Source organism: Pseudomonas japonica (assembly GCF_900188455.1).
GTDB classification, from domain to species: domain Bacteria; phylum Pseudomonadota; class Gammaproteobacteria; order Pseudomonadales; family Pseudomonadaceae; genus Aquipseudomonas; species Aquipseudomonas japonica.
Genome location: NZ_FZOL01000011.1, coordinates 1 through 196010 on the forward strand (window position 1 = coordinate 1; position 196010 = coordinate 196010).

General features: G+C 65.7%; 150 protein-coding genes and 1 tRNA gene. 89 read left to right on the plus strand and 62 right to left on the minus strand.

What is annotated here, in order from left to right; all coding sequences use genetic code 11:
• The 3 genes from CHB99_RS14855 to CHB99_RS14865 all read right to left on the minus strand — a co-directional run.
• Positions 1-1833: neuraminidase-like domain-containing protein (locus CHB99_RS14855; RefSeq protein WP_249299705.1), on the minus strand; the 1833-nt coding region annotated here is incomplete at its 3' end.
• Entirely contained in the window at positions 1830-7421 is a 5592-nt protein-coding gene (locus CHB99_RS14860; protein ID WP_167335894.1) for a Tc toxin subunit A, read from the minus strand. The genes CHB99_RS14855 and CHB99_RS14860, both read right to left, overlap by 4 nt.
• 134 nt (positions 7422-7555) lie before the next feature.
• Entirely contained in the window at positions 7556-9112 is a 1557-nt protein-coding gene (locus tag CHB99_RS14865; RefSeq protein WP_042130462.1) for a sensor domain-containing diguanylate cyclase, read from the minus strand.
• Positions 9113-9469: 357 nt separating this feature from the next.
• Between CHB99_RS14865 and CHB99_RS14870 the strand changes: the two genes are divergently transcribed.
• Together CHB99_RS14870 and lpxO are read left to right on the plus strand one after the other, a co-directional pair.
• Positions 9470-9988: an AidA/PixA family protein gene (locus CHB99_RS14870; protein ID WP_042130464.1), complete on the plus strand. Its 519-nt coding sequence runs from the start codon at positions 9470-9472 to the stop codon at positions 9986-9988.
• Positions 9989-10146: 158 nt separating this feature from the next.
• The gene (gene lpxO, locus CHB99_RS14875) at positions 10147-11046 is read left to right on the plus strand and encodes a lipid A hydroxylase LpxO (RefSeq protein ID WP_042130467.1); all 900 of its coding nucleotides are present in this window, start codon (positions 10147-10149) and stop codon (positions 11044-11046) included.
• Positions 11047-11394: 348 nt separating this feature from the next.
• On the opposite strand, the gene CHB99_RS14880 is transcribed toward lpxO, so the two are convergent.
• A complete protein-coding gene (locus CHB99_RS14880) occupies positions 11395-11949 on the minus strand; it encodes a helix-turn-helix domain-containing protein (RefSeq protein ID WP_042130753.1) in 555 nt (184 codons plus the stop codon).
• Between the two features lie 72 nt (positions 11950-12021).
• Between CHB99_RS14880 and CHB99_RS14885 the strand changes: the two genes are divergently transcribed.
• The 9 genes from CHB99_RS14885 to CHB99_RS14925 all read left to right on the plus strand — a co-directional run bounded on the left by CHB99_RS14885 (position 12022) and on the right by CHB99_RS14925 (position 22644).
• Positions 12022-13419 (plus strand): L-lactate permease, encoded by a 1398-nt coding sequence (locus CHB99_RS14885; RefSeq protein WP_042130752.1) that lies wholly within the window; start codon positions 12022-12024, stop codon positions 13417-13419.
• A gap of 96 nt (positions 13420-13515) precedes the next feature.
• On the plus strand, positions 13516-13860 hold the full coding sequence (locus CHB99_RS14890) for a carboxymuconolactone decarboxylase family protein (protein WP_042130750.1): 345 nt from the start codon (positions 13516-13518) through the stop codon (positions 13858-13860).
• Between the two features lie 511 nt (positions 13861-14371).
• Positions 14372-14929, plus strand: coding sequence for a GNAT family N-acetyltransferase (locus CHB99_RS14895; RefSeq protein WP_042130659.1), 558 nt, complete (start codon positions 14372-14374; stop codon positions 14927-14929).
• Positions 14930-14942: 13 nt separating this feature from the next.
• On the plus strand, positions 14943-15863 hold the full coding sequence (locus CHB99_RS14900) for a LysR family transcriptional regulator (RefSeq protein ID WP_377697403.1): 921 nt from the start codon (positions 14943-14945) through the stop codon (positions 15861-15863).
• Positions 15864-15949: 86 nt separating this feature from the next.
• Complete coding sequence (locus CHB99_RS14905) at positions 15950-16873, plus strand: LysR substrate-binding domain-containing protein (RefSeq protein WP_042130656.1); 924 nt, start codon at positions 15950-15952, stop codon at positions 16871-16873.
• 134 nt (positions 16874-17007) lie between these two features.
• On the plus strand, positions 17008-17466 hold the full coding sequence (locus tag CHB99_RS14910; protein ID WP_042130654.1) for a (2Fe-2S)-binding protein: 459 nt from the start codon (positions 17008-17010) through the stop codon (positions 17464-17466).
• Positions 17466-19694 (plus strand): xanthine dehydrogenase family protein molybdopterin-binding subunit, encoded by a 2229-nt coding sequence (locus CHB99_RS14915; protein WP_377697406.1) that lies wholly within the window; start codon positions 17466-17468, stop codon positions 19692-19694. The genes CHB99_RS14910 and CHB99_RS14915 overlap by 1 nt, the downstream gene beginning before the upstream one ends.
• A gap of 13 nt (positions 19695-19707) precedes the next feature.
• The gene (locus tag CHB99_RS14920) at positions 19708-21042 is read left to right on the plus strand and encodes a c-type cytochrome (RefSeq protein ID WP_042130650.1); all 1335 of its coding nucleotides are present in this window, start codon (positions 19708-19710) and stop codon (positions 21040-21042) included.
• A gap of 579 nt (positions 21043-21621) precedes the next feature.
• Positions 21622-22644 carry an XdhC family protein gene (locus CHB99_RS14925; RefSeq protein ID WP_042126805.1) on the plus strand — a complete coding sequence of 341 codons (1023 nt, stop codon included), beginning with the start codon at positions 21622-21624 and terminating at the stop codon, positions 22642-22644.
• Between the two features lie 152 nt (positions 22645-22796).
• On the opposite strand, the gene CHB99_RS14930 is transcribed toward CHB99_RS14925, so the two are convergent.
• The 3 genes from CHB99_RS14930 to CHB99_RS14940 are packed head-to-tail and all read right to left on the minus strand — an operon-like array spanning position 22797 to position 27831.
• Positions 22797-24227 carry an HlyD family type I secretion periplasmic adaptor subunit gene (locus CHB99_RS14930; RefSeq protein ID WP_089266557.1) on the minus strand — a complete coding sequence of 477 codons (1431 nt, stop codon included), beginning with the start codon at positions 24225-24227 and terminating at the stop codon, positions 22797-22799.
• The gene (locus CHB99_RS14935) at positions 24228-26372 is read right to left on the minus strand and encodes a type I secretion system permease/ATPase (RefSeq protein WP_042126803.1); all 2145 of its coding nucleotides are present in this window, start codon (positions 26370-26372) and stop codon (positions 24228-24230) included.
• Positions 26373-26406: 34 nt separating this feature from the next.
• Complete coding sequence (locus CHB99_RS14940) at positions 26407-27831, minus strand: TolC family outer membrane protein (RefSeq protein WP_052419491.1); 1425 nt, start codon at positions 27829-27831, stop codon at positions 26407-26409.
• 785 nt (positions 27832-28616) lie between these two features.
• On the opposite strand from CHB99_RS14940, the gene CHB99_RS14945 reads away from it, so the two are divergent.
• From CHB99_RS14945 to CHB99_RS14955, 4 genes are all read left to right on the plus strand, one after another.
• Positions 28617-29219: a hypothetical protein gene (locus CHB99_RS14945; RefSeq protein WP_042126796.1), complete on the plus strand. Its 603-nt coding sequence runs from the start codon at positions 28617-28619 to the stop codon at positions 29217-29219.
• Between the two features lie 110 nt (positions 29220-29329).
• Positions 29330-29500: a hypothetical protein gene (locus CHB99_RS29790; protein ID WP_167335878.1), complete on the plus strand. Its 171-nt coding sequence runs from the start codon at positions 29330-29332 to the stop codon at positions 29498-29500.
• Between the two features lie 62 nt (positions 29501-29562).
• Positions 29563-30171, plus strand: coding sequence for a nucleotidyltransferase family protein (locus CHB99_RS14950; protein WP_042126794.1), 609 nt, complete (start codon positions 29563-29565; stop codon positions 30169-30171).
• 356 nt (positions 30172-30527) lie between these two features.
• Positions 30528-30827 carry a hypothetical protein gene (locus CHB99_RS14955; protein WP_042126792.1) on the plus strand — a complete coding sequence of 100 codons (300 nt, stop codon included), beginning with the start codon at positions 30528-30530 and terminating at the stop codon, positions 30825-30827.
• A gap of 224 nt (positions 30828-31051) precedes the next feature.
• On the opposite strand, the gene CHB99_RS14960 is transcribed toward CHB99_RS14955, so the two are convergent.
• Complete coding sequence (locus CHB99_RS14960) at positions 31052-31660, minus strand: hypothetical protein (RefSeq protein ID WP_042126790.1); 609 nt, start codon at positions 31658-31660, stop codon at positions 31052-31054.
• A gap of 390 nt (positions 31661-32050) precedes the next feature.
• On the opposite strand from CHB99_RS14960, the gene CHB99_RS14965 reads away from it, so the two are divergent.
• Genes CHB99_RS14965 through CHB99_RS14975 form a run of 3 tightly spaced genes read left to right on the plus strand, consistent with a single transcriptional unit; the run spans position 32051 to position 36643 of the window.
• On the plus strand, positions 32051-34093 hold the full coding sequence (locus CHB99_RS14965) for a TonB-dependent receptor plug domain-containing protein (RefSeq protein ID WP_042126788.1): 2043 nt from the start codon (positions 32051-32053) through the stop codon (positions 34091-34093).
• Positions 34080-35366, plus strand: coding sequence for an ABC transporter substrate-binding protein (locus tag CHB99_RS14970; RefSeq protein ID WP_052419489.1), 1287 nt, complete (start codon positions 34080-34082; stop codon positions 35364-35366). The genes CHB99_RS14965 and CHB99_RS14970 overlap by 14 nt, the downstream gene beginning before the upstream one ends.
• Positions 35363-36643, plus strand: a complete 1281-nt coding sequence (locus CHB99_RS14975) for a di-heme oxidoreductase family protein (protein WP_042126786.1) — start codon at positions 35363-35365, stop codon at positions 36641-36643. Before CHB99_RS14970 ends, CHB99_RS14975 begins: the two co-directional genes overlap by 4 nt.
• Before the next feature lie 176 nt (positions 36644-36819).
• On the opposite strand, the gene CHB99_RS14980 is transcribed toward CHB99_RS14975, so the two are convergent.
• Positions 36820-37593 (minus strand): AraC family transcriptional regulator, encoded by a 774-nt coding sequence (locus CHB99_RS14980; protein ID WP_042126784.1) that lies wholly within the window; start codon positions 37591-37593, stop codon positions 36820-36822.
• A 144-nt stretch (positions 37594-37737) separates the two neighbouring features.
• On the opposite strand from CHB99_RS14980, the gene CHB99_RS14985 reads away from it, so the two are divergent.
• Positions 37738-38958 (plus strand): MFS transporter, encoded by a 1221-nt coding sequence (locus CHB99_RS14985; protein WP_042126782.1) that lies wholly within the window; start codon positions 37738-37740, stop codon positions 38956-38958.
• Positions 38959-39030: 72 nt separating this feature from the next.
• Here CHB99_RS14985 and CHB99_RS14990 read toward each other — a convergent pair whose 3' ends face one another.
• The 3 genes from CHB99_RS14990 to CHB99_RS15000 all read right to left on the minus strand — a co-directional run bounded on the left by CHB99_RS14990 (position 39031) and on the right by CHB99_RS15000 (position 41954).
• Entirely contained in the window at positions 39031-40710 is a 1680-nt protein-coding gene (locus tag CHB99_RS14990; protein WP_042126781.1) for an MFS transporter, read from the minus strand.
• A 226-nt stretch (positions 40711-40936) separates the two neighbouring features.
• The gene (locus CHB99_RS14995; RefSeq protein WP_042126780.1) at positions 40937-41245 is read right to left on the minus strand and encodes an AzlD family protein; all 309 of its coding nucleotides are present in this window, start codon (positions 41243-41245) and stop codon (positions 40937-40939) included.
• The gene (locus CHB99_RS15000) at positions 41235-41954 is read right to left on the minus strand and encodes an AzlC family ABC transporter permease (RefSeq protein WP_042126778.1); all 720 of its coding nucleotides are present in this window, start codon (positions 41952-41954) and stop codon (positions 41235-41237) included. The genes CHB99_RS14995 and CHB99_RS15000 overlap by 11 nt, the downstream gene beginning before the upstream one ends.
• Before the next feature lie 147 nt (positions 41955-42101).
• Here CHB99_RS15000 and CHB99_RS15005 point away from each other — a divergent pair, with 147 nt between their 5' ends.
• Positions 42102-42971: a LysR family transcriptional regulator gene (locus tag CHB99_RS15005; RefSeq protein WP_042126776.1), complete on the plus strand. Its 870-nt coding sequence runs from the start codon at positions 42102-42104 to the stop codon at positions 42969-42971.
• 169 nt (positions 42972-43140) lie between these two features.
• Here CHB99_RS15005 and CHB99_RS15010 read toward each other — a convergent pair whose 3' ends face one another.
• From CHB99_RS15010 to CHB99_RS15045, 8 genes are all read right to left on the minus strand, one after another.
• Positions 43141-43698, minus strand: a complete 558-nt coding sequence (locus CHB99_RS15010; protein ID WP_042126773.1) for a cysteine hydrolase family protein — start codon at positions 43696-43698, stop codon at positions 43141-43143.
• The gene (locus tag CHB99_RS15015) at positions 43691-44140 is read right to left on the minus strand and encodes an NUDIX hydrolase (protein ID WP_042126771.1); all 450 of its coding nucleotides are present in this window, start codon (positions 44138-44140) and stop codon (positions 43691-43693) included. Before CHB99_RS15015 ends, CHB99_RS15010 begins: the two co-directional genes overlap by 8 nt.
• A 91-nt stretch (positions 44141-44231) precedes the next feature.
• Positions 44232-45281: a hypothetical protein gene (locus CHB99_RS29550; protein ID WP_141137292.1), complete on the minus strand. Its 1050-nt coding sequence runs from the start codon at positions 45279-45281 to the stop codon at positions 44232-44234.
• Positions 45282-45425: 144 nt separating this feature from the next.
• Positions 45426-46127, minus strand: coding sequence for a helix-turn-helix transcriptional regulator (locus tag CHB99_RS15025; protein ID WP_042126767.1), 702 nt, complete (start codon positions 46125-46127; stop codon positions 45426-45428).
• Between the two features lie 6 nt (positions 46128-46133).
• A complete protein-coding gene (locus CHB99_RS15030) occupies positions 46134-47006 on the minus strand; it encodes a TIGR03915 family putative DNA repair protein (RefSeq protein WP_084702828.1) in 873 nt (290 codons plus the stop codon).
• A complete protein-coding gene (locus CHB99_RS15035; protein ID WP_042126763.1) occupies positions 46997-48217 on the minus strand; it encodes a putative DNA modification/repair radical SAM protein in 1221 nt (406 codons plus the stop codon). Before CHB99_RS15035 ends, CHB99_RS15030 begins: the two co-directional genes overlap by 10 nt.
• A gap of 75 nt (positions 48218-48292) precedes the next feature.
• The gene (locus CHB99_RS15040; RefSeq protein WP_042126761.1) at positions 48293-49480 is read right to left on the minus strand and encodes an NnrS family protein; all 1188 of its coding nucleotides are present in this window, start codon (positions 49478-49480) and stop codon (positions 48293-48295) included.
• A gap of 16 nt (positions 49481-49496) precedes the next feature.
• Positions 49497-49940: a CopD family copper resistance protein gene (locus CHB99_RS15045; protein ID WP_042126758.1), complete on the minus strand. Its 444-nt coding sequence runs from the start codon at positions 49938-49940 to the stop codon at positions 49497-49499.
• Between the two features lie 399 nt (positions 49941-50339).
• On the opposite strand from CHB99_RS15045, the gene CHB99_RS15050 reads away from it, so the two are divergent.
• From CHB99_RS15050 to CHB99_RS15060, 3 genes are all read left to right on the plus strand, one after another.
• Entirely contained in the window at positions 50340-51437 is a 1098-nt protein-coding gene (locus CHB99_RS15050; protein WP_042126755.1) for a carboxynorspermidine decarboxylase, read from the plus strand.
• Positions 51438-51463: 26 nt separating this feature from the next.
• A complete protein-coding gene (locus CHB99_RS15055) occupies positions 51464-52699 on the plus strand; it encodes a saccharopine dehydrogenase family protein (RefSeq protein WP_042126753.1) in 1236 nt (411 codons plus the stop codon).
• A 273-nt stretch (positions 52700-52972) separates the two neighbouring features.
• Positions 52973-54136: a GGDEF domain-containing protein gene (locus tag CHB99_RS15060; RefSeq protein ID WP_042126751.1), complete on the plus strand. Its 1164-nt coding sequence runs from the start codon at positions 52973-52975 to the stop codon at positions 54134-54136.
• A gap of 144 nt (positions 54137-54280) precedes the next feature.
• Here CHB99_RS15060 and CHB99_RS15065 read toward each other — a convergent pair whose 3' ends face one another.
• The 3 genes from CHB99_RS15065 to CHB99_RS15075 form a co-directional block, all read right to left on the minus strand.
• Positions 54281-56680, minus strand: coding sequence for a TonB-dependent siderophore receptor (locus CHB99_RS15065; RefSeq protein WP_089266559.1), 2400 nt, complete (start codon positions 56678-56680; stop codon positions 54281-54283).
• A gap of 100 nt (positions 56681-56780) precedes the next feature.
• Positions 56781-57611 carry a FecR family protein gene (locus CHB99_RS15070; protein WP_042126741.1) on the minus strand — a complete coding sequence of 277 codons (831 nt, stop codon included), beginning with the start codon at positions 57609-57611 and terminating at the stop codon, positions 56781-56783.
• On the minus strand, positions 57608-58138 hold the full coding sequence (locus tag CHB99_RS15075) for an RNA polymerase sigma factor (RefSeq protein WP_042126739.1): 531 nt from the start codon (positions 58136-58138) through the stop codon (positions 57608-57610). Before CHB99_RS15075 ends, CHB99_RS15070 begins: the two co-directional genes overlap by 4 nt.
• 112 nt (positions 58139-58250) lie before the next feature.
• Here CHB99_RS15075 and CHB99_RS15080 point away from each other — a divergent pair, with 112 nt between their 5' ends.
• The 5 genes from CHB99_RS15080 (at position 58251) to CHB99_RS15100 (ending at position 63355) form a co-directional block, all read left to right on the plus strand.
• Positions 58251-58694 carry a MaoC family dehydratase gene (locus tag CHB99_RS15080; protein WP_042126737.1) on the plus strand — a complete coding sequence of 148 codons (444 nt, stop codon included), beginning with the start codon at positions 58251-58253 and terminating at the stop codon, positions 58692-58694.
• A complete protein-coding gene (locus CHB99_RS15085) occupies positions 58652-59185 on the plus strand; it encodes a GNAT family N-acetyltransferase (RefSeq protein ID WP_245655627.1) in 534 nt (177 codons plus the stop codon). The genes CHB99_RS15080 and CHB99_RS15085 overlap by 43 nt, the downstream gene beginning before the upstream one ends.
• A gap of 188 nt (positions 59186-59373) precedes the next feature.
• On the plus strand, positions 59374-59874 hold the full coding sequence (locus tag CHB99_RS15090; RefSeq protein WP_042126735.1) for a sigma-70 family RNA polymerase sigma factor: 501 nt from the start codon (positions 59374-59376) through the stop codon (positions 59872-59874).
• Positions 59875-59877: 3 nt separating this feature from the next.
• Positions 59878-60816, plus strand: a complete 939-nt coding sequence (locus CHB99_RS15095) for a FecR domain-containing protein (RefSeq protein ID WP_042126733.1) — start codon at positions 59878-59880, stop codon at positions 60814-60816.
• A gap of 103 nt (positions 60817-60919) precedes the next feature.
• The gene (locus CHB99_RS15100) at positions 60920-63355 is read left to right on the plus strand and encodes a TonB-dependent siderophore receptor (protein ID WP_042126731.1); all 2436 of its coding nucleotides are present in this window, start codon (positions 60920-60922) and stop codon (positions 63353-63355) included.
• Here the strand turns inward: CHB99_RS15100 and CHB99_RS15105 are convergent.
• Entirely contained in the window at positions 63349-64431 is a 1083-nt protein-coding gene (locus tag CHB99_RS15105) for an XAC2610-related protein (RefSeq protein WP_042126729.1), read from the minus strand. The genes CHB99_RS15100 and CHB99_RS15105 overlap by 7 nt on opposite strands.
• Before the next feature lie 89 nt (positions 64432-64520).
• Here CHB99_RS15105 and CHB99_RS15110 point away from each other — a divergent pair, with 89 nt between their 5' ends.
• The 7 genes from CHB99_RS15110 (at position 64521) to CHB99_RS15140 (ending at position 70703) form a co-directional block, all read left to right on the plus strand.
• On the plus strand, positions 64521-64934 hold the full coding sequence (locus CHB99_RS15110; protein WP_042126728.1) for an NUDIX hydrolase: 414 nt from the start codon (positions 64521-64523) through the stop codon (positions 64932-64934).
• A 105-nt stretch (positions 64935-65039) separates the two neighbouring features.
• Positions 65040-65384, plus strand: coding sequence for a metalloregulator ArsR/SmtB family transcription factor (locus CHB99_RS15115; protein WP_042126726.1), 345 nt, complete (start codon positions 65040-65042; stop codon positions 65382-65384).
• 15 nt (positions 65385-65399) lie between these two features.
• Positions 65400-66683: an arsenic transporter gene (locus CHB99_RS15120; RefSeq protein ID WP_042126723.1), complete on the plus strand. Its 1284-nt coding sequence runs from the start codon at positions 65400-65402 to the stop codon at positions 66681-66683.
• A 16-nt stretch (positions 66684-66699) separates the two neighbouring features.
• Complete coding sequence (locus CHB99_RS15125; protein WP_042126720.1) at positions 66700-67170, plus strand: arsenate reductase ArsC; 471 nt, start codon at positions 66700-66702, stop codon at positions 67168-67170.
• Between the two features lie 18 nt (positions 67171-67188).
• Positions 67189-67746 carry a helix-turn-helix domain-containing protein gene (locus tag CHB99_RS15130; protein WP_042126718.1) on the plus strand — a complete coding sequence of 186 codons (558 nt, stop codon included), beginning with the start codon at positions 67189-67191 and terminating at the stop codon, positions 67744-67746.
• Positions 67747-67829: 83 nt separating this feature from the next.
• Positions 67830-68408: an HD domain-containing protein gene (locus CHB99_RS15135; protein ID WP_042126716.1), complete on the plus strand. Its 579-nt coding sequence runs from the start codon at positions 67830-67832 to the stop codon at positions 68406-68408.
• Between the two features lie 99 nt (positions 68409-68507).
• Positions 68508-70703, plus strand: a complete 2196-nt coding sequence (locus CHB99_RS15140) for an OsmC domain/YcaO domain-containing protein (RefSeq protein WP_042126714.1) — start codon at positions 68508-68510, stop codon at positions 70701-70703.
• An 84-nt stretch (positions 70704-70787) separates the two neighbouring features.
• Here the strand turns inward: CHB99_RS15140 and CHB99_RS15145 are convergent, their stop codons facing one another.
• Positions 70788-71414, minus strand: coding sequence for a hypothetical protein (locus tag CHB99_RS15145; RefSeq protein WP_042126712.1), 627 nt, complete (start codon positions 71412-71414; stop codon positions 70788-70790).
• A gap of 223 nt (positions 71415-71637) precedes the next feature.
• On the opposite strand from CHB99_RS15145, the gene CHB99_RS15150 reads away from it, so the two are divergent.
• The 3 genes from CHB99_RS15150 to CHB99_RS15160 all read left to right on the plus strand — a co-directional run bounded on the left by CHB99_RS15150 (position 71638) and on the right by CHB99_RS15160 (position 75586).
• Positions 71638-72996 (plus strand): glutamine synthetase family protein, encoded by a 1359-nt coding sequence (locus tag CHB99_RS15150; protein WP_042126710.1) that lies wholly within the window; start codon positions 71638-71640, stop codon positions 72994-72996.
• Between the two features lie 194 nt (positions 72997-73190).
• Positions 73191-74276, plus strand: a complete 1086-nt coding sequence (locus tag CHB99_RS15155) for a polyamine ABC transporter substrate-binding protein (protein ID WP_042126708.1) — start codon at positions 73191-73193, stop codon at positions 74274-74276.
• A 14-nt stretch (positions 74277-74290) separates the two neighbouring features.
• Entirely contained in the window at positions 74291-75586 is a 1296-nt protein-coding gene (locus CHB99_RS15160; protein ID WP_042126707.1) for an NAD(P)/FAD-dependent oxidoreductase, read from the plus strand.
• A gap of 145 nt (positions 75587-75731) precedes the next feature.
• Here the strand turns inward: CHB99_RS15160 and CHB99_RS15165 are convergent, their stop codons facing one another.
• Entirely contained in the window at positions 75732-76601 is an 870-nt protein-coding gene (locus CHB99_RS15165) for a helix-turn-helix domain-containing protein (RefSeq protein ID WP_042126705.1), read from the minus strand.
• A 123-nt stretch (positions 76602-76724) separates the two neighbouring features.
• Positions 76725-77351: a LysE family translocator gene (locus CHB99_RS15170; RefSeq protein WP_042126703.1), complete on the minus strand. Its 627-nt coding sequence runs from the start codon at positions 77349-77351 to the stop codon at positions 76725-76727.
• 334 nt (positions 77352-77685) lie between these two features.
• On the opposite strand from CHB99_RS15170, the gene CHB99_RS15175 reads away from it, so the two are divergent.
• From CHB99_RS15175 to CHB99_RS15205, 7 genes are all read left to right on the plus strand, one after another.
• Positions 77686-77760: transfer RNA gene (locus CHB99_RS15175), tRNA-Gln, on the plus strand.
• Positions 77761-78064: 304 nt separating this feature from the next.
• Positions 78065-79771: an amidase gene (locus CHB99_RS15180; protein WP_042126701.1), complete on the plus strand. Its 1707-nt coding sequence runs from the start codon at positions 78065-78067 to the stop codon at positions 79769-79771.
• Positions 79772-80217: 446 nt separating this feature from the next.
• Positions 80218-80829, plus strand: coding sequence for a PAAR domain-containing protein (locus CHB99_RS15185; RefSeq protein WP_052419486.1), 612 nt, complete (start codon positions 80218-80220; stop codon positions 80827-80829).
• Positions 80830-80834: 5 nt separating this feature from the next.
• Positions 80835-81761, plus strand: coding sequence for a DUF6402 family protein (locus tag CHB99_RS15190; protein ID WP_042126699.1), 927 nt, complete (start codon positions 80835-80837; stop codon positions 81759-81761).
• Positions 81758-82171 (plus strand): hypothetical protein, encoded by a 414-nt coding sequence (locus tag CHB99_RS15195; RefSeq protein ID WP_084702822.1) that lies wholly within the window; start codon positions 81758-81760, stop codon positions 82169-82171. The genes CHB99_RS15190 and CHB99_RS15195 overlap by 4 nt, the downstream gene beginning before the upstream one ends.
• A gap of 272 nt (positions 82172-82443) precedes the next feature.
• Positions 82444-82866, plus strand: a complete 423-nt coding sequence (locus tag CHB99_RS30095) for a hypothetical protein (protein WP_141137293.1) — start codon at positions 82444-82446, stop codon at positions 82864-82866.
• Between the two features lie 80 nt (positions 82867-82946).
• Entirely contained in the window at positions 82947-83375 is a 429-nt protein-coding gene (locus CHB99_RS15205) for a hypothetical protein (RefSeq protein ID WP_089266562.1), read from the plus strand.
• Positions 83376-83438: 63 nt separating this feature from the next.
• On the opposite strand, the gene CHB99_RS15210 is transcribed toward CHB99_RS15205, so the two are convergent.
• From CHB99_RS15210 to CHB99_RS15235, 6 genes are all read right to left on the minus strand, one after another.
• A complete protein-coding gene (locus CHB99_RS15210) occupies positions 83439-85880 on the minus strand; it encodes a TonB-dependent siderophore receptor (RefSeq protein ID WP_042126697.1) in 2442 nt (813 codons plus the stop codon).
• A gap of 97 nt (positions 85881-85977) precedes the next feature.
• On the minus strand, positions 85978-86967 hold the full coding sequence (locus CHB99_RS15215) for a FecR family protein (RefSeq protein WP_042126695.1): 990 nt from the start codon (positions 86965-86967) through the stop codon (positions 85978-85980).
• Positions 86964-87452 carry a sigma-70 family RNA polymerase sigma factor gene (locus CHB99_RS15220; protein WP_042126744.1) on the minus strand — a complete coding sequence of 163 codons (489 nt, stop codon included), beginning with the start codon at positions 87450-87452 and terminating at the stop codon, positions 86964-86966. The genes CHB99_RS15215 and CHB99_RS15220 overlap by 4 nt, the downstream gene beginning before the upstream one ends.
• Positions 87453-87591: 139 nt before the next feature.
• Positions 87592-89808 (minus strand): 1,4-alpha-glucan branching protein GlgB, encoded by a 2217-nt coding sequence (gene glgB, locus CHB99_RS15225; protein ID WP_042126693.1) that lies wholly within the window; start codon positions 89806-89808, stop codon positions 87592-87594.
• Positions 89809-93123, minus strand: coding sequence for a maltose alpha-D-glucosyltransferase (treS, locus tag CHB99_RS15230; RefSeq protein ID WP_042126691.1), 3315 nt, complete (start codon positions 93121-93123; stop codon positions 89809-89811).
• A 14-nt stretch (positions 93124-93137) separates the two neighbouring features.
• Positions 93138-95162, minus strand: a complete 2025-nt coding sequence (locus CHB99_RS15235; protein ID WP_042126689.1) for an alpha-1,4-glucan--maltose-1-phosphate maltosyltransferase — start codon at positions 95160-95162, stop codon at positions 93138-93140.
• Between the two features lie 134 nt (positions 95163-95296).
• On the opposite strand from CHB99_RS15235, the gene CHB99_RS29795 reads away from it, so the two are divergent.
• Positions 95297-95464 (plus strand): hypothetical protein, encoded by a 168-nt coding sequence (locus tag CHB99_RS29795; protein ID WP_167335875.1) that lies wholly within the window; start codon positions 95297-95299, stop codon positions 95462-95464.
• A gap of 599 nt (positions 95465-96063) precedes the next feature.
• On the opposite strand, the gene CHB99_RS15245 is transcribed toward CHB99_RS29795, so the two are convergent.
• A complete protein-coding gene (locus CHB99_RS15245) occupies positions 96064-97737 on the minus strand; it encodes an AMP-binding protein (RefSeq protein WP_042129141.1) in 1674 nt (557 codons plus the stop codon).
• A 219-nt stretch (positions 97738-97956) separates the two neighbouring features.
• On the opposite strand from CHB99_RS15245, the gene CHB99_RS15250 reads away from it, so the two are divergent.
• The 4 genes from CHB99_RS15250 to CHB99_RS15265 are packed head-to-tail and all read left to right on the plus strand — an operon-like array spanning position 97957 to position 103516.
• The gene (locus tag CHB99_RS15250) at positions 97957-99120 is read left to right on the plus strand and encodes an isovaleryl-CoA dehydrogenase (protein ID WP_042129139.1); all 1164 of its coding nucleotides are present in this window, start codon (positions 97957-97959) and stop codon (positions 99118-99120) included.
• A gap of 11 nt (positions 99121-99131) precedes the next feature.
• On the plus strand, positions 99132-100736 hold the full coding sequence (locus CHB99_RS15255; RefSeq protein ID WP_042129137.1) for a carboxyl transferase domain-containing protein: 1605 nt from the start codon (positions 99132-99134) through the stop codon (positions 100734-100736).
• Between the two features lie 3 nt (positions 100737-100739).
• A complete protein-coding gene (locus CHB99_RS15260) occupies positions 100740-101558 on the plus strand; it encodes a gamma-carboxygeranoyl-CoA hydratase (RefSeq protein WP_042129135.1) in 819 nt (272 codons plus the stop codon).
• Complete coding sequence (locus CHB99_RS15265) at positions 101555-103516, plus strand: acetyl/propionyl/methylcrotonyl-CoA carboxylase subunit alpha (RefSeq protein WP_042129134.1); 1962 nt, start codon at positions 101555-101557, stop codon at positions 103514-103516. Before CHB99_RS15260 ends, CHB99_RS15265 begins: the two co-directional genes overlap by 4 nt.
• 73 nt (positions 103517-103589) lie before the next feature.
• Here the strand turns inward: CHB99_RS15265 and CHB99_RS15270 are convergent, their stop codons facing one another.
• Entirely contained in the window at positions 103590-104210 is a 621-nt protein-coding gene (locus CHB99_RS15270) for a LexA family protein (RefSeq protein WP_042129131.1), read from the minus strand.
• 128 nt (positions 104211-104338) lie between these two features.
• Between CHB99_RS15270 and CHB99_RS15275 the strand changes: the two genes are divergently transcribed.
• The 3 genes from CHB99_RS15275 to CHB99_RS15285 all read left to right on the plus strand — a co-directional run bounded on the left by CHB99_RS15275 (position 104339) and on the right by CHB99_RS15285 (position 106824).
• A complete protein-coding gene (locus tag CHB99_RS15275) occupies positions 104339-104671 on the plus strand; it encodes a hypothetical protein (protein WP_042129129.1) in 333 nt (110 codons plus the stop codon).
• 451 nt (positions 104672-105122) lie between these two features.
• On the plus strand, positions 105123-105632 hold the full coding sequence (locus tag CHB99_RS15280; RefSeq protein ID WP_042129128.1) for a sigma factor-like helix-turn-helix DNA-binding protein: 510 nt from the start codon (positions 105123-105125) through the stop codon (positions 105630-105632).
• 55 nt (positions 105633-105687) lie between these two features.
• Positions 105688-106824 (plus strand): M14 family metallopeptidase, encoded by a 1137-nt coding sequence (locus CHB99_RS15285; RefSeq protein WP_042129126.1) that lies wholly within the window; start codon positions 105688-105690, stop codon positions 106822-106824.
• A 195-nt stretch (positions 106825-107019) separates the two neighbouring features.
• On the opposite strand, the gene CHB99_RS15290 is transcribed toward CHB99_RS15285, so the two are convergent.
• From CHB99_RS15290 to CHB99_RS15320, 7 genes are all read right to left on the minus strand, one after another.
• On the minus strand, positions 107020-107991 hold the full coding sequence (locus CHB99_RS15290) for a Csu type fimbrial protein (RefSeq protein ID WP_042129124.1): 972 nt from the start codon (positions 107989-107991) through the stop codon (positions 107020-107022).
• Positions 107988-110288, minus strand: coding sequence for a fimbria/pilus outer membrane usher protein (locus CHB99_RS15295; RefSeq protein ID WP_042129122.1), 2301 nt, complete (start codon positions 110286-110288; stop codon positions 107988-107990). Before CHB99_RS15295 ends, CHB99_RS15290 begins: the two co-directional genes overlap by 4 nt.
• A gap of 109 nt (positions 110289-110397) precedes the next feature.
• Positions 110398-111180 (minus strand): fimbrial biogenesis chaperone, encoded by a 783-nt coding sequence (locus CHB99_RS15300; protein WP_212555912.1) that lies wholly within the window; start codon positions 111178-111180, stop codon positions 110398-110400.
• A 47-nt stretch (positions 111181-111227) separates the two neighbouring features.
• Complete coding sequence (locus CHB99_RS15305) at positions 111228-111728, minus strand: Csu type fimbrial protein (protein WP_042129118.1); 501 nt, start codon at positions 111726-111728, stop codon at positions 111228-111230.
• Between the two features lie 3 nt (positions 111729-111731).
• A complete protein-coding gene (locus CHB99_RS15310; protein ID WP_042129116.1) occupies positions 111732-112265 on the minus strand; it encodes a Csu type fimbrial protein in 534 nt (177 codons plus the stop codon).
• Positions 112266-112283: 18 nt separating this feature from the next.
• Entirely contained in the window at positions 112284-112811 is a 528-nt protein-coding gene (locus CHB99_RS15315; protein WP_042129114.1) for a Csu type fimbrial protein, read from the minus strand.
• Between the two features lie 32 nt (positions 112812-112843).
• Entirely contained in the window at positions 112844-113371 is a 528-nt protein-coding gene (locus CHB99_RS15320) for a Csu type fimbrial protein (protein ID WP_042129112.1), read from the minus strand.
• Between the two features lie 196 nt (positions 113372-113567).
• Here CHB99_RS15320 and zapE point away from each other — a divergent pair, with 196 nt between their 5' ends.
• On the plus strand, positions 113568-114674 hold the full coding sequence (gene zapE / locus CHB99_RS15325) for a cell division protein ZapE (RefSeq protein ID WP_042129110.1): 1107 nt from the start codon (positions 113568-113570) through the stop codon (positions 114672-114674).
• On the opposite strand, the gene CHB99_RS15330 is transcribed toward zapE, so the two are convergent.
• The 8 genes from CHB99_RS15330 to CHB99_RS15365 all read right to left on the minus strand — a co-directional run bounded on the left by CHB99_RS15330 (position 114667) and on the right by CHB99_RS15365 (position 124263).
• On the minus strand, positions 114667-115704 hold the full coding sequence (locus CHB99_RS15330; RefSeq protein ID WP_377697541.1) for a methionine ABC transporter ATP-binding protein: 1038 nt from the start codon (positions 115702-115704) through the stop codon (positions 114667-114669). The two genes, zapE and CHB99_RS15330, sit on opposite strands and share 8 nt — an antisense overlap.
• 47 nt (positions 115705-115751) lie before the next feature.
• The gene (locus tag CHB99_RS15335; RefSeq protein ID WP_042129107.1) at positions 115752-116528 is read right to left on the minus strand and encodes a MetQ/NlpA family ABC transporter substrate-binding protein; all 777 of its coding nucleotides are present in this window, start codon (positions 116526-116528) and stop codon (positions 115752-115754) included.
• A gap of 68 nt (positions 116529-116596) precedes the next feature.
• Positions 116597-117262, minus strand: a complete 666-nt coding sequence (locus tag CHB99_RS15340) for a methionine ABC transporter permease (protein WP_042129106.1) — start codon at positions 117260-117262, stop codon at positions 116597-116599.
• Positions 117259-118632, minus strand: coding sequence for an LLM class flavin-dependent oxidoreductase (locus tag CHB99_RS15345; protein ID WP_042129104.1), 1374 nt, complete (start codon positions 118630-118632; stop codon positions 117259-117261). The genes CHB99_RS15340 and CHB99_RS15345 overlap by 4 nt, the downstream gene beginning before the upstream one ends.
• Before the next feature lie 9 nt (positions 118633-118641).
• Positions 118642-119856 carry an SfnB family sulfur acquisition oxidoreductase gene (locus CHB99_RS15350; RefSeq protein WP_042129103.1) on the minus strand — a complete coding sequence of 405 codons (1215 nt, stop codon included), beginning with the start codon at positions 119854-119856 and terminating at the stop codon, positions 118642-118644.
• A gap of 391 nt (positions 119857-120247) precedes the next feature.
• Positions 120248-122710 carry a TonB-dependent siderophore receptor gene (locus CHB99_RS15355; protein WP_084702948.1) on the minus strand — a complete coding sequence of 821 codons (2463 nt, stop codon included), beginning with the start codon at positions 122708-122710 and terminating at the stop codon, positions 120248-120250.
• Positions 122711-122814: 104 nt separating this feature from the next.
• A complete protein-coding gene (locus CHB99_RS15360) occupies positions 122815-123750 on the minus strand; it encodes a FecR domain-containing protein (RefSeq protein WP_042129101.1) in 936 nt (311 codons plus the stop codon).
• Between the two features lie 3 nt (positions 123751-123753).
• Complete coding sequence (locus tag CHB99_RS15365; RefSeq protein WP_042129100.1) at positions 123754-124263, minus strand: sigma-70 family RNA polymerase sigma factor; 510 nt, start codon at positions 124261-124263, stop codon at positions 123754-123756.
• Positions 124264-124699: 436 nt separating this feature from the next.
• Here CHB99_RS15365 and CHB99_RS15370 point away from each other — a divergent pair, with 436 nt between their 5' ends.
• The 8 genes from CHB99_RS15370 to CHB99_RS15405 all read left to right on the plus strand — a co-directional run bounded on the left by CHB99_RS15370 (position 124700) and on the right by CHB99_RS15405 (position 149168).
• Entirely contained in the window at positions 124700-126112 is a 1413-nt protein-coding gene (locus CHB99_RS15370; RefSeq protein WP_042129098.1) for a purine-cytosine permease family protein, read from the plus strand.
• A 142-nt stretch (positions 126113-126254) separates the two neighbouring features.
• Entirely contained in the window at positions 126255-129860 is a 3606-nt protein-coding gene (locus tag CHB99_RS15375) for an RCC1 domain-containing protein (protein WP_042129095.1), read from the plus strand.
• A gap of 648 nt (positions 129861-130508) precedes the next feature.
• Positions 130509-133781: an RCC1 domain-containing protein gene (locus CHB99_RS15380; protein WP_042130190.1), complete on the plus strand. Its 3273-nt coding sequence runs from the start codon at positions 130509-130511 to the stop codon at positions 133779-133781.
• Positions 133782-134101: 320 nt separating this feature from the next.
• Positions 134102-137362, plus strand: coding sequence for an RCC1 domain-containing protein (locus CHB99_RS15385; RefSeq protein WP_042130192.1), 3261 nt, complete (start codon positions 134102-134104; stop codon positions 137360-137362).
• Positions 137363-137713: 351 nt separating this feature from the next.
• Positions 137714-140962 carry an RCC1 domain-containing protein gene (locus CHB99_RS15390; protein ID WP_042130194.1) on the plus strand — a complete coding sequence of 1083 codons (3249 nt, stop codon included), beginning with the start codon at positions 137714-137716 and terminating at the stop codon, positions 140960-140962.
• A 376-nt stretch (positions 140963-141338) separates the two neighbouring features.
• Entirely contained in the window at positions 141339-141584 is a 246-nt protein-coding gene (locus tag CHB99_RS15395) for a hypothetical protein (protein WP_042130196.1), read from the plus strand.
• Between the two features lie 414 nt (positions 141585-141998).
• A complete protein-coding gene (locus tag CHB99_RS15400; RefSeq protein ID WP_042130199.1) occupies positions 141999-145274 on the plus strand; it encodes an RCC1 domain-containing protein in 3276 nt (1091 codons plus the stop codon).
• A gap of 645 nt (positions 145275-145919) precedes the next feature.
• The gene (locus CHB99_RS15405) at positions 145920-149168 is read left to right on the plus strand and encodes an RCC1 domain-containing protein (RefSeq protein WP_042128371.1); all 3249 of its coding nucleotides are present in this window, start codon (positions 145920-145922) and stop codon (positions 149166-149168) included.
• 56 nt (positions 149169-149224) lie between these two features.
• On the opposite strand, the gene argE is transcribed toward CHB99_RS15405, so the two are convergent.
• From argE to CHB99_RS15420, 3 genes are read right to left on the minus strand one after another with little or no spacing between them, the layout of a single operon-like run.
• Entirely contained in the window at positions 149225-150385 is a 1161-nt protein-coding gene (gene argE, locus CHB99_RS15410) for an acetylornithine deacetylase (RefSeq protein WP_042128373.1), read from the minus strand.
• Positions 150378-151055: a DUF1028 domain-containing protein gene (locus CHB99_RS15415; protein WP_042128375.1), complete on the minus strand. Its 678-nt coding sequence runs from the start codon at positions 151053-151055 to the stop codon at positions 150378-150380. Before CHB99_RS15415 ends, argE begins: the two co-directional genes overlap by 8 nt.
• 37 nt (positions 151056-151092) lie before the next feature.
• Positions 151093-152586 (minus strand): aldehyde dehydrogenase, encoded by a 1494-nt coding sequence (locus CHB99_RS15420; RefSeq protein ID WP_042128376.1) that lies wholly within the window; start codon positions 152584-152586, stop codon positions 151093-151095.
• A gap of 486 nt (positions 152587-153072) precedes the next feature.
• Between CHB99_RS15420 and CHB99_RS15425 the strand changes: the two genes are divergently transcribed.
• From CHB99_RS15425 to CHB99_RS15435, 3 genes are all read left to right on the plus strand, one after another.
• Positions 153073-154389: a flavin-containing monooxygenase gene (locus CHB99_RS15425; protein ID WP_042128439.1), complete on the plus strand. Its 1317-nt coding sequence runs from the start codon at positions 153073-153075 to the stop codon at positions 154387-154389.
• Positions 154389-154805 (plus strand): RidA family protein, encoded by a 417-nt coding sequence (locus CHB99_RS15430; protein WP_042128378.1) that lies wholly within the window; start codon positions 154389-154391, stop codon positions 154803-154805. Before CHB99_RS15425 ends, CHB99_RS15430 begins: the two co-directional genes overlap by 1 nt.
• 252 nt (positions 154806-155057) lie before the next feature.
• Complete coding sequence (locus CHB99_RS15435; protein WP_042128380.1) at positions 155058-155495, plus strand: carboxymuconolactone decarboxylase family protein; 438 nt, start codon at positions 155058-155060, stop codon at positions 155493-155495.
• Here CHB99_RS15435 and CHB99_RS15440 read toward each other — a convergent pair.
• On the minus strand, positions 155492-156508 hold the full coding sequence (locus tag CHB99_RS15440; RefSeq protein ID WP_042128382.1) for an AraC family transcriptional regulator: 1017 nt from the start codon (positions 156506-156508) through the stop codon (positions 155492-155494). The two genes, CHB99_RS15435 and CHB99_RS15440, sit on opposite strands and share 4 nt — an antisense overlap.
• A 175-nt stretch (positions 156509-156683) precedes the next feature.
• Here CHB99_RS15440 and CHB99_RS15445 point away from each other — a divergent pair, with 175 nt between their 5' ends.
• The 8 genes from CHB99_RS15445 to makE all read left to right on the plus strand — a co-directional run bounded on the left by CHB99_RS15445 (position 156684) and on the right by makE (position 163844).
• Entirely contained in the window at positions 156684-157868 is a 1185-nt protein-coding gene (locus CHB99_RS15445; protein WP_042128384.1) for an acetyl-CoA C-acyltransferase family protein, read from the plus strand.
• Between the two features lie 14 nt (positions 157869-157882).
• Positions 157883-158734 carry a 3-hydroxybutyryl-CoA dehydrogenase gene (locus tag CHB99_RS15450; RefSeq protein WP_042128386.1) on the plus strand — a complete coding sequence of 284 codons (852 nt, stop codon included), beginning with the start codon at positions 157883-157885 and terminating at the stop codon, positions 158732-158734.
• A gap of 6 nt (positions 158735-158740) precedes the next feature.
• The gene (locus tag CHB99_RS15455) at positions 158741-159343 is read left to right on the plus strand and encodes a TetR/AcrR family transcriptional regulator (protein ID WP_042128387.1); all 603 of its coding nucleotides are present in this window, start codon (positions 158741-158743) and stop codon (positions 159341-159343) included.
• A gap of 157 nt (positions 159344-159500) precedes the next feature.
• Complete coding sequence (gene makC, locus CHB99_RS15460; protein ID WP_042128389.1) at positions 159501-159893, plus strand: alpha-pore-forming tripartite toxin MakABE regulator; 393 nt, start codon at positions 159501-159503, stop codon at positions 159891-159893.
• 34 nt (positions 159894-159927) lie between these two features.
• Positions 159928-160329 (plus strand): alpha-pore-forming tripartite toxin MakABE regulator, encoded by a 402-nt coding sequence (makC, locus tag CHB99_RS15465; RefSeq protein ID WP_042128391.1) that lies wholly within the window; start codon positions 159928-159930, stop codon positions 160327-160329.
• Positions 160330-160349: 20 nt separating this feature from the next.
• Positions 160350-161447, plus strand: coding sequence for an alpha-pore-forming cytotoxin subunit MakB (gene makB, locus CHB99_RS15470; RefSeq protein WP_042128393.1), 1098 nt, complete (start codon positions 160350-160352; stop codon positions 161445-161447).
• A gap of 40 nt (positions 161448-161487) precedes the next feature.
• Positions 161488-162594, plus strand: coding sequence for an alpha-pore-forming cytotoxin MakA (gene makA / locus CHB99_RS15475; protein WP_042128395.1), 1107 nt, complete (start codon positions 161488-161490; stop codon positions 162592-162594).
• 188 nt (positions 162595-162782) lie between these two features.
• Positions 162783-163844: an alpha-pore-forming cytotoxin subunit MakE gene (gene makE, locus CHB99_RS15480; protein ID WP_042128398.1), complete on the plus strand. Its 1062-nt coding sequence runs from the start codon at positions 162783-162785 to the stop codon at positions 163842-163844.
• Here the strand turns inward: makE and CHB99_RS15485 are convergent, their stop codons facing one another.
• The 6 genes from CHB99_RS15485 to CHB99_RS15510 form a co-directional block, all read right to left on the minus strand.
• A complete protein-coding gene (locus CHB99_RS15485; RefSeq protein WP_042128400.1) occupies positions 163845-165125 on the minus strand; it encodes a T6SS phospholipase effector Tle1-like catalytic domain-containing protein in 1281 nt (426 codons plus the stop codon).
• A gap of 100 nt (positions 165126-165225) precedes the next feature.
• A complete protein-coding gene (locus CHB99_RS15490) occupies positions 165226-165603 on the minus strand; it encodes a response regulator (RefSeq protein ID WP_042128402.1) in 378 nt (125 codons plus the stop codon).
• 53 nt (positions 165604-165656) lie between these two features.
• Complete coding sequence (locus tag CHB99_RS15495; RefSeq protein ID WP_042128404.1) at positions 165657-166904, minus strand: hybrid sensor histidine kinase/response regulator; 1248 nt, start codon at positions 166902-166904, stop codon at positions 165657-165659.
• Entirely contained in the window at positions 166898-167473 is a 576-nt protein-coding gene (locus tag CHB99_RS15500; protein WP_042128406.1) for a chemotaxis protein CheB, read from the minus strand. Before CHB99_RS15500 ends, CHB99_RS15495 begins: the two co-directional genes overlap by 7 nt.
• Positions 167470-168291, minus strand: a complete 822-nt coding sequence (locus CHB99_RS15505) for a CheR family methyltransferase (protein ID WP_042128407.1) — start codon at positions 168289-168291, stop codon at positions 167470-167472. Before CHB99_RS15505 ends, CHB99_RS15500 begins: the two co-directional genes overlap by 4 nt.
• On the minus strand, positions 168288-171791 hold the full coding sequence (locus tag CHB99_RS15510; RefSeq protein ID WP_042128441.1) for a response regulator: 3504 nt from the start codon (positions 171789-171791) through the stop codon (positions 168288-168290). Before CHB99_RS15510 ends, CHB99_RS15505 begins: the two co-directional genes overlap by 4 nt.
• 212 nt (positions 171792-172003) lie before the next feature.
• On the opposite strand from CHB99_RS15510, the gene CHB99_RS15515 reads away from it, so the two are divergent.
• The 12 genes from CHB99_RS15515 (at position 172004) to CHB99_RS30105 (ending at position 188509) form a co-directional block, all read left to right on the plus strand.
• Positions 172004-172360, plus strand: a complete 357-nt coding sequence (locus CHB99_RS15515) for a response regulator (RefSeq protein WP_042128409.1) — start codon at positions 172004-172006, stop codon at positions 172358-172360.
• Positions 172361-172949: 589 nt separating this feature from the next.
• On the plus strand, positions 172950-174506 hold the full coding sequence (gene glgA / locus CHB99_RS15520) for a glycogen synthase GlgA (protein ID WP_042128411.1): 1557 nt from the start codon (positions 172950-172952) through the stop codon (positions 174504-174506).
• Positions 174507-174509: 3 nt separating this feature from the next.
• A complete protein-coding gene (treZ, locus tag CHB99_RS15525) occupies positions 174510-176273 on the plus strand; it encodes a malto-oligosyltrehalose trehalohydrolase (RefSeq protein ID WP_042128413.1) in 1764 nt (587 codons plus the stop codon).
• The gene (malQ, locus tag CHB99_RS15530) at positions 176270-178336 is read left to right on the plus strand and encodes a 4-alpha-glucanotransferase (RefSeq protein WP_042128415.1); all 2067 of its coding nucleotides are present in this window, start codon (positions 176270-176272) and stop codon (positions 178334-178336) included. Before treZ ends, malQ begins: the two co-directional genes overlap by 4 nt.
• The gene (locus CHB99_RS15535; protein ID WP_042128417.1) at positions 178333-181125 is read left to right on the plus strand and encodes a malto-oligosyltrehalose synthase; all 2793 of its coding nucleotides are present in this window, start codon (positions 178333-178335) and stop codon (positions 181123-181125) included. Before malQ ends, CHB99_RS15535 begins: the two co-directional genes overlap by 4 nt.
• The gene (locus CHB99_RS15540; RefSeq protein WP_042128419.1) at positions 181122-181400 is read left to right on the plus strand and encodes a DUF2934 domain-containing protein; all 279 of its coding nucleotides are present in this window, start codon (positions 181122-181124) and stop codon (positions 181398-181400) included. The genes CHB99_RS15535 and CHB99_RS15540 overlap by 4 nt, the downstream gene beginning before the upstream one ends.
• 95 nt (positions 181401-181495) lie before the next feature.
• Entirely contained in the window at positions 181496-183658 is a 2163-nt protein-coding gene (gene glgX, locus CHB99_RS15545; protein WP_042128421.1) for a glycogen debranching protein GlgX, read from the plus strand.
• 2 nt (positions 183659-183660) lie between these two features.
• Entirely contained in the window at positions 183661-184428 is a 768-nt protein-coding gene (locus tag CHB99_RS15550) for an endonuclease/exonuclease/phosphatase family protein (RefSeq protein ID WP_377696962.1), read from the plus strand.
• 299 nt (positions 184429-184727) lie between these two features.
• Positions 184728-185783 (plus strand): autotransporter domain-containing protein, encoded by a 1056-nt coding sequence (locus CHB99_RS15555; RefSeq protein WP_042128425.1) that lies wholly within the window; start codon positions 184728-184730, stop codon positions 185781-185783.
• 345 nt (positions 185784-186128) lie between these two features.
• Positions 186129-186731 carry a PAAR domain-containing protein gene (locus CHB99_RS15560; protein ID WP_052419523.1) on the plus strand — a complete coding sequence of 201 codons (603 nt, stop codon included), beginning with the start codon at positions 186129-186131 and terminating at the stop codon, positions 186729-186731.
• Between the two features lie 7 nt (positions 186732-186738).
• On the plus strand, positions 186739-187665 hold the full coding sequence (locus CHB99_RS15565; RefSeq protein WP_042128427.1) for a DUF6402 family protein: 927 nt from the start codon (positions 186739-186741) through the stop codon (positions 187663-187665).
• 418 nt (positions 187666-188083) lie between these two features.
• The gene (locus CHB99_RS30105; RefSeq protein WP_084702896.1) at positions 188084-188509 is read left to right on the plus strand and encodes a hypothetical protein; all 426 of its coding nucleotides are present in this window, start codon (positions 188084-188086) and stop codon (positions 188507-188509) included.
• Positions 188510-188726: 217 nt separating this feature from the next.
• On the opposite strand, the gene CHB99_RS15580 is transcribed toward CHB99_RS30105, so the two are convergent.
• Positions 188727-189635, minus strand: coding sequence for a universal stress protein (locus tag CHB99_RS15580; RefSeq protein ID WP_042128429.1), 909 nt, complete (start codon positions 189633-189635; stop codon positions 188727-188729).
• Between the two features lie 125 nt (positions 189636-189760).
• On the minus strand, positions 189761-190108 hold the full coding sequence (locus CHB99_RS15585; RefSeq protein ID WP_042128431.1) for a hypothetical protein: 348 nt from the start codon (positions 190106-190108) through the stop codon (positions 189761-189763).
• A 303-nt stretch (positions 190109-190411) separates the two neighbouring features.
• On the opposite strand from CHB99_RS15585, the gene fdnG reads away from it, so the two are divergent.
• From fdnG to fdhE, 4 genes are read left to right on the plus strand one after another with little or no spacing between them, the layout of a single operon-like run.
• Positions 190412-193462 (plus strand): formate dehydrogenase-N subunit alpha, encoded by a 3051-nt coding sequence (gene fdnG, locus CHB99_RS15590; protein WP_084702894.1) that lies wholly within the window; start codon positions 190412-190414, stop codon positions 193460-193462.
• Positions 193463-193472: 10 nt separating this feature from the next.
• Positions 193473-194366: a formate dehydrogenase subunit beta gene (fdxH, locus tag CHB99_RS15595; protein ID WP_042128433.1), complete on the plus strand. Its 894-nt coding sequence runs from the start codon at positions 193473-193475 to the stop codon at positions 194364-194366.
• Positions 194363-195004 (plus strand): formate dehydrogenase subunit gamma, encoded by a 642-nt coding sequence (locus CHB99_RS15600; protein WP_042128435.1) that lies wholly within the window; start codon positions 194363-194365, stop codon positions 195002-195004. Before fdxH ends, CHB99_RS15600 begins: the two co-directional genes overlap by 4 nt.
• Positions 195001-195888 (plus strand): formate dehydrogenase accessory protein FdhE, encoded by an 888-nt coding sequence (gene fdhE / locus CHB99_RS15605; protein ID WP_042128437.1) that lies wholly within the window; start codon positions 195001-195003, stop codon positions 195886-195888. Before CHB99_RS15600 ends, fdhE begins: the two co-directional genes overlap by 4 nt.
• Positions 195889-196010 lie beyond the last annotated feature (122 nt).

The following is a 196010-nucleotide window of genomic DNA, read 5'->3' on the forward strand; positions in this document are numbered from 1 at the left end:
GTTGTGCAGGCGCCAGGCCACGGCATGCGGGATATGGAAGAACAGTTCCCAGAAGTAGCGACCGTTGGCGCCATGGAAGTCCATCAACTGCTTGATCCCCTCCGCCGGCAACGCCGTCTCCTCGATGTGCTGGGTATCCCAGCTGAGCAGGGCATCCACCGACACCATTGCCCGGGCCACCAGTTCCTTGGCGAACAGGGTATTCAGGCGCACGTAGCGCAGGCCTTTCAGGCCCAGACTCTCCAAGTCGAGAAAATGCCCGCCACGGCTGGTGACCAGCAGCGGGGCCGCGGGAACGGACGGCGGAAACGTGACGTCGTAATGATTTACGGACTCAAGCCCTACCTCCGGGAAGCCAAGGGACACCACTATCGGCTCGCTGCCATCCACGGTCAGCGTCTTCACGTCGGTTTCCAGCTTGCCGTTGAACTGGCGCCTGTACACCCGACGCCAGGGCTCCTCTCCTTCCTGGTATATGGTCAGGACGAAATCCGACGTGTACGGGTATTCGTAGCCCAGCACAAGATTCGAGCGTCCATATATGCGGACATGCGGCCCGTTGTCATCGAGCCCCATGCTGCAGCTCAGAAAAATCCTGTTGTTGAGCTGGCCGACGACAGCATACTTGCCGCTCGGGTTGTTGCGGACCTGCACGTGCATCGGCGCATCGGTCGCCAGCGGGTGCTGCAAGCCATTCGGGGGTTCGATGAAGTGGTAGATACCGCTGACGATCCGCTCGATCAGGGTGCCATCGCCGCCGTCCTTTTCCACCATCCCCTGGAACAGCACGTTGAACCGCAGATCCAGGGCCAGCCCCTCGGCGGTGAGCCCACTGACGCTGGTAAAACCGATGACGATCTTCTTCGCCTGCGGATCGGCTTCATTGACGAAGGCAACCAGGCGGGGGTTCCGAATTACGCCGTCCTGCTCCAGCCGGTAACTCATCGGCACCGACCAGGTGCCTTCCAGCGAGCGGTATGCCAGCTTCACCGTGTAGCACCGGACTTCCTCCTGCAGCCCCGGTAACTCGGCGCGCGCCGCGGGCACCGGACGCTGCTCGCGATGCTGCTCGACCCAGACCGCATACAGGCGGCCGTCCAGCACCAGCGGACGCATGAGCACCACGTCGTGCCCCTTGGGCACCTCCACCGGCATCCATTCGTCCCAGGCGGTGGGGCTCAGGTAGTCGTCGTCCTCGGCACGCGCCGCCTCCGGGTCGTCGAAATACACCGCGACCTTGCGCCAGAACCAGGCCCGCGGTTCGACGTTCTCGCGGCCGATGAAGTAGTAGTCGGCCTTGCGAAAATCCAGGCCGTCGATGTAGCCGCTGATGATCTGCAGGTTGCTGATGCGCTCGAAGCGGTCCAGGTAATGCACCAGCGCCCGTTGCACCGAATCCTTGGAGATGCGGCTCTGATCGGTATTGCCGATGAACTCGCGAAAGGCCTCGGTCTGCTTCAGGCGCAGGCTCGGCACCAGGTAGTTTTCCGGATAGTCGCGCAGCTTCTGGTTGGCGCCCCACACCGAATACTCGCTCTTGGCGACGCGCCACTGCTCCTGCTCGCGGCCTTCGAGCATGCCCAGGTAGCCAGGCTCCATGCCGTTGAAGATGGCGTGGATGTACTGCTGCAAGCTCGCCATGCCCATGGCGATACGGCTGGTATCGACCTGGGCGCTGACCTGGTTGTCGATCAGGAGGAATTCGTAGAGGTCCTGCTCGGTGACCAGGCCGCGGGCACCTTCGACCGGGTGCTGTGGGACGATCTGGCCGAGGTAGTAGGCGACCAGCGCGTCGCGGTGGTCTTCGGCGAGGGTGGCGAAGAGCGGGTTCATGAGTCTTCTCCCTTGGACATGTCTTCGGTTACATCGGTATAGTTTTTGCCGATCAGCCAGACAATTTCGTTTTCGGGCTTGTCATACAAGCCGACCGTCAGGACAGCCGGCAACTTAGGTCTCCCCATTCCAGCTGAGGCCGTGAACCCTTCAGGTGCGGTGGGGAATGTGGCCGTGTAGCCGTACTGGCTACATCTGAAGCTGAGACCCCACTGGTGATCCACATGACTGAACAACCGGCCTTCCCGGCGGATGAAGTGGGCCGCCCCCGTGATCCGGTCTTCCGTCAGCGATGTGACACTTACCGTGATGACCGCCATTTCCCAGACCCGCAAATCCAGGGTCCTGTAGAAATCAGCGAGGCCAATCGGCAGGGCAGCCGTGGTCTTGGCTGCCGATTGGCGGGTGTCGATCTCGACATGGGTACGTCCTTCCCCATCGGTTACCCCCGCACTCCGGAACTCGACACCATTGACCAGGCTCCTGCCCACCAGCAGCGACACTCCCGCAATCGGCCCTTCGGCATCGTGCAGTTCCAGGGTGCAGCGAGAGACCCCTCCCTGATCGACGACGAAATCGTTGTAGTGATGAAAGATCCCTGAGTCCTCGACCGCCACCAGCGTCAACGTGGCATCGCTGATGATCCGTTCCGCCGTAAAGGTATTCGACCCCGCGAACTGCACACGTTTTTCCAGATCGCCAATTGCCTGGAAAGTGCAGCGTGACCCGATCTTCCCGGCGTCTCCATTGAACGCTGGCGCATACAGCCAGAGCGGGTCTTCCCCGTGGGTCGTCAGCGGCACCTCGACCGGTTCGCTGGCACCGTCCAGGGTCAGCCGCAGGGTCCGATGACCCTCGCGCAAGCTGGGCGGCAGCGTGCCATTGCGCCGTTTCAGGCGCCCGGACAGTCCGGCAGTGGTCGCGGAAGCGGCAGGGCCGCGGAAGAAATGCAGCTCGCTCTTCTCCAGATCCAGCAGATAGCGCAGGCCTACCCAGATGTTCAGCGTGGTACCGAGGTTGGAGGTCACGTGCAGGCGCATGTGGTTGTTGGAGGGATCGCTGTTGGGCAGGAACGCCGCGTTCGTGCAGTCGATCCTGAGGGTGACCTTGCCGTCGGCGTCGCAATGGAGGGTTTCGCCAAGAGGCGGGTCGAACACCACACCCAGCGCGACGGGATCCGCGTAGTCATCCAGGGTCAAGGTCAGGCGAGCGCCATCGTCGCCCACTCCGTCGATGCGCTCGGCAAAGACCAGCAGGTCGGAAGACAGCCCGGGGTCGACCGCGAATATCACCCTTTCGGCGTCCGCCAGCACGATACCGGGGCTGTCCGGTCCTGGCTGCGCACGCAAGCGGGTGTGGGGCACCACCACCTGCACCTTGAAATCGAACTGTTCACCTTCCTTCACCCCACGCACGGTGATGAGATGCTCTCCCAGATCCTCCTCACGGAAGAATCGCTGGTAGCCTGCCGAGCCATCCGCGCTGGTGTAGGTCGTGGCCAGCAATTCTTCTCCTGCCCACCAGGTCACCGGATAACCCGCCGCCGCCGGCTCCAGTCGCACCGAGAAGGTTGCCGGGCGGGCCTGATGCAGACCGAAGTACTGCTCGGCGGGCTCCATCTCCACCAGGGTCGGCAACTGATGAACCGTGGTCCGCGCCGACGACAGCGGCTTGAGGTCCTTGTGGGCGAACCGGGCGTTGATGGTCAGCGTCACTTCGCCCGGTTCGGCGGCCAGGTAGGTGATGACCGCGATGCCGTCGGCGTTGCTGATGCTGCGGTCCGGCTCTTCGACGAAGCTGCCGAAGTCCGCCGACCACAGCACAGTCACGGTGCGCTGCGGACTGCCGTCGAGGTTGACCACGCGACATCTTGCGGTGGTGGGCTGGCCGGCAGCGACCGGTCCATCGAAACGCACGTACTGGAAGTACAGTTGTTCGAGGAAGGTCACCGGATCGAAGCTTTCCTGTTCGCCGTTGATCGGCAGCTCCGCCATCACCGTCGCCACCCCGGACGACAGGCTGCGCAGGCGCGCACTGGCGAAGCCTTCGCCATCGGTGCGGGTCTGCGGGCGCTCGAAGATACCCAGGTCGGTGCTCCACTGCACGATCTGGTCACGCCCCGGGTTGCCGTGATCGTCGAACACTCGCAGGTGGAAATCGACGCTGTCGAGATTGCCCGCCAGTGCCTCGTCGGGCTGGCGCACGGGTTCGGAGATGTACAGCGATTCCAGATCGCAGTCGATATGGACCAGCGGTGCGAGGATCTGCCGGTCGAGGCCGAAACGGGCGATCACCTGTGCCGCGCCCATCTCCTCCCCGGCCTGCAGGTCGATCCAGACCTGGCCATTGACGTCGGTGCTGCTGGACGACGGTGCGTCCAGGCGTGACAGGTTGGTCTCCCAGGCCACGCTGATGTTGGCCAGCGGCTCGCCGAGAAAGTTCTTCACGGTCAGCAGGCAACGGGCCTTGGCGTCCGTACGCGCCACCAGGCGCTGGGTATCCACCACGATCCACGACGTCTCGCTCTGGCCCAGTTCGCCCTGGATCGGTACGGTCGGTGCTTCGAGCGCTGCGGTGAGGCTGCTCAAGGCACCTTCGGCGGCCGAACGATAGACTTCGCGGCTGCTGTTGCCGCGCAGCGCGCCCAGTTCCACGGCTGCGGCGGTACCCAGTTGCAGGGTTTCGCAGGCCAGGCGCACACGCACCAGATGATCCATCTGCCGCACGCTGGAGATCAGGCCATTGCCGCTGATCTCCAGCGCGGTTTCGAGAATGTCGCGGATGCCGAAGCCGGTGAACTGGGTGATCTTGCCGGCGGCATCCTCGCGGATCAGACGCAGGTCTTCCTCGCTGAGGTCCGGCGGCAGGTCCGCGACCAGCTTGAGGTAGTCCAGCAACGCCTGTTCGGCCTGGCGGGTGAACTCCAGCAGATGGCGGTACTGCACCAGCAGGTGCAACTGGGTGAAGGTGATGTCCGTGGCAGGCTCGTCGCCGCCAGCGCCCTCGAACCACTCGCGATGTTGCCACCAGCAGCGCAGGGCCAGCGGACTGAGCGCCAGGCGTTCGGCGATGAGCATGCGCCGGGTCAGGCGCGCGAGCAGCGCCAGGATATCGTCGCCAACCGGGATAGGCAGGAGGTCATTGCCATCGAACAGCCGCAACACCTCTTCAAGCAACTGGTAGCTGCTGCCGTCCGCCCAGCCGAGCAGTTCCTGGCTCAGCTCGGCGCTGCCGCCGAACAGGTTGGCCAGCGCCTCCCAGACCAGGCTGCGCTGCGCCGAGCGCGCGTCCATCACCAACTGGAAGACCCGCACCAGCACGCCAGGACCGTCGGGCAGCTCAAGGTCGGCGACGATGACCTCGATCCGCGCACGCAATGCCGCCTCATAGGCGACATCGTCGGGATCCTCGCCGCGCTCGAGGATCAGCCCCGCCGGCGAGACGAACAGCTTCAGTTGCTGCAGCCAGTCGATCTCGACAGGCACATCGACACCGGCTTTCATCGGGATGCCGGCATCGCGAAAGCTCGCCTCGCTGAGGATCGCCGGCGGCACGCGCCCGGCGATCTGCCGCAGCAGGTCCAGCTCGCGCTCGCTGGCCGCGGCCACCGGGGCCAGCGGCATCAGTTGCTGGTACAGCCAGGCGACGTCGAGGGCGTTGTCGCGCAGCCATTGCACGGTATCGGCCAAGGCCTGCACCACGCTGAGGGTATCGCTGAGTTCACTGTGCTGATGCACGACCAGGCGGGTCGTCACCAGGCACGAGACGTACTGGTGGCCGCGCTCGCCCATCAGCTGCAGCAGGGCCAGCGCCTCGACGCTGCTCAAGCCCAGCCAGGCGGGCAGACGCACCAGGCGGTAGAACGCCGAGACCACGGCGTGTGACCAGTACAGGCTGTCTTCATCCTCGCCTGCGGTTTTCGCCGGTTGCCGGGACTGGGCGATATAGCGGGCGAGGTACAGATAGGTCTCGAAGTTGATGCCCAGCGCACTGCACAAGTGGTGGATCCTGCGGTACTGCGCATCGTTTTTCGGAACGATGCTGAACACACTGTCATCCAGCACCAGCGGCTCGCTGAACAGCGTCGGATCATTGAACACCCGGTCGAACTGCGGGACCGCGCTGCCCCGGGCATACAGGGCGACACCGCTCAGCAGCGCGGCAAAGTCCTCGGCGCTGACCTTGAAATCGCGGCGCAGGCGACGGAACAGCCCCAGGGCCCGCAGGGTGTTCTCGCTGATCTCGCGGCCGCGACCGGCCTCGCCGTGCTCGGCCTGCAGGGCCGCAGCGACGATCAGGTCGGCGTCGGCAAAAGGCAGTTCGACCCAGCGCGCCAGGCGGATCATGCGCTGCATGCGGTCGAAGTGATCGGCCTTCCAGTCGCTCAGGGCATGCTCGCCATCGACGCTGACAATGCCGATGCCAGGCTCGGTGCCGGCGTTGATATACACCGAGCCGAAGCGGGCCGGCGTCGGCGCCGCGAGTCCCGGCACATTGGGCGACGCCACCGGCGCATGGCGCTCGATGGAGAACAGCGATTCGACGCCGTCCTGGTCCAGTCCGGTGCGCAGGCAGAAGGCGCTCAGCGGCAGCAACTCTTCGGCTTTCGTCACGCCGTAGTGGCGCTGGTAGAAACCGCTCTGCAAGGTGTGCAGCGACTCACGCAGCCCGCTGCGCGGGTTTACCCGTACCTGCACCGAACGCGCACTGACCCGCCGCGCAGCGCGAGGGAAATACGCCGCTTCGAGCAGCAGCGCGCGTTGCTCCGGTCCGATCGCCATGTCCAGTTGCAGCGCCTCGTCGGAACGCGGCGAATGCAGCCCGCCGCGACAGAAATACGGGAAGTCCGGATCGAGCTGGCGAATCAGCTCGCCCAGGCTGTAGCCCTTGCGCTGGAGAATGGCGTTGATCTGCGACATGTAGCGTTCGAACGGCAGGCCGAACGGATAACGCGCCAGCAGCAGCGCATCGTCCACCGTGAGGCTTTTCTGGTTGTGGTCGTCGAGGTGCTTGCGCGCCGCGCGCTCGAGGATTTCGTTGACGATGCCGATGGTCGGTTCGACCCGCTCCAGGCTGTGGTTGTCGAGCATCAACGTGGCCAGGTCGGGACGCCGCGCGGCGAGAAAGACCGGCTTGCCCTCCTCCTGGTTGGCCTGCGGCTCGATGACCTGGGTCACCCACTGGAACAGTGCGGTCAGGTAGGCGGCTGGCGAGGTGGTGGCCTCGATCGCGTCGGGCGGGCAGTTGTCGCCCCAGTTGGGATTGAACTGGCTGTCGAAGGTCGGCCCTTCCAGCAGGGCGCGCAGACCGGTGCGCCAGGGCGGGCTGGGGATCTCGACCTGGGCGGTCAAGCGCTGCTCGCGATAGTGCCGCGCCGCCAGCACCGCCAGGGCCGTGGCGCGCTGGTGCACCCTGTGTGCCTCGTCGCCGTCGAGCCCGGGAACCCGCTTCATCAGGGCCTCGACGCCGCCTCTGGCGATCTCGAACGCCGAGCCCAGGCCGGCCTGCAAGAGTTGCCCGGCCTGGCCGGGGCGGGTGGCGATACGGGTCAGGGAATCGCTTTCGGGTGCCGTTCTGCGCCGGGCCATGAACAGGATCTCCATCGACTGTGGCGACACTTGCGGCCGCCGGTTCGATGAAGCTAAACAGCCCTGTGAGTTCCCGCTACTGACAGAAATACCAGGTAGGGCCTGAAACCCGCATGGCTACGGGCTTGCGGGTTCTACCCAGGCTCGCTGACCACGCGGTTGCGGCCAGCCTGCTTGGCGGCGTACATCAACTCGTCGGCACGCTTGAGGGCCTCGGCGCTGTCAGCGCCGGCAACGCAGCGGGCCACGCCCAGCGACACGCTGACATGCCCGACCGGCTCCAGCCGCGTCGCTTCCACCTGCCGGCGCAGGCGCTCGGCCACTTCGCCGGCCGCGGCGATCGTGGTGTCCGGCAGCAGCAGGAGAAATTCCTCGCCGCCCAGGCGAAACGCCAGGTCGCCCTCCCGCGAACACTCGCGCAACACCCCGGCCAGCCGCGCCAGCACCTCATCGCCGACATCGTGGCCATGGCTGTCGTTGATCGCCTTGAAGTGATCGATGTCCAGGGCGATCGCCGCGAACGGCCGGGCCTGCCCATCGATCACCCGCAGCGCGTCGGCCAGCGCGCGACGATTGAGCAACCCGGTCAGCGGGTCGGTCTGCGCCTGCAGGTTGAGATGGCCCATGCGCTCCTGCATCACGTTGATCCCGCGCAGCAAGGCGCGCTTGATATGGTCGGCCTCGAAATACCAGGCGCGCACCCGGCGAATGCGTTCCGGCGAGCTGCTGGCGTTCATCGCGTTGGCGTTGTCCGCCAGTTGGCGCAGCGGTCGGGTGATCAGGCGGGTCATCCACCAGATGCCGACCAGCCCGAGCAGGCCGACCGGCGCGGTGCCCCAGAGCATCTGCCACATCAGGCGGTCCAGCGGCGCCACGGTGTCGCGGTAGGGTTTCTGCGAGACCACGCCCCAGCGGGTCAGGGGAATGCTGGCGTAGCCGGCGAGCATTTCCACACCTTGGGAGTTGGTCACCTGCATGGCTCCGCTCGCGCCCGCGAGCAACTGGTCCACCGCCGGATTCGCCCCGACCACGCTGCCGACCCGGTCGAACTGCGGGTGATAGAGCAGGCGGCGATTGTTGTCGACCACGTAGCTCAGGGTGCCGTCGCGGTAGAAGTGGTTGCTGATCAGGGTGTGCAGGATGCCCTTTTCGCGCAGGTACAAGGCACCACCGACGAAGCCCAGGTAGCGCTTGTCGGCATCGAACACCGGGTGGGAGACGAACACCACCAGGTTGCCGGTGCTGGAGGTATAGGCATCGCTGATCAACGGCGCGCGGCTGTTCAGCGCGTGTTCGGCGCCGCTGGAGGTCAGGGCCTGGCCGTCGTGCAACAGCGACGGCGGCCAGGCCGCGAGGACATGACCGCTGGCATCGACGATGGTGATCGCATTGAAGCCCTGGTCCTGCTCCTGGATGCGCCGGGCTTCGGCGTGCAGCAGACGCGGGTTGCTGAAGTCACGGCTCATCTGCGCGACGCTGTAGGCCAGTTGCTGCTGCGACGACAGCAGAAAAGCCTCGATGCTCGACGCCACCTTGGCCGCGTAGGCGCGGTTGGCTTCCAGGGCGTTGTCCACCAGCACCTGATGCTGCACCTTGCGCGCCGCGTAGAAACTGTTGGCCAGGGTCACCCCGGCGGTGACCAGGGCGAACAGCAGGATGATCTTGCGCAGGTCGATGTGCTTGAAGGTCATTGGGCCCTTTCCCAAGCGAAGTCCTCAGAACGATAGAACAATTGTTGTAGGAGATATCCGCGAACCGGCTACGACAGCGAAAATCGCCAGCAGTTGCCGCCAGGCCTTGTCAGCCTTTTCCCATACTCAGGGCGGGAGAACTTCCCTTCCCCGGGGAAGCCATCAGCAGACTGTCCGACAATTCAACAACATGACGCCGGGTTCACAATCCGCTGTCATTGTCCCGTCGGCCTTGGCGCAATTGACATCAGATAGCCATCAACCATTCTTGATCCCGCGACCGCACCCAGGGACCGGGAGCCGGGATGCGCCGTCGGGCGTGGTCGCCTTGCCAACCCATGATCCAAGGAGAGTTTCATGTCCGGAACGACCAATACCATCGACGTGCTGCTGATCGTCGACGCTGACAACCTGCTGAGCACCGGGGATGTCGCCGGCTCGGTGTCGCTGCTGGTACAGCGCAATCTGGTGGACCCGAACGCCACAGGCAACCAGCAGGACGGCGGCAATGAACTGTGGTTCGACGTCAAGCGCGGCGACAACGTGCGCTGGCGTGCCACCACCCTGTCGCGCAACTTCGATACCACCGCGCTGATCACCGACGTCATCCAGGGCGACCCCAACCAGGGCGGCCACTATGACGGGCAGATCTCGACCCCGAGCTACCTGCCGTTCTACGACGTGCCGGTGGCTTACCTCGAAGGCACCAACCCGCTGAAGGTCGGCTCCAACGCGGTGACCGTCACCGTATGGCAGGCCACCGCGGAAAAACCGGGGAAACTCTGGTATCAGATCCAGTTCTCCCTGCTCAACCAGGAAACCCAGCAAGTCGGCGGCCCTTACATCTGGGACCCGTACATCACTGTCAACAACTGATCCTGCTGAAACGGCTCACCCCACGGCATACGCCAGGGTGAGCCATTGCACCAAGGTCGCGCCCCTCCCCTGCAACATTTTGTTCAAACCAACGGGCCAATTGATTATGCTGGCGGGCTTATGCCATGGCGCATCGCCACATCGACAAGTACCCGCCCATGAAAGTATTCATCGTCCTGCTGTTCGTCGTTTCAATCGCCTACGTGCATTTTCGCGGTCGCGTGCGGCACAAGATCACCCGCCAGCTGGGTGACCACTCCAGCTTCCTGGCGCCGGTCAATGCCTTCCTCTATCTGTTCTCCAGGCTGCCGGCCAAACCGTACCTGCCGACCGAGTCGTTCCCGGAGCTCAAGCCCCTGCAGGACAACTGGCGGGAGATCCGCGAGGAAGCCCTGCAACTGCTGCATGTCGGCGAGATCAAGAGCTCGCAGAACTACGACGATGTCGGCTTCAACTCGTTCTTCAAGAGTGGCTGGAAGCGCTTCTACCTGAAGTGGTACGGCGAGAGTCACCCTTCGGCGATGAAACTCTGCCCGCGCACCACCGAACTGCTGCAGAGCATCGGCACGGTCAAGGCGGCGATGTTCGCCACCCTGCCGCCGGGTTCGAAGCTGGTGCGCCACCGCGATCCGTATGCCGGTTCGTACCGTTATCACCTGGGCCTGGACACGCCGAACGACGAAGCCTGCTACATCTGCGTGGATGGCGAGAACTACCACTGGCGGGATGGCGAGGCGGTGATGTTCGACGAGACCTACATCCACTACGCCGCCAACCAGACCGAGCACAACCGGGTCATCCTGTTCTGCGACGTCGAGCGGCCGTTGAAGTACCGCTGGGCGACCGCGTTCAACCGCTGGTTCAGTGCCAATGTCATGGCCGCCGCCGCGGCACCGAACGATGCCGGGGACAAGACCGGCGGGATCAACCGGCTGTTCACCCGCATCTACAAGATCCGCGAGCGCGGCAAGGCCCTGAAGAAGCGCAACCGGGCGCGTTACTACGCCGAGAAATGGGCGGTGGTGGCGGCGATTGCGCTGGTGTTCATCTATATCTGATGTTCAGGGTGGGGCCGCCAGGTGCCTGTCTTGAGTGTTGTAGCGCCTGTGAGATCGAGCGCCGCCCGCGCGGCGCATCGCGAGCGCGCTCGCTCCTACATTTTTTGCAACGTACCTATGCCTGACAGGCCATGGTTGACCGCCTTGTATGCACGACGCGGTATCGCGTCGACCCCAACCGCTTCCTCGCGATAAATCGCCAAGCGCCAAAGGCTGGCAACGCCGCTCTCACAGGCCATGGCACGTTGCAACAAATGTAGGAGCGAGCGCGCTCGCGATGCGCCGCGCGGGCGGCGCTCGATCTTGAGAGCACCGCAAGCCTTAAGACAGGCCCCTACCAGCGCCCCCCTATTTGAAGATCGTCAACACAATCCGCACATCCTCCTCCCCGACATTGCGAAACCAGTGCTCGCAATCCCCGCGCACCGTCGCCGTGTCCCCTTCGCGCAACACCACCACCTGATCCCCGGCATTCACCTCCAGCGTTCCGGCGATGATGTGGAAAATCTCCCGCGACCCGCTCTTGTGCGGCGAGAACTTCGCCGATGAAGCCCCTGGCGGCACGGTATAGGACAACAGTTCCAGATCCGGCCCGGGCCGCGCCAGGGCCAGCCTGACGATCCCGGTCTCGGCGTCGACGAAGCGCAGGTTCTCCCCCGCCCGGGTCACCTCCGTCGGCGCCTGCTCGATCAGTTCGGACAATTCGCAGCCCAGCCCGCGGGCGATGGCCAGGGCATTGCGCAGGCTCGGGCTCAACATCCCGCGTTCCAGGCGCGACAGCGCCGCCGCCGACACCCCGCTGTTCTGCGCCAGTTGGTCCAGGGTCACCCCCAGTTGCAGGCGCCGCTGGCGTACCGCGGTGCCGAACAGGTCCTGCTCGGTTTGCTCGTCTGTGTCTCTCATGTTGTTCCTGTCATCTTGCAAATTGCTTATCCGCAAATATAATTGCGAAAAAGCAAATGTCGAGTCCATGAAATGAATGCCCTTCTCGCCGCATCCCCCGTGTTTTCCTCGATCCTCGCCCTCGGGCTCGGCATCCGCTCGCTGCACGCGGCGCTGCTGGGGGTGCTGGCTGCGCTGTTGGCGACCATTATTGCCTTTCCGCTGGGTGCAGCGGAAATCGGCGTAGCCGCGCTCAAGTGGCTGCCGCTGGTGGTCGAGGTGGTCCTGATCGTCGGTGGTGGGCTGCTGATGTCCGAGGTGCTGCGTCACGCCGGGGCGCAGGCGGCGCTGGCCAACTGGATCAAGGGCCGCGCCGGCACCGGTGTCGGCGCGGTGCTGCTGGTGGTGCATGGCATCACGCCGTTCGCCGAGTCGGTGACCGGTTTCGGCATCGGCGTGACCATCGGCATCCCGCTGCTGGTGTTCATGGGCCTGCCGGGGCGGCATGCCGCGCTGATCGGTCTGCTCGGCCTGTGCGCGGTGCCCTGGGGTTCGATGGGACCGGGCACGATGATCGCCGCGGGCCTGGCCGGCCTGCGTTTCGATGAACTGGGCGTAGCCTCGGCGGCGCTGAGCATCCTGCCGTTCGCGGTCAACGGTTGCGTCGCCGCGTGGCTGGTCAGCCAGCCGGGCCAGCGCCCGCGGGCAATGCTCCTGGCCCTGGGCTCGGCGCTGATCCTGACCCTCGCGGTAGGCCTGTCGAACCTGGCCTTCGGTACCGCGCCGGCCGGGGCACTGGGCAGCGTGGCGATCATCTGCCTGCACCTGCTGCGTGGCGCCAAGACTGGCGAGGCGCTGCTGCCCATCGGCCGGCGTGCCCTGCAGGCGTACGGACTGCTGCTCGGCGGTGTCCTGGTGGCCGGTAGCGTGGTGCGTTTCAGCGGGCTCTCCGAGGCCTGGCACTACGTCGCCTCGCCGGCCCTGTGGCTGTTCGTCGCGGCGCTCTGGTTCAGCGCCGGGCGCCCGCCCGCCGAGCCCCTGGCGCGGGCCTGGAGCGCCTGGTTGCAGGTCGCGCCGGTGACCGCACTGTTCATCGTCATGGGCATCGTCATGGCGGTCAGCGGCACCGCGGCCTATCTCGCTCGATTGCTCGCGGAAATCGGATCCGGCTACCTGGCGATCTCGCCCTTCGTCGGCGCCCTGGGCGGATTCGTCACCGGTTCCAGCAGCGGCTCCAACGCCATGTTCGCCGCGACCCAGGCGGAGATCGCCCGCTCGCTCGGGGCGAACCTGCTGCTGTTCATGGCCACCCACAACGTCGCCGCGGCGATCTCCATCCTCGCCTCGCCGGGCAAGATCGAAATGGCCCTGCAGCTGGCTGGCGACGCGGCGACACAGCGCCGCTGGGTGCAGCGCATGGCCATCGCCGTGGTCCTGTGCAGCGCCGGGCTGATGGCGCTGGTCAACGTGCTGGCCGGCCGCTGGTTCTAAAGCACTAGCGGCTCAGGCCCAACGACCATTGGCGCGGTGCGCGTCGAGCGACTAGCTTCACTGTTCGATCGATCGCAACCCAACGAGGTGAACACGATGAGCATGATGGACTGGGATGGTTACCGTAAGCAGTTGATGGCCGGCATCGGCGATCTGAAACAGCTCTCCCCCGACACCGTGGCGGGCTACATGACCGCCAGTGGCGCGGGGGCCAAGACCAATCACCTGGATGCCAAGACCCGTGAGCTGATTTCCCTGGCGGTGGCCGTCACAACCCGCTGCGACGGCTGCATCGCCGTGCATTCGCAGCAGGCGGTCAAACATGGCGCGACCCGCGAGGAAATCGCCGAAGCGCTGGGCGTGGCCGTGGCGATGAATGCTGGTGCGGCGCTGGTGTATTCGGCGCGGGCGCTGGATGCGGTGGGCAAGGCTGGCGAGTAGGTTCTGGCGGGGGGCTGGTAGGAGATGGTGTCAAGGCTGCCAGGTGCTCGCCGTGACCAATGCAGCGCCCTTGAGATCGAGCGCCGTCCGCGCGGCGCATCGCTGTGCATGGCGACATCCTTCTAGCGCCCTCAAGATCGAGCGCCGTCCACACGGCGCTTCGCGAGCAAGCTCGCTCCCACAGTTTGTTGCAACGAACCTATGTCTGTCAGGCCATGGTTGACCGCCTTGTTGGTTCGACTCGATATCCAGGTCGAGCGCAATGGCCTCTCTGCTGACACCAGTCATGCACCAAGGCTGACAACCCCAATCCCACAGGCCATGGCGCGTTGCAACAAACTGTGGGAGCGAGCTTGCTCGCGAAGCGCCGTGCGGACGGCGCTCGATCTTGAGAGCGCTGCAAAAACTCAAGACAGGCACCTGAAGACTCAAGACAGCCACCTGACAGCCTTGATGCAAAAACCCCATCCACTAGAATGCCCCCCACCCCGCCACAACGAAGAATCCCCCCATGCTGCAGATCCGCCCGATGACCGCCGCCGACTTCGACCGTTTCTGGCCCACCTTCCAGGCCATCATCGCGGCCCGGGAAACCTACGCCTACGACCCCGCCATGACCCAGGACCAGGCTCGCCAGCTCTGGCTCGACGCCCCCCTGCACACCCTGGTCGCCGAGGAACACGGCGAACTGCTCGGCGCCTACTTTCTCAAGGCCAACGCCGCCGGCCCCGGCAGCCATGTCGGCAACTGCGGCTATATGGTCAGCGAAGCCGCCCGCGGCCGCGGGATCGCCCGGCAGATGTGCGAGCACTCCCAGCAACTGGCCCGCGCCTGCGGCTTCCTCGCCCTGCAGTTCAACTCGGTGGTGGCCAGCAACGAGGTCGCCGTCGCCCTGTGGAGCAAGCTCGGCTTCGAAACCGTCGGTCGCCTGCCCAAGGCCTACCGCCACGGCCGCCTCGGTCTGGTCGACTGCCTGGTGATGTACAAGTGGCTGGGCGAGCCCGAGCAGCCGAAGCTGATCGGCCGCAAGAACATCGAGGCCGTGGTCTCGCGCCGCCGCGGCCGCTGACATGGAACAGCGCATGCTGCGCGATGCCTTCGCCGGCCTCAGCGTGTTCTTCGCCGTCGCCGAGGAACGCAGCTTCACCCGGGCCGCGGCGCGCCTGGGACTGTCGCAGACCGCCGTGAGCCACTCGGTGCGCACCCTCGAAACCCGCCTTGGCGTACGCCTGCTGTCGCGCAACTCGCGCAGCGTGGTTCCCACCGAGGCCGGCGAACGCCTGCTGCGCAACGTCGCGCCGCAGATGGCGCAGATCGATGCCGAACTGGCCGCCCTCGACGAACTGCGCGACCGCCCCACCGGCACCCTGCGCATCACCGCCTCCGACCACGCCGTGCGTTCGGTGCTGATGGGCAAGCTCAAACGCTTCCTGCCGCAATACCCGGGAATCAAGGTGGAGATCTCCACCGAAAACGCCCTGGTGGACATTGTCGCCGAACGCTTCGATGCCGGCGTGCGCCTGGGCGACTCCCTGGCCCAGGACATGATCGCCGTGCGCATCGCCGCGGACATGCGTTTCGCCCTGGTCGCCACCCGCACCTGGCTGGCCAGCCATCCCGCGCCGCAGTCGCCAGAGGAGCTGGTGCGGCACAACTGCATCAATCTGCGCCTGGCCACCCACGGCAACATCTGGCCCTGGGAGTTCGTCCGCGACGGCCGTGCGCTGAACGTGCGAGTCGACGGCCAACTGACCTTCAGCAGCATCCTCGACTGCCTCGACGCCGCCGTGGCCGGCCTCGGCCTGGCCTACGTGCCGGAGGAAATGGCCGCACCCTGGCTGCGCTCCGGGCACCTGGTGCGCCTGCTGGAGGCGTACTCCCCGACCTGGCCCGGCCTGCACCTGTACTACCCGAGCCGGCGCCAGCCCTCGGGGGCCATGGCCCTGCTGATCGCCGCCCTGCGGCTGGACGCGGACGAGCCGATTCATCGATTGCGTTCATAGCTGCATGCGCGTCATGCGGGTTTCTCCATCGATCCCCGATCACTAGAGTCGCAGCCCCGTCACCCGCCACCTGAGAGCCCGCCCCCATGGCCAAGGAACCCTACAGCCAACTCCTCGCCCTGATGGCCGTGGCCCGCGAGCGCAACTTCACCCGCGCGGCGGCGCAACTGGGCATGTCGCAATCGATGCTCAGCTACACCATCCGCGAGATGGAAAAGCGCCTCGACATCCGCCTGCTGACCCGTACCACCCGCAGCGTCGCCCTGACTGAAGCCGGGGAACGCCTGCTCGACGCCGTCGGCCCGCGCCTGAGCGATATCGAGGCGCAACTGCTGGCGGTGGCGGAGCTTGGCGACACCCCCGGCGGCACCCTGCGCATCACCGCCAGCGATCACGCCATCGACACCCTGCTCTGGCCGAAACTCGCGCCGCTGCTGCACCGCTACCCGCGCCTGCACCTGGAAATGCACTCGGACTACGCCCTGACCGATATCGTCCAGGGCCGCTACGATTTCGGCGTGCGCACGGGCGACAGCCTGGCGAAGGACATCTGCGCGGTGCGCATCGCTGCGGACTTTCGCCTGGTGATCGTCGCCGCCCCGGCGTACCTGGCCGAACGCACGCCGCCGCGCACCCCGGAAGAACTGATGAACCACGACTGCATCAACCTGCGCCTGCCGACCCTGGGCAATCTCTACGCCTGGGAGCTGACCCACGGCGAGCGCGAGCTGAACGTGCGGGTCAGCGGACGCCTGGTGTTCAACGGCATCTACCAGGTGTTCAACGCCGCCGTGGCCGGGCACGGGCTGGCCTATGTCCCGGAGGACCTGGCCGCTCCGTATCTGCACAGCGGCCGCCTGCTGCCGGTGCTGCCGGACTGCTGGCGAACCTTTCCCGGCTTTCACCTGTACTACTCCAGCCAGCGCGAGGTCTCGCGGGCGATGGGGTTGGTGATCGAGGCCCTGCGCTACGACGACGGGCACGCGCAAAGCACCCATTCATCAATCTGATCGCTAGCCGCTAGCGAACCGGCCCGCTCATCGCTTTCGTACCCCTGTGCTAGCGTTTCCTGACCGGGCGATGCGCCTTTTCGCGCACACATACCTAGAACACGCCCCCAACCGACCGATGACTGGTGAGCCCCATGGACCTGCGAATCAACCAACAGACCTATCAGGTCGACGCCGACGCGGACACGCCCCTGCTCTGGGTGATCCGTGACGACCTCGGCCTGACCGGGACCAAGTACGGCTGCGGCCTGGCCCAGTGCGGTGCCTGCTCGGTGCTGATCGACGGCAACGTGGTGCGCGCCTGCGTCACGCCGGTGGCCGCCGTGGTCGGCCGCGAGATCACCACCATCGAGGCGGTGGAAGCCGACAGCGTCGGCAAGCGCGTGGTCGACGCCTGGGTCCGCCACCAGGTGGCCCAGTGCGGTTACTGCCAGTCCGGCCAGGTAATGGCCGCCACCGCCCTGCTCAAGCACAACGCCCGACCCAACGATGCCGAGATCGAGGCGGCGATGGTCAACCTGTGCCGCTGCGGCACTTACAACGCGATCCGCGCCGCGGTGCACGACGTCGCCAATGCCGGGGAGAACGCATGATGAGCGAGGAAAGCCTGCCACTCGGCGCCCCCGTCAACCTCTCCCGCCGGCGCTTCCTGCTGGCCAGCGCCGGCATCACCGCAGGCGCGCTGGTCCTCGGCTGCGGCATCCCGCTGGGCATCGGCCGCGTCGAAGCGGCCAGCGCCGGCGCCGGCTCGATCCAGGTCCCGGCGCTGCTGGAAATCCGCCCGGACGGCCGCGTGCGCCTGCTCTGTTCGTTCATGGAAGGCGGCCAGGGCATCTTCACCGCCATGGCGCAGATCGTCGGCGAGGAACTGGACGCCGACCCCGCCAGCTTCCTGGTGGAAGCCGCCCCGCCCGGCCCGCCGTTCGTGGTGATGGACAACGGCATGCGCATCACCGGCGGCAGCATGTCGGTACGCACCAGCTATCCGACCATGCGCAAGCTCGGCGCGCTGACCCGGGCCATGCTCCTGCAGGCCGCCAGCGAGCGCCTCGGCGTGGCGCCCGGTGAACTGAGCACCGAGCCCGGCCGCGTGCTGCATGCCGCCTCGGGCCGCAGCGTCGGCTACGGCGAACTGGCCGAACGGGCCATGGACCTGCCGGTGCCGGACGCCGACAGCATCGCCCTGCGCGACCCGAGCCAGTTCCGCTGGATCGGCAAGCCGGTCAAGCGCGTCGATGCCTACGACAAGTCCACCGGCAAGGCCGTGTACAGCATCGACATCAAGCTCGACGGCATGCTTCACGCCGCCGTGCAGCACGCGCCGCGCCTGGGCATGACGGTCGGCGAGGTGCGCAACGAAGCCCAGGTCAAGGCCATGAAGGGCGTGCATTCCGTGCATCGCCTGCCCGGCGCGGTGGCGGTGGTCGCCGAACGCTGGTGGCACGCCAGGCGCGCGGCGGAAGCCGTGCAGGTGGACTGGCGGGAAGCCGGCGCCGACACCCAGGTGCGGCCGATGCCGGCGGATTTCTCCAGCGACGCCTTCCGCGAGCGCCTGGCCAGCGCAACCGGGCCGGCCCGCGATGCCGAGACCGAGGGCGACTTCAGCACGGCCTGGAGCAGCGCGGCGACCCGGGTCGAGGCCACCTACCACAACCAGTACCTGAACCACGCCCAGCTCGAACCGCCATCGGCCACCGCGCGCTTCAACCCGGACGGCAGCCTCGAGGTCTGGCTGCCGAACCAGGCGCCGGACATGTTCCGCGCCGATATCGCCAGGCGCACCGGCCTAGACACGGACAGGATCACCCTGCATTCGCCGCTGCTCGGCGGCTTCTTTGGCCGGCATTTTCTCTACGACAGCGCCAACCCCTACCCGCAGGCGATCGCCCTGGCCAAAGCCACCGGGCGTCCGGTCAAGCTGATCTGGAGTCGCGAGGAAGAATTCCTGCGCGATGCCCTGCGGCCCATGGCCGTGGTCAAGTTCCGCGCCGCGCTGGACCAGGAGGGCCTGCCCGTGGCCCTGGAAGCGGTCAGCGCCACCGAGGGCCCGACCGAGGCCATCGCCGGCAAACAGGGCGACAAGGTCGACCCGAGCGCGGTCGAGGGGCTGGCCGGCAAGTCCTACGCCATCGCCCATCGGCGGGTTGCGCAGATCTACGTCAAGGGCCCGGCGATGCTCGGCTACTGGCGTTCGGTGGGCAACTCGATGAACGACTTCTTCTACGAAGCCTTCCTCGATGAGCTGGCCGACCAGGGCAAACACGACCCCTTCGAGCTGCGCCTGAAACTGCTGCGCGACAACCCGCGCCTGACCACCCTGCTGCAGGCGGTGGGCGAGCTGTCCGGCGGCTGGAAACGCGGGCCCTATGTGGCCGCGGACGGTTCGCGGCGCGCCCGGGGCGTGGCCATGGCCTCGCCTTTCGGCTCGGAAGCGGCGGTGATCGCCGAGGTGTCCATCGAGCAGGGCCAGGTGCGCGTGCACGATATCTGGCAGGCCATCGACCCCGGCAGCATCGTCAACCCGGCGATCGTCGAGGCCCAGGTCAATGGCGCGGTGTCCCTGGGGCTGTCCCAGGCGCTGGTGGAGGAAGCCGTGTATATCGACGGCAAGCCACGGGCGCGCAACTACGACCTGTACCCGATCCTGCCGGCGTCACGCATGGCCCGGGTGCATGTGAAGATCATCGAGAGCGGGGCAAAAATGGGCGGGATCGGCGAGCCGCCGCTGCCGGCCACCGCACCGGCGGTGGCCAATGCCGTGGCGCACCTGACCGGCCAGCGCATCCGCAGCCTGCCGCTGTCGCGCTACACCTTCAGCTAAGGGAGCGGCACCGATGACTGCACGACGACTGCCAAGAACCCTTGGCCTGCTGGCCATGCTGTGCCTGCTGCTCGCCGCCGGACTGGCCTGGTACGTGACCCGCACTCCGCCCTCGCCGTTCGCGGCGCAGGCGGACGCGCCGGTGGACGAGCAGTGGGTGCGCCGCGGCGAATACGTCGCCCGTGTCGCCGACTGCGTGGCCTGTCACAGCCTGCCGGACGGCAAGCCGTTCGCCGGCGGGCTGAAGATGGACACGCCGCTGGGCGGGATCTTCGCCACCAACATCACCCCGGACCGCGAACACGGCATCGGCGCCTACAGCCTGGCCGACTTCGACCGCGCCGTGCGCCATGGCGTGACCCCGGATGGCCGCCGGCTGTACCCGGCGATGCCCTACCCGTCCTACGCCAAGCTCAGCGACGACGATGTGCGGGCGCTGTATGCCTTCTTCAGCAAGGGCGTGGCGCCGGTGGCGCAGGCCAACGCGCCGGGGGAGATTCCCTGGCCGCTGAACCTGCGCTGGCCGATCGCCTTGTGGAACGGCCTGTTCAGCGCATCCGCGCCCTACGCCGACAAGGCCGGCGAGGATGCGCTGTGGAACCGTGGCGCCTATATCGTCGAAGGCCCGGGGCATTGCGGCAGTTGCCACACCCCGCGCGGGCTGGCGTTCAACGAAAAGGCCCTGGATGGCAGCCGCCCGACGTTCCTTTCCGGTGCCCTGCTCGATGGCTGGTACGCACCGAGCCTGCGCGCCGATCCGAATACCGGGCTGGGGCGCTGGAGCGAAGAAGAGATCGCGCGGTTCCTCAAGACCGGCCGCAACCAGCACGCGGTGGTGTTCGGATCGATGACCGAGGCGTTCAACAACTCCACGCAGTTCATGAGTGACGAGGACCTGGCGGCGATTGCCCGCTACCTCAAGTCGCTGCCGGGGGATCCGCGGCGCGACGGGCCGCCGTGGCAGTACCAGCAGGCCAGGGCCGACGCCCCGGGCGCGCAGACCTACGCGCTGCGATGTGCGTCCTGCCATGGTGCGGACGGGCGCGGCCAGGGCGAATGGATGCCGCCGCTGGCGGGAGCTTCGTCGTCCATGGCACGGGAGCATGCGTCGAGCATCAACATCACCTTGAACGGCGCGCAGCGCGTGGTCGCCGCCGGGGTGCCGGATGCCTACCGGATGCCCGCGTTTCGCGAGCAGCTGTCGGACCGGGAGATTGCCGAGGTGCTGAGTTTCGTGCGTACCGCGTGGGGTAATCAGGGTGGTGCGGTGGAGCTTGGGGCGGTGAAGGAACTGCGCGAGAAGACCGACCCGGCGAGTCCGAGCCCGATCGTGTTGCGGATGCGCTGAGCCGGTTTTCAGGTAGTGGAATTGAGGGTGTTGCTGATGGATTCATCGTTGTATGGGGATCTATACATCTTTGAAGCTTGGCGGGGGAGCGCATCATGGCCAACAGGTGCCTGTCTGGGGGCTTGCAGCGCTCTTGAGATCGAGCGCCGCCCGCGCGGCGCATCGCGGGCAATGCCCGCTCCCACATCTGTTGCAACGTGCCATGGCCTGTGGGATTTGAGTTGTCAGCCTTTGTTTTTTCGGCGATGCATCGCGGGGAGGCTGTTGGTTCGACTCGGTATCGAGTCGAACCAACAAGGCGGTCAACCATGGCCTGTCAGGCATAGGTACGTTGCAACAAACTGTGGGAGCGAGCTTGCTCGCGAAGCGCCGTGTGGACGGCGCTCGATCTTGAGGGCGCTAGAAGGGTGTCGCCATGTACGGCGATGCGCCGCGCGGGCGGCGCTCGATCTTGAGGACGCTGCAAGCCCCCAGACAGGCACCTGGCAGCCCTGACGCGGTCCCCCACCAGGCCTTCAGAACGGGACCATCAGACCACGCCCGCAGTCCAACCCACACCCAATTCAACAGAGGCACACCATGGAAAGCATCGACCTCCTGGTCCTGCGCACCCTTCACGACTGGCTGGCCAGCGGTCATCGCGCCCTGCTCGCCACCGTGGTGCGCACCTGGGGCTCCTCGCCGCGCCCGGTCGGCTCGATGATGGCCCTGCGCGCCGATGGCCGGGTGGCCGGCAGCGTCTCCGGCGGCTGTATCGAAGACGATCTGATCCACCGCTACACCAGCGCCTACCAGGGCCCCGGCCTGCCCGACGAAAACACCCGCCTGGTGCGCTACGGCATCGACGCCGACGAAGCCCACCGCTTCGGCCTGCCCTGCGGCGGCACCCTGGAAATCGTCCTCGAATTCGCCCCGTCGGTGGACAGCCTCGCTCAGCTCCTGCGACAGCTGGACGCCGGCCATCTGGTACGCCGCAGCCTCGACCTCGCCAGCGGCCAGGCCAGCCTGGCAACCACCCAGTCCCCGCAGCAGTTCAGCTTCGACAAGCGGCGCATGATCAACACCCTGGGCCCTGGCTACCGCATGCTTCTGATCGGTGCCGGCGCCCTGGCCGAATACCTCGCCACCATGGCCCGGTTCAACGGATTCAAGGTCAGCGTCTGCGACCCGCGGCCGGAGTACATCGAGGCCTGGAGCCTGGAGGGCGTGGACACCCTGGTCGGCATGCCGGACGACATGGTCCGCGCCTTCGCTCCGGACCAGCGCAGCTGCATCATCGCCCTCAGCCACGATCCCCGGCTGGACGACCTGGCCCTGCTCGAAGCCCTGCACAGCCCGGCCTTCTATATCGGCGCCATTGGCTCACGGCGCAACAGCCAGAGCCGGCGCGAGCGCCTGATCGAGCACTTTGGCGAAACCGAAGCATCGCTGAAGCGTCTGCATGGACCGATCGGCATCTATATCGGCAGCAAGACCCCGGCGGAGATCGCCGTGAGCGTGATGGCCGAGGTGCTGGCGAAGAAGAATGAAGTGGCGTTGCCGCGGGAGTTGTCGGTGGTGGGGGCGAAGGAGGAGCGGGAGCGCCGGGTGCGGGCAGGGTGAGCACGGGCTGCCGCCAAGGGTGGAGCACGATCCAGCCCTTGGGCGCAATCGTGTCGGGGGCGGTCCCGCCCAGGTAGACGGCCGGACCGCAACGAATCCGGCCCAGCCCGCGCTCCGCGCTTCCTGCACGGCGGCAGACAGAGCAAACCCCCTCAGCGCTCCCTCAGACTCTCGTCCACGTACTGCTGCAACGGACTGAGGAAGTAATCGATGACCTTGCGCCGGTCGGTCTTGATCTCGACCGTGACCGACATGCCCGGCGACAACGCCACCTGCTGGTCGCGCACGCGAATGTAATCCTTGAGCAGACGCACGCGGCTGCTGTAGATCAAGCCGCGCTTTTCATCCTCGATGGCATCGTTGGAGACGCTGAGCACCTCGCCTTCGACCGTGCCGTACTTGGTGAAGGTGAACGTCTCGACCTTCACGCTCGCCTGCTGGCCTTCACGGACGAAACCGACGTCCTTGTTCTCCAGCATCGCCTCGACCTCCACCGGTTGGTCGCTGGGCACCACGACCATCAGCGCCTGCGCCGCCGTGACCACACCACCGACGGTATGGATCGCCAGTTGCTGCACGGTGCCATCCACCGGCGCGACGAGGCTCATCAGGTGGTCGCGCTGCTCGGCCTTTTTCAGTTCCTGGGTCAGCGAGGCGGCTTGCTGCTGCGCCTGCTGCTGCAGGTCGAGCATGCTGCGCCGGGTCTGCGCCAGGGTGCCCTCGCGGCGCCGCTCGGCTTCCTTGCGGCTGGCGGAAAGCTCGACCACCCGCGCCTGCTGCACGGCCAGGTCGCGTTCCTGGTCGAGCAAGGCCTGCTGTTTTTCCAGGTAGGCGTGGCGCGGCACGTACTGCTGTTCGAGCAGGACACGATAATCCTCGGCCAGGCGGCGGGTGATCGGCAGGGTCTTCTGCAGGGAGGCGAGCATGGCCCGGGCCGACTGGATTTCCGCCGAACGCTGGTCGATCTCGGCACTCACCTGGTCCAGTGCGCTGCGCATTTCCAGGTACTGGCCCTGCAACCAGCGCTGGGCGGCCTGCACCTGCTCGGGCCCGGCGTCGGGCAGGTAGGCGGCCAGCGGACCAGGCTCCCGGTTGTCGTGGATCGCGTCGAGCAGGGCACTGGCCCGCGCGCGGTCGACCTGCGCGGCCAGCAGTTCGCTGCGCAGGCGCGTGACGTCGGCGCCCGAGACACTGGCATCGAGTTCCACCAATACATCGCCGGCCTTGACCTCCTGGCCGTCGTACACCCGGATCGCCTTGACCACCGCCACCTCGCTCGGCTGGATGGTCTTGCTCTTGCCGCTGGCGACCACCTTGCCGCGCGCGGTCGCCACCACCTCGATCTCGCCCAGGCACGCCCAGGCCAGCGCCAGCACGGCGAACAGCAGGATCACCCACTGGATATAGCGCGGCGCCGGATGCACCGGCTGTTCCTGCAGGGCCAGCGCCGCCGGCAGGAACTGCACCTCATGGGCCAGGCGCGGCGCCGCGTCCAGTTCCTTGCGCCGACGCCAGGCCTGGCGCCAGGCATATCGGTAGCGCTGCCAGAGTTCACGTTTGGCGGAGGGTTCAGCCATGCTCATTCATCCTTGCTGCATACGGTGCAGACGCGAGTAGTACCCCGCCTGGAGGGTCAGCAACTGCGCGTGGCTGCCCTGCTCGACGATCTGTCCGCGGTCCATCACCACGATGCGATTGGCATCGCGCACCGCCGAGAGCCGGTGGGCGATGATGATCACCGTGCGGCCCTTGCAGATGCTCTGCATGTTCTGCTGGACGATCCGCTCCGACTCGTAGTCCAGGGCGCTGGTGGCCTCGTCGAAGATCAGGATGCGCGGGTTGCCGATCAGCGCCCGGGCGATCGCCACGCGCTGCCGCTGACCGCCGGAGAGCGAGGCACCGTGTTCGCCGACGACGGTGTCGTAGCCTTCCGGCAGTTCCAGGATGAAGTCATGGGCACCCGCCATCCGCGCCGCGTGCATCACCGCCTCCAGCGGCGTGCCCGGATCGCTCAGGGCGATGTTCTCGCGGATGCTGCGGTTGAACAGCATGTTGTCCTGCAGCACCACGCCGATCTGCCGGCGCAACGACGAGACATCGGCCAGCGCCAGGTCCATGCCGTCCACCAGCACCCGCCCCCGCTCCGGCACGTACAGGCGTTGCAGCAGGCGGGTCAGGGTGCTCTTGCCCGACCCCGAGCGACCGACCACGCCGATCACCTCGCCCGGTTCGATGACCAGGCTGACGCTGCGCAGCACCTCGGAGCCGTCGGGCCGGTAGCGAAAATGCACCTGGTCGAACTCGACACGGCCCTTGAGCGCCGGCAAGGCACTGCGGGTCGTCTGGGACAGTTCGGTCTGGGTATTGAGAATGTCGCCCAGGCGCTGCACCGACACCCCGGTCTGCTGGAAGTTGGTCCACAGCTGGGCCAGGCGCATGATCGGCTGCGCGACCCTTCCGGCGAGCATGTTGAAGGCAATCAACTGGCCGACCGTAAGCTGCCCGTCGATCACCAGGCGGGCACCCAGCCACAGCGTGGCCACGGTCACCAGCTTGCCGATCAGCGACACGCTTTCGTTGGCGATGGTGGACAGGGTCTGGGTCTTGAACCCGGCGCTGACATAGGCCGCCAGCTGGTTGTCCCATTTGCGCGTGACCTGCGGCTCGACCGCCATCGACTTGAGGGTGTCGATGCCGTTGACCGTCTCGACCAGGAACGCCTGGTTTTCCGCGCCGCGGGCGAAGCTTTCGTCGAGGCGGGCGCGCAACAGCGGGGTGATGAACAGCGAAACGATGAAGTACAGGGGCAGCGACAGCACCACCACCAGGGTCAGCCAGCCGCTGTAGAAGAACATCACGGCAATGAACACCACCGAGAACAGCACATCCAGCAGCAGGGTGATGGCATTGCCGGTGAGGAAGCTGCGAATGTTCTCCAGCTCGCGTACCCGGGCGACCGAGTCGCCGACCCGGCGCGCCTGGAAGTACGAGAGCGGAAGGGTCACCAGGTGACGGAACAGCCGCGAGCCCAGCTCGACGTCGATGCGGCTGGCGGTGTGGGCGAAGACATAGCTGCGCAGGCCGCTCAGGGTGGTCTCGAACAGCATGATGCCGAGCAGGCCGATCGCGATCACATCCAGGGTGGTCAGGCCGTGGTGCACCAGCACCTTGTCCATCACCACCTGGAAGAACAGCGGCGTCAGCAGGGCGAAGATCTGCAGCACGAACGAAACCAGCAGGACTTCGCCGAGCAGCTTGCGGTACTTGACGATGGCCGGAATGAACCAGGTGAAGTCGAACCGCGACATTTCGGCCGCCAGCGAGGCCTGGGAGCGCAACAGGATCATCTCGCCGCTCCAGCGGGCCTGCAGTTGCTCGCTGTCGATCAGTTGCGGGCGCTGGGCCAGCGGGTCGTGGATCAGCACCTTGTCCTGGTCGACCCGGGCGATGATGAAGAAACCGCCGTCGTTGCCGCAGGCGATGGCCGGCAATGGCGTGCGGGCCATGCGCTCGTGGGTGGTGCGGATCGCCCGCGCCTTCAGGTCGAGCTGACGCGCGGCGAGGAGGATCTCGCTCCTGCCGAAGCGCTCGCCCTGCGCCAGATGCTCATGGGCCAGTTGCTCGGGAGACACCGCGACATTGTGAAAGCGCGCCAGCATGGCCAGGCACGCCAGTCCGGTATCCACCGCGTCACGGGTTTGGCTCGGGTCGGCCTCTGATTGCTGCATAAGTGCTTCCGTGCTGAGGATTCATCGGGTACGGCTAACGCCGGGACAGTCGCGGATCGGAGGCGGACATCAGCTCCGGAGGCAGAAAGTCACGCTGCGGCTCGTAGTCGCTTTTCAGGTAGTCGGCGAGGGCCTGCAGGTCGTCGGCGGCGAGGCTGCCAGCCGCCTGTTTCAGGCGCAGGTTGTCGAGAATGAAGTCGTAGCGCGCGTTGTTGTAGTCGCGCACGGCCTTGAACAGCTGGCGCTGGGCATTGAGCACATCGACGGTGTTGCGCGTGCCGATATCGGCGCCGACCCTGGAGGCCTTCAGCGACTCCTGGCTCGACAGCACGGTCTGCCGACGCGCGTGGATCTGTTCGATATCGGAATTCACCGCGCGGAAGAAATTGCGTGTGTCGAGCACCACTTCCTGGCGCTGGTCCTCGCGCAGTTCTTCGCTCTGCACCAGGCGCTGGTAGGCCTCGCGGGCCTGCGAACTGGTGCGTCCGCCGCTGAACAGGGGAATGTTCATTTCCAGCGCGACACTGCTCTGCTCGACGTTGCCGCCATAGCCGTCGAGCCCGAAATCGCTGGGGTTGGTGTAGCCGAAGCTGTCGTTGTCGCCACGCCGCCAGGACACCACGGCATCGACGGTCGGCGCATGCCCGGCGCGACGCTGACTGAGGTTCTCCTGCGCGGCCTGCACCGCCAGGTTGCTGGCCAGCAACGTCAGGTTCTGCCGCAGTGCCACCTCGACCCAGGCCTGGGTGTCGTCCGGTATCGGGGCCTGCACGGGCATCTGGTGACGCATGCCCTGGATGCTGGCGTAGGGTTTGCGGGTCAGGCGGATCAGTTGCTCGAACGCATCGTCGACCTTGCGCTGCGCCAGTTTGCGGTTGGCCAGGGCATTGTCGTAGGCCGACTGGGCATCCAGCACATCGGTGATGCTCGACATCCCGCCCTTGAGCCGGGCCCGGGCCTGGTCGTGCTGCTGGCGGAACGCCGCTTCTTCGGCGAGCGAGGCGGCCAGTTCGTCGCCGGCGCGCAGGGTTTCGTAGTAGACCTCGGCGGTTTTCAGGATCAGCGCCTGCTCTTTCGCCGACAGCTCCAGCGCGGCTTGCGCGGTATCGGCCTTGGCGGCCTGCAGTTCGAACCAGAAGGCGGCATTGAACACCGGCTGCTTGAGGTTGGCCTGCAGGGTGCTGCCACTGCGTGCGCGGCTCAGCGCGGGTTGATCACGGGTCAGGCGGGTAGCTTCGAGGCTCGACCCGACACTCAGCGCCGGCAGCAGATTGGCCCGCGCCTGCGGCAGGGCTTCCTGACGCGCGGCGAAGTCGGCACGGGCGGCGGCGATCTCGGCATTGTGCTGGACCGCCTGGCGGTAGACGGCCATCAGCTCGGCGCGATCCGCGCCCTGCGCCGCGAACGCGCACGCGGAAAACAACCCGACAAGAACGGCAACCCGTCGCACGGAAAACATGAACACATCCTTATGCACACGCCCAGGCATCCTGCTGATCAGAGAGATGGCTATCGCTCAGTGGGAATGTAGGTTTCCGGTTAATGGCATATAGCCATTTGAATGGTTGAACTCTAAGCGATCGTTGTGTGCAAAGCAATTTGCCGGGGGGTGTCCATGTTTGGCGGGGAAAGCGCATCAGGGCTGCCAGATGCCTGTCTTGAGGCTTGCAGCGCTCTTGAGATCGAGCGCCGTCCGCACGGCGCTTCGCTGTGCATGACGATGCCTTTCGAGCGCCCTCAAGATCGAGCGCCGCCCGCGCGGCGCTTCGCGAGCAAGCTCGCTCCCACAGTTTGTTGCAACGCGCCATGGCCTGTGGGATTTGAGTTGTCAGCCCCTGGTGCTTGGCGATTTATTGCGGGGAGGCTGTTGGGCCCGACTTGATATCGCGTCGTGCAAACAAGGCGGTCAATGGCGGTCTATCAGACATAGGTTCGTTGCAACAAACTGTGGGAGCGAGCTTGCTCGCGAAGCGCCGTGCGGACGGCGCTTGATCTCAAGGACGCTAGAAGAGCATCGTCATGCACAGCGATGCGCCGCGCGGGCGGCGCTCGATCTCACAGCCGCTACAACACTCAAGACAGGCACCTGGCGGCCTTCATGCGGTTTCCCGCCAGGCCGTCGAAGCGGTGTAGATACCCATGCCTATCGATCCCATCGATACCCACCATCGCCAGCATCAAGTTCCCCCGTCCGGGCGCGGCGCAGAAGATAGCGACATCCGCTTCCACGCCAAGGAACCCATCATGAAAACCGGCATGATCGCCGCCCTCCTCGCCCTGCTGGCCGCCCTCGGTGGCTGCGCCGCTCCGGCAGCCAGTCAACCCGACGGCCACTTCTATTCGGCCACCGAACTCTCCAGCGTGGCCCTGAGCCACGGCCAGCATGTGGCGGTCCTGCTCGGGCGCAATGCCGCGGCGACCCTCGACTACCTGCAACGCCACCGCGACCAGGCCACCGCCGATACTCCGCGCTCCACGCCGGTGGCCACCCTCGGCGGCACCCAGGCCTACACCTGGCTGGCCCACTCGCTGGCGCAGCAGTTCGCCGAGGTGACCTTCTACGACGACCTCGACACCCTGCTCGCCGACCGCCCCGACGTGATCGTGCTGCTCGATGCCCAGAGCCAGCTGGCCAGTGCCGACAGCGAAGCGCTGCAGGCCCGCGTGGTCGCGCGCTTCTTCGATCGTCAACTGACCTACATCGGCCGCGCCGAAGGCAGCGCGCACAAGGACGTCGACAGCGCCAACCTGATGCGCCAACTGGATGAAGAGCAGGCCGTACAGGCCGATGCCCTGCGCCAGTTCGACCGTTCGTTGCAGAGCCTGCTGAAGCAGCCGGTGTCCTAGGTTCTACTCGTCAGTTGCTGGTGTGACCCCAACCTCACCCAGGGACTATGCGACGTGACGCCACTCGGGCAATATTCTGTTACAGGAATACATCACTGCTGGGAGGCCCCATGTTCACCTTCTCTCGTCTCGCCCTGCTGCTCCTGGTAGTCGGCATGCTGCTGGGCGAAATCGTCCTGGCCAGCGTGGGCCTGGTGGGTGTATGCACCGCGGCGGTCCTCGCCGATCTGCGCCAGGATCCACCGGCACCGGAACCGACCACGGCGGATTTCCTCGCCTGACGCGGCATTCACCCCGCCCCCTTCTCCTGCTGAAGCACCGCCCAGGCCCGGGAGGCCAAGCCATGCATTCAAACGACATGACCCAGCGCTGCGTGGCCCTGGTTCTCGCCGCCGGGCGCGGGCGTCGCTTCGGCAGTGACAAGCGGGTCGCGCTGCTGCCGTCCGGGACGCGGATGCTGGCGGCGACCCTGGCGCGGGCCCTGGAAGCCTTCCCGAACGTCTGGGTAGTGCTGCGCCCGGACGATGATCCGCTGGCGCTGGGGCTGGACCCGCGGGTAACGGTAGTTCGCGCCGAGCACGCGGATGAAGGCATGGGCGCGAGCCTGGCGGCCGGAGTGCGGGCGCTTGAGGGCACGGAGTTCGAGGCGGTGGCGGTGCTGTTGGGGGACATGCCGTGGATCGAGCCTGGGACGTTGGAGAGCTTGCGGGATCTGGCGGAGGTCGGGCGGATCGTGGTGCCGACGTTTCTGGACCAGCGGGGGCATCCGGTGCTGTTCGGCCGGCGGTTCTGGCCCGGTTTGAGTGACCTGCGGGGGGATCAGGGCGGGAAGCGGGTCATGCAGGAGAACGCGGGGGATTGTCTGCTGGTGGCGTTGGATGATGAGGGGGTTGTTCGGGATGTGGATGTTTCGCCGGCAGTGCCGTCGAGTTCCCTTCCAGGGACTCGGTAGCGTGTCGCATATAGCGACAATGCTTCATCAACATCCGACTTTTTTGTAGGCAATTTCCCAAGCATAATCCCGCGCCGTATCAAGCGTTGCGCTCCTGGAAATCAGTGCCTACTCTCCGCCAGTCGCTGCATATCAGCGATCAGGTTTGGTCACCTGGCAAATCCGAAGCGCACAAGCGTCCATCCGTTTCAGCGGGCGCTTTTTTGTGGCTGCTGTTTCTCTATGGCGGCTGTGCGCAGGGCGCTTTCGAGCGCGCCGGGTTTGCCTCGGGTCCCGGTTGACCAACCTGCGTACAGTCGCCACCCATCGTTTGGTCACGACGTGGCGCCTCCGATCAAATGCGAGGAGATACACGAATGATTAAGCCTGTTCCTGATCCACCGCTACCCACCACCGCCCACACCCACTTCGCCACCTGCAACGGCCACCATCCCCCGCTGCTCGCCGTATGCGACGGCGCCTCCATGGAGGATGCCCTGGTGCATCTGTCGACCTCCCTGACATCGGCGTATGAAACCAACTTCCAGGTCTGCGAATCGGCGGATCCGCCCACCTGCGGCCTGGCCTGGGCGACCCAGCATTCGCTGGAAATCGCTCTGGCGCTGGTGGATTCGCTGTTGAAGGGATGCCTGAAGAAGGCCGAGGTTGCCGAATAGCCGATGCGGCCTTTGTCGGTCTGACGCTGAACCTGTAGGAGCTGGCTTGCCTGCGATCGGCGGCGCAGCCGTCGTAAACCCTGAGTCCGCGGTGGGCCTGGCACCCTGTGGATACTGGTTTTACGACTGCTTTGCAGCCGATCGCAGGCAAGCCAGCTCCTACGGGGATCGGTGTACGCCGATTGGACATACGCCGATTGGCAAACCTGCACTTCGTACCGAACCTAAAGCTTCACATACCCCGCCGCCCGATTATCCGCCTCATGTTCCTCGCCCTTCTTCACGCTGCAGCACAGGCAGAACACCAGCAAATCGGCGTAACTGCCCTTCATCGCCAGGCTCAGATAACGAAAGACATCGGCCAACTTCGCGGCACCCTGCAGGCACACCACACCCACATCATCCGCCGCGCCGCCTTCGGTGTAGAAGGTGTTGAGCATCTCCTCGCAGAAGTCGACATTCAGGTCATCCACCGTCAGGTCGATGTTGGGGATTTCATTCACGCTCTTGCTCAGCAACGGCGTGGTCAGCGAGTCGGACATGGAACCGGGACGGGGGGTGCTGCTGATTGCGTAATGGGTACTCTGGGTCAGCCCGATGGGAATGCCGTGGCGGTAGTGGTTATAGATCGACTTCAAGGGAAAGCCGGTATCCCCTTGATACCAACCGTAGTTGTCGATACCCCAAGGGAAATTGACTTCCATGTTGACCACGAACTTGCCGGCGACCTTGGTGCCATGCCCGATGATGAAGAACGTCGAGATATCGGCGAGGTCGAGGGTGTCCTTGATCAACACCACCACTTTGCCGCCAATGGAAATCCGTTTGGCCATTGCATCGCTCCCTGTGATTGACACTGCGCACGTGCTGTCGCGCCTAGCACGCTAGTCCAAATATCAAAACGCCACAATGCGCGCGCAAAGTTTCCCCCTGCCCGCCCCGCCTCGTCCGACGCCAAACGCCCTGGATGCACTGCCATCACGACAGCATCGTTATATATTTCAATATACAGCGTTGTCAGCGGGCGCTCGGCAGCGCTAGTATTCGCCGCGGTCCGGTTTCCATCGGACCGCCATCCGCAATGATTCCAATGGTTCGACGTCTTCGGGGAGGAAGGCCCGGGCTGTTTTGCGGGTATCGCTGTATATAAAAATACATAACGAAACAGGTCGTTTCCGTTTTCAATGCCGCAACGGACTACGACCTCTGCACACGGAGCAGTCATGCAGCCCTTCACCCCCCGTACCCTGGTGCTGGCCATCGCCGCCATCGGCGTCCCGTCCGCCTTCGCCGACGACAGCAAACCCTTCAGCCTCGGCGAAATCCGCATTGCCGCCCCACAGGATGACAAGCTCGCCACCGGCAGCAGCGTGGTCGAGTTGCAGGACATCCGCCTGCACGACCGGGAAACCGTCGACCGCGCCCTGGCCCTGGCCCCCGGCGTCAATCAGAGCTACATCGGCGGTCGCGCCGAACAAGTGGTCTACGTGCGCGGCTTTGACCGCCTGCAAGTGCCGGTGTACATCGACGGCATCCCCACCTACGTGCCCTACGACGGCAATATCGACCTCGGCCGGTTCACCACCTACGACCTGTCGCGCATCGAAGTGGCCAAGGGCTTCGCCTCGCTGCTCTATGGCCCCAACACCCTGGGCGGCGCGATCAACCTGGTCACCCGGCGCCCCACCCAGGCCTTCGAAGGCGAAGTCGGCGGCGGCCTGGAGCTGACCGACCACGGCAACGTCAATGCGTATCGCAGCTACGCCAACGTCGGCAGCAACCAGGGCAACTGGTGGATGCAGGGCGGCGTGTCCTACGTCGACTACGACTACACCCTGCTGCCGGACGACTTCGAACCAACCAACAACCAGCAAGGCAACGGCCGCCGCGAGAACAGCGACAAGCGCGACGGCAAGTTCAGCTTCAAGCTCGGCTTCACCCCCAACGAGACCGACGAATACGTCCTCGGCTACGTCCAGCAGGAGGGCCGCAAGGGCCAGCCGCCCTACGCCGGCGACCTGCCCGCCACCGGCCAGCGCAAGCGCTGGTGGGAATGGCCGCAGTGGGACAAGACCAGCCTGTTCCTCGCCACCAACACCCGTTTCGGCGAGCACGGCCTGAAGACCCGGGTCTACCACGACACCTTCAAGAACTCGCTGGAAAACTTCGTCTACAACAACGGCATCCCTGGCGCCCTGCAAAGCGGCTTCCCGAGCAAGTACGACGACGAATCCAGCGGTTTCTCCGTCGAAGGCGACCTGGCCCTGACCGAGGGCAACCGCCTGGGCGTGGCCTACCACTTCAAGGAAGACGTGCACCGCTCCCGCGACGGCAGCGACCCGCAGACCCACTTCCGCGACCAGACCCAGTCCATCGCCCTGGAAGACACCCTGCGCCTGAACGAGATCTTCAGCCTGGTCGGCGGCGTCTCGTACAACTACCGCAAGAGCCTGGACGCCGAGAACTACGGGACCAACAGCACCTCGCCACGACGCAAGACCCTGTACGACGAACCCACCGGCAGCGACGACGCGGTCAACAGCCAGCTCGGCCTGTTCATCAACACCGGGCCGCTGCTGGACATCGAGCACAATGGCCAGGTGCGCCTGACCGTGTCGCGCAAGAGCCGCTTCGCGACGATCAAGGACCGCTATTCGACCCGCTTCGGCACGGTCATTCCCAGCCCCGACCTGAAATCGGAACGCGCCACCCACTACGAGTTGGGCTACAGCGGTGCGCTGACGTCGCAATGGAGCCTGGACGCGGCGTTGTTCGTGGCCAATATCGAGGACTCGATCCAGCAGGTCACGGTCCCGGCGCAGCTCAATTGCGCGGCACCGTGCGGGCAGTACCAGAACATCGCCAAGGCCCGCAACCAGGGCGTCGAGCTGGGCCTGAAGGGCGATCTCGGCGACTGGGAGCTGGGCGCCAGCTACACCTTCCTCGACCGCGAGAACCGCAGCAATCCCGAACTGCACCCGATCGATACGCCCCGCCACAACCTGTTCGCCTCGGCCACCTGGAACCACGACGCCTGGCGCCTGACCGGCAGCGCCGAAGCGGCGTCGAAGCGCTACAACGTCTCGGACGGCACGCAGATGTCCGGCGGCTACGCGGTGTACAACTTCAAGAGCGGCTACCGCTTCAGCAACGACGTGCTGATCGAGGCCGGGGTGCGCAACCTGTTCGACCGTCTCTACGCGTACAGCGAGGGCTACCCGGAGATCGGCCGCAACTACTTCGTGCAATTCAATGTTCCGCTGTAAGGCATGGCTGCTCGCCTGGGCGTTGGGCCCGGCGAGCGCCTTCGCGGCGGCGGCGCAACCCGTGGTGGTGCTGACCAGCTACCCCGAGGAAATGATGAGCCGCTTCGAGGAAGCCTTCGAACAGGCCAATCCCGACTACCGCCTGCAGATCCTCTGGCGCCAGGGCTTCGATGCCCTGCCCTTCCTGCGCCAGCAGGACCAGGGTGGCGTCGATGTGTACTGGGCACCATCGCCGGGCAACTTCGCCCGGCTCGCCGAGGACGGCGGCTGGCAACCCTTGGGTGTCGATCTCGCAGGCTTGCCGGCGAAGATCGGCGACACCGCGCTGCGCGATGACGAGGCCCGCTACCAGGCCACCGAGCTGGCCGGCTACGGCTTCGCCAGCAATCCACGGCTGCTCGAGGAACTGGGCGTCGAGGCACCGAAGGACTGGACCGACCTGCTCGATGCGCGCCTGCGCGGGCGCATCGCCCTGCCCGACCCGGCCAGGGTCGGCTTCGCCCCGGTGCTGCTGGACATCGTGCTCCAGGCCTATGGCTGGGAGCGTGGCTGGGCGCTGTGGAGCGAGATCGCCGGGCAGTCGCGGCTGGTCAGTCGCGGCGGCACCCTGGTCAGCGACGAGGTGGCCAGCGGGCGCGCGGCGGTGGGCCTGTCCATCGACTTCTTCGTCGCCTCGGCGGTGAGCAATGGCCAGCCGGTGGACTTCGTCTACCCGGTCCATGGCGGGTTGAACCCGGCACATATCGCCATCACCCGCGAGGCGAAACAGGTGGAGGGCGCGCGGGCGTTCGTGCGTTTCGTGTTGTCCGATGCCGGGCAGAAGCTGCTGGCCGACCCGGATATCCGCAAATTGCCGGTGCGACCGGGCGTCTACGCCGAGCTGCCAGCGGGTTATCACAATCCGTTCGCCACGGCCTACCGCTACCAGGAAGCGTCCCGCGAGCGCCTGGCGCTGGTCACCTCGCTGTTCGTGCAATGGCTCGGCCAGCCCCATGAGCGCCTGACCGCGCTGTGGGCCCGGGTGCATGCCGGCGAAGCCCTGGGCCGCGACCTGCAGGCGGTGCGCGGGTACCTCGGCGTGCCGCCGCTCAGCGCCGGCCAGGCAGCCTCGGCGGACCTGCTGAAGCTGTTCGGCGCCCGTCAGGACGGCGGCATGGAGCGCCCGCCGGTCAGCGACCAGGACGAACTGGGCCGACGCGAAATCGCCTGGCAGTTCCACGCCGTCACCCGGCAGGCCGAGGCGGCGCGCCTGCTTGACGAGATGGGCCTGTGAAACGCGCCTGGTGGCTGCTGGTGCTGGCGATGCTTTCGGTCGGTGCCCGGGCCGACCGCGAGGCCTTCTCGCGGCCGTTGCCGGGACTGGACGACGAGGCGCGGCTGGAGCGTTTCTTCAAGGGCCGCGGGCTGTTTCGCCAGGCCTGGGTCATCGCACCGTCGCGGGACGAAGCGGTGGATGGCCTGGGGCCGCTGTACAACCGCATCACCTGCATCGCCTGTCATCCGAAGAATGGCCGCGGCCAGGCGCCGGTGGACGAGGATGCGCCGATGCGCACCCTGCTCGTGCGCCTGTCGCTGCCGGGGCAGGATGCCCATGGCGGACCGCGGCCCCATCCGGCCTACGGCGACCAGCTCAACGAACTGGGGATTCCCGGGGTGCGGGGTGAAGGTCGGGCACGGATTCGCTGGCAGGAAGAAGCGGTCGTGCTGGCGGATGGCGAGACGGTGAACCTGCGCCGGCCGCAGTTGCTGTTCAGCGAACTGGGCTACGGGCCGTTGGGAGACATTCGAACCTCGGTGCGGGTCGGTACGCCGGTGTTCGGATTGGGACTGCTGGAGGCGGTCAGTGCCGAGGACTTGCGGCGCATGGCCGAGGAGCCCAAGGCCGACGGCGTGCGCGGGCGGGTCAACCAGGTCTGGAGTGTCGAGCGCCAGCGCCTGGAACCCGGGCGCTTCGGGCTCAAGGCCAACCAGCCGGACCTGATGCAACAGATCGCCAGCGCCTTGCAGGGAGATCTGGGGATCACCTCACCGTTGTCTCCACGGCAGAACTGCGCGGCGCAGCAGCGCGATTGCCAGAAGGCGCTCAGCGGTGGCGAGCCGGAAGTGGATGCGCTGCAGCTGATGGATCTGCATTTCTATCTGGCGCAGCTGGCGCCACCGCAGCGCCGGGATCGGGACCGGGTGCAGCGCGGGGAAGCGCTGTTCGCCTCGGCGGGATGCGTTGCCTGTCATCGTCCGCGCTTGCAGGCGGGAACGCAGGTCATCGAGCCCTATACCGACCTGTTGCTGCATGACATGGGCGACGGGCTGGCGGATGGGCGCGAGGATTTCCTGGCGACCGGCAGGGAATGGCGCACCGCGCCATTGTGGGGGCTGGGGCTGATCGAGCGGATCAATCCCGGTGCGGGGTACCTGCACGATGGCCGGGCCCGGACGCTGAGCGAGGCGGTGATCTGGCATGGCGGGGAAGCCGAGGCGGCGCGAGATCGGTTCAGCGCCATGGCCCGGGAAGAGCGTGAAGCCCTGTTGCAGTTCCTGCAGTCGCTTTGACGCCGGGAATACCGCGAACGGCGTGGAGGCAGGATTTGCGGCCGCTTCGCGCCCGATCGCGGATAAATCCGCTCCTACAGGTTCTCCATTGCCCTTGAAGCGGCACGGTCCCTGTGGGAGCGGATTTATCCGCGATGAGGCCCGCAAGAGCAGCACAACTTTCAGATCAGCAGTCTTCAGCGAAAGAACTGACTCGGCGTGCGCCCGAAATGCTTGCGGAACATCGCGCTGAACGCACTGGGGCTGTCATACCCCAGCGCCCCCGCCACATCGATGATCTTCTCGCCCAGGGCAATGCGCTCCAGCGCCAGCAGCAGGCGTGCCTGCTGGCGCCACTGGCCGAAGGTCATGCCGGTCTCGCGGTGGAACAGGCGCTGGATGGTCTTTTCATCCAGGCCCAGGCGCGCGCTCCAGTCGGCCAGGGTCGAGTTGTCGCCGGGGTCGCGCTGCAGCGCCGCGCAGATCCTGCGCAAACGCGGCTCCGTCGGCTGGGGCAGGTTCAGCGGCAGGGTCGGGAGGATCTGCAACTCGTCGAGGATCAGACGCAGCACCCGCGCCTCCCGCGAATTCGCGCCATGGGGATGGCGAATGCCCACGGAAACCTTGATCAGTTCGCTGAGCAGGCTGGAAATGCTCACCGCGCACGTCTGCAGGGGCAATTCGCACTGCACGTCAGGCTGGACGAACACGCTGCGCATCTTCACCGCGCCGACGCAGCGGATCGAATGCATCTGCCCCCTGGGCATCCAGATGCCGCGGCTGGGCGGCACGGTCCACTGCTCCTGCGCCGAATGCACCACCATCACGCCCTCGATGGCGTAAATCAGCTGGTGCTTCTCATGGCAGTGCGGCCGGATGTACCAGTTCTCCGGGTAATCGGTGGCGCTGCTGCTGAGGGTCCAGTCGGCCAGGTCGATATCGCGGAGGAATTCGTCCAGTGGTCTGATCATCTTGCCCGTTTCTCGACAGTCGTTGTCCCAATCGCGCGAGACAGGCGCGCGGAGGGCCCCTAGCATAAGCTCCGAATCCATAACCCTGAACCCCTGTGAGCACATTTCCCCTTGTGTGCCGCGTGACTCTCCGGAAGGTCCAGCATGTCCGCCAGTAGCACCACCGCTTCAACCCTCTCCGCCACACCCAGCAGCAGCCAGAGCAGTCCGCTGGTGATGCAGGTGATCGCCGGTTGCGCCCTCGCCCACCTGGTCAACGACCTGATCCAGGCGGTGCTGCCGTCGATCTACCCGATCCTCAAGAGCAGCTACGGCCTGAGCTTCACCCAGATCGGCCTGATCACCCTGACCTTCCAGCTCACCGCCTCGCTGCTGCAGCCCTGGGTCGGCTACCACACCGACCGCCATCCCAAGCCGTGGCTGCTGCCGGTGGGCTCGATCTGCACCCTGATCGGCATCGTCCTGCTGGCCTTCGTCGGCAGCTTCGGCTCGATCCTGCTGGCTTCGGCCCTGGTGGGCATCGGTTCGTCGACCTTCCACCCGGAAGCCTCGCGCATCGCCCGCCTGGCCTCGGGTGGCCGTTTCGGACTGGCCCAGTCGACCTTCCAGGTCGGCGGCAATGCCGGCTCGGCGTTCGGCCCGCTGCTGGCGGCGGCGATCATCATTCCCTACGGCCAGGGACATACCGCCTGGTTCGGCCTGGTGGCGCTGTTTTCCATGTTCGTCCTGTACAAGCTGAGCCGCTGGTACAGCAACCACCTGAGCCTGTTCAAGCTCAAGCAGGGGACCAAGGCCACCCACGGCCTGTCGAAGCGCCGGGTGACCTTCGCCCTGGTGATCCTGGCCCTGCTGGTGTTCTCCAAGTACTTCTACATGACCAGCTTCACCAGCTACTTCACCTTCTACCTGATCGAGAAGTTCGACCTGTCGGTGGCCAGTTCGCAGTTGTACCTGTTCCTGTTCCTCGGCGCGGTGGCGGCCGGCACCTTCTTCGGCGGGCCGATCGGCGACCGTATCGGGCGCAAGGCGGTGATCTGGTTCTCGATCCTCGGCGCGGCGCCGTTCACCCTGGCCCTGCCCTACACCGACCTGTTCTGGACCAGCGTGCTCAGCGTGATCATCGGCTTCATCATGGCGTCGGCGTTTTCCGCCATCGTGGTCTATGCCCAGGAGCTGGTGCCGGGCAACGTGGGGATGATCGCCGGGATCTTCTTCGGCCTGATGTTCGGCTTCGGCGGCATCGGCGCGGCATTGCTCGGACACCTGGCGGACCTGCACGGGATCACCGAGGTCTACACCCTGTGCTCGTTCCTGCCGTTGCTGGGGATCATGACGATCCTGCTGCCTTCGACCAAAGGCGTCTGAAACAGCCTGGCAATCGCCCCCCGTAGGCGCGTGGCTTGCCCGCGCCTACGGGGGGAGAACGGCGCTCGCGTTTCAGCTATGGCCGATATCCCGGTCCTTGGTTTCCGGCATGAAGAAGATGCCCAGCACCGCGGTCATCACGGCAATGACGATGGGATACCAGAGGCCGTAGTAGATATCCCCGGTGGCCGCGACCATGGCAAAGGCCACGGTGGGCAGGAAGCCGCCGAACCAGCCGTTGCCGATGTGGTACGGCAGCGACATCGAGGTATAGCGGATACGCGCCGGGAACAGCTCCACCAGCCAGGCGGCGATCGGCCCGTAGACCATGGTCACGTAGATCACCAGGATGGTCAGGAGCAACAGCACCATCGGGTAGTTGGTCTTGGCCGGATCGGCCTTTTCCGGATAGCCGGCATTCTTCAGCGCACCGCCCAGGGTGGCGGTGAAGGCATCGTTGGCCGCCTTGAACTCCGCCGCCGGCAAGGCGCTGCCGTCGAAGCTCGGCAGCATGCTGTTGCCGATGCGCACCTGGGCCACCGCGCCCGGCTCGCCGACTTCGTTTTCATAGGGAATCGCCCGCTTGGCCAGCAGGCTCTTGGCCACGTCGCAGGAGCTGGTGAAGCGCGCCTTGCCCACCGGGTCGAACTGGAACGAACACTGCGCCGGATCGGCGATCACCGTCACCGGGTTCTGCTGCTGGGCGGTGTAGATATCCGGGTTGCCGAATTCGGTGAGGCCCTTGAAGATCGGGAAGTACGTCAGCGCGGCGAGGATGCAGCCGGCCATGATGATCTTCTTGCGTCCGATGCGATCGGACAGGCTGCCGAAAATGATGAAGAACGGCGTACCGATCAACAGCGAACCGGCGATCAGCAGGTTGGCGGTCTGCGGATCGATCTTCAGCGTCTGCAACAGGAAGAACAGCGCATAGAACTGCCCGGTGTACCAGACCACCGCCTGGCCGGCGGTACCGCCGAGCAGGGACATGATCACCACCTTGAGGTTGTCCCAGCGGGCGAAGGATTCGGTCAGCGGCGCCTTGGACGCCTTGCCTTCTTCCTTCATGCGCTTGAACACCGGCGACTCCTGCAGTTGCATGCGGATGTACACCGAAACGATCAGCAGCAGGATCGAGAGCAGGAAGGGAATCCGCCAGCCCCAGGCCTCGAAGGCTTCGGTACCCAGGGCGGTGCGGCAGGTGAGGATCACCAGCAGCGAGAGAAACAGGCCGAGGGTGGCGGTGGTCTGGATCCACGAGGTGAAGAAGCCGCGCCTGCCGGGTGGCGCGTGCTCCGCCACGTAGGTCGCCGCGCCACCGTACTCGCCGCCCAGGGCAAGGCCCTGCAGCAGGCGCAGGGTGATCAGGATGATCGGCGCCGCCACGCCGATGCTGGCGTAACTGGGCAACAGGCCGACGATGGCAGTGGACACGCCCATGATGATGATGGTGATGAGGAAGGTGTGTTTGCGCCCGATCATGTCGCCCAGGCGTCCGAAGACGATGGCGCCGAACGGCCGTACCGCAAAACCGGCGGCGAAGGCCAGCAGGGCGAAGATGAACGCGGTGGTTTCATTGACCCCGGCGAAGAAGTGCTTGGCGATGATCGCCGCCAGGGACCCGTACAGGTAGAAGTCGTACCACTCGAAGACCGTCCCCAGGGACGAGGCGAAGATGACCTTGCGCTCGTCGTGGGTGATGTTCTTGCCGGACGTGCTGCCCGGGGATGAAGTGCCGCTCATGACCGCCATGAATGTTCTCCGTCTTGTTCTTGTAGGCCGGAGCATCCCGCTATTGATTCCGCACGCACTCTGGCCATTCGAAAGGCTGATGACATCGGATTACGGACTGCGCCGGGCCTGGAACAGGCGGACGGCCTCGCGTTGCACGCAGCTGTAAGAATAATCGCAGGTTGGCAGATAGCCAGCGGTTGGCACGAGGGGCCGCCGTGCGGCGCGGCAGGCCCCGGGAGATTGCTCAGAAATGCCGGAACAAGGCCGCCGCCACGATCCCCGCGGCGATTGCCGGCAACGGCTTCTTCACCAGCAACATCACCACCGCGGTGCTCGCCAGCGCCACCCTCGCGCCGTTGTCGCCACTCACCGCCAGCGGCGTCAGCACCGCCACCAGCACCGAGCCGGACATGGCGCCGATGAACTGCTGCACGCGGTAGTTGATCGGCACGAAGGACATCACGAAAACCCCGCCCCAGCGGGTCGCCAGGGTTACCGCCGCCATGATCAGGACCAGAATGAGCGGGCCGTGCCCGCTGGTTTCAATGTTCATCCTTGCGTTTCTCCATCCACACCGCACCGACGATGCCACCGGCCAGGGCACCGACCACCACATGACTGTTCTCCGGCAGGAACCGGTACGCCAGCAACGCCGAACCGGCGGCGACCGCCCAGATCAGCAGCACGCGCAGGTCTTTCTTGCCGCCCACCACCATCGACAGCAGGAAGCAACCCATGACCATGTCCAGGCCCCAGCTCACCGGGTCGCTGACCAGGTTGCCGAAGTACAGGCCGAGCCAGGTACCGAGAATCCACGTCGACCACAGCGCCAGGCCACCGCCGAAGAGAATGCCCAGGCCCGGCTTGCCGGCGCTCAGCGCCTGCATCGCCATCGCCCAGTTGGCGTCCGACACCACCAGCATGATCCCGTAGCGCCGTGCCACCGGCAGCTCGCGCAGCCAGGGATAGAGCGTCGCGCCCATCAGCAGATGGCGGGCATTGATGGCGAACACGGTGACGATCAACGGCACCAGCGGCACCTGCGCGCCCCACAGATCGAGGGCGGCGAACTGCGACGCGCCCGCGAAGACCAGGGTGCTCATCCACATGATCGTCGGTGAATCCAGCCCGACCTGGGCCGCGGCCAGGCCGAAGGCCAGACCGAACACCACGACGAACATCGAGATCGGCAACAACTGCCGGAACCCGTCCCATACCTCGTTGTAGCCCAGCTCCGTGGAGCCCTTGGCAACCGATAACACAACCCTTCTCCTTCTTTGGCGCTCCGTCCGGCGGAGCGCTGTTACTCGAACGCAGCATTCGGACGCCAGTCACTATCCAGCAGACACAGCATTGCGAAAAGCGCATATTACGCGACTAACCCATTCGCTTATCGAATACATCGGAGCGTGCCCGTGCAGGACCTGCAGATCGACTGGCTCAAGTGTTTCGTCGCCGTGGTGGACACCGGCTCGCTGTCCAAGGCCGCGCCCGAGGTGCACCGCTCGCAATCGGCGGTGAGCATGCAGTTGAAGAAGCTGGAGGCGGCGCTGGGTCGCCAGTTGCTGGTACGCGATGCGCGCCAGCAGCAACTCACCGCGGATGGCCAGGTGCTGCTGGGTTATGCGCGGCGCATCCTCGACCTGCACAGCGATGCGCAGAATGCCTTTCATGGCGACGAGCTCACCGGGCGCATCCGCCTCGGCGTGCCGGACGACTACGCCGCGCGCTACCTGACCCCGGTGCTCAAGCGCTTCGCCCTGCGCTACGGCGCGGTGGAGATCGAGCTGGACTGCGAACAATCCACCTCGCTGATTCCGCGCATCGACCAGGGTGACCTGGATCTGGCCCTGGTATCCCGCGACCATTCACGGCGCGGCACCCTGCTGTTCCGTGAGCCGATGGTCTGGGTCGGCTCGCCGCAGTTCGATGTCTGGCGTCGTGATCCGCTGCCCATCGCCACCTATGAAAGCACCAGCCAGGCGCGGCGCTGTGCCATTCACTCGCTGGCCTTGCAGGGGCGGGATTACCGGGTGGTGTACAACAGCTCCAGCCTGGCCGGGCAGATCGCGGCGGTGGAAAGTGGCCTGGCGGTGGCGGTGCTGACCCGCTGCAGCGCGCCGGAGCATCTGGAAATCCTCGGTGCCGAGCATGGCCTGGGACCGCTGGAGCCGATGGAAGTGGCGGTGTATCGGAGCCGGGCATCGCACGGGTCGAAGCCGGTGGATCAGTTGTATGGGTTGCTGATCAAGACCTTGCGGAGGGTGGCCGTGTCCTGATTACCAGAGCGAATGCGATCCCTTGTAGGAGCTGGCTTGCCTGCGAACGACGGCGCAGCCGTCGCAAAACCTGAGTCCCAGGCATGCCTGACACGCCGCGCTCACAGTTTTGCGGCCGCTTCGCGCCCGTTCGCAGGCAAGCCAGCTCCTACAGGACTATCGCATGGCATCAGAAAGCCGCATTCAAGACATCCCGAGTGTCCAGCACCCGCGCATAATCCATCGCCAGGTTGTCCAGCGAGAGCGCATGCACCTCCGCCGCCGCCCAACACCGGCCATCCCGCCCGAGCAGATCGAAGGTGTAGCAGGCATCCGCCACCACCACGACATCGAACCCCAGGTTGCCGCCCGTGCGCGCCGTGGCCTCCACCGAGTTGTTGGTCGCCACCCCGCACACCACAAGCTGGCGGATCCCGCGCACATGCAGCCAGCGCTCAAGGCCCGAGGCGACAAAGGCATCCGGCACGTTCTTCTCGAACACCTGCTCGTTCCCCAGCGGCGCCAGCGCCTCCTGGAATTCGCAACCCACTTGCCCCGGTCGAAACACCGAGTCCGCGGAACGCGAGATATGCCGCACATGCACCACTGGTCGCCGCGACGTCCGCCAGGCTCGCAGCAAGGCTTCGACCTGCTGCTCCGCGTCGGGATTGTTGCGCCGGACACCCGCGGGGTTGGCGATGCCTTTCTGCATATCGACGATCAGCAGTGCGGCATTGTCCTCAAGCATCACGGGCACGCTCCAGCATCTCCAGCAGTTGCTGCGGATACACCGTCTCGGTGGTGCCGCGCAGTTCCTCGGCCGACCACCAGCGATGCGCCGCCATCACCTTCATCTCATGCGCGGTCCAGCCGTCGCGGCTGAGCTGTTGCGAGGTGGCCCGCACGCCGTAATACAGCTCCATCGAAATGACGTCCTCGCCGCTGGGCAGGCGCATGACGAAGCGTCGCTCGCCGACCGGCTCACCCACGTCGGCGACCTCGATACCGGTCTCCTCGCGCAGTTCGCGGATCGCCGCCTCGCGGAACCCCTCGCCCTCCTCCAGGCCACCACCGGGGGTGGCCCAGTGCGAGTGCCCCGCCAGCGCGTCATCGGTGTGCACGAAATGGAACAGCAGCACCCGCTGCTCGGGGTCGACGATCAAGAGGCGGGCTGATTTCCGTTCACGCATGACAGCAGGGTCCTTGTGGGCAGCAACGATGTTCGATTGGCGCGCGATGATGCCAGAAGCGGCGGTCATCATCACGCGAATCGGGCATGCGTCAGCAGGACTGCCAAGTGCTCAGGTCGTCCCACAGGATGCTGGGCCGGAAATCACCCGGTGCGAGCGATGGAGCGTCCTGGTAGAACGCTTGTGCCACGCGGATCTGGACCTTGCGTGGCCCCAGGTTCTCGACATAACCCACGTAGGTGACCCAACCGCGGTCGCTGCTGCGATTGGTACAGATACGGGTACCGAGTTCGCGCAGGCTCGCGACCCGCAGGCTTTCCTGCTGCGCGCGTTGCCGCTGGCGGTTTTCCTCCGCGAGACGTTCCTTTTCAGCCTCGTCCATGGCCTCGCGCTTGCGTTGTTGGGCGAGCGCCTCGCTGGCGGCTTCCAGGGCCTGGAAGTCGGCCTTGACTTGTGCGCTCGACGCATTCCAGAGCTGGTCGTAGAACGCCTTGACGTTCATCTTGATGCGGGCACGGGGATTTTCGTCCAACGCGACGAACGACTTGATGGATTGGAGCGCCCTGGCGTCGGGACGGTAACCATGGCGAAACGCGAGCTCCCCCATTTGCGGACCAGAAACGAAATCGGGCGCGTCACTCGAATAACCACTGACCCCATAGACATGCGCGGCAACGAGATCGGAGGATTCCGCGGTCGCTTGCCAATTCGGATTGGCGCCATGCTGCAGCAGCACTTCGATCACGCCGAGCTCGAATCGACCCATCGCTTGATCGAGCGGGGTGGTGTTCCGTCCCGTTGGCCGTCCCGTCGTCGCCTCTGGGCTGTACTCGCGGTTGACGTTTGCGCCCGCGGCGATCGCTGCCTTGACGGCGTCGAGGTTGTATCCATAGATGCCCCCCAGCAGGCGTATATCCGGCCCTTGCTCGCTCAGGAATTGCCTCCAGTGCTCCCGAGCCTGGTTGGACGCCGTGCCTTCCAGACGGTGGCTGTGGCAAGCCTGGTACTTGGGTTCAAAGTGGGTGGCCGAGAGACAGTTACGCAGAGCCTGAGCCGACTCGGCGGTCTTTTCACGATTTTCCGAAGTCGTGCCACATCCAATCAGAAACAGTGATAACGCGAAGGGAACAATGTGCTTCACAGCCAACGATCCTTGCTGAAGTGAAAATCGAGATATACGCAGCGACGATATCACAACGACATCACTCATGACGCTTCAAGCGAATCTGCCATGCCCCAGGCAACAGGCTGTCTTGCACACGAAACGTCGGGAGTGATCAGCAGGTCATCCTGACGCCCTGTTGTCGGTACGCCAGTGGCTCGATTGATGACGCATGTAGGTGCGCAGGGCAATCTGCGGGCCGTCATGCCAGGGTGCTTCGCTGGTGATGATCGAGGCAATGCGGTCGACGCGGAAATCGCGATAGGCCGCACGGGTGTTGCACCAGCTGCCGACGGTCCACTTGCCGCCCCAGTAGAACAGGCCGATGGGCTGGATCAGGCGGTGCGACACGGCGCCGTCGAGACTGGTGTAGGTGATCTGCAGCACGCGCTTGTGCTCGATGGCCTGGCGCAGGCTGCTGAGGTGCCCGCGGGTCGTGGCATCGGCGCTGCCCGTGGCGCGAACCGGGCTTTGCCGCGTGTCGCTGCGCTGCTCCGGCGCAATGGCCGAGACCTTGCTCAGCAGGGTCCGCGCGGCGCCGGCGAGTTGCGGGTCGGCGCTGCCGGCGAGCATTTCCATGCCGAGGGTCAGCGCGTCGACCTCGATGCGGCTCAGGCGCAGCGGTGGCATCTCGAAAGCGGCGTCGAGGGCGTAGCCAACGCCCGTGGTGCCATACACCGGGACACCACTCAGGGACAGGTCGTCGATATAGCGATAGATCGAGCGCACCGACACGCCGATGCGCTCGGCCAGGCGCTCGGCGGTGATCGGCTGGTGCACGCGGATGAGGTTGACCAGCTGGAACAGGCGATCGGCTTTGTGCATGGAGAATTACCTCGTGAGTATCGGCATATCGCTGGCGCGCGGCTCGGCATATCGGATTCTCTTGCCACCCTGCTCCGCCACCTCCTGCGCCTGTCCATCCCGCTGCTTGCCCTGCCGGGCCAGGCCCACCAGCCGCGGGATCAACGGCCCTTCCGGGAGGTGCCGCCAGAACCGCCCGGGCATATGCAGACGCAAGGCGTCGGGGTTGACCCGTGCCGGGTTGAAGGTGTGGCGGTAATAGGTCAGCCACAGGTCGGCATCGGGGTCGTCCGCCTCCCGCGCCCACTGCCGCCATGCTTCGGGGCACTGGCGGCGGTAATCGAACTGCGCACCGTCATAGCGGATGCCATCGCGCGAGGTCGCGATCAGCCAGCGCTGCCGCCCCAGGCGTTCGGCGAAATGGTCGCTGGCGCTTTCGAGAATGTCGTGGGCCGGTTCGTGAAAGGCCACCAGATCCAGTTGCAGGCGCTCGGCCAGCAGCGTCGGCAACGGCACGAAACGCACGAAGGCGTGCAGGTGATGGGCTTCGCGGGTGACCTGCCTGATCCGCCGTTGCAACTCGCTGCCCAGGCGGTCGCCGGCGAGCATGGCGGTACGGTCGCCATGGGCCACGCGCCAGAGCACTTCGTAGAGCAGGTTCCAGCGCTGCTCACCGCGATAGCGGGCAGCCAGCTGCAACTGCTCCAGCAACTGCACCGGCACCCGCGCCCTGAACGGTCCGGGCCCCCGCGGCAGTGCATCGGGCTGGGCCAGCAGGTCCTGGATCGGTCCCTGGCCCCAGTTGACCTCGGCCGGGTCGATGCCATGCCCGAGCAGTACCCGCGCCTGGTCGCGCCAGGTGGCGAAGGTGTCGTCGCAGTCGAGGGCAATCATCCCCACAACCCCATCTGCACTGGTGCCTGCGGCTCACGCAGCCGAGCACGGAGCAGACCGCTGCGCATCTCCCCCAGCACCGGGCGATAGTCGCTGGTGACGATGAACGGCCGCGCCTTGTCCAGCACGCAGCGCAACTGGATCAGGTCGTCGTAGCGCACCCGCCGCTCGCGGCGCAGCGCCACCAGGCGCTGCACGCTGCGCAGGCCGATGCCCGGCACCCGCGCCAGCAAGGCCGGCTCGGCGCGGTTGATATCCACCGGAAACACCTCGCGATGGGACAGCGCCCAGGCCAGCTTGGGATCGATATCCAGGGCCAGGTTGTTCGCCTCGCTGAGCAGTTCGCCAGCCTTGTAGCCATAGCCGCGCATGAGGAAATCAGCCTGGTACAGGCGGTGCTCGCGCAACAGCGGTGGCGCCGCCAGCGGCACGCTGTCGGGGCTGTCCGGGATCGGGCTGAACGCCGAGTAGTACACGCGCTTGAGGCCATAGCCCTGATACAGCGATTCGGCATTGCGCAGGATGGTGCGGTCGTCCGAGGCATCGGCGCCGACGATCATCTGCGTGCTCTGCCCCGCCGGGGTGAAGCGCGGCGCCCGCGCCTCGCCGGCCACCGCCTGCTGGCCACGGTGGATGGTGCCCATGGCCCGGCGGATGCTGCTCACCTGCTTTTCCGGGGCCAGGCGCCTGAGGCTGGCATCGCTGGGCAGCTCGATATTGACGCTGAGGCGATCGGCCAGGCGCCCGGCTTCCTCGATCAGCAACGGATCGGCGTCGGGGATGGTCTTGAGGTGGATGTAGCCGCGAAAGCCATGTTCCTCACGCAGCAGCCGGGCGACCCGCACCAGTTGCTCCATGGTGTAGTCCGCCGAACGGATGATCCCGGAACTGAGGAACAGCCCGCTGATGCAGTTGCGCCGATAGAAATCCAGGGTCAGGCGCACCACTTCCTCGGGGCTGAAGCGCGCCCGCGGGACATTGCTGGAACGGCGGTTGACGCAGTACTGGCAGTCGTACAGGCAGAAGTTGGTCAGCAGCACCTTGAGCAGCGACACGCAGCGGCCGTCCGGGGTGTAGCTGTGGCAGATGCCCATGCCATTGGTCGCGCCAAGCCCGTCGCGGCCCTTCGAGCTGCGCTTGGGGGCACCACTGCTGGCACACGAAGCGTCGTACTTGGCGGCGTCGGCGAGGATGCCGAGCTTGGCGATGAGTTGCATGGGGAGCGCTTCCCGAATACTGAATATCCATACAGTATTTCGAGATTGGCAAGGATGCAAGCGCCTGTCGTCGATCTAGCCGGGATGCCCGTCCACCCTCGCCCGCACCAGCATCGGCGCGTAGCCGCGAATGAACAGGCCGAACGCCACGGTCCAGCACAGCGTCGCCAGCCCCAGACCGACGTGGGTATGCAGCGGCACCAGCAGCACCCGGGCGAGCCCGGCCAGGTTGAGCAGGACGAAGGCCAGGGTCATGCCCTTGGGCGGCTCCAGGGGGCGTCCGGTGTGGCCAAGACTGACCCGGGCGATCATCGCCAGGATCAGTCCGGCCATGCCGCCCACCGTCAGGCAGTGCACGGCCAGGCTCGGGTTCAGCGCCACGCCGAAATGCCACAGCGCCATGCCTGCGCAGGCCACCGCCAGCCAGGCATAGGCCAGGTGCAGCGACCACAGCAGCGGTACCCGCCACAGGCCGCGATCATGCCAGCGCAACAGGCGGATGCCATGACCGATCGCCAGCGCGGCAAACAGCCCGCCGACCAGGACACCGGGCCGCAGCGCCAGGCCCGTCGCATACAACACCGCGACCAGCGCCGAACCGCCCAGCAGCAGCCAGTCCAGCCACGCCCAGGGCTGCACCGCCGTCGCCCTCCCCAGTCCCCGCTGGGTAAAGAACGGAATCACCCGGCCGCCGATCAGGCCCATCATCGCCGCCACCAGCCACAGCCCGCCGAGCACACCCTGGCGTTGCCAGCCATCGTTGCCGTGGACCACGCCAGCCATCGCGATGCCGTCCACCAGGGTCAGCAACAGCAGCAGCGCCACCAGTGGGTAGTTGCGCTGCTGGCGGACCTTCCACAAGGTGCGTCCCATGAGCCCCGCCAGCAGCAGCGGAAAGCCCAGTTCCAGCAGCACCAGCAACGGCCAGGGTGCCGCCCCCAGCCAGGCCAGGCGCCCCGCCAGCCAGACCAGGGCCAGGGCCGCCAGGCGCTTGCCGCTCAGGCCTGGCTGGCCGGTCCAGGTCTGCACCGCGGTCAACAGAAAGCCGGCGACGATCGCCAGGCCGAAACCGAACAGCAGTTCATGCCGGTGCCAGGCCAGCCAGCCGCCGGCGGGCGCCCACTCCAGCTTGCCGCTCAGGGCCACCAGCCACAGCGGCAACACCAGCAGCGCGAGCAAGCTGCCGCCGAGGAAGAACGGGCGAAACGCCAGGCGCCACAGTGGCGCGATCGCCATGGCTTTCTTGCGGTCGATCACTTGCATGGCGGGCTCCCCCGGTTCACCAGCTCAGATAGAACATGCCCTTGGCCAGCAGCACGATCAGCAACAGATGAGTAAAGACGCTGGCGTGGATGAAACGCACCGCCGTCGCCGTCATGCGGCCGCTGCGAAACAACCACAGCGCCGTGACGAAATGCCCGAGCACGCTGAGGGCGACCAGGATCTTCAGGCCGAGCAAGGTGCCGAACGGCGAGTCCAGCGGCGCCGCCAGTTGCGCCAGGTAACGCTCGCGGACCATGCCCGCGCCGGCCCCGAACAGCACCAGCAGCACCCAGGGCATCAGCCGGCGGGCGCGCTGGCCGATGGCGTGTTCGAGCATCATCATCAGCCGGTCGGGCAATTGCTGGCGGATCCCGCCGATGAACAGCACTTCGAAAAATACCGTGCCGATGAACACGATGGCGGCGAACAGATGCAGGGTCAGCAGAACGGGATAGATCATGGCGGGGCCTCATTGTGCCCGGCAGACTAGCGCGCTCGCGTCCGGCGCGGCTTGACCCTCGTCAAGCCGGTGGAACTCGGCGCGGCGAGGCAATCCGGATCAATGACCGGACAGTCACCTGGCGGTAACGCACCGCTATCAATATAGGTGCCGTCAACGTGCGGGATCTGCTTTGCCTTTCGGACTTCATCGCTGGCAAGAGCCCCTCGCATCTTCCCGGCGGTCCACCCAACCCACCCCAGCTCGCGTAACATTTTGCAACCCGACACCCAGCCAAACGCCAGCACGGCAGGCAGCCGGCCCATTGACAGCGCAAAAAGCGCATCCCGCCCTTTCGATATGTATCGAGTACGGGCACAATGCGGCTCTTTTTTTGGCTGGCCTACCTGGAGCCTCGAAGTGATCAAGACCCCGTACTACCTCATCGACAAGCAAAAGCTGCTGGGCAACCTGGAAAAGATCGCCTACGTGCGCGAGAAATCCGGTGCCAAGGCCCTGCTGGCACTCAAGTGCTTCGCCACCTGGTCGGTGTTCGACCTGATGCAGCAGTACATGGACGGCACCACCTCGTCCTCGCTCTACGAGCTCAAGCTCGGCCGCCAGAAGTTCGAAGGCGAGACCCACGCCTACAGCGTGGCCTGGGCCGACGACGAGATCGAAGAGATGCTCGCCAACTGCGACAAGATCATCTTCAACTCCATCGGCCAGCTGCAGCGCTTCGCCGAGGCATCCGAGGGCAAGGTCCGCGGTCTGCGGGTCAACCCGCAGGTGAGCAGCTCCGACTACCTGCTGGCCGACCCGGCGCGTCCGTTCAGCCGCCTCGGCGAATGGGACCCGGTCAAGGTCGAAGGCGTGATCGAGCAGATCTCCGGCTTCATGTTCCACAACAACTGCGAGAACGGCGACTTCGAGCTGTTCGACAAGATGCTCGGCACCATCGAGGAACGCTTCGGCCACCTGCTGCACAAGGTCGAATGGGTCAGCCTCGGCGGCGGCATCCACTTCACCGGCGAGGGCTATGCCCTGGACGCCTTCTGCGAACGCCTCAAGTCGTTCTCCGAAACCTACGGCGTGCAGGTCTACCTGGAGCCGGGCGAAGCGGCGATCACCAACAGCGCCTCGCTGGAAGTCACGGTTCTCGACACCCTGTTCAACGGCAAGCACCTTGCCGTGGTCGACAGCTCGATCGAAGCGCACATGCTCGACCTGCTGATCTACCGCCTCAACGCCAAGATGGCCCCCAACGACGGCGAGCACACCTACATGGTCTGCGGCAAGTCGTGCCTGGCCGGTGACATCTTCGGCGAGTACCAATTCGATCGTCCGCTGGCCATCGGCGATCGGCTGTCGTTCGTCGACGCCGCGGGTTACACCATGGTCAAGAAAAACTGGTTCAACGGCCTGAAAATGCCGTCCATCGTAGTGAAACAACTCGACGGTAGCGTCGAGGTGGTTCGTGAGTTCGGTTTCGAAGACTACCTGTCCAGCCTTTCCTGAGCTGGCAGATAAGGAGAGATAGAGAATTGAAGAAGAACGTTCTTATCATTGGTGCAGGAGGTGTCGCCAAGGTGGTGGCCCACAAGTGCGCGCAGCACAACGACGAGCTCGGTCGTATTGCGATTGCGTCGCGGAACATCTCCAAATGCCAGGCCATCATCGACAGCGTCAAGGCCAAGGGTAGCCTCAAGGTACCCGCCGACATCCAGGCCTTCTCGCTCAATGCCCTCGATGTCGAGGCAACCAAGGCGCTGATCCGCGAGACTCAATCGCAGATCGTGATCAACGTCGGTTCCGCCTTCCTCAACATGTCGGTGCTGCGTGCCTGCATCGATACCGGTGTCGCCTACCTGGACACCGCGATCCACGAAGAACCGGGCAAGATCTGCGAAACCCCGCCCTGGTACGGCAACTACGAGTGGAAACACCTCGAAGAGTGCCAGCAGAAGAACATCACGGCCATTCTCGGTGTCGGTTTCGACCCGGGTGTGGTCAACGCCTACGCGGCGCTGGCGAAACAACAGTATTTCGACCGCATCGACTCGATCGACATTCTCGACGTCAATGCCGGGTCCCACGGCAAATACTTCGCCACCAACTTCGATCCGGAAATCAATTTCCGTGAATTCACCGGACAGGTATGGAGCTGGCAGAACAGCCAGTGGACCAGCAACACCATGTTCGAAGTGAAGCGTACCGACGACCTGCCGGTGGTCGGTTCGCAGAACCTCTACCTCACCGGCCACGATGAAGTGCACTCGCTGTCGAAGAACCTCGACGTGCCCAACGTGCGTTTCTGGATGAGCTTCGGCGAGCACTACATCAATGTGTTCACCGTGCTGAAGAACCTCGGCCTGCTCTCCGAGCAACCGGTGAAGACCGCCGAAGGCCTGGAAGTGGTGCCGCTGAAAGTGGTCAAGGCCGTGCTGCCGGATCCGGCCTCGCTGGCGCCTGGCTACACCGGCAAGACCTGCATCGGTGACCTGGTCAAGGGCAGCAAGGACGGTCAGCCGCGCGAAGTCTTCATCTACAACGTGGCCGACCACGAAGAAGCCTACGCCGAGACCGACAGCCAGGGCATCTCCTACACCGCCGGCGTGCCGCCGGTGGCCGCGGCCCTGCTGGTCGCCCGTGGCCAGTGGGACGTGCAGCGCATGGTCAACGTCGAAGAGCTGCCGGCCGAGCCGTTCCTCCACGCCCTCGACGTGATGGGTCTGCCGACCCGGGTCAAGGACGAGAACGGTGATCGTCCGTGGGCCTGATAGGTTCATGAGCTGAAAAGAAGGGGCGCCCATACAGGCGCCCCTTTTTCGTTTCCACCCAGCCTGCCCCCCCTGTAGGAGCTGGCTTGCCTGCGAAGGACCGCACAGCGGTCCCTGATGGCGGTGAAGTCTGGGACCGCTGTGCGGTCCTTCGCAGGCAAGCCAGCTCCTACAGGGGGGGTGCAGATGAAACGCAGCGCAGTGCTCCGAAAAACGTTTCAACCGCTTACAATCCCGCCCATTTCGTAGTCAACAAGAAAGGCCCGTCAGCCCATGACGCTCGATCCACCTACCCTGCTGGTGCTCAGCATCGTGCTCGCCGCGACCGCCTCCGCCTATCTGGCCGTGGAATGGCGCAGTGTGCGCGAATCCTCCCTGCTGTTCTGGAGCGCCGGATTCGCCACCATCAGCATCGGCTCGACCCTGGCCCTGATGCGCATGAACGGCCTGCTGCTGCTCGGCATCTGGTTCGCCAACGGTTTGCTGGTGACCGCCCACTGGCTGTTCCTGCTGGGTGTCGCGCGGTTCACCGAGACCCGCCTGTCGCGTGCCTGGTACCTGATCTTCGTGCTCTGGGTCGCGCTGCTGGCGCTGCCCGACGCGCCCTGGTGGTCGAACGTGATGACCTTCGCCAACTCCGGGCTGGTCGGCGTGCTGGCCCTGCGCGCCAGCCTGCTGCTGCGTCCCCATGGCAATTCGCTGAGCATCGGCGCCGTGCAGTTGCGTTATGTGATGCTCAGCCATGGCGCCTTCTATTGCATCAAGGCACTGCTCGCGGTGATGCCCGGCGCCCTGCTCGACCTGGCTTCGTTCCGCGGCGAGATCATCCAGGTGTCACTGGTCGAAGGTGCCGTGGCGCTGATGCTGATCGCCCTGTCGATGACCGGCAGCGAACGCTACCGCCGCGAGAAACGCATCGCCCGCCTCGCCGCCCGCGACCCGTTGACCGCCCTGTACAACCGCCGTGCCCTGGAAGTCCGCGCACCGCGCCTGCTGGAAAACGTCTCGGCGCAGCAGCCAGGCGCCCTGCTGCTGATCGATATCGACAACTTCAAGCTGGTCAACGACCTCCACGGTCACGCGGCCGGGGACCGTCTGCTGGTGAGCCTGAGCGAGATGATCCTCGCGAAGATCCCCGAAGACGCGCTGGCCGCGCGCCTGGGCGGCGACGAGTTCCTGATCCTCCTGGGCAATACCTCCCGGGAGCGCATCGTCGCCCTCGGCAACGCCCTGCGCGAGCAGTTCCAGCAGGAAGCCGTCAGCGCCTTCGACACCCCGGAACCGGTGACCCTGAGCATCGGCGCCAATCTCTTCGAGCAGCCGCCGGTGAGCCTGGCGGCGCTGATCGAACAGAGCGACGCGGCGCTGTACGAGTCCAAGCGTGGGGGGCGGGACAGCATCAGGCTGGTGGACCGGACGGCCAGCAACCCGACCTGAGGGCCTCATCGCGGGCAATCGGAACGCCGCCCGGCCCGCTCCCACAAGTTTCAGTGTCGCCGCGAACAGTGTGGGAGCGGGCCGGGCGGCGTTCCGATTGCCCGCGATGAGGCCCGCAAGGACAGTGGCTGAACGGCTGGCGGATCAGAAGCGGTACTTGGCCGTCACCATGTAGTTGCGCGGATCGCCGACGAAGTTGCCGCCCACCGTGGTCATGATGCTGGAGTAGTAGTCGCGGTCGAACACATTGTTGGCATTCAGGCTCAGCGTCAGGTGCTGGTCGACGTCATAGCTGGCGAACAGGTCGGTCACCGCGTAGCCACCCTGCTCGACCCCCGCGCTGGTGTAGATATCGCTCTGCACATGCAGGCCGCCACCCACGCGCCAGCGGCTCAGGTCGCCCGGCAGGCGATAGCTGGTGGCCAGCTTGAACAGGTTCAGCGGCAGGTTGGTGGCGTAGCGCTCGCCGCTGGACAGGGTGCCGATCGGCGCATAGTCGGAAGACGTCAGGTGCTTGGCGTAGTTGTAGGTATACCCCGCCGAGACCTGCCAGTCCGGCAGTACCTCGCCACTCACTTCGAACTCGATCCCGCGGCTGCGCACTTCGCCGGCCGAGGCGTAGCATTCACGACCGCCACAGGCCTGGCTGTCGAGCAGTTGCGGCAGGTTCTCCAGGTCGATCTGGAACAGCGCCACGCTGGCATTCAGGCGCCCGTCGAAATACTCGCCCTTGAGGCCGATCTCGTAGTTGCTGCCCTCCTGCGGATCGAGCAGGCCACCACCGGCGGTGCTGTAGTTCTGCGGGTTGAAGATGCGCGTCCAGCTGGCGTAGGCGGTGTAGGTGTCGTTCAGGTCGTAGGTGAAGCCGACATAGGGGGTGAATTCGCGGGTGGCCTTGTAGTCGTCGTTGCCGGTCCAGTCGCCGGAGTGGGTGGTCACGGAATACTCGTACCAGTCCAGGCGCCCGCCGGTGGCCAGCTTGAGGCGCTCGCTCAGGCTGAAGCGCGCGGTGAGGTAGACGCTGGACTGCTTGACCTCGCCGTCCCGCGACCAGGCGTAGCTGATCGCAGGCTTGGGCACCGCCTTGCCGTCGAAGCTCAGTGGATCGAACTCGTACACCGCACCCAGTGGCCAGCCGCCCGGGCCATCGTCGATGTCCTGGTTGCGATAGCTGCCGCCCACCACCAGTTCGTGGGTCCGCCCGAACAGGCTGAACGGCCCGCTGGCATAGCCGTCGAAGCTGGTCTGGGTGTTCTCGTAGTGGTACTTGCCATAGCCGAAGCCGAAGTCCCGCGCCGTCTCGTCGGGGCGATACAGGTAGGAGCCGAACATGTCCATCTGGCTCTTCAGCGCGGTGGCGGCGAACTTGCCGGTCCAACCGTTGGCGAAGCGCTGGGTGATGTCGGCGAACACCGTGCTGGTTTCCTTGTCCCAGTACGACCAGCTCGGGCTCATGCGCCGCGAGCGCGGAATGTCGAGGAAGCTGCCGTCGGGGTTGGTGCCGCGGCCGTTCCAGTCGGCGCCGGGGTTGTTGTCCTGGCTCCAGCTCGCGCCGAGGCTGACCGTGGTGTCGTCGCCGAGGTCGCCTTCAAGCACGCCGTAGAACAGGTTGCGCCGGCTCTCGTAGTCGTCGATGAACGAGTTCTTGTCCTGCAACGACAGCACGGTGCGCCCACGCAGGCTGCCCGTGGCATTCAACGGGCCGCTCAGGTCCAGCTCGCCGCGGTAGTGATCCCAGCTGCCGGCACCGGCAGTGATGCTGCCCTGGAAGACGCTGGTCGGGCGCTTGCGCACCAGGTTGATCGAGCCGCCCGGGGAGCCGGCGCCCTCCATCAGCCCGGCGGCGCCACGCACCACCTCGACCCGGTCGTACATCGCCAGCAGGCCGGTGGACAGGCTGGCTTCGTCGTATTGCACGGGAATGCCGTCGACCATCAGGTTGTTCAACTGGAAGCCGCGGGAGTTGTAGCGCTCGCGCTCACCGCCCCACTTGGTCACGGTCAGGCCGGGGGTGTACTTCACCGCATCGCCCAGGGTGGTCATGGCCTGGTCCTCGATGCGCTGGCGGCTGACCACGCTGACCGACTGCGGGGTTTCCCGCGGACTCAGGGCCAGCTTGGTGCCGCTGCTCATGCTGCCGGTGGTGTAGGAGCCGCTGTTTTCGCTGATGGCGCCGAGGTTGCTGGCATTGACGCTGGTGGCACCCAGTTCCACCGCGGCGCTGTCGGCCGCTTCGGGCAGGGACACCAGGTAGCTGCCATCGGCGGTCTTCTGCACCTTCAGCCGCGTCCCCCGCAGCAGTCGCTGCAGCGCCTGTTCCACACTGAGATCACCGCTCACGCCGGGCGCTTGCAGGCCTTCGGCGCTGTCGGTGGCAAACAGGATGCGCGCGCCGGTCTGCCCGGCCAGGGCGTTCAGCGCCTGGTCCAGTGGCTGTGCCGGCAGGTTGACGGCGTGCTGCGCCTCCTGGGCATGCAGGGTCGAAGCCAGGGTGATGCCGGCGGCCAGCAGCGACAGGCGGCGCGAGAATGCGATGGTGCTCATTTGACTCCCCAAATGCAGGTTCGAAAGTGACCTTCACAGGGAGTGGCGAATGGCGGCGGGAAAATGTTGAGGTGTGAAATGAAAAATATTCTCTTTTCCGTTAGCGCGCCCGAATCGTAACGCTGCCATCGCTTTGCCGCGCCAGACTCAGCGGCAGGATCGCCGGCAGGCCATCGAGCAGCGCCTCCACCGCATCGCTGTCGAACTCGCCGGACAGGCGCAACTGGCCGACCCGCTCATCGAGCAGACGGATCGGCGCCTGACGGTAGCGTTGCAGGTCGACGATCACCTCGCGCAGCGGCGTACCGTCGAAGCGCAGCTTGCCCTGCTGCCAGGCGGTGATCCGCGCCGGGTCCACGCTGCCGATCGCGCTGAACTGGCGGGCGTTGGCCAACATCAGTTGCCCGGCCCGCATGCGGCTGGCGCGGGACGCCTGGCTGGACACTTCCACCTCACCTTCGACCACCGCCACGGCGACCCCGCGGCTGTCGCTGCGCACGTTGAACACCGTGCCGATATCGCGCACCGACACACCCTGGCTGCGCACAATGAACGGCTGCGGTCCGTGGGCCACGGTGAAGGTCGCTTCGCCTTCGAACAGCTCGAACTGACGGCTGCGCAGGCGGTGTTCGATACGCAGGTGGCTGGCGCTGTCGAGGATCAGCGAGCTGCCGTCGGCCAGTTGCCGGCTGTCGCGGCTGCCGACCGGGACGCGGATGTCCTCGCTGTACCAGGACGGATCGAGGAACCACAGCCCCGTCGCCAGCACCAGCAACGACAGGCCGCCGCCCAGCGCTTGCTTGCGCCGGCGCTGGCGCGCGGTCTGCGCCTTGGCCTCGGCGAGCAGCGCCTCGCGGGACGGCACGCGGTCACGCAGAGCTTGCTCGAAGGGGGTCAGGGCATCACCGGCCGGTTTGTCCTGCCGGGTCATTTCGCCAGGGCCCGACGTGCCGGTTCCCAGTCGCGAACGATGGCCTGCATCGCCCGGGAAAAATGCTGGGTGACCATGTTCAGCGAGATGCCCAGCTCGGCGGCGATTTCCTTTTGCGGCATGCCATGGATGCGGTGCAGCAGGAACACCTGGCGCGCCCGCGCCGGCAGCGCCTCGACGATCGCCAGCAGGGCGTGCAGTTGCTGCTCGAAATCGAGGCTGGCGGCGCCGTCCAGGTCGTGGACATGCCAGTCCGGCACCTCGGCGGTGAATTCGATATGGGCGTCCTGGGTGCGGTCGGCGCGACGACGATCGATGGCCTTGTTGAAGGACACCTTGCGCAGGAAGGCGAACGGCAGCTTCACCGGCTGCTGAGGCGGTTTCTCCAGCAATTGCACGCACACGTCATGGACCACCTCGCGGGCGAACTGGCTGCCCTGGAAGCGCCGGCGGATATAAGCGACCAGGTCATCGTAGTGCAGGGCCAGGGCCCCGATCAGCTCGGGATTGGAGGAGGATTCGGACATGACGGGGACAGACACGCGAATGAAAGTGGTTCGCATTATAGACATGGCGATTTGCTTGCCAAGCCGTCAGGGTTGAATATCGGACCACTCGAAACCGTTCCAGGAGAAACCCATGACCGCAGCGCCCGTGTATCTGGATGACCTGAAAGTCGGCGATGTGTTCGTCAGCGACGGCCATGCGCTGGATGCCGAACAGATCATCGCCTACGCCACGCAGTTCGATCCGCAGCCGTTCCACACCGATCCCGAAGCGGCGCGGGACAGCTTCTTCCAGGGTCTGGCCGCCAGCGGCTGGCACACCGCGGCGATCACCATGAAGCTGCTGGTGCGCAGCCTGCCCCTGGCTCGCGGGGTGATCGGCGCCGGCGGCGAGATCAGTTGGCCGCAGGCGACCCGGCCGGGGGATGTGCTCAAGGTCACCACTACGGTGCTGGAGATCATTCCTTCGCGTTCGAAGCCGGACCGGGGGATGGTGGTGGTGCAGTCGTTGACCACCAATCAGCGGGATGAGGTGTGTCAGAAGCTGACCTCGAAAGTGCTGTGTTTTCGGCGGTGATCGTCCTGTGCCCGCTACGGGCTGAACAGTGGCCGCTGTATCGCGACCTGCGCCTGCGGGCGCTGCGGGATGCGCCGGAGGCATTCGGCAGTACCCTTGAGGCGGAAGCGATGCGCACGGATGACGACTGGGCGCAGCGGGCGATGCGGGCGGCGGCTGGCACCGACGACCAGTCCTGGTTCGCGGTTCATGGCGAGGATGCCTGCGGCCTGGTCTGGGGCAAGCGGGTTGCCGGCGATACGGTGGAAGTGTTCCAGATGTGGGTCGATCCGCAGGCACGGGGATTGGGTGCCGGACGGCGCTTGCTCGAAGCGGTCATTGCCTGGGCGCGGGGGCTGGGCGTGACCAGGGTATGCCTGGGCGTGACGGTCGGCGAGTCGGCGGCGGCCCGGCTTTATCGGGGCCAGGGATTTCGCCCGATCGGCGCACTGGAGCCTTTGCGCAAAGGGTCACCGCTGATGTGCCAGGCCATGGAGTTGAGGCTGGATTGACCGGCCTCATCGCGGGCAATGCCCGCTCCCACAAAGTCCGCAGCGACTCCGAACCCTGTGGGAGCGGGCGTTGCCCGCGATGAGGCCCGATGGAGCACAGCGGATTTCACTGCCTGGCAACATCTTGTTATCTCCCCCCACTTGAGCCAACAATATAGCGAATAATTCTCAATACCTTGTCCAGGCCCATGTCCCCATCCGACCCCACCGCCCTGCACCACCTCTTCCAGCAACACAACAGCTGGCTGAACCATTGGCTGCGCACGCGCCTGGGCAATTCCAGCGATGCCGCGGACCTGGCCCAGGACACCTTCGTCCGCGTCCTCGCCGCGCGCAATGTCGAGGCAATCCGCGAGCCGCGTACCTACCTCAGCGCCATCGCCCGCGCGCTGATGATCGACCGCTTCCGCCGCAACGCCGTGGAACAGGCCTATCTCGACGCCCTGGCCCTGCGCCCGGAAGCCGTGGACATCTCCCCGGAAACCCGTCTGTCGATCATCGAGACCCTGACCGCCATCGACGCCATGCTCGACGACCTTGGCCCGCGCACCCGCGAGATCTTCCTCGGCGTGCAACTGGAAGGCCTGAGCTACGTGGCGGCGGCCGAACGCTTCGAGGTATCGGTGACCACGGTGAAGAAGCACATGGTCCGCGCCATCACCCAATGCCTGCTGCTGGCCCAGGGCTGAACCATGCTCGACCGCGAAGTGCTCGAAGCCGCCGCCACCTGGTACGTCAACCTGAGCGCCGATCCGGCCTGCGAGGACGAGCGCAAGGCCTGGCGCCTCTGGCTGGCGCAGGATGCGCGACACGCCGAAGCCTGGATTCAGGTGGAACAGCTGCAACAGCGCCTGGCCCTGCTCTCCCCGCACACCGCCCTGCCCGCCCTGGCCGATGTCCGCGCCCGCCGCCGCGCGGTGAACAAGATGCTCGGCCTGCTGCTCATGGCCGGTGCTGGCGGCGCCAGTCTGCTGGCGATCGAGCCGCTGTCCTCGCGCATGGCCCAGTACCGCACGGGCAAGGGCGAACGCCACGAGCTGCGGCTGGCCGACGGCAGCCTGATGATCCTCAACACCGACAGCGCGGTGGACGTGCACTACGGCAACGATCTGCGGGAAATCCGCCTGCACCACGGCGAACTGCTGTTGCAGAGCGCCAGCGACCCGGCACGTCGCCCACTGCTGGTGCACTCGGCGCAAGGCAGCGTGCGCGCCCTCGGTACCCGCTTCAGCGTGTTCAGCCATGAAGGGCGCAGCGAAGTGCGGGTGTTCGAACACGCGGTAGAGGTGCGTGCCGCGGCCAACCCCAATACCGCGCTGCGCGTCGAAGCCGGGCAACAGGCCAGCTTCGACGCGCAGCGCATCGCCCCCGCCAGCCCCCTGGACGACGCCAGCGACGCCTGGACCCGCGGCATGCTCATGGCCCTCGACTGGCCGCTGAGCCGCCTGGTCCGCGAACTGGCCCGCTACCGTCCGGGCTACCTGGCGTGCAGCGAGGCGGTGGCAAACCTGCGGGTGACCGGCGCCTTCCGCCTCGACGACACCGACACGGTGCTGGAAAACCTCGCCACCGCCCTGCCCGTGCGCGTACAGGCCCTGACCCGCTACTGGGTGCGCATCGACGCGGCGTGAAAAAACTTTCCGTCAGGGGTTTCCGATTTTCATTCTCATCCGGCCAAGCACTGAAGCGGCGATCACTGCCGCACATTTGCCACGCCAACCGAAGGAAATCCGCATGACCCGTTCCGTCACCCAAGCGGCGAGCCCCCTGGCCCGCGCTATCCACCTGGCCCTGCTGGGGCTGCTCGCCAGCCCCGTGGTGGCGCTGCCGAGCCTGGCCGTCGCGCAAACGCAAACGGCCCGCTTCGATATCGCCCCGGGCCCGCTGGGTATCGCCCTCAGCCAGTTCGCCGCCCGCGCCGGGGTGACCTTCTCCTTCCCCAGCGAGCAGACCCAGGGCCTGACATCCCCCGGCCTGCAAGGCGAGTTCTCGGTGGACGACGGCCTTGCCCGCCTGCTCGAAGGCAGCGGCCTGCAGGCCCGCCGCGAGACCAATGGCAGCTACGTGCTGATGCCCCGCACCGCGGCAGGCGACACTGCCCTGGAACTCACCGCCCTGAGCATTTCCGGCAAGGCCCCGGGCTCCACCACCGAAGGTTCCGGCTCCTACACCAGCGAGTCGTCGAGCAGCTCGACGCGGCTGAACCTGTCGCTCAAGGAAACCCCGCAGTCGATCACCGTGCTGACCCGCCAGCGCCTGGAAGACCAGAAGCTCGACAACCTCACCGACGCCCTCGACGCCACCACCGGCATCACCGTGGTCCGCGAAAGCCTCGGCGCCGACAGTACCGCCTACCTGTCCCGCGGCTTCGCCATCAGCAACTTCGAGATCGACGGCGTGCCGACCTCCTCGCGCATGGACAACTACACGCAGAACACCGCGATGTACGACCGCGTCGAAGTGGTGCGCGGCGCCACCGGCCTGATCAGCGGCCTGGGCAACCCGTCGGCGACCATCAACCTGATCCGCAAGCGGCCCACCGTCGAGCCGCAGGTGCTGATCAGCGCCGAAGCCGGCAGTTGGGACCGCTATGGCCTGAGTCTGGACGTCGGTGGCGCCTTGAACGACGCCGGCAACGTGCGCGGGCGCTTCGTCGCCGAGCAGAAGGACCAGCACGCCTGGATCGACCGCTTCAACCAGCAGCTCACCACCCTGTACGGCATCAGCGAATTCGATCTGGACGAGGACACCCTGCTCACCGCCGGCTTCAGCCACCAGATCACCAACAGCAACGCACCGATGCGCACCGGCTTCCCGCTGTTCACCACCACGGGCGAGCGCACCGACATCAAGCGCTCGTTCAACACCTCGCCGGACTGGGCCTACTACGATCGCCAGCAAAGCACGCTGTTCACCTCGCTGGAACACCACTTCGCCAATGGCTGGAGCGGCAAGCTGGAGTACAGCCACGCCCGCAACGACTACGACACGGTGGTCGCCTACATGAGCGGCGATATCGACCCAGCCGACGGCAGCGGCGCCTTCATCATGCCGACCCGCTGGGCCTCCACGCCGACCCAGGACAATATCGACGCCTACCTCACCGGCGGCTTCGAACTGCTGGGTCGCGAGCACGAGCTGATCGGCGGCGTCACCCTGTCGCGCATCGAGGAACGCGGCACGCCGAACTACGGTGGCTGGCAGCGCGCCAGTTCCGGCTATGCCGGGAGCATCGACAACATCTTCGCCTGGGACGGCCACACCCCCACCCCGGTGTTCAACAAGGTCGGCGCCAGTGACCTGACCGAAACCCAGTACGCCGCCTACCTGACCTCGCGCTGGCACCTGACCGACGCCGCCAGCCTGATCCTCGGCGCGCGGGTGGTGGACTGGAACCGCGACAGCAAGAGCTGGCTGTACCGCACCGGCGCGGTGACCAAGGCCGAGCGCACTGAAACCGGCATCGTCATTCCCTACGCCGGCCTGGTCTACGACCTCGACGACACCTGGACCGCCTACGCCAGCTACACGCAGATCTTCAACCCGCAGAACGCCAATATCCGCGACGTCAACGGCACCCCGCTGGATCCGCAGGAAGGCACCGGCTACGAGGTGGGGATCAAGGCCGGCTTTCTCGACGACCGCCTGAACGCCAGCCTGGCGGTGTTCCGCGTCGAGCAGGACAACCTCGCCATCGCCGATGGCGGCAACCTGCAACCCAGCGGGTTCCAGGCCTACAAGGCGGAAAGCGGGACCACCAGCGAGGGTGTGGAATTCGAACTCAACGGCGAGATCAGCGAGGGCTGGCAGGTCAGTGGCGGCTATTCGTACAGCGTCAGCTTCAATGCCGACGACAAGCGCATCGTCACCGAGATCCCGCGCAACAGCGCCAAGCTGTTCACCAGCTACCGCCTGCCGGGAGAACTGGACAGGCTGACCCTCGGCGGTGGGGTCAACTGGCAGAGCGAAGCCGGCTACGCCCTGAGCTACGCCACCACGCAGAGCAGCTACGCCATCGCCAGCCTGATGGCGCGCTACCAGATCACCCCGGCGCTGTCGGCCACGCTCAACGTCAACAACCTGTTCGACAAGGAGTACCTGACCACCACCGCCGCCGGCCTGTATGGCGCGCCACGCAACTTCATGACGACCCTGCGCTACGCCTACTGAAGCAGGCGGGCCACCTGGTCGAGGGAGCCTTCGACCTCTCCCGGCAGCAGTTTCAGGTCGGTGACCTTGCCACGCACCTCCACCTGCATCTTCGTCGGCTGGCCTTCGCCGTCGCCGAGGATGCGGTAGGTGGTGTCGCCACGGACGAAGCTCAACTGGCGCTTGGCGGCATCGTAGACGATGCGCTCGCCGGCGTTTTCCGGGTAGAGCAGGACCGCCTCGTCGTTCTTGTCCACGGCGACGTAGGCCGGTTTCTCATCGTTCGGGCTCTCGAACAGGATGATGCGCTTGCCCGCCGGGGCCAGGCGGAACGCCAGCAGGACCGTGGGTGGATCCTCGGTATTCCAGTAGCGCCGGGTGCTGCTCACCAGCTTGCCGTCGCGGTTCTCGCCGAGGGTCTCGACCACCAGCCCGGAGGGGTCGTTGTGGCCGATGCCGCTGCGGGTCCTGAGCACCGGCTCACCGTTTTCCAGGGCGTAGGTGCTGAACTCGTGCCAGCAGCAGCCATCCTTGGTGAATACGCTGATCTCGCGGGCCTTCTCGTCCACCTCGAACAGGCCGCAGTAGTTCTGCGCCAGTTCGGTGAAGGAGGCGCTGTGGCGGAAACCGTCGGCGGTGCCGAGGAAGACCTGGTAGGACGGGCCGTGGTAGCAACTGAACTGGCCATCCATCAGCGCCAGGTCCTTGATGCCGTCGAGGTTGAAATCCTGGTAGATCAATACGCTCTGTTCGCCATAAGGCAGTTCGTGGACATTGGCGCGCACTTCTTCCGAGCCGGTCTGCTGGTCCAGCACCAGTTCCTCGGAACGCACCTGGATCAGCACCGCGCCGCTCTGCTTGTCATGGACGCTGATGATGCCGGGACGGAAGACATCGTCCTGGTCACTGATTTCCAGGGTCGCGCGGTAGCGCTCGGAGAAGTTCTCCAGCGGGTAGGTGGAGCGCGGCAGGCTCTGGAAATGCGCGCTGTCCAGTTCGCCGAAGGTTTCGCTGGCGAAGGTGGACAGTGACGCGAATGCGGCGAGGCCGCAGGCAAGCAGGCGAACCAGGGTTCGCGGGAGGGGTGAGGCCCGCACGGGGAGACTCCTGTCTGGTGAGGCGGAAAGCGGGGATTCTAGCGGCAAATCTGGCAAAATCCCCATCCTCCAGTGAAAAGGAATTCTCCATGCTCCCCAACAAAGCCTGCGTCGTCCTCCTCGACGACGCGCGGCGCCTTCTGCTGTTCCGTCATCCGCGGGGCGATGTGCAACTGGTCAAGGGCACCATCGAAGCCGACGAAGCGCCTGACCATGCCGCCCTGCGCGAGCTCAAGGAAGAATCCGGGATCACCCCGGCCAGGGTCCTGCGCGACCTCGGCTGCTGGAATGCCGGGCACCGTGACCAGGTCTGGTCGTTCCACCTCTGCGCGACGGACCTGGCCCTGCCGGAACAGTGGTCGCACCAGACCGAAGACGACAACGGGCATGTCTTCGCCTTTTTCTGGGCGCCGCTCGACGACCTGCCCTTCGACGAATGCCATCCACTGTTTCGCCGGGCCCTGAGTTATGTGCTGGAGGCGCTGGACAAGCCAGCGCCTTGATTCGGCGCGGCCGTCCAGCGACCGCATCTGGAAATTCCTGCAATCCAGGCTTGCCATATATATGGATATACGTATATTTGACTTTCCGTATATGAAGCCCTCGCAATGATCACACCTCCCGAACTGTTCAAGAGCCTGGCCGACGAAACCCGCGCCCGCGCCACGTTGCTGATCGTCGAGCACGGCGAACTGTGCGTGTGCGAACTGATGTGCGCGCTGGCCGACAGCCAACCGAAGATCAGCCGCCACCTCGCCCAGTTGCGCGGCGCCGGCGTGCTGCTGGATCGGCGCCAGGGCCAGTGGGTCTATTACCGCATCAACCCGCAATTGCCGGCGTGGATCCACCAGGTCCTGGCCGTCACCCGGCACACCAACGCGGGCTGGCTGCAGGCCGACAACGCCCGCCTCGCCAACATGGATGGCCGCCCCGCGCGCGCCGTCTGCTGCTGAGGACACGCCTCCGTCATGCTGCTCGCCGCCAGCGTCTTTCTCTTCACCCTGGTCCTGGTCATCTGGCAACCCCGCGGTCTGGGCGTCGGCTGGAGCGCCAGCCTCGGTGCCCTGCTCGCCCTGCTCAGCGGCGTGGTGTCGCTGCAGGATATCCCCGCCGTGTGGGCGATCATCTGGAACGCCACCGCCACCTTCATCGCCATCATCATCGTCAGCCTGCTGCTGGACGAGGCCGGCTTCTTCGAATGGGCCGCCCTGCATGTGGCGCGCTGGGCCAGGGGCGACGGGCGCCGGCTGTTCGCCTTCAGCATCCTGCTCGGTGCCGCCGTGTCGGCGCTGTTCGCCAACGATGGCGCGGCGCTGATCCTCACCCCCATCGTCATGTCCATGCTCCTGGCCCTGCGCTTCTCGCCGGCGGCGACCCTGGCCTTCGTCATGGCCGCCGGCTTCATCGCCGACACCGCCAGCCTGCCGCTGGTGGTGTCGAACCTGGTGAACATCGTGTCCGCCGACTATTTCGGCCTGGGCTTCAACCAGTACGCCGCGGTGATGCTGCCGGTGAACCTGGCCGCGGTGAGCGCCACCCTGCTGGTGCTGTGGCTGTACTTCCGCCGTGATATCCCGCGCAACTATGCGCTGGACGAGGTCAAGCTGCCGGCCATGGCGATCCGTGACCGCGCCACCTTCCGGGTCGGCTGGCTGGTGCTGCTGGCCTTGCTCGCCGGCCTGTTCATCCTCGAACCGCTGGGTGTTCCGGTCAGCGCGGTGGCCGCCGTCTGCGCCGCGGTGCTGTTCGCCGTTGCCGCCCGCGGGCACGTGATCTCGACCCGCCGCGTGCTGCGCGAGGCGCCCTGGCAGATCGTGGTGTTTTCCCTGGGCATGTACCTGGTGGTGTACGGCCTGCGCAATGCCGGGCTGACCGAGTCGCTGACCGGCCTGCTCGACCGTCTCGCCAATCATGGCCTGTGGGCCGCGACCCTGGGCACCGGGCTGATCGCCGCGCTGCTGTCGTCGGTGATGAACAACCTGCCCAGCGTGCTGATCGGCGCCCTGTCGATCCACGACAGCCAGGCCCACGGCGTGGTCCGCGAGGCGATGATCTACGCCAATGTCATCGGCTGCGACCTCGGGCCCAAGATCACCCCCATCGGCAGCCTCGCCACCCTGCTCTGGCTGCATGTGCTGGCGCGCAAGGGTGTGCGCATCACCTGGGGCTATTACTTCAAGGTGGGCATCCTGCTGACCCTGCCGGTGCTGCTGATCACCCTATCGGCCCTGGCCTTGCGCCTGAGCCTCTGATCTGAGTGGAGTTGTCATGCGAGTCCTGTTCATGTGTACCGCCAACAGTTGCCGCAGCATTCTGTCCGAAGCCCTGTTCAATCACCTGGCGCCGGCCGGATTCGAGGCCGTCAGCGCCGGCAGCTTTCCCCGTGGCGCAGTCCTGCCGCGTAGCCTGCTGACCCTCGAACGGGCCGGCATCGCCACCCGCGGACTGGCGAGCAAGGGCAACGAGGCGTTCGCCGACAATCCGCCGGACATCGTCATCACCGTCTGCGACAATGCGGCCGGCGAGGCCTGTCCGCTCTGGTTCGGACCGGCGCTGAAGGCCCATTGGGGCCTGGCGGATCCGTCCGAGGTGGACGGCGACGAGGCACGGATCGAGGCGGCCTTCACCGCCACCCTGGCCACCATCGAGACCCGTTGCCGGGCGTTTTTCGCCTTGCCGTTCGAACGCCTCGACCGCGAAAGCCTCCAACGTGAGCTGGAACGTATCGCCACCCTCTGAAACGGAGCCGGGAATGCCATGACGCCGCTGCCACTTCGCCCTTGCGCCCTGGGGCCCCTGCTCAAACGCTGGCGCCTGCTGCATCGGGTCAAGCAGAGCCATGCCGCCGAAATGTTCAAGGTCTCCCAGTCGACCATCTCGCGCTGGGAGTCCGGCATGCAGGAGGCCGAGCCCGAACAGCGCGCGCACATCGAAATGCTCCTGCGCGCCCGCCTCGACAGCGCGGCGGACCAGGCCCTGGCACGCTTGGTCAACACCAGCGCGCAGCCGGTGCACCTGGTCTGCGACCTCAGCCACCGGCTGCTCGCCTGCTCGCCGTCCCGTGCCGCGGAATTCAGCGTGCCCGTCGGGCAACTACTGGGGCGCTCGCTGTGGCCCTTCGTCACCGAGCAGATCGCCGCCCAGGAGGCCCGCCTCGACAGCCTCGGCTGGCGCGACGGCCTGGCGCCGCCGGCGCTGGAGTTCGCCACCGGGGCGAACGCTTCGCTGCTGGTGCCGATCCAGCACAGCCAGTGCCGCTGGACGCGGCTGGCGCTGTCGGACGGGTCGATGGCGCGAATGGTCGAGACGCTCTGAGCGCCCACGCATAATTCATGCGTGGACGCTGTCCGCGGCCTCGCGCAGGATGCCCGCTCCCGCGCACAACACAGGCCATCCCCATGAACAGCCAAGGTATCCACGGCAAACTCGCGTTCCTGCGTGAAGCCGAACGTCTGAAAGACGTCCTGCGCAGCGCCCACACCTCCACCGGCCGGCGCGAGAGCACCGCCGAACACAGCTGGCGCCTGGCCCTGCTGGCCCTGGTGTTCGCGGAAGACCTCGGCCCCCTGGATATCACCAAGGTGCTCAAGCTGTGCCTGATCCATGATCTGGGCGAAGCGCTGGGCGGTGACATTCCGGCGGTGCAGGCGCAGGTCCATGGCGACAAGGACGCCAACGAACGCCAGGACCTGCTGACCCTCACCGCGTCCCTGGAACCGGCGCTGCAGGCCGACTTCCTCGCCCTGTTCGACGAATACCAGGCCGCCGCGACCGCCGAAGCCCAGGCGGTGAAGGCCCTCGACAAGCTGGAAACCATCCTCCAGCACAGCCAGGGCAACAACCCGGCGGACTTCGACTACGCCTTCAATCTCGACTACGGCCGGCGCTACACCGACGCCACCCCGTTCCTCGCCGCGCTGCGCGAAATCCTCGACGAAGCGACCCGCGCGCGCCTGTCCGCGGCGCGCGCGGACTGAGCGGCGCCACCCGGCGGCCGGCGGCGAAACAGGACAAGACATCCCGGCGAAAAACCGGATAATGGCCGCCAAATTCGATTCGCCCGCTACGGTACCCGCATGGAAATCAAGGTCAACTTTCTCGACAACCTCCGACTCGAAGCCAAATTCGACGACTTCACGGTGATTGCCGACCAGCCCATCCGCTACAAGGGCGACGGTTCGGCACCGGGGCCGTTCGACTATTTCCTGGCTTCCTCGGCGTTGTGCGCGGCCTATTTCGTCAAGCTGTACTGCCAGACCCGGGACATCCCCACCGACAATATCCGCCTGTCGCAGAACAACATCGTCGACCCGGAGAACCGCTACGCGCAGATCTTCAAGATCCAGGTCGAGCTGCCGGCGGACATCTCCGAGAAGGACCGCCAGGGCATCCTGCGCTCCATCGACCGCTGCACGGTGAAGAAAGTCGTGCAGACCGGCCCCGAGTTCATCATCGAGGAAGTCGACAACCTCGACGCCGACGCCCAGGCCCTGCTGATGCCGAGCCTCGACGCGCAAGGCAGCACGCGCATCGCCGGCAAGGACCTGCCGCTGGAAGAGACCATCGGCAACATGTCGCGAATCCTCGCCGACCTGGGGATGAAGATCGAGATCGCCTCCTGGCGCAACATCGTGCCCAACGTCTGGTCCCTGCACATCCGCGACGCACAGTCGCCGCTGTGCTTCACCAACGGCAAGGGCGCGAGCAAGGAAAGCGCGCTGGCCTCGGCCCTGGGCGAGTTCATCGAGCGGCTGAACTGCAACTTCTTCTACAACGACCAGTTCTGGGGCGAGGACATCGCCAACGCCGAGTTCGTCCACTACCCGAACGAGCGCTGGTTCAAACCGGGGCGCAAGGACGCCCTGCCGCAGGAGGTCCTCGACGCCTACTGCCTGGCGATCTACAACCCCGACGGCGAGCTGCTCGGCTCGCACCTGTACGACACCAACTCGGGCAATGTCGAGCGCGGTATCTGCTGCCTGCCCTATGTGCGTCAGTCCGACGGCGAGACGGTGTACTTCCCGTCCAACCTGATCGAGAACCTGTACCTGAGCAACGGCATGAGCGCCGGCAACACCCTGGTCGAAGCCCAGGTGCAGTGCCTGTCGGAGATCTTCGAGCGCGCGGTGAAACGGGAAATCCTCGAAGGCGAACTGGCCCTGCCGGACGTACCGCAGGAGGTGCTGGCCAAGTACCCGGGCATCCTCGCCGGCATCCAGGGCCTTGAGGAGCAAGGCTTCCCGGTACTGGTCAAGGATGCGTCACTGGGCGGCGAGTTCCCGGTGATGTGCGTGACCCTGATGAACCCGCGCACCGGCGGTGTGTTCGCCTCCTTCGGTGCCCATCCGAGCTTCGAGGTGGCGCTGGAGCGCAGCCTGACCGAACTGCTCCAGGGGCGCAGCTTCGAGGGCCTCAACGACCTGCCGCAGCCGACCTTCGAAAGCCATGCGCTGATGGAGCCGAACAACTTCGTCGAGCACTTCATCGATTCCAGCGGCGTGGTCTCGTGGCGCTTCTTCAGCGCGAAGTCCGACTTCGAATTCGTCGAGTGGGACTTCTCCGGCCACGGCGAGGACTCCAACGCCGAGGAAGCCGCGACCCTGTTCGGCATCCTCGAAGGCATGGGCAAGGAGGTCTACATGGCCACCTACGACCACCTCGGCGCGGCGGCCTGTCGCATCCTGGTGCCCGGCTACTCGGAAATCTACCCGGTGGACGACCTGATCTGGGACAACACCAACAAGGCGCTGTTCTTCCGCGAGGACATCCTCAACCTGCACCGCCTGGATGACGATGAACTGGAAAGCCTGCTGGAGCGCCTGCTGGAATCGGAGCTGGACGAATACACCGAGATCAAGACCCTGATCGGCATCGAGTTCGACGACAACACGGTGTGGGGCCAGCTGACCGTGCTGGAACTGAAGATCCTGATCCAGGTGGCGCTGAAGAAGTTCGACGATGCCAAGGAACTGGTGGAGATGTTCCTGCAGTACAACGACAACACCGTCGAGCGCGGGCTGTTCTACCAGGCGCTGAACGTGGTGCTGGAAGTGGAGCTGGACAACGAACTGGAGATGGCCGACTACGAGGTCAATTTCCGCCGCATGTTCGGTGCCGCGCGGATGGATGCGGTGCTCGGCTCGGTGGCCGGCAGCGTGCGCTTCCACGGCCTGACGCCGACCAGCATGAAACTCGAAGGGCTGGACCGGCATCTGCGCCTGGTGGAGAGCTACCGCAAGCTGCATGCGGCGCGGGCGGCCAGTCGGGGCTGAACCCGGCGCCGGGGATTCCAGGTGTGATGGCGGCCAGGCCGGCCGCCTCACACCTGCCCGCCCTGTTCCGAAACGCCCCCCGTATCACGGGATATGCGTGTTGGTACTGTCAAACTTCTTGTATTTCCAGGCGTAGCCGTCACGCTGCACCGGGGCGAAGCTCTTGAACCACTCCACCCAGTTGCTCGCCGACGGCACCCACCAGCCCTTGGTGCTGTGGGCCCAATGCGCCAGGCCCAGCTCCGACATCAGGTAGTGACTGTGGCTGACACAGTTCTGGTACTGGGTCGAGCTCCCCACCAGGTTCGGCCACAGCACGGCATAGGCGGTCTTGGTCTTGGCGAGCTTCTTCTGCAGCTTCTCGTACTTCTTGATGAAGTCGCCGTTGACGCCGATGTAGTAGACATAGGTGGTCGCGCTGCCGGTGGTGCGCGCCCAGCTCTTGCTCGCCAGGCTGCCGCTGTCGAAGACCCAGCCGTCATCGCTGATGCCCGTGAGGGTTATCTGGTTCTTGTGGATCAGGAAGGTGGTGGCATGGCCATCCTCGGCGAGCTTGCCGAGGGTCTTGCCCCAGGTCGACGGGCTGAACAGGCCGAAGCCCTTGCCCACACCGCTCCAGGTGAGAATCGAATAGCACACGCCGAAGATGCCTTTCGCCCCGGAAATCGACTCCAGACTGGACTTGAGGTCGGTCCCTTTTCTCTCGGTCATCTGATCATTCCTTTAATCGTGGCTGGGGATAACCGCAAAAGCGTGTAAACGCTAGAACACCAATGCCGAATGCGCCAGGTCACCGGGCAGTCGCAAAGACCAGCCTGCGCCCATTCCTGCGGAAAACGGATAGAACCCCTGCCCGCCTCTGGCCAAGACTAGGCTCGACGCCCACCGGCCCCTGCCGGTCGCGTGCCTTCCAACCAACCCGCTAGAGGTTTGCATGAACACCCCCGCGCATCAGCTGAGCACCTGGCTGAAGCAACACCAGATCACCGAAGTCGAATGCATCGTCAGCGACCTTACCGGCATTGCCCGCGGCAAGATCTCTCCCACCAACAAGTTTCTCGGCGAAGGCGGCATGCGCCTGCCGGAAAGCGTGCTGCTGCAGACCGTCACCGGTGATTTCGTCGAGGACGACATCTACTACGACCTGCTCGACGAGGCGGACATCGACATGTTCTGCCGCCCCGACCCCGAGGCGATCTTCCTGGTGCCCTGGGCCATCGAACCCACCGCGATGGTGATTCATGACACCTACGACAAGCGCGGCAACCCCGTCGAGCTGTCGCCGCGCAACGTGCTCAAGCGCGTCCTGCGCCTGTATGCGCAGAAAGGCTGGACGCCGATCGTCGCGCCGGAGATGGAGTTCTACCTGACCAAGCGCAGCAGCGACCCGGACTTTCCCCTGGAGGCCCCGATCGGCCGCTCGGGCCGCCCGGAAAGCGGCCGGCAGAGCTTCTCCATCGACGCCGCCAACGAATTCGACCCGCTGTTCGAGGATGTCTACGACTGGTGCGAAGCCCAGGGCCTGGACCTCGACACGCTGATCCACGAAGACGGCCCGGCGCAGATGGAGATCAACTTCCGTCACGGCGACGCCCTGAGCCTGGCCGACCAGATCACCGTGTTCAAGCGCACCATGCGCGAGGCGGCGCTCAAGCACAACGTCGCGGCGACCTTCATGGCCAAGCCGATCACCGACGAGCCGGGCAGCGCCATGCACATCCACCAGAGCGTGGTGGACAGCGAGTCCGGGCAGAACATCTTCGTCAATGAAGACGGCAGCATGAGCGCGCTGTTCCTCAACTACATCGGCGGCCTGCAGAAGTACATTCCCAAGGTGCTGCCGATGTTCGCGCCGAACGTCAACTCGTTCCGCCGCTTCCTGCCCGACACCTCGGCCCCGGTCAACGTCGAGTGGGGCGAAGAGAACCGCACCGCCGGCCTGCGCGTGCCGCCGTCCGAACCCCAGGCCATGCGCGTGGAAAACCGCCTGCCCGGCGCCGACGCCAACCCCTACCTGGCCATCGCCGCCAGCCTGCTCTGCGGCTACCTGGGCATGATCGAGCGGATCGAGCCGAGCGCGGCGGTCCAGGGCCGCGCCTACGAGCGGCGCAACCTGCGCCTGCCGATCACCATCGAGGACGCCCTCGCCGCCATGGAGACCTGCGAGGTGCTGGAACAGTACCTGGGCGCGAAGTTCGTCAAGGGCTATGTCGCGGTGAAGCGCACCGAGCACGAGAACTTCAAGCGGGTGATCAGTTCATGGGAACGAGAGTTCCTGCTGCTCAGCGTCTGATGCCCAGGCTTTGTACGATAAGTGCCTGCGCGACGCTCATGCTGCGTTGAAAACAGGCTCGGAATGCTCATTGACAACCAGTCAACTCCGCTTCCTCGCCTGTTTTCGCCTTGCCTGCGCGCCGCGCAGACACTTCTCCTACAAACCCTACAAACCGCGCCATACACAATAAAAACGGATGGACAGGAGCCGACATGAAACTGTTGAAACGTCTTGCACCCTTCGCCCTGCTGGCGCTGCCGCTGGCAGCCGTCGCGCAGCCCAGCGTCAGCATCTACAACTGGACCGACTACATCGCCCCGGACACCCTCGCCGGGTTCCAGAGCGCCACCGGGATCAAACCGGTGTATGACGTCTTCGATTCCAACGAGACCCTGGAAGGCAAGCTGCTGGCGGGCAAGACCGGCTATGACGTGGTCGTGCCGTCCAACCACTTCCTGACCCGCCAGGTCGACGCCGGGGTGTTCCTCGAACTGGACCGCGGCAAGCTGCCGAACTGGAAACACATGGACCCGGCGCTGCTCAAGCTGCTCGAACAGAACGATCCCGGCAACCGCCACTCGGTGCCCTACCTGTGGGGCACCAACGGCATCGGCTACAACGTCGACAAGGTCAAGCAAGTGCTGGGCGTCGACCATATCGACTCCTGGGCCACCCTCTACGAACCGGAAAACCTGAAGAAGCTGCAAGCCTGCGGGGTGGCCTTCATGGACTCCGCCGACGAGCTGATCCCGTCGATCCTCAACTACCTTGGGCTCGATCCGAACAGCAGCAACGCCGCCGACTACGCCAAGGCCGAACAGCGCCTGCTGGAGCTGCGGCCCTACGTGACCTACTTCCACTCCTCGAAGTACATCTCGGACCTGGCCAACGGCAACATCTGCGTGGCCTTCGGCTTCTCCGGCGACGTGCTGCAGGCGGCCAACCGGGCCCGCGAGTCCGGCAACGGGGTCAAGATCGCCTACAGCATTCCCAAGGAAGGCAGCAACCTGTGGTTCGACCTGATCGCCATTCCCGCCGATGCGAAAAACCCCGACCAGGCCCTGGCCTTCATCAACTACGTGCTGGAGCCCAAGGTCATCGCCGGGATCAGCGACTACGTCGGCTACCCCAACGCCAACGCTGACGCCAAGGCCTTCATCGACCCGCAGACCCTCGCCAACCCCGAGGTCTATCCGCCCCAGGCGGTGCTGGACAAGCTGTACATCTCCACGGCGCCCTCGCCGAAGATCATGCGGCTGATGACCCGCAGCTGGAGCAAGGTCAAGTTCAACCAATGAAGCGGGAAGCTGCGATGATTCGAAACACTGAGCATGCGGCGTCGTACTACGCCGCCACCGCCCGCGACAGCCAGCCCTGGCCGGCACTCGACGGCGAGATCCGCGCCGACGTGTGCGTGGTCGGTGGCGGCCTGACCGGGGTCAACACTGCCCTGGAGCTGGCCCAGCGCGGGCACTCCGTGGTCCTGCTGGAAGCCCGGCGCATCGGCTGGGGCGCCAGCGGGCGCAACGGCGGGCAACTGATCCGCGGCATCGGCCACGATGTCAGCGGCTTCGGCAAGTATGTCGGCGAAGACGGTGTGCGTTATCTGCAACGGGCCGGGGTGGAGTCGGTGAGCCTGGTCGCCGAGCGCATCGCCGCGTTCGGCATCGACTGCGACCTGCGCTGGGGCTTCTGCGAACTGGCCAACACCCCGGCGCAATTCGCCGCCATGCGCGCCGAGCACGACGAACTGGCGGCTTCCGGCTACGCCCACCCCATCGAACTGGTGGCGCCGCAGAGCATGCACCAGGTAGTGGCCAGCGACTGCTATGCCGGTGGCTTGATCGACATGGGCTCGGGGCATCTGCACCCGCTCGACCTGGTCACTGGCGAAGCCCGCGCGGCCAGCCAGCTGGGCGTGAGGATCTTCGAGCAGAGCCCGGTGCTGCGTATCGAGCACGGCAGCCAGGTAGTCCTGCACTGCGCCCGCGGGCGGGTGCGCGCGGACACCCTGGTGCTGGGCTGCAACGCCCACCTCGACGAGCTGGAACCGCGCCTGACCGGCAAGGTGCTGCCTGCCGGCAGTTACGTGATCGTCACCGAGCCGTTGCCCGAGGAAGTGGCGGCGCAACTGATTCCGCGGAACCTGGCGCTGTGCGACCAGAAGGTCGGGCTGGACTACTACCGCCTGACCGCGGACCGGCGCCTGCTGTTCGGTGGTGCCTGCCATTACTCGGGCACCGACCCCAGGGATATCGGCGCCTACATGCGGCCGAAGATGCTCAAGGTGTTCCCACAGCTGGCCAATGTGCGTATCGACTACCAGTGGGGCGGGATGATCGGCATCACCGCCAACCGCTTCCCCCAGGTGGGGCGCTTGGCGCAGCACCCGAACGTGTATTTCGCCCAGGGGTATTCCGGGCATGGGCTGAATGTCACGCACTGGAGCGCGAAGCTGCTGGCGGAAGCGATTTCCGTTGGCCAGAGCAAGGGACTGGACGTGTTCAGCGCGGTGCCGCACCTGACCTTCCCTGGTGGGAAGTTGCTGCGCTCGCCATTGCTGGCGTTGGGGATGTTCTGGTATCGGTTGCGGGAGGCGCTGGGCTAGGGGCTGGCTTGCCCACAAACGACCGTAGGAACTGGCTTGCCTGCGAAGTGGGCCGTAGGAGCTGGCTTGCCTGCGAAGGACCGCAAAGCGGTCCTTTCGCAGGCAAGCCAGCTCCTACGTCGTTTGCGGGCAGGCGAGTGCAAGGTCACCCCCGCTTCAAGGTCGCCTTCGGATACTCCCCGAACAACCCATGGTACGACTGGGAAAATCGCCCCAGGTGCCAGAACGACCAGCGCATCGCCACCTCGGCCACGGTGACCTGCGCCGGGTCCGCCGCCAGCAGGTCGCGCCGCGCGGCATTCAGGCGGCGATTGCGCAGCCACACCGTCGGCGGCATGTCGGCATAGCGCATGAACGACTGCTGCAGATGCCGCACCGACACCCCCGCCGCTTCCGCCAGGTCGAGCACGCCGAAGCTGTCCTGCGGGCAATCGTTGACCACTTCCTTGACCCGCTCCACCACCCGCCGCGCATGGCACTCGGCGCGCCCGCGGGCGCCCACCTGCAGGGCTTCGTCCAGCACCTGGAAGCAGCCATCGGCGATCTGCCGGGCGAACCCGGGCGCGTCCACGTCGACCTGCCCCTGCACCGCCTCCGCCAGCACCCCGCACAGCGAGCTGGCAAAGCTGCTGCAGCCGGACGAACGCAGGGGTTGCAGGATCAATTGGCGGAACTCGCTGGCGGAGCGGTTCCAGGCCGCCGGCTGCTTCAGCACCACGGCGACTTCCCGGTAGTTTTCCGGTGTGACCCAGGCATTGCGGGTCTGGCCATCGAGCAGGTAGAGGGCGTTGTCGCTCATGTCGAAGCTGAACACCAGGGCGTCGGCCGGGGCATGGAATTCCTGCTCGACCCGCAGGTTCATGCGCTCTTCGTAAAGCTCGACGGCGTCGCTCTCGGCATGCACCAGGCGCCCGTGGAAGCGCCCGGCGGACATCTGCGTGTACTGCTCCTGCCAGCCCGGCAGGGCCACGCGGTGTTCGTTCACCTCGTGGGCTTCCAGTACCTTGATCGTCATGCACGCACCCCGGATATTTATTCGAATTCTTGTCCGTCGCCTGGCCCCTCGCGGGGGCCAAACGCCGTCAAGAATAATAAACAGGAGGAAGTGCAGTCAAAGCATCGATGATGATCGGCGCGGTTATTTCTGGCTCAGCGCGACCACGGAAACCCCGGAGGCGACAAAGGTCACACCGGCACCGATGTTCAGGCCATTGACCACCCGCGGACGGTTGCGAATGGCGTTGGTCAGGTTGGTGGCGAATACCCCCATCAGGGCGAAGCCCACTGCGGTCAGCATGGCGAACCACAGGCCATAGACGAACATCTGCACGGTTACCGAACCCAGTTGCGGATTGACGAACTGCGGGATGAACGCCAGCACGAACAACCCCGGCTTGGGATTCAGCGCTGCCGAGAGGAAGCCGGTGAGAAAGATGCTGCGCAGCGGTTGCCTGGCCGCCGGGGCGAAGTTGATCAGATTGCGCGAACGCAGCACCTTGATGCCCAGCCACAGCAGGTAGCCGGCACCGATCAGCTTAACCACCCAGAAGGCCACCGCCGAGGTCTGCATCAGCAGGGTCAGGCCCAGGGCCGCGGTGGTGGTGTGGAACAGGATGCCCGCACCGGATGCCACCCCGGAGACGATGGCGGCCAGCCGGCCCTGGCTCAGGCCGCGGCCGATGGCCAGGAGGTTGTCGGGGCCGGGGGAGATCACCAGCAGCAGGCAGGCGGCGGTGTAGGTGAGCCAGGTGTCGAGGGGGAACATTGCTACTCCTTCAGCGCGAGAAACTTCCATTGTTGTGCGCCGACTGTACCTCATTCGCTGTAGGACGCACTTACAACGCTATCAATTCAATCTCCATTCCCGGGCCCCGAAAGGCCCTTCATTGAGCGGGACAGGCCTCACTGCGGCGGGCCGGCTGCGTCTGCGCAAACTAAGTCGCTGTTTTAAAAACTGTTTTTTTGCAGAAAGGGCTTCACAGACGTAACAAATATTGTTAAATTGCCGCCCATCCCGCGACGAACCCCAGTGTTCACGGCGAAATCGCTTTCACCGGCAGCGGGATTCTGCATCAGGGTGATCCTTCATCCGTCGCAACAGGGGCGTCGCCAAGCGGTAAGGCAGCAGGTTTTGATCCTGCCATGCGTTGGTTCGAATCCAGCCGCCCCTGCCATTTTCTCTCTCTCGTTCATCCCCCCTCCTCTGCTTCCAGTGCCTTGGCACAGGGCGAACCACTGTTCATATTTTTCTACACGCTCACCGGCTAAAGTGCTGGTTATCGGCTATTTCATTGGGTTTGCGTCGCGCCCCATTCCCTTGTTGAGCGCCAAGTGTTAAAAATATCACCCGCTTTAGGCCAAGCCGTTGTGTAAAGCCGCACAACGGGGTATCCAACGAGAAAACAATTTGAAAAGCGTGATGTCCCTGCGTGAGGGAATCCTCTTCCCTGTTACCTGTCAGCCACCGGAGCAAGCTGCATGATCGAGGTCACCGAAGTTTCCATTGCCCAACTGCGTGCCGCGCTCGAGTCCGGCCAGACCACGGCGGTCGAGCTGGTCGAGGCCTACCTTGCCCGGATCGATGCCTACGATGGCGCCGACACCGCCACCGCCCTGAACGCCGTGGTGGTGCGCAACCCCGAGGCGCTCAAGGAAGCCGCAGCCGCCGATGCCCGCCGTGCCCGTGGTGAAACCCTCGGCCCGCTGGACGGTATTCCCTACACCGCCAAAGACAGCTACCTGGTCAAGGGCCTGACCGCCGCCTCCGGCAGCCCGGCCTTCGCCGATCTGGTGGCCCATCGCGACGCCTTCACCATCGAGCGCCTGCGGGCCGCCGGGGCGATCTGCCTGGGCAAGACCAATATGCCGCCAATGGCCAACGGCGGCATGCAGCGCGGCGTCTATGGCCGCGCCGAAAGCCCGTACAACGCCGCCTACCTGACCGCGCCGTTCGCCTCCGGCTCCTCCAACGGCGCCGGTACCGCCACCGCCGCCAGCTTCTCCGCCTTCGGCCTGGCCGAGGAAACCTGGTCCAGCGGTCGCGGCCCGGCGTCGAACAACGGCCTGTGCGCCTACACCCCTTCGCGCGGGGTGATCTCGGTACGTGGCAACTGGCCGCTCACGCCGACCATGGACGTGGTGGTGCCTTACGCCCGGACCATGACCGACCTGCTGGAAGTGCTCGACGTGGTGGTCGCCGAAGACCCCGACACCCGCGGCGACCTGTGGCGCCTGCAACCCTGGGTGCCGATCCCGAGCGTCAGCTCCGTACGTCCGGCCTCCTACGCCGAACTGGCGGTGGGCGCCAGCGCCCTGGCCGGCAAGCGCCTGGGTGTACCGAAGATGTACATCAATGCCGACGACGCCGCCGGCACCTCCGAGCAGCCGGGCATCGGCGGCCCGACCGGACAGCGCATCAACACCCGGGCGTCGGTGATCGACTTGTGGAAACAGGCGCGTGCCGCGCTGGAAGCGGCCGGTGCCGAAGTCGTCGAGGTGGACTTCCCGCTGGTGTCGAACTGCGAGGGCGACCGTCCGGGCGCGCCGACCGTGTTCAACCGCGGCATCGTTTCCAAGGAATTCCTCCACCATGAGCTGTGGGACCTGACCGCCTGGGCCTTCGACGACTTCCTGCGGGCCAACGGCGATCCGAAGCTGAACCGCCTGGTGGACGTCGACGGACCGAAGATCTTCCCCCACGACCCGGGCACCCTGCCCAACCGCGAGGGCGACCTGGCCGCGGGCATGGACGAATACGTGAAGATGGCCGAGCGCGGCATCACCCCGTGGAACGAGATTCCCACCGTGCCGGATGGCCTGCGTGGCCTGGAGCAGACCCGCAAGCAGGACCTGGAAGACTGGCTGGACGCGCAGGGCCTCGACGCCGTGCTGTTCCCCACCGTGGCCGACGTTGGCCCGGCGGATGCGGACGTCAACCCGGCGTCGGCGGATATTGCCTGGAGCAACGGCATCTGGGTGGCCAACGGCAACCTGGCGATCCGTCACCTCGGCGTGCCGACCGTCACCGTGCCGATGGGCGTGATGGCCGATATCGGCATGCCGGTGGGCCTGACCTTCGCCGGCAAGGCCTATGACGACGCCAACCTGCTGAAGCTGGGGGCGGCGTTCGAAGCCACCGGCAACCGGCGGATGATCCCGCCGCGTACGCCGGTTCTGGGCAAGTAAGCACTACAGGACCCCGGTACCTGTAGGAGCAAGCTTGCTCGCGAAGGGCCGCGACAGCGGCCCCAAGCCCATCCCCCGGCGTGTCAGGAAAAAGGGGGATTCAGGTTTTGCGACGGCTCGGCGCCCCGACGAGCGCGCTCCCACATGGAGCCTGAAGCCGATGCTCAAGCCTCCTTCCTCCAGCATTTCGCCGCCTCCAGGGCGCGCGTGCAGCAGACGGCTGATGACTTGTCGAACGCCAGCACTGCACGCCTGCGGAAATCATCCCCGAAAGAGAATCTTTTTCCCTATCCCCTCTCAGATCATTCCTACTTAATTCCCTGAGCCAACCCCTCATCCTCTGCCCGGTTCGCCTGTCATGCCTTCAGACACAAGGACAGGTCATTGCAGGCCACTACCTAGTACGCCTGTACGAACCAACCGAGCAATCATGAGGAAAGACCACAATGGCACAGAAGGGCTTTTTCCTTCGCCAGGGCGACAAGACCAGTTGCGGCGGCCTGATCACCGGTTCCGACACCCAGATCCTGATGTACGGCATCGCCCATGCCCGCCAGGGTGATGCCGTCACCTGTGGCATCACCGGCAAGAGCTACACGATTCAAGGCGGCGTGTGGTGGATCACCAGCAATGGCATCCCCGTGGCGGGCACGCTGGACAGCGTCAGCGGCTGCCCGTGCCAGGCCAGGCTGTATCACACCCACACGCACAGCACCTATGTGGGCAGGGAGCCCGAACCCTCGGCAACACGTGCGCGATCATCCTTTGTCCCGAGCAGTCGATCCGCAACGCCTTCCACCCCCAGCCCGGCCTCGACGCCACAAAGCATGGCCCCGCCAGGCAGCCCGGAGGCCATCACACGGTCGTGTGGCGGCGCCATCCAGCTCATCAACCAGCACGGCGCAGCGTGCGCGAAGCACGACTACCTGCTGCTGCACCACGGCGAGCCCGTCGGCCAGAGCCGGCTCAACGACGAAGGCTACAGCCATATCTGCGAAAGCACCGCCCCCGTCCACCTGCAAGTCGCCACCAGCGCCCCGTCGCCAGTCCTGGAGTGATCGCCATGTCCCTGAAAGATTTCCAGCAAACCACCGCACTGGGGCCGGATGCCCTGTTCCTCCTGGAAAACGCCACGCTCGACACCCGGCCCGGGCGCTACCACGAACCCAAGCAGATCGTGATCAATGCACTGCCCCTGACCAAGGTGCCGGTGGCGATGCGGAAGATGGGCTGGCATACGTCGGCTGCGTTGATGCAGCGGTGGTTCGATAGTCCGGGGTGGCAGATGCCGGAAACCTGGAAAAACGAAAAAGACCAACCAGCGGCCCTTGGTATCAGCAGATTTCAGTGCGAAGAGAATATAGTCAAAATGGATTGGGCAATGTCATTCAGGCGCTGCCAAGAAGCTGTAGCAGTGGCTGAGTCAAGGATCACCACACCCAACGCAATAGATCGGCTAAAAAAACTGCTTGAGAACGCTGGGTGGCAACAGATCGGAATGACGCAACTGGGCTCGACCAGCTTTTCCGCGAGGGAAATAGACACGTTCTCTCAAGTAAACTTCGCTGAACTAGGTGACTTACTGGATACCCTCGATGATATGTATGGGGCTCTGGGCCAAGCGACTGTGAAGGTTGGCGTTGTAGGAAGGACCTTCAGCAAGGAAGACCCCTTTACAAAAATAATTAGAAACCACTTCCGAATTGAGTACCTTGGCTTCTACATCCGAGATAACTATGACTTCAACGGCCCTCAGTTCTTGGGAATATGGGCACTAGATAGAGTCATGAAAAAAAGTGAAACACCTGTAGCTACGCTGGCTAGCATGGGCTCGCTCTTCTCGGCCGGAGAAAACCAAATAGCTTTGGTCACAAATGGCGATTTTCGTAACTATCGAGGCAAGACAGGGATGGGCGGCGACTTCGTGATCTACTCGGACGTGCTGTGGAAAAAAGTGGATCAGGTTATTGACCTAGGACCGCCAATTTGAATATCAGATCACAAAAATGGGTGGTGATAACTTTGTTTTGCGTCAGCCTTTGGGGTGCGTCGAAGTGGTGGGAAAAAGGGTTATCCACTGCTGAGGATGATGCGGAATTCGTTTCTAACGGTTGCGCCTATGTGCAGACTTTCAGACCTTTCTGGATCACCCCAGACTTTTTGCATCCAAAGCCTGACCCAAACGGCGATACTCCTCCAAAATGGTTTACAGGCTGGGGTTATCCAGGCTTTTATAGACTGTTCGACCGTCAAACGGGGGCTCTATTAGGAGAGTCCGATATCTACGACCTTGAACACGCCAGCGGTCGACTGTGGGAAAACAAAAAAGGCGTATACGCTGGGATTATCTATATAGGCCCAGCTATAAATTGCCGTTCAAGCGCAACGCCTGGCATGTAAGCCACAAGGACCCACGCAGTAATTATATACGCGGCCGCCGCAACACCCCAGGCGGCTGCGAATACGATGATTGCAAATCAGACAAATCATGCCATTGCAAAATTACGAGTAAAATAATCGGCCTCGGAAAGGCTTTTTGATACGACTTTAAAAAGATTGGCACTTTCGATAAGCGTCTTTTCAGGACTCTGGCCCGCTTCAGAATGGTGGGGAAAAGGCCTCGCCTCGTCCATGGGTGACTCCGAGTTGAGTCCAAACGTGAGTATCGTCTCTTGAACCGGTTCTTCAGAATTACCTCCATACTCGCAATCGTAACATCCGGGCTCTGGCTAGCATCTGAGTGGTGGGAAAAGCACTTGGCTCCGGCAGTTTCCTCTCCAGTGATCAGCCCAAATGGATGTTATCGCCTAGAGACATTCAAACCACTCTGGTTACTTCCCAATATATTCCACAGAAAAGCTGACCCAAACGAAGGTACGAAACCCGAGTGGCCACCAGGGTGGGAATACCCCGGATTTTTCCGTCTATTTGACAACCGCAGTGGAGAACTTCTTGGCGAAAGCAACATTTATGATCTGGAGCAAGCCAGTGGCGACATAGACTGGGGAGTTACCGGAAGCGTTTACGTGGGAATGATCTTTGTCGGTCCGAATGCTCAGGACTGCATTTTCGACAAACCTACCCAAGACGATTAAATCTCACGATATGCCTTCAAATCTGTCCTGCACCACGCAGCCAGGTTTGAGGGCAATGGTTCAGGTCAACGTGTGGAACATTGAAAAAGAAATTTCTGGTGACCCTCTCGGCATGCATTTCCTTGGTCGGACTCTGGTTCGCCTCCGAGTGGTGGGAGAAAGGTCTTGCCTCTCCATGGGGAGAGGCAAAGATAAGCCCGGATGGATGCTCACGAGTACAGGCCTTCAAACCGTTCTGGTTATTGCCTGACAAACTACATCGTGAGTTTGCACCTAATGAAAACGGCAAGGCCGAGTGGTTCCCCACTTGGGAACTACCCGGCTTTTACCGGTTGTACAACCACCACACCAACCAACTGATAGGAGAAACGGTAATCTACGATTTGGCGTTTTCCGGTGGCCGTTTGAGTTGGCATCGTTCCGGCGATGTATACGTCGGCTTGACTTACCTCGGCAAGGCTGCCTCCAACTGCCTCGGAAAACAGCCTGACAGCACAAGCAATCTGTAGGTGGACTGCCACTGGCTCACCAGCAACCTCAACCCGGCTGCACAATCGCAGCCGGGTTTACATTCACCACCGATAAGTCAAATCCGCCGTCACCGTCCGCTCCGCCCCCAACAGACACCCGACCGTGGCAAAGCACCCCGCCACGTAGTACTTGTCCGTCAGGTTCTTCACGTTCACTTGCGCCTTCAGCCCGTCCAGTTGCGGATCGGCCTTGCCGAAGTCGTAGCTGACCATCGCATCGACCACCGTGTAGTCCGGGACCTGGAAGGTGTTCTGCGCATCGCCGTAGGTAGACCCGGTGTAGCGTACGCCCGCGCCGAAACCGAGCCCGGCGAGCAGGCCGCCCTGCACGGTGTAGTCGGACCACAGCGACGCCAGGTGCTCGGGGGTGCGCACCGGGGTCTTGCCCTTGTTGCTGATGCCGGCGACGTTGGGGTTGTCCTTGCTCACCTCGACCTTGTTCAGGGTCCAGGAAGCGATCACGTTGAGCCCGGCCAGCGGCTTGAGCACGCCTTCCAGTTCCAGTCCGCGCGAGCTCACCTCGCCTTCCTGGACGCTGTAGCTCGGCGCGGACACGTCGGTGGTCAGTACGTTCTGCCGGCGCAGGTCGAAGGCCGAGAGCGTCACGTAGTTGTCCGAGCCGGTCGGCTGGTACTTCACGCCCACTTCGTACTGCTTGGCCGTTTCCGGCTCGAAGGCCGAGCCGCTGCGGTCGGTGCCGCCGGTCGGGACGAAGGATTCGGTGTAGCTGACATAGGGGAACAAGCCGCTGTCGAACAGGTAGCCAAGGCCGACCCGGCCGGTGAAGTCATCGGCGTCGACCCGTTGCGGGTTGATCGTGGTCCGGCCGGTGGCAGTGCTGAAGGTGCGCGTGTCGGTGTCCTGGCTGGCCCAGTCGTAGCGCCCGCCGAGGGAGGCGACCCAGTTGCCGAACTTGATCTGATCCTGCAGGTAGGTCCCCAGTTGCCGGGACTTTTCCGCGACGTCCATCAGGCTGGTGTAGCGCGAGGTATCGATCACCACGTTGCGATCCGGCGCGTAGATATTGATCGCCGGGGCATTGCCCGTCTGCACCGCGTTGCTGCGCCGGCTGTGCTGGTAATCGACGCCAGCCAGCAGGGTATGGCTGAACGGACCGGTATCGAAGTTGCCGAGCAACTGATTGTCGACGGCGAAGTTGTCGTTGCCGTAGTCGCGCAACTGGTAGTAGCGGTTGATGGTGGTGCTGGCGATCACCCCGCTGTTGCGGAACAGCTGGTCCTCGTAGCCGGTGAAATGGGTGTAGCGCGCGTTCTGGCGCAGGCTCCAGTGCTCGTTGAGGGTGTGAGTGAACTCGTAGCCCAGGCTGGTCTGCTCGGACTTCTCCGCGTCGAAACCGGGCTCGTTCAAGGAACGGTGACGGGGTACCCGGCCATTGGGGTTGGAACCGTCGAACAGCGAGTACGGCAGGTTGCTGGTGAACAGGTTCTTGTTGCGCTGGTACGAGGCGAGCACGGTCAGCGAGGTGTCCTCATCCGGCGCCCAGGTCAGGCTCGGCGCGATGTAGACACGGTCATCCTTGATGCCGTCGATGCTGTTGTCGGCATCGCGGCCCAGGCCGACGAAACGCCAGGCCAGGGTCTTGCGCTCATCCAGGACGTCGCCGACATCGGTGTAGGCCTGCAGGCGGTCATTGCTACCGCTGGAGAAACCGACTTCACGGTGGGCGGCGAAGGTCGGGCGCTTGGACACGAAATTCACCGTGCCGCCGGGCGAGCCCTGGCCGTAGAGCACCGAGGCCGGGCCCTTGAGCACTTCGATGCGCTCCATGCCGTAGGGCTCCGGCGCGTAATAGCCGATCTGGTTGTTGCGCAGGCCATCGGTGTAGGCGTTGCTGTTCAGCTGCTGGAAGCCGCGGACCATGATGGTGTTGTCGGTGGGGTTGTTGCCGGCGACGTTGGCATGCACCCCGGCGGTGTAGCCAAGGCTTTCGCTGACGCTCTGCGCGCCCTGGACGGTCATGCGGTCGCGGGTGATGACCGAGATGCTCTGAGTGGTTTCCAGCAACGGCGTGTCGGTCTTCGTCGCGCTGCTGGCGCGGGTCGCCAGGTAGCCGTCCACCTGACCCCGGGGGTTCTGCTCGGCGCTCGTGCCGGTGATGCTGGTGGCATCCAGTTGCAGCGCGCCCTGCTGCGGCTGTGCGACCAGCACATACCCGGCGCCGGTCAGGGCGAAACCGTAGCCGCTGCCGGCGAGCAGACGACGCAGGCCGTCCTCCACCGCGTACTGGCCATGCAGGCCGGCGCTGCGCAGGCCCGAGACCAGGCGCCCGTCCACCGCCAGGTCGATGCCGGCCTGGGCGGCGAACTGGCTGAGCACGTCGCCCAGCGCACCCGGCGCGATGTCGTACTGCGCGACCGTGGCGGTGGCGTAAGCCTGGCAAGCGATGCCCAGCGGCAGCGCGCAGGCCAGCTGGACGGCCAGGAGCAGCGGTTTGATCCGGGTGCGGATGCGTGGTTGCGGCATGGTGAAGCGTCTCCCTGTGTCGAGTTTCATTCTCATGAACCTCAACGGACCATCGGGAAAAAGGCGAACCGAAAGGTGCGCAGATTTTTCCCGGGGCTCACTCCTCGCGCACGCTGACCCGGGTCAGCCAGGGCGTCAGGCGGGTGATTTCGATCGGCAGACTGGCCTCCAGCAACTGCAACGCCCGCTGCGGGTTGTCCAGCGGCAGCGAGGCGAAGACCTGAATCCGCGCCAGCGCCTCGCGGTCGTAACTGAGCACCCCGACGTACTGCCGTTCCAGTTGCGCCAGCACCTGGCTCAGCGGCAAGCCGCGGGCCACCAGGCGGTGCTGCTGCCAGGCCTGGTCGGTGGCCTGGGCATCGATGGCGTGGGTGCTGTCCAGGCCGTCGCGACGAATCAGCACCTGCTGCCCGGCACTGACCACCGCCTCGACCGCCGCTTCGCCGGAACGGGCCAGGACCTTCGATTCGAGCATGCTCAGCGCGGTGCCCGCGGCCTGCTTGTCGACCAGGAAGCGGGTGCCCAAGGCACGAATGCTGCCGTCGGCGGTGACCACCTCGAACGGCCGCCGCGGGTCGGCGGCGACCTCCACACGGATCTCGCCACGCAGCAGGCGCACTTCCCGCCCGCTCGGGGTGAAATGCAGGTCCACCGCGCTGCCGCCGGCCAGGGTCAGGCGGCTGCCATCTTCCAGACGGGTTTCCCGCCACTGCCCGGTGGCGCTGTCGAGATCGGCGAACAGCAACGCATTCGGGTAGTGCTGCCAGCCCAGCCAGCCCGGCACCAGTAGCAACAGACCGATGCCCAGCGCCGCGCCGAAGCGCTTGCTGCGCCGACTGCGCTGGCTGAAGCGCAGCTCGTCCTCGATCAGATGGTTCAGGCGCCGCTCGCTGCCCGCTTCCTGACGCATGCCGCGCAGGCTCGCCAGCATCCGCTCCATGCCCAGCGCCGCCTCGGCGTGGGCCGGGCTGAGGCGCTTCCAGCGCTGGAACTGGCGCTCGGCACGCTCGCGCTCGGCGGGATCGTCGGCGCTGAGTTGCACCAGCCACTCGGCGGCCTGGCAGGCCAGGTCATCGGCCTGGCTCATGACGGCTCGCGCACCTGCTGGCAGTGCAGCAGCACCTGGACCAGGTATTTCTGCACCATGCGCACGCTGATGCCCAACTGCTCGGCCACCACGGCCTGCGGCTGGCCTTCGAGGTAATGCAGGAGAAACGCCTGGCGCGGCTTGGCGCCGAGGCCGTCGAGCAGCCCGCAGATCTGTTCCAGCGCCTCCAGGGTTTCCCAGATCCGCTCGGCACCGGGCACGCCGGGATGCTCCAGCGCGAGCAGGCCGAGCTGTTCCAGATAGGCCTTTTCCAGACGCTGGCGGCGCGCCCGGTCGATCAGCAGATTGCGCGCGGTGGTGGCGATGTAGCCGCGGGACTGGCTGGCCTGGAGCAACGCATCGCGGGACGAGAGGATACGCAGGAAGGTGTCCTGGGCCAGGTCCGCCGCATTGTGCGCGCAGCCGAGTTTCCTGCGCAGCCAGCCGTACACCCAGGCGTGGTGTTCGCTGTAGACGTCGTGCATCAGCTTGTTGGAATCGGCCACGGTGGCAGGCTCGGGAACGAATGGGACTGGGAATCTATCTCATTTGCGAGCCATTGTGAAAGCAGAGAATAGTGGCACCGCTCGCGCGGTGCCGGTGCCTGCCCGTCAAGCGCGGCGTCTAGCTGGCCGGCCGCAGGATCAGCAGCGCCAGCGGCGGCAGATTCAAGGCCAGCGACAGCGGCTGCCCATGACTGGGCACGGCACTGCCCTCCACCACCCCTTCATTGCCGAAATTCGACCCGGCATAACGCTGCGAATCGCTGTTGAACACCTCGTCCCAACGTTCGCCGAACGGCACGCCAATCCGGTAACCCTCCCGCGGCACCGGGGTGAAGTTGGCCACCACCAGCAGCGGCTCGCCGCTGGCGCTCCAGCGCAGCCAGGCATAGACGCTGTTGTGCGCGTCATCGCCGATCAGCCACTGGAAGCCCTGGGGCTGGCAGTCCTGCTCGTGCAGCGCGCGCTCCTCCCGGTACAGGCGATTGAGGTCGCCGATCAGACGCTGCACGCCCAGGTGTTCGCCGTACTGCAGCAGGTACCAGTCCAGTTCGCTGTCGTGGTTCCACTCGCGCCACTGACCGAACTCGCAGCCCATGAACAGCAGCTTCTTGCCCGGATGGCACCACATGAACGCCAGGTAGGCGCGCAGATTGGCGAATTTCTGCCAGCGGTCGCCGGGCATCTTGTCGATCAGCGAGCGCTTGCCGTGGACCACTTCGTCGTGGGAGATCGGCAGGATGAAATGCTCGGAATAGGCATAGATCAGGCCGAAACTCATCTCGTTGTGATGGTGCTGGCGATGGATCGGGTCGTTCTGGATGTAGTGCAGGGTGTCGTGCATCCAGCCCATGTTCCATTTGTACGAGAAGCCCAGGCCGCCCTGCTGCACCGGCTGGCTGACCCCCGGCCAGGCGGTGGACTCCTCGGCGATGATCAGCGCCCCCGGCACTTCCACGGCGACCACCTCGTTGAGGTGACGGAGGAAATCGATGGCCTCCAGGTTCTCCCGCCCGCCATGGCGGTTGGGCACCCATTCGCCGGCCTTGCGCGAATAGTCGCGGTAAAGCATCGAGGCCACCGCATCGACGCGCAGGCCGTCGATATGGAACTCGCGCAGCCAGTGCAGCGCCGAGGCCAGCATGAAACCGTGGACTTCGGTCCGCCCGAGGTTGTAGATCAGCGTGTCCCAGTCCTGGTGGAAGCCTTCCAGCGGGTTGTCGTACTCGTACAGCGCGGTGCCGTCGAAGCGGCTCAGGCCGTGGCTGTCGGTGGGGAAATGCGCCGGCACCCAGTCGAGGATCACACCGATGCGCGCCTGGTGGCAGGCATCGACGAAGGCGGCGAAGTCGTCCGCGCTGCCATAGCGCGAGGTCGGCGCGAACAGCGACAGCGGCTGGTAGCCCCAGGAGCCGCCGAACGGATGCTCCATGATCGGCATCAGTTCGATATGGGTGAAGCCCAGTTCCCCCACGTAGGGAATTAGCCGCTCGGCCAGCTCGCGCCAGTTGTACAGGCGGCTGACCTCGCCCGCCTCGTCCAGCTCGCACTGCCAGGAGCCGGCATGCAGTTCGTAGATCGACAGCGGCGCGCCGACGCCCTGCCGTTCACCACGCTCGCGCAGCCAGTCGTGGTCCCGCCACTCATGGGCCAGGGGCCCGGCGACCTTCGACGCGGTGCTCGGCGGCAGCTCGGTGGCACGGGCCAGCGGGTCGGCCTTGAGCGGCAGCACGCCATCGTGGCCGAGCACTTCGTACTTGTAGGTTTCGCCCGCGTACAGGCGCGGGATGAACAGCTCCCAGACGCCGCTGGCGTGGCGCAGGCGCATGGGATGGCGGCGGCCGTCCCAGTTGTTGAAATCGCCCACCACCGACACCCGCCGGGCATTCGGCGCCCAGACCGAGAAGCGCACCCCGTCCACGCCGTCCACCGTCACCGGCTGGGCGCCGAGACGGTTGGCCAGGTCGCGATGATTGCCCTCGCTGAACAGATAGAGGTCCATCTCGCCCAATTGCGGGCCATAGCTGTAGGGGTCTTCGCCGATCTGCTCGCCGCCGGCCCAGTGGATGCGCCAGCGGTAGGCCCCGACGGCATGTTCCAGGTGCGCGGTGAACAGCCCGGGCACACTGCCCTGCTGCAGCTCGGCGATGATCTCGTCGCTGGCGCCGGCCAGCGCCTGGACGCTCAGCGCCTCCGGCAGGTAAGCGCGCAGCCAGGTGCCTCCCGCACCATCGGCGTGCGCGCCGAGCACCGCGAACGGGTCGACATGCCTGGCGTTGACCAGGTCGTCGATATCGCCGCGGCCCAGTCCGCCTTGTTCCTTCTTGTGCACGCTCATCTACTGCTCTCCCCAGGTACTCACAAGCCCATGCAGACCATGCAAAGGCACGGCCAGCCAGCCTGGACGGTTTTGCGCTTCATAGGCGATCTCGTAGGCAGCCTTCTCCAGGCTGAACAATTCCAGCGCGGCCTGCTCGCCACCCTCCTCGCGCCAGGCATGGGGCAGGTTGGCGGTGGCCAGGCCGTAAGCCTGGACGAAGGCATGCCGCGACGCGTGCAGGTAGCGCCTGGCGACCCGCTGCCGCGCCTGCTGGTGGTCCGCCAGCGCGCCGGCGCCCGCGGCACCGCGCAGCGCCATCGCAGCAGCGTAGTCGAAGGAACGCAGCACACCACTGACATCCTTGTACGGGCTGTGCCGGGCCCGGCGTTCCCGCAGCGGGCGCGCCGGCTCGCCCTCGAAATCGATCAGGTAGGCATCGCCCTGCACCACCAGCACCTGGCCCAGGTGCAGGTCGCCGTGCACGCGCATCACCAGGCCACCTTCGGCCTGCCGCGCCAGCTGGCCGACCTCGCGCAGCAGGCCGTCGCGCTGCTGTTCGAGGTCGTCGACCAGGGCCTGGCTCTGCTCGTCGAGTTCGTTCCGGTGCTGCGCCAGCAGGTCCAGCGCGGTGCGCAACTGTTCGGCGATCCGCTCGCCCCAGCGCTGGCTGTCGCTACGGTCACTGGTACGGGTCTTGAACGCCTCGTCGTCGGTAGGCAGGGCCAGCGCCTGGTGCATTTCACCGAGGCGCTGGCCGAGCAAGGCGGCGAAGCCGGTGAGGTCGTCCAGGGCCTCGGCGACGTGCCCTTCGCTGTGCAGTTGCGGCGGCTCCAGTTCGTCGCGGATGGCCCGTTCGAGGTTGTTCTGGGTCCAGTCCCAGGCATCGCCCTGGTTGTTCAGGTAGCCCTGGGCAATGGCCAGCAGGTGCGGTTCGCCACTGGCATCGACACGGTTCAGCCAGCCCAGCAGCGGCGAGATGTTGGCGAAACCGGCGGCGGTCAGGTAGGCGCTCATTTCCAGTTCCGGGTGGATGCCGCCGTTGACCCGGCGGATCAGCTTGAGCACCAGGCTGCCGCCGACCACCACCGAGCTGTTGGACTGCTCGGCGGACAGGTAGCGCACCTCGGATTCGTCGTTCAGGTTCAATCCGGCCAGTTGCGGCGTCGCGTCGAATTGCAGCTCGCCATCGCTGCCCGCCAGGCGCGTGCCCTGCTGGAAGCCCTGGAGCACGGCACGCACGAAGCTTTCCAGGCTGAAGCCGTCGGTGATGAAGCCTACCTGCCGGCCACGGCGAACCCGCGCCAGGGCCAGTTGCTGGGGCAAGGCGCTGTGGATCTGCTCTTCGCCGACCAGGCCGAACGGCAGGAAATAACGCCGGCGCTGGCCGCCACTGTCGACCTCCAGCTCGCCGAGCAGTACCGGGCTGGTCGGCGAACCGAAGCGCACGCCATAGGCCAGGCGCACCTGTTCGATGGCGCTGTCCTTGCCGGCGAACCAGCGGCGTTTCGGCAGGTACTGCGGCAGGATGGTGTTTTCCAGCAGGTCCCGGGCCGGTGCTTCGAGCAGTTCCTCCATACGCTTCTTCACCACCAGGGTGGTGAATTCCGGCAGCGGTTGCGCGGCCTCGACATGCCAGCTGGGCATCTGGTCCTTCGGCGCCAGAAGAAACCAGTAGAAGCCATACGGCGCCAGGGTCAGCAGGAACGGCAGGTGGCCGATCGGCGGGAACGCGCAGCCGCCGAGCATTTCCACCGGCACCCGGTCGATGAACGGCGCGAGGTCCAGTTCCACCGCCTGTGCCGCGCGCGACACGTTGGCCACGCACAGCACGGCTTCGCTGGTTCCGTCAGGCCCGCTGTATTCGCGCAGATAGGCGAGGATGCGCCGGTTGTTCGGCGTGAGCATCTTCAGCGTGCCGCGGCCGAACGCCTTCTGCTGCTTGCGTACCGCCAGCAGCCGGCGGTTCCAGTTCAACAGCGAGTGCGGGTCTTCGGCCTGCGCCTCGACATTGACCGTCTGGTAGCCGTACTGCGCATCCATGATCGGCGGCAGCACCAGGCGCGCCGGGTCGGCGCGGGAGAAACCGCCGTTGCGGTCGATCGACCATTGCATCGGCGTGCGCACACCGTCGCGGTCGCCCAGGTAGATGTTGTCGCCCATGCCGATCTCGTCGCCGTAGTACAGGGTCGGCGTACCGGGCATCGACAGCAGCAGGCTGGTGAGCAGCTCGACGCGCCGGCGGTCGCGCTGCATCAGCGGCGCCAGGCGGCGACGGATGCCGAGGTTGATCCGCGCGCGACGATCGGCGGCATAGTAGTTCCACAGGTAGTCGCGCTCGCGGTCGGTGACCATCTCCAGGGTCAGTTCGTCGTGGTTGCGCAGGAAGATCGCCCACTGGCAGTTGGCCGGGATTTCCGGGGTCTGGCGCAGGATGTCGGTGATCGGGAAGCGGTCTTCCTGGGCCAGGGCCATGTACATGCGCGGCATCAGCGGGAAGTGGAAAGCCATGTGGCATTCGTCGCCATCGCCTTCGCCGAAATACAGCCGGGTGTCCTCCGGCCACTGGTTGGCCTCGGCCAGGAGCATGCGGTCGGGGTAGTTGGCGTCGATCTCGGCGCGGATCTGCTTGAGCACCGCATGGGTTTCCGGGAGGTTCTCGTTGTTGGTGCCGTCACGCTCGATCAGGTACGGGATGGCATCCAGGCGCAGGCCGTCGACGCCCATGTCGAGCCAGAAACGCATGACCCCGATCACCGCTTTCATCACCTGCGGGTTGTCGAAGTTGAGGTCCGGCTGGTGCGAGTAGAAGCGGTGCCAGAAGTACTGGCCGGCCAGCGGGTCCCAGGTCCAGTTGGACTTCTCGGTGTCGAGGAAGATGATCCGCGTGCCGTCGTACTGGGTGTCGCTGTCCGACCACACGTAGAAATTCCGCGCCGCCGAACCGCGCTTGGCGCGCCGGGCCTTCTGGAACCAGGGGTGCTGGTCGGAGGTGTGGTTGATGACCAGTTCGGTGATCACCCGCAGGTTGCGCTTGTGCGCCTCGGCGATGAAACGGCGCACGTCGGCCATACTGCCGTAGTCGCTGTGCACGGCCTTGTAGGCGGCGATGTCGTAGCCGTCGTCGCGCCGTGGCGAGGGGTAGAACGGCAGCAGCCAGAGGGTGTTGACCCCCAGCTCGGCGATGTAGTCGAGCTTGGCCAGCAGGCCGGGGAAGTCGCCGATACCGTCGTTGTTCGAATCGAAGAAGGACTTGATGTGGATCTGGTAGATGACCGCGTCCTTGTACCAGAGCGGATCATCGATGAAGGCCGCGGGACGGGTTTTCTTCGCCATGCTTGAGTTCCTTTTCAGTGGGCTCGGTCCAGGCGCCAGATGCCGAATGGCAGATGCCAGGGCTCGATGCGCATCCACTGGGTCTTGCCGTGCCACGCCCAGCGATGGCCGTTCATCAGGTCTTCGCCGCGGGTGACGGCGTTGTCGTCCAGGCCCAGCTCCCAGAGCGGCAGCTCGAAGTGCGCCTCCTGGGCGTTGTGCGGGTCGAGGCTGATCGCCACCAGCACGTAGCTGTCGTCCGGGTTGCGCTTGCCGAAATACACGATGTTGTCGTTCCAGCAGTTGTAGAAGCGCACCCCCAGGTGGCTTTGCAGGGCGGGCTGCTGGCGGCGGATACGGTTGAGCTGGGCGATCTCGGCGATGATGTTGCCGGGCTGGGTGAAGTCCCGCGGGCGGATCTGGTACTTCTCCGAGTCCAGGTACTCCTCCTTGCCGGGAATCGGCGCCGACTCGCACAGCTCGAAACCCGAGTACATGCCCCACAGGCCCGAGCCCATGCTGGCCAGCGCGGCACGGATGAGGAAGCCGGCACGCCCCGAGTGGTGCAGGAAATACGGGTTGATGTCCGGCGTGTTGACAAAGAAGTTCGGCCGGTAGCACAGCGACCACGGCGGCTGGTCGAGGGTGGTGAAGTACTCCTGGATTTCCGCCTTGGTGTTGCGCCAGGTGAAGTAGGTGTAGCTCTGCGTGTAGCCGACCTTGCCCAGCCGCGCCATCATCGCCGGCCGGGTGAAGGCCTCGGCGAGGAAGATCACCTCCGGGTGACGGCTGCGGATATCGGCGATCAGCCACTGCCAGAACGGCAGCGGCTTGGTGTGCGGGTTGTCGACGCGGAACTGCTTGACGCCCTCGTCCACCCAGCCCTGCACCACGTCGCGCAGGGTCAGCCACAGCGCCGGCACGGCATCGGCGGCGTAGAAGTCGACGTTGACGATGTCCTGGTATTTCTTCGGCGGGTTTTCCGCGTAGCGGATGCTGCCGTCCGGCCGCCAGGAGAACCAGCCCGGATGCGCCGTGAGCCAGGGATGGTCCTGGGAACACTGGATGGCGAAATCCAGGGCGATCTCCAGGCCATGCTCGGCGGCGGCGGCGACCAGGCGGCGGAAATCCTCGCGACTGCCGAGCTGCGGGTGGATCGCCTCATGGCCGCCTTCGTCGCTGCCGATCGCGTAGGGACTGCCCGGGTCGCCCTCCTCCGCGCTCAGCGCATTGTTGCGGCCCTTGCGAAACTGCCGGCCGATGGGGTGGATCGGCGGGAAATAGAGCACGTCGAAGCCCATGTCGCGAATCATCGGCAGGCGCGCGTGGACATCGTTGAACGTGCCATGACGCTGGGGATCGTCGGTGATCGAGCGGGGAAACAGCTCGTACCAGCTGGCGAAGGCGGCGCGCTCGCGTTCCACTTCCAGGGGAAATTCCGGGCTGCGGCTGAGGTAGCCGCGGGGGTCGGCCTGGGCCATCAGCGCGCGGGTGTCCTGGGCCAGCAGCAGTTCGACCTCGGCCGCGGCGGGCAGCCCCTTGCGCAAGCGCTTGACCAGCGTCGCCAACTGCTCGCGCAGGGCGTTGCCGCTGCGTTCGGCGCCATGCTCCAGGTGCAGGCGGCCCTCTTCCCGTTCCAGCGTGACATCCACGCCGGCGACGAATTTCTTTTCCAGGTCGTGGCAATACGTGCCGTAGGCGTCGATCCAGGCCTCGATGACGAACAGGTGGCGCCCCACCTCGGCGACACGGAAATCGCCTTCCCAGCGGTCGTTGCCGAGAAAGCGCATGGGCAGGCTGTGCCAGCGTCGGCTGTGGGCCTGGCGCCAGTTGAGGGTCACGGCCAGTACATCGTGGCCGTCGGCGTACACCGTACTGGCCACCGTCACCGTCCTGCCCACTTCGGTCTTTACCGGAAACGCGCCGGCGTCGATCACCGGGGAGGTGTTCTCGATCACCACGCGCGGCAGCAGCAGGGCCTGGGACAGGCTCAGCGGATCGTCGGCGGGAGTGTCGTCAGCGGCCATGCGCTCGGTTTCGAAAGGCTCATTGCGGGTCATCGAACATCGCTCCGTTACGACGTGGCGGTAAGGATTCAGAGCAATGGCGGGCGCGGGGGTTCAATAAAAAATGAGCATTGCCGGAGGGTGACGGTCCAAGCCAGGTACATCACGAAGCAATGCGAGGCGAGGCCATGAGCATCCCCATTCCGGCAGAAACACCCGATCCGAATATCGACGACCCGAACCTGCCACCACCGGTGCCCCATGACGACCCCGAGGGCGTCCCGGTCAAACCGACCGTACCGCCGACCGTGGGGGATCCGCCGAGCGAGGAGCCGCCGGTGAAAGGAAGAGAGTAGACGGGTTGCAGAAGCTTGGAACGATTATTCCAAGACGGCAGAGGAACCTGTGGGAGCTGGCTTGCCAGCGATAGGCATGGGTATCTACACAACTTTGACGGTCTGGCGGGGAACCGCATAAAGGCCGCTTGGTGCCTGTCTTGAGTCTTGCAGCGCCCTCCAGATCGAGCGCCGCCCGCGCGGCGCATCGCGGGCAAGGCCCGCTCCCACATCTTTTGCAACGTGCCATGGCCTGTGGGATTTGAGTTGTCAGCCTTTGTTTTTTCGGCGATGCATCGCGGGGAGGCTGTTGGGCTCGACTCGGTATCGAGTCGAACCAACAAGGCAGACAACTATGGCCTGTCAGACATAGGTACGTTGCAACCGATGTGGGAGCGGGCATTGCCCGCGATGCGCCGCGCGGGCGGCGCTCGATCTGGAGGGCGCTGCAAGACTCAAGACAGGCACCTGGCGGCCTTTATGCGGTTCCCCGCCAAGCCGTCAAAGATGTGTAGATACCCATGCAGCGATAGGGCCATCAGTCACACCGCGAGGGTTTCAGATCTGGCCTCATCGCTGGCAAGCCAGCTCCCACAGGGTTTTGCAGCGCTTGATGACAATCAGCCGCGCTTCAGCTCCTCGATGCTGATCTCGCGCATGCGGAATTTCTGGATCTTCCCGGTCACGGTCATCGGGAACTCCTCGACGAAGCGGAAATAACGCGGCGTCTTGAAGTGCGCGATACGGCTCTTGCACCAGGCCTGCAGTTCCTCCGCCGTCGCGCTGTGCCCCGGGTGGAACTTGACCCAGGCGACGATCTCTTCGCCATAACGATCACAGGGAATACCGATCACCTGCACATCGGCCACCGCCGGGTGGGTGAAGAAGAACTCTTCCAGCTCCCGCGGATAGATGTTCTCGCCACCACGAATGATCATGTCCTTGTTGCGCCCGGCAATGCGCACGTAGCCCTGCTCGTCCATGCTCGCCAGGTCGCCGGTGTGCATCCAGCCTGCGGGGTCGATGGCTTCGGCGGTCGCCGCGGGGTTGCCCCAGTAACCGAGCATCACGCTGTAGCCACGGGTGCACAGCTCGCCGATCTGCCCGCGCGGCACCACGCAGCCATGCTCGTCGATGATCTTGCTCTCCAGTTGCGGCTGGGTCCGGCCAACCGTGGTCACGCGCAGTTCGAGGCCGTCGTCGGGCCCCGTCTGCAACGACACCGGGCTGGTCTCGGTCATGCCGTAGGCGATCTGCACTTCGCTCATGTGCAGGTCGCTGATGACCCGGCGCATCACTTCGATCGGGCAGGTGGCGCCGGCCATGATCCCGGTGCGCAGGCTGGACAGGTCATAGTCGCTGCGCTGCGGCTGGTCGAGCACGGCGATGAACATGGTCGGCACGCCGTACAGGACGGTGGCGCGCTCGTCGGCCACGGCCTGCAGGGTCAACGCCGGGTCGAAGGCATCGCCGGGGTAGATCATGGTGCTGCCGTGGGTGACACAGCCGAGGTTGCCCATGACCATGCCGAAGCAGTGATACAGCGGCACCGGGATCACCATGCGGTCATGCTCGGTCAGGCCCAGGCTTTCGCCGACCATGTAGCCGTTGTTGAGGATGTTGTAGTGGCTGAGGGTGGCCCCCTTGGGGAAGCCGGTGGTGCCGGAGGTGTACTGGATGTTCACCGCCTCGTCGAACTGCAGGCTGTGCTGACGGGCGTCGAAATCCGCCACGCTGACCCGCTCGGCATGCTCCGCCAGGCTGCTCCACGGCAGGAAGCCCACCGGCGGTTCGGCGGCCAGGCTGATCACCCCGCGCAGGTCCGGCAGGCGTTCGCTGTTGAACTGGCCCGGCGCCTGGTGCGCCAGCTCCGGCAGCAGCTCGCCGAGCATGCCGTGGTAGTCCGAGCTCTTGAACGCGCCAGCGCAGATCAGCCACTGGCAGCCGGACTGCTTCAGGGCATATTCCAGCTCGCTGGTGCGATAGGCCGGGTTGATGTTGACCAGGATGATCCCGGCCTTGGCGCTGGCGAACTGGGCGATGCACCATTGCGCGCAGTTGGGCGACCAGATGCCGAGACGGTCACCGGTCTTCAGGCCCAGGGCCATGAAAGCACGCGCATGCAGGTCGACGGCCGCGGCCAGTTCGGCCCAGGTGTAACGCAGTTGCTGATGGCGAACCACCAGCGCCTCGCGGTCGGCGAAGCGCGACACCGTGCGGTCGAACGCCTGACCGATGGTCATGGCCAGCAGGGACTTGTCCTGGCGGCCCTGGGTGTAGCTCGGTTGATTCATGGCGATCCCTAATTTGTGTTTGTTCTTGGGAGCTGATCGGGGCGGAAACTACTCTGGCCTAAATTTACGTTAACGTAAAGGTCATGGTGATGATTGACAGCGAAGGCACTCAGGTTTACGTTAACGTAAAGGTGAAATACCACTCGCGAACCGGACGTCTCCGTCGCGACCAACGCCAGACCGCCCTACCCAAGAACAAACAATAGAAGGTGCCAGAGCATGCTTTATCCCTCCCTGAACTTCGCCCTTGGTGAAACCATCGACATGCTGCGCGAGCAGGTCCAGGCCTTCGTCGCCAGCGAGTTGGCACCCCGCGCCGCCCAGATCGACCACGACAACCTGTTCCCCGCCGACATGTGGCGCAAGTTCGGCGACATGGGCCTGCTCGGCGTGACCGTCAGCGAGGAATACGGCGGCGCCGGCCTGGGCTACCTGGCCCATGTGGTGGCCATGGAAGAAATCAGCCGCGCCTCGGCCTCGGTCGCCCTCTCCTACGGCGCCCACTCCAACCTCTGCGTCAACCAGATCAACCGCAACGGCACCCACGAGCAGAAACTCAAGTACCTGCCCAAGCTGATCAGCGGCGAGCATATCGGCGCCCTGGCCATGAGCGAGCCCAACGCCGGCTCCGACGTGGTGTCGATGAAACTGCGCGCCGAACAGCGCGGCGACCGCTTCGTCCTCAACGGCAGCAAGACCTGGATCACCAACGGTCCCGACGCCAACACCTACGTGATCTACGCCAAGACCGACCTGGACAAGGGCCCGCACGGCATCACCGCGTTCATCGTCGAGCGTGACTGGAAAGGCTTCACCCGCAGCAACAAGTTCGACAAGCTCGGCATGCGCGGCTCCAACACCTGCGAGCTGTTCTTCGACGACGTCGAGGTGCCGGAAGAGAACATCCTCGGCAAGCTCAACGGCGGCGTGAAAGTCCTGATGAGCGGCCTGGACTACGAGCGTGTGGTCCTCGCCGGCGGCCCGACCGGCATCATGCAGTCGTGCATGGACCTGGTGGTGCCTTATATCCACGACCGCAAGCAGTTCGGCCAGAGCATCGGCGAGTTCCAGCTGATCCAGGGCAAGATCGCCGACATGTACACCCAGCTCAACGCCAGCCGCGCCTACCTGTACGCCGTGGCCCAGGCCTGCGACCGCGCCGAAACGACGCGCAAGGACGCCGCCGGGGTAATCCTCTACACCGCCGAGCGCGCCACCCAGATGGCCCTGGAAGCGATCCAGATCCTTGGCGGCAACGGCTATATCAACGAGTTCCCGGCGGGACGCCTGCTGCGTGACGCCAAGCTCTACGAGATCGGTGCCGGCACCAGCGAGATCCGCCGCATGCTGATCGGTCGCGAACTGTTCAACGAGACGCGCTGAGGGGCTCCGCGATGATTCTGAAATCCCAGTTGAACACCCGCGCTCCAGACTTCGCGCAGAACAGCGCGGCGATGCTGGAGCAGGTCGGCGCCCTGCGCAACCTGCTCGCCCGGGTCCAGCAAGGCGGCGGGCTGAAGGCCCAGGAGCGCCACACCTCGCGCGGCAAGCTGCTGCCGCGCGATCGCATCGACCGCCTGCTCGATCCGGGCTCGCCGTTCCTTGAAATCGGCCAACTGGCCGCCCACGAGGTGTACGGCGAAGACGTGCCCGCCGCCGGCGTGATCGCCGGTATCGGCCGCGTGGAAGGCGTCGAGTGCATGATCGTGGCCAACGACGCCACGGTGAAAGGCGGCTCCTACTATCCGCTGACCGTGAAGAAGCACCTGCGCGCCCAGGCCATCGCCCAGCAGAACCGCCTGCCCTGCCTGTACCTGGTGGACTCCGGCGGAGCCAACCTGCCGCGCCAGGACGAAGTGTTCCCGGACCGCGAGCACTTCGGCCGGATCTTCTTCAACCAGGCCAACATGAGCGCCCAGGGCATCCCGCAGATCGCCGTGGTCATGGGTTCGTGCACCGCTGGCGGTGCCTACGTGCCGGCGATGTCCGACGAAACCATCATGGTTCGCCAGCAGGCCACCATCTTCCTCGCCGGCCCGCCGCTGGTGAAAGCGGCCACCGGCGAGGTGGTCAGCGCCGAGGACCTCGGTGGCGCCGACGTGCACTGCAAGACCAGCGGTGTCGCCGACCACTACGCCGACAACGACGAGCACGCCCTGGCCATCGCCCGCCGCTGCGTGGCCAATCTCAACTGGCACAAGCAGGGCGAACTGCAGCAGCGCGCGCCGATCGCCCCGCTGTACGGCGCCGACGAGCTGTACGGGGTAGTCCCGGCCGATGCCAAGCAACCGTTCGACGTGCGCGAGATCATCGCCCGCCTGGTCGACGGCTCGCAGTTCGACGAGTTCAAGGCGCTGTTCGGCACCACCCTGGTGTGCGGCTTCGCCCACCTGCATGGCTACCCGATCGCGATCATCGCCAACAACGGGATCCTCTTCGCCGAAGCCGCGCAGAAAGGCGCGCACTTCATCGAACTGGCCTGCCAGCGCGGCATCCCGCTGCTGTTCCTGCAGAACATCACCGGCTTCATGGTCGGGCAGAAATACGAAGCCGGCGGTATCGCCAAGCACGGCGCCAAGCTGGTCACCGCGGTGGCCTGCGCGAAAGTGCCGAAGTTCACCGTGATCATCGGCGGCAGCTTCGGCGCCGGCAACTACGGCATGTGCGGTCGCGCCTACGACCCACGCTTCCTGTGGATGTGGCCGAACGCACGGATCGGCGTGATGGGTGCCGAGCAGGCCGCCGGCGTGCTGGCCCAGGTCAAGCGCGAGCAGAGCGAGCGCAGCGGCCATCCGTTCAGCGCCGAGGACGAGGCGAAGCTGAAACAGCCGATCCTCGACCAGTACGAGCATCAGGGCCACCCCTACTACTCCAGCGCCCGCCTGTGGGACGACGGCGTCATCGACCCGGCGCAGACCCGCGAGGTTCTTGGCCTGGCCCTGTCCGCTGCCCTCAACGCGCCGATCGAAGCCACCCGCTTCGGCATTTTCCGGATGTGACCGATGACCGACTTCAGCACCCTCGAACTGATCAAGGATCCGCGCGGCTTCGCCACCTTGTGGCTGAGCCGCGCGGACAAGAACAACGCGTTCAACGCGCAGATGATCCGCGAACTGATTGCCGCCATCGATGAACTGGCCACCGACGCCAGCCTGCGCTTCGTCGTCCTGCGCGGTCGCGGCCGGCACTTCAGCGCCGGCGCCGACCTGGCCTGGATGCAGCAGAGCGCGGCGCTGGACTACCAGAGCAACCTCGACGACGCCCGCGAACTGGCCGAACTGATGTACAACCTCGCCCGCCTCAAGCTGCCGACGCTGGCGGTGGTCCAGGGCGCGGCCTTCGGTGGCGCCCTGGGTCTGGTCAGCTGCTGCGACATGGCCATCGGCGCCGACGATGCACAACTGTGCCTGTCGGAAGTGCGCATCGGCCTGGCCCCGGCGGTGATCAGCCCGTTCGTGGTCCAGGCCATGGGCGAGCGCGCCGCGCGCCGCTATGCCCTGACCGCCGAGCGCTTCAGCGGCACCCGGGCGCGCGAGCTGGGCCTGCTCTCGGAAAGCTACCCGGCGGCGGAACTGGAAGAACGCCTCGAAGACTGGATCGCCAACCTGCTGCTGAACAGCCCGCAGGCCATGCGTGCCAGCAAGGAACTGCTGCGCGAAGTCGGCCCGGGTGAACTGACCCCGGCCTTGCGTCGCTACTGCGAGAACGCCATCGCCCGGATCCGCGTCAGTGCGGAGGGCCAGGAGGGCCTGCGCGCCTTCCTGGAAAAACGTCCACCGGCCTGGCACGCCGCACCATCCGCCAAGGAGCCCCGCCCATGAGCCGTCCCGAGCTGACCACCCTGCTGGTCGCCAACCGTGGCGAGATCGCCTGTCGGGTGATGCGCACCGCCAAATCCCTCGGCCTGACCACCGTTGCCGTGCACAGCGCGGTCGACCGTGAAGCGCGGCACAGCCGCGAAGCCGATATCCGTGTCGACCTCGGCGGCGCCAAGCCGGCGGAGAGCTACCTGGTCATCGACAAGCTGATCGCCGCGGCGAAAGCCAGCGGCGCCCAGGCGATCCATCCCGGCTACGGCTTCCTCTCGGAGAACGCCGGCTTCGCCCGCGCCATCGAAGCGGCCGGGCTGATCTTCCTCGGCCCTCCGGCCAGCGCCATCGACGCCATGGGCAGCAAGTCGGCGGCCAAGGCCCTGATGGAAACCGCCGGCGTGCCGCTGGTGCCCGGCTACCACGGCGAGGCCCAGGACCTGGAAACCTTCCGCGCCGCCGCCGAGAAGATCGGCTACCCGGTGCTGCTCAAGGCCACCGCTGGCGGTGGCGGCAAGGGCATGAAGGTGGTCGAGCAGGAAAGCCAGCTGGCCGAAGCCCTGGCCTCGGCGCAGCGTGAAGCGCAATCGTCGTTCGGCGATGCGCGGATGCTGGTGGAGAAATACGTGCTCAAGCCGCGCCACGTGGAGATCCAGGTGTTCGCCGACCAGCACGGCAACTGCCTGTACCTCAACGAACGCGACTGCTCGATCCAGCGCCGTCACCAGAAAGTGGTGGAAGAAGCCCCGGCCCCGGGCCTCGGCGTCGAACTGCGCCGGGCCATGGGTGAAGCCGCGGTGCGCGCCGCGCAGGCCATCGGCTACGTCGGTGCCGGTACCGTGGAGTTCCTGCTGGACGCCCGCGGCGAGTTCTTCTTCATGGAGATGAACACCCGCCTGCAGGTGGAGCACCCGGTCACCGAGGCCATCACCGGCCTCGACCTGGTGGCCTGGCAGATCCGCGTGGCCCGTGGCGAAGCGCTGCCGATCACCCAGGAGCAGGTACCGCTCAATGGCCACGCCATCGAGGTACGCCTGTACGCCGAGGATCCGGCCAATGACTTCCTGCCGGCCACCGGCAGGCTGGCGCTGTACCGCGAAAGCGCGGCCGGCGACGGACGTCGGGTGGACAGCGGGGTCGCCGAGGGCGACGACGTCTCGCCCTTCTACGACCCGATGCTGGGCAAGCTGATCGCCTGGGGCGAAGACCGCGAACAGGCTCGTCTGCGCCTGCTGGCCATGCTCGACGAGTTCGCCATCGGTGGGGTGAAGAGCAACATCGCCTTCCTGCGCCGGATCCTCGCGCACCCGGCCTTCGCCGCCGCGGAGCTGGATACCGGTTTCATCCCGCGTTACCACGACGACCTGCTGCCGGCGCCACGCGCCCTGCCCGCCGAGTTCTGGCAGGCGGCGGCGCAGGCCTGGGTGCAAGGCCTGCCGGCAACCCGGCGCCAGGACGACGCGCACTCGCCCTGGGCTTCGCGCCAGGGCTTCCGCGCCGGCATGGCCGCGCATGTCAGCCTGCACCTGAGCTGCAATGGCGAACAGCAGGCGCTGGGTCTGGATCGCACGGCGGCTTCGCGCTTCATCCTCGGCGGCGAGCAGCTGCGCGTGGATGACGGCGGCCTGCGCCGCCAGCACCTGGCGATCCGTCGCGGCGACACCCTGTACCTGCGCTGGGACGGCGAACTGCAGGCGATCACAGCCTACGACCCGATCGCCGAGGCCGAAGCCAGCCACGGCCATCAGGGCGGTCTCACCGCACCGATGAACGGCAGCATCGTACGGGTGCTGGTGGAGCCGGGTCAGGTGGTGGAAGCCGGCACTCAACTGGTGGTGCTGGAAGCCATGAAGATGGAACACAGCATCCGCGCCCCGCATGCCGGGACCGTGACCGCGCTGTATTGCCAGGAAGGCGAGATGGTCAGTGAAGGCAGCGTGCTGGTAGCGCTGGAGGAAGACGCGAAGTGAGGTGCCGGGCACCCCGAACGTAGTGGGTAAATGAAAACGGCGCCTTGCAGGCGCCGTTTTTCGTTTCAGGGCATCAGAAGCGGATGCCGGCCTGAATCGCCACACCCAGCAATTCACAATCCTCACCACACAGCATGATCGGATAACTCGGATTCAGCGGCTTGAGGAAACGCTGGCCGCCCTCCACCACCAACTGGCGCAACAGCCCCTGCGCATTGCCCGGCACCCGGGCGATCACCAGCCGCCCCACCTCGACCTCGACACCGGTGTCCACCAGCACCAGCATCCCCGCGCAAATGCTGAGGCCGGTCGGCGCGGTCATTGCATCGCCTTCGACACGCAGCCAGAACGCCGAGCCCAGTGCCTTGTAGTCGGTGATCTGGTCCGCGCCAGGTGTCTCGGGCTCTTCGCTGATGGCCGCCAGGCGCTGCCAGTCCGACAGCGGATAGCGAAAGGTGGTGGGCAACCCGTAGTTGGCCGGTTCCTCGGCCAGCATGGATGTGGCGTTCATCTGCATGTGGGGCAGTTCGAGCGCGACCAGGATCTGGTTCATGCGGTTGAGCTTGAGCTGGCGTTCGCCACGCAGCCACAGGCCCACGGCCCCCTGGGTGACGCCTACCCGCTCGGCCAGTTTCTCTTGCGTGAGCTTGAGCTCACGCATCCGTTCTTTGATGAGTACGATCCATTTTTCCATCGCAGGCACGATACGGACTGCCCATCATCGCTCAATACATAAATTGTAGTATTTAAAATACGGATAAAAATACACTGGGTACTATATTTCCCCGGGTATTCACTTCACTCCTTCAAGGAAGACCGTTTATGAGCGCGCCCACCTTCAGCCAACTGGACAACGATGCCGCCCGCCGTGCCCTGGACTACTACTTCAACCCCGCGCCCGAGGCCTCGCCGGCGCAGCAGGACATGCAACTGGTGGTCGCCCGCCCCGGGCTGTCCACGGAAGCGGCCTTCGAGCAGGCCACCTGGCTGCTGCGCCGCGCCTCCTGCACCGCCTGGGAAGGCGCTCAGCAGCTGCGTGACAAGGCCCAGGACCAGACGCTGCTGATCATGCACCTGATCAATCTGGCCCGCGCGCTGATCGAGCACAGCCAGGGGCAGACGGCCGGTGAGCCGGAGGATCCGCTTGAGGAATGACGCAGGGAGGGGCTAAAGGGAGGAATTACAAAGCCGGAAAGGCCCGAAATAGCGGGGTTCCAGGTACGACGAGGAAGAATTTTCGTAAAATTACCGAAAATTCATTTGACTTGAAAATGAGAACGATTATTATTGGACGCAACTGGTCGCGAGACTGGTTGGATAACCTGGAGCCCTTAGGTCGGACTCTCAGATTATCTCCTCATCAGGCTAATCACGGTTTTTGACCCGGCTTTTTGCCGGGTCTTTTTTTTTGGCTCTTCAGGCTAATGAAGGCGGTGTGTTACTTAATGTGGCGATGATAGCAAAGGACTATCGCTGCTGTAACCCCGTAACAAAGCTTTGCTGAAATTAGCACTTGAGAATCAATCTCGTTACGATTAAGCTCAGCAACGCATCAGGGAAGATGCCCCCTACCCCCGCCTCCGTTTCCCCGCAAGGAGCTGGAACCATGACCCGTCTGCTGCTACCTCTGGATCACCACGCCGATAGCGCCGACTGCGCGGAAGCAATCCTGCTGCAACGCCTCAAGAAGCTGCCACGCCGGGTACAGCAGGTGTTCCTGCTGAACCGCCTCGATCAACTTTCCTACGCCGCCATCGCCCAGCGCCTGGACCTGCCCGACAGCAACGTCGAGCGCCATATGAACCAGGTCCTGCAATGCACCCTGCCCGTGCCCGACGCCGTCGCCCGTGCCGCCGGCCAGTGGTACGTGCGCCTGCAAAGCCCGCAGGTCACCGCCAGCGAACGCATCGACTTCCGCCGCTGGCTGGACTCGGCGCCGGAACATCTGGCGGCCTTCCATGCCACCGAACTGCGCTGGCGCACCCTGCTCGTGCCGGCGCGCCAGTTGGGCGAAAGCCGCTGGTACCGGCAAGGCCGCGCGGCGTTCTCGCTGGGGGGCTGCAGCGTGGCCATGGGACTGGGTCTGGCGGCATTGCTGGTACTGGGTTTCTGGTAACCCGCCAGGTTGTGTAGAGTGACCGGCTACAAGAACTCTGCACAGGAACCTGGCAATGACTGCATTGAGCATCGACTGCGACTTCGACTCCGGCAATATCCTGGTCCGGGATGCCAGCCATCCCGCGCAGGTTCGCCTGGCGATCCGTAACGACACCTGCAGCGGGCATTTCCAGTGGTTCCACTTCAAGGCCAGTGGCCTGACCCCGGGACAGACCCACGCCTTCGTCCTGGAGAACGCTGGCGAATCCTCCTACAACAAGGCCTGGGACGGCTATCAGGCGGTCGCTTCCTACGACCAGCAGAACTGGTTCCGCGTCCCCTCGCATTTCGACGGCAAGGCCCTGCACTTCAGCCTCCAGGTGCGTGAAACGCAGGCCTGGTTCGCCTACTTCGAACCCTATTCCCGCGCCCGCCACAACCAGTTGATCGAACGTGCCCGCCAACTGCCCGGGGTCAGCCTGCTGGCCACCGGGCGCAGCGTCGAGGGCCGCGACATTCCCCTGCTGCGGGTCGGCGATGGTGCCCCGGGCAAGCGCAAGGTGTGGATCATCGCCCAGCAGCACCCGGGCGAGCACATGGCCGAGTGGTTCATGGAAGGCGTGATCGACCGCGTCGAACAGAACGACGCCACCCTCCAGCGCCTGCTGGCCGCCGCCGACCTGTACCTGATCGCCAACATGAACCCTGACGGCGCCTTCCGCGGCCACCTGCGCACCAATGCCCGCGGCCACGACCTCAATCGCGCCTGGCAGAACGCCAGTGCCGATCAGACCCCGGAGGTGCTGTTCGCCCAGCAGCAGATGAAGCTGTACGGCGTCGACCTGTTCCTCGATGCCCACGGCGACGAGGAGATTCCCCATGTGTTCACCGCCGCCTGCGAGGGCAACCCCGGCTACACCCCGCGCATCGCGGCCCTGGAAGAACGCTTCCGCACGACCCTGTGCGGCCTCACCCGCGACTTCCAGGACGTCCACGGCTACCCGCGCAATGCCCCTGGCGAGGCCAACCTGACCCTGGCCTGCAATGCTGTCGGCCAGGCCCATGACTGCCTGTCGCTGACCCTGGAAATGCCGTTCAAGGACCACGACGATGCCCCTGACGCGGTCACCGGCTGGTCCGGCAAGCGCTCGAAGGCCCTGGCCTCGTCGGTGCTGGATGCCATTGGGCAGATGGTTCACGAATTGCGCTGACTCGATCAGGTACCGCGTTCGTAATTGGATGGACTCGCCCCGTAGGAGCGTGGCTCGCCCGCGAAAGGACCGCGTCAGCGGTCCCAGACATCACCGCTATCGGGACCGCTGACGCGGTCCTTTCGCAGGCAAGCCAGCTCCTACAGATCTTTCGCGGGCAAGCCGCGCTCCTACGAAAGCAGCCCCCACAAGCCCTCAGAACGCCACATCAAGAATCACACTGTCCTGATACGCACCAGCCGGCGGCGTGCCCTGGTCGGTGTAGACCCTGGCGTTGTAGTTGAACACCTGGCTCCCGCTACCGGTGCCATTGCCCGGGTTGATGTCGGCATCGCTGCTGGCGCGCCGGGCGCTGGTCACCGAGCCCCAGCGCACGCTGCCGGCGCTCTTGAAGATGTCGTAGGCCAGGTAGTTGCTGGCCGTGCTCGACTTCATCCGCCGCCGCCCGCCCGAGACGTACAACCCGTCGTTCAAGCCCACCGTGTAGGCACTGCCCTTGGTGCAGGACAGGCTGACGCTCTGGCTCACCGTGGAGAAGCCGCTGACCACCGGCGCGGTACCGAAGTTGATGATCGGTGTGGTGATCTGGCAGTCGGCAGTCACCGTCAGGCTGACACTCATGCTGGTGGTCCCGCTGCTGATCTGCCGCCCCAGGCACAGGCCACCGACACCGATGCCGTAGCAATAGTCCCAGTTCCAGAACACGGTGAAGTTTTCCGTGTAGGTGCCAGCGGCGACGTTGCTCCCGGTCAGGGTCTTCAGATACAGCGGCACGGTGCTGGGCACGATGCTGCCGAGCAGGCCCAGGGCTTCGAGAATGCCATGCCGGGCAAAATCGAAGGGCTGGCCACGGGTGATCGGGTAGGCCGTGGTGTTGTCCGCATAGAGGGTGTACTGGATCACGTCACCGGTCGGGCCGACCATGCCGGTGGTGCCGCCCTGCGGCGTCAGGGTCAGCTTGAAGAAGTCGTCCGAACGCAACAGGCTGACCAGCGTTCCGCTGCAGCGCAGCCCGGCGTTGGTCGTCGAGGTGGACTGCTGCGCGGTATTGACCAGCGTCGACGCAACACTGCCGAAGGCCGCATTGGTCGCCTGCACCACCGCGCACTGCGCCCGTGCCTGCGCCGCCAGCAGGCACAGGAGCAGCAGCGTCAGGCAGCGCCTCATCGGCACACCAGCGGGCCGATCAGCGGCACGTCGTCCTGCCCGCTTTCAAGGGTGAACTGCGCCTGGCAGGTGCCGCCCCCGGCCAACTGCACCAACAGCGTGTTCTGCTCGGCCAGGTTGTCCAGGTAGACCAGCCCGTCCCAGCCCACCACCGCCAGCGAACCGCTCTGCTGGTGGGTGACCTGGCTGCCCAGGGGCAGGTCGCGGTGATTGCCATCCACCAGCTCGACGCTGGCCGCCAGCACCCGGTTCAGCGGGAAGTTCAGCAGGTAGCCGGCGCCACGGCGCACCGCCACGCGCTGCTCGACATCCTCGGCGCGGACGTTGGCCGGCAGTTCCAGCGGGTCGATCTCGTACTTGCCGCGGTAGTAGGCGCTGCTCCACGGCACCAGCAACTGGCCCTTGCCGTTGGTGCGCCCCACGGTCTGGTTCTCGTAGCGCACCGGGATGTCGGCGAAACCGTTGGTGCTGACCACGACGAAAGCGTCGTCGATGCGGTTGGCGGCGAACAGCCCATTGTCCATCCACACCACCGAGCCGCTGGCGTCGGCCCAGCGCGTCATGCCGTCGCTGGTGCCGTAGGTGCCGGCCTGCAACTGCACCGACTGCAGGCGCCAGGTCAGGTCGGCCTGGCGGTAGGCCTGCTGGTCGCCGCCGGCATAGCCGATATTGAAACCGACCCCACCGGCGCTGGGTACGCCACGGCTGTAGTTGACCCGCTGCACGTTCTCGCCGCTCTGGTTGCGCTCCGCGCTGAAACTGAGGGTGCCGTACAGGTCGAAGGGAATCACCAGTTGCGCCTGGGTCGCCCACTGCCCGCCACCCACCTCGCGGTTGGCCGACAGGTACAGGCTGGCGCTGCCCCACAGCGACTTGCTCCAGCTCAGGTTGACCAGCCGCGTGCGCGAACTGTCGGCGGCGCGCACATCGAAATAGCCGGCACCGAGGCTGCCGTAGCGGTCCAGGTTGAGGCTCAGGGTGACCTGCTCGCTGCGCTGGCTGAGGCGGCTGTAGGGGCTGTCCAGCAGCGAGGCGTCGGCGTAGTCGCCGAAGCGTTCCAGGCGCTGGTAGCTGAAACCGATGCGCTGGCTGTTGTACTGGTAACCGAGGCTCAGCTGCCGGCCGCCGCGGCTTTCGAAGGTGCTGTGGCTGACCGCCGCGTTGACCACCCCGAAGTTGCCCAGCAGCAGGTTGCCGCCGAGCCCGCCGAGCACCAGGGACTCGCCCGCCTCGGCATGGCTTTCCAGGGTGAAGCTGTCGCTCACGCCATAGCGCAGGCTGGCCGAGGTCAGCGCCGAGCCATAGGAGAAATCGCTGATGCCGTAGTTGCGCCGCAGCTTGCCGGCGGCCACCGAGAAGTCGCTCAAGCCTTTCTGCAACAGGGTGCTGGTGACATAGAACGGCAAGGTGGTGGACACCTGGCGGCCAAGGGCATCGGTGGTCACCACCACCGCCTCGCCGGCACCGTTGATGTACGGCACGTTGGTCAGGGTGTAGGGGCCGGGCTGCAGGTCGGCGCTGGCACTCTTGTAGCCGTTGATGAACAGGTCCAGCGACGACGGCACCGCCGCCTCCCCGGCGAACGCCGGCAAGGGATAGGTGACCAGGTCCGGGCGCACCGAGAAATCCCGCGACAGCTGCACCCCGCCCAGGCGCACCGAACTGCTCCAGGGCAGCGAGCCGCTGACCACGTCGCCGGCTTCGAAGGTCAGCAGGCGTTCCTCGTCGGTGTAGCGGAAGGTGCTGTCGTAGCGCAGGAAGCCGCGCCGGCTGTCGTCGAAGCGCTCGCCGCTGATCTGCTCACGCCATTGCCCGGTGGTGGAGAACGTGCCCCAGCTGTCGAACAGACGAAATTCGTTCCACGCCGACAGGCTGGTGCCGACGTCATCGGTGTCGTTGAGGTACAGGTCGTAGTTGAACAGCGCGCCGAAGCTGCTGCGGGCCTCGCTGCGCGGGTACAGCGAACGCCCGCCGATCCGCTGGTTCGGCAGCCAGCCCAGCGGCACCTCAAGGAGCAGGCGCTGGGCCTGGCTGTCGTAGTCGCTGTGCAGCCCGGCGATGCTGTCCAGGGCCACCTCGTCCGGCACCGCCCCGGGAAACTCGATGCCGGCGGCGCGCAGGTCGCTGGCGGCCACGTACAGGTGGCCGGAGCGCTGCTGCACGGGCACCACGTTACCGCTGTTCATCTGGTTGACCACCAGTTCCAGATACAACTGCGCATCGCTGATCGCCTCCTGACCGCTGGGTGGCGGCGGTAGTTCGCCAGCCAGCAACGGCACCACCGCGATGACCGTCATGCCACTCGCCAGCGCCAGACGACGGGTACTGGCCAGAAATCCCTTCACTCACTGTTCCCACCCTTGACGGGGCTGCTCCGGCCCCTGGTCCCTGACCTATCCGCTCACTTCACTGCCCCTGACCGATGGTCTGAGCGGTTTCGCCGCCATTCACGCGGCCCTGCAGCACGGTCGCCGCCGACGCCTGCAAGGGTGCCGGCCAGCGCATGCTGGCGCCGGGCAGCACGTAGCCGAGCAGGCCTTGCACCACCGGGCGACGCTGCCCGCCCTGGTGCATGACCACGTCGGTCAGGCGCGCATGCACCGGGCCGCTGTTGCGAATCTCGACGAACGGCTGGCCCTGCACCGAGACCTGGCGCCAGCTCAACTGCGGCTTGCCGACCCCGGCGCTGTCGCGCTGGCCTTGCGGGTCGGGCTTGCCCCACAGGCCCTCGCCATAGACGAACAGCGGCACCGAATAGCGCATCTGGAAACGGATCGCCGCCTGCGCCTTGCCGCTGTCCTGGCTAGGCGGTACGGCTGGCGGGATCTCGTCGATGATGATGCGGTAGGCCTGTTCCTGGCCGACCGGCGAAGCGCCGGTACGGGTCAGGCGGATGAGCTGCTTCTGTCCCGGCGCGATCTTCGCCAGCGGCGGGCTGCCGATGATCTCGCGCTGGTTCTGGTACTGGTCGTCGAATTCGCCCTGACGCCAGGCGAAGATGCGGATCTGCAGGTTGGCCACTTCGCTGCCGCGGTTTTCCAGCCACAACGCGCCGGCCTTCTGCTCGGCCTCGATCACCGGATCGATCGGCCAGATCAGTACCGAGGTCGCGGCCTGCGCCATGCCTCCCCACAACGCCAGAAGCAGCGCCAAGCGCACGATCCCCGAGCTGCGACGCCGAGCGTCCATTGCCATGCCAGCCTCCTTTGATGTTCTTGTCAGCCCGGCAGGTTCGCTTACCAGGTCAGTGTCACTTGCAGCACATCGGTGTAGGTCCCCGCCGGCAGCGCCCCGCTCAACTGCGCGCGGGCATAGATCGGCAGCTTGATCGCGGTCGGGTCGCTGTAGCTGACCGCCACGCTCTGGTCGATGCCCAGCGCCTGGCTGAAGGCGGCATCGCGAAACAACTGGTAGACCTGCAGGTTGCCGCCGGTGCCGCGCTTGAGGTTGCGGCTGCCGTTATTGTTCTGCCCGCCGTCGACCGCCATGTTCAGGGCCGTGCCCGGCGTGCACTGCAGCGTCACCGTGGTGCCGCCGAGCGCGGTGGTGGCGGCGGCGGTGGACAGCGCCGAATAGCTGCCGAAGTCCAGGTTGCCGTAGTTGCTCACGCCGCCCACCACCAGGCAGCCGGCCTGGATCGTCGCATTGACCAGAAAAGTGCTGCTGGTGGCGGCATCCAGCGTTGCCGGCACGACTGCCGCGACCAGCGTCAGGCCCAGTGCCAGACGCCCGTGCATGGCTCAGAAGCTCAGCTCGACCGCCACCGTGTCGCTGTAGGTGCCCGGAGGCAGTCCGGCCTTGCCCACCGCCTTGCCGTACAGGTTGACGGTCTGCGCCGCGCCGCTGCTGGTGGGCAGGGTGATGGTGCCGTTGATCGGCAGCAGCGTGCCGAACCCGGCGTCGGTGTAGAAGTCGTAGGGCACGAAGTTGCCGGAACCGTCGGCCAGCGCCCGGGTACCGCCGCTGGACAAGCCGTCATGGGTACCGACGCCGACCTTGATCACCGGAATCGCGCCATTGGAGCAGAGAATGCTCATGGCACCGCCGCCCCCCGCCAGCACCTGGGCACCGGCCTCGGTGAACAGCGCGGTCTGGGTACCGAAGTTCAGCGCACCGAAGTTGACCCCGGTGGTCGCCGTGGAGCCATTCACCTGGCAACTGGAGATCAGCACCAGCGAGGCGTTGATATTGCCGGTGACGCTCGCCGCCTGGGCCTGAGCGGCGAAGACCAGGGCAGCGCCAGCGAAGAGGAAACGGTAAAGGTTGGGTTGCATGGTTCACTCCTTTGACTGTCACCAGTCCAGCGTCACCGTCAGGGTGTCGCGATAAACGCCCGCGGGCAGGGCTTTGGGGTTGGCTACGACGACGCCGTAGATGGGAATCGGAATCTGCGCCGCACTGCTCACCGAGAAGCTCAGTTGCTGGCCGATGCCGTAGTTCGAGCGACCGGCCGGGTCGGTGGAGAGCTGATAGGGAATGAGCACGCCGCCATTGCTCAGGCGGCGCGTCGCGCCATCGGCGTTGGTGCCGCCATTGATGGTCACGTTGAAGGCACGCACCGCCGGGTTGCAGCTGACCTGCAGGTTGCCGCTGCGGCTGGCATTGTCGAGGGCGGCACGCAGCGGGTTGTCCCACATCGGCCCCTGCGCGCCGAAATCCAGTACACCGCCGGCGGGCGCCTGCGGCGTCGGATCGTTGCTGACCTGGCAGGCGGAGGTGATCACCAGCCGCGCCTGGATATGACCGCTCATTGCGCCCTGGGCGCTGGTGCTGAGCAGGAGCGGTCCCAGGCTCAGCAGAAGAATGCGGGCTGTGTGCATGCTGCTCGCTCCCTAAGCAGTACCCTCGACCGTCACCAGGTGACGGTCACTTTCAGTAAATCCGAATAGCGTCCCGTCCGTGGAAGCTCGGTTTGTGTGTCGATACGCGCGTACAAGGGCAGCTCCACCGAGCCGCTGTCCGGCACCCGGCCCTGCTGGGCGATATTCACCGCCAGCGGCACACGCCAGGCGGGATCGCGGAACAGCCGGTAGGGAATGGGCCTGGCACGGGGATCGGCGGAGACCAGATAGCGCACCTCGCCGGTGCCGCCGTGCAGGCCGCCGTCGACCTCGACCTGGTAGGCGGTATCCGGATTGCACTCCAGCCGTGGCGGGCGCTGCACCAGCAACTGGCTGGTCAAGGGCCCGGCGGGATCGTCCAGGCGCGGGCCGTGGCCAAAATCCAGGATGCCGAGGGCCTCGCCAGAAGCACTGCGGGTTTCATGAATCAGCAGGCAGCCGCGCTGCACGTCGATGCGCACTTCGACGAGAAAATCCGTGGCCGCCACGCTTTGCGCCGTACACAGTCCGACCAGCGCCAGCAGTGATCGTCCCTTCACCTTCCCTCCCTGTCCTTGCAGGAGTGATCTGAAATTGAGGGTAGCAGCCGAGGAAAATGCTGCCAGCAGATTAAGAAATGTACAGTTCTTGTATAGGAATCATCCGGCGATCGACGTCATCCGGCTGGCGACCTTTTTCACTATCTGGTTAATATTGCCGCCGCCCATCACCTCCCCCTCGCCGAGGAACCCCGCTTTGCCTGCCTGGATCCGCTCACCCCTGCGCACCCTTCGCCAGCGCCTGACCTCCCGCGCCGTGCCCGAGCACGCCGCGGGCAGCGCAATCCGGCGCTTCTTCGCCGACAAGGCGCGCGAGCAGGGCTACACCCTGAGCCAGGGTCAGCAAGGCGTGATCGCGGCGATGGCGGAACAGGCCACGCGGCTCGCCAGCGGCCAGGCGCGCAGCCTGTACCTGCATGGCCAGGTCGGGCGCGGCAAGAGCTGGCTGCTCGACGGTTTCTACAGCGCCCTCGGCGATGTGCCCAGGCGCCGCCTGCATTTCCACGATTTCTTCGCCCGCCTGCACCAGGGCATGTTCGAACACCGCCACCAGGACGATGCCCTGGCGCTGAGCCTCGACCATCTGCTCGGCGATTGCCGGGTGCTGTGCTTCGACGAGTTCCATGTCCACGATATCGGCGATGCCATGCTGCTCACGCGCCTGTACCAGGCGCTGTTCGCCCGCGGCATCTTCGTCCTGGTGACCTCCAACTACCCGCCCGCGGGGCTGCTGCCCAACCCGCTGTATCACCAGCGTTTCGAGCCGGTGATCCGCTTGATCGAAGCCCGCATGCAGGTCCTCGAAGTGGGCGGCGAGCAGGACTATCGCGCCCTCCCCGACGCGGGCCGGCAGCAGCGCTTCAGCCAGGGGCACTACGTCTGGCCCGGCACCGCGCAGCAGTTGGACTCGCTCGGTTTCGCCGAGCCTGCGCAGGCGGTGGTGCTGGAGGTGAACAAACGTCGGCTGCACGCGCGGGTGCGTGATGAACGCAGCGTGGTCTTCGATTTCGCCGGCCTCTGCGAACAGGCCACGGCGGTGATCGACTACCTGGAACTGATCCAGCGCTTCGAACACTGGACCATCGAGGGCCTGCCGGACCTGGAGGACTGCAGCATCGCCGCCCAGCAGCGCTTCATCAACCTGGTGGACGTGCTGTATGACCGCGACCGGCCGTTGCTGCTGATCGGCGCGCGGCCACTGGCCGAGAGCCTGGGAGGCAGCGTGGCGGACCTGGCGCGGACCCGCAGTCGCCTGGGCCAGTTGCGGCAGATCGGACCGCCGCCGAGCACCGTGATCAGTTGACCGCTTCGACCCGGTCCGCCAGGCCCTTGGCCCGCTCCAGCCCGTCACCCCGCACCGCCACCCGCAGGCGCCCCAGCGCGCGACCCTGAATCCGCTCCACCCCGCCCTGCAACAAGCGCACGCCGGGCAGCGCCGCGCTCAATGCCGCCAGGTCCGGTTCCAGTCCATGCTCCCCGGTGTAGTGCAGGTCCAGGACCTGCTCGCCGGCCACATCGAGCGTTTCCTCATGCTGCGAGGGCGCCAGCAGGATCCGGCTGACGGCGTGTCGCGGATCGCCGAAAACCCGCCACACCTCGCCCTGCTCCACCACCCGTCCGCGCTCCAGCACCGCGACGCGGTGGCAGAGATCGCGGATGACTTCCATCTCGTGGGTGATCAGGACGATGGTCAGCCCCAGACGGCGGTTGATATCGCGCAGCAACTGCAGGATCGCCTGGGTGCTTTCCGGGTCCAGCGCCGAAGTGGCCTCGTCACACAGCAGGATCTGCGGCTCCAGGACCAGCGCCCGGGCGATGCCGACCCGCTGTTTCTGTCCGCCGGAGAGTTGCGCGGGGTAAGCGTCGCGGCGCTCGCTCAGGCCCACCAGTTGCAGCAGCGCCTCGACCCGCCGCACCCGCTCCGCCGCCGGCACACCGGCCATGCGCAGGGGCAGTTCGATGTTTTCGGCGACGCTGCGGGTGGCCATCAGGTTGAAGTGCTGGAAGATCATCGCCACCTGGCGCCGCAGGGGGCGCAGTTGCGCGGCATCCAGGTGGGCGATGTCTTCGCCGTTGATCAGCACCTGGCCGGAACTGGGGCTTTCCAGGCGATTGATCAGGCGCAGCAGCGAGGACTTGCCGGCGCCGCTGCGACCGATGATGCCGAAGATCTCGCCGCGCTGGACCTGGAGGTCGATGTCCTCGAGGGCGACCAGATCGCCGTAGCGTTTGCCGATGCCCCGCAGGTGCAGGGGGGTGGCGGTTTGCAGTTCGGGGGTGAAGCGGGTCATGGGTGCATGTTTCCAGATAGATGCAGCCGGTACCGGCCCCATCGCTGCACCGCAGCGATGGGGCCCTGAAGATCGACAAAAGCCCCGGATCAGAACCCCGGCGCGATCTGCCCCTTGTAGCGGGTCAGGATGAACTCGCGCACTTCAGGCGTGTTCAGCGCCTTGGCCAGTTTCTGGATTCCCGGGTCCTGCAGGTTGTCCGGCCGCGCCACCAGGTACTCGACATACAGGTCCTTGCCCTTCTCGACGATCAGCGCACTGCCGGTATCGATCCCCGCCTCCAGGGCGTAGTTGGCGAAGACAAAGGCCAGGTCCACCTGGTTCACCGCGCGGGCCAGCAGCGCGCCTTCCAGTTCACGGATCTTCAGTTTCTTCGGGTTCTCGGCGATATCGCGCTGGGTCGCCAGGGTGTTGGCCGGATCCTTCAGCCTGAGCAGCCCCGCTTCGTGCAACAGCACTAGCGCACGGCCGGCGTTCACCGGGTCATTGGGGATGGCGACGCTGGCACCGTCGGGCAGGTCCTTGAGGTCCTTGATCTTCGTCGAGTAGGCCCCGAACGGTTCGATGTGCACCCCCACCACCGGCACCAGGTCGGTATGCCGGGTCTTGTTGAAGTCATCGAGGAACGGCCGGTACTGGTAGTAGTTGGCGTCGAGGTTCTTTTCCGCCAGTTGCAGATTGGGCTGGATGAAGTCGGTGAACACCTTGATGTCCAGGTCGACGCCCTCCTTGGCCAGCACCGGTTTGACGAACTCGAGGATCTCGGCGTGGGGCACCGGCGTGGCGCCGACGGTGAGTTTTTCGTTGGCCTGGGCCGAAAGGCCGAACAAGGCGACGGCCAGGACCGCCAGGGACTGCTTGAACATGATGGAACTCCTAGGGGTATGCACGAGGCCGTCACAGGGCGAGCGTAGGGCCGGATGGGGAAAGGTTTTCAACGTCGGGTGAAGTGCCGCACCAGGCGATCGCCACTCACCTGCAAGACCTGCACGAGCAGGATCAGCAGGAGCACGGTGACCACCATCACATCGGTCTGGAAACGCTGGTAACCGAAGCGGATCGCCAGGTCACCGAGACCGCCGCCACCGATCACCCCGGCCATCGCGGTGTAGTCGACGAGGACGATGGCGGTCACCGTGACCGCGGCGATCAGCCCGGTGCGCGACTCCGGCAACAGGGTGTAGCGGATGATCTGCCAGATGCTGCCGCCCATGGCCTGGCTGGCCTCCACCAGGCCGCGATCGACCTCGCGCAGGGCGGTTTCCACCAGCCGCGCGAAGAAAGGCGTGCAGCCCGCCACCAGCGGCGGAATGGTCCCGCGCACGCCCAGCGAGGTGCCGGTGAGCAGCGTGGTGAGCGGGATCAGCACGATCAGCAGAATGATGAACGGCAGCGAACGCAGGACATTGACCAGCAGCGACATCACCCGGTACAGCACGGGCCTGGCGAGCAACTGGCGCTGCCCGGTGAGGTACAGCAGTACACCCAGCGGCAGCCCGAGCAGCACGGTGAAGCCCAGGGCGGCGGCGAGCATGCTCAGGGTTTCCAGGCTGGCTTGGGCGATTTCGCCCCAGTTGAGGTTGACCAGCCATTGATTCATTGCCCGCCACCTCGACGCAGGGCCGCCACCGGATGCGGCGCGCGCAGGCGGTCGCCCTGGCCGAACAGCTTGTGGCGCAGGGTGCCTTCGGCGTACGCGCGCTTGAACAGGCCGCGGGCCTGCAGTTCCGGCACCAGCAGATCGACCACGGCGACGAAGGTTTCCGGGGCGACCACGCTGGCCAGGTTGAAGCCATCGACCCCGGTCTCCTCGACCCATTCCTGCAACTGGTCGGCCACGGTCTGCGCCGAGCCCACCAGCACCGGGCCGTCGCCGCCGATGGCGCAGTAGTCGGCGATCTCGGCGGTGGTCCAGGTGCGCGTCGGGTCGGCGCGGGTGAAGGCCTCCACCGCCGACTGGATGGCCTCGCTGGGCACCTCGCGCAGCACCTGGTCGGGCGCGTAGCGGGAGAAATCGATGCCGGTCCAGCCCGACATCAGGGTCAGCGCGCCCGTCGCGCTGGCGTACTCGCGGTACTCGCGCAGACGGGCCAGGGCCGCTGCGTCGGTCTCGGCGACGATCACCGTGAGCTGTTCGAGGATGACGATATCCTCCGCCGCGCGCCCGGCCGCCACCGCGGCGGCGCGGAACTCGGCGACCTGTTTCTTCAGCACCGCCTTGCTCGGCGCGGCGACGAACACGCACTCGGCATTGGCCGCGGCGAACGCCCTGCCGCGGCTCGACGCGCCGGCCTGGTAGAGCACCGGGGTCCGTTGCGGCGACGGCTCGCTGAGGTGAAAACCGGGGACCTTGAAGTACTCGCCTTCGTGCGCGATGCCATGCACCTTCGCCGGATCGGCATACACCCCGCTGGCGCCATCGGCGCGCACCGCGTCCTCGTCCCAGCTGCTTTCCCAGAGCTTGTAGCAGACCTGCAGGTATTCCTCGGCCAGGGCATAGCGCTGGTCGTGGGACAACTGCTCGCGCTGCCCGAGGTTGCGCGCCCCGCTGCTCAGGTACGAGGTGACGATGTTCCAGCCGGCCCGTCCCTGGGTCAGATGATCGAGGGTGGACATGCGCCGGGCGAAGGGAAACGGATGCTCGAAGGACACCGACGCGGTCACGCCGAAACCCAGGTGCTCGGTGGCCGCGGCCATCGCCGGGACCAGTTGCAGCGGGTCGTTCACCGGCACCTGCGCGGCAGTGCTCAGCGCCGCGTCGGCGGAGCCGCCATAGACGTCATAGACCCCGAGCACATCGGCGATGAACAGGCCGTCGATGCACCCGCGTTCGAGGGTCCTGGCCAGCTCGACCCAGTAATGGATATCGGTGTAGCGCCGCGACTGGTCGCGGGGATGCCGCCAGAGGCCGGGCGACAGGTGCCCGACGGTGTTCATGGCGAAGGCATTGAGGCGGATCTGCTTGGACATGGCCGGCCCTCAGTTCCAGTCGTGACGCGTCGGCTTGATGCCGTTCAGCGCCCAGTTGCCGACCAGGTGGTACTTCCAGCGCACCGGGTCGTGCAGGGTGTGCACCCGGGCGTTGCGCCAGTGCCGGTCGAAGTTGTGCCGGGCCAGGGAGGAACGGGTGCCGCCCAGCTCGAACAGACGGTTGCTGGCTTCCAGGGCGGCCTCGGTGGTCAGCACCTTGGCCTTGGCCACGGCGACCGACGCGGCGGCGACATTGTCTTCGTCCGGCGCCGGCTTCGCCGCGTCGAGGACCAGGCCGGCACGCTCCAGCAGGGCTTCGGCGGCTTCCTGGCGGATCTCCAGCGAGCCGATCTGGATGATGGTCAGCGGATCGTCGCCGGCCTTGTCGACCTTGGCATCGACCCACGGCCGGGCATGCTCGCGGACGAAGGCGATGGTGTCGTCCAGCGCCGCGCGGCCGATGCCGGCGTCGATGGCCGCGGTGGTCAGCTGGGCGAACGGGCCGGCCAGGGTCGGGACTTCGTAGGAGCGGTAGCTGGGGAATACGTTGAAGGCCGGCACGCGCAGGCCGTCGGCGAGCACCGTGCCGCTGGAGGTGGTGCGCTGGCCGATGCTGTCCCAGTCATCGACCACCACCAGGCCCGGCGTGCCGCGTTCGACGAAGGCCAGTTGCGCACGGTCCTCTTCGTCGAGGGCCAGCACACCGATCCAGTGGGCGTAGAGCGAACCGGTGCAGTAGCCCTTGCGCCCGTCGATGCGGTAGCCCTCGCCTTCGCCGACCAGGCGGGTCTGGATGTCCTGCACGGTCTTGCCGCCGGTTTCCGACAGGGCATTGGCGAAGCGATGACCCTTGAGCACCAGGTCGAAGAAGAAGCGCTTCTGCGCGTCGGTTCCCTGCAGGCGAATGTCTTCCAGCAGGCAGTAATGGTTCTGCGGAATCTGGCCGAGGGACGGGTCGGCGGCGGAGACGATGGCGATCACCCTGGCCAGGGTGGCATAGGACACTTCGGCGCCGCCGAACCCGCGGGGCACGGTGATGCCCCACAGACCGCTGTTGGAAAAGGCATCGACCACATCGGCCGGGACCCGGCGCTGGCGGTCGCGCTCGGCGGCACCCTCGCGCAGCAGCGCGGCGACCTGGTGGGCGACGGCGATGGCTTCGGCGTCGTCGCGGATGAGATGGGCGTCCGGCTGGCGGATATCGTAGTGGGCGGAGATGGACATGGGTGGATCCTTGGAATACGTGGACAAGGGTCCTATCGCATTTCTCATGCCAAGGATGAAAATCGTTGTTTTTCAGTTAGTTATGAATTCAAGGCAACAGTTTGGCGGGGTGGATGGACAGCAGAATGTTGGGTGGGTGTTGCTGGGTGGACAGTTGGGAGGGAAATGTTCTTCAGAGCCTACGCCTATCCCCGTAGGAGCGTGGCTTGCCCGCGAACGGCGGCGAAGCCGTCGCAAGTCCCGAGCCCCGTGATTATCTGACGCGCCCGGGACTCAGGGTTTACGACGGCTTCGCCGCCGTTCGCGGGCAAGCCACGCTCCTACGAGTAATTGGGGCCTGCGTAACACCACCGTCCCGAAGACGCCCAGGATCAAGGACTGGCAAACACCCTCACCAGTCGTAGGTCATCTGCAGCGAAGCCACCCGCTCCTGCCCGTAGTAGCAGCCGAACGCGTAGTTGCAGTCCGAGACATACTCCCGATCGAACAGGTTCTGCACGTTCAGGCTCGCCTGCAAACCGCGCAGGCCTGGATCCAGCTGGCCCAGGTCATAGCGCAGGGTGGCGTCGTACACGGTGTAGGCCGGCACATCGAACGAATTCGCCGAATCCCCCGGCTTGCGCCCGGTATGGCGCGCCCCGCCCCCCAGGGTCACACCGCCGACAAAGTGATAGTCCAGCCACAGGCTCGCCGACACCGGCGCCTGGGCTTCGCTGCGGTTGCCTTGGTCGCCATAGGTGCTGCTGGTGTAGAACGAGTCGACATAACCCGCCGCCGCCAGTATGTCGATGCGCTCGAGACTGGTCTTGAGCTCCAGTTCCACCCCGCGCGAACGCACTTCCCCGCTCTGGACCTGGTACTCCGGGTACTCGGTGTCGCCGGTCAGCACGTTCTTCTGCTTGACCTGGTACACCGACGCGGTGATCAGGGTCTTCTCCAGCGGCTGGTACTTCAGCCCCACCTCGTACTGCTCGCCTTCGGTGGGGTCGAAGGCCTTGCCACCACGCTGCGGCGCCGCGGTGCCGACGGTGGGCAGGAACGACTGCGAATAGCTGACGTAGGGCGCCAGGCCGAACCCGGTGACGTAGGTCAGGCCCACCCGCCCGGTGAACTTGTTGTCGCGCTGGGACGCGATGGAATGCGCGAGCAGGTCCTTGTTGTCGATTTCCGCCCAGTCCTGACGCCCGCCGACGGTGAGAATCCACTGGTCCAGGCGAATCTGGTCCTGGAAGTAGGCGCCGACCTGACGCACGGTGTTGTCCCACTGGGTGCCCAGTACCGGCACGGTGCCGGAGGTATCGCCGTTGTTCCTGCCGTAGAGGTCCACCGGCGTCGCATCGTAGGCATTCAGCCCGTCGTAGCGACGCGTGAAGTGGCGATAGTCGACACCCGCCAGGGCGGTGTGCTGCAGGGCGCCGGTGGCGAAGGTGTATTGCAGGTTGTTGTCGACGCTCCAGGCGATATTGTGCTGGCGCCAGTCGACCTTGGTGCGGTTGGCCCGGGTGTAGTCGGTCACCCCGGCGTCGTTGACGAAACTGCGCAGGTAGAAACCCCGATAACGGTCGCGGATATCGATGTAGCGGGCGGTGGAGCGCAGGGTCAGGTCGTCGTTGACGGCATGGCTCAGGTCGTAGCCGATGATCAGCTGGTCACGCTTGTAGTCGTTGTAGCGCGAGTCGCCGGAGAAGAAATCGCGGTCGATGCGCTGGCCGTTCGGCCCGCGGTCGAGGGAGCCGATGCGCGGCAGCGACTGGTAGTCGGCGGCACCATCGTCACGCTGCAGCTGCGCCAGCAGGGTCAGCGACGTGGCCTCGCTGGGCGTCCAGCTCAGGCTCGGCGCCAGCAGCAGGCGTTCGGCGTGGGTGTGATCGACCTGGTCGTTGCCCTTGCTGGCCACACCGATCAGGCGATAGGCGAACTCGCCCTGCTCGTCCAGCGGCCCGCTGCTGTCCAGTGCGCCGTTGACCCGGTGGTAGCTGCCGGCGCCCAGCTTGACCTGGTTGCGTGCCTCGCGGGTCGGACGCTTGGACACCAGGTTGACCAGGCCACCCGGCTGGTTCTGGCCGAACAGCACCGACGACGGGCCCTTGAGCACTTCGATGCGCTCCAGGGTGTAGGGATCGATCTGCGGCGCACCGCCCAGACTGCCCGCGTAAGGCACGTAGGCCCCGTCGAAATACAGCGGGGTCGGGGCGAAGCCGCGGCTGGTGATCTCGTCGGCGATGGCGTTGCGGTCGGTGAAGCCGCCGACGTTCAGCCCGGGGGTATAGCGCAGTGCCTGGGTCAGGTTGCGCGCGCCCTGGGTCTCGACCTGCTGGGCAGTGACCACGTTGATGCTCTGCGGGATTTCCAGGATCGGCGTATCGGTCTTGGTCGCGGTGGCGCTGCGACTGGCGACGTAACCGTCCACCGGGCCCCAGGCCGATTCGACGGCGGCGCCGGTGACGCTGGTGCTGTCCAGTTGCACGGCGCCCTCCTCGGCCAGCGGCAGCAGCGAGTAACTGCCGTTGGCCTGGCGCAGCGCCTGCACGCCGCTGCCGGCGAGCAACTGGCGCAGACCGCCGTCGACACTGTAGCGACCGTGCAGGCCCGGCGACTTCAGCCCGCGGACATGGGCCGGATCGAAGGACACGGTAATTCCGGCGCTGGCGGCGAAGCGCGTCAGGGCGCTGTCCAGCGGTCCGGTGGGAATCTCGAAGACGCTGTCGGCCTGGCTCTGCGCCATGGCCGGGGCGACGCCCGGCAACAGGCTGGCGGGACCGCTCAGGGCCGCGCCGAGCAGCGCGCAGCGGACCGCCTGGCGCAAGGCGGACGGGTTGCAGATCTGGGGGGTGCGATCGATGGAACGGGACATGCGGTTTCCTTTCGCCCTGTGGCAGTGATGAATGGCGTCTCTGTGGCGCCTCTACCTACAAGTCGAAGCAGTCCGGCAATCGATAACCCCCGCGCGAATTTTTTTCAGACCGCCTCGACCCGCACCCAGAATCGGCTGAAGCGGCGGATGCGCACGGGCAAGGTGGCGCTCAGGTTGTCCAGCACGATATCGCTGTCCGCCAGTTGGAAGGCCCCGGAAATGCGCAGCCCGGCGACACGCTCGGCGCAGCCCAGGTGACCGGGTCGATAGCGTTGCAGCTCGGCGATGAAATCCCCCAGGCGCCAGTCGCTGACCACCAGCATGCCGTGGCTCCAGGCATCGGCCTGGGGCGCGAGCGGCCGCAGCGGCCCGAGCTGACCGGCACTGAACGCCAGTTGCTGACCAGCGTCGACCCGCAGCATCTGTTGCGAGCTGGCACAGTGCACCTGCACCGCGTGTTCGAGCACGCCGACCCGGGTCAGCCCGCCTTCGCGGCGGACCAGGAAACGCGTGCCGAGGGCCCGCAGGCTGCCCTCGGCGGTATGCACGACGAAGGGGCGATCCCGCGCATCCGCCGCGGTTTCCACGAGGATCTCGCCGTCCAGCAGGTCGATCCGGCGCAGTTGCGTGCTGTAGCGGATATCCACGGCGCTGGCGGTGTTGAGCTGCACCTGGCTGCCGTCCTCCAGGGCCAGGGCGCGGCGCTCGCCGGTGGCGGTGCGCTGGTCGGCCAGCAGGTTGGGCAGCGCACCGCCGCGCCAGGCCAGGCCGCCCGCGCCACCGGCGGCGAGCAGCAGCGAGAGGACCTTGAGCACTTCACGACGTTTGGCCCGGGCGCCGGCCAGGGTGCTGCGCGCCAATTGCGGGGCGACCCCGCCGAAGGTGCCCTGCAGGCGGTCGAGGCGCGCCCAGGCCTGGCGATGGCGCGGGTCGCTGTCGAGCCACTGCCGGTGCGCGGCCTGGGTCGCCGCGTCCGGCTGACAGCGCAGTTCGACGTACCAGTGCGCCGCGCGTTCGAGGATCTCCCGGCTCAGCGTCACGCCTCAGTCCTCGACCAGCAGCAGGCAGTGGGTCAGCGCGCGCACCGCGTGTTTCTTCACCGTGGTCACCGAGACCTCCAGGCGCCGGGCGATCTCCACGTAGCTCAGGCCATCGAGCTGGGCCATCAGGAAGATCTCGCGGGTACGGCCACCGAGCCCGTCGAGCAGGCGGTCGATTTCCGCCAGGGTCTCGAGGATCGACAGGCGGGTTTCCGGCGAGATGTCCAGCGCCTCCGGGCGCGCCGCCAGGGCTTCCAGATAGGCCTGTTCGAGGGCGCGGCGGCGGAACGCATCGATCATCAGGCTGCGCGCCACGCTGCTCAGGTAGGCCCGCGGCTCGCGCAGTTCGGCGGCCTTGCGCAGAGCAATGACGCGGATGAAGGTGTCCTGGGCCAGGTCCGCCGCGTGCTCGACGCAGCCAAGGCGGTTGCGCAGCCAGCCGCACAGCCAGGAATGATGATCCTCGTACAGCGAATGCACGGCCTTTTGCAGGGAGAGGTCAGCGGAGGACATGGGGATTCCGGCGAAACAAGTGGTAATGAATCTCATTTAACAGGAGTAACCCGGCGAATGGCAAGGACCTGACGCGATTGGGCCCTTTCGCCGCATTGGTATCTACACAAACCCCGTAGGAGCTGGCTTGTCGTGTGACGAACCACTGCGAAAGGACCGCGCAGCGGTCCCCGATGACATCGCAATCGGGACCGCCTTGCGGTCCTTTCGCAGGCAAGCCAGCTCCTACGGGGTCCATCGCAGACAAGCCGATGTCCGGAAGAGCGACATCAGCCACACACGCCCCCCAGTTTTTTTAATGTCTGGGAGCACATATTTACTAATTTCGCCCCCGCCGCACTGCGCTCAAGATCGGCCCCCTACAAGAAAAGGCGTCGCCCCTGCCGACGCCAAACGAAGTACGCCGAGCGTACTCATCCTTGCCTTGGAGTCCGTCATGACCAACGCAGCGTCATCCGCACCGCTCATCGAAAAACACACGATCGGCTACGTGCCACCCGAAGATCGCCATGGAAAGGTCAGGGATCTGTTCACCCTCTGGTTCGGCGGCAATATCGCGCCGCTGCCCATCGTCACCGGCGCCCTCGGTGTCCAGCTGTTCCACCTGAACCTGGTCTGGGGCATCGTCGCGATCCTCGTCGGCCACCTGGTCGGCGGCGTGCTGATGGCTCTGCATTCGGCCCAGGGCCCGCAGATGGGCATCCCGCAGATGATCCAGAGCCGCGCCCAGTTCGGCTCCCTCGGCGCGCTGCTGGTGGTGGTCATCGCCGGACTGATGTACATCGGCTTCTTCGCCTCCAACATCGTCCTCGCCGGCAAGTCGCTGCACGGCGTGGCGGACAGCGTGCCGGTACCGGTGGGCATCGTCGTCGGCGCCCTCGGCTCGGGGATCATCGGCATCATCGGCTACCGCTTCATCCATGTGCTCAACCGCATCGGCACCTGGGTGCTGGGCATCGGCATCGTGGTCGGCTTCGCCTACATCCTCACCCATATCCAGAGCGACGACTTCCTCACCCGCGGCGGCTTCAACCTGTCCGGCTGGCTGGCCACGGTGTCCCTCGCCGCGCTGTGGCAGATCGCCTTCGCGCCCTACGTCTCCGACTACTCGCGCTACCTGCCGGCCGACGTGCCGGTGGCCGCGACCTTCTGGACCACCTACCTGGGCTCGGCGCTGGGCTCCAGCCTGTCGTTCGTCTTCGGCGCCGTGGCGGTGCTGGCGATCCCGGCCGGGATGGACAGCATGGATGCGGTCAAGCTCGCCACCGGCGCCATCGGCCCGCTGATGCTGGTGCTGTTCCTGCTCAGCGTGATCAGCCACAACGCCCTCAACCTGTATGGCGCGGTGCTGTCGCTGATCACCCTGGTGCAGACCTTCGCCCATCGCTGGATCCCCACCGCGAAAAGCCGCGCCGTGCTGTCGCTGCTGGTCCTGCTCGGCTGCTGCGTGGTGGCGGTGTTCGCCTCGGCGGACTTCATCGGCCACTTCGTCGACATGGTCCTGGTGCTGCTGGTGGTCCTGGTGCCGTGGACCGCGATCAACCTCATCGACTTCTACGTGATCCACAAGGGCGACTACGACATCGCCTCGATCTTCAAGGTCGATGGCGGCGTCTATGGCCGCTACAACCCGCAGGCGCTGCTGGCCTACGCCATCGGCATCGCGGTGCAGATCCCGTTCATGAACACCCCGCTGTACGTCGGCCCGGTGTCGGCGCATATCGACGGCGCCGACCTGTCGTGGCTGGTCGGCCTGCTGGTGACCTCGCCGCTGTACTGGTGGCTGGCGACCCGTGACAGCGCCTACCGCCGTCGCCAGGTCAGCGCGAAGCTGGCCACCGCTCACTGAGGGTCTGCGCCAGGGCCTTGAATCGGCTGGAGTTTCGCCAGGCGGCGGCACCTACCTGATATTTCTGTCAGTTGTGCCGCCGCCGTCGTTGGTTCTTCAATCTGCTCAGCCGCCCGGCCGCGAGCGGATACGGAGAGCCCTCATGACCATCGAAACCCGCACCGACACCCTCGACCCGCTGCTGATCCCCGGCCTGATCGTCCCGGTGTACACCCCGGGCGCCGACGGCGGGGTCAACTACCACATGATCCACGTCAATGTCCTCGGCCTGCCGGTCTTCGTCCAGGCCTACCTGAACATGCGCGAGGGCGACTGGGTCAAGGTGTTCTGGGGCGACCCCGGCACCCCGGTGGCCTCCGGCATGGTCCACGCGGAAGACGTCGACCAGGATTTCGGCCTGTTCATCCGCGCCGAGTTCATCCCCGAAGGCATCAGCGCCGTGCACTGTGTGGTCACCCGCGCCGGCAGCGGCAACGAGGACGCCTCCCAGCCGCTGAACGTCCTGGTGCGCACCGAGGCCCCCGGCGGCACCGACCCCGAACCCGACCTGCCCGGCCACCAGCGCCTTCCTCCCCCCGACCCCGAACTGCCGGCCAGCGGCATCATCGACGAAGAGGCGGCGAAGAACGGGGTCAAGGTGACCATCGGCGCCTACCCGAACATGCGCGAGTTCGACGTCATCACCTTCAGCTGGGGCGGCGAGCTGCTCCAGCACAGCGTCACCCAGACCGAGGTGGACGCCGGCTCGCTGGACATCCTGGTCACCGAGCAGACCATCCTCGCCGCCGGCGACAGCGATGAACTGGTGCTGGTCTACCGGGTCCACGACGAAGTGCACAACCCGTCCAGCGAGTGGTCGCCGCGCACCCTGGTGATGGTCGAGGTCGGTACCGGCCTGTTCGCCGCGCCACTGATCAAGAACCCCGACCTGGAAGCCGACCCCTTCGATGTGATCGACCTCGAAGTGCTCGGCGACGCGGACCTCGAGGTGGAGGTCTATGCCGCGAAGGGCGGCGACCTGCTGATCGGCGACGTGGTGGCCCTGACCTGGATCGGCACCACCGCCCAGGGCGAGGCCATACCGGTCAGCCCGCCCGAGCTGACGGTGCTGCGCCTGCCCATCAGCCTGGAGTTCTACATTGCCAATGCCAGCCTGCTGCCCCTGGGCCGTGGGCGGGGCGTGGCCTCCTACCGGGTGACCCGCGAGGAAATGCCCGCCGGCGTGTCCAAGCGCAGCTTCGTCACCTTCCTCGGCGAGGAGCAGCGCCTGCCCAAACCAACGGTGAGCGAGGCAGTCGACGGCGTGCTCGACCCGACCCTGGTCGAGGCCACCGCGGTCGTCCCCGGCGATGCCCTCGAAGCCGGCGATACCCTGATCCTGACCTGGCTCGGCACCCGCGCCAACGGCACGCCGCTGCACCGGGCGATCTCGCGCTCGATCAGCGGCGGCAACGCCGGCCGGCCGCAGAGCATTCCCATCGCGGGCGCCGAGCTGATCGCCCCGCTCGATGGCGGCAGCGTCAGCCTCTACTACAGCGTGGAAAAACGCTCGGGCCTGATCCTCGAATCCGACCGCGAGGAACTGAGCGTCGGCCAGGCCCGCGGCGAGCTGCCGCCACCCTTCACCCGCCCTGCCCCGGTGGACGGCGTGCTCGACCCCGACAGCCTGCCGACGCAGTTGCAGATCGTCGTGCCGCCCTGGCCGGGCATGCACGACGAGCAGATCCTGCATGTGCGCTGGCAAGCCAGCAGCGGACCGCACTACGACGACTTCATGCCCATCAGCCCGGCGCTGGTCGGTGAGGAAGTGGTGTTCTACCTCCCCCGTGAACATGTCGAGGCGAACCTGGGCGCGGACATCGAGATCAGCTATCGCGTGGAAGACACACAGGGACCAGATCAGTTCTCCGCCGTCGCCACCCTGCGCATCGGCGCCCGACCCACGCCCCTGCCCCTGCCGCGGATCCTCGAAGCCGAGGGCGACCAGCTGAATCCGGGCGACGTGACGCAAGGTGCCAGCGCCTACATCGACGCCAGCGCCCGACTCGAAGACGGCGACCTGATCACCCTGCACATCGTCAGCCCCGCCGAAGACGGCAGCCTCGACATTCCCTTCGAGGTCGAGGACGGGGATGGCGGCGAAGCGGCGACCATCACCGTGCCCTACACCACCATCGTCGCCAGCATCGGTACCCGCATCAGCGTGCACTACAGCATCAGCCGCGCCGCGGGGGGACCGGTGGAGCAGTCCGGGACGGTCAGCTACACGGTGCACAGCGAGCTCGGCCACGGCCCGCTGCGCATCATGGGTGCACGGTTCTACGCCGGCGCCTGGCTGCACGGGCGCGTGCCGCGGATGCTCAGTGCCCTGCATGCGCAAACCCTGGCACCGCTGCTCGCCGAATGGCGCTACGAGGGCGACTCGCAGTGGGCCACCGGCACCACCTGGATCGACCACAAGCCCTGGCTCAAGCTCCATGTGCGCAGCACCAGCCAGACCTGGGAGTGCCGACCCGTCAACGTGTTCGGCAACGGCTACGCCAATGCGACACCGGCCGCTTTCGTCGTGATGCGCGACGAAGTCATGGGCGCTGACGGCCCCGAAGTCGACATGATCGCCTGGGGCAACGGACCCAACGGCGGGCACCTGAGGCCCGAGGTGGCCAACCTCACCGACGTGCAGGAGGTCGCCGCGACGGCATACGCCTTCGCGGCGCGCCTGCGCAGCGGCAATGTCGCCTGTTGGGGCAGTGTCGACAGTGGCTCGCAGTCGCCGATCATCGAAGGCGACTACATCCAGGTCAGAGGCAACCTGCAGGCCTTCGCCGGGCTGCGGCGCAACGGCGAGCTGTTCGCCTGGGGCCATGAAGACGACCCCTGTGTCCCGGTACCGCCGCCGGTCATGCAATACCACGACTACGTCGACCTGTACGGCACGGCCGTGGCCTTTGCCGCGCGGCGCGCCAGCGGCCATGTAGTCGCCTGGGGCGACCCGGGTTTTGGCGGACGTCTGAAACCGGGGCAGGACCAGTACGCCGATATCGTCGATGTGGCCAGCACCGTCGGCGCCTTCGCCGCGTTGCGCGACAGCGGCACCGGGCGCTGCGTGATTGCCTGGGGAGACAGCGTCAACGGCGGCGATGTCCCCGATGTCATCACCCACCTCGATAACGTCAGGCGCCTGTTCGCCACCGCCGCGGCCTTCTGCATCCTGCTCGACAGCGGCGCCGTGAAGGCCTGGCCCCATACCGTCGCCAGCGGCGACATTCCCCAACCGATCACGGTGCTGAGCAATATCGTCGAGGTCAGCGCGACCTGGAATGCCTTCTGTGCGCGGCTGAGCAACGGCCGGGTGGTCGCCTGGGGCGAGGACGACTGGGGCGCCGACCTGAGCCCGGAAGCCGGCGATGCCTCGAACGTCATCCAGGTAAGCGCCACCTCCGCGGCCTTCGCCGCGCTGTGCCGCGACGGCACGGTCATCGCCTGGGGCAACCCGATCCGCGGCGGCGATACCTCGGCAGTGGCCGACAAACTGGTCGACGTGCGCGCGATCTATGGCAACGCCCAGGCCTTCACCGCACTGACCGGCACTGGCGAGGTGGTGACCTGGGGCGAGCGCTTCAACGGCGGCGACAGCAGCCTGGTACAGTCAGAGCTCGCCGGCAAGGTCACCACCGGCCGCCTGCTGCCAGCCGACGAGGCACGCGCAGTGGCCGAGCCGAACCTGCGGCCTGAAAGCAACGGATGACCTCATCTTGAAACCGGCGGGTGGGCTCACCCGCCGGCGCTTCAAAAACTGTCGCATCCCGCCACGAAAATCCACCTATCTCCGACTTTCTTGTAGGCAATTTCCCAAGCATACTCCCCGCCCCCGCCTGGTGGTTGCGTTCCGTGGAAACGCTGCCAAATCAACGACCGGATTAGCAGTCCGCAAGACATAACGACCTTCTCAGGTACGCCTTATGGCGGCCGTGTGTGTGGGCACCGAGACGACACAACCGAGTCGCCCAGGCCGAAACCACGATCAGCGTACCGGTCCTCTAAACCCGACGCTGAACCTGTAGGAGCTGGCTTGCCTGCGATCGGCGGCGCAGCCGTCGTAAATCCTGAATCCACAGTGAACCTGACACACCGTGGATACCGGTTTTACGACGGCTGCGCCGCCGATCGCAGGCAAGCCAGCTCCTACAACAACCATTGCCAGGCACACCAATGCCTACGACAGCCATTGGCAAACAGGCATTCGTACAAATCGCCTCAAGGCATCTCCTTGAATCCCCAACCCTTTCCCCGTCACGCCCGCCCTACCTGTCATTTCTGCCAGTTGTGCGCCCCATCGCTCTGGCTCTTCAATCTGCTCAGCCCCCTTCGGCTTCCACAGGATTGGAGAACCCTCATGAGCACCGATGAAAACGCTCCCCTGAACCTCGACCCCATCCTCATCCCCGGCCTGATCGTCCCGGTACAGACCGACGGTGCCGACGGCGGGGTCAATTACCACCTGCTGCACGTCACCGAAGGCGGCCTGCTGGTGGAGGTCCAGGCGTACCTGAACATGCAGGCGAACGACTGGATCGAGGTGTTCTGGGGCGACAAGTCCTCGCCCGTAGCCGGCGGCCTGGTCCTGCCGGAAGATGTCGGCAACAGGTTCGGCCTGTTCATTCTCCCCGACCGCATCGCCGAAGGCATCAGCGACGTCTGGGCCCGGGTCACCCGCTCTGGCGGCGGCAACGGTGGCGAGTCCCCGCCGCTGCCGGTGCTGGTGCGCAGCGTATTCCCCGGCGGCACCGATCCCGACCCCGACCTGCCCGGCCACCAGAACCTGCCCGCCCCCGAGCCGGAACTGCCACCCGGCGGCATCATCGACGAAGAAGCGGCGAAGAACGGCGTCAAGGTCACCATCAGCAGCTACCCCAACATGCGCGTCTTCGACCGCATCACCTTCAGCTGGGGCGGCGAGTTTCTGCAGCATGACGTGACCCAGGCCGAAGTGGACGCCGGCTCCCTGGAGATCCTGGTCACCGAGGACACCATCCTCGCCGCCGGCGACAGCGATACCCTGGCCCTGGTCTACCGGGTCCGCGACGAGGTCCACAACATTTCCAGCGACTGGTCGTTGCGCACGATCATCGAAGTGGAAGTCGGCCAGGGCCTGTTCAATGCACCGATCATCGAGAACCCCGACCCGGCCGCCGATCCCTACGACGTTATCGACCTCGAATTGCTCGGCGACGCCGACCTGCTGGTGGAAGTCCATGCCGCGCAGGAAGGCGACCTGCTGATCGGCGATGTGGTCAAGCTGGCCTGGACCGGTACCACCGCCCAGGGCGAGACGATCACCGTCGACCTGCCGGAACAGACGGTCCTGCGCCTGCCGAGCAACCTGAAGTTCTACATCCCCAACGCCGACGTGATTCGCCTGGGCCGCGGACGCTGTGTCGCCTCCTATGCCGTGACCCGCGACGACAGCCCCGCCGGCGTCTCGAAACGCACCTTCGCCACCTTCCTCGGCGAAGAACAGCGCCTGCCCAAGCCCACGGTCAGCGATGCCGTCGACGGCGTGCTCGATCCAACCCTGAGCGCAACCACCGTCACCGTCCCCGGCGACGCCCTGGAAGCCGGCGACAGCGTACTGCTCACCTGGTTCGGCATCCGCGCCAACGGCACGCCGCTGGTGGAAAGCATCCGCCGCTCGATCAGCGGCAGCGGCGCCGGCAAGCCGCTGAGCATCCCCATCGACGGCGCCACACTCATCGCCCCGCTCGATGGCGGCACCCTCAGCGTCTACTACAGCGTCGAGAAGCAGTCCGGGCTGCTTCTCGAATCCGACCGCGAACAGCTGCGCGTCGGCGAAGCCCGTGCCGAACTGCCGGCGCCCTTCACCCGGCCACCGGCACAGGACGGCGCACTCGATCCCGCGGACCTGCCCGAAGAACTGGAAATCGTCATCGCGCCCTGGCCGGACATGGCTGCCGGCCAGACCGTGTATATGGTCTGGAGTGCCAGCAGCGGTCCGCACATCGATGACTTCATTCCGATCGGCCCCTCGATGGTGGGCCAGGAAGTGGTGTTCTACCTGGAGCGCGCCCAGGTCGAAGCGAACCTAGGCGCGGACATCGAACTGTCGTACCGGGTGGAAAGCCAGGGCGAACCGACCCGGATATCCGAGATCGCCAGGTTCCGCATCGGCGCCCGTCAGGGGGTCGGCGACGGGCCGCTGCGGATCATGGGCGCCCGATGGCTGGCCAGCAGTTCGTCGATCACGGGATCATCGCGCACGCTCACCGCCCTGCATGACGAAACCCTGGCGCCGATGGTCGCCGAATGGCGCTACGAGGGCGACGAGGAGTGGACCGCCAGTACCACCTGGCTCGACGCGAAACCCTGGCTGAAGCTCTATACCCGCAACAACACCGAGGCGTGGGAGTCCCGGCCTGCCAATATCATCGGTAATGGCACCTATTCCACATCCAACATCGCATACGCAGCCTTCGTCGCGATGCGTGACGAGGTCATGAGCGGTCCGACCCGGGTGGTCGACATGGTCGGCTGGGGTCTTCCCGAATATGGGGGCGCACTGGGCATCATGGCCAATCTCCGGAGCGTCGTGGAGATCACTTCCTCCACAACCGCCTTCGCCGCCCGCCAGACCGATGGCTCGGTCGGCTGCTGGGGTAGGCTGAACGACTTCAACACGCCAGGGACCGTTTCCGGCACGTTCGATCTGGTCAGGAGCAATGCCCATGCTTTCGTCGGCCGCAGACCCAACGGCGAACTGTTTGCCTGGGGCCACACCGGCTATGGAGTGCCCGTGCCCGGTCATGTCCTGCAGCACAAGGACTATATCGAACTGCGTGGCGCCACCTACGCCTTCGCCGGCCTTCGCGCCAGCGGCCATGTGGTGGCCTGGGGCAATCCGGACATGGGCGGACAGTTGCGTCAGGGTCAAGAGACCCTGGATGACATCGTCGAGATCGTCAGCAACCAGGGCGCCTTCGCCGCGATACGCGAGCATGCCGGCGGCAGAAGCGTGATTGCCTGGGGCGACCTCTCCCGCGGTGGCATGGTGCCCGACGACATCGCCAGGCTTACCAATGTCAGGTCGATTTGCGGCGGCGTATACAACGCGTTCTGCATCCTGCTGGACAGCGGAGAGGTGAGGGCCTGGCCTCTCACCGCCGAGGCCGGCCAGGTACCGGATGACATCGCGGCCCTGAGCAACGTGGTGGAGGTGACGGCCAACAACCATGCGTTCTGTGCGCGATTGAGCGACAACCGGGTGGTGGCATGGGGCAACCCGACCAACGGCGGCAAGCTCACCGATGAAGTCGCTGGCAAGTCCAATATCGTCCAGGTCAGCAGTGCCATGGTGTCGTTCGCCGCGCTGTGCAGCGACGGCAAGGTCGTCGCCTGGGGTGCCCCGGAAGCGGGTGGCAACACGGCTCCCGTTGTCGGGCAACTGGTCGACGTGCGAGCGGTCTATGGCAACGCCAATGCCTTCACCGCACTGACCCGGGATGGCCGGGTAGTGACCTGGGGCATCCCGGGCGGTGGCGGCAACAGCAGTGGCGTGCAACCGCAACTGGCCGGCAAGGTCACGGCGCGGCGCCTGCTGCCCGTCGACGAAGCGCGGGCCTTGTTCGGCGATACCTCATCGGATGCGCAATGAGCTGGCATTGAACCCCGTAGGAGCTGGCTTGCCTGCGATCGGCTGCGAAGCAGTCGTAAAATCGGTATCCACGGTGTGCCAGGCACACTGCGGATTCAGGATTTACGACGGCTTCGCCGCCGATCGCAGGCAAGCCAGCTCCTACAACAACCATTGGCAAACAGGCATTCGTACAAATCGCCTCAAGGCATCTCCTTGAATCCCCAACCCTTTCCCCGTCACACCCGCCCTACCTGTCATTTCTGCCAGTTGTGCGCCCCGCCTCACTGGTTCTTCAATCTGCTCAGCCCCCTCGGCCCCCACAGGATTGGAGAACCCTCATGACCACCGATGAAATCACTCCCCTGAACCTCGACCCCATCCTCATCCCCAGCCTGATCATCCCGGTACAGACCGAAGGCGCCGTCGGCGGGGTCAATTACGGCATGCTGACCTCCCACGAAAACGGCCTGCTGGTCCAGATCCCGGCCTACCTCAACATGCAGGAAGGCGACTCGATCGAGGTGTTCTGGGGCGATGAGACCTCTCCCGTCGCCTCCGAGCGGATCCTTGACGAGCACGTCGGCAATCCCTTCAGCCTGTTCATCCGCGCCAACCGCATTCCCGACGGGGTCGACGATGTCTGGTACGTGATCACCCGGGCCGGCAGCGGCAACAAGGAATCGTCCACGCCCATCGGTATCCTGGTGCGCACCGCCTTCCCCGGCGGCACCGATCCCGAGCCCGACCTGCCCGGTCACCAGCGGCTGCTGCCGCCGCAACCGGAGACCGACTTCATCGACGAGGAGGCGGCGAAAAACGGCGTCAAGGTCACGGTCCAGGCCTACCCCAACATGCGCCGGTTCGACCGCATCACCCTGAGCTGGGGCGGTGAACTCCTGCCGCATGAGGTGACCCAGGACGAAGTGGATGCCGGTTCGCTGGAGATCCTGGTCAGCGAAACCACCATCCTCGCCGCTGGCGACAGCGACGAACTGGTACTGGTCTACCGGGTCCGGGACGAGGTGCACAACACCTCCAGCGACTGGTCGTTGCGCACGATCATCCAGGTGGAAGTCGGTCAGGGCCTGTTCAACGCACCGATGATCGAGAACCCCGATCCGAATGCCGACCCCTACGATGTGATCGACCTCGACCTGCTCGGCGACGACGACCTGATCGTCAGCGTCTACGCCGAGCCCGAAGGCAAGTTGCAGATCGACGACGTGGTCAGGCTGACCTGGATCGGCACCACCGCCCAGGGCGAGACGATCACCGTCGAGCCGCCGGAAAAGACCGTGGCGCGGATTCCCATCAACCTGGAATTCCCCATCCCCAATGCCGATGTACGCGCCCTCGGCCGTGGCCGCGCCGTGGCCTCCCACCGCGTGACCCGTGACGGCAGCGACGCCGGGGCCTCGAAACGTACCTTCGCCACCTTCCTCGGCGAAGAACAGCGCCTGCCCAAGCCGACGGTGCCCGATGCGGTGAATGGCGTGCTCGATCCAACCCTCGCCGAAACCACGGTCATCGTCCCCGGTGATGCCCTGGAATCCGGCGACTATGTCCGGCTGGTCTGGCTCGGCACCCGCGCCAACGGCAGCCCGCTGCTGCACGAAGACGAACGCTCGGTCAGCGGCAACGGGGCCGGCAAGCCGATGACTTTCAGCATCCCCGCCACAGCGATCGCGCCTCTGGATGGCGGCACCCTCAGCGTCTACTACAGCGTGGAAAAAAGCCCGGACCTCAAGCTTGAGTCCGAGCGCGAACACCTGACCGTCGGCGAGGCCCGCGATCAGTTGCCGCCGCCCTTCACCCGCCCCGCCTCGGAGGATGGCGTGCTCGACCCCGAAGACCTGCCGGCGTACCTGCAAATCGTCATCCCGCCGTGGCCAGGAATGCACGACGAGCAGACCGTGCATGTCTTCTGGCGCGCCAGCATCGGCCTGGATTACTACGACTTCATTCCGATCAGTGCGCCGCTGGTTGGCCGGGAAGTGGTTTTCCACCTGGACCGGACGCATGTCGAGGCGAACCTGGGGGCAGATATCGAGCTCTCGTATCGGGTGGAAAGTCCGGGAGAAACGGACCAGGTGTCCGAGATCGCCGCGTTCGCCATCGGCGCCCGCCAGGGGGTCGGCGACGGGCCACTGCGGATCATGGGCGCCCGCCGGCTGACCAGCAGTTGGGCGGTCAAGGGATCATCGCGCATGCTCACCGCCCTGCATGACGAAACCCTGGCGCCGATGGTCGCCGAATGGCGCTACGAGGGCGACGAGGACTGGACCACCAGCACCACCTGGATCGACACGAAACCCTGGCTGAAGCTCTATACCCGCAACAACACCGAGGCCTGGGAGTCCCGGCCTGCCAATATCGTCGGCAATGGCACCTATTACACATACAACACCGCAAACGCAGCCTTCGTCGCGATGCGTGACGAGGTCATGAGCGGTCCGACTCGGGTGGTCGACATGGTCGGCTGGGGGCTTCCCCAATACGGGGGCACACTGGGCATCATGGCCAATCTCCAGAGCGTGGTGGAGATCAGTTCCTCCCTGAGCGCCTTCGCCGCCCGCCAGACCGATGGCTCGGTCGGCTGCTGGGGCACCCTGAGCGGCTTCAGAACGCCGGCGACCGTTTCCGGCACGTTCGACCTGGTCAGGAGCAACACCCATGCCTTCGTCGGCCGCAGACCCAACGGCGAACTGTTCTCCTGGGGCCATCGCAACTATGGCGTGCCCGTGCCCGATCATGTCCTGCAGCACAAGGACTATGTCGAGCTGTTTGGAACAGTAGGCGCCTTCGCCGGACTTCGGGCCAGCGGCCATGTCGTGGCCTGGGGCAATCCGGACATGGGCGGACAGTTGCGTCAGGGTCAGGAGACCCTGGATGACATCGTCGAGATCGCCAGCAACCAGAGCGCCTTCGCCGCGATACGCGAGCATGCCGGCGGCAGGAGCGTAATTGCCTGGGGCAGCACCTATTTCGGTGGCATGGTGCCCGACGACATCGCCAGACTCACCAACGTCAGGTCGATCTGCAGCGGCGTCCAGAATGCGTTCTGCATCCTGCTGGACAGTGGAGAGGTGAAGGCCTGGCCTTCCAATACCGAGGGCGGCCAGGTACCGAGTGACATCGCCGGCCTGAGCAACGTGGTGGAGGTGACGGGCAACTTTTATGCGTTCTGTGCGCGATTGAGCGATAACCGGGTGGTGGCATGGGGCAACTCGACCAAAGGCGGCAGGCTCACCAACGAAGTCAGCGGCAAGTCCAATATCGTCCAGGTCAGCAGTGGCACGGCAGCGTTCGCCGCGCTGTGCAGCGACGGCAAGGTCGTCGCCTGGGGGGCCAAGGAGGCAGGTGGCAGCACGGCTTCCGTCGCCGGACAACTGGTCGACGTGCGAGCGGTCTATGGCAACGCCAATGCCTTCACCGCGCTGACCCGGGATGGCCGGGTAGTGACCTGGGGCATCCCGGGCGGTGGCGGCAACAGCAGTGGCGTGCAACCGCAACTGGCCGGCAAGGTCACGGCGCGGCGCCTGCTGCCCGTCGACGAGGCCCGGGCGTTGTTCGGCGATACCTCATCGGATGCGCAATGAGCTGGCATTGAATCCCGTAGGAGCTGGCTTGCCTGCGATCGGCTGCGAAGCAGTCGTAAAATCGGTATCCACGGTGTGCCAGGCCCACTGCGGATTCAGGATTTACGACGGCTGCGCCGCCGATCGCAGGCAAGCCAGCTCCTACAACAACCATTGCCAGGCACACCAATGCCTACGACAGCCATTGGCAAACAGGCATTCATACAAATCGCCTCGCGGCATCTCCTTGAATCCCCAACCCTTTCCCCATCACACCCGCCCTACCTGTCATTTCTGCCAGTTGTGCGCCCCACCTCACTGGCTCTTCAATCTGCTCAGCCCCCTCGGCCCCGACAGGATTGGAGAACCGTCATGACCACCGATGAAAACGCTCCCCTGAACCTCGACCCCGTCCTTATCCCCGGCATGATCATCCCGGTACAGACCGACGGTGCCGTCGGCGGAGTCAATTACAACCTGCTGCATGTCAACGAAGGTGGCCTGCTGGTCCAGGTCCAGCCCTACCTGAACATGGAGAGCGGCGACTGGGTCGAGGTGTTCTGGGGTGACCCCAGCGAGCCCGTAGCCGGCGAACTGGTCTTGCCGGAACATGTCGGCGAAAAATTCGGCCTGTTCATCCCCCCCGATCGCATCGCCGAAGGTATCAGCGATGTCTGGGCCCGGGTCACCCGCTCCGGCGGCGGCAACGGCGGCGAATCCGTGCCCATCGGCATCCTCGTGCGCAGCGTGTTCCCCGGCGGCACCGATCCCGAACCCGACCTGCCCGGCCATCAGAACCTCCCTGCCCCGGAACCCGAGCTGCCTCCCGGCGGCATCATCGATGAAGAGGCCGCGAAGAACGGCGTCAAGGTCACCATCAGCAGCTACCCCAACATGCGCGTCTTCGACCGCATCACCTTCAGTTGGGGCGGCGAGTTTCTGCAGCATGACGTGACCCAGGCCGAGGTCGACGCCGGCTCCCTGGAAATCCTGGTCACCGAAGAAACCATCCTCGCCGCCGGCGACAGCAACGAACTGGCGCTGGTCTACCGCGTGCGCGACGAAGTACACAACGTCTCCAGCGACTGGTCGCTGCGCACCATCATCGAGGTGGAAGTCGGTCAGGGCCTGTTCAACGCACCGATGATCGAGAACCCCGACCCGGATGCCGACCCCTACGACGTCATCGACCTCGACCTGCTCGGCGACGACGACCTGCTGGTCAGCGTGCTGGTTGCCGAAGGTGGACAACTGATGGTCGGCGACGTGGCCGCGCTGAAGTGGGTCGGCACCACCGCGCAGGGCCAGCCGATCATCTTCGAGCCCGAACCGCAGAGCGTGCCGAGGATTCCGACGGCGGTGACCTTCCCGATTCCCAATGCCGACATCCGCCAACTGGGACGGGGTCGGGGGGTCGCCTCCTATTCGGTGACCCGCGACGACAGCGCGGCCGGTGTATCCAAGCGCAGGTTCGCCACCTTCCTCGGCGAGGAACAACGCCTGCCCAAGCCCACGGTCAGCGATGCCGTGAATGGCGTACTCGACCCGACCCTCGCCGAGACCACCGTCATCGTCCCAGGCGATGCGCTGGAAGCCGGCGACGTACTGTTCGTCACCTGGCTGGGCACCCGGGCCAATGGCTCGCCGCTGCTGGAAGAGTTCCGCCAGCAGATCAGCGGCGGCAATGCAGGCAAGCCGGTGATCATCCCCATTCCGGGCGCCACGCTTATCGCGCCGCTGAACGGCGGCACCCTCGTCGTCTACTACCGGCTCATCAAGTCCTCCGGCCTAGAACTCGACTCCGAACGCGAGCACCTGAGCGTCGGCGAAGCCCGCGCCGAACTGCCCGCCCCCACCACGCGCCCAGCGGCGGAAGACGGCCTGCTCGACCCCGAGGACCTGCCGGCGCAACTGCAGATCATCGTCCCGCCCTGGCCCGGCATGCAGGACGGGCAGACCCTGCGCCTGCTCTGGCGCGCCAGCAGTGGCCCGCAGCATGACGACTACATGCCCATCAGCGTGCCGATGGAAGGGTATGAGGTGGTGTTCCTGCTGGACCGCAGCCATGTCGAAGCCAACCTCGGCGCGGAGGTCGAGATCAGCTACCGGGTGGAAACTCCTGGCGAGGCGGACCAGGTGTCCGAGGTCGCCAGCCTGCGCGTCGACACCCGTACCGACGCTGGCAGCGGTCCACTGCGAATCATGGGCGCGCGCTACAGCATGGCGAAATGGCGTGGCACCTCCAGCCCCCAGATGCTCACCGCATTGCACGATGACACCCTGGAGCCGATGCGCGCCCAGTGGCGCTACGAAGACGAACAGGACTGGATCTCGGCGACCGAATGGAACGACCACAAACCCTGGCTCAAGCTCTACGTGCGCAACAACAGCCAAACCTGGGAATGCCGGCCAGCCAATATCATCGGCAGCGGGACCAATGCCTCCCATTGCGCAGCCATCGCCCTGCGCGATGAAGTCATGGGCGACGACGGGCCGGAAGTCGACATGGTGGCCTGGGGCAGTCCGGATGTGGGTGGCCAACTGAACGACAACCTGATCGCGGTCAAGCAGGTGGCGGAGGTGACCGCCGCCGGCTTTGCCTTCGCGGCGCGGCTGCGCGACGGCAATGTGCTGTGCTGGGGCAACCCGCGCTATGGCGGCAGCCCTGCCGTGATCAACGGTGACTTCGTCCAGGTCAGGAGCAACTTCTTCGCGTTCGTAGCGCGGAACAGGGATGGCGAGTTGTTCGCCTGGGGTGAGGACCCGTCGGTGCCGATTCCGCAGCGGGTTCTGCAGTACAAGGACTACGTCGACCTGTATGGCGCATCGAGAGCCTTGGCCGCGCGCCGCGCAAGTGGCCATATCGTGGCCTGGGGCGAGCCGACCCAGGGCGGACAACTGCAACCGGGACAGGAGCGCTACGACGATATCCTCGACGTCATGGGCAACAACGGCGGATTCGCCGCATTGCGCGGCAGCGGCAATACCCGCAGCGTGATTGCCTGGGGCGCCAGCGGTAACGTGCCCAGCGAGATCGCTGACCTGACCAACATTCGTACACTCGGCGCCGCTACCTCCGATGCCTTCTGCGTCCTGCTGGAAACAGGCGAGGTGAAGGCCTGGCCCAAGACTGCCATGGGAGGCCTGATTCCGGACGATATCGAGCAGGTGAAGAACGTGGTGGAGGTGACGTCCACCCTCTCGGCGTTCTGCGCTCGGCTGAGCAGTGGCCGGGTAGTCGCCTGGGGCGACCCGAATAATGGCGGGAACCTTACCGATGAAGTGCTTGGCAGATCGGACATCGTCCAGGTCATCGGCAACCACATGGCGTTCGCCGCACTGTGCCGCGACGGCAGCGTCGTCACCTGGGGCGCACGGTCAAGCGGCGGCGACAGCTCCCTCGTTGCTGGTCAACTGATCGATGTGCGCGCCATCTATTCCGCCCTCAACAGTTTTGCCGCAGTGACTGGGGACGGCCGGGTCGTGACCTGGGGCTTACAGAGCGGTGCCGGCAACAGCGACGAAGCCCAGCCCGAACTCACCGGCAAAGTCACCACCGGCCGCCTTCTTTCGACCCGCGAGGCCAGAGCCGTGGCCCGGAACCGGAGGCTGGACGGTTGAAGTGCCTGGAGCCGGCGGGTCGGTGTGTCGCCCCGTCGGCCCCACCCTGCTGCGAAATCTGTCGCATCCCGCCACGAAAATTCACCTATCTCCGACTTTCTTGTAGGCAATTTCCCAAGCATACTCCCCGCCCCCGCCTGGTGGTTGCGTACCTCGGAAACGCTGCCTAATCTCCGCCGGTCGTTGCCAAATCAACGACCGGATTAGCAGTCCGAACTACGAGTTCCCATCAGCAACCTGTCATGGCGGCTGTGCGTGGGGCACTTTCGAGTGCGCCGGGATTCTCGTAGCCCGGTCTGCTAACCCGCGTACAGTCGCCACCCATTCGTTTAGCAGCGATAGGTGGCCGATCCGCTTCCACTACGAGAGATCCGCCATGAAAAAACTTGTCCCCGATCCGCCCCCTATCCTCTGCATCAAACCCGGCCTCACCCATGACCAGGCCATCCGCCTCGCCGACGAGCACCTGAACAGCGCCCTCTGCGCCCTGAGCAAACTGCCCCTGCAATCCAGGCCCCGCGACCAGGCCTCGCTCGAAGGGGCGGAAATCGAGCTGCGCATCGGCCAGGCCCTGCTCAAGGTTGCCCAGGCCGAAACCACGGTCAGCGTGCCGGTCCTCTAGGTAACTGGACTGGCACTGTAGGAGCTGGCTTGCCTGCGATCGGCGGCGCAGCCGTCGTAAAACCGGTATCCACGGTGTGTCAGGTTCACTGTGGATTCAGGATTTACGACGGCTGCGCCGCCGATCGCAGGCAAGCCAGCTCCTACAACAACCATTGGCAGGCACGCCAATGCCTACAGCAGCCATTGGCAGGCACACCAACGCCTACAGCAGCCATTGGCAGGCAATGCCAACACCTACAACAACCATTGGCAAACAGGCATTCGTACAAATCGCCGCGCGGCATCTCCTTGAATCCCCTGCCCTTTCCCCGTCACACCCGCCCTACCTGTCATTTCTGCCAGTTGTGCGCCCCGCCTCACTGGCTCTTCAATCTGCTCAGCCCCTCGGCCCCCACAGGATTGGAGAACCCTCATGACCACCGATGAAAACACTCCCCTGAACCTCGACCCCGTCCTTATCCCCGGCATGATCATCCCGGTACAGACCGACGGTGCCGTCGGCGGGGTCAATTACAACCTGCTGCATGTCAACGAAGGTGGCCTGCTGGTCCAGGTCCAGCCCTACCTGAACATGGAGAGCGGCGACTGGGTCGAGGTGTTCTGGGGTGACCCCAGCGAGCCCGTAGCCGGCGAACTGGTCCTGCCGGAACATGTCGGCGAAAAGTTCGGCCTGTTCATCCCCTCCGACCGCATCGCCGAAGGCATCAGCGACGTCTGGGCCCGGGTCACCCGCTCCGGTGGCGGCAACGGCGGCGAATCGGTGCCCATCGGCATCCTCGTGCGCAGCGTGTTCCCCGGCGGCACCGACCCCGCCCCCGACCTACCCGGCCACCAGAACCTCCCTGCCCCGGAACCCGAACTGCCTCCCGGCGGCATCATCGACGAGGAAGCGGCCAAGAACGGCGTCAAGGTCACCATCAGCAGCTACCCCAACATGCGCGTCTTCGACCGCATCACCTTCAGCTGGGGCGGCGAGCTGCTGCAGCATGACGTGACCCAGGCCGAGGTCGACGCCGGTTCCCTGGAAATCCTGGTCACCGAAGAAACCATCCTCGCCGCCGGCGACAGCAACGAACTGGCGCTGGTCTACCGCGTGCGCGACGAAGTACACAACGTCTCCAGCGACTGGTCGCTGCGCACCATCATCCAGGTGGAAGTGGGCAAGGGCCTGTTCGACGCCCCGATCATCGAGAACCCCGACCCGACCGCCGATCCCTATGACGTGATCGACCTCGACGTGCTCGGCGACAACGACCTCCTCGTCGAGGTCCAGGCGCCCATCAACGGCCTGTTGCAGGTCGACGACGTGGTCGCGCTGACCTGGATCGGCACCACCGCCCAGGGCGAACCGGTGCCCGTCGAGCTGCCCGAACAGACAGTGGTCCGCATTCCGGTGACCCTGAAGTTCTATATCCCCAACGCCGACGTGATTCGCCTGGGCCGCGGACGCTGTGTCGCCTCCTATGCCGTGACCCGCGACGGCAGCTCGGCCGGTCCGTCCAAACGCACCTTCGCCACCTTCCTCGGCGAAGAACAGCGCCTGCCCAAGCCCATCGTCAGCGATGCCGTCGATGGCGTGCTCGACCCGGGCCTCGATGGCACCACGGTGGTGGTGCCTGGCGACGCGCTGGAAGCCGGCAACTATGTCCGGCTGGTCTGGCTCGGCACCCGCGCCAACGGCAGCCCGCTGCTGCATGAAGAGCAACGCCCGGTCAGCGGCAACGAGGCCGGCAAGCCGATGACTTTCAGCATCCCCGCCACGGCGATCGCACCGCTCGATGGCGGCACCCTCAGCGTCTACTACAGCGTGGAAAAAAGCCTGGACCTCAAGCTTGAGTCCGAGCGCGAACACTTGACTGTCGGCGAGGCCCGCGATCAGTTGCCGCCACCCTTCACCCGCCCCGCAGCGGAAGACGGCGTGCTCGACCCCGAGGACCTGCCGGCGTACCTGCAAATCGTCATCCCGCCCTGGCCAGGAATGCACGACGACCAGACCGTGCATGTCTTCTGGCGTGCCAGCGTTGGCCTGGATTACTACGATTTCATCCCGATCAGTGCACCGCTGGTGGGCCAGGAAGTGGTATTCCATCTGGACCGGACGCATGTCGAAGCCAACCTCGGCGCGGAGGTCGAGATCAGCTACCGGGTGGAGACTCCGGGCGAAGTGGACCAGGTGTCCGAGCCTGCCATTTTCATCATTGACACCCAGGAAGAGACCGACGAAGGGCCGTTGCGGATCATGGGTGCGCGTTTCAACCCCAATACCTGGCGCGGACCGACCATGCCACGGATTCTCAGCGCCCTGCATGACCAGAGCTTGACGCCGATGCGTGTGGCCTGGCGCTACGAAGACAGCGAGCGCTGGACCGTCGCCAGCGAATGGTTCGACGACAAGCCCGGGTTGAAGCTCTATGCACGAAGCAGCAGCGAGACCTGGGAGTGCCGGGCGCTGAACATCGTCGGCAACGGGGCCCATATCAATGGAGTTGACGAAGCAGCCTTCGTCGCCATGCGTGATGAAGTCATGGACGGTGCCGAGGTGGTGGTCGATATGGTTGCCTGGGGTGATCCGGACTATGGCGGCAAACTGGACCCCGCCCTGATCGCACTCGAGAACGTCGTGGAAATCTCCTCAAGCGGCTATGCCTTCGCAGCACGCCTGCGCACTGGCGACCTGGCCTGCTGGGGGAACCCAGATTTTGGGGGCATGCCAGCCATGAACCATGGCGATTTCGTCCAGGTCAGAGGCAGCCTGTGGGGGTTCACAGCACGCAAACGCAACGGCGATTTGCTCGCCTGGGGCAAATCACCAATCGTCCCCGTGCCAGAGGAAGCACTGCAGCATAAAGACTATGTCGACCTGCAGAGCACACCCCATGCGATAGCAGCACTGCGCCAGAGTGGTCATGTGGTCGCCTGGGGTGATCCGAACAACGGCGGACAACTGCGCCAGGGACAGGAACGGTTCGACGACATCGTTCAGGTGATGGGCAACCTGGGCGCCTTTGCTGCGCTGCGCGACCTTGGCGATGGAGGAAGTGTCATCGGCTGGGGAAACGGCCTCTACGGTGGCCTGGTGCCAGAGGAAATCGCCCGGCTCACCAATGTCCGACGGCTCGCCGCGACTACCGGCGCTACCTTTTGCATCCTTCTCGAAAGCGGGGAAATGAAGGCCTGGCCGCCTAACCAGGTCGGCGGCGATATACCCGAAGACATCGCCCGGCTGACCAATGCAGTGGAGGTCAGCTCTACTTCACTGGCCTTCTGTGCACGGCTGAGAACCGGTCAGGTAGTAGCGTGGGGACACGAACCCACGGGCGGGAAGTTGAGCACTGAAGCGGCAGGCAAATCGAACATCGTTCAGGTCACAGGCAATTTTGGTGCCTTTGCCGCCCTGTGCAGCGATGGCACGGTAGTCACCTGGGGGCGGGACGATTGCGGTGGTAACAGCTCCGCTGTCTCGGACAGGCTGACGGATGTGCGGGCCATCTATGCCAACGCCTGTGCCTTCGCCGCGCTGACCGCGGATGGCCGCGTGGTGACCTGGGGTACGCCTGGCGGTGGCGGCAACAGCAGTCCTGTACAACCGGAACTCACCGGCCACGTCACCGCCCGGCGCCTGCTCTCCCCCGGTGAAACCGAAGCGCTGGCGGCCAGTGCGCGGGCGCTTCGTCGCCGTCGTCGGTAGGCGCTGGCTTGGCTGCGATCGGCATGGGGATCTACACATCTCTGAAAACCTGGCGGAAACCGCATCAAGGCCGCCAGGTGCCTGTCTTGAGTGTTGTAGCGCCTGTGAGATCGAGCGCCGCCCGCGCGGCGCATCGCGAGCGCGCTCGCTCCTACATTTTTTGCAACGTGCCATGGCCTGTGAGAGCGGAGTTGCCAGCCTTTGTTGCCTGGCGATTCATCGCGGGGAGGCTGTTGGGGTCGACGCGATACCGCGTCGTACACACAAGGCGGTCAACCATGGCGTGACAGACATAGGCACGTTGCAACAAATGTAGGAGCGAGCGAGCTCGCGATGCGCCGCGCGGGCGGCGCTCGATCTGGAGGGCGCTGCAAGGCTCAAGACAGGCACCTGGCGGCCTTGATGCGGTTCCCGTCAGGTTTTCAGAGATATGTAGATACCCATGCCGATCGCAGGCAAGCCAGCTCCTACAACAACCATTGGCAAACAGGCATTCGCACAAATCGCCTCGCGGCATGTCCTTGAATCCCCAGCCCTTTCCCCGTCACGCCCGCCCTACCTGTCATTTCTGCCAGTTGTGCGCTCCACCGCTCTGGCTCTTCAATCTGCTCAGCCCCCTCGGCTTCGACAGGATTGGAGAAGCTCATGACCACCGATGAAAACGCACCCCTGAACCTCGACCCCATCCTTATCCCCGGCCTGATCGTCCCGGTACAGACCGAGGGCGCCGACGGCGGAGTCAATTACCACCTGCTGCACGTCAACGAAGGCGGCCTGCTGGTGGAGGTCCAGGCGTACCTGAACATGCAGGCGAACGACTGGATCGAGGTGTTCTGGGGCGACGAGTCCTCCCCCGTAGCCGGCGGCCTGGTCCTGCCGGAACATGTCGGCAACAGGTTCGGCCTGCTCATCCTCCCCGACCGCATCGCCGAAGGCATCAGCGACGTCTGGGCCCGGGTCACCCGTTCCGGCGGCGGCAACGGCGGCGAATCCCCGCCCCTGGCGGTGCTGGTGCGCAGCGTATTCCCCGGCGGTACCGATCCCGAACCCGATTTGCCCGGCCACCAGAATCTGCCCGCCCCCGAGCCGGAACTGCCACCCGGCGGCATCATCGACGAGGAGGCTGCAAAGAACGGCATCAAGGTCACCATTGCCCGCTACCCCAACATGCGCGAGTTCGACCGCATCACCTTCAGTTGGGGCGGCGAACTGCTGCAGCATGACGTGACTCAGGCCGAGGTGGACGCAGGCTCGCTGGAAATCCTGGTCACCGAGGACACCATCCTCGCCGCCGGCGACAGCGACAACCTGGTGCTGGTCTACCGCGTGCGCGACGAAGTGCACAACGTCTCCAGCGACTGGTCGTTGCGCACGGTCATCGAGGTGGAAGTCGGTCAGGGCCTGTTCAACGCACCGATGATCGAAAACCCCGATCCGGACGCCGATCCCTACGACGTCATCGACCTCGACCTGCTCGGCGACGACGACCTGATCGTCAGCGTCTACGCCGATCCCGACGGCAAGTTGCAGATCGACGACGTGGTCAGGCTGACCTGGGTCGGCACCACCGCCCAGGGCGAAACCATCACCGTCGAGCCGCCGGAAAAGACCGTGACGCGGATTCCCATCAACCTGGAATTCCCCATCCCCAATGCCGATGTACGCGCCCTCGGCCGTGGCCGCGCGGTGGCCTCCCACCGGGTGACCCGTGACGGCAGCGATGCCGGGGCCTCGAAACGCACCTTCGCCACCTTCCTCGGTGAAGAACAGCGCCTGCCCAAGCCGACGGTGCCCGATGCCGTGAATGGCGTGCTCGATCCGACCCTCGACGAAACCACGGCGATCGTTCCCGGTGACGCCCTGGAAGCCGGCGACACGGTGATCCTCACCTGGTTCGGCATCCGCGCCAACGGCACACCGCTGGTGGAGAGCATTCGCCGCCCGATCAGCGGCGGTGGCGCCGGCAAGCCGCTGAGCATCACCATCGACGGCGCCAGCCTCATCGCCCCGCTGGATGGCGGCACCCTCAGTGTCTACTACCGGTTGATCAAGGCCTCGGGGATCGAACTGGATTCCGACCGCGAACAGCTAGACGTCGGAGAAGCCCGCGCCGAGCTGCCAGCCCCCTTTACCCGCCCGGCGGCCGAGGACGGCATACTCGATCCCGAGACCCTGCCGGGCCAGCTGGAAATCGTCATCCCGCCCTGGCCGGGCATGGCCGGCGGGCAGACCCTGTACGTGATCTGGAACGCCAGCAGCGGCCCGCACTTCGACGATTTCATCCCGATCAGCCCGCCCATGGTGGGACAGGAGGTGGTGTTCGTCCTGGACCGTGCCCATGTCGAGGCCAACCTGGGCGCGGACATCGTGCTGTCGTACCAGGTCGAACGGCCGGGCGAACCGACCCAGGTATCCGAAGCCGCCCGCTTCGGCATCGGCAGGCAAGAGCAGATCGAGAGCGGACCGGTGCGGATCATGGGGGCACGCTGGAATGTCGGTACCTGGACCGGAGCTGGAAAACCGCGAATGATCAGTGCCCTGCATGACGACACGCTCCAGCCCATGCTGGTCGGCTGGCGTTACGAGGACAGCGAGGACTGGACAGCGGCGACCACCTGGCTCGATGAAAAGCCCTGGTTGAAACTCTACGTGCGCAGCACCAGCGAAACCTGGGAATGCCGCCCGGCCAACATCGTCGGTAACGGTATCCAACTCAATGACCTGGGCAAATCGGCGTTCGTGGCGATGCGCGACGAGGTCATGGGTGAACAGGGGATCGAAGTCGACATGGTCGCCTGGGGTGTGGACGACTACGGCGGCAAACTGACGCCCGCCCTGCAGGCGGTCGACAATGTCGCCGAGATCGCTGCCGGCAGCGGCGCCTTTGCCGCCCGCCTGCGTGACGGCAATATCGTCTGCTGGAAACTGGAGGGATATGGCGGCACACCAGGGACGGTCTACGGCGACTATGTCCAGCTCAGGAGTGCGGGTAGCGGGTTCGCCGGGCTCAAGGCGGACGGCGAGATCTTCAGCTGGGGCCCCACCGGTACACCGGTTCCGGACCGGGTTCTGGCACACCGTGACTACATCGAGATATGCGCAGGTGGCGGCGGTTTCGTCGCTCGTCGCAAGAGCGGGCATGCGGTGGCCTGGGGTACTGACCATGGCGGCGGACAGATGCTGCCCGGACAGGATCAGTTCGATGACATCGTTCGCGTCGTCGGCAATGGCGGGGCGTTCGCCGCACTGCGCGACAACGGCAGTTCCAGAAGCGTGATTGCCTGGGGCACCCCGGCCACCGGTGGCATGCTCCCCGAAGACATCGCCCGGCTGACCAACGTCAAGGACATCGCAGTGGCGAACAACGAGTTCTGCGTCCTTCTGGACACCGGGGAACTCAAGGTGTGGCCCGACACATCTCCCGCGAACAACCCGCCACATCTGCAGGGCATCGTGGAGATCTCCGGCAGCCATCACGCCTTCTGTGCCCGACTGGATACCGGGCGCATCGTTGCCTGGGGCAGTGGTCTGCACGGCGGCAGCATGACCAACGAAGCCAAAGAAGCGACGAATGTGGTCCAGGTGACCGGGAACCTGATGGCGTTCGCCGCCTTGCGCAGCGATGGCACGGTGGTCGCCTGGGGTAACAGCAACTGCGGCGGCAGCACCGCCAGTGTCGCTGGCCAGTTGGTCAATGTCCGCGCGATCTATGGCAACCTCAGCGGCTTCACCGCGCTGACCCGCGATGGCCGGGTCGTGACCTGGGGCGTGGCGGGAGGCGGTGGCAACAGCGACCACGTCCGACACGAGCTCACCAACAAGGTCACCCACAGTCGCCTGTTGCCGATGGCCGAGGCTGAAGCCGTGCTTCATCGAGGTACACCGGGGAAATGAAGCGCCGCGCTTGTGGGTAGAGGCGCGAGCTTGCTCGATCCTCTACCCACAAGCCCTCACCCCGCGCGCAAATACCGCACCAAGCGCCCGAGCATTTCATCGCACCCGTGCAACTGCTCCAGGCTGACGAACTCGTCCGGCTTGTGCCCCTGGTCCATGCTCCCCGGCCCGCAGACCACGGTGGCAATCCCCGCCTGGTCGAACAGGCCGCCCTCGGTACCGAAGGCCACGGTGCCGAAGTCATCCGAACCGCTGAGCAGCGCCAACAGCCGCGCCGCCTCGCTGTCGGCCGGTGTGGCCAGGCCCGGATAGGCACTCAGCGGGCGCAGGCTGATGCCGGTGTCGGCCTGCACCGCTTGCATCTTCGGCTGCAACTCGGTCTCGGCGAAATGTCCCAGTTCGTCGGCCACGGCCTGCGCATCGAAGCCCGGCAAGGCGCGCACTTCGAAGTCGAACGCGCACTCCGCCGGCACGATGTTCAAGGCCCGCCCGCCCTGGATCACCCCGGTCTGCACCGTGGAGTACGGCGGATCGAAACGCGCGTCGTGCAGTGCCGGCGCGGCCAGGCGCGCGCCGATCTCGCCAAGCTTGCCGATCAGCCGCGCGGCATATTCGATGGCATTCACGCCATAGGGCGCATAGGCCGAATGGCAGGCCGCGCCGTGTACCTGGCAACGCATGGCCAGCTTGCCCTTGTGCCCGAGCACTGGCTTGAGTTCGGTGGGTTCGCCGATCAGGCACAGGGTCGGTTTGTGCGCGCGCTGCTCCAGCGCGGCGAGCATCGAGCGCACGCCGAGGCAGCCCACCTCCTCGTCATAGGAGAACGCCAGGTGCACGGGAATCCGCAGCGGTTCGGCGAGAAACGCCGGCACCGCGGCCAGCACCGAGGCGATGAAACCCTTCATGTCGGCGGCGCCACGGCCATACAGGCGGCCGTCCTTCTCGCTCATGACGAAGGGCTCGACGGTCCAGGCCTGGCCGTCCACCGGCACCACGTCGGTATGCCCGGACAGCACCACGCCGCCGCGATCCCGCGGGCCGAGGGTGGCGAACAGATTGGCCTTGGTGCCTTCCGCGTTGTGGAACAGCTCGCTGTCGATGCCGAATCCCGCCAGGTAGTCGCGGATGAAGCCGATCAGTTCCAGGTTGGACTCGCGACTGACCGTGGGAAAGGCGATCAGCCGTTCCAGCAGGTCGCGACTGCTCATCTCACTCATCGCCCGGCACCCCGTAGCTCGGCGCCGTGGTGGGGTCGAGGGCGCGGGTCACGTAGTCCTGCATCTGCGGCCGATAGGCCTGCCACAGGGCATCGAGCTGAGCGATCGGATCGGCGTCGGCCCAGTCGACCCGCAGGTCCACCAGCGGCCAGGTCAGTTCGCCGGCCACCTTGAGCGCCGCCGAATGCACCGGCCCGGCTTCGCCACCGGCGGCCATGGCCGCGTGCATGGCCGCCAGCAGGCGGTCGGCGAGGTGCCCGTGGGCCTGCTCGAAGGCCTCGACCATGGCCTCGATCACCTGCACCCCGGACAACAGGTTGCCCGCCGCCGCGCATTGCTCGCCGGCCACCGCGTTGTGCACGCCGAGGGCTTCCTGGCCGGTGAACAGGGCCACCGTGCCGTGGCTGTCGATCACCGTGACCTGGCGATATTCGCTCCAGCCATTGGCGCCGAGCACCCGGCTCAGGGCCTCCCGCGGCGGGATCTGCTCGCGCTCCAGCAGGTCGAGGATCTGCGGGCCGAGGGCCGGCAGGGTGATGTTCTGCGTCGAGACCGCGCCGACCCCGGCGCGTACCCACGGGCAGCGCGCGCCGACGGCGATGCTGGACGAACTGATGGCGATACCGACCTGGCCGGTTTCCGGGCAGCGCCCGATGATGGAAAACGTCATGTACTGCTCCCTGAAAACAGTCGAGAAAAAGGAATGTTCAGCCGCGCAACTGGAACCAGGTGGTCTTCAGCTGGGTGTACTTGTCGAACGAATGCAGCGACAGGTCGCGGCCGAACCCGGACTGCTTGCCGCCACCGAACGGAATGGCCACGTCCAGCGCATCCACGGTGTTCACCGACACCGTGCCGGCCTTCAGCGCCCGGGCCACGCGGTGGGCGCGGTTGAGGTCATCGCTCCAGACCGAGGCGGCAAGGCCGTAGACGCTGTCGTTGGCCAGCTGGATGGCCTGCTCTTCGCTGTCGAAGGCACTCACCGCCAGCACCGGGCCGAAGACTTCGTCCCGGGCCAGGCGCATGTCGTTGTCGACGCCGGCGAAAATGGTCGGTTCGATGAAGTTGCTGGAGCCGTTGAAGGTCAGCTGGTGTCCGCCGCACAGCAGGCGTCCGCCCTCCTCCCGGGCCTGCTCGATGGCCCTGACGATGCGCGCGGTCTGCTCGCCGTCGACGATGGCCCCGGCACGGCTGGCCGGGTCCAGCGGATCGCCGGGCAGCCAATTGCGCGCCTTGGCCAGCAGGCGTTCGATGAACTCGTCGTGGATCGAACGCTGCACGTACAGCCGCGAGTTGGCCGAGCACACCTCGCCCTGGTTGAAGAAGATGCCGAAGGCGGCCTTCTCGGCGGCCAGGTCGAGGTCCTGGCAGTCGTCGAAGATCAGGTTCGGGCTCTTGCCGCCGCATTCCAGCCAGACCTGCTTGAGGTTGGACTGCGCCGAATAGCCCATGAAGTACTTGCCGACCTGGGTCGAGCCGGTGAACACCAGGCAGTCTACGTCCGGGTGCAGGCCGAGGGCGCGACCGGCGCTTTCGCCGAGGCCCGGGACCACGTTGAGCACGCCTTCCGGCAAGCCGGCTTCGAGGGCCAGCTGGCCCAGGCGCAGGGCCGAGAACGGCGATTGCTCGGCGGGCTTGAGCACCACGCTGTTGCCGGCGGCCAGGGCCGGGGCGAGTTTCCACGCGGCCATGTCCAGGGGGAAGTTCCACGGCACCACCGCGGCGACCACGCCGAGGGCTTCGCGGGTGATGGTGGCCAGGGCGTTGTGCGCGGTGGGCGCGACCTGGTCGTAGAGCTTGTCGAGGGCCTCGCCGTACCAGGCGAAGACCTGGGCCGAGCCGGGCACGTCGATGTTGAACGCATCCATCACCGGCTTGCCCATGTTCAGCGAATCGAGCAGGGCCAGTTCCTCGCGGTGGCGCATGATCAGCTCGGCCAGGCGCAGCAGGACCTTCTTGCGCTCGCCCGGCGCCATGCGCGCCCAGGGGCCGTGCTCGAAGGCCTGGCGGGCGCTGGCCACGGCCAGGTCCACTTCCGCCTCGCCGCAGGCGGCAACCCGGGCCAGCAACTGGTTGGTGGCGGGGTTGATGGCGTCGAAGGTGGCGCCGGACTGCGCGGCGATCTGCCGGCCGCCGATCAGCGCCTTGTCGATGAATGCCTGTTGCGCAGCCTGTCGCTGCCAGTAGCCGAGGTCTTGCACATGCTCTCCCTGAGGACCGTCATGCGGCCCGTTTGTTGTTGCTGTTCGGGCAGATGGTGCGGGACATGGGGCGGCGGGAAAACGATGAAATATGTGGTTGGGACATAGGAAAAAAGTGGCCAGCCTGATGGCGAACATCCCGCTGTGGGCGCTGACTTGCCCGCGAAATACTCGTGGGAACGTGGTTTACCCGCGAATGACTCGTAGGAGCGTGGCTTGCCCGCGAAAGGACTGCGTAGCGGTCCCATTACGGTATTGCACGGAAGCGGGACCGCTGCGCAGTCCTTTCGCGGGCAAGCCACGCTCCTACAAGTCCGTTCGCGGACAAGCCACAAGCAGAGCGCCGCCTGACCCCTTCGCCTTTTTATCGGCAATCCCCAGCTAATTACTATTTTCGCGAAATCCCCCACATCCCTAGTCTGGCTCCAGGCAACGGCGGTTCGACGACCGCCCTGAACAAGAACGCCTACAAGACAGGGCATGCACATGACACTCAACACTCTCGAAATCGATACCCTCGTGGTCGGCGCCGGTCAGGCCGGTGTGGCCATGAGCGAACACCTGAGCAAGCTCGGCGTGCCGCACCTGGTGCTGGAGCGCAACCGCATCGCCGAAGCCTGGCGCAGCGGCCGCTGGGATTCCCTGGTGGCCAACGGCCCGGTCTGGCACGACCGCTTCCCCGGCCTGGAATTCGACCTCGACGCCGACGCCTTCGCCGGCAAGGACCAGGTCGCCGACTACTTCGAAAACTACGTGAAGAAGTACAACCTGCCGATCCGCACCGGTGTCGAGGTGAAGAAGGTGGTGCGCAACGCCGACCGTCCCGGTTTCACCATCGAAACCAGCGAGGGCACCATCCGCGCCAACCGCGTGGTGGCCGCCACCGGTCCGTTCCAGCGCCCGGTGATCCCGGCCATCGCGCCGCGGGACGACAAGCTGCACCAGATCCACTCCGCCGCCTACTACAACCCGCAGCAACTGCCGCAAGGCGCGGTGCTGGTGGTCGGTGCCGGCTCCTCGGGGGTGCAGATCGCCGACGAGCTGATGCGCGCCGGACGCAAGGTCTACCTCTCGGTGGGCGCCCACGACCGTCCGCCGCGCAGCTACCGCAACCGTGATTTCTGCTGGTGGCTGGGGGTGCTCGGCGAGTGGGACGCGGAAATCGCCAAGCCCGGTCGCGAGCACGTGACCATCGCCGTCAGCGGCGCCCGCGGCGGCCATACCGTGGACTTCCGCGCCCTCGCCCACCAGGGCATGACCCTGGTCGGCCTGACCGAGTCGTTCCATGACGGCGTGGTGCGTTTCCAGGACAACCTGGCGCAGAACATCTGTCGCGGCGACGAAAACTACCTGGCCCTGCTCGACGCCGCCGACGCCTACGTCGCCCGCAACGGCCTCGACCTGCCGGAAGAGCCGCAGGCCCGCGAGCGCCTGGCCGACCCGGAGTGCATCACCCGGCCGATCCTCGAACTGGACCTGGCCCAGGCCGGCATCACCTCGGTGATCTGGGCCACCGGCTACGGCCTGGACTTCAGCTGGCTGGCGGTGGACGCCTTCGATGCCAACGGCAAGCCGAAGCACCAGCGCGGCGTGTCCAGCGAGCCGGGGGTGTACTTCGTCGGCCTGCCATGGCTGTCGCGCCGGGGCTCATCGTTCATCTGGGGCGTGTGGCACGACGCCAAGCATGTCGCCGGGCATATCGCCACCCAGCGCACCTACCTGGCCTACCGCGACAAGGACCAGCGCCAGGGCGCCGCCCACCACCAATCGTCTGAAAAAGCCAGTCTCATGGGAGTCAACTGATGGCAACGCATACCCGCATCCGCATGTTCAACACCAAGGTCACCTACCCCAACCAGACCCTGGACAACGACCTCTGCCAGGCCGTGCGCGCCGGCAACACCGTCTACGTGCGTGGCCAGGTGGGCACCGATTTCGAGGGCAACCTGGTGGGCCTGGGCGACCCTCGGGCGCAGGCCGAACAGGCGATGAAGAACGTCAAGCAACTGCTGGAAGAGGCAGGTTCGGACCTCTCGCACATCGTCAAGACCACCACCTACATCACCGACCCGCGCTTCCGTGAGCCGGTGTATCGGGAAGTGGGCAAATGGCTGAAGGGCGTGTTCCCGATCTCCACCGGGCTGGTGGTGGCCGGGCTGGCGCAGGCGGAGTGGTTGATGGAGATCGATGTGATCGCGGTGGTGCCGGAGCAGGAGTAAGTCACATTTTCGGGGCTGCTTTGCAGCCCTTCGCGAGCGAGCTCGCTCCCACAGAATCACCCTTACCTTGTGGGAGCGAGCTCGCTCGCGAAGGGCCGCGAAGCGGCCCTATCCCCGGATCCACTCCTGCGACGTTCTCTGGCCTCATCCCCTTTGGCCTCCTCGCTTTTCCGCAAATTGGCTATTCGGCCCACCACCCGCCGCGTTTAAGGTGTTCTCCATTCCCAACGCATCACCCACGGAGCCACCGCAATGAGCAATCGAATCGAATGGGCCAAGCACGCACCGGACGCCTACAAGGCGATGATCGGCCTGGAGCAGGCCCTGGCCCGGTCGGGGCTGGAGAATTCGCTGCTGGAACTGATCCGCCTGCGCGCCTCGCAGATCAATGGCTGTGCCTATTGCGTGAACATGCACGCCAATGACGCGCGCAAGGCCGGCGAGACCGAAGCACGCCTGCAGACCCTCAGCGTCTGGGCCGATACCGACTATTTCACCCCACGGGAAAAAGCCGCGCTGGCCTGGGTCGAAAGCCTCACCCGTCTGCCGGAAAAACACGCGCCGCAGCATCAGTACGACGCGCTGCTGGAGCATTTCTCGGCCAGCGAAGTAGTCAACCTGACCCTGGCCATCGCCACCATCAACGCCTGGAACCGCTTCGGCGTCGGCTTCGCGATGATTCCCGCCTAGTGCCCCACCGCGGCGAGGCGCTGGCGGTAGCTGCCCGGGCTTTCGCCGGTCCACTTCTTGAACGCCCGGTGAAACGCGCTGGGCTCCTGGAAGCCGGTCTGCGCGGCGATCTCGGCGACGCTGAGGTCGCTGTCGCGCAGGCATTCGAAGGCCATGGCCCGGCGCACTTCGTCCTTGATCTGCTGGAACGAGCAGCCTTCGCGCTCCAGTTGCCGGCGGAAGCTGCTGGCACTCAACCCCACTTCTCCCGCCAGGCTCAGCAGGGTCGGCCACTGGTCGTACTCGCGCTGGCGCAGGTGCCGCCAGACCCGCGCCGCCAGGCCATTCTGGTTGCGCCAGCGCACCACCAGCCCCTGGGGCGCGGTGCGCAGAAAGGTCTTCAGCGCGCCGAGGTCCTGCACCACCGGCAGCTTCAGGTAGTCGGCGGCGAACTCCAGTTCGGTGCGCCCGCTGCCCAGTTGCAGGTTCGGCCCCCAGAGCAGGGCATCGTCTTCCAGGCGCACCCGCGCATCGGTCAGTTCGGTGCGGTCGATGGCGATGCGCCGCCCGCCCAGCCAGCACAGCAGGCTGATCACCAGGACCAGCAGGGTTTCCTCGGCGTAGACCCGGCGCAACGGGTCGTCGATGCGCGACCGCAGGCTGATCACCGCGCGCTGGCCGCGCAGGCTGAGGGTCCCCTCGACATCCCGCAGGAACAGGCTGAAATACCCCAGGCACTGCTGCAGGGCTTTTTCCAGCGTCGGCTCCTGGATCAGCCCGCGGCAGATCAGGGCGAAGCTGCCCAGGGGCATGCCATGGCTGTCGAGGTTGAAGAATTCGTCGTCGAGGCTTTCGATGAGCACCAGCCACAACCGCGCGAACGCCGTCGCCGGCACGCGCGCGCTGCTGTCGTCGAGCACCGCGGGATCGATGCCGGCCTGGCTCAGCGCAGCCGCCGCCCGCGCCGGCTGCTCGCGCAGGGCGTAGAGCATGATGTGGACGAAATACACCGCGACCGAATCGTTTTCCCGCATGACAATTCCGTAGACGTCGCCCATACATTGCAAAAAATGACAGGCTGGCTGGACAGTTAAGGCATAGGCCCGCGAACGCCGGTTGCCTAGACTCGACGGCATCCCGGACGTGACCGGGCGCCATTCTCGCAGAGCGGGGGGTGCCTGGCCACGCCTTCACCCATTGGAGTGGATCATGAACAGCAACGATATCTATGTAGTCAGCGCCGTGCGCTCGCCCATCGGCTCCTTCGGTGGTTCGCTCAAGGACCTGCCGCTTGCCGATCTCGCCACCCAGGTCACCCGCGCCGCGCTCGAACGCTCCGGTGTCGCGCCGGAAAAGATCGGCCATGTGGTCATGGGTACCGTGATCCCCACCGAGGCCCGTGACGCCTACCTGGGCCGGGTCGCGGCGATGAACGCCGGGATTCCCAAGGAAACCCCCGCCTTCAACGTCAACCGCCTGTGCGGTTCCGGCCTGCAGGCCATCGTGTCCGCGGCGCAGACCCTGCAAGTGGGCGACGCCGAAGCAGTGCTCGCCGCCGGCGCCGAATCCATGAGCCGCGGCCCGTACCTGCTGACCCAGGCCCGCTGGGGCGCGCGCATGGGCGACATGAAGAGCATCGACTACATGCTCGGCATCCTGCACGACCCCTTCGAAAGCTTCCACATGGGCATCACCGCGGAAAACGTCGCGGCCAAGCACGGCATCACCCGCGAGATGCAGGACGAAGTGGCGATCACCAGCCAGCAACGCGCTGCCCGCGCCATCGCCGAGGGCCGTTTCGACAGCCAGATCGTCGCCATCGAAGTGCCTGGGCGCAAAGGTCCGGTGCAGTTCAAGGTCGACGAGCATGTGCGCGGTGAAGTCAGCGCCGAGCAACTGGCCGGCATGAAGACCGCCTTCAAGAAAGACGGCAGCGTCACCGCCGGCAACGCCAGCGGCCTCAACGACGGTGCATCGGCACTGGTCCTGGCCACCGGCGCGATGGTCGAGCGCGAAGGCCTGAAGCCCCTGGCGCGCCTGGTGGCTTACGCCCACGCCGGCGTCGAGCCGGAACTGATGGGCCTGGGCCCGGTTCCCGCGACCCAGAAAGTGCTGGCCAAGGCCGGCCTGACGGTCGCCGACCTCGATGTCATCGAATCCAACGAAGCCTTCGCCGCCCAGGCCTGCGCCGTGTCGAAACTGCTCGGTTTCGATCCGGAGAAGGTCAACCCCAACGGTTCCGGCATTTCCCTCGGCCACCCGGTCGGCGCCACCGGCGCCATGATCGCCACCAAGGCCATCCATGAACTGCAGCGCATCCAGGGCCGCTATGCCCTGGCGACGATGTGCATCGGTGGCGGCCAGGGTATCGCCGTCCTGTTCGAACGCGCTTGAAGGAAGACAACCACATGAGCATTACCACTATCGCTGTGATCGGCGCCGGGACCATGGGCAACGGGATTGCCCAGGTCTGTGCCGTCGCTGGCTACCACGTGACCCTGGTCGACGTTTCCGACGCCGCGCTTGAGCGTGGCGTGGCCACCCTGCGCAAGAACCTGGAGCGCCAGGTCAGCAAGCAGACCCTGCAGGCCGACCAGGCCGCGGCCGCGGTCGGACGCATCCGTACCAGCACCGACTACGCGCTGCTGCAGGACGCCCAACTGGTGATCGAGGCGGCCACCGAGAACCTTGAGCTGAAGAAGCGCATTCTTCAGCAAGTGGCGGCCAACGTCAGCGAAACCTGCGTGATCGCCACCAACACCTCGTCGCTGTCGGTGACCCAGCTGGGCGCCGCCATCAGCCACCCGGAACGCTTCGTCGGCGTGCACTTCTTCAACCCGGTGCCGATGATGGCCCTGGTCGAAGTGATCCGCGGCCTGCAGACCAGCGACGCGACCTATGCCGCGGCCATGGCCCTGACCGGCCAGGTCGGCAAGACCGCGATCACCGCCGGCAACCGTCCAGGCTTCGTGGTCAACCGTATCCTCGTGCCGATGCTCAACGAGGCGATCTTCGTGCTCCAGGAAGGTCTGGCCAGCGCCGAGGACATCGACACCGGCATGCGCCTGGGCTGCAACCAGCCGATCGGCCCGCTGGCCCTGGCCGACCTGATCGGCCTGGACACCCTGCTGGCGATCGTCGAGGCCTTCCACGAAGGCTTCAACGACAGCAAATACCGCCCCGCGCCGCTGCTCAAGGAGATGGTCGCGGCCGGCTACCTGGGTCGCAAGAGCGGCCGTGGTTTCCACGTCTACGAGTAATACGCCATGCCCAAGACCTGTGCCGATCGCTGCGCCGACTATGAAGAACGGCGCGAGAAGGCCCTCGAACTGTTCGCGCTCAAGGGCTTCGGCCAGGTCAGCATGCGCGAGCTGGCGGCCCATGTGGGACTCACCGCCGGCTCGCTCTACCACCATTTTCCGAGCAAGCAGCACCTGTTGTTCGATCTCATCGAAGAACTCCACGAGGAGCTGCTTGCCACCCTGCAACCGGTCGCCCGCGGCAAGCCCGGCACGGTACACCTGTCGGCGGTGATCCGCGCGCACTGGGAGCTGCACGCCGAACGGCCATTGCAGTTCCGCCTGGCCGAACGCGACCTGTGCTGCCTGACCGACGAGCAGCAGGCGCAGATCGCCGCGATGCGCCGGGAATACGAGCATCGCCTGCTGCAGTTGATCGCCCCGGCGACGCGCCTGAGCGGCGCCGCCCTGGAAACCGCCACCCAGGTGGTGGCGAGCATGCTCAACAGCCTGCCCGGCTGGCTGCAGAACTCCGCGGCGAGCCAGGCCCAGCGCCTGGCCCTGATGGAGAGCATGCTGCTCGGCGCGATCGAGCGGACGCTGCCGGAGTGCGTCAGCTCGGCGGCGTGACCGCACAGTCCATTTCTCTACCGCTCGTAGGAAAATTTACTTTCCTCTATTGCCCATCTCCAAGTCATCGTCTAGACCTTGAACACCCCTTTGCCAATGATGGCCTATTGATTTCGCCCGCGGTGTCGCCGCTGGCACTTCAATCCGGAGAATGGACTTGAACCGCATCGACATCCTCATCGTCGTGGACGTGACCGGCGCGCTCGCCGCCGGCACGCTCCAGGGCAGCGTCTATCTGGTGGACAGCAACAAGTACCTGGGCTCCTGGCAGGAAGGCCAGAGCACGCTCAATACCGTGTGCCAGGACGGCCAGACACTGACCTGGTCGGTGACCCCGGTGGACCCGGGGGATGCCGTGGCCATCGCCGGCTTCTCCGGGACCATGGTCGCCAACCACATCTGCGTCCCCAGTCAGGACCCCTTTCTCGGCAACACCGTGTGGAACGGCCTGGTGCAGACCCAGGGCGCCTACGCCAGCTACCCCTATTCCGTCAGCCTGTCCATGGACGGCACCACCCTGAGCTTCTCCAGCGCACTGAAGGTGGTGTGACGAAACCGGTTTCACTCACGCAGGAAGCACCACGATGGCAAATCAAATCTATGTACTGGTAGTGGTCGACGTCGAAGGCGCACTGGCCAGCGGCGACCTGGGCTCGAACGTCTACCTGGTGGACACCAACAAGCACTTCGGCTCTTCCAGCGAAGGTCAGGAAGAGCTGATCACCAACTGTACCGACGGGCAGATCGTGATCTGGTCGGTCAGCCCGATCAACCCCGGCGACGACGTCGAAATCACCGGCTTCAGCGGGCAGATCATCCAGCAGAAGATCTGCCAGCCGCAGCAGTCGACCCTGGTCAGCGGCGAAACCGTGTGGTCCGGCCGCGTCGAGTCCCAGGGCGCCACGGCGCAATACCAGTACAGCTGCACCCTGTCGTTCGACGGCAAGGCGATGACCTTCGACCCCTACCTCAACGTCACCGGCTGATCCGCCACGGAGGTATCACCATGCTCGCACCCGATGTCAACGACACCCAGGACCGACTCACCGACGCCTATTCGAACGTCGTCGGCCTGGACAGCTTCGCCGTGAGTTGCGAAAGCATCCGCATCGCCACCATCCCCGACGAACCGAGCTGGCTGCCGGCGGTGGCGGTGGAAGTGCAGCAACTGGACAGCGCCGCCGACGCCTGGCAACTGGACCGCGCCGATATCTGGGCACCGGTGCTGCTCGCCTTCGAGAACTACTACGCGATGTTCACCGGCGTCGCCGGGTTGTCGCCCAGCAGCAACAACGATGCCGCGTTCTGGATCAAGCTGCTTGGCGAAACCCTGCTGCCCCAGGTCAACCAGAGCCTGGCCGCGACCCAGGCCGCCGACGTGGCCCTGAAGCAGCGCATGGCGGCGTTCAGCGCGGTGCTGCCGGCGATGAACAAGTCCATCGAGCAGGGCTGGAACGCCCTCGGCGACGAAGAACAGCAGATGCTGCAACTGACCGAGCAACTGGGCGAGCTGGTGGATTCGGTCGAAGCCCTGGGCAGCAGCATGACCAGCCAGGACATCGCCACGGACAAGGGCATCGCCCAGTCCGCCGTGTCGCTGCTGTACGAGGTCGGTTCCGCCGGCGCCGAAGCCACCGTGCCGATCGCCGGCATGGCCATGGCGGTGCTGAGCATCGGGGAGAGCTTCTACAACCTGATCGCCGATGACAACCAACTGATCGCCACCATGAACCAGATCAACGCGATCAAGGCGCAGTTGTCCGACGAGGCGCTGGGCGTGGCCCTGACCAAGTCCACGCTGCAGACCCTGTACCGCGTCGAGGGTCAGTTCCTGGTCCTGCGCGATGCCCTGCCGGCGCTGGTCGACCTCTGGATCACCCAGCAGGCCAAGACCCAGGACGCCATCGACGCCCTGCAGGCCGGGGCCCAGCCCGACCAGTACCTCGACCTGCTGACCCTGCCCCAGGCCCTGGCCGCCTGGACCTCGATCAACAACTTCGTCACGCAGTTATCGAAGACCGACATCAGCGTCGGCGAGCCCGTGACGATCGACATCAGTTCGGCCACCGTTCGGCCAACCTTTGCGAACTTCATGCGCAATTGAAGGACCTCCCGCGTTTCCCCCCTACCAGAGGATATTCATGATGAATGTTGCCCTGACCGACCCGAGCAATACGACCCAGGCCCCCGACACCCTGAGCGGCAATACCAGCGTTTCCTACAACGCCGCGCAGTTGATCACCTTCGCCTGCCATGCCGTGGTCAACACCGTTTTCATCTCGCCGACGCCGCAGCCGAGCTGGTTCGACAGCCTCAATGCCGAACTGGGCGTGGCGCAGACCCTGTCCCAGCAATGGATCGACACCCTTGGCCCGCAGGTGACCAAGACCATTCCGCTGCAGGTGATCAATTTCGGCTCCGACTTCACCGCCGCGACCAATGCGATCCTGCAGATCGTCCAGCAGAACCCCACCGCCTCGGGGGCCGACAACCCCTACGTGATCGAGGTGCAGACGATCATCGAGCAGACCCTGCTGCCGCCGATCCAGGCGGTGATCGACCAGATGACCCAGACCACCACGGCGCTGACCACCTGGGGCGACCAGATGCAGGCCGCGCACAACAACCTGGTCAGCGGTGCCACCAATATCCAGAGCGCGGAAACCCAGCTGACCGCCGACATCAACCAGATGAACGCGGCCATCACCGCGCTGAATGCCGAGATCCAGCAGGAGAACAAAGCCATCGCCGCCTCGGCCGCGGGCATCGGCGTGGGTATCTTCGCCCTGGTGGTCGGCGTTGCCCTGGCCCCGGAAACCGGCGGTGCCAGCCTGCTGGTGGGCGGTGCCATCGGTGCCGCGGGGATCATCGGCGGCGGCGTGACCTGGGGTGTGATGCAGAGCAAGATCAACGACCAGTTCAACCAGATCGCCGCCGACCAGCAGGAACTGGATGACGACCAGCGCCAACTGGTTGCCCTGCAGGGCCTGCAGATGGCCTCCGATGGCGCGGTGGCGAGCCTCGAACTGGCGACCCAGAGCCTGTCGCGACTGCAAACCCAGTGGGCGACCTTCCAGGGCGAACTGCAGGGTGTGGTCACCCAGCTGCAGGCCGCCGACCAGCAACTCTCGACCATTACCGAAGGGGTCTTCACCCAGGCGGCGGTCACCGAGTGGGATCAAGCCATCGTCACCGCCAACAGCCTGGTCAACGCCCAGGTGCCGATCGAGTCGCAGACCCTGCCGATGTAACGAACGCGGGTTACCAATGGCCGTAGGAGCTGGCTTGCCTGCGATCGACGGCGTAGCCGTCGCAAACCCTGAATCCGCGGTGCTCCTGGCGCACCGTGGAGACTGATTTTACGACGGCTGCGCCGCCGATCGCAGGCAAGCCAGCTCCTACGGGTTCAGCACCAGTTCACTGCAACAGGAGTGCTCCGATGAGTTTCGATGCTACCCAGACCAACCAACAGATCAGCGACTCGGTCGGCAGCATGCTGCTGCTCAACTCGTCCTGCCAGGCATTGATCGAGGCGTCGATCGCGCCCTCGGACTCGCCCTGGTATCCGGTGCTCGACCAGGAACTGGGCCAGGCGGAAAACCTTGTGGTTGGCTGGCGCCAGAACGGCTTCCTGTATTTCCAGACCCAGATCCTGGCCCAGACCGCCGCCTGCGCCGAGGCCTTCCTTGCCGCGCAGCCGGCGCTGGACAAGGCCTTCGCCCAGTTGCAGGTGCAGTTCGACAGCACACTGCAGGCCAGTATCGTGGCCCAGCTCAATGCCCTGGAGGCACCGGTGCAGGCCATGATCGAGGCGATCGACCAGTACACCGACCGTCTCGGCACCTTCAACAGCCAACTGGCCGTGCCCTATGCCGCGATGAACCGCAGCATCGCCCAGATTCAGGCCCAGGAGGCCGATATCCAGGCACAGATCACCACCATCAATGCGCAGATCGCCCAGCTGCAACAGCAGGTGCAGAGCGACCGGCAAGCCATCGCCCAGGCCCAGGCGAAGAAAACCAGCGGGTTGGTGGAAACCATTTTCGGCGTGCTGCTCACGCCCTTCACCGGCGGTATCTCGCTGATCCTGGCCGGGATCGGCGTAGCCAGCATCGCCCAGGCCGAGGAACAGATTTCCAGCCTGCAGAACAGCATCGCCCAGTACCAGAGCACCATCGCCAGCGACCAACAGGACCTGTCCAGCGATCAGCAGCAGGTCGCCACGCTGAACGGCTTGAGCATGAGCCTGGCGCTGGTGATCGGCGATGTCACCGACATGACCAGCGCCCTCGATGCCCTGAATGTCAGCTGGCAGGTGCTGTCCGGCGAGCTGGGCAACGCCGCCAGCGACGTCGCCCAGGCCGAGAACGCGCAGCAGGCCCTGGTGGCCCAGGTGTGGTTCGACGCGGCGTGCAATAGCTGGCAGGCGATCGCCGGGTTCGTCGCCAACATGCAGGCCAACAACGCGCCGCAGCCGAACCTGGTCAGCATCGGTCAGTGATCAGGCCGACGGATGAGCGTGGATGACCCGCTGCCGGTCGGCCTGGGGTCGATTGATGAACAGGGCGTCGAGCAATGGGCTGTCGGAGTGCAGCGCGGCATTCCAGTTGGCCGAGAGGTGGATGTAGCGGCGCCGCAGCAGGGCCATTTCCACCTCCTCCAGGCCGTGCCCGGAGCGCTGGGCCAGCAGCTTGGCGGCGATCGTGCGCAACTCCTCGGGCAGCGCCAGGTCATCGCTGTCCGGCACGGGATCGAACGGCACCCCGGCCTCAAGCGCCAGCGCGTGCATCAGGCGCAGATAGACCAGCGACAGCTCGCCACGCACCCGGCGCTCACCGCGAATGCGCACGCGCACGCGCTTTTCCCGGTACAGATCGCGCTTGGGCAGGAACGGCTGGTCGACGCTTTCGCTGTCCAGGTACAGGCGCAGGCCGAGTGCTTCCCAGGCCTGGCGCTGCCGTTCCAGGCAGGCACTGGCCTGGCGCCAGGCCTGTGACTGCTCCAGCGCCAGCGCGGCGGGTTCGGTGCTGCTGAACGGTCGCTCCAGCACCAGCACCTCGTCGTCTTCCGTCCGGTAGCCGCCACCGATATCGCAGTGATCGCCGGGCAATGCCAGGTCGACATCGGTGCCGACCAAGGGGAAGTTCACCCGCCATTCGTCCGCCGCCACCAGATGCACCCGGTGCCGGGCCAGCCCGGCCGGCAGTTGCGTGCGCAGGCCGTCGAAGTCCGCATTGGCGGCGCTGAAATTGCCCTTGAGCGGGGCCATGATGCTGGCCACGGTATCGAACAGGCCGACAAAGTTGAGCCGCAGCGGATGCCCGCCACAGGCCTGGGTCAGCGCCTGCAGGTCATTGGCCAGGTGCCGCGCCGCCGCCGCGCCGCGACTGAAGCCGAACAGGTCGACTTCGACGGCCGCGATGCGCACGCCGGGGTTGGCGTCGAGCAGGCGTCGCAGCGCCTCGCCGACCTCGGCCGGCACCTGCGCGACCCGCGCCGCCACACCGCTGGCGCCGCGTCCGCTGGCCTGGGCCATGAGGTCGTCGGCCGCGCCGCGGGCGGTACCGACGCCCTCGATGTACAGCGCCAGCGAGGCCCGGCGGGCGGCGCTGGGAATGCCTGGCGATTGCCGATAGAGCGCGAACAGCCGCGCCACGTTGCTCTTGCCCATGGCGTAGCTGCCCTGGGGTCGCGACTGCGCCGCGCCCAGTTCGCTGTTGTGCAGGTTGAGCCCGGTGCCATCGAAGAACAGGCCGAGATGCAAGGTCAGTGTCGGATTCATGACGGTTCCTTGTGTGTTGAGGACAAGGAACCGATCGGATCACCCGGCAAAAAAACCGGATATAAGAAGAGTTACGGCAGTTTGTAGGAAGGGTCTGACGCTAGCTGAGCAATGCCTGAATCTGCTCGCGCAGGCTGTCGAGGTCGAACGGCTTGGCCAGGATCGGCGCGCGGAACGCGATGGGGCTGCCGGATTCGCGGATTTCCGCCGGGTAGCCGCTGATGAAGATCACCTTCAGGTCCGGTCGCAGCTTGACCGCCGGCTCGGCGATATCCACCCCGGAAATCCCGCCCGGCAGGCGGAAATCGGTGACCATCAGGTCCAGGTGCGGTTTGCTGGCGAGGATTTCGAACGCCTGCGCGCCGTCCTCGGCGAGCAGCACGCGGTAGCCCTCGCCCGCCAGGTAGTCATTGAGAACCATACGGATCACCGGCTCGTCCTCGACGACCAGTACCACATCTTGTGCATCTACGCTCATGCCAACGCCTTGATTCGAATTCGTTCGGGGGTAATGACCATACGACCCCCGGCTTACACAGAGGTTGCCTGCGGGCGACCACTTTCATCTTTTTGCCCTTCATGGCCATGCATATCGCATACCAGCGGCAGGTAGACGCTGAAGGTCGCGCCCTCGCCTTCGGCGCTCTGCACGGTGATCCGCCCGCCATGGGCCAGGACGATCTGCTCGGAGATGTACAGGCCCAGGCCCAGGCCGGCGACGCTGTGGTTCGAGGCGACCCGCTCGAACTGCTGGAAGATTCGCTGCTGGTGGTCCGGACTGATGCCGATGCCTTCATCGCGCACCTCGACGCAGGCCATGCCTTGCGCCTCCAGCACCCGCACCCGCACCGGGCGCTTGCTCCCGTAGCGCAGGGCATTGCTCAGCAGGTTGGCGATGACCTGCTCGATGCGGAACTCGTCCCAGATCCCCTCCACGCCGCTGGCGCAGTCCATTTCGATGAGCGAACCGGCCGCCGCGGCCTGGGCGGCGAAATTCTCCACCAGGCCCATGACCAGTTGCCCGAGGTCGAAACGCGAGGGCCGGATCGACAGCTTGCCGGTGCGGATCCGCGACACGTCGAGCATGTCTTCGATCAGGCGGATCAGGCTGTTGATCTGCCGTTCGTCGCGCTCGACCATGGCGCGCATCTTGTCCAGGGTGAAGGCATCGGCGTTGTCCTTGGCCAGGTGCAGCTTGCGCAGCTGGGTTTCCAGGATCAGCCCGTTGAGCGGCGTGCGCACCTCGTGGGAGACGATGGACATGAAGTCGTCACGCATGCGCACCGCCCGCTCCAGCTCGCCACGCGCCACCTGCAACTGTTCGAGCAACTGCTGCTGCTCGCGCTGGCTGCACTCGAGCGCCTGCAACTGGCGGTCGAGGGCCTTGCGCTGGCGGTACAGCTCGACGAACACGGTGACCTTGCTCTTCACCGCGAGGGTGTCCAGGGGCTTGTGCAGGAAGTCCACCGCGCCGCTTTCGTAGCCCTTGAAGGCGTAGTTCATTTCCCGCCCCGCGGCGCTGACGAAGACGATCGGGATGTGCTTGGTCTTCTCCATGCCACGCATCAGCTCGGCCAGTTCGAAGCCGTTCATGCCGGGCATCTGCACGTCGAGGATGGCCAGGGCGAACTCATGCTCCAGCAACAGCGACAGGGCCTGGTCGGCGGAGCTCGCCTGGTACACCGCGCGGTCGTCGCCCTTGATCAGCGCCTCCAGCGCCAGGAGGTTCTCCGGGAGATCGTCGACGATCAGCAGTTTGGCTTGGATGTGGCTCAACATACGTGTGATTCCAGCTTGGCGAGCAGATGCCCGATGCCATTCAGAGGGAGTACATGGTCGGGGCGATGCAGGGCCAGGGCGGCGGCCGGCATGGCCGAGACCTGGGCCTGGGCCGGGTCCTGGACAATGCTCAGCCCCCCCAGGCGGTTGATCCGCGCCAGCCCGGCGGCGCCATCTTCGTTGGCCCCGGTCAGCAGCACGCCGGCCAGGGCCGCGCCGTAGGCATCGGCGGCGGACTCGAAGAGGATGTCGATCGAGGGCCGGGAAAAATGCACCCGCTCCTCCTGGCTCAGCGACAGGCTGCGATCACGCTCCACCGAGAGGTGATAGCCGGGCCCGGCGACGTAGATCATCCCGGCCTCGATGCTCTCCTTGTCGCGCGCCTCGCGCACCGGACGGCGCAGCTTGCGGGCGAAGACATCGGCCAGCTGGCTGTCGTGAGCGTCCGGCAGGTGCAGCACGCAGATCAGCGGGATGGCGAACGCCTTCGGCAGACAGCCCATCACCGTCAGCAGCGCGCTGACGCCGCCGGCCGAGGCGCCCATGACGATCGCTTCGATGCGCTTCATAGCTTGCGGTAGATCCGTTCCGGCTTGACCAGCGCTTCGAAGCGCTCGGCGTAGGCGGAGAAGTCCAGGGTTTCCTTGCTGCCCAGGACGAGGAAGCCGCGATGACACAGCGACTCGTGAAACAGCCCGAAGGAGCGGTCCTGGAGGCTCTTGTTGAAATAGATCAGGACGTTGCGGCACGACACCAGCTGCACCTCGGAGAACACGCTGTCGGTGGCCAGGCTGTGGTCGGCGAAGGTCACGTTGTCACGCAGGCTGCTGTCGAGGATGGCATTGCCGTAGGCGCAGGTGTAGTAGTCGCTGAAGTCGCGGCTGCCGCCGGCGGCGCTGTAGTTGCGCGCATAGTCGCGCATCGCCTGCATCGAGTAGATGCCCTGCTTGGCCTTCTCCAGCGAAGCCGGGTTGATGTCGGTGGCGTAGATGATGGTGCGCTCCAGCAGGCCTTCCTCGCGCAGGAGGATGGCCATGGAATACACCTCTTCGCCGGTGCTGCAGCCGGCGATCCAGATCTTGATCGACGGCCAGGTCTTCAGGTGCGGCACCACCTCCCGGCGCAGGGCGAGGAAGTGGCTGGGGTCGCGAAACATCTCGCTGACCGGGATGGTCAGGTACTGCAGCAGCTGCATGAACATGCCCGGGTCGTGCAGCACCCGTTCCTGCAGGGCGGTGATCGTGGCGCAGTCGAAGGTGCGCACGGCATGCAGGATGCGGCGCTTGATCGAAGCGCCGGAGTAGTCGCGAAAGTCGTAGCTGTACTTGAGGTAGATGGCCTCGATCAGCAGGCGGATTTCGATGTCGGTATTGCGCTCGCTAGTCAAATTCGCTCCAGTTGCGGCAGCCACACACGGATCAGGGAAAACAGGCGGTCAAGGTCGATCGGCTTGGCCAGGTAATCGTTGGCGCCGGCCTGCAGGCAGCGCTCCTGATCGTCCTTCATCGCCTTGGCGGTGACCGCGATGATCGGCAGCTTGCGCCAGCGCGGATCCTTGCGGATCAGGCGGGTCGCTTCGTAGCCGTCCATCTCCGGCATCATCACGTCCATCAGCACCAGGTCGATCTCGCTGCCCTGCTCCAGGCGCTCGATGGCTTCGCGGCCGTTGCGCGCGATGTCCACCAGCGCGCCCTTGTGCTCCAGGGCGCTGGTCAGGGCGAAGATGTTGCGCACGTCGTCGTCCACCAGGAGGATCCTGCGCCCCTCGAAGACCTTGTCGCGGCTGCGCGCGGTCCTGAGCATGCGCTGTCTTTCGTGGGACAGCGTCGATTCGACTTTGTGCAGGAACAGCGTCACCTCGTCCAGCAGGCGCTCCGGCGAGCGCGCGCCCTTGATGATGATCGACCGCGAGTACTTGAGCAGTTCGGCCTCTTCGTCGCGGGTCAGGTTGCGCCCGGTGTAGACGATCACCGGCGGGAAGGACTGGATCTCGTCGACGGTCATGCGCTTGAGCAGCTCGTTGCCGAGCATGTCGGGCAGCTTGAAGTCGATCACCATGCAGTCGTAGACAGTGTCGCGCAGCAGTTCCAGGGCCTGCTGCGCGGTGCCCACGGCAGTGATCTGGATGTCGTCGTCACCGATCAGCAGGGCGATGCTTTCGCGCTGCAGCTCGTCGTCCTCGACCAGGAGAACGTGCTTGAGCTTCTGCGTCAGCTTCTCTTCGAGGCGGGCGAACACCGACTTCAGTTCGTCGCGGCTGGTGGGCTTGACCACGTAGCCCACCGCGCCCATGTGCAGGGCGGTCTCGATGCGGTCCTCGACCGAGATCACGTGCACCGGGATGTGCCGCGTGGCGGTCTGCTCCTTCAGGCGTTGCAGCACGGTCAGCCCGGAATGGTCGGGCAGGCGCATGTCGAGGAGGATGGCGTCGGGCACGAAGCGCTCGGCCAGCTCGAAACCGTCGTCGGCGGCGTGCGCCACCAGGCAGTTGTAGCCCAGCTCGTGAGCGAGGTCGAAGAGGATGCGGGCGAAGTTCGGTTCGTCTTCGATCACCAGGATGCAACGGTTGCTGAACGGTGCCTTGTCGCGGTCGTCATCGAACGCCGGACGCCGCGTCGGCAGCGGCGCCGGGACGCTCTCCTGGACCGGCGCCGCCGCGGCCAGCCGCGGCAGCGGCAATGGCTGCGGTCGATTCAACGGAGCCAGCGGCGCCTGGTCGACGATGGGCTCCCAGGCTTCCGGCAGGCTCAGGCTGAACACGCTGCCCTGCCCTGGCGTGCTGCGCACCTCGATCTGCCCGCCGAGCAGACGCGCCAGGTCGCGGGAAATCGACAGGCCCAGGCCGGTGCCGCCGTAGCGACGGTTGGTGGTGCCATCGGCCTGGTGGAAGGCCTCGAAGATGGTCTGCTGCTGGTCGGCGGCGATGCCGATGCCGCTGTCCTGAACATGGAACACCACGCCGCCGGGCTGCTGGGCCAGGGTCAGGCTGACCTGGCCGTGCTCGGTGAACTTCAGGGCGTTGGACAGCAGGTTCTTGAGAATCTGCTCCAGGCGCTGGCGGTCGGTGTACAGGGTCGCCGGCACCTGGGGTTCGACGATCACCTCGAAGCTCAGGCCCTTTTGCGCCGCCAGCGGCTCGAACATCGCCCGCAGGCCGTCGGCCAGGCGTGCGACCTGGGTGGTTTCGGCGCGCACATCGAGCTTGCCGGCCTCGACCTTGGCGATATCGAGAATGTCGTTGATCAGGTTGAGCAGGTCGTTGCCGGCGGAATAGATCGACTCGGCGAACTTCACCTGCTCGGCGCTGAGGTTTTCCTGGGGGTTCTCCGCCAGCAGCTTGGCCAGGATCAGCGAGCTGTTCAGCGGCGTGCGCAGCTCGTGGGACATGTTGGCGAGAAATTCCGACTTGTACTTGCTGGAGCGCTGCAGTTCTTCGGCGCGCTCCTGCAACTGCACCTGGGCCTCGTTGAGCTCGGTGTTCTTGTAGTCCAGGGCGTCGCGCTGCGAGGCCAGGGCCTCGGTACGCTCGGCCAGCTGTTCGTTGGTCTGCTCCAGTTCCGCGCGCTGGGTCTCCAGGTGGGCCTGGGACTCCTTGAGCACCCGCGACTGTTCTTCCAGTTCCTCGTTGGCGGTCTTCAGCTCTTCCTGCTGCACCTGCAACTCTTCGTTGAGCTGCTGGGTCTGCGCCAGCACTTCCTGCAGGCGCTGGCGGTAGCGCGCGCTTTCGATGGAAGTGCCGAGGTTGCCGGCGACGCGTTCGAGCAGTTCGCTGTCGCGCTCGGCCAGCGGCCGCAGGAAGCCCAGTTCGAGCACCCCGTTGATCTGCCCGTCGTTGGTCGCCGGCATCAGTATCACGCTGCGCGGCAGGCCCTCGCCGAGGCCGGAACTGACCTTGAAGTAATCTTCCGGCACGTTGTCGAGGGTCAGCAGGCGATTCTGCGCCAGGGCCTGGCCAACCAGGCCTTCATTGGGCGCGATGATCTGCTCGCGCCCCTCCTGCTCGCGGGAGAAGCCATAGCTGGCGACCCGGTGCAGGTTGTCCTGTTCGTCACGCACGTAGAGCGCCGCGACCACGCTGCCGAGGTAGTTGGAAAAGAACTGCAGGATGTTGTGGCCCAGGGTCGGCAGCGTCTGCTGGCCCAGCACCCGCTCGGCCAGCTGGGTCTGCCCGCCGCGGATCCACGCCTGTTGCTGCAGGCCCTCGGTGGCGCGCTCCTGGGCTTCGATATTGGCCTGGTAGCTGCGCGACAGGTTGAGCAGATCGCGGCGGCCGACCCAGGCCAGCAGGCCACTGACGACGATCACGAGCAACAGGTACAGCGAGATCGACACCCAGGTGGTGGTGCTCACCTCCTCGTTGCGCTTGGCCCGCAGTTGCTGTTCCAGGCTGACGAAGTCCTCGTATTCCTTGCGGATCTGGTCGGTCAGGCGCTTGCCGCGGCCGGCCTCGACATCGGAGCGGTAGTCGCCGCCGGTGCGGCGCAGCACAATCATTTCCCGGCCGAATTCGTTCCATTCGGCCTGCAGGGCATCGAGGCGTTCGAGGCGGTCGATCTGCGTCGGGTTGTCGGCGACCAGTTCGCGCAGGGTTTCCATCTGCGCCTTGATCCGCGGCCGGGCCAGCTCGTACGGATCGAGGAAATGCTCCTCGCCGGTGAGCAGGTAGCCGCGCATGCCGGTTTCCTTGTCGATGGACAGCTTGAGCGATTCGTTGGCGTTGTTGATCACGCGGTCGGTATGCCCGACCCACTGGATGACCGAGAGCAGGTACGCGATCACCGCGATGAACACCACGGCACTCAGCAGCCCCACTCCCAGGGGCAGACTGACGTTGCGTACCAGCAGCTTCTGGAAGCGCTGCTGATCGACTGCGTTTGACTGATTCATCTGTTGGTCCATGCGGCACAGTGGCAGTTGTTGTCCCAGTCTATCCGTCTTCGCGGCTTGCGACAGGGCATAAAGCCAGTATTTGAGGCATGACGTGCGCATTCGTTCCATGCATCATCGCCGGCCGCTATGCTGCATGCGTCGAAACCGGGGAACTTCCGCCGGTGTGTTGCTTACAGAGCTAGTACTCATTACTGCCGCAGGAGTCACCCATGCCCGCCACCTTCCCGCTTCTGGTCGTCGAAGACGACAACATCGTGCGCATGCTGATGGTCGATGTTCTTCAGGAACTGGGATACGAGGTCAGGGAAGCCGGGGATGGGGAAGAAGCCCTGGCCTTGCTGGGTGACCCGCAACAGCATTTCGCCCTGATGCTGACCGATATCGGCCTGCCCGGCATGGACGGCAAGGAACTGGCACGGCAGACCCGCGAACTGCGCCCGCTGTTGCCGATCCTGTTCGCCAGCGGATATGGACAGAGCCTCGAAGTGCCCGAGGGCATGCACCTGATCAGCAAGCCGTTCAGCATCGATCAGTTGCGCGAGAAGATGAGGGGGATTTTGGGGTGAGGTTGTCTTTAGAGGTGTAGGGCCTTGAGATCCAGCAGTGCATGATGTGCACCGCCCCTCCCCTGCCACCACAAAACCACCACCACACCCTAATGTCGACCAGTTAAGCCAATTGGGGCTGCTTTGCAGCCCTTCGCGAGCAAGCTCGCTCCCACAAGGTGCGCGCAATCCTGTGGGAGCGAGCTTGCTCGCGAAGGGCCGCAACGCGGCCCCAGAACGCTAACTGGCCAGCATTAACCCACCACCCTGTCTTCAGACTGAAACATGACCAACGGGTCATACTTTTATTCCTTCCTCTCCTACACTCATCAATCCTGTCTGCAATCGGCCCGCGAGCCGGGTTCGAAAAACTTTGAACCTTCCGTGAGCCCGCTCAGTCAGGAACTAAGAAGTAGGTCATCGTTTCCGGCATTCCCGGGCGCGGCCAGCCCATCCCTACACTTCGTCACCTCGTCAACGGCAGGAGCGCCGTCTGGCGCAGCGCTTGCACGGGTCATGGGGACGCAACATCGCACAACAGAAGAGAGCACACCGCACAGGCATCGCATTCGGGCGCATCGCCCAAAGAACAAGGGACGGAGAGAAGTTAATGATCAGTGCCGCTGTCGAACCGCATTTCGAGCTGAACCCAGACAACAGCGCCCCCGTGGGCAGCGATATCGCCGCCACCGGCCGTGGCTTCGTTGGCGATAACAGGCAGAACCGGCACAAACGCAAGGTCTTGTTCGTCACTTCGGAAATCGCCGACCTGGTCAAGACCGGCGGCCTGGGCGACGTCTCCGCCGCCCTGCCACGGGCCCTGCGCCATCTGCACGATGTCCGCGTGCTGATCCCCGGCTACCCGCAGGTGATGGACAGCGACTACCCGATCCACGTGGTCGGCGAACTCGGCGGCCATGCCGCCCTGCCCCCCTGCCGCATCGGCCGCATGGACCTGCCCGACGGCCTGGTCATCTACGTGCTGATCTGCCCCGAACTGTACCAGCGCGAAGGCACCCCCTACGGTGCCAACAACGGCCGCGACTGGCCCGACAACCACATCCGCTTCGCCCGCCTGGGCCTGGCCGCCGCGGAGATCGCCGCCGGCGAAGGCATGGTCCACTGGACTCCGGACCTGATCCACGCCCACGACTGGCCCGCCGGCCTGGCCCCGGCCTACATGCACTGGCGCGGACTGCGCACGCCGACCCTGTTCACCATCCACAACCTCGCCTACCAGGGCGTGGTCAGCCTGGCCTGCTGCCCGGAACTGGCGATCCCCGAGCACGCCCTGCAGCAGGAAGGCATGGAGTTCTACGGCAAGCTGTCGTTCCTCAAGGCCGGCCTGGCCTACTCCAGCCACATCACCACGGTCAGCGCCACCTACGCCCGCGAGATCACCACCCCGACGTTCGGCTGCGGCCTCGACGGTTTCCTCGCCAGCAAGGCCCAGCAAGGCCTGCTCAGCGGCATCCCGAACGGCATCGACGAGAGCTGGAACTCGGCCACCGACAGCTACCTGCAACACCGTTTCGGCCTCAACGACTGGGACGGCAAGGCCGCCAACAGCGCCGAGGTACGCGCCCTGTTCGGCCTGGAAGCGTCGAGCGGGCCGCTGTTCGCCGTGGTCTCGCGGCTGGTCTACCAGAAGGGCCTGGACCTGACCCTCGGTGTCGCCGACTACATCGTCCGCCAGGGCGGGCAGATCTGCGTGATCGGCCGCGGCGAGCCGGAGGAAGAACAGGCCATGCGCGAGCTGGCCCTGCGTTATCCGGGCCGGGTCGGGGTGCGCATCGGCTTCAACGAGACCGACGCCCGGCGCATGTTCGCCGGCAGCGACTTCCTGCTCATGCCTTCGCGCTACGAGCCCTGCGGGCTGAGCCAGATGTATGCGCAGCGCTTCGGCTCGCTGCCGGTGGCGCGCAATACCGGCGGCCTGGCCGACACCATCGAGAACGGCGTGACCGGTTTCCTCTTCGACGAATCCACCGTGGACAGCTACCGCGAAGCGCTGCAACGGGCGTTCTACGTCTACGAGAAGAAAGACCTGCTCAACGCCATGCGCTGCCTGGCCATGACCCAGCCCTTCAACTGGTGCCAGGCGGTGGAACCCTACGCCCGGCTGTACGAGGAACTGGTCGAACGCGCCATGTGCATGGGGGGGTGAGCCATGGCGGCACTGCCCCTGCGTTTCAGCCACGGGGCGCTGGTCGAGGATGGCCAGCGCACCCGCTTCGCCCTGTGGGCGCCGGATGCCCGCGGCGTCGAACTCGAACTGGACGGCGCCAGCTTCGCCATGGCCCCCGAGGCCGACGGCTGGTTCCGTCTCAACCGGCGCTGCCCGCTCGGCGCCCTGTATCGCTACCGCATCGATGGCGAGCTGTCGGTGCCGGACCCCGCCTCGCGCTTCCAGCCCCAGGGCGTGCACGGCCCCAGCCAGGTGCGCGCGCCGCAGCGCTACCCCTGGCGCAACGACTCATGGCGCGGGCGGCCCTGGCGCGAGGCGGTGATCCAGGAGCTGCATGTCGGCCTGCTCGGTGGCTATGCCGGGGTCATGGCCGAGCTGCCGCGCCTGGCGGAGCTGGGCATCACCGCCATCGAACTGATGCCGATCAACCAGTTTCCCGGCGAGCGCAACTGGGGCTATGACGGCGTCCTGCCCTTCGCCCCGCAGCACAGCTACGGCACGCCGGAAGCGCTGATGGCGCTGATCGACCGGGCTCACGACCTCGGCCTGATGGTCCTGCTCGACGTGGTCTACAACCACTTCGGCCCGGACGGCAACTACCTGCACCACTATGCCCGGGGCTTCTTTCGCGAGGACCGGCAGACGCCCTGGGGCGCCGCCATCGACTTTCGTCGCGCCGAGGTCCGTGACTTCTTCATCGAGAATGCCCTGATGTGGCTCAGCGACTACCGCTTCGACGGCCTGCGCCTGGATGCGGTGCACGCCATCGACGACCCGGGCTTTCTCCGTGCACTGTCCAGCGCCGTGCGCCAGCACTGCGCCGAGCACCGTCACTGCTGGCTGGTCCTGGAGAACGAGGCCAACCAGGCGCACCTGCTGGAACAGGCGTTCGACGGGCAATGGAACGACGACGGCCACAACACCCTGCACGTCATGCTCACCGACGAGCGCGAAGGCTATTACGCCGACTTCCAGCAACCCGCGGCGCGCCTGGCCCGCTGCCTGGGCGAGGGCTTCGTCTACCAGGGCGAGACCAGCCACCTCGGTACAGCGCGCGGCGAGCCCAGCGCGCACCTGCCGCCCAGCGCCTTCGTGCTGTTCCTGCAGAACCACGACCAGACCGGCAACCGCGCCTTCGGCGAACGCCTGCCGCGGCTCTGCTCGCCCCAGGCCCTGCGCGCGGCGACCACCCTGGTGCTGCTGGCACCGATGATCCCGCTGCTGTTCATGGCTGACGAATGGGCCTGCGAGCAGCCCTTCCTGTTCTTCACCGACCACCACGACGCCCTCGCCGATGCCGTGCGCGAAGGCCGCCGCGCCGAGTTCAGGGGCTTCGCCGCCTTCGCCGATGCGCGGCAGCGCGAACGCATCCCCGACCCCAACGCCCTGCACAGCTTTCTCGACTCGCGGCCAGGGCGCAACGCCCATAGCGCCAGGCACGAGGCGTTCTACCGGCAGCTCCTGCAACTGCGCCGCGAACACATCGTTCCGCGCCTGGACGGCAGCCGCGCCCTCGGTGCCGAAGTCATCGGCGACAAGGCGGTCAGCGCGCGCTGGCGCCTGGGCGATGACAGCGAGCTGCGCATCGATCTCAACCTCGGCGCGGCAGCGGTGCACTCGCCGCTGCCGGACAGTCATCGAACGCTGTTTTACTGCACTGAAGCAGTGCAACAACCCGGCACGCTGCACCCGTACAGCGCCCTGGTCAGCCTGAGTCCAACCCGCGCGGCGGAGCCTGCCCCATGAGTGACCTGCACCTGCATTACCTGGCCCGACGCGCTGGCGTCGCGGTGGACTGGATCGACGCCAACGGCCGCGCGCAGCAGGTCAGCGACAGCAACCTGCGACGCATCCTCGGCGCACTCGGTCATCCCGCCGATGACCTGGACAGCATCGAGCTCAGCCTGGAGCGGCTGGAGGAAGCCGAGGACCAACAGCATCTGCCGCCGCTGCTCACCGTGGACATCGGCGCCACCCTCGACCTGTCGCGCTGGTTCGACGGCGGCAGCCTGTGTCACGTCCAGCTCGAAGACGGCAGCGAACAGGCCCTGCGCCTGGACCGCGGCGGCGCCCTGCCCGCCGGCCTGCCCAGCGGCTACCACCGCTTGCGCATCGACGAGCAGGACTTCAGCGTGGCGGTGGCCCCCCTGCGCTGCTACACCCTGAGCGACGCGCGGAACCAGGCCACGCCGCGCGGCTGGGGCATCGCCGCGCAGCTGTACAGCCTGCGCCGCCCCGGCGATGGCGGCTTCGGCGACTGCCTGGCCCTGGAAACCCTGGCCCGCGCTGCCGCCGAACGCGGCGCCGACGCCCTGGCGATCAGCCCGATGCATGCGATGTTCGCCAACGACAGCCAGACCTTCAGCCCCTACTCGCCGTCCAGCCGGGTGTTTTTCAACGCCCTCTACGCCAGCCCGGAAATCCTCCTCGGCGAACGCGCCGTGCGCGTGGCCCGGGAAGCGCTGGGTCTGCCGTTCGCGGCGCTGGAGCAGTTGCCACTGATCGACTGGCCGCAGGCCGCCACGGCCAAGCAGAAACTGCTGCGCGCGCTGTACCGCGACTTCAGCCGCGGCGAACATCCGCAGCGGGAAGACTTCCTCAGCTTCCGCAAGGCCGGCGGCCAGGCCCTGGAGGATCACTGCCGCTACGAAGCCTTGCTCGACGCCGCCGCCAGCCATGGCGTCGGCGCCGACTGGCGGCGCTGGTTCGATGGCTGGCGCGACCCGCGCAGCGTCGAGGTGGCGCAGTTCGCCGACAACTACCCGGCCGCCATCGAGTACTACGCCTTCTGCCAGTGGCTGGCGGCACGCAGCCTGCAGCGCGTGCAACAGGCGGCACGCGGCCAGGGTATGGCCGTGGGCCTGATCGCCGACCTCGCGGTGGGCGCCGACGGCGCCGGCAGCCAGGCCTGGAGCCGCCAGGACGAACTGCTGGCCGACGTGCATGTCGGCGCGCCGCCGGACATCCTCAACCGCGCCGGGCAGAACTGGGGCATCAGCGCCTTCTCGCCCCAGGGCCTCAAGCGCAACGGTTTCCGTGCCTTCATCGAGATGCTGCGGGCCAACCTGGCGCATGCCGGCGGCCTGCGCATCGACCATGTCATGGGCCTGCAGCGCCTGTGGCTGATCCCCGCCGGTGCCGCCGCGCCCGACGGCGCCTACCTGCACTATCCACTGGACGACCTGCTGCGCCTGCTGGCCCTGGAGTCCCATCGTCACCGCGCGATCATCCTCGGCGAAGACCTCGGCACCGTGCCCGAGGGCCTGCGCGACAAGCTCGCGGCGCGGGGCATCCTCGGCATGCGCGTGCTGCTGTTCGAACAGGATCCGCACGGGCATTTCAAGCCGATCCTCGACTGGCCGGACAACGCCCTGGCCACCACCAGCACCCACGACCTGCCTCCGCTGGCAGGCTGGCTGGCCGCGCGGGACATCGACTGGAACCAGCGCCTGCAGTTGATCGACGCCATCGTCGAACGCGACTGGCGCGAGACCCGCCAGAACGAAATCAAGGGCCTGCGCCAACTGCTGGAAAGCAACTACCACACGCCCCTGCCCGATCCCGACGCGCTGATCGACGCCAGCGTGCGCCTGCTCGGCCACACCCGCGCGCCGCTGGTGCTGCTGCCGCTGGAAGACCTGCTGGGAGTGGACGAACAACCCAACCTGCCGGGGACCATCGACGGCCATCCGAACTGGCGCCGACGCTTCGCCGCCCCGGTACGCGAACTGCTCGACGACAGCGACGCCGCGCGGCGCCTGGAGCTGCTGGCGCAAGCCCGCGAGCAGGCCTGGGAGCGCGACCGATGAAAGCCCTGAGCGCGACCCTGCGCCTGCAGTTCCACGCCGGTTTCAGCCTCGACGACGCGGTGCCCCTGGTGCCCTACTTCGCCCGCCTCGGCATCAGCCATGTCTACGCCTCGCCGCTGCTGCAGGCGCGCCCCGGCTCGATGCACGGCTACGACGTGGTCGACCCGACCCGGGTCAACCCGGAGCTGGGCGGCGAGGCGGCCCTCGAACGCCTGGTCGCGGCCCTGCGCCAGCACGGCATGGGCCTGCTCCTGGACATCGTTTCCAACCACATGGCGGTGGGCGGCGAGCACAACCGCTGGTGGCAGGACCTGCTGGCCTGGGGCCGGCGCAGCCGCTACGCCGAGTTCTTCGATATCCAGTGGCACTCACCGGATCCGCTGCTGGAAGGCCAGTTGCTCCTGCCGTTCCTCGCCGACGACTACGGCAAGGTGCTGCAGGCCGGCGAGGCGCCCTTGCGCTTCGACGCCCACAGCGGACAGTTCCTCATCCATCACCACGACCATCGTTTCCCCATCAGCCCGCCGGACTACGCGCTGATCCTCGCCGCCAGCCAGCTCGCCGACCTGCGCGACCTGGCCGGACGCTTCGCCGCGCTGAACGATGACGAAGCCGCCGCTGCCCTGCAGCGCGAACTCGTCGCCTTCGCCCGGCATGCCCAGCACGCGGTGGACATCGAACGCCTGCTGGAAGGCTTCAACTCGCGCCATCCAGAAGGCTTCGCGCGCCTGCACGCGCTGCTGGAGCGCCAGCCCTACCGCCTGGCCAGCTGGCGCACGGCGGCGGACGACATCAACTGGCGGCGCTTCTTCGACGTCAACGAACTGGGCGGCCTGCGGGTGGAGCGCCCGGCGGTGTTCGAAGCCACCCACGGCAAGCTGTTCGAGCTGATCGGCCGCGGCCTGGTGGACGGCCTGCGCATCGACCATATCGACGGCCTCGCCGACCCGCGCGGCTACTGCCGCAAGCTGCGCCGGCGCACCACCGCGCTGCTGGCGCAACGTCCGCTGGGCGCGGCGCTGGAGCACCTGCCGATCTACGTCGAGAAGATCCTCGGCGCCGGCGAAGGCCTGCACCTTGACTGGCAGGTGGACGGCAGCACCGGCTACGAATTCATGAACCAGGTGTCCCTGCTGCAGCACGATCCCGCCGGCGAGGCGCAACTGGCCGCGCTGTGGTACGAGACGAGCGAGCGCCCGGCGTTCGCCGACGAAGTGCGCCAGGCCCGGCAACTGGTGCTGCAGGGCAGCCTGGCCGGGGATTTCGAATCGGTGGCCCAGGCCCTGCTGCAGGTGGCGCGCAACGACGTGATGAGCCGCGACCTGACCCTCGGCGCGATTCGCCGTGGGCTGCAGGCGCTGGTCGAGCACTACCCGGTGTACCGCACCTATATCAACGCCTGCGGCCGGCCGGCGCAGGACGAGGGGTTCTTCCAGCAGGCCCTGGAGCAGGCCCGCGCCAGCCTCGGCGAGATCGATGCCGGAGTCCTCGAACACTTGCAGCGCTGGCTCGGCGGCGACGCCTGGCGGCGCCTGCCACCCGGACGTCCGCGCAAGCAACTGCGCCATGCCTGCGTGCGCTTCCAGCAACTGACCGCGCCCACCGCGGCGAAGGCCGTGGAAGACACTGCGCTCTATCGTTCGGCGGTACTGCTGTCGCGCAACGATGTCGGGTTCGACGCCGAGCGTTTCAGCGCACCGCCGCAAGATTTCCACGCGCACTGCGAGCAGCGCCTGCGCGACTTTCCCGACAACCTGCTGGCCACCGCCACCCACGACCACAAGCGCGGCGAGGACCTGCGCGCACGCCTGGCGGTGCTCAGCGAGCGCGCCGACTGGTACGCCAGCCGCGTCGAGCACTGGCGCGAACTGGCCGAGCCGCTGCGCCAGAACCTGAGCGACGGCCCGGCCCCCTCCGCCGGCGACGAACTGCTGCTCTACCAGACCCTGCTCGGCAGCTGGCCATTGGACCTCGACGCGGACGATCCGCTGGCCCTGCGCGCCTATGCCGAGCGCCTGCGCCAGTGGCAGCTCAAGGCCCTGCGCGAAGCCAAGCTGCGCAGCAGCTGGAGCGCGCCCAACGGCGCCTACGAGGAGGCCTGCGCGGCGTTCCTCGATACCCTCCTGCTGGACGGGCAATGCCAGCAACTGCGCCGCTCCATTGCCCAGGCCGCCAACGCCCTGGCCTGCCCCGGCGCGCTGAACAGCCTGGCGCAGACCCTGTTGCGCATGACCGTCCCGGGCCTCCCCGACCTGTACCAGGGCAGCGAGTTCTGGGACTTCAGCCTGGTCGACCCGGACAACCGCCGCCCGGTGGATTTCGCCGCGCGCCGCCAGGCCCTGGATGACAGCCAGGCGCCCGCCAGCCTACTCGCCGGCTGGCGCGACGGGCGCCTCAAGCAGGCGCTGATCGCCCAGGTGCTGGAGCGGCGCCAGCGCTTCGCCGAACTGTTCCGGCGCGGCGCCTACCTGCCGCTGGACGTGCAAGGCGAGCATGCCGAGCGGGTCCTGGCCTTCGCCCGGGTCAACGACGAGCAGCGTGCCGTGGTCATCGTGCCCCGACTTGCCTGCCCCCTGCTCGGCGGCGCGGCGCAACCGCTGATCCCGGCGCAGAACTGGGGCGATACGCGGGTGCTGCTGCCGTTCGCCGTCTCCCCCGCGAACTGCACGGGACTTTTCGACCAGCGCGCAGTCACAAGCAACAGAGAGCTTTGGCTGAACAGCGCGCTGCAGGCGTTTCCCGTGAATCTTTTCATTGATCACATCGAATCTTCAGGAGCGTACCCATGAGTGTCGAGGAAAAACGCATTCGCGAATTCGCGTATCAGATTTGGGAATCGGAAGGCAAACCGGAGGGCCAGGAATCACGTCACTGGGACATGGCGCGCAAGCTGGCCGAAGCCGAATCCCTCGCGCCCAAGGCCAGCACCCCGCGCAAACCGCGCACGGCGTCGGCCAAGCCGAAGACCGAGGCGGCGCCGACCCTGGGCAGCAAGCCCGCGGCCGCCAAGCCGGCCACAGCGGCGAAGAAACCCCGCGCGCCGAAGAAACCCGCCGCGATCTGAGATCGCGTCAGCCCTGATGAATCCGCCAGCCGTGGCAGCCGCAAGGCCGCCGCGCTGGCCCACTGTTCCCCAGAATCGCGCTTTCCAGGTGACCCATGAGCCGTAGCAAAGACCCCTCCGCCCCCGTACACCACCAACCGTCGCGCATCCGTGAGGGCCTGCCCTTCCCCCTCGGCGCCACCTGGGATGGCCTGGGCGTCAACTTCGCGCTGTTCTCGGCCAACGCCAGCAAGGTCGAACTGTGCCTGTTCGACGCCAGCGGCGAGACCGAGATCGAGCGCATCGAACTGCCCGAGTACACCGACGAGATCTTCCACGGCTACCTGCCCGACGCCCATCCCGGGCTGATCTATGGCTACCGGGTGCACGGCCCTTACGAGCCGCGCAACGGCCATCGCTTCAACCCCAACAAGTTGCTGATCGACCCCTACGCCAAGCAACTGGTGGGCAGCCTGAAGTGGTCCGAAGCGCTGTTCGGCTACACCATCGGCCACGCCGACGGCGACCTCAGCTTCGACGAGCGCGACAGCGCGCCCTTCGTGCCCAAGTGCAAGGTGATCGACCCCGCCTATACCTGGGGCCGCGACCGCCGGGTGGCCACGCCCTGGGAAAAGACCATCGTCTACGAAGCCCATGTGCGCGGCATCAGCATGCGCCACCCGGCCGTCGCCGACGCCGCCCGCGGCACCTTCGCCGGGCTGATGAACGATGAACTGCTGGGGCATATCAAGGACCTCGGCGTGACCGCCATCGAGCTGCTGCCGATCCACGCCTTCGTCAACGACCAGCACCTGCTGCAGAAGGGCCTGAACAACTACTGGGGCTACAACAGCATCGCCTTCTTCGCCCCCCACCCGCGCTACCTGGCCAAGGGCAAGATCGCCGAGTTCAAGGAGATGGTCGCGCACCTGCACGACGCCGGCCTGGAAGTAATCCTCGACGTGGTCTACAACCACACCGCCGAGGGCAACGAACTGGGCCCGACCCTGTCCATGCGCGGCATCGACAACGCCTCGTACTACCGCCTGATGCCCGACGACAAGCGCTACTACATCAACGATTCGGGGACCGGCAATACCCTCGACCTCAGCCACCCGTGCGTGCTGCAACTGGTCACCGACTCGCTGCGCTACTGGGCCGGCGAGATGCATGTGGACGGTTTCCGCTTCGACCTGGCGACCATCCTCGGCCGCTATCACGAGGGTTTCGACGAGCGCCACAGCTTTCTCGTCGCCTGCCGCCAGGACCCGCTGCTGCGCCAGGTCAAGCTGATCGCCGAGCCCTGGGACTGCGGTCCCGGTGGCTACCAGGTGGGCAACTTCGCCCCCGGCTGGGCTGAATGGAACGACCGTTTCCGCGACACCGCGCGGGCCTTCTGGAAAGGCGACGAAGGCCAGCTGGCCGACTTCGCCGCGCGTCTGACCGCCTCCGGCGAGCTGTTCAATCGCCGCGGCCGGCGACCCTATGCCTCGGTCAACTTCATCACCGCCCACGACGGTTTCACCCTGCGCGACCTGGTGTCGTACAACGACAAGCACAACGAGGACAACGACGAGAACAACCAGGACGGCAGCAACAACAACCTGTCGTGGAACCACGGTGTCGAGGGACCGACGGACGATCCACGGATCAACGCCCTGCGCCTGCGCCAGATGCGCAACCTGTTCGCCACCCTGCTGCTGGCCCAGGGCACGCCGATGATCGTCGCCGGCGACGAGTTCAGTCGCACCCAGCACGGCAACAACAACGCCTACTGCCAGGACAGCGAGATCGGCTGGGTCAACTGGGAGCTGGACGAGGACGGCAAGGCCCTGCTGGCCTTCGTCAAGCGCCTGACCCGCCTGCGCCAGAGCTACCCGATCCTGCGCCGCGCCCGCTTCCTGGTCGGCGACTACAATGAGGCGATCGGCGTCAAGGACGTCACCTGGCTGGCGCCGGATGGCAGCGAAATGACCGTGGAGCAGTGGCAGGACACCCAGGGGCGCTGCCTGGGCATGTTGATGGACGGTCGCGCGCAGGTCACCGGCATCCGCAAGCCCGGCGCCGATGCCACCCTGCTGCTGATCGTCAATGGGCACCACGACAACCTGCCCTTCAGCCTGCCGCACGTGCCACAGGGCGAATACTGGAGCTGCCTGCTCGACACCGACCAGCCGCAACGGCGCAAGTCGCGCAAGCTGGAATTCGGCAGCCCGTACGAGGTGACCGGGCGCAGTCTGGTGCTGCTCGAACTGCAACGCGACGAGGAGGCGACGTGAACGTGACACCACGACCGGCGGCGCAGGCGGTCAAGGCCCTCAAGGTGCTGACCATCAACACCCACAAGGGCTTCACCGCGCTGAACCGCCGTTTCATCCTGCCGGAGCTGCGCGAAGCGGTGCGCAGCACCGCCGCCGACCTGGTGTTTCTCCAGGAAGTCCTCGGCAGCCACGAGCGCCACGCGGCCCGGCACCTCGACTGGCCGCAGGTGTCGCAGTACGAATTCCTCGCCGACAGCATGTGGACCGACTTCGCCTACGGGCGCAATGCGGTCTACCCCGAAGGCGACCATGGCAATGCCCTGCTCTCGCGCTACCCCATCGCGCAATACCGCAACCTCGACGTGTCGATCACCGGTCCCGAGCGCCGCGGCCTGCTGCACTGCGTGCTGGAGGTACCGGGGCAGAGCGAGGTACATGCCATCTGCGTGCACCTGTCCCTGCTGGAAAGCCATCGCCAGCGCCAGCTCGGCCTGCTGCGGCGCCTGCTCGACAGCCTGCCGAGCCACGCCCCGGTGATCATCGCCGGCGACTTCAACGACTGGAAGCTGCGCGGCAACCGCCTGCTGCATCAGCACCCCGATCTGCACGAAGCCTTCGAGCGCCACCATGGCCTGCTCGCGCGCACCTATCCGGCCCGTCTGCCGCTGCTGCGCCTGGACCGCGTGTACCTGCGCAATGCCCGCAGCCATGCGCCGCGCATCCTCGGCAGCAAGCCGTGGACACACCTCTCCGATCATCTGCCGCTGGCGGTGGAAGTGCATCTGTAGCAATGATTCGAAATAGCGCTGACGGGTTAAATCGCCAGTCCCTCTATGACTTAAGGATTCATGTGGTTTTTCAGTGAGTTGCCTGCCAAGACGAATCCATCACAGACCTATCACACAATCTTGACGCCCCCCTTCCGATCTCCTTGACTTCACCGTAGCGACACCCGTTCAGCACTCAATCCGAGCGTCTAGCTCGCGCGTTTTCGCGCGGGACGGGGTTCGCTTGCTGGTTTGGGTCGCCCCTCCTCGAGCCGTGACATCAGGCCAGAACCCTGGCTGTTTCATTGAGGAGATCCGCCATGAAAAAACCGTCGAACCCTTCGGGCTTTGAGTCGTTTTTCTTCGCGGTTTCCACGTCGCTGCTCCTGGCAACCCCGGTGGAATCGCAAGCACTCGATCTCGACGATCAAGACCCGTTTCCGGCGTTAGCTGTGCCGACCCTTACCCTGCAACCCGCAAGCATCAGCGGCCTCGGCCGCGAGACCCTCGGCGCCTTCTCCGAGCAACGCGCGCAGCGTGACCTGCTGCCCGAGCCGGACCTGCTGCAGAGCCAGTGGGCGCAGTTCTTCCCCAGCGCGGCGCGGCCGGCGGCGGCGGTGCACCTGGAGGCGCCGGGCAACGACCTGCGCATGAGTCCGGACCTGTTCGTCCGCGAGACGGCGGGGGGCAGTGTGCATCGGGCGGGGATCTTCGTCGGGCACAGCGATCTGCAGAGTGGTTTCGACGGCAAGCGGCCGCAGCTCGGCGAGAAGAGCAACAACGTGCGCCTGCAGGGCGAAAGCGTCGGCATGTACTGGAGCATGCGTCATGAACAGGGTTGGCACGTGGACGCGGTGGCCATGGGCACGCGCTTCGACGCCAGCGGGCGCAATGACGCGGGCGAGCGGATCGACGGCGACGGGCATGCGCTGACCTTCTCGGTGGAGGGTGGTTTTCCCATCGGTCTGGGCAAGAACTGGGTGATCGAGCCGCAGGCGCAGTTGGTCAACCAGCAGTACTTCGCCGCCAGCCAGGCCCAGGCCGAGGCCCTGCAGGCCTACGATGGCCAGCCGAGCTGGAGTGGTCGGGTCGGGGCGAAACTGTCCGGGCACTATGTGGTGAGCGGCATGCCCATCGAGCCCTATGTGCGGACCAACGTCTGGTACGACTTCTCCAACGCCGACACGGTGAGCCTGGACAAGGTCGACAAGATCAGCAGCGGGCGCAACGCCGCCACCGTGGAACTGGGCCTGGGCCTGGTGGCGCGGGTCACGCCGAAGGTGGCGCTGTTCGTCAGCGCCGATTACAGCAGCGATGTGGATGACAATGATCTGAACGGGTTGATCGGCAATCTTGGGGTCAGGGTGAGGTGGTAAGCAAAATGCGCATTACTCCGTAGGAGCTGGCTTGCCTGCGAAAGGACCGCGTAGCGGTCCCAGACCCTACCGCCATCGGGGACCGCTGTGCGGTCCTTTCGCGGTGGTTAGTCACACGACAAGCCTCGCCCCTACGGACATGTTCAAGCCCTCCGAATGACGACGCGTCGGAAAGACAAAGACCTTTCCACCCAATCATCCAGACAAATCCTACATACCTCACCCACTATCCCGCCCATCCTCTGGCCGCTCGGCCTGCATGCCTTCAGAACACAGGAAGGTCATCGCAGGCCATCACCCGTCTTCGAGTACGACTCGATTACCCAGCCGAGAGGAAGTGCATTGATGGATGGATTTTTCATACGTCGAGGCGACAAGACCAGTTGCGGTGGCGTGGTCACCGGATCCGACAGCCTGATCACGATGATGGGCATCCAGCATGCCCGCGAGGGCGACAGCGTCACCTGTGGGGTCACGGGCCTGACCTATCGGATCCAGGGTGGCGTGTCCTATATCACCAGTTCCGAAATCCCGGTTGCAGGCACCCTGGACAGCGTCAGTGGATGCCCGTGCAAGGCCAGCCTGTATCACTCCTGGACCCACTCCACCTATGTGAAGCAAGTGCCGCGCAGCACGGCAATGCCTGCATCGGTACGATCAACCCCCCTGCCCACTCCTCGTCAACCCGCAAGCGCTGCTCCCAGCGCCACCCGGGCTGCGCTTGATCCGGTCGCGGCCACACCGGAGTTCGAAGGCTGCAGCGGCTGCTTCCAGCTCGTCAACCAACGCTACATGCCGTGTGGATTGCACACCTATCTCCTGCTGCTGGACGGCGAGCGGATCGGCGAAAACCACCTCAACGAGGAAGGCTTCAGCAACATCGGCACCAGCCCCGATCCCATCAGCGCGCAAGTCGCCACCTCCGCGCCCTCGCCAGTTCTGGAGTAACTGCCCCATGTCCTTGAAAGATTTCCAACAAACCACCGCGCTGGGGCCCGATGCCCTGTTTCTGCTGGAAGGCGCCACGTTCGATACCTCGCCTGGCGGGCAGCACAGGCCGAAGCAGATCGTGATCAATGCGCTGCCGTTGACCAAGCTGCCGGTGGCGATGCGGAGGATGGGGTGGCATACGTCGGCGGCGTTGATGCAGCGGTGGTTTGATAGTCCGGGGTGGGAAATGCCGGAGTCGTGGAAATCAGACTATGGTCAACCGTCGCCGATGGTGCTGGCACAAGCGCAGTGCGACGAAAATCTCGTAAAGATGAGCTGGGCGATGGGCTTTGAACGGTGCCAAATAGCGGTCAGTAAAGCTGAATTGGCTCTCACTACACCAAACGCTATCGTCCGACTGAAGACCCTGCTGCAGAAAGTCGGCTGGAAGAATAGCGGCACGGTGAAGTTGGGATGCCCAACATTTTCCGCGCGGGAGATAGACGCTTCGTCCCAAATCAACTTCGTGACACTTGGCACCAACACCGACACGCTCGACGATATGTATGGAGCTCTGGGCATAGCAACGCTAAAAATTGGTGTCGCAGGAACTACGTTCAGCAAGATTGCACCAGACACCCAGAAACTACGAAATTACTTTCAGGTCGAGCATATCGGCTTTTACATTCGAGACCACTATGATTTCAATGGCCCCCAATTTTTAGGAATCTGGACAGAAAATCGCGTTCTATCAAAAAAGGAAATGCTTCGATCGTCCCTTCCAAGCGGACAATCGATCTACAAGTGGGCAACCGACGAATTCGCGCTCATTCAGAATAGTGATTTCAGAAATTACAGAGAACAAGTTGGAATGGGTGGCGACTACGTTCTCTACTCTGATGTACTCTGGAAGAAAGTTGACAAGATCATTGATCTGGGTGAAGCGCCTTGAAACCGTTCTCGAAGTTTTTGTTTCTGGGGATCGGCGCAATACTCGGGCTTTGGCTCGCTTCCGAATGGTGGGAAAAGGGCCTCGCTTCTCCGATGGACCAATCCGTAACAAGCCCGAATGGTTGCTCTACTATCCGGGTTTTCAAGCCGTTTTGGTTATTACCTGACATACTGCACCGTGAGTTCCCGCCCAACGAAGATGGTGCTGTACGATGGTTTCCCGCATGGGAGTCCCCCGGTTTCTTTCGCTTATATGACAACCACAACGGCCAACTTATTGGCGAGACCGTCATTTACGATCTCGCGTTTTCAGGAGGCGGTTTGGACTGGAACCGCGGCGGAGGTGTTTGGGTTGGAATGACTTATGTAGGCCCAAGCATCCAAGACTGTATCGGTGCCAAGCCCGACCTGGGTCCAAGATCTTGAGGGCTCGCCTGGTTCTTCTTGCGACATCACTTATCTCAGGAGGGCTCTGGCTATCCTCAGAATGGTGGGAAACAGGGCTCGCAGCCCCACTCAGCGATCCTGTAATCAGCCCCAACGGATGCTACCGTCTGCAAAGCTTCAAACCGTTCTGGGTACTACCCGATACTCTCCACAGAAAAGCGGATCCTAACGAAGACATCAGTCCAAAATGGCTTCCTTGGTGGGAATACCCTGGATTTTACCGACTGTACGACCATCGTAGCGGGAAGCTTCTGGGGGAAAGCAGGATCTACGACTTGGAACAAGCCAGCGGCCCGATTAACTGGGGGGTTAGCGGAAATGTATACGCAGGCATGATTTATGTAGGCCCAAATGCTTCGGACTGTATTTTCGATAAACCGGCTCCAGTTAGAAACTGAGCTGTAAAAATGCCCTATTCAACATTCAGGACAGCACGAGAGCAATTGATTGGGCCTAGTGACGCGGGTCAGGGTGAGGTGGTAAGCACAATGCGCATTGCCCCGTAGGAGCTGGCTTGTCGGTGTGCCGAACCACTGCGAAAGGACCGCGCAGCGGTCCCAGACCCTACCACCATCGGGGACCGCTTTGCGGTCCTTTCGCGGGCAAGCCTCGCTCCTACGGGGTAGCGGTGGTTTCCTGCCGCACCGCCAGCACATTGCACGGCAGATGCTGCAGCACATGCTCGGTGGTGCTGCCCAGCAAGCCCTGCGCGCCCTTGCGCTGGCTGCTGCCCATGACGATCACATCCGCCCGGTGATGCGCCGCGTACTCGGCAATGGCATGGCTGGCCGGCCCGCTGACGAAATGCCGGTGCGCCTCCGGCACCCCGTGAGCATCGGCCAGGTGCTCGAAGGCCAGTTGCGCCGAGCGCCGCACTTCGCTGTTGAAACCAGGCATGGTCACCGCCCCGGCACCGAAGTCGGCGATACGGGTCTGCGCCACATCCCAGGCGTGCAGCAGATGCAAATCGGCGTCGCACTGGATGGCCATGGCGTTGGCCTCGCGGATCACCCGCTCGTTGAGCCCGGTGTGCTGGCTGTCCGGATGCAGGGTGTCCACCGCGGCGATGATCACCCGCGGCAGCGGGCAGCGCACCTCGCTGACCAGGTGCAGCGGCGCCGCGCAGTCGCGCAGCAACTGCCAGTCCGGCGGCGTGAGGAAAACCCGGCGCAACGCCGATTCATGGTGGACATCCTTGATCACCAGGTCCGGCTCCATCTCCTCGACGTGTTCGAGCATGTCCTTCATCACCTGCCGGCTGAGCTGCACTTCGCAGGTCACTTCCAGGCCGTCACGACGCAGTTGCGCGGCTTCGTCGCGCAGCCAGGTCCAGGCTTCCTGTTCCATCGACTGGCGCAACGCCGTGCCCGAGGCCATGCGCCCCAGCAGGTCGCCTTCCTCGATGAACACCGCCAGGTGCAAGGCCGCATCGGTGGCCTTGGCGATCGCCACGGCGCGCTCCAGCGCCGCGGTGTGCCGCAGGCTGGGCGAAGCGATCATGAAAAGTCGTTGATACTGGCGCATGAGACACCTCCAACAGGTGGTCCGCTCGGCCCCCTCCCTGGGAGATCAACGCGCCCGACCAGGACGGCCAAGGCGGCGCCGCCAGCGACGGATGCGCTGGCGGCGTATTCAGTATAAGCCGCGCTTCACAGACAGGTGGCCAGGGCGGCCATACGGCGCTGGGCCAATGGCCCCTTGGCCTTGGCGTAGAACTTCACTTGGCTGCCGGCACCGGCGGCGGCGATGTCGGCGAAGAACTCGGCACCACGGGTGGAAACCACGATCAGGTCGCGTTCCCGCTCCAGATAACCACTGGCATCGACGCCGAACACAGCCTCGTCCTGCCAGCTGAACTGCACGCACTCGGCGACCTTCAGTGCTTCTTTGGTCGAATTGAAAATCCTCTCCGGTTGGCCAGACCGCGCCTCGTTGATCACCGACGAGGCACAGCCCGCCAGCAGCATCGCGGCGATGATCGCCAGTCCTGTACGCATGTTTCACCTCGTCGAGCGCAAAAAAGGAGGCGACTTTAGCACCGCCGGCCCCGTCGCCGAAAACCCTGTTTTCCGTGTGCCAATAGACGCCATCGATCACGCCATCAAGAAGGTCGATTAGTCACACAAAAAACATGGACATAAACTGCGCGCGACTACGCCCGCAAGCCGCCGGCAGAGTGCGCTACCGCGTAGTCCCTGCATGCTTTGGCCTGAACACCATTGACCGATCCTGACGCTTTCACCGGCGGGCCCCCTTGCGCCCGGCCGGCGCCCGGGCTCGGCCACGAGAAGGAGATGATCATGGGACTGGGTAGACGACAGTTCTTCAAACTGTGCACCGTGGGCGCCGCCACCGCGACCTGCGCCACCCTGGGCTTCGCCCCCGGCATGGCCCAGGCCACCCAGTCGCGCCAGTACAAGCTGCTGCGGGCCAGGGAGACCCGCAACAACTGCACCTACTGCTCGGTGGGCTGCGGCCTGCTGATGTACAGCCTCGGCGACGGGGCGAAGAACGCCAAGGCGCGAATCTTCCATATCGAAGGCGACCCGGATCATCCGGTCAGCCGCGGCTCGCTGTGCCCGAAAGGCGCCGGCCTGGTCGACTACATCCACAGCGAGCAGCGCCTGCTGTTCCCCGAATACCGCGCGCCGGGCTCGGACAAGTGGCAGCGGGTCAACTGGGACTACGCCATCGAGCGCATCGCCCGGCTGCTGAAGGACGACCGCGACGCCAACTTCATCGAGAAGAACGCCAAGGGCACCACGGTCAACCGCTGGCTCAGCACCGGCATGCTCTGCTCCTCGGCGGCCAGCAGCGAGACCGGCTCGCTGGACCAGCGCTTCACCCGCGCCCTGGGCATCCTCGGCACCGACAGCCAGGCACGGGTCTGCCACGCCCCCACGGTATCGGCCCTGGCGCCGACCTTCGGCCGCGGCGCGATGACCAACAACTGGGTCGACATCAAGAACGCCAACGTCGTCCTGATCATGGGCGGCAACCCCGCCGAGGCACACCCGGTGGGCTTCAAGTGGGTGATCGAGGCGAAGATCCGCAACGGCGCCAAGGTCATCGTCGTCGACCCGCGCTTCAACCGCAGCGCCGCGGTGGCGGATATCTACGCGCCGATCCGCGCCGGCTCCGACGTGACCTTCCTGATGGGCATGGTCAACTGGCTGATCAACCATGACAAAGTCCAGCACGAATACGTGCGCGCCTACACCAACGCCAGCCTGATCGTGCGCGAGGACTACCACTTCGACGAAGGCCTGTTCAGCGGCTACGACGCCAGCAAGCGCAGCTACGACCGCAGCTCGTGGAACTACGAGCTGGACGAGAACGGCCACGCCAGACGCGACCTGAGCCTGAGCCACCCGCGCTGCGTGTGGAACCTGCTCAAGGCCCACGTCGCGCGCTACACCCCGGAGATGGTCAGCAGCGTCTGCGGCACGTCACAGGAAGACTTCCTGCAGATCTGCGCGATCCTCGGCGAGACCAGCGCCCCGGACAAGACCGCGACCTTCCTCTACGCCCTCGGCTGGACCCACCACACCAACGGCGCGCAGATGATCCGCGGTTCGGGGATGATCCAGCTGCTGCTGGGCAACATCGGCATGGCCGGCGGTGGGGTCAACGCCCTGCGCGGCCACTCCAACATCCAGGGCTACACCGACCTCGGCCTGCTCTCCCTGCGCCTGCCGGGCTACATGAACCTGCCGTCCGACGCGCAGACCGATCTGGCCACCTACCTCAAGCAGACCACCCCGGGCGCGCTGTTGCCGGAGCAGGTCAACTACTACAAGAACACGCCGAAGTTCTTCGTCAGCCTGATGAAGAGCTTCTGGGGCGACAAGGCCACGAAAGACAACGACTGGGGCTTCGACTGGCTGCCGAAGTGGGACGACAGCTACGACGTCATCAACTTCACCAACCGCATGTACGAAGGCAAGGTCAACGGCTACATCGCCCAGGGCTTCAACCCGGTGGCGGCCTTCCCGGACAAGAACAAGGCCCAGGAAGCCCTGGCCAGGCTCAAGTTCCTGGTGATCATCGACCCGCTGGCCACCGAGACCTCCAGCTTCTGGAAGAACCACGGCGAAGAGCACAACGTCGACACCGCGGCGATCCAGACCGAAGTGTTCCGCCTGCCCTCCTCCTGCTTCGCCGAGGAAGACGGCTCCATCGTCAACTCCTCGCGCTGGCTGCAATGGCACTGGGCCGGGGCGGCGCCGCCCGGCGAGGCCTGGCACGACGGCAAGATCCTCGGCCACCTGTTCATGAAGATCCGCGAGCTGTATGAAAAGGAAGGCGGCGCCAACCCCGCGCCGATCCTCAACATGGCCTGGGACTACGCCGACCCGCTGGATCCCAAGCCCGAGGAAGTGGCCAAGGAGTCCAACGGCCGCGCCCTCGCCGACCTGCACGACGACCAGGGCAACCTGATCCTGCGCAAGGGCCAGTTGCTCAATGACTTCGGCCAGCTGCGCGACGACGGCAGCACGGTGTGCTTCAACTGGATCTTCGCCGGCTCCTGGACCGAACAGGGCAACCAGATGGCCCGTCGCGACAACAGCGACGTGGGCCTCGGCAACACGCCGGGCTGGGCCTGGGCCTGGCCGCAGAACCGCCGCGTCCTGTACAACCGCGCCTCGGCCGACCCGGCCGGCCGGCCATGGGACCCGAAACGCCAGCTGATCGCCTGGGACGGCGCGCGCTGGAGCGGCGTCGACGTGCCGGACTTCGCCCCGACCATCGCCCCGGGCAGCGCCACCTGCCCGTTCATCATGCTGCCGGAAGGCGTCGGCCGCCTGTTCTCGGTGGGCGCGCTCAACGACGGGCCGTTCCCCGAGCACTACGAACCGACGGAAAGCCCGCTGGCGAGCAATCCGCTGCACCCGGCCGTGACCTACAGCCCCACCGCGCGGGTGTACGAGCATGACCGCTCGCGCATGGGCAAGCGCGACGAGTTCCCGTATGTCGCCACCACCTACTCGATCACCGAGCTGTTCCGCCACTGGACCAAACATTCGCGGCTCAACGCGATCATCCAGCCCGAGCAGTTCGTCGAGATCGGCGAAAAGCTCGCGGCGGATAAGGGCATCCAGCATGGCGACCGGGTCAAGGTCAGCACCAAGCGCGGCTATATCAAGGCCAAGGCCGTGGTGACCAAGCGCATCCAGCGCCTGACCATCGACGGCCAGCCGGTCGACACCATCGGCATCCCCTGCCACTGGGGCTACGAGGGCGCGACACGCAAGGGTTTCCTGGCCAACACCCTGACCCCGGGGGTCGGCGATTCCAATACCCACACGCCGGAATACAAGGCGTTTCTCGTCAACGTGGAAAAGGTCTGAGGGCTAACGCATGTCATACCAGTCCCAGGACATCATCAAGCGCTCGGCCACCAGCAGCCTGACCCCGCCGCCCCAGGCGCGCAGCCATCAGGCCGAGGTGGCCAAGCTGATCGACGTGAGCATCTGCATCGGCTGCAAGGCCTGCCAGGTGGCGTGCAACGAATGGAACGACCTGCGCGACGAGGTCGGTCACAACGTCGGCGTCTACGACAACCCCGCCGACCTGACGGCGGACACCTGGACGCTGATGCGCTTCGACGAAGTGGAAAACGAGAGCGGCCGTCTCGAATGGCTGATCCGCAAGGACGGCTGCATGCACTGCGCCGACCCCGGCTGCCTCAAGGCCTGCCCGCAGCCGGGGGCGATCATCCAGTACGCCAACGGCATCGTCGATTTCCAGTCCGAGCACTGCATCGGCTGCGGCTACTGCATCGCCGGTTGCCCGTTCGACGTACCGCGGATCAGCCAGAAAGACAACAAGGCGTACAAATGTACTCTTTGCGTCGATCGCGTCTCCGTCGGCCAGGAGCCGGCCTGCGTCAAGACCTGCCCCACCGGCGCGATCAACTTCGGCGGCAAGGCCGACATGCGGCAGTTGGCCGCCGAGCGCGTGCATGAGCTCAAGGGCCGCGGCTTCGCCGGCGCCGGCCTGTACGACCCGCAGGGCGTCGGTGGCACCCATGTGATGTACGTGCTGCAGCACGCCGACAAACCGCACCTGTACCACAAGCTGCCCACGGATCCGCGCATCAGCGCCGCGGTGCAGGGCTGGAAAGGCTGGCTCAAGCCCGCCGCGGCGGTGGCCTTCTTCGCCACCCTCGCCGGCACCGTGTTCCACTACGTCGGCGTTGGCCCCAACGAAGTGGACGAGGACGAGAAACACGACGAGGAGACCCCGGCATGAACAAGGACAAGATGATCCTGCGCACGCGCTTCATCGAGCGCGCCAGCCACTGGCTGATGGTGATCTGCTTCTTCAGCGTCGCGCTGTCCGGCCTGTCGTGGTTCTTCCCCTCGCTCAACGGCCTCAACGCGGTGTTCGGCACCCCGCAGATGGCGCGCATCCTCCATCCGTTCTTCGGTGTGGTGGTGTTCCTGCTGCTGGTGTTCCTGTTCATCCGCTTCGTGCGCTACAACCTGCCGGAGGCGGAGGATCGCCTATGGTTCCGCAACCTGCCCCAAGTGCTGGCCGGCAAGCATGAGCCGGCGCTGCGGATCGGCAAGTACAACGCCGGGCAGAAGGTGCTGTTCTGGGGAATCATGGGCTTGATCAGCGTGCTGCTGGTCAGCGGCGTGGTGATCTGGCGGCCGTACTTCGCCCCGCTGTTCGCCATCCCGACGATCCGTATCGGCCTGCTGGTGCATGCCCTGGCCGGGATCGGTCTGATCCTGCTGGTGATCGGGCATGCGTACCTGGCGTTCTGGGTGAAGGGTTCGATTCGCGGCATGGTCACCGGGTACGTCTCGCATCGCTGGGCGAAGACCCACCATGACCGCTGGTACCGGCAGATCAGCAGCAAACAGAGCAGGAAAGCCGAATGAACAGTATCCGCATGACACCCCTGGAAGGCGGCCAGGCGGCGGTGGGCGAGATCGTCCCGGTGCTGCTGCCGTCCCGCGCGGGTGATTACCTGAAACGCGCCGCGCGCTTGAGGGTGCTGGCGGTCGGGCATCCGATGACGGATTACCTGGATTTCGTCGCCGGCCTGGTGGAAAGCCAGCAACACCTGCTGCAGCGCCTGCCGTTGCCCTCGGCCCTGCTCGAAACCTTGCCGGCGCTGCTCGATGGCAGCGGCGCGCCGCTGGATTGCCGGCGGCACGTGCGGCACGGCCATTGGCTGGCCTTGCTGCGCGGGCTGGGCGAGCACATCGAACACCCGGTGCTGGAGGACCTGCTGGGCGAAGACGACGAGCGCCTGGAGGCCCAGGCCGACGCCCTGCTGCGCGGTGATTTCCATCAGGTGCACAGTGCGGAGGCGCTGTTTCTCTGGGCTGCGTTGTCGCTGTACTTCCGTCAGCTGGCGGCGCACCTGCCGGCCACCGGCAAGGCCCATGGCGAGGGTCGCCAGCACTGCCCGGTGTGCGCCAGCACGCCGGTGGCCAGCAGCATTCTCACGGGCGCCCAGGCCGGGCTGCGCTACCTGCACTGCGGGTTGTGCGAGAGCCGCTGGCATATGGTCCGGCTCAAGTGCAGCAACTGCGAGGCGACCGGGGCGCTGGACTATTGGTCGCTGGGTGCGCCGCGGGTGGCGGTCAAGGCGGAGAGCTGCGGGGAGTGCGAGAGTTATCTGAAGGTGTTCTATCCGGAGCATGACCGCGATCTGGAGGTGCTGGCGGATGACCTGGCGACGCTGGGGCTGGATGCCGAGGTGGAGCGGGAGGGGTTTGGGCGCAGTGGGGTCAGTCCGTTTCTGTTTCCAGGCTGAGCACCAACCTTGCGGCTGCCCCAGGTCCCTGTGGGAGCAACTGTCTTCGAGGACTTTTTTGAAAACGATTCCTCTAGACATAGCTTCGCCAGCAACACAGCTTTTCGGTGTTGCTGGCGAAA

Bases quoted from the DNA above. Each gene is read 5' to 3' on its own strand.
- CHB99_RS14860 (WP_167335894.1), bottom strand. From the start codon at position 7,421: ATGGCCCGGCGCAGAACGGCACCCGAAAGCGATTCCCTGACCCGTATC.
- CHB99_RS14865 (WP_042130462.1), bottom strand. From the start codon at position 9,112: ATGACCTTCAAGCACATCGACCTGCGCAAGATCATCCTGCTGTTCGCC.
- CHB99_RS14870 (WP_042130464.1), top strand. From the start codon at position 9,470: ATGTCCGGAACGACCAATACCATCGACGTGCTGCTGATCGTCGACGCT.
- lpxO (WP_042130467.1), top strand. From the start codon at position 10,147: ATGAAAGTATTCATCGTCCTGCTGTTCGTCGTTTCAATCGCCTACGTG.
- CHB99_RS14880 (WP_042130753.1), bottom strand. From the start codon at position 11,949: ATGAGAGACACAGACGAGCAAACCGAGCAGGACCTGTTCGGCACCGCG.
- CHB99_RS14885 (WP_042130752.1), top strand. From the start codon at position 12,022: ATGAATGCCCTTCTCGCCGCATCCCCCGTGTTTTCCTCGATCCTCGCC.
- CHB99_RS14890 (WP_042130750.1), top strand. From the start codon at position 13,516: ATGAGCATGATGGACTGGGATGGTTACCGTAAGCAGTTGATGGCCGGC.
- CHB99_RS14895 (WP_042130659.1), top strand. From the start codon at position 14,372: ATGCTGCAGATCCGCCCGATGACCGCCGCCGACTTCGACCGTTTCTGG.
- CHB99_RS14900 (WP_377697403.1), top strand. From the start codon at position 14,943: ATGCTGCGCGATGCCTTCGCCGGCCTCAGCGTGTTCTTCGCCGTCGCC.
- CHB99_RS14905 (WP_042130656.1), top strand. From the start codon at position 15,950: ATGGCCAAGGAACCCTACAGCCAACTCCTCGCCCTGATGGCCGTGGCC.
- CHB99_RS14910 (WP_042130654.1), top strand. From the start codon at position 17,008: ATGGACCTGCGAATCAACCAACAGACCTATCAGGTCGACGCCGACGCG.
- CHB99_RS14915 (WP_377697406.1), top strand. From the start codon at position 17,466: ATGAGCGAGGAAAGCCTGCCACTCGGCGCCCCCGTCAACCTCTCCCGC.
- CHB99_RS14920 (WP_042130650.1), top strand. From the start codon at position 19,708: ATGACTGCACGACGACTGCCAAGAACCCTTGGCCTGCTGGCCATGCTG.
- CHB99_RS14925 (WP_042126805.1), top strand. From the start codon at position 21,622: ATGGAAAGCATCGACCTCCTGGTCCTGCGCACCCTTCACGACTGGCTG.
- CHB99_RS14930 (WP_089266557.1), bottom strand. From the start codon at position 24,227: ATGAGCATGGCTGAACCCTCCGCCAAACGTGAACTCTGGCAGCGCTAC.
- CHB99_RS14935 (WP_042126803.1), bottom strand. From the start codon at position 26,372: ATGCAGCAATCAGAGGCCGACCCGAGCCAAACCCGTGACGCGGTGGAT.
- CHB99_RS14940 (WP_052419491.1), bottom strand. From the start codon at position 27,831: ATGTTTTCCGTGCGACGGGTTGCCGTTCTTGTCGGGTTGTTTTCCGCG.
- CHB99_RS14945 (WP_042126796.1), top strand. From the start codon at position 28,617: ATGAAAACCGGCATGATCGCCGCCCTCCTCGCCCTGCTGGCCGCCCTC.
- CHB99_RS29790 (WP_167335878.1), top strand. From the start codon at position 29,330: ATGTTCACCTTCTCTCGTCTCGCCCTGCTGCTCCTGGTAGTCGGCATG.
- CHB99_RS14950 (WP_042126794.1), top strand. From the start codon at position 29,563: ATGCATTCAAACGACATGACCCAGCGCTGCGTGGCCCTGGTTCTCGCC.
- CHB99_RS14955 (WP_042126792.1), top strand. From the start codon at position 30,528: ATGATTAAGCCTGTTCCTGATCCACCGCTACCCACCACCGCCCACACC.
- CHB99_RS14960 (WP_042126790.1), bottom strand. From the start codon at position 31,660: ATGGCCAAACGGATTTCCATTGGCGGCAAAGTGGTGGTGTTGATCAAG.
- CHB99_RS14965 (WP_042126788.1), top strand. From the start codon at position 32,051: ATGCAGCCCTTCACCCCCCGTACCCTGGTGCTGGCCATCGCCGCCATC.
- CHB99_RS14970 (WP_052419489.1), top strand. From the start codon at position 34,080: ATGTTCCGCTGTAAGGCATGGCTGCTCGCCTGGGCGTTGGGCCCGGCG.
- CHB99_RS14980 (WP_042126784.1), bottom strand. From the start codon at position 37,593: ATGATCAGACCACTGGACGAATTCCTCCGCGATATCGACCTGGCCGAC.
- CHB99_RS14985 (WP_042126782.1), top strand. From the start codon at position 37,738: ATGTCCGCCAGTAGCACCACCGCTTCAACCCTCTCCGCCACACCCAGC.
- CHB99_RS14990 (WP_042126781.1), bottom strand. From the start codon at position 40,710: ATGGCGGTCATGAGCGGCACTTCATCCCCGGGCAGCACGTCCGGCAAG.
- CHB99_RS14995 (WP_042126780.1), bottom strand. From the start codon at position 41,245: ATGAACATTGAAACCAGCGGGCACGGCCCGCTCATTCTGGTCCTGATC.
- CHB99_RS15010 (WP_042126773.1), bottom strand. From the start codon at position 43,698: ATGCTTGAGGACAATGCCGCACTGCTGATCGTCGATATGCAGAAAGGC.
- CHB99_RS15015 (WP_042126771.1), bottom strand. From the start codon at position 44,140: ATGCGTGAACGGAAATCAGCCCGCCTCTTGATCGTCGACCCCGAGCAG.
- CHB99_RS15025 (WP_042126767.1), bottom strand. From the start codon at position 46,127: ATGCACAAAGCCGATCGCCTGTTCCAGCTGGTCAACCTCATCCGCGTG.
- CHB99_RS15035 (WP_042126763.1), bottom strand. From the start codon at position 48,217: ATGCAACTCATCGCCAAGCTCGGCATCCTCGCCGACGCCGCCAAGTAC.
- CHB99_RS15040 (WP_042126761.1), bottom strand. From the start codon at position 49,480: ATGCAAGTGATCGACCGCAAGAAAGCCATGGCGATCGCGCCACTGTGG.
- CHB99_RS15045 (WP_042126758.1), bottom strand. From the start codon at position 49,940: ATGATCTATCCCGTTCTGCTGACCCTGCATCTGTTCGCCGCCATCGTG.
- CHB99_RS15060 (WP_042126751.1), top strand. From the start codon at position 52,973: ATGACGCTCGATCCACCTACCCTGCTGGTGCTCAGCATCGTGCTCGCC.
- CHB99_RS15065 (WP_089266559.1), bottom strand. From the start codon at position 56,680: ATGAGCACCATCGCATTCTCGCGCCGCCTGTCGCTGCTGGCCGCCGGC.
- CHB99_RS15070 (WP_042126741.1), bottom strand. From the start codon at position 57,611: ATGACCCGGCAGGACAAACCGGCCGGTGATGCCCTGACCCCCTTCGAG.
- CHB99_RS15075 (WP_042126739.1), bottom strand. From the start codon at position 58,138: ATGTCCGAATCCTCCTCCAATCCCGAGCTGATCGGGGCCCTGGCCCTG.
- CHB99_RS15080 (WP_042126737.1), top strand. From the start codon at position 58,251: ATGACCGCAGCGCCCGTGTATCTGGATGACCTGAAAGTCGGCGATGTG.
- CHB99_RS15090 (WP_042126735.1), top strand. From the start codon at position 59,374: ATGTCCCCATCCGACCCCACCGCCCTGCACCACCTCTTCCAGCAACAC.
- CHB99_RS15095 (WP_042126733.1), top strand. From the start codon at position 59,878: ATGCTCGACCGCGAAGTGCTCGAAGCCGCCGCCACCTGGTACGTCAAC.
- CHB99_RS15100 (WP_042126731.1), top strand. From the start codon at position 60,920: ATGACCCGTTCCGTCACCCAAGCGGCGAGCCCCCTGGCCCGCGCTATC.
- CHB99_RS15110 (WP_042126728.1), top strand. From the start codon at position 64,521: ATGCTCCCCAACAAAGCCTGCGTCGTCCTCCTCGACGACGCGCGGCGC.
- CHB99_RS15115 (WP_042126726.1), top strand. From the start codon at position 65,040: ATGATCACACCTCCCGAACTGTTCAAGAGCCTGGCCGACGAAACCCGC.
- CHB99_RS15120 (WP_042126723.1), top strand. From the start codon at position 65,400: ATGCTGCTCGCCGCCAGCGTCTTTCTCTTCACCCTGGTCCTGGTCATC.
- CHB99_RS15125 (WP_042126720.1), top strand. From the start codon at position 66,700: ATGCGAGTCCTGTTCATGTGTACCGCCAACAGTTGCCGCAGCATTCTG.
- CHB99_RS15130 (WP_042126718.1), top strand. From the start codon at position 67,189: ATGACGCCGCTGCCACTTCGCCCTTGCGCCCTGGGGCCCCTGCTCAAA.
- CHB99_RS15135 (WP_042126716.1), top strand. From the start codon at position 67,830: ATGAACAGCCAAGGTATCCACGGCAAACTCGCGTTCCTGCGTGAAGCC.
- CHB99_RS15140 (WP_042126714.1), top strand. From the start codon at position 68,508: ATGGAAATCAAGGTCAACTTTCTCGACAACCTCCGACTCGAAGCCAAA.
- CHB99_RS15145 (WP_042126712.1), bottom strand. From the start codon at position 71,414: ATGACCGAGAGAAAAGGGACCGACCTCAAGTCCAGTCTGGAGTCGATT.
- CHB99_RS15150 (WP_042126710.1), top strand. From the start codon at position 71,638: ATGAACACCCCCGCGCATCAGCTGAGCACCTGGCTGAAGCAACACCAG.
- CHB99_RS15155 (WP_042126708.1), top strand. From the start codon at position 73,191: ATGAAACTGTTGAAACGTCTTGCACCCTTCGCCCTGCTGGCGCTGCCG.
- CHB99_RS15160 (WP_042126707.1), top strand. From the start codon at position 74,291: ATGATTCGAAACACTGAGCATGCGGCGTCGTACTACGCCGCCACCGCC.
- CHB99_RS15165 (WP_042126705.1), bottom strand. From the start codon at position 76,601: ATGACGATCAAGGTACTGGAAGCCCACGAGGTGAACGAACACCGCGTG.
- CHB99_RS15170 (WP_042126703.1), bottom strand. From the start codon at position 77,351: ATGTTCCCCCTCGACACCTGGCTCACCTACACCGCCGCCTGCCTGCTG.
- CHB99_RS15180 (WP_042126701.1), top strand. From the start codon at position 78,065: ATGATCGAGGTCACCGAAGTTTCCATTGCCCAACTGCGTGCCGCGCTC.
- CHB99_RS15185 (WP_052419486.1), top strand. From the start codon at position 80,218: ATGGCACAGAAGGGCTTTTTCCTTCGCCAGGGCGACAAGACCAGTTGC.
- CHB99_RS15190 (WP_042126699.1), top strand. From the start codon at position 80,835: ATGTCCCTGAAAGATTTCCAGCAAACCACCGCACTGGGGCCGGATGCC.
- CHB99_RS15210 (WP_042126697.1), bottom strand. From the start codon at position 85,880: ATGCCGCAACCACGCATCCGCACCCGGATCAAACCGCTGCTCCTGGCC.
- CHB99_RS15215 (WP_042126695.1), bottom strand. From the start codon at position 86,967: ATGAGCCAGGCCGATGACCTGGCCTGCCAGGCCGCCGAGTGGCTGGTG.
- CHB99_RS15220 (WP_042126744.1), bottom strand. From the start codon at position 87,452: ATGCACGACGTCTACAGCGAACACCACGCCTGGGTGTACGGCTGGCTG.
- glgB (WP_042126693.1), bottom strand. From the start codon at position 89,808: ATGAGCGTGCACAAGAAGGAACAAGGCGGACTGGGCCGCGGCGATATC.
- treS (WP_042126691.1), bottom strand. From the start codon at position 93,123: ATGGCGAAGAAAACCCGTCCCGCGGCCTTCATCGATGATCCGCTCTGG.
- CHB99_RS15235 (WP_042126689.1), bottom strand. From the start codon at position 95,162: ATGACCCGCAATGAGCCTTTCGAAACCGAGCGCATGGCCGCTGACGAC.
- CHB99_RS29795 (WP_167335875.1), top strand. From the start codon at position 95,297: ATGAGCATCCCCATTCCGGCAGAAACACCCGATCCGAATATCGACGAC.
- CHB99_RS15245 (WP_042129141.1), bottom strand. From the start codon at position 97,737: ATGAATCAACCGAGCTACACCCAGGGCCGCCAGGACAAGTCCCTGCTG.
- CHB99_RS15250 (WP_042129139.1), top strand. From the start codon at position 97,957: ATGCTTTATCCCTCCCTGAACTTCGCCCTTGGTGAAACCATCGACATG.
- CHB99_RS15255 (WP_042129137.1), top strand. From the start codon at position 99,132: ATGATTCTGAAATCCCAGTTGAACACCCGCGCTCCAGACTTCGCGCAG.
- CHB99_RS15260 (WP_042129135.1), top strand. From the start codon at position 100,740: ATGACCGACTTCAGCACCCTCGAACTGATCAAGGATCCGCGCGGCTTC.
- CHB99_RS15265 (WP_042129134.1), top strand. From the start codon at position 101,555: ATGAGCCGTCCCGAGCTGACCACCCTGCTGGTCGCCAACCGTGGCGAG.
- CHB99_RS15270 (WP_042129131.1), bottom strand. From the start codon at position 104,210: ATGGAAAAATGGATCGTACTCATCAAAGAACGGATGCGTGAGCTCAAG.
- CHB99_RS15275 (WP_042129129.1), top strand. From the start codon at position 104,339: ATGAGCGCGCCCACCTTCAGCCAACTGGACAACGATGCCGCCCGCCGT.
- CHB99_RS15280 (WP_042129128.1), top strand. From the start codon at position 105,123: ATGACCCGTCTGCTGCTACCTCTGGATCACCACGCCGATAGCGCCGAC.
- CHB99_RS15285 (WP_042129126.1), top strand. From the start codon at position 105,688: ATGACTGCATTGAGCATCGACTGCGACTTCGACTCCGGCAATATCCTG.
- CHB99_RS15290 (WP_042129124.1), bottom strand. From the start codon at position 107,991: ATGAGGCGCTGCCTGACGCTGCTGCTCCTGTGCCTGCTGGCGGCGCAG.
- CHB99_RS15295 (WP_042129122.1), bottom strand. From the start codon at position 110,288: ATGACGGTCATCGCGGTGGTGCCGTTGCTGGCTGGCGAACTACCGCCG.
- CHB99_RS15300 (WP_212555912.1), bottom strand. From the start codon at position 111,180: ATGGACGCTCGGCGTCGCAGCTCGGGGATCGTGCGCTTGGCGCTGCTT.
- CHB99_RS15305 (WP_042129118.1), bottom strand. From the start codon at position 111,728: ATGCACGGGCGTCTGGCACTGGGCCTGACGCTGGTCGCGGCAGTCGTG.
- CHB99_RS15310 (WP_042129116.1), bottom strand. From the start codon at position 112,265: ATGCAACCCAACCTTTACCGTTTCCTCTTCGCTGGCGCTGCCCTGGTC.
- CHB99_RS15315 (WP_042129114.1), bottom strand. From the start codon at position 112,811: ATGCACACAGCCCGCATTCTTCTGCTGAGCCTGGGACCGCTCCTGCTC.
- CHB99_RS15330 (WP_377697541.1), bottom strand. From the start codon at position 115,704: ATGGGGCCGGTACCGGCTGCATCTATCTGGAAACATGCACCCATGACC.
- CHB99_RS15335 (WP_042129107.1), bottom strand. From the start codon at position 116,528: ATGTTCAAGCAGTCCCTGGCGGTCCTGGCCGTCGCCTTGTTCGGCCTT.
- CHB99_RS15340 (WP_042129106.1), bottom strand. From the start codon at position 117,262: ATGAATCAATGGCTGGTCAACCTCAACTGGGGCGAAATCGCCCAAGCC.
- CHB99_RS15345 (WP_042129104.1), bottom strand. From the start codon at position 118,632: ATGTCCAAGCAGATCCGCCTCAATGCCTTCGCCATGAACACCGTCGGG.
- CHB99_RS15350 (WP_042129103.1), bottom strand. From the start codon at position 119,856: ATGTCCATCTCCGCCCACTACGATATCCGCCAGCCGGACGCCCATCTC.
- CHB99_RS15355 (WP_084702948.1), bottom strand. From the start codon at position 122,710: ATGTCCCGTTCCATCGATCGCACCCCCCAGATCTGCAACCCGTCCGCC.
- CHB99_RS15365 (WP_042129100.1), bottom strand. From the start codon at position 124,263: ATGTCCTCCGCTGACCTCTCCCTGCAAAAGGCCGTGCATTCGCTGTAC.
- CHB99_RS15370 (WP_042129098.1), top strand. From the start codon at position 124,700: ATGACCAACGCAGCGTCATCCGCACCGCTCATCGAAAAACACACGATC.
- CHB99_RS15375 (WP_042129095.1), top strand. From the start codon at position 126,255: ATGACCATCGAAACCCGCACCGACACCCTCGACCCGCTGCTGATCCCC.
- CHB99_RS15380 (WP_042130190.1), top strand. From the start codon at position 130,509: ATGAGCACCGATGAAAACGCTCCCCTGAACCTCGACCCCATCCTCATC.
- CHB99_RS15385 (WP_042130192.1), top strand. From the start codon at position 134,102: ATGACCACCGATGAAATCACTCCCCTGAACCTCGACCCCATCCTCATC.
- CHB99_RS15390 (WP_042130194.1), top strand. From the start codon at position 137,714: ATGACCACCGATGAAAACGCTCCCCTGAACCTCGACCCCGTCCTTATC.
- CHB99_RS15395 (WP_042130196.1), top strand. From the start codon at position 141,339: ATGAAAAAACTTGTCCCCGATCCGCCCCCTATCCTCTGCATCAAACCC.
- CHB99_RS15400 (WP_042130199.1), top strand. From the start codon at position 141,999: ATGACCACCGATGAAAACACTCCCCTGAACCTCGACCCCGTCCTTATC.
- CHB99_RS15405 (WP_042128371.1), top strand. From the start codon at position 145,920: ATGACCACCGATGAAAACGCACCCCTGAACCTCGACCCCATCCTTATC.
- argE (WP_042128373.1), bottom strand. From the start codon at position 150,385: ATGAGTGAGATGAGCAGTCGCGACCTGCTGGAACGGCTGATCGCCTTT.
- CHB99_RS15415 (WP_042128375.1), bottom strand. From the start codon at position 151,055: ATGACGTTTTCCATCATCGGGCGCTGCCCGGAAACCGGCCAGGTCGGT.
- CHB99_RS15425 (WP_042128439.1), top strand. From the start codon at position 153,073: ATGACACTCAACACTCTCGAAATCGATACCCTCGTGGTCGGCGCCGGT.
- CHB99_RS15430 (WP_042128378.1), top strand. From the start codon at position 154,389: ATGGCAACGCATACCCGCATCCGCATGTTCAACACCAAGGTCACCTAC.
- CHB99_RS15435 (WP_042128380.1), top strand. From the start codon at position 155,058: ATGAGCAATCGAATCGAATGGGCCAAGCACGCACCGGACGCCTACAAG.
- CHB99_RS15440 (WP_042128382.1), bottom strand. From the start codon at position 156,508: ATGCGGGAAAACGATTCGGTCGCGGTGTATTTCGTCCACATCATGCTC.
- CHB99_RS15445 (WP_042128384.1), top strand. From the start codon at position 156,684: ATGAACAGCAACGATATCTATGTAGTCAGCGCCGTGCGCTCGCCCATC.
- CHB99_RS15450 (WP_042128386.1), top strand. From the start codon at position 157,883: ATGAGCATTACCACTATCGCTGTGATCGGCGCCGGGACCATGGGCAAC.
- CHB99_RS15455 (WP_042128387.1), top strand. From the start codon at position 158,741: ATGCCCAAGACCTGTGCCGATCGCTGCGCCGACTATGAAGAACGGCGC.
- makC (WP_042128391.1), top strand. From the start codon at position 159,928: ATGGCAAATCAAATCTATGTACTGGTAGTGGTCGACGTCGAAGGCGCA.
- makB (WP_042128393.1), top strand. From the start codon at position 160,350: ATGCTCGCACCCGATGTCAACGACACCCAGGACCGACTCACCGACGCC.
- makA (WP_042128395.1), top strand. From the start codon at position 161,488: ATGAATGTTGCCCTGACCGACCCGAGCAATACGACCCAGGCCCCCGAC.
- makE (WP_042128398.1), top strand. From the start codon at position 162,783: ATGAGTTTCGATGCTACCCAGACCAACCAACAGATCAGCGACTCGGTC.
- CHB99_RS15485 (WP_042128400.1), bottom strand. From the start codon at position 165,125: ATGAATCCGACACTGACCTTGCATCTCGGCCTGTTCTTCGATGGCACC.
- CHB99_RS15490 (WP_042128402.1), bottom strand. From the start codon at position 165,603: ATGAGCGTAGATGCACAAGATGTGGTACTGGTCGTCGAGGACGAGCCG.
- CHB99_RS15495 (WP_042128404.1), bottom strand. From the start codon at position 166,904: ATGTTGAGCCACATCCAAGCCAAACTGCTGATCGTCGACGATCTCCCG.
- CHB99_RS15500 (WP_042128406.1), bottom strand. From the start codon at position 167,473: ATGAAGCGCATCGAAGCGATCGTCATGGGCGCCTCGGCCGGCGGCGTC.
- CHB99_RS15510 (WP_042128441.1), bottom strand. From the start codon at position 171,791: ATGAATCAGTCAAACGCAGTCGATCAGCAGCGCTTCCAGAAGCTGCTG.
- CHB99_RS15515 (WP_042128409.1), top strand. From the start codon at position 172,004: ATGCCCGCCACCTTCCCGCTTCTGGTCGTCGAAGACGACAACATCGTG.
- glgA (WP_042128411.1), top strand. From the start codon at position 172,950: ATGATCAGTGCCGCTGTCGAACCGCATTTCGAGCTGAACCCAGACAAC.
- treZ (WP_042128413.1), top strand. From the start codon at position 174,510: ATGGCGGCACTGCCCCTGCGTTTCAGCCACGGGGCGCTGGTCGAGGAT.
- malQ (WP_042128415.1), top strand. From the start codon at position 176,270: ATGAGTGACCTGCACCTGCATTACCTGGCCCGACGCGCTGGCGTCGCG.
- CHB99_RS15535 (WP_042128417.1), top strand. From the start codon at position 178,333: ATGAAAGCCCTGAGCGCGACCCTGCGCCTGCAGTTCCACGCCGGTTTC.
- CHB99_RS15540 (WP_042128419.1), top strand. From the start codon at position 181,122: ATGAGTGTCGAGGAAAAACGCATTCGCGAATTCGCGTATCAGATTTGG.
- glgX (WP_042128421.1), top strand. From the start codon at position 181,496: ATGAGCCGTAGCAAAGACCCCTCCGCCCCCGTACACCACCAACCGTCG.
- CHB99_RS15555 (WP_042128425.1), top strand. From the start codon at position 184,728: ATGAAAAAACCGTCGAACCCTTCGGGCTTTGAGTCGTTTTTCTTCGCG.
- CHB99_RS15560 (WP_052419523.1), top strand. From the start codon at position 186,129: ATGGATGGATTTTTCATACGTCGAGGCGACAAGACCAGTTGCGGTGGC.
- CHB99_RS15565 (WP_042128427.1), top strand. From the start codon at position 186,739: ATGTCCTTGAAAGATTTCCAACAAACCACCGCGCTGGGGCCCGATGCC.
- CHB99_RS15580 (WP_042128429.1), bottom strand. From the start codon at position 189,635: ATGCGCCAGTATCAACGACTTTTCATGATCGCTTCGCCCAGCCTGCGG.
- CHB99_RS15585 (WP_042128431.1), bottom strand. From the start codon at position 190,108: ATGCGTACAGGACTGGCGATCATCGCCGCGATGCTGCTGGCGGGCTGT.
- fdnG (WP_084702894.1), top strand. From the start codon at position 190,412: ATGGGACTGGGTAGACGACAGTTCTTCAAACTGTGCACCGTGGGCGCC.
- fdxH (WP_042128433.1), top strand. From the start codon at position 193,473: ATGTCATACCAGTCCCAGGACATCATCAAGCGCTCGGCCACCAGCAGC.
- CHB99_RS15600 (WP_042128435.1), top strand. From the start codon at position 194,363: ATGAACAAGGACAAGATGATCCTGCGCACGCGCTTCATCGAGCGCGCC.
- fdhE (WP_042128437.1), top strand. From the start codon at position 195,001: ATGAACAGTATCCGCATGACACCCCTGGAAGGCGGCCAGGCGGCGGTG.